The sequence below is a fragment of the Halovenus rubra genome, assembly GCF_026586665.1.
Taxonomy (GTDB): domain Archaea; phylum Halobacteriota; class Halobacteria; order Halobacteriales; family Haloarculaceae; genus Halovenus; species Halovenus rubra.
Genome location: NZ_JAODIY010000009.1, coordinates 115,344 through 346,029 on the forward strand (window position 1 = coordinate 115,344; position 230,686 = coordinate 346,029).

At 54.0% G+C, this 230,686-nt stretch carries 202 protein-coding genes, 5 tRNA genes and 7 pseudogenes (2 of these 214 only partly in view); 120 read left to right on the forward strand and 94 right to left on the reverse strand.

Annotation, left to right across the window (positions count from 1 at the left end):
• The 3 genes in view from N5098_RS07505 to N5098_RS07515 are tightly spaced (at most 50 nt apart) and all read left to right on the forward strand, a layout consistent with a single transcriptional unit that may run on beyond the window.
• Positions 1 to 313, forward strand: the final stretch of a protein-coding gene (locus tag N5098_RS07505) for a polyprenyl synthetase family protein (protein ID WP_267637143.1). The gene continues 530 nt to the left of window position 1, outside the view; 313 of the gene's 843 nt are visible here — the last part of the coding sequence; its start codon lies beyond the left edge, outside the window; its stop codon occupies positions 311 to 313.
• A 47-nt stretch (positions 314 to 360) separates the two neighbouring features.
• Complete coding sequence (locus N5098_RS07510) at positions 361 to 1,635, forward strand: eIF2B alpha/beta/delta subunit family protein (protein ID WP_267637144.1); 1,275 nt, start codon at positions 361 to 363, stop codon at positions 1,633 to 1,635.
• Positions 1,636 to 1,685: 50 nt separating this feature from the next.
• Positions 1,686 to 2,975: a 5'-deoxyadenosine deaminase gene (locus N5098_RS07515; RefSeq protein WP_267637146.1), complete on the forward strand. Its 1,290-nt coding sequence runs from the start codon at positions 1,686 to 1,688 to the stop codon at positions 2,973 to 2,975.
• Positions 2,976 to 3,067: 92 nt separating this feature from the next.
• On the opposite strand, the gene N5098_RS07520 is transcribed toward N5098_RS07515, so the two are convergent.
• Positions 3,068 to 3,152, reverse strand: a tRNA-Leu gene (locus tag N5098_RS07520).
• Positions 3,153 to 3,315: 163 nt separating this feature from the next.
• Here N5098_RS07520 and N5098_RS07525 point away from each other — a divergent pair.
• Entirely contained in the window at positions 3,316 to 3,807 is a 492-nt protein-coding gene (locus N5098_RS07525; RefSeq protein ID WP_267637147.1) for a helix-turn-helix domain-containing protein, read from the forward strand.
• Between the two features lie 23 nt (positions 3,808 to 3,830).
• Positions 3,831 to 4,370, forward strand: a complete 540-nt coding sequence (locus N5098_RS07530) for an HAD family hydrolase (protein WP_267637148.1) — start codon at positions 3,831 to 3,833, stop codon at positions 4,368 to 4,370.
• Positions 4,371 to 4,378: 8 nt separating this feature from the next.
• Here N5098_RS07530 and N5098_RS07535 read toward each other — a convergent pair whose 3' ends face one another.
• Positions 4,379 to 4,612: a DUF5822 domain-containing protein gene (locus tag N5098_RS07535; RefSeq protein WP_368408002.1), complete on the reverse strand. Its 234-nt coding sequence runs from the start codon at positions 4,610 to 4,612 to the stop codon at positions 4,379 to 4,381.
• 345 nt (positions 4,613 to 4,957) lie between these two features.
• Here N5098_RS07535 and N5098_RS07540 point away from each other — a divergent pair, with 345 nt between their 5' ends.
• Positions 4,958 to 5,719, forward strand: coding sequence for an ABC transporter ATP-binding protein (locus N5098_RS07540; RefSeq protein WP_267637150.1), 762 nt, complete (start codon positions 4,958 to 4,960; stop codon positions 5,717 to 5,719).
• Positions 5,716 to 6,957: an ABC transporter permease gene (locus N5098_RS07545; protein ID WP_267637151.1), complete on the forward strand. Its 1,242-nt coding sequence runs from the start codon at positions 5,716 to 5,718 to the stop codon at positions 6,955 to 6,957. Before N5098_RS07540 ends, N5098_RS07545 begins: the two co-directional genes overlap by 4 nt.
• 57 nt (positions 6,958 to 7,014) lie before the next feature.
• Here N5098_RS07545 and N5098_RS07550 read toward each other — a convergent pair whose 3' ends face one another.
• A complete protein-coding gene (locus tag N5098_RS07550; RefSeq protein WP_267637152.1) occupies positions 7,015 to 8,178 on the reverse strand; it encodes an MBL fold metallo-hydrolase in 1,164 nt (387 codons plus the stop codon).
• An 89-nt stretch (positions 8,179 to 8,267) separates the two neighbouring features.
• Positions 8,268 to 10,004, reverse strand: a complete 1,737-nt coding sequence (locus tag N5098_RS07555; protein ID WP_267637153.1) for a Rieske (2Fe-2S) protein — start codon at positions 10,002 to 10,004, stop codon at positions 8,268 to 8,270.
• Positions 10,005 to 10,146: 142 nt separating this feature from the next.
• On the opposite strand from N5098_RS07555, the gene N5098_RS07560 reads away from it, so the two are divergent.
• The 3 genes from N5098_RS07560 to N5098_RS07570 all read left to right on the forward strand — a co-directional run bounded on the left by N5098_RS07560 (position 10,147) and on the right by N5098_RS07570 (position 12,752).
• Complete coding sequence (locus N5098_RS07560; protein ID WP_267637154.1) at positions 10,147 to 10,578, forward strand: Rieske (2Fe-2S) protein; 432 nt, start codon at positions 10,147 to 10,149, stop codon at positions 10,576 to 10,578.
• Between the two features lie 178 nt (positions 10,579 to 10,756).
• Entirely contained in the window at positions 10,757 to 11,899 is a 1,143-nt protein-coding gene (dnaJ, locus tag N5098_RS07565; RefSeq protein WP_267637155.1) for a molecular chaperone DnaJ, read from the forward strand.
• Between the two features lies 1 nt (position 11,900).
• Complete coding sequence (locus N5098_RS07570) at positions 11,901 to 12,752, forward strand: hypothetical protein (protein ID WP_267637157.1); 852 nt, start codon at positions 11,901 to 11,903, stop codon at positions 12,750 to 12,752.
• Here N5098_RS07570 and N5098_RS07575 read toward each other — a convergent pair.
• The 3 genes from N5098_RS07575 to N5098_RS07585 form a co-directional block, all read right to left on the reverse strand.
• Complete coding sequence (locus N5098_RS07575; RefSeq protein ID WP_267637159.1) at positions 12,718 to 12,918, reverse strand: DUF7333 family protein; 201 nt, start codon at positions 12,916 to 12,918, stop codon at positions 12,718 to 12,720. The genes N5098_RS07570 and N5098_RS07575 overlap by 35 nt on opposite strands.
• A gap of 44 nt (positions 12,919 to 12,962) precedes the next feature.
• On the reverse strand, positions 12,963 to 13,709 hold the full coding sequence (locus N5098_RS07580; RefSeq protein ID WP_267637160.1) for a hypothetical protein: 747 nt from the start codon (positions 13,707 to 13,709) through the stop codon (positions 12,963 to 12,965).
• A gap of 78 nt (positions 13,710 to 13,787) precedes the next feature.
• On the reverse strand, positions 13,788 to 14,579 hold the full coding sequence (locus tag N5098_RS07585) for an aldo/keto reductase (RefSeq protein WP_267637525.1): 792 nt from the start codon (positions 14,577 to 14,579) through the stop codon (positions 13,788 to 13,790).
• A 165-nt stretch (positions 14,580 to 14,744) separates the two neighbouring features.
• On the opposite strand from N5098_RS07585, the gene N5098_RS07590 reads away from it, so the two are divergent.
• Both N5098_RS07590 and N5098_RS07595 read left to right on the forward strand, forming a co-directional pair.
• Positions 14,745 to 15,752 (forward strand): N-acetyltransferase DgcN family protein, encoded by a 1,008-nt coding sequence (locus N5098_RS07590; protein WP_267637161.1) that lies wholly within the window; start codon positions 14,745 to 14,747, stop codon positions 15,750 to 15,752.
• A gap of 7 nt (positions 15,753 to 15,759) precedes the next feature.
• Positions 15,760 to 17,037 (forward strand): sulfatase, encoded by a 1,278-nt coding sequence (locus N5098_RS07595; RefSeq protein ID WP_267637162.1) that lies wholly within the window; start codon positions 15,760 to 15,762, stop codon positions 17,035 to 17,037.
• A gap of 296 nt (positions 17,038 to 17,333) precedes the next feature.
• Here N5098_RS07595 and N5098_RS07600 read toward each other — a convergent pair whose 3' ends face one another.
• Positions 17,334 to 19,268: a flippase activity-associated protein Agl23 gene (locus tag N5098_RS07600; protein ID WP_267637164.1), complete on the reverse strand. Its 1,935-nt coding sequence runs from the start codon at positions 19,266 to 19,268 to the stop codon at positions 17,334 to 17,336.
• A 144-nt stretch (positions 19,269 to 19,412) separates the two neighbouring features.
• On the opposite strand from N5098_RS07600, the gene N5098_RS07605 reads away from it, so the two are divergent.
• The 6 genes and pseudogenes from N5098_RS07605 to N5098_RS07630 all read left to right on the forward strand — a co-directional run bounded on the left by N5098_RS07605 (position 19,413) and on the right by N5098_RS07630 (position 23,721).
• Positions 19,413 to 20,150: a hypothetical protein gene (locus N5098_RS07605; RefSeq protein ID WP_267637526.1), complete on the forward strand. Its 738-nt coding sequence runs from the start codon at positions 19,413 to 19,415 to the stop codon at positions 20,148 to 20,150.
• A 57-nt stretch (positions 20,151 to 20,207) separates the two neighbouring features.
• Positions 20,208 to 21,230 (forward strand): threonine ammonia-lyase, encoded by a 1,023-nt coding sequence (locus tag N5098_RS07610; protein WP_267637165.1) that lies wholly within the window; start codon positions 20,208 to 20,210, stop codon positions 21,228 to 21,230.
• A 36-nt stretch (positions 21,231 to 21,266) separates the two neighbouring features.
• Positions 21,267 to 21,557, forward strand: a pseudogene (locus N5098_RS07615) (WNWW family protein); the annotation flags it as partial.
• Positions 21,558 to 21,568: 11 nt separating this feature from the next.
• Positions 21,569 to 22,816, forward strand: a complete 1,248-nt coding sequence (locus N5098_RS07620) for an MBL fold metallo-hydrolase (protein WP_267637167.1) — start codon at positions 21,569 to 21,571, stop codon at positions 22,814 to 22,816.
• Positions 22,817 to 22,956: 140 nt separating this feature from the next.
• Complete coding sequence (locus tag N5098_RS07625) at positions 22,957 to 23,613, forward strand: DUF7119 family protein (protein ID WP_267637168.1); 657 nt, start codon at positions 22,957 to 22,959, stop codon at positions 23,611 to 23,613.
• 34 nt (positions 23,614 to 23,647) lie between these two features.
• Positions 23,648 to 23,721: transfer RNA gene (locus N5098_RS07630), tRNA-Lys, on the forward strand.
• Between the two features lie 130 nt (positions 23,722 to 23,851).
• Here N5098_RS07630 and N5098_RS07635 read toward each other — a convergent pair.
• From N5098_RS07635 to N5098_RS07655, 5 genes are read right to left on the reverse strand one after another with little or no spacing between them, the layout of a single operon-like run.
• On the reverse strand, positions 23,852 to 25,162 hold the full coding sequence (locus tag N5098_RS07635; protein WP_267637169.1) for an ABC transporter ATP-binding protein: 1,311 nt from the start codon (positions 25,160 to 25,162) through the stop codon (positions 23,852 to 23,854).
• Positions 25,159 to 26,340, reverse strand: coding sequence for an ABC transporter ATP-binding protein (locus N5098_RS07640; protein WP_267637170.1), 1,182 nt, complete (start codon positions 26,338 to 26,340; stop codon positions 25,159 to 25,161). The genes N5098_RS07635 and N5098_RS07640 overlap by 4 nt, the downstream gene beginning before the upstream one ends.
• Positions 26,341 to 27,345 (reverse strand): ABC transporter permease, encoded by a 1,005-nt coding sequence (locus N5098_RS07645; RefSeq protein ID WP_267637172.1) that lies wholly within the window; start codon positions 27,343 to 27,345, stop codon positions 26,341 to 26,343.
• Positions 27,346 to 27,361: 16 nt separating this feature from the next.
• Positions 27,362 to 28,351, reverse strand: coding sequence for an ABC transporter permease (locus N5098_RS07650; protein WP_267637173.1), 990 nt, complete (start codon positions 28,349 to 28,351; stop codon positions 27,362 to 27,364).
• A gap of 35 nt (positions 28,352 to 28,386) precedes the next feature.
• Positions 28,387 to 30,117, reverse strand: coding sequence for an ABC transporter substrate-binding protein (locus tag N5098_RS07655; RefSeq protein WP_267637175.1), 1,731 nt, complete (start codon positions 30,115 to 30,117; stop codon positions 28,387 to 28,389).
• A 164-nt stretch (positions 30,118 to 30,281) separates the two neighbouring features.
• On the opposite strand from N5098_RS07655, the gene N5098_RS07660 reads away from it, so the two are divergent.
• The gene (locus N5098_RS07660; protein WP_267637177.1) at positions 30,282 to 30,773 is read left to right on the forward strand and encodes a DUF7529 family protein; all 492 of its coding nucleotides are present in this window, start codon (positions 30,282 to 30,284) and stop codon (positions 30,771 to 30,773) included.
• A 45-nt stretch (positions 30,774 to 30,818) separates the two neighbouring features.
• Here N5098_RS07660 and N5098_RS07665 read toward each other — a convergent pair whose 3' ends face one another.
• Positions 30,819 to 31,403 (reverse strand): hypothetical protein, encoded by a 585-nt coding sequence (locus tag N5098_RS07665; RefSeq protein WP_267637178.1) that lies wholly within the window; start codon positions 31,401 to 31,403, stop codon positions 30,819 to 30,821.
• An 88-nt stretch (positions 31,404 to 31,491) separates the two neighbouring features.
• Between N5098_RS07665 and N5098_RS07670 the strand changes: the two genes are divergently transcribed.
• From N5098_RS07670 to N5098_RS07680, 3 genes are all read left to right on the forward strand, one after another.
• Positions 31,492 to 31,740: a DUF8123 family protein gene (locus tag N5098_RS07670; RefSeq protein WP_267637179.1), complete on the forward strand. Its 249-nt coding sequence runs from the start codon at positions 31,492 to 31,494 to the stop codon at positions 31,738 to 31,740.
• 57 nt (positions 31,741 to 31,797) lie between these two features.
• Positions 31,798 to 33,909: an AAA family ATPase gene (locus N5098_RS07675; protein WP_267637181.1), complete on the forward strand. Its 2,112-nt coding sequence runs from the start codon at positions 31,798 to 31,800 to the stop codon at positions 33,907 to 33,909.
• A 139-nt stretch (positions 33,910 to 34,048) separates the two neighbouring features.
• Positions 34,049 to 35,101 carry a PAS domain S-box protein gene (locus N5098_RS07680; protein WP_267637182.1) on the forward strand — a complete coding sequence of 351 codons (1,053 nt, stop codon included), beginning with the start codon at positions 34,049 to 34,051 and terminating at the stop codon, positions 35,099 to 35,101.
• A 205-nt stretch (positions 35,102 to 35,306) separates the two neighbouring features.
• Here the strand turns inward: N5098_RS07680 and N5098_RS07685 are convergent, their stop codons facing one another.
• From N5098_RS07685 to N5098_RS07705, 5 genes are all read right to left on the reverse strand, one after another.
• Positions 35,307 to 36,116: a nitrilase-related carbon-nitrogen hydrolase gene (locus tag N5098_RS07685; protein WP_267637527.1), complete on the reverse strand. Its 810-nt coding sequence runs from the start codon at positions 36,114 to 36,116 to the stop codon at positions 35,307 to 35,309.
• Positions 36,117 to 36,176: 60 nt separating this feature from the next.
• A complete protein-coding gene (locus N5098_RS07690; protein ID WP_267637183.1) occupies positions 36,177 to 36,428 on the reverse strand; it encodes a DUF7123 family protein in 252 nt (83 codons plus the stop codon).
• An 88-nt stretch (positions 36,429 to 36,516) separates the two neighbouring features.
• Positions 36,517 to 36,732 (reverse strand): DUF7525 family protein, encoded by a 216-nt coding sequence (locus tag N5098_RS07695; protein WP_267637184.1) that lies wholly within the window; start codon positions 36,730 to 36,732, stop codon positions 36,517 to 36,519.
• 52 nt (positions 36,733 to 36,784) lie between these two features.
• Positions 36,785 to 37,822, reverse strand: coding sequence for a phosphate signaling complex PhoU family protein (locus N5098_RS07700; RefSeq protein ID WP_267637185.1), 1,038 nt, complete (start codon positions 37,820 to 37,822; stop codon positions 36,785 to 36,787).
• A 59-nt stretch (positions 37,823 to 37,881) separates the two neighbouring features.
• Positions 37,882 to 38,955 (reverse strand): ATP-NAD kinase family protein, encoded by a 1,074-nt coding sequence (locus N5098_RS07705; protein WP_267637187.1) that lies wholly within the window; start codon positions 38,953 to 38,955, stop codon positions 37,882 to 37,884.
• A 90-nt stretch (positions 38,956 to 39,045) separates the two neighbouring features.
• On the opposite strand from N5098_RS07705, the gene N5098_RS07710 reads away from it, so the two are divergent.
• Positions 39,046 to 39,174, forward strand: a complete 129-nt coding sequence (locus N5098_RS07710) for a hypothetical protein (RefSeq protein ID WP_267637188.1) — start codon at positions 39,046 to 39,048, stop codon at positions 39,172 to 39,174.
• A gap of 6 nt (positions 39,175 to 39,180) precedes the next feature.
• Here N5098_RS07710 and N5098_RS07715 read toward each other — a convergent pair whose 3' ends face one another.
• The 4 genes from N5098_RS07715 to srp19 form a co-directional block, all read right to left on the reverse strand.
• Positions 39,181 to 39,870, reverse strand: a complete 690-nt coding sequence (locus tag N5098_RS07715; RefSeq protein ID WP_267637189.1) for a competence/damage-inducible protein A — start codon at positions 39,868 to 39,870, stop codon at positions 39,181 to 39,183.
• 84 nt (positions 39,871 to 39,954) lie between these two features.
• Complete coding sequence (locus N5098_RS07720) at positions 39,955 to 41,421, reverse strand: cryptochrome/photolyase family protein (RefSeq protein WP_267637190.1); 1,467 nt, start codon at positions 41,419 to 41,421, stop codon at positions 39,955 to 39,957.
• Between the two features lie 60 nt (positions 41,422 to 41,481).
• On the reverse strand, positions 41,482 to 41,709 hold the full coding sequence (locus tag N5098_RS07725; RefSeq protein WP_267637191.1) for an H/ACA ribonucleoprotein complex subunit GAR1: 228 nt from the start codon (positions 41,707 to 41,709) through the stop codon (positions 41,482 to 41,484).
• Complete coding sequence (gene srp19, locus N5098_RS07730; protein WP_267637192.1) at positions 41,706 to 41,984, reverse strand: signal recognition particle subunit SRP19; 279 nt, start codon at positions 41,982 to 41,984, stop codon at positions 41,706 to 41,708. Before srp19 ends, N5098_RS07725 begins: the two co-directional genes overlap by 4 nt.
• 84 nt (positions 41,985 to 42,068) lie before the next feature.
• On the opposite strand from srp19, the gene N5098_RS07735 reads away from it, so the two are divergent.
• The 5 genes from N5098_RS07735 to glmS all read left to right on the forward strand — a co-directional run bounded on the left by N5098_RS07735 (position 42,069) and on the right by glmS (position 47,445).
• Positions 42,069 to 42,470, forward strand: coding sequence for a DUF8062 family protein (locus N5098_RS07735; protein WP_267637193.1), 402 nt, complete (start codon positions 42,069 to 42,071; stop codon positions 42,468 to 42,470).
• Between the two features lie 102 nt (positions 42,471 to 42,572).
• Positions 42,573 to 43,439, forward strand: coding sequence for a CheF family chemotaxis protein (locus N5098_RS07740; protein ID WP_267637194.1), 867 nt, complete (start codon positions 42,573 to 42,575; stop codon positions 43,437 to 43,439).
• Positions 43,440 to 43,530: 91 nt separating this feature from the next.
• On the forward strand, positions 43,531 to 44,394 hold the full coding sequence (locus N5098_RS07745; RefSeq protein ID WP_267637195.1) for a CheF family chemotaxis protein: 864 nt from the start codon (positions 43,531 to 43,533) through the stop codon (positions 44,392 to 44,394).
• A 46-nt stretch (positions 44,395 to 44,440) separates the two neighbouring features.
• Positions 44,441 to 45,631 (forward strand): bifunctional sugar-1-phosphate nucleotidylyltransferase/acetyltransferase, encoded by a 1,191-nt coding sequence (gene glmU / locus N5098_RS07750; protein WP_267637196.1) that lies wholly within the window; start codon positions 44,441 to 44,443, stop codon positions 45,629 to 45,631.
• Positions 45,631 to 47,445 carry a glutamine--fructose-6-phosphate transaminase (isomerizing) gene (gene glmS / locus N5098_RS07755; RefSeq protein ID WP_267637197.1) on the forward strand — a complete coding sequence of 605 codons (1,815 nt, stop codon included), beginning with the start codon at positions 45,631 to 45,633 and terminating at the stop codon, positions 47,443 to 47,445. The genes glmU and glmS overlap by 1 nt, the downstream gene beginning before the upstream one ends.
• 53 nt (positions 47,446 to 47,498) lie before the next feature.
• Here glmS and N5098_RS07760 read toward each other — a convergent pair whose 3' ends face one another.
• Positions 47,499 to 47,792 (reverse strand): 50S ribosomal protein L21e, encoded by a 294-nt coding sequence (locus N5098_RS07760; RefSeq protein ID WP_267637198.1) that lies wholly within the window; start codon positions 47,790 to 47,792, stop codon positions 47,499 to 47,501.
• Between the two features lie 248 nt (positions 47,793 to 48,040).
• Here N5098_RS07760 and N5098_RS07765 point away from each other — a divergent pair.
• Positions 48,041 to 48,112, forward strand: a tRNA-Ala gene (locus N5098_RS07765).
• Between the two features lie 331 nt (positions 48,113 to 48,443).
• Here N5098_RS07765 and N5098_RS07770 read toward each other — a convergent pair.
• Both N5098_RS07770 and N5098_RS07775 read right to left on the reverse strand, forming a co-directional pair.
• Complete coding sequence (locus tag N5098_RS07770) at positions 48,444 to 49,691, reverse strand: dienelactone hydrolase family protein (protein ID WP_267637199.1); 1,248 nt, start codon at positions 49,689 to 49,691, stop codon at positions 48,444 to 48,446.
• Positions 49,692 to 50,100: 409 nt separating this feature from the next.
• Positions 50,101 to 50,493: a hypothetical protein gene (locus N5098_RS07775; RefSeq protein ID WP_267637200.1), complete on the reverse strand. Its 393-nt coding sequence runs from the start codon at positions 50,491 to 50,493 to the stop codon at positions 50,101 to 50,103.
• A 110-nt stretch (positions 50,494 to 50,603) separates the two neighbouring features.
• Between N5098_RS07775 and N5098_RS17570 the strand changes: the two are divergent.
• Both N5098_RS17570 and N5098_RS07790 read left to right on the forward strand, forming a co-directional pair.
• A pseudogene (locus N5098_RS17570) lies at positions 50,604 to 51,396 on the forward strand (type I restriction endonuclease); the annotation flags it as partial.
• 28 nt (positions 51,397 to 51,424) lie between these two features.
• A complete protein-coding gene (locus N5098_RS07790; RefSeq protein ID WP_267637202.1) occupies positions 51,425 to 51,571 on the forward strand; it encodes a hypothetical protein in 147 nt (48 codons plus the stop codon).
• Positions 51,572 to 51,900: 329 nt separating this feature from the next.
• On the opposite strand, the gene N5098_RS07795 is transcribed toward N5098_RS07790, so the two are convergent.
• Both N5098_RS07795 and N5098_RS07800 read right to left on the reverse strand, forming a co-directional pair.
• Positions 51,901 to 52,107, reverse strand: coding sequence for a hypothetical protein (locus N5098_RS07795; protein ID WP_267637530.1), 207 nt, complete (start codon positions 52,105 to 52,107; stop codon positions 51,901 to 51,903).
• Positions 52,104 to 52,841, reverse strand: coding sequence for a hypothetical protein (locus N5098_RS07800; RefSeq protein ID WP_267637203.1), 738 nt, complete (start codon positions 52,839 to 52,841; stop codon positions 52,104 to 52,106). Before N5098_RS07800 ends, N5098_RS07795 begins: the two co-directional genes overlap by 4 nt.
• 48 nt (positions 52,842 to 52,889) lie before the next feature.
• Between N5098_RS07800 and N5098_RS07805 the strand changes: the two genes are divergently transcribed.
• Together N5098_RS07805 and N5098_RS07810 are read left to right on the forward strand one after the other, a co-directional pair.
• Complete coding sequence (locus N5098_RS07805) at positions 52,890 to 53,132, forward strand: hypothetical protein (protein ID WP_267637204.1); 243 nt, start codon at positions 52,890 to 52,892, stop codon at positions 53,130 to 53,132.
• A 348-nt stretch (positions 53,133 to 53,480) separates the two neighbouring features.
• On the forward strand, positions 53,481 to 54,179 hold the full coding sequence (locus N5098_RS07810) for a TIGR02391 family protein (protein ID WP_267637205.1): 699 nt from the start codon (positions 53,481 to 53,483) through the stop codon (positions 54,177 to 54,179).
• Positions 54,180 to 54,681: 502 nt separating this feature from the next.
• Here the strand turns inward: N5098_RS07810 and N5098_RS07815 are convergent.
• Positions 54,682 to 55,110: an HIT family protein gene (locus tag N5098_RS07815; protein WP_267637206.1), complete on the reverse strand. Its 429-nt coding sequence runs from the start codon at positions 55,108 to 55,110 to the stop codon at positions 54,682 to 54,684.
• Positions 55,111 to 55,641: 531 nt separating this feature from the next.
• The gene (locus N5098_RS07820; protein WP_267637207.1) at positions 55,642 to 56,127 is read right to left on the reverse strand and encodes a TIR domain-containing protein; all 486 of its coding nucleotides are present in this window, start codon (positions 56,125 to 56,127) and stop codon (positions 55,642 to 55,644) included.
• 285 nt (positions 56,128 to 56,412) lie between these two features.
• Here N5098_RS07820 and N5098_RS07825 point away from each other — a divergent pair, with 285 nt between their 5' ends.
• Together N5098_RS07825 and N5098_RS07830 are read left to right on the forward strand one after the other, a co-directional pair.
• Positions 56,413 to 57,000 carry a tyrosine-type recombinase/integrase gene (locus tag N5098_RS07825; protein ID WP_267637208.1) on the forward strand — a complete coding sequence of 196 codons (588 nt, stop codon included), beginning with the start codon at positions 56,413 to 56,415 and terminating at the stop codon, positions 56,998 to 57,000.
• 514 nt (positions 57,001 to 57,514) lie between these two features.
• Complete coding sequence (locus tag N5098_RS07830; protein ID WP_267637209.1) at positions 57,515 to 58,522, forward strand: type IV pilin N-terminal domain-containing protein; 1,008 nt, start codon at positions 57,515 to 57,517, stop codon at positions 58,520 to 58,522.
• A 159-nt stretch (positions 58,523 to 58,681) separates the two neighbouring features.
• Here the strand turns inward: N5098_RS07830 and N5098_RS07835 are convergent, their stop codons facing one another.
• Positions 58,682 to 60,085: a protein adenylyltransferase SelO family protein gene (locus N5098_RS07835; RefSeq protein ID WP_368408003.1), complete on the reverse strand. Its 1,404-nt coding sequence runs from the start codon at positions 60,083 to 60,085 to the stop codon at positions 58,682 to 58,684.
• Between the two features lie 145 nt (positions 60,086 to 60,230).
• Between N5098_RS07835 and N5098_RS07840 the strand changes: the two genes are divergently transcribed.
• Entirely contained in the window at positions 60,231 to 60,467 is a 237-nt protein-coding gene (locus N5098_RS07840; protein WP_267637210.1) for a hypothetical protein, read from the forward strand.
• Between the two features lie 99 nt (positions 60,468 to 60,566).
• Here N5098_RS07840 and N5098_RS17770 read toward each other — a convergent pair whose 3' ends face one another.
• Entirely contained in the window at positions 60,567 to 60,839 is a 273-nt protein-coding gene (locus tag N5098_RS17770; RefSeq protein WP_464379748.1) for a DUF6199 family natural product biosynthesis protein, read from the reverse strand.
• 717 nt (positions 60,840 to 61,556) lie between these two features.
• On the opposite strand from N5098_RS17770, the gene N5098_RS07845 reads away from it, so the two are divergent.
• Entirely contained in the window at positions 61,557 to 62,753 is a 1,197-nt protein-coding gene (locus tag N5098_RS07845; protein ID WP_267637211.1) for an ABC transporter substrate-binding protein, read from the forward strand.
• Between the two features lie 328 nt (positions 62,754 to 63,081).
• Here the strand turns inward: N5098_RS07845 and N5098_RS07850 are convergent, their stop codons facing one another.
• Complete coding sequence (locus N5098_RS07850) at positions 63,082 to 63,837, reverse strand: CPBP family intramembrane glutamic endopeptidase (protein WP_267637212.1); 756 nt, start codon at positions 63,835 to 63,837, stop codon at positions 63,082 to 63,084.
• Between the two features lie 525 nt (positions 63,838 to 64,362).
• Between N5098_RS07850 and N5098_RS07855 the strand changes: the two genes are divergently transcribed.
• Positions 64,363 to 65,079: a class I SAM-dependent methyltransferase gene (locus N5098_RS07855; RefSeq protein ID WP_267637213.1), complete on the forward strand. Its 717-nt coding sequence runs from the start codon at positions 64,363 to 64,365 to the stop codon at positions 65,077 to 65,079.
• Between the two features lie 120 nt (positions 65,080 to 65,199).
• Here N5098_RS07855 and N5098_RS07860 read toward each other — a convergent pair whose 3' ends face one another.
• Positions 65,200 to 66,510 carry a M28 family peptidase gene (locus N5098_RS07860; protein ID WP_267637214.1) on the reverse strand — a complete coding sequence of 437 codons (1,311 nt, stop codon included), beginning with the start codon at positions 66,508 to 66,510 and terminating at the stop codon, positions 65,200 to 65,202.
• 133 nt (positions 66,511 to 66,643) lie between these two features.
• Between N5098_RS07860 and N5098_RS07865 the strand changes: the two genes are divergently transcribed.
• Together N5098_RS07865 and N5098_RS07870 are read left to right on the forward strand one after the other, a co-directional pair.
• Positions 66,644 to 67,195 (forward strand): AAA family ATPase, encoded by a 552-nt coding sequence (locus N5098_RS07865; RefSeq protein ID WP_267637215.1) that lies wholly within the window; start codon positions 66,644 to 66,646, stop codon positions 67,193 to 67,195.
• The gene (locus N5098_RS07870; protein ID WP_267637216.1) at positions 67,192 to 67,608 is read left to right on the forward strand and encodes an RNA-binding domain-containing protein; all 417 of its coding nucleotides are present in this window, start codon (positions 67,192 to 67,194) and stop codon (positions 67,606 to 67,608) included. The genes N5098_RS07865 and N5098_RS07870 overlap by 4 nt, the downstream gene beginning before the upstream one ends.
• 386 nt (positions 67,609 to 67,994) lie before the next feature.
• Here the strand turns inward: N5098_RS07870 and N5098_RS07875 are convergent, their stop codons facing one another.
• Positions 67,995 to 70,382 carry a CPBP family intramembrane glutamic endopeptidase gene (locus tag N5098_RS07875; RefSeq protein WP_267637217.1) on the reverse strand — a complete coding sequence of 796 codons (2,388 nt, stop codon included), beginning with the start codon at positions 70,380 to 70,382 and terminating at the stop codon, positions 67,995 to 67,997.
• A complete protein-coding gene (locus N5098_RS07880) occupies positions 70,379 to 71,167 on the reverse strand; it encodes an ABC transporter ATP-binding protein (RefSeq protein ID WP_267637218.1) in 789 nt (262 codons plus the stop codon). Before N5098_RS07880 ends, N5098_RS07875 begins: the two co-directional genes overlap by 4 nt.
• A gap of 352 nt (positions 71,168 to 71,519) precedes the next feature.
• On the opposite strand from N5098_RS07880, the gene N5098_RS07885 reads away from it, so the two are divergent.
• Entirely contained in the window at positions 71,520 to 71,714 is a 195-nt protein-coding gene (locus N5098_RS07885; protein ID WP_267637219.1) for a cold-shock protein, read from the forward strand.
• A 196-nt stretch (positions 71,715 to 71,910) separates the two neighbouring features.
• Here N5098_RS07885 and eif1A read toward each other — a convergent pair whose 3' ends face one another.
• Positions 71,911 to 72,195, reverse strand: coding sequence for a translation initiation factor eIF-1A (gene eif1A, locus N5098_RS07890; protein WP_267637220.1), 285 nt, complete (start codon positions 72,193 to 72,195; stop codon positions 71,911 to 71,913).
• A gap of 264 nt (positions 72,196 to 72,459) precedes the next feature.
• Between eif1A and N5098_RS07895 the strand changes: the two genes are divergently transcribed.
• Positions 72,460 to 73,611 (forward strand): aminotransferase-like domain-containing protein, encoded by a 1,152-nt coding sequence (locus N5098_RS07895; protein ID WP_267637221.1) that lies wholly within the window; start codon positions 72,460 to 72,462, stop codon positions 73,609 to 73,611.
• Here N5098_RS07895 and N5098_RS07900 read toward each other — a convergent pair whose 3' ends face one another.
• On the reverse strand, positions 73,612 to 74,562 hold the full coding sequence (locus N5098_RS07900) for a D-2-hydroxyacid dehydrogenase (RefSeq protein WP_267637222.1): 951 nt from the start codon (positions 74,560 to 74,562) through the stop codon (positions 73,612 to 73,614).
• 259 nt (positions 74,563 to 74,821) lie between these two features.
• Between N5098_RS07900 and N5098_RS07905 the strand changes: the two genes are divergently transcribed.
• Together N5098_RS07905 and N5098_RS07910 are read left to right on the forward strand one after the other, a co-directional pair.
• Positions 74,822 to 74,989, forward strand: a complete 168-nt coding sequence (locus N5098_RS07905; RefSeq protein WP_267637223.1) for a DUF7331 family protein — start codon at positions 74,822 to 74,824, stop codon at positions 74,987 to 74,989.
• Between the two features lie 113 nt (positions 74,990 to 75,102).
• Positions 75,103 to 75,645 carry a GNAT family N-acetyltransferase gene (locus N5098_RS07910; protein ID WP_267637224.1) on the forward strand — a complete coding sequence of 181 codons (543 nt, stop codon included), beginning with the start codon at positions 75,103 to 75,105 and terminating at the stop codon, positions 75,643 to 75,645.
• Between the two features lies 1 nt (position 75,646).
• Here the strand turns inward: N5098_RS07910 and N5098_RS07915 are convergent, their stop codons facing one another.
• The 3 genes from N5098_RS07915 to N5098_RS07925 all read right to left on the reverse strand — a co-directional run bounded on the left by N5098_RS07915 (position 75,647) and on the right by N5098_RS07925 (position 79,040).
• Positions 75,647 to 76,465, reverse strand: a complete 819-nt coding sequence (locus tag N5098_RS07915) for a DUF8054 domain-containing protein (protein WP_267637225.1) — start codon at positions 76,463 to 76,465, stop codon at positions 75,647 to 75,649.
• Positions 76,466 to 76,520: 55 nt separating this feature from the next.
• Positions 76,521 to 78,143: a GTPBP1 family GTP-binding protein gene (locus N5098_RS07920; protein WP_267637226.1), complete on the reverse strand. Its 1,623-nt coding sequence runs from the start codon at positions 78,141 to 78,143 to the stop codon at positions 76,521 to 76,523.
• 168 nt (positions 78,144 to 78,311) lie between these two features.
• Positions 78,312 to 79,040: a phosphoglycolate phosphatase gene (locus tag N5098_RS07925; RefSeq protein WP_267637227.1), complete on the reverse strand. Its 729-nt coding sequence runs from the start codon at positions 79,038 to 79,040 to the stop codon at positions 78,312 to 78,314.
• 105 nt (positions 79,041 to 79,145) lie between these two features.
• Between N5098_RS07925 and N5098_RS07930 the strand changes: the two genes are divergently transcribed.
• The 3 genes from N5098_RS07930 to N5098_RS07940 all read left to right on the forward strand — a co-directional run bounded on the left by N5098_RS07930 (position 79,146) and on the right by N5098_RS07940 (position 84,315).
• A complete protein-coding gene (locus tag N5098_RS07930) occupies positions 79,146 to 79,607 on the forward strand; it encodes a DUF302 domain-containing protein (RefSeq protein WP_267637228.1) in 462 nt (153 codons plus the stop codon).
• A gap of 65 nt (positions 79,608 to 79,672) precedes the next feature.
• Entirely contained in the window at positions 79,673 to 82,510 is a 2,838-nt protein-coding gene (locus tag N5098_RS07935; RefSeq protein WP_267637229.1) for a DEAD/DEAH box helicase, read from the forward strand.
• A 50-nt stretch (positions 82,511 to 82,560) separates the two neighbouring features.
• The gene (locus N5098_RS07940) at positions 82,561 to 84,315 is read left to right on the forward strand and encodes a MutS-related protein (protein WP_267637230.1); all 1,755 of its coding nucleotides are present in this window, start codon (positions 82,561 to 82,563) and stop codon (positions 84,313 to 84,315) included.
• A 78-nt stretch (positions 84,316 to 84,393) separates the two neighbouring features.
• Here N5098_RS07940 and N5098_RS07945 read toward each other — a convergent pair whose 3' ends face one another.
• Positions 84,394 to 84,792: a helix-turn-helix domain-containing protein gene (locus tag N5098_RS07945; protein WP_267637232.1), complete on the reverse strand. Its 399-nt coding sequence runs from the start codon at positions 84,790 to 84,792 to the stop codon at positions 84,394 to 84,396.
• 201 nt (positions 84,793 to 84,993) lie between these two features.
• Here N5098_RS07945 and pyk point away from each other — a divergent pair, with 201 nt between their 5' ends.
• Together pyk and N5098_RS07955 are read left to right on the forward strand one after the other, a co-directional pair.
• Complete coding sequence (pyk, locus tag N5098_RS07950) at positions 84,994 to 86,751, forward strand: pyruvate kinase (RefSeq protein WP_267637233.1); 1,758 nt, start codon at positions 84,994 to 84,996, stop codon at positions 86,749 to 86,751.
• 44 nt (positions 86,752 to 86,795) lie between these two features.
• Positions 86,796 to 87,098, forward strand: coding sequence for a DUF5779 family protein (locus N5098_RS07955; protein WP_267637234.1), 303 nt, complete (start codon positions 86,796 to 86,798; stop codon positions 87,096 to 87,098).
• Here the strand turns inward: N5098_RS07955 and N5098_RS07960 are convergent.
• Entirely contained in the window at positions 87,095 to 87,784 is a 690-nt protein-coding gene (locus N5098_RS07960; protein WP_267637235.1) for a VOC family protein, read from the reverse strand. The genes N5098_RS07955 and N5098_RS07960 overlap by 4 nt on opposite strands.
• Positions 87,785 to 87,830: 46 nt before the next feature.
• The gene (locus N5098_RS07965) at positions 87,831 to 88,424 is read right to left on the reverse strand and encodes a hypothetical protein (protein ID WP_267637236.1); all 594 of its coding nucleotides are present in this window, start codon (positions 88,422 to 88,424) and stop codon (positions 87,831 to 87,833) included.
• Between the two features lie 105 nt (positions 88,425 to 88,529).
• Between N5098_RS07965 and N5098_RS07970 the strand changes: the two genes are divergently transcribed.
• Positions 88,530 to 89,204, forward strand: a complete 675-nt coding sequence (locus N5098_RS07970) for a hypothetical protein (RefSeq protein ID WP_267637237.1) — start codon at positions 88,530 to 88,532, stop codon at positions 89,202 to 89,204.
• An 87-nt stretch (positions 89,205 to 89,291) separates the two neighbouring features.
• Entirely contained in the window at positions 89,292 to 89,711 is a 420-nt protein-coding gene (locus N5098_RS07975) for a JAB/MPN domain protein-containing protein (protein ID WP_267637238.1), read from the forward strand.
• A gap of 27 nt (positions 89,712 to 89,738) precedes the next feature.
• Here the strand turns inward: N5098_RS07975 and N5098_RS07980 are convergent, their stop codons facing one another.
• From N5098_RS07980 to N5098_RS07995, 4 genes are all read right to left on the reverse strand, one after another.
• The gene (locus N5098_RS07980) at positions 89,739 to 90,923 is read right to left on the reverse strand and encodes a M24 family metallopeptidase (RefSeq protein WP_267637239.1); all 1,185 of its coding nucleotides are present in this window, start codon (positions 90,921 to 90,923) and stop codon (positions 89,739 to 89,741) included.
• Between the two features lie 115 nt (positions 90,924 to 91,038).
• On the reverse strand, positions 91,039 to 93,300 hold the full coding sequence (locus N5098_RS07985; protein WP_267637240.1) for a CDC48 family AAA ATPase: 2,262 nt from the start codon (positions 93,298 to 93,300) through the stop codon (positions 91,039 to 91,041).
• A complete protein-coding gene (locus tag N5098_RS07990; RefSeq protein ID WP_267637241.1) occupies positions 93,297 to 93,527 on the reverse strand; it encodes a DUF7127 family protein in 231 nt (76 codons plus the stop codon). Before N5098_RS07990 ends, N5098_RS07985 begins: the two co-directional genes overlap by 4 nt.
• Positions 93,528 to 93,748: 221 nt before the next feature.
• On the reverse strand, positions 93,749 to 94,039 hold the full coding sequence (locus N5098_RS07995) for a hypothetical protein (RefSeq protein ID WP_267637242.1): 291 nt from the start codon (positions 94,037 to 94,039) through the stop codon (positions 93,749 to 93,751).
• A 133-nt stretch (positions 94,040 to 94,172) separates the two neighbouring features.
• On the opposite strand from N5098_RS07995, the gene pepF reads away from it, so the two are divergent.
• Positions 94,173 to 95,963 carry an oligoendopeptidase F gene (pepF, locus tag N5098_RS08000; RefSeq protein ID WP_267637243.1) on the forward strand — a complete coding sequence of 597 codons (1,791 nt, stop codon included), beginning with the start codon at positions 94,173 to 94,175 and terminating at the stop codon, positions 95,961 to 95,963.
• Between the two features lie 94 nt (positions 95,964 to 96,057).
• A complete protein-coding gene (pan2, locus tag N5098_RS08005; protein WP_267637244.1) occupies positions 96,058 to 97,278 on the forward strand; it encodes a proteasome-activating nucleotidase Pan2 in 1,221 nt (406 codons plus the stop codon).
• Between the two features lie 273 nt (positions 97,279 to 97,551).
• Here the strand turns inward: pan2 and N5098_RS08010 are convergent, their stop codons facing one another.
• Positions 97,552 to 98,940 (reverse strand): erythromycin esterase family protein, encoded by a 1,389-nt coding sequence (locus N5098_RS08010; RefSeq protein ID WP_267637245.1) that lies wholly within the window; start codon positions 98,938 to 98,940, stop codon positions 97,552 to 97,554.
• 234 nt (positions 98,941 to 99,174) lie between these two features.
• The gene (locus N5098_RS08015; RefSeq protein WP_267637246.1) at positions 99,175 to 99,390 is read right to left on the reverse strand and encodes a hypothetical protein; all 216 of its coding nucleotides are present in this window, start codon (positions 99,388 to 99,390) and stop codon (positions 99,175 to 99,177) included.
• Positions 99,391 to 99,579: 189 nt separating this feature from the next.
• Between N5098_RS08015 and N5098_RS08020 the strand changes: the two genes are divergently transcribed.
• The 4 genes from N5098_RS08020 to N5098_RS08035 all read left to right on the forward strand — a co-directional run bounded on the left by N5098_RS08020 (position 99,580) and on the right by N5098_RS08035 (position 104,022).
• Positions 99,580 to 100,782 (forward strand): ABC transporter substrate-binding protein, encoded by a 1,203-nt coding sequence (locus N5098_RS08020; RefSeq protein ID WP_267637247.1) that lies wholly within the window; start codon positions 99,580 to 99,582, stop codon positions 100,780 to 100,782.
• A gap of 772 nt (positions 100,783 to 101,554) precedes the next feature.
• Entirely contained in the window at positions 101,555 to 102,775 is a 1,221-nt protein-coding gene (gene dinB, locus N5098_RS08025; RefSeq protein ID WP_267637248.1) for a DNA polymerase IV, read from the forward strand.
• A 55-nt stretch (positions 102,776 to 102,830) separates the two neighbouring features.
• Positions 102,831 to 103,466 (forward strand): winged helix-turn-helix domain-containing protein, encoded by a 636-nt coding sequence (locus N5098_RS08030; RefSeq protein ID WP_267637249.1) that lies wholly within the window; start codon positions 102,831 to 102,833, stop codon positions 103,464 to 103,466.
• A 61-nt stretch (positions 103,467 to 103,527) separates the two neighbouring features.
• Positions 103,528 to 104,022 carry a phosphopantetheine adenylyltransferase gene (locus tag N5098_RS08035; protein WP_267637250.1) on the forward strand — a complete coding sequence of 165 codons (495 nt, stop codon included), beginning with the start codon at positions 103,528 to 103,530 and terminating at the stop codon, positions 104,020 to 104,022.
• Here N5098_RS08035 and N5098_RS08040 read toward each other — a convergent pair whose 3' ends face one another.
• Positions 104,023 to 104,331 (reverse strand): transcription initiation factor IIB family protein, encoded by a 309-nt coding sequence (locus tag N5098_RS08040; protein ID WP_267637251.1) that lies wholly within the window; start codon positions 104,329 to 104,331, stop codon positions 104,023 to 104,025.
• Between the two features lie 82 nt (positions 104,332 to 104,413).
• On the opposite strand from N5098_RS08040, the gene N5098_RS08045 reads away from it, so the two are divergent.
• Both N5098_RS08045 and N5098_RS08050 read left to right on the forward strand, forming a co-directional pair.
• Positions 104,414 to 104,498, forward strand: a tRNA-Leu gene (locus N5098_RS08045).
• A 45-nt stretch (positions 104,499 to 104,543) separates the two neighbouring features.
• The gene (locus N5098_RS08050; protein ID WP_267637252.1) at positions 104,544 to 105,563 is read left to right on the forward strand and encodes a tyrosine-type recombinase/integrase; all 1,020 of its coding nucleotides are present in this window, start codon (positions 104,544 to 104,546) and stop codon (positions 105,561 to 105,563) included.
• Positions 105,564 to 105,605: 42 nt separating this feature from the next.
• Here the strand turns inward: N5098_RS08050 and N5098_RS08055 are convergent, their stop codons facing one another.
• A complete protein-coding gene (locus tag N5098_RS08055; protein ID WP_267637253.1) occupies positions 105,606 to 106,379 on the reverse strand; it encodes a helix-turn-helix domain-containing protein in 774 nt (257 codons plus the stop codon).
• 529 nt (positions 106,380 to 106,908) lie between these two features.
• Between N5098_RS08055 and N5098_RS08060 the strand changes: the two genes are divergently transcribed.
• Positions 106,909 to 107,784, forward strand: coding sequence for a hypothetical protein (locus N5098_RS08060; protein WP_267637254.1), 876 nt, complete (start codon positions 106,909 to 106,911; stop codon positions 107,782 to 107,784).
• A gap of 772 nt (positions 107,785 to 108,556) precedes the next feature.
• On the opposite strand, the gene N5098_RS08065 is transcribed toward N5098_RS08060, so the two are convergent.
• Positions 108,557 to 108,832, reverse strand: coding sequence for a hypothetical protein (locus N5098_RS08065; protein ID WP_267637255.1), 276 nt, complete (start codon positions 108,830 to 108,832; stop codon positions 108,557 to 108,559).
• A gap of 230 nt (positions 108,833 to 109,062) precedes the next feature.
• Here N5098_RS08065 and N5098_RS08070 point away from each other — a divergent pair, with 230 nt between their 5' ends.
• The 6 genes from N5098_RS08070 (at position 109,063) to N5098_RS08095 (ending at position 114,694) form a co-directional block, all read left to right on the forward strand.
• Complete coding sequence (locus tag N5098_RS08070; protein ID WP_267637256.1) at positions 109,063 to 109,326, forward strand: hypothetical protein; 264 nt, start codon at positions 109,063 to 109,065, stop codon at positions 109,324 to 109,326.
• On the forward strand, positions 109,320 to 113,063 hold the full coding sequence (locus N5098_RS08075) for a PriCT-2 domain-containing protein (RefSeq protein WP_267637257.1): 3,744 nt from the start codon (positions 109,320 to 109,322) through the stop codon (positions 113,061 to 113,063). The genes N5098_RS08070 and N5098_RS08075 overlap by 7 nt, the downstream gene beginning before the upstream one ends.
• A 14-nt stretch (positions 113,064 to 113,077) precedes the next feature.
• Complete coding sequence (locus N5098_RS08080; protein ID WP_267637258.1) at positions 113,078 to 113,686, forward strand: hypothetical protein; 609 nt, start codon at positions 113,078 to 113,080, stop codon at positions 113,684 to 113,686.
• A 507-nt stretch (positions 113,687 to 114,193) separates the two neighbouring features.
• Positions 114,194 to 114,346: a twin-arginine translocase TatA/TatE family subunit gene (locus tag N5098_RS08085; RefSeq protein WP_267637260.1), complete on the forward strand. Its 153-nt coding sequence runs from the start codon at positions 114,194 to 114,196 to the stop codon at positions 114,344 to 114,346.
• A 17-nt stretch (positions 114,347 to 114,363) separates the two neighbouring features.
• Positions 114,364 to 114,543, forward strand: coding sequence for a hypothetical protein (locus N5098_RS08090; RefSeq protein WP_267637261.1), 180 nt, complete (start codon positions 114,364 to 114,366; stop codon positions 114,541 to 114,543).
• A gap of 10 nt (positions 114,544 to 114,553) precedes the next feature.
• Complete coding sequence (locus tag N5098_RS08095; RefSeq protein WP_166035432.1) at positions 114,554 to 114,694, forward strand: hypothetical protein; 141 nt, start codon at positions 114,554 to 114,556, stop codon at positions 114,692 to 114,694.
• Positions 114,695 to 115,395: 701 nt separating this feature from the next.
• Here N5098_RS08095 and N5098_RS08100 read toward each other — a convergent pair.
• Positions 115,396 to 115,653, reverse strand: coding sequence for a DUF8139 family protein (locus N5098_RS08100; RefSeq protein ID WP_267637262.1), 258 nt, complete (start codon positions 115,651 to 115,653; stop codon positions 115,396 to 115,398).
• 184 nt (positions 115,654 to 115,837) lie between these two features.
• On the opposite strand from N5098_RS08100, the gene N5098_RS08105 reads away from it, so the two are divergent.
• The 4 genes from N5098_RS08105 to N5098_RS08120 are packed head-to-tail and all read left to right on the forward strand — an operon-like array spanning position 115,838 to position 123,799.
• Entirely contained in the window at positions 115,838 to 116,029 is a 192-nt protein-coding gene (locus N5098_RS08105; protein ID WP_267637263.1) for a hypothetical protein, read from the forward strand.
• Positions 116,030 to 116,032: 3 nt separating this feature from the next.
• Entirely contained in the window at positions 116,033 to 120,298 is a 4,266-nt protein-coding gene (locus N5098_RS08110; protein ID WP_267637264.1) for a class I SAM-dependent DNA methyltransferase, read from the forward strand.
• Positions 120,291 to 123,257 (forward strand): helicase-related protein, encoded by a 2,967-nt coding sequence (locus N5098_RS08115; RefSeq protein WP_267637266.1) that lies wholly within the window; start codon positions 120,291 to 120,293, stop codon positions 123,255 to 123,257. The genes N5098_RS08110 and N5098_RS08115 overlap by 8 nt, the downstream gene beginning before the upstream one ends.
• Entirely contained in the window at positions 123,254 to 123,799 is a 546-nt protein-coding gene (locus N5098_RS08120; protein ID WP_267637267.1) for a TATA-box-binding protein, read from the forward strand. The genes N5098_RS08115 and N5098_RS08120 overlap by 4 nt, the downstream gene beginning before the upstream one ends.
• Before the next feature lie 19 nt (positions 123,800 to 123,818).
• Here N5098_RS08120 and N5098_RS08125 read toward each other — a convergent pair whose 3' ends face one another.
• Positions 123,819 to 125,618 carry a DUF262 domain-containing protein gene (locus N5098_RS08125; RefSeq protein WP_267637268.1) on the reverse strand — a complete coding sequence of 600 codons (1,800 nt, stop codon included), beginning with the start codon at positions 125,616 to 125,618 and terminating at the stop codon, positions 123,819 to 123,821.
• A 368-nt stretch (positions 125,619 to 125,986) separates the two neighbouring features.
• On the opposite strand from N5098_RS08125, the gene N5098_RS08130 reads away from it, so the two are divergent.
• From N5098_RS08130 to N5098_RS08155, 6 genes are all read left to right on the forward strand, one after another.
• Positions 125,987 to 126,298: a hypothetical protein gene (locus N5098_RS08130; RefSeq protein ID WP_267637269.1), complete on the forward strand. Its 312-nt coding sequence runs from the start codon at positions 125,987 to 125,989 to the stop codon at positions 126,296 to 126,298.
• Between the two features lie 111 nt (positions 126,299 to 126,409).
• On the forward strand, positions 126,410 to 126,586 hold the full coding sequence (locus tag N5098_RS08135; protein ID WP_267637270.1) for a hypothetical protein: 177 nt from the start codon (positions 126,410 to 126,412) through the stop codon (positions 126,584 to 126,586).
• On the forward strand, positions 126,583 to 127,281 hold the full coding sequence (locus tag N5098_RS08140) for a hypothetical protein (RefSeq protein WP_267637271.1): 699 nt from the start codon (positions 126,583 to 126,585) through the stop codon (positions 127,279 to 127,281). The genes N5098_RS08135 and N5098_RS08140 overlap by 4 nt, the downstream gene beginning before the upstream one ends.
• A 424-nt stretch (positions 127,282 to 127,705) precedes the next feature.
• Complete coding sequence (locus N5098_RS08145) at positions 127,706 to 127,966, forward strand: DUF7386 family protein (protein ID WP_267637272.1); 261 nt, start codon at positions 127,706 to 127,708, stop codon at positions 127,964 to 127,966.
• Positions 127,967 to 128,039: 73 nt separating this feature from the next.
• Positions 128,040 to 129,737, forward strand: coding sequence for a hypothetical protein (locus tag N5098_RS08150; protein ID WP_267637273.1), 1,698 nt, complete (start codon positions 128,040 to 128,042; stop codon positions 129,735 to 129,737).
• A gap of 125 nt (positions 129,738 to 129,862) precedes the next feature.
• Positions 129,863 to 132,403, forward strand: coding sequence for a DEAD/DEAH box helicase (locus N5098_RS08155; protein ID WP_267637274.1), 2,541 nt, complete (start codon positions 129,863 to 129,865; stop codon positions 132,401 to 132,403).
• 147 nt (positions 132,404 to 132,550) lie between these two features.
• Here the strand turns inward: N5098_RS08155 and N5098_RS08160 are convergent, their stop codons facing one another.
• Together N5098_RS08160 and N5098_RS08165 are read right to left on the reverse strand one after the other, a co-directional pair.
• Positions 132,551 to 133,363 carry a hypothetical protein gene (locus N5098_RS08160; protein WP_135806765.1) on the reverse strand — a complete coding sequence of 271 codons (813 nt, stop codon included), beginning with the start codon at positions 133,361 to 133,363 and terminating at the stop codon, positions 132,551 to 132,553.
• A 48-nt stretch (positions 133,364 to 133,411) separates the two neighbouring features.
• Complete coding sequence (locus tag N5098_RS08165) at positions 133,412 to 135,103, reverse strand: PKD domain-containing protein (RefSeq protein WP_267637276.1); 1,692 nt, start codon at positions 135,101 to 135,103, stop codon at positions 133,412 to 133,414.
• Between the two features lie 180 nt (positions 135,104 to 135,283).
• Here N5098_RS08165 and N5098_RS08170 point away from each other — a divergent pair, with 180 nt between their 5' ends.
• A complete protein-coding gene (locus N5098_RS08170) occupies positions 135,284 to 136,057 on the forward strand; it encodes a helix-turn-helix transcriptional regulator (RefSeq protein ID WP_135806767.1) in 774 nt (257 codons plus the stop codon).
• 409 nt (positions 136,058 to 136,466) lie between these two features.
• On the forward strand, positions 136,467 to 136,655 hold the full coding sequence (locus N5098_RS08175; protein ID WP_181685008.1) for a hypothetical protein: 189 nt from the start codon (positions 136,467 to 136,469) through the stop codon (positions 136,653 to 136,655).
• 642 nt (positions 136,656 to 137,297) lie between these two features.
• Here N5098_RS08175 and N5098_RS08180 read toward each other — a convergent pair.
• The gene (locus N5098_RS08180; RefSeq protein WP_267637278.1) at positions 137,298 to 137,537 is read right to left on the reverse strand and encodes a hypothetical protein; all 240 of its coding nucleotides are present in this window, start codon (positions 137,535 to 137,537) and stop codon (positions 137,298 to 137,300) included.
• Positions 137,538 to 137,688: 151 nt separating this feature from the next.
• Between N5098_RS08180 and N5098_RS08185 the strand changes: the two genes are divergently transcribed.
• Positions 137,689 to 137,868, forward strand: a complete 180-nt coding sequence (locus tag N5098_RS08185; protein WP_267637279.1) for a hypothetical protein — start codon at positions 137,689 to 137,691, stop codon at positions 137,866 to 137,868.
• Positions 137,869 to 138,661: 793 nt separating this feature from the next.
• Positions 138,662 to 138,759: transfer RNA gene (locus N5098_RS08190), tRNA-Leu, on the forward strand.
• 559 nt (positions 138,760 to 139,318) lie between these two features.
• Here N5098_RS08190 and N5098_RS08195 read toward each other — a convergent pair.
• A complete protein-coding gene (locus N5098_RS08195; protein ID WP_267637280.1) occupies positions 139,319 to 140,119 on the reverse strand; it encodes a bacteriorhodopsin in 801 nt (266 codons plus the stop codon).
• Between the two features lie 398 nt (positions 140,120 to 140,517).
• Between N5098_RS08195 and N5098_RS08200 the strand changes: the two genes are divergently transcribed.
• Together N5098_RS08200 and N5098_RS08205 are read left to right on the forward strand one after the other, a co-directional pair.
• A complete protein-coding gene (locus tag N5098_RS08200) occupies positions 140,518 to 142,815 on the forward strand; it encodes a methyl-accepting chemotaxis protein (RefSeq protein ID WP_368408004.1) in 2,298 nt (765 codons plus the stop codon).
• On the forward strand, positions 142,812 to 144,050 hold the full coding sequence (locus tag N5098_RS08205; protein WP_267637281.1) for an extracellular solute-binding protein: 1,239 nt from the start codon (positions 142,812 to 142,814) through the stop codon (positions 144,048 to 144,050). The genes N5098_RS08200 and N5098_RS08205 overlap by 4 nt, the downstream gene beginning before the upstream one ends.
• Before the next feature lie 6 nt (positions 144,051 to 144,056).
• Here N5098_RS08205 and N5098_RS08210 read toward each other — a convergent pair whose 3' ends face one another.
• The 3 genes from N5098_RS08210 to nrdR are packed head-to-tail and all read right to left on the reverse strand — an operon-like array spanning position 144,057 to position 148,021.
• Positions 144,057 to 145,052: a ribonucleotide-diphosphate reductase subunit beta gene (locus tag N5098_RS08210; protein ID WP_267637282.1), complete on the reverse strand. Its 996-nt coding sequence runs from the start codon at positions 145,050 to 145,052 to the stop codon at positions 144,057 to 144,059.
• Positions 145,053 to 145,085: 33 nt separating this feature from the next.
• On the reverse strand, positions 145,086 to 147,527 hold the full coding sequence (locus N5098_RS08215; RefSeq protein ID WP_267637283.1) for a ribonucleoside-diphosphate reductase subunit alpha: 2,442 nt from the start codon (positions 147,525 to 147,527) through the stop codon (positions 145,086 to 145,088).
• A 14-nt stretch (positions 147,528 to 147,541) separates the two neighbouring features.
• Positions 147,542 to 148,021 carry a transcriptional regulator NrdR gene (nrdR, locus tag N5098_RS08220; RefSeq protein WP_267637532.1) on the reverse strand — a complete coding sequence of 160 codons (480 nt, stop codon included), beginning with the start codon at positions 148,019 to 148,021 and terminating at the stop codon, positions 147,542 to 147,544.
• 367 nt (positions 148,022 to 148,388) lie between these two features.
• Here nrdR and N5098_RS08225 point away from each other — a divergent pair, with 367 nt between their 5' ends.
• A complete protein-coding gene (locus tag N5098_RS08225; RefSeq protein WP_267637284.1) occupies positions 148,389 to 150,599 on the forward strand; it encodes a methyl-accepting chemotaxis protein in 2,211 nt (736 codons plus the stop codon).
• Positions 150,600 to 150,672: 73 nt separating this feature from the next.
• On the opposite strand, the gene N5098_RS08230 is transcribed toward N5098_RS08225, so the two are convergent.
• The 3 genes and pseudogenes from N5098_RS08230 to N5098_RS17575 form a co-directional block, all read right to left on the reverse strand.
• The gene (locus tag N5098_RS08230) at positions 150,673 to 151,920 is read right to left on the reverse strand and encodes an MFS transporter (protein ID WP_267637285.1); all 1,248 of its coding nucleotides are present in this window, start codon (positions 151,918 to 151,920) and stop codon (positions 150,673 to 150,675) included.
• A gap of 576 nt (positions 151,921 to 152,496) precedes the next feature.
• Complete coding sequence (locus N5098_RS08235) at positions 152,497 to 153,375, reverse strand: zinc metalloprotease (protein ID WP_267637286.1); 879 nt, start codon at positions 153,373 to 153,375, stop codon at positions 152,497 to 152,499.
• Positions 153,376 to 153,843: 468 nt separating this feature from the next.
• Positions 153,844 to 154,121, reverse strand: a pseudogene (locus N5098_RS17575) (VOC family protein); the annotation flags it as partial.
• Positions 154,122 to 154,245: 124 nt separating this feature from the next.
• Between N5098_RS17575 and N5098_RS08240 the strand changes: the two are divergent.
• Positions 154,246 to 155,295, forward strand: a complete 1,050-nt coding sequence (locus N5098_RS08240; RefSeq protein WP_267637287.1) for a hypothetical protein — start codon at positions 154,246 to 154,248, stop codon at positions 155,293 to 155,295.
• Positions 155,296 to 155,506: 211 nt separating this feature from the next.
• On the forward strand, positions 155,507 to 155,887 hold the full coding sequence (locus tag N5098_RS08245) for a hypothetical protein (RefSeq protein WP_267637288.1): 381 nt from the start codon (positions 155,507 to 155,509) through the stop codon (positions 155,885 to 155,887).
• Here the strand turns inward: N5098_RS08245 and N5098_RS08250 are convergent.
• The 4 genes from N5098_RS08250 to N5098_RS08265 form a co-directional block, all read right to left on the reverse strand.
• A complete protein-coding gene (locus N5098_RS08250) occupies positions 155,830 to 157,047 on the reverse strand; it encodes an ABC transporter permease (RefSeq protein WP_267637289.1) in 1,218 nt (405 codons plus the stop codon). The genes N5098_RS08245 and N5098_RS08250 overlap by 58 nt on opposite strands.
• Positions 157,044 to 157,778, reverse strand: a complete 735-nt coding sequence (locus N5098_RS08255) for an ABC transporter ATP-binding protein (RefSeq protein WP_303651881.1) — start codon at positions 157,776 to 157,778, stop codon at positions 157,044 to 157,046. Before N5098_RS08255 ends, N5098_RS08250 begins: the two co-directional genes overlap by 4 nt.
• A gap of 221 nt (positions 157,779 to 157,999) precedes the next feature.
• Positions 158,000 to 159,223 (reverse strand): lactate racemase domain-containing protein, encoded by a 1,224-nt coding sequence (locus tag N5098_RS08260; protein ID WP_267637291.1) that lies wholly within the window; start codon positions 159,221 to 159,223, stop codon positions 158,000 to 158,002.
• 101 nt (positions 159,224 to 159,324) lie between these two features.
• Positions 159,325 to 162,006 (reverse strand): AAA domain-containing protein, encoded by a 2,682-nt coding sequence (locus tag N5098_RS08265; RefSeq protein ID WP_267637292.1) that lies wholly within the window; start codon positions 162,004 to 162,006, stop codon positions 159,325 to 159,327.
• 126 nt (positions 162,007 to 162,132) lie between these two features.
• Between N5098_RS08265 and N5098_RS08270 the strand changes: the two genes are divergently transcribed.
• Together N5098_RS08270 and N5098_RS08275 are read left to right on the forward strand one after the other, a co-directional pair.
• Positions 162,133 to 162,684: a hypothetical protein gene (locus N5098_RS08270; protein WP_267637293.1), complete on the forward strand. Its 552-nt coding sequence runs from the start codon at positions 162,133 to 162,135 to the stop codon at positions 162,682 to 162,684.
• Between the two features lie 57 nt (positions 162,685 to 162,741).
• Positions 162,742 to 163,416 carry a cohesin domain-containing protein gene (locus N5098_RS08275; protein WP_267637295.1) on the forward strand — a complete coding sequence of 225 codons (675 nt, stop codon included), beginning with the start codon at positions 162,742 to 162,744 and terminating at the stop codon, positions 163,414 to 163,416.
• Between the two features lie 29 nt (positions 163,417 to 163,445).
• On the opposite strand, the gene N5098_RS08280 is transcribed toward N5098_RS08275, so the two are convergent.
• The 6 genes from N5098_RS08280 to N5098_RS08305 form a co-directional block, all read right to left on the reverse strand.
• Entirely contained in the window at positions 163,446 to 164,729 is a 1,284-nt protein-coding gene (locus N5098_RS08280) for a YncE family protein (RefSeq protein WP_267637296.1), read from the reverse strand.
• Between the two features lie 60 nt (positions 164,730 to 164,789).
• Entirely contained in the window at positions 164,790 to 166,460 is a 1,671-nt protein-coding gene (locus tag N5098_RS08285) for a tRNA uridine(34) 5-carboxymethylaminomethyl modification radical SAM/GNAT enzyme Elp3 (protein ID WP_267637297.1), read from the reverse strand.
• A gap of 66 nt (positions 166,461 to 166,526) precedes the next feature.
• Positions 166,527 to 167,210: an RAD55 family ATPase gene (locus N5098_RS08290; protein ID WP_267637299.1), complete on the reverse strand. Its 684-nt coding sequence runs from the start codon at positions 167,208 to 167,210 to the stop codon at positions 166,527 to 166,529.
• Positions 167,200 to 167,775: a response regulator transcription factor gene (locus N5098_RS08295; RefSeq protein ID WP_267637300.1), complete on the reverse strand. Its 576-nt coding sequence runs from the start codon at positions 167,773 to 167,775 to the stop codon at positions 167,200 to 167,202. The genes N5098_RS08290 and N5098_RS08295 overlap by 11 nt, the downstream gene beginning before the upstream one ends.
• A gap of 67 nt (positions 167,776 to 167,842) precedes the next feature.
• Positions 167,843 to 168,271: an FAD synthase family protein gene (locus N5098_RS08300; protein WP_267637302.1), complete on the reverse strand. Its 429-nt coding sequence runs from the start codon at positions 168,269 to 168,271 to the stop codon at positions 167,843 to 167,845.
• On the reverse strand, positions 168,268 to 168,762 hold the full coding sequence (locus N5098_RS08305) for a JAB/MPN domain protein-containing protein (RefSeq protein ID WP_267637303.1): 495 nt from the start codon (positions 168,760 to 168,762) through the stop codon (positions 168,268 to 168,270). The genes N5098_RS08300 and N5098_RS08305 overlap by 4 nt, the downstream gene beginning before the upstream one ends.
• A gap of 127 nt (positions 168,763 to 168,889) precedes the next feature.
• On the opposite strand from N5098_RS08305, the gene han reads away from it, so the two are divergent.
• Positions 168,890 to 170,812 (forward strand): Hef-associated nuclease, encoded by a 1,923-nt coding sequence (gene han, locus N5098_RS08310; protein WP_267637304.1) that lies wholly within the window; start codon positions 168,890 to 168,892, stop codon positions 170,810 to 170,812.
• Between the two features lie 23 nt (positions 170,813 to 170,835).
• On the opposite strand, the gene N5098_RS08315 is transcribed toward han, so the two are convergent.
• On the reverse strand, positions 170,836 to 171,177 hold the full coding sequence (locus tag N5098_RS08315; protein WP_267637305.1) for a DUF2087 domain-containing protein: 342 nt from the start codon (positions 171,175 to 171,177) through the stop codon (positions 170,836 to 170,838).
• Between the two features lie 38 nt (positions 171,178 to 171,215).
• On the reverse strand, positions 171,216 to 172,814 hold the full coding sequence (locus N5098_RS08320) for a phospholipase D-like domain-containing protein (RefSeq protein ID WP_267637306.1): 1,599 nt from the start codon (positions 172,812 to 172,814) through the stop codon (positions 171,216 to 171,218).
• Between the two features lie 437 nt (positions 172,815 to 173,251).
• Between N5098_RS08320 and N5098_RS08325 the strand changes: the two genes are divergently transcribed.
• From N5098_RS08325 to glpB, 3 genes are all read left to right on the forward strand, one after another.
• Positions 173,252 to 173,527, forward strand: coding sequence for a helix-turn-helix transcriptional regulator (locus N5098_RS08325; RefSeq protein WP_267637307.1), 276 nt, complete (start codon positions 173,252 to 173,254; stop codon positions 173,525 to 173,527).
• Positions 173,528 to 174,133: 606 nt separating this feature from the next.
• Positions 174,134 to 175,882: an FAD-dependent oxidoreductase gene (locus N5098_RS08330; protein WP_267637310.1), complete on the forward strand. Its 1,749-nt coding sequence runs from the start codon at positions 174,134 to 174,136 to the stop codon at positions 175,880 to 175,882.
• Positions 175,879 to 177,150, forward strand: a complete 1,272-nt coding sequence (gene glpB / locus N5098_RS08335; RefSeq protein ID WP_267637312.1) for a glycerol-3-phosphate dehydrogenase subunit GlpB — start codon at positions 175,879 to 175,881, stop codon at positions 177,148 to 177,150. Before N5098_RS08330 ends, glpB begins: the two co-directional genes overlap by 4 nt.
• Positions 177,151 to 177,156: 6 nt before the next feature.
• Here glpB and N5098_RS08340 read toward each other — a convergent pair whose 3' ends face one another.
• Positions 177,157 to 178,320, reverse strand: coding sequence for an ABC transporter ATP-binding protein (locus tag N5098_RS08340; RefSeq protein WP_267637313.1), 1,164 nt, complete (start codon positions 178,318 to 178,320; stop codon positions 177,157 to 177,159).
• A gap of 205 nt (positions 178,321 to 178,525) precedes the next feature.
• On the opposite strand from N5098_RS08340, the gene N5098_RS08345 reads away from it, so the two are divergent.
• From N5098_RS08345 to N5098_RS08360, 4 genes are read left to right on the forward strand one after another with little or no spacing between them, the layout of a single operon-like run.
• On the forward strand, positions 178,526 to 179,677 hold the full coding sequence (locus N5098_RS08345) for a thiolase family protein (RefSeq protein ID WP_267637314.1): 1,152 nt from the start codon (positions 178,526 to 178,528) through the stop codon (positions 179,675 to 179,677).
• Positions 179,674 to 180,087 (forward strand): PhlB family protein, encoded by a 414-nt coding sequence (locus N5098_RS08350; protein ID WP_267637316.1) that lies wholly within the window; start codon positions 179,674 to 179,676, stop codon positions 180,085 to 180,087. Before N5098_RS08345 ends, N5098_RS08350 begins: the two co-directional genes overlap by 4 nt.
• Positions 180,088 to 180,126: 39 nt before the next feature.
• Positions 180,127 to 180,981 carry a shikimate kinase gene (locus tag N5098_RS08355; RefSeq protein WP_267637317.1) on the forward strand — a complete coding sequence of 285 codons (855 nt, stop codon included), beginning with the start codon at positions 180,127 to 180,129 and terminating at the stop codon, positions 180,979 to 180,981.
• Positions 180,974 to 181,285 (forward strand): chorismate mutase, encoded by a 312-nt coding sequence (locus tag N5098_RS08360; RefSeq protein ID WP_368408005.1) that lies wholly within the window; start codon positions 180,974 to 180,976, stop codon positions 181,283 to 181,285. The genes N5098_RS08355 and N5098_RS08360 overlap by 8 nt, the downstream gene beginning before the upstream one ends.
• 1,107 nt (positions 181,286 to 182,392) lie before the next feature.
• Here N5098_RS08360 and N5098_RS08365 read toward each other — a convergent pair.
• Complete coding sequence (locus N5098_RS08365; protein ID WP_267637318.1) at positions 182,393 to 186,538, reverse strand: outer membrane protein assembly factor BamB family protein; 4,146 nt, start codon at positions 186,536 to 186,538, stop codon at positions 182,393 to 182,395.
• Between the two features lie 277 nt (positions 186,539 to 186,815).
• Between N5098_RS08365 and N5098_RS08370 the strand changes: the two genes are divergently transcribed.
• Positions 186,816 to 190,559 (forward strand): tetratricopeptide repeat protein, encoded by a 3,744-nt coding sequence (locus tag N5098_RS08370; RefSeq protein WP_267637320.1) that lies wholly within the window; start codon positions 186,816 to 186,818, stop codon positions 190,557 to 190,559.
• A 15-nt stretch (positions 190,560 to 190,574) separates the two neighbouring features.
• On the opposite strand, the gene N5098_RS08375 is transcribed toward N5098_RS08370, so the two are convergent.
• Together N5098_RS08375 and N5098_RS08380 are read right to left on the reverse strand one after the other, a co-directional pair.
• On the reverse strand, positions 190,575 to 190,751 hold the full coding sequence (locus N5098_RS08375; protein ID WP_267637321.1) for a hypothetical protein: 177 nt from the start codon (positions 190,749 to 190,751) through the stop codon (positions 190,575 to 190,577).
• Positions 190,752 to 191,101: 350 nt separating this feature from the next.
• Positions 191,102 to 191,914 (reverse strand): DUF8130 domain-containing protein, encoded by an 813-nt coding sequence (locus N5098_RS08380; protein WP_267637323.1) that lies wholly within the window; start codon positions 191,912 to 191,914, stop codon positions 191,102 to 191,104.
• Between the two features lie 152 nt (positions 191,915 to 192,066).
• On the opposite strand from N5098_RS08380, the gene N5098_RS08385 reads away from it, so the two are divergent.
• The 3 genes and pseudogenes from N5098_RS08385 to N5098_RS08395 all read left to right on the forward strand — a co-directional run.
• Entirely contained in the window at positions 192,067 to 192,321 is a 255-nt protein-coding gene (locus N5098_RS08385; RefSeq protein ID WP_267637325.1) for a hypothetical protein, read from the forward strand.
• Between the two features lie 650 nt (positions 192,322 to 192,971).
• Positions 192,972 to 193,304 carry a hypothetical protein gene (locus tag N5098_RS08390; RefSeq protein WP_267637326.1) on the forward strand — a complete coding sequence of 111 codons (333 nt, stop codon included), beginning with the start codon at positions 192,972 to 192,974 and terminating at the stop codon, positions 193,302 to 193,304.
• Between the two features lie 129 nt (positions 193,305 to 193,433).
• Positions 193,434 to 193,559: pseudogene (locus N5098_RS08395) on the forward strand (IS5/IS1182 family transposase); the annotation flags it as partial.
• A 401-nt stretch (positions 193,560 to 193,960) separates the two neighbouring features.
• On the opposite strand, the gene N5098_RS08405 reads toward N5098_RS08395, so the two are convergent.
• Both N5098_RS08405 and N5098_RS08410 read right to left on the reverse strand, forming a co-directional pair.
• The gene (locus tag N5098_RS08405) at positions 193,961 to 194,764 is read right to left on the reverse strand and encodes a DUF6036 family nucleotidyltransferase (RefSeq protein WP_267637327.1); all 804 of its coding nucleotides are present in this window, start codon (positions 194,762 to 194,764) and stop codon (positions 193,961 to 193,963) included.
• On the reverse strand, positions 194,761 to 195,687 hold the full coding sequence (locus N5098_RS08410) for a MarR family transcriptional regulator (protein WP_267637328.1): 927 nt from the start codon (positions 195,685 to 195,687) through the stop codon (positions 194,761 to 194,763). The genes N5098_RS08405 and N5098_RS08410 overlap by 4 nt, the downstream gene beginning before the upstream one ends.
• 138 nt (positions 195,688 to 195,825) lie before the next feature.
• On the opposite strand from N5098_RS08410, the gene N5098_RS08415 reads away from it, so the two are divergent.
• From N5098_RS08415 to N5098_RS08430, 4 genes and pseudogenes are all read left to right on the forward strand, one after another.
• Positions 195,826 to 196,149 carry a DUF6788 family protein gene (locus N5098_RS08415; RefSeq protein WP_267637330.1) on the forward strand — a complete coding sequence of 108 codons (324 nt, stop codon included), beginning with the start codon at positions 195,826 to 195,828 and terminating at the stop codon, positions 196,147 to 196,149.
• Positions 196,150 to 196,338: 189 nt separating this feature from the next.
• A pseudogene (locus N5098_RS08420) lies at positions 196,339 to 197,026 on the forward strand (IS6 family transposase).
• 178 nt (positions 197,027 to 197,204) lie between these two features.
• Positions 197,205 to 197,960: a glucose 1-dehydrogenase gene (locus N5098_RS08425; protein ID WP_267637332.1), complete on the forward strand. Its 756-nt coding sequence runs from the start codon at positions 197,205 to 197,207 to the stop codon at positions 197,958 to 197,960.
• 380 nt (positions 197,961 to 198,340) lie between these two features.
• Positions 198,341 to 198,709, forward strand: a pseudogene (locus N5098_RS08430) (response regulator); the annotation flags it as partial.
• Between the two features lie 343 nt (positions 198,710 to 199,052).
• Here the strand turns inward: N5098_RS08430 and N5098_RS08435 are convergent.
• From N5098_RS08435 to N5098_RS08445, 3 genes are all read right to left on the reverse strand, one after another.
• Positions 199,053 to 200,024 (reverse strand): hypothetical protein, encoded by a 972-nt coding sequence (locus N5098_RS08435; RefSeq protein WP_267637333.1) that lies wholly within the window; start codon positions 200,022 to 200,024, stop codon positions 199,053 to 199,055.
• Positions 200,025 to 200,093: 69 nt separating this feature from the next.
• Positions 200,094 to 200,732, reverse strand: a complete 639-nt coding sequence (locus N5098_RS08440; RefSeq protein WP_267637334.1) for an ArsR/SmtB family transcription factor — start codon at positions 200,730 to 200,732, stop codon at positions 200,094 to 200,096.
• Positions 200,733 to 200,837: 105 nt separating this feature from the next.
• A complete protein-coding gene (locus N5098_RS08445) occupies positions 200,838 to 201,140 on the reverse strand; it encodes a DsrE family protein (protein WP_267637335.1) in 303 nt (100 codons plus the stop codon).
• Here N5098_RS08445 and N5098_RS08450 point away from each other — a divergent pair.
• The 3 genes from N5098_RS08450 (at position 201,134) to N5098_RS08460 (ending at position 203,287) form a co-directional block, all read left to right on the forward strand.
• Complete coding sequence (locus tag N5098_RS08450) at positions 201,134 to 201,262, forward strand: hypothetical protein (protein WP_267637336.1); 129 nt, start codon at positions 201,134 to 201,136, stop codon at positions 201,260 to 201,262. The two genes, N5098_RS08445 and N5098_RS08450, sit on opposite strands and share 7 nt — an antisense overlap.
• Before the next feature lie 240 nt (positions 201,263 to 201,502).
• Complete coding sequence (locus N5098_RS08455; RefSeq protein ID WP_267637337.1) at positions 201,503 to 202,033, forward strand: hypothetical protein; 531 nt, start codon at positions 201,503 to 201,505, stop codon at positions 202,031 to 202,033.
• 426 nt (positions 202,034 to 202,459) lie between these two features.
• Positions 202,460 to 203,287 (forward strand): hypothetical protein, encoded by an 828-nt coding sequence (locus N5098_RS08460; protein ID WP_368408008.1) that lies wholly within the window; start codon positions 202,460 to 202,462, stop codon positions 203,285 to 203,287.
• 99 nt (positions 203,288 to 203,386) lie between these two features.
• On the opposite strand, the gene N5098_RS08465 is transcribed toward N5098_RS08460, so the two are convergent.
• Positions 203,387 to 204,502, reverse strand: a complete 1,116-nt coding sequence (locus N5098_RS08465; RefSeq protein ID WP_267637339.1) for a hypothetical protein — start codon at positions 204,500 to 204,502, stop codon at positions 203,387 to 203,389.
• Positions 204,503 to 204,623: 121 nt separating this feature from the next.
• Here N5098_RS08465 and N5098_RS08470 point away from each other — a divergent pair, with 121 nt between their 5' ends.
• The 6 genes and pseudogenes from N5098_RS08470 to N5098_RS08495 all read left to right on the forward strand — a co-directional run bounded on the left by N5098_RS08470 (position 204,624) and on the right by N5098_RS08495 (position 209,280).
• Complete coding sequence (locus tag N5098_RS08470) at positions 204,624 to 205,382, forward strand: DUF8170 family protein (protein ID WP_267637340.1); 759 nt, start codon at positions 204,624 to 204,626, stop codon at positions 205,380 to 205,382.
• A gap of 232 nt (positions 205,383 to 205,614) precedes the next feature.
• Positions 205,615 to 206,268 (forward strand): hypothetical protein, encoded by a 654-nt coding sequence (locus N5098_RS08475; RefSeq protein ID WP_267637341.1) that lies wholly within the window; start codon positions 205,615 to 205,617, stop codon positions 206,266 to 206,268.
• Positions 206,269 to 206,468: 200 nt separating this feature from the next.
• The gene (locus N5098_RS08480) at positions 206,469 to 207,047 is read left to right on the forward strand and encodes a hypothetical protein (protein ID WP_267637343.1); all 579 of its coding nucleotides are present in this window, start codon (positions 206,469 to 206,471) and stop codon (positions 207,045 to 207,047) included.
• 59 nt (positions 207,048 to 207,106) lie between these two features.
• A pseudogene (locus tag N5098_RS08485) lies at positions 207,107 to 207,514 on the forward strand (IS630 family transposase); the annotation flags it as partial.
• Between the two features lie 379 nt (positions 207,515 to 207,893).
• A complete protein-coding gene (locus N5098_RS08490; protein WP_267637344.1) occupies positions 207,894 to 208,940 on the forward strand; it encodes a zinc-binding dehydrogenase in 1,047 nt (348 codons plus the stop codon).
• Positions 208,930 to 209,280, forward strand: coding sequence for a DUF7977 family protein (locus N5098_RS08495; protein ID WP_267637345.1), 351 nt, complete (start codon positions 208,930 to 208,932; stop codon positions 209,278 to 209,280). Before N5098_RS08490 ends, N5098_RS08495 begins: the two co-directional genes overlap by 11 nt.
• Before the next feature lie 14 nt (positions 209,281 to 209,294).
• Here N5098_RS08495 and dnaK read toward each other — a convergent pair whose 3' ends face one another.
• Together dnaK and N5098_RS08505 are read right to left on the reverse strand one after the other, a co-directional pair.
• Entirely contained in the window at positions 209,295 to 211,241 is a 1,947-nt protein-coding gene (gene dnaK / locus N5098_RS08500) for a molecular chaperone DnaK (RefSeq protein WP_267637346.1), read from the reverse strand.
• 164 nt (positions 211,242 to 211,405) lie between these two features.
• A complete protein-coding gene (locus tag N5098_RS08505) occupies positions 211,406 to 212,152 on the reverse strand; it encodes a nucleotide exchange factor GrpE (protein WP_417448664.1) in 747 nt (248 codons plus the stop codon).
• A 192-nt stretch (positions 212,153 to 212,344) separates the two neighbouring features.
• On the opposite strand from N5098_RS08505, the gene N5098_RS08510 reads away from it, so the two are divergent.
• From N5098_RS08510 to N5098_RS08520, 3 genes are all read left to right on the forward strand, one after another.
• On the forward strand, positions 212,345 to 213,295 hold the full coding sequence (locus N5098_RS08510; protein WP_267637349.1) for an HFX_2341 family transcriptional regulator: 951 nt from the start codon (positions 212,345 to 212,347) through the stop codon (positions 213,293 to 213,295).
• 249 nt (positions 213,296 to 213,544) lie between these two features.
• The gene (locus N5098_RS08515) at positions 213,545 to 216,238 is read left to right on the forward strand and encodes a valine--tRNA ligase (protein WP_267637350.1); all 2,694 of its coding nucleotides are present in this window, start codon (positions 213,545 to 213,547) and stop codon (positions 216,236 to 216,238) included.
• Between the two features lie 61 nt (positions 216,239 to 216,299).
• On the forward strand, positions 216,300 to 217,265 hold the full coding sequence (locus tag N5098_RS08520) for a beta-ribofuranosylaminobenzene 5'-phosphate synthase family protein (RefSeq protein ID WP_267637352.1): 966 nt from the start codon (positions 216,300 to 216,302) through the stop codon (positions 217,263 to 217,265).
• A gap of 4 nt (positions 217,266 to 217,269) precedes the next feature.
• Here the strand turns inward: N5098_RS08520 and N5098_RS08525 are convergent, their stop codons facing one another.
• Entirely contained in the window at positions 217,270 to 217,650 is a 381-nt protein-coding gene (locus N5098_RS08525; RefSeq protein WP_267637353.1) for a DUF5820 family protein, read from the reverse strand.
• A 377-nt stretch (positions 217,651 to 218,027) separates the two neighbouring features.
• On the opposite strand from N5098_RS08525, the gene N5098_RS08530 reads away from it, so the two are divergent.
• From N5098_RS08530 to N5098_RS08550, 5 genes are all read left to right on the forward strand, one after another.
• Entirely contained in the window at positions 218,028 to 220,100 is a 2,073-nt protein-coding gene (locus N5098_RS08530) for a PrkA family serine protein kinase (RefSeq protein ID WP_267637354.1), read from the forward strand.
• Between the two features lie 53 nt (positions 220,101 to 220,153).
• Complete coding sequence (locus N5098_RS08535; protein WP_267637355.1) at positions 220,154 to 222,436, forward strand: PrkA family serine protein kinase; 2,283 nt, start codon at positions 220,154 to 220,156, stop codon at positions 222,434 to 222,436.
• Positions 222,427 to 223,752: a YeaH/YhbH family protein gene (locus N5098_RS08540; RefSeq protein ID WP_267637356.1), complete on the forward strand. Its 1,326-nt coding sequence runs from the start codon at positions 222,427 to 222,429 to the stop codon at positions 223,750 to 223,752. The genes N5098_RS08535 and N5098_RS08540 overlap by 10 nt, the downstream gene beginning before the upstream one ends.
• Before the next feature lie 21 nt (positions 223,753 to 223,773).
• On the forward strand, positions 223,774 to 225,771 hold the full coding sequence (locus N5098_RS08545) for a SpoVR family protein (protein WP_267637357.1): 1,998 nt from the start codon (positions 223,774 to 223,776) through the stop codon (positions 225,769 to 225,771).
• A 75-nt stretch (positions 225,772 to 225,846) separates the two neighbouring features.
• Positions 225,847 to 226,230, forward strand: a complete 384-nt coding sequence (locus N5098_RS08550) for a secondary thiamine-phosphate synthase enzyme YjbQ (protein WP_267637358.1) — start codon at positions 225,847 to 225,849, stop codon at positions 226,228 to 226,230.
• 8 nt (positions 226,231 to 226,238) lie between these two features.
• Here the strand turns inward: N5098_RS08550 and N5098_RS08555 are convergent, their stop codons facing one another.
• The 4 genes from N5098_RS08555 to N5098_RS08570 all read right to left on the reverse strand — a co-directional run.
• Positions 226,239 to 228,275: an AMP-dependent synthetase/ligase gene (locus N5098_RS08555; RefSeq protein ID WP_267637360.1), complete on the reverse strand. Its 2,037-nt coding sequence runs from the start codon at positions 228,273 to 228,275 to the stop codon at positions 226,239 to 226,241.
• 169 nt (positions 228,276 to 228,444) lie between these two features.
• Positions 228,445 to 228,855 (reverse strand): hypothetical protein, encoded by a 411-nt coding sequence (locus N5098_RS08560; RefSeq protein WP_267637361.1) that lies wholly within the window; start codon positions 228,853 to 228,855, stop codon positions 228,445 to 228,447.
• Positions 228,856 to 228,921: 66 nt separating this feature from the next.
• Positions 228,922 to 230,196 (reverse strand): plastocyanin/azurin family copper-binding protein, encoded by a 1,275-nt coding sequence (locus tag N5098_RS08565; RefSeq protein ID WP_267637362.1) that lies wholly within the window; start codon positions 230,194 to 230,196, stop codon positions 228,922 to 228,924.
• Positions 230,193 to 230,686, reverse strand: partial view of a S49 family peptidase gene (locus N5098_RS08570; RefSeq protein WP_267637364.1) — the end only. 550 nt of this gene lie beyond the right edge of the window; 494 of the gene's 1,044 nt are visible here — the last part of the coding sequence; its start codon lies beyond the right edge, outside the window; it ends in the stop codon at positions 230,193 to 230,195. The genes N5098_RS08565 and N5098_RS08570 overlap by 4 nt, the downstream gene beginning before the upstream one ends.

Genomic DNA, 230,686 nt, shown 5'->3' on the forward strand with positions numbered 1-230,686 from the left:
CGCAGATCCATACACCGTTGAAGCCTTCGGACAGTACGCCGAGCGAGTCGGCGTCGCCTTCCAGATACGTGATGACGTGCTTGATGCGACCGCCGACGCCGAAACGCTCGGAAAGCCAACCCAACACGACGCAACAAAGGAACGCCCGTCAATCGTCGAAGTCACTGGACTTTCGACCGAGGAGGCAAACGAGCGCGCTCGCAAAGAGACCGACCGTGCCCTCGAAGCGCTCGAAGCAGCAAAGGTCGACAACAAGGAGACAGTCGAGTATCTCGAAAGTCTTGCGTACTTTGTTGTCGAACGCCAGCGCTGACGTGCACCGGGAGATGGCTTCTTTACTCGTCACACCGAAAAGAGTGTATGCAACCGACGCCTGTCGTTCTTTCTTTCATCCGTCACGACGGAGAGGTGCTTCTCTCCGCGCCAATCGACTCTTCTGAGGAGGTGCCTGTCCCCTATCTAAAAGGGTGTTCAGCTGAGAGCGCCACGTCTGCTATCGAGTCTGAAACAGAAATCCAGTCATGTCAGGTCATGCTCGTGCGGGAGGGAAGCATAATCGAGAATCGCAAAGGGATCGGCCACATGCAGCGGACATCCACCGCCGAAAGGACTCACGAGCACCACCACGCAGAGAGGCCATCTCAGATCTATCCACTTCTGTTCAACTATCTCGATGATAGACCTCCCCAGTCAGAGTGGGTTCCACCAACTGCACTCCGACAGCGAGAGCAAGGTCTTCTCTGGCGGGCATACACTCGTGTTAGACCAACTATCAGCTCAATCAAAAGAGACACAGAGTCGGGGTCAGCGACGCTTTCGATACGCGCACTCGAAGTTCTGCGTGACGAGGCAGCACTGCTTGTCCGAGATGAAAGCGAGTTTGACACCATCGAGGAGGTTGCACGGAAACTTGCCACGGTACGGCCCTCGATGACCGCAGTGTCGAACCGGATCGGCCGAGTAGTGGCTGACCTCGATTCCCTGAAGCCAGAGCAAACGATCACGCGAGCCACCAAAGCGATAACCCGGGCACTCACAGCAGATGCGGAGGCAGCTTTGCGAGCAGGAGACCGAATAGAGAACCAACGAGTAGCCACACTCTCACGGTCAGAAACTGTTCTCCGTGCGCTGACCGACGGCGACCCGAACGCAGTTCTCGTCGCCGAGTCTCGCCCGGGTGGCGAAGGAGTCAGCGCTGCCAAGCAGATTCAACCGAACCGACTGGTTGTTGTAACAAGTGATGCGGCGTTTCCGGGGCAGTTGTCAGACTGGGGTGCGGAGACGGTCCTCGTAGGCGCGGATTCGATACTCTCGGATGGCGCTGTCGTCAACAAAGTTGGAACGTTCCCGGCCGCACTGTCCGCCACCCGACACAATATTTCTCTGATTGTTGTTGCCGCCAGCGACAAGATATCCCCAAGCACTGCGTTTGACCCAGACCCAAGAGATGGGGCTGAGATAGGCTGCGAGTCATCGACTCTCGAAGTTCGCAATCCAACGTTCGAACGAACACCACCGTCGTATGTCGATACGTTCGTAACTGAACGTGGCATACTGGGAACCTCTGAGATTCAAGCGATTGCGAACGAACACGCGAACTATCACTCGTTTCTCAGCAGCGACGAGACTACGTAACTCGATTGTAGTCCCCCAACTACTACATTCTGGGCCACATAGGCAAAATGATGTTACTCTCTGGAACGGTCATTGCCGATTCGGAAACTGTTCTCGATGACGGGGCCGTCGTCACTGCAGACAATGAAATCATCTTTCTTGGGGCGCGGACCGAGGCGCTTGATCGTTATCCCGGTCATGAACACCGCGAGTTTGATATTCTTGCTCCGGGAATGGTTGGGGCACACATCCACAGCGTTCAGAGTCTGGGGCGCGGTCTCGCCGACGACGAAGAACTGCTTGACTGGTTGTTCGACCACGTTCTTCCGATGGAGGCGTCGATGGACGCTGAAGCGATGGAGGTAGCGGCGCTGCTTGGCTATCTCGAATGTATTGAGAGCGGTGTGACAACAGTGGTTGACCATCTTTCTGTGAACCACGCCGAGACGGCTTTTGAGGCCGCTGGGACCGTCGGAATCCGTGGACGGCTCGGTAAAGTGTTAATGGACAAAGAGTCCCCCGAAGGACTACTAGAAAAGACTGTGGCGGGCTTACAAGAGTCTGAACGCCTCATCGAACAGTATCACGGCGCGTTCGAGGACCGAATTAGATACGCCGTGACGCCTCGATTTGCCGTCACCTGTTCAGAGGAGTGTCTTCGAGGGGCACGAGAGCTTGCGGACGAGTACAAAGGAGTGCGATTACACACACACGCGAGCGAGAACCGTGGCGAGTGTGCGACTGTCCGTGAGGAAACCGGGCGAGAGAATATTGAATGGCTCCACGAAGTCGGGTTGACTGGTCCGGACGTGCTACTTGCACACTGCGTTTGGACGACCGAACACGAGCGCGACCTGCTAGCAGAGACTGACACAAACGTTGTCCACTGTCCCTCAGCGAATATGAAGCTTGCAAGCGGTGTCGCGCCGATTGAAGCCTATCGCGAGCGTGGCATCACTGTCGGCCTCGGGAATGACGGGCCACCATGTAACAATACGCTCGACCCGTTTACCGAGATGCGGCAGGCAAGTCTACTTGCAAAAGTCGATACGCTGGACTCAACTGCGCTACCGGCGAGTGCTATCTTCGAGATGGCAACCCGAAACGGTGCACAGATGGCTGGCTTTGAGACTGTGGGGATGCTCCACGAAGGCTGGAAAGCAGATATTATCGGAATCTCTACCGCGACATCGCGGGCGACGCCAATTTACGACCCACTGTCTCATTTGGTGTTTTCGGCCCACGGTGACGATGTCGAATTTACCATGATTGATGGTCACATCCGCTACGATGGGAGCCATACGACCGTCGACGCCGATACAATACGCAACCGCGCACAAGCCTTAGCACAGCAGTATTGAGGCCTCTACGGATTGTTCAACTGTCCAGAGAACGGCCAGAGCGCGTTTCCTACTGATACAACTCAGTACGATAGTAAAGCGACCGAAGAAAGTGCGTGGGACCGGATTCGAACCGGCGGACCTCTACAGGACAGCGCCCTCAACGCTGCGCCGTTGGCCTGGCTTGGCTACCCACGCCCTGCATCATATTCTCTCCGGCGGTGGATAAAAGCACTTTCGTTTGCGACTCGTGATGTGATTACCTTACACGGGTCGTGCCCCAATGGACGCTGTCGGTGTCTAGCTATCGCTACTGAGACAGCATAGAAGAGTTAAATAGGGCGAATCGTCTAGCGTTCGCATGGCCAAGTATTCGACAGGTAGCAGTGAGAGTGGTTCCGCGGGAAGTTGTGAACTCTGTGGGGCTTCAGATGCAGAGCTACGAACAGCGAATGTAGCCGGAGCACAACTTGAAGTGTGTGGAAACTGCGCCCAACACGACGACAACACCGCCACAGAAAATGACGGTGATGATCAGCGAAACCGCTCGAAGGAAGCCGCACAGAACATGGCGAAGATGCACGACGCTGCCAAACAGGATTCATCTCACTGGGAAAGTGGTGCTGATTATGACGACGACCAGCTCCCCTACCTCATCTCAGACTACGATGAAGTAATCACCTCCGCCCGACAGGAAGCTGGCTACCAGCTTGAAGAGCTTGCGGGCGAGCTGGGAGTCGACGACGGTGATGTGCTTGCGCTCGAGCAGGGCCGAGCCACGCAGGCTGGTGTCGGCGGCAGTGTTGTCGCAGCCATCGAAAAGTTCCTCGATCTCAATCTGGTTGAAGAGTGACTGCCCACCTGTCTCTCTGATACATGGATTCGTACGATGCTGTTGTCTACGACCTTGATGGGACGCTCGTCCAGCTTGATGTGGACTGGGAGGCTGCGAGACATGACGTTGCTGTCGCTTTACAAGAACACAATGTTGACACTCAAAACCAGAACCTCTGGGAGTTACTGGAGCGAGGTGGCGCTGACGGGTTCGAGCATATCGTCGAACGTGAGCTTGCGCGTCACGAACACGATGGCGCACGCACCTCGACGCTCCTCGAAACGGCAGCGGGGCTTCCCCATACTGTTCCAACAGGCATCTGTTCACTAAACTGTGAGTCAGCCTGTCGTCTCGCGCTTGATGAACACGATATCGCAGGCCACATCGACGCAGTTGTGGGCCGCGATACGGTGGGGAGCAAAAAACCAGCTCCGGAACCGTTACTAGAAACGCTCGGCGAGCTTGGCGTTTCTTCGAAGAATGTACTCTTCATCGGAGACTCCGAAAGAGATGAACTCGCTGCCGACCGCGCGGGACTCGACTTTAGATACGTCAAAACGCATCTCGATACTAGCTACTGACAGAGTCTTCACTCCTGCTTTCGGCGAGCGTAGATGTAGAGCCCGGAAGCGATGGCAAACCAGATAACAGATCCGACACCGAGTGCAAACCGCGCCCGCTCGGGCCACGTCTGGAGGTCTGCACCGACCGAGAGGAGAGTGACTAGCGGGGCCCCGGCGATGATACTGGTGATAAACGTCACCTGCATAATCCAACCGTAGTCGATTCCGTCTGGGTCAGTCCGTTTTACCTCCGGTGTCACTTTCTATGCTACTGCTACTTTGAATAAGGACTTGACGGTTCTCACATTCGCTAAACGCTTCTGATATTGGTGTTTGTCTGTATGACTAGAGGGTTCCGGTTCGTCTATTCTTGATAGCTAGCAAAGACAGAAAGGGTCGTGGCCGTATTCTGTATAGATAACGATGCAACAGACCCAGATGGTCAACAGATATCGGCTGCCGACCCACAGACACCAACTCTGTTTCCGGATTCGAAGGCCTCGGATAAGTTATCGAGCAACCAGCGTTCATTCAGGCCGTGAGCGGTTCAATCGTTTGTTCAGTGAGAGAGATAACCAGAGTGTCAAAAGAAAACCAACCTACTGATGTCACAGGCAGAACCAACACACCGAAAGAACAAAGTCGGAGACACTGATGCGACTGTCAGATTTAGCGGAGTACAGCGGACGTATTATCTGGGGGAGCCGGTGCACGCATTAGATGAGGTCTCACTTTCGCTGCCAGAGGGGTCGTTTACGGCTGTGATGGGACCGTCTGGTTCTGGCAAGAGCACGTTGATGAATATGGTGGGCTGTCTTGATACTCCGGATGATGGGACAGTCACAGTCAACGGGCAGGACGTGGGAGCGCTTTCGGACGGCAAGCGGGCACGACTGCGGGGAAGCGAACTCGGATTTATTTTCCAGCAGTTCAACTTGCTGCCACGGTTGACCGCAGCCGAGAATGTGACGTTGCCGATGGTGTTCCAGAACGTTGTCGGTGAAAGTCGACGCGACCGGGCGAAGACACTGTTGGCTCGCGTTGGTCTTGGGGACCGCTTAGACCACACGCCACCAGAATTATCGGGGGGCCAACGCCAGCGTGTCGCGATTGCGCGGGCACTCGTCAACGAGCCGTCAGTGATTCTTGCCGACGAACCCACTGGAAATCTCGACACGGAAACGGGCAGCGAAATCATGGAGTTGTTTGCCGAACTCCACGACGACGGCAGTACCATTTTGATGGTCACTCACGAACGCCACATCGCTGAACACGCCGATCGCATTATCCACCTCGTTGACGGACAGATTGAAGAAATCGAGCACGTCACTGAGAACCCGCCAGTCCAAGGGAGTGAGACTGCATGAAGATTGCAGAGAGCTTTCGCATCAGTTGGCGGTCCATTACTGGGCATAAGCTTCGGTCGACGCTGACGACGCTGGGTATTATCCTCGGTATCGGTGCGGTTATCGTCTTCATGGTTCTCGGGGGTGGCTTTGAGAAAGATATCATCGGTGAGTTCGAGGGTGAAGAATCTACTTCGATACAGGTTATAACCACCACAGAAAGCAATTTTGGGCAGGGGACCGCGCAAAATAAGATCTACACGGAGCATGATATGGAAGCAATCGGGGAGATTGACGGTGTCGATTGGGTTGCTCCGGACGGGAGCTTACAAGTCGTCCAACTCTCGCATCAGGGTAAAACAGTGACGGGCGGTGGCGCTGGGTCCACATTCAGCGTCACTGCAACGAATCCTGACCGGTTCCGAGCAGACCTCTTCGAGATGACTGCAGGAGAACCATTTGAAAAGGGTGCAATGGACCAAGCTGTCGTGAACGAAAACTTTGTCAAACTCTACGACGGCGACGTCAGCGTCGGTGACGAGGTAGAGCTTGATTTCCGCAATAAGCCATCTCAAACAGTCACCGTTACCGGTATCGTTAACGATGACACCGGAAACGGAATTCCCCCACGGGTACACGTCGACCTCCAGCACTATGAGACCACCGTCCAAACACCACGCGGAGCCGAAGAACGAGCCTTTTCGTACCTTTTGGTGAACGCGGAGAGTTTGGACCAAGTAGACCAGGTCAAAAAAGATATACAGGGATACTTCGATGGTGACTCAGATGCGAGAGCACTGAAAGGCGATGAACAGACCATCGAAGCACAGACCACCGAGGATGCAATTGAGCAATTCCAGCAGATTGTCGACCAGATAGCGATTCTCCTTGGCGGAATTGCCGGAATTTCGCTGATTGTTGGGTCTATCGGGATTGCGAACATTATGATTGTAAGCGTCACCGAACGGACGCGGGAAATCGGCATCATGAAAGCTGTCGGTGCACGCAAGCGTGATATTATCCAGTTGTTCCTCGTCGAGTCCATTATTCTCGGCGCGGTCGGTGCTGCTCTCGGTGTGATTACTGGTCTCGGAATTGGCTACATTGGAATTTCAGTTGCCGGCTGGCCGATGGCCTATCCCACTACTTGGATACTGATTGCAGTCGCTGTCGGTATCTTTGTCGGCGTCCTCTCGGGGTCCTATCCGGCCTATCGCGCCGCACGCGTCGACCCAATTGAAGCCCTCCGACGGGAGTAATTCCCGGCCCTCAGGATACGTCACACGACCACGGCTCACTCTCAAGAGAGATTGTTATCAGCTATCGACAGCACAGTTGTTTGGCCCGAGTTCCAACTCAAACGCTTTTTCATCCGAAACGGACTCTCGGCCGAGATTGATGTCAATTATTTGTTCGTAATTGTTTGGCCGCGGCGGTAGGTCCGTCACCATCCGGTCGATGAACTCCTGTTTGTCGTCTCCGAACACTCCGAGTCCCTCACGCAATGACCCCAACGTTGCGGTAAACGTTCCATCGCTTTCAGGGGCAGTCCGGGCACTGACGTGGGCTGGTGCGATTCGCATCTCGTCAGGCAGCGTCTCGACTCGTTGGAGGGATTCCCAGAGGTGTGCTGCTGCTTCTCTGGCAGCGTCCTCATCTTCGAGGTCAGGCCGAGCAACGCTGTCAAGGAATAGTGTATCCCCGGTCACAAACACACCGCCAAACCGGTAGCCGGTCATTTCTGTCGTATGACCGGGTAGGCCGACGGCTTCAATTGTCTCGCTGCCAAGAGAGACTGTTTCGCCTGCTTCAATCAACGTTGCGTCGAACGAGAGGCCACGCTCCGTTGCTTTTGCAGGGAAGACAGAACGACAGTCACTCAACTCTGCGACCGCTCGCACACCGCTTACGTGGTCCGCATGAACGTGCGTTTCGATGGCATACTGAACAGTCGCATCACGCTTGCGGGCCTCGGCAACGTAGTCAGAGGCAAATGCACGAAGTGGGTCGATAACTGCGGCTTCGTCTCCGGAGACCAGCAGGTACGCAAGGCAGTTACTCGACGGGCGATGGAATTGGACAACAGTAACGTCTCCGGCTGTCTCAACGGGCCGAATCTCTTCGAGCCGTGCCCAGCCTTCCATCCCCTCCTCAAGCGCGAGCACGTCCCATCCCTCGCGGGCAAGAAACTTTCCAACGTACAGACTGGAGATACCTTTTGCACAGCACGTCACGAGTGGGCCGTCTGGAACCCTTGCTGGCACGCTTGCTGCTGGTTTTGTTTCATCTGCGTCGAGAAACTCGGTAAATGGAACGTTGACTACCGTGAGATTCTCGTGAGTGAGCTTCCACGCTTGGAAGTCTGCTTCCCGGCGTGTATCTACCATTGTCCACTCCTCACCGTCGTCGAGTCGCCGCTTAAATGCAGTCGGGGAAAGTGACTCGACCGAAATGTCGAGTGTCGGGAACTTTGCTGCCATACCAACTCTTGTAGCGATGTTTGCAAGAATGTTTTCACGCTGTCGAGTGAACATGCCGCCTATCTATACCGTACAGACGCCAAAAGAGTTCACTCGCTTCCGTGCAGTTGATCTCCACGATGGAGACGGCGAGCGATCTCAAACGTCTGCTCTGAGGAGCGCCGTGTCGGAAAGTGTGCAGACATATACCGAGCAGTCCCAACCAATGGTAGACGTTTTTGTCGCTCAGTGTCTGCCCGCTGGAACCGGCGAACCGCACCCTCGACGTTTTGAAGTGTATGGAACTGTGGGTCCTCGCGTAACAACCCCTCTCCGAGTGTCTGGATAAGCTTTTTTGCGGTGCCACCAGCCACAAAGTGCTCGGTAACGAGTCGTCCCGCCTCATCGACTGCGCCTTGACGGTCAAATGCATTGAGTAGCTCAGTTCGAATCTCTTCTGGGGGACGCTCTGTCTGGGTGGGTTCGGGAATCGGTGCCGCCGGCTCGTTGAGGAAGCGGTTGAGATAGACGCTTATTGCCCCATCAAAAGCCGGGCGGTAGGCTTCTGTGGCTTCAGTCCGACGTGCAAGTTCGTGTGCAGCGTTTGCGTAGCTGAACGTATGGTGAACTGTATCCCAGTCGTTGAACTCGTTGCTTGTGGCAAACTGGGCAACTCGTCGTGTTGCTGCCGTGGCCACAGCGTCGGTTAGCTGTGGTGCTGTCGCACCGTCGGCGATGGCATCACAGAGGTGGTCGATGATCGCTTCGGGGTCGTCCGACAGAAGTCTGTCAACAAACTCGTCGGGCTGACTCCAGGTGCTGGTGTCGCCTGTGGCGACGAGGTCGGGAAGTCGTTCGTGAGCGTCGAAGACAAGCGTCGCAACATCGACTGGTTGCCGCCACGACGATTGTTCCTCAGCTCGACTTGCCTCAGTCAACTGCTCGACGGTCGCCCCAAGCACGTCGGGAGCCTTCTCCCAGCCGACATGGTCAAGCGTTTCACAGGCTTTGTTGATGAAATCGAGTGTGTGGCTGTTGTTGAGGTACAGATGGTCCGTCGCTGTCGCGACCAGTATTTCGATGATATCTGCCCGTGGCAGGGTCGCTGCTGCAGTTCTTATAATTCGTTCTGCCCCATTGCTGTCTCTGACCTCACAGTTTTCTTGAAACCACGATTTAAGCCGTTGCTTCGTTAGCTCCTCATTGTCTAGGGCGTACTGGTCAAACCGGGCGGGAGAGCCGGAAACGTTGTCTGCGACCTCCTGTGTGCCGATATACATAGCGCGTCTTTTCTGGTCGTGGTCAACCCAGTCGTAAAGATTCGCCATCGTCCCAAGTGTCGTCAGCCCGCGTCCCCAGCCCGCAGCACGGTAGTTTATCCCGAAATCTACGGTTGTCGACAACGGTGTCGAGAACCCTTCGTCGTGGGTGTCGAGATTGAGAACAGCTTTCGCCATGACAAGCGGGATGTTCTCTGCTAAGCCGTCGACGAGACGGTTTCGCCAGTGCGTTGCAGGAGAAACAGTACGTTCAGGGTCAGGGTCGAGGTAAACATCGCCATCCTGAATCGCTGTTGGATAGGTCTGTACGTCATCGGCCCAGATGTCGAACGTATCTCCACAGGATAGCTCGAACCGGGCGTGATGCCAGTGGCATGTCACGATACCATCCTCAACGCTCCCTTTCGAGAGCGGAAACCCCATGTGTGGACACCGATTGTCGACCGCGTACACATCGTCATCGTGATGGAATAGGACGACTGCATTTCCATGTGGCGACACTAGTTGTCGGCCATCTGATTCGAGTGATTCAACGTCTGTAACGCGGACATAGCTATCTGAAACCATGTTCTGTTGATGGCTGTGAACTCATGTAAAGGCTTGCTGCAATCGGTTTTTGAAAGATTTCGTATGAAAACCACATTATAATCGGTAGCTGTTTTAGAACAGACTTCGAGAGAATTATACCCGAGAGTTCGTAACCCGAGATATGACAGATCGGCATCGGTTGACCAGTGTCGACACGGTTGAAGAAGACGGGGCGTGGCTGTTTACGGTTCGTGACGCTCACGACATCAATCAGGAGGTCATGCTTGTGCCTTGCGAGGATAGCAGTCAGAAAGTAAACGCCTATATCAACACCTGTACGCATGAACAGCAACCCCTCTATCGTGATGAGGTTGGGGTTGTAATGCGGGATGGCGGTGTCGTCTGTCCGAAGCACGGTTCGGTCTTTGACTCCTGTTCTGGAGAGTGTGATAATGGTCCTGCTACGGGCACCACGCTCTCAGAGATTGCTATCGATGTTGATGACGGACAGGTGTACCTGACTGATGACAGCGTCGACTTCCTCTGGGGCGGGGGTGACACCGACGATGATGATGATGGGAGTCCAAGCTCGACGTCACACCTGCGATTTTAGCTGACTACAGGCGCTAATCCCCCGTCTTCAACGAGTGGACAGCATCGGCCACAAGCGAGTAAGGTAGGCTAATTCACTGGCCTGTAAGGGGGTTCGGTCTTCTTTTCGAGGGTCTACAGTAGCGGCGAAATCGAAGGGAGTGGCTTTTGTATGAGAACAAAGTAATTGGGGATAACAGATGAGCGAGGACTTCTACGATATCCTTGGCGTATCCCAGGACGCTTCCGAAGACGAAATAGAGGAGGCGTACCGCAATGCTGTCCGTAAATATCACCCGGACGTGAGTGACGAACCCGACGCAGAGGAGAAGTTCAAGAAAGCCAAGAAGGCAAAAGAGGTACTGACAGATGATGAAAAGCGCCGCCAGTACGACCAGATGGGTCACGAGCGGTTCTCTGAAGCCCAAAAGCGCGGCGGCGTCGGTGGTGGGAGACGGCAGGGAGGCGGCGGCGACCCGTTCGGTGGTGGTGGCTCGTTCAACGACGTGCAGGATATCTTCGACCAGTTCTTCGGTGGCGGCGGCCAGTCACGAAGTCGACCACAGAGCGGCCGTGACCTCAAAACATCTCTCACGGTCGACCTCGAAACCGCATATCACGGTGCCGAAAAAGAAATCACTGTCGCCCGTCCCGAAGAGTGTGGCGACTGTAGCGGGCGTGGGCATCCGCCGAGTGCGGACTCCCAGACATGTCCGGAATGTAACGGTAGCGGACAGGTGACACAGGTCCAACAGACTGCCTTTGGCCGGATGCAACAGCGCTCGACTTGTCGTCGCTGTGAGGGACAAGGCACCCTTTATGAGGAGACTTGTTCGAGCTGTCGAGGTGATGGCATCGTACGCAATGAGGCAACGCTCCAAGTCGAAATCCCGCCCGGTATCCGCAGCGGACAGACGCTCCGAATGGACGGCGAAGGTGCACCCGGTGAACAGGGCGCGCGAAAAGGAGACCTCCATGTTGAAATCTCTGTCAGTGACCATCCTGACTTCGAGCGTGACGGTAACGACCTCAAAATGCGAAAACCGATTTCGTTCCCACAGGCTGTCTTCGGCGATACGCTCGAAGTAGAGACGTTCGACGGACCGGTTGAGTTTGATATTGACGACGGAACCCAGAGTGGCGAGACATTCCGTCTCAGCGGGAAAGGTATTCCACGCCTGCGGCGGCGTGGTCATGGCGACCTCTACGTGCAGGTGCAAGTCGTGACCCCAGATAGCCTGAACGAGGAACAGCAAGAGGCGCTCGAAGCGTACGCCGAAGCAGGCGGCGAAGATGTTGAGGTCGACAGAGGCTTTTTCGACCGGCTCAAAAGTACCTTCTGAGATGGGTACATCCCACGTCAGTGAGTACGAAACGCTAAAAGATATTGTTGGGGCCGGTCGCAATCGTGAGGGGACAGCTCTTGATATCACTGGGCGCGCAGCACCGTACAGCTACAATAAGTTCTGTACGAACATCTGGAAGGCAGGAAATCTTCTTGGGCATTACGGCGTCCATACGATGGGTGAACTGGCTGTCGCAATTGGACCTAAATCTGTCGGCGATAAATCGCCCGACAGCAGCTCGCGGTCACACGAGCTAGGTGGACTCGACGCTGGAGAGCCGCTGCTTGCAGCCTTCGGCGGGATGATACTCGGAGCAGTTGTCGATGTTGTCCCTGATGAACCGGTCGACGCACCGGCACTCGTCGCGCCGGCACAGTGGCAGATGGAGGCAGCACCCGGGTGTCGCAATCTAGCCTACGGTGGTCCACCCGAGGCGTCAGAGGTTATCCACTTCGAACGCTCTGTCTGGAGCGAGAATCCTATCGAACCACCGGAGCAGGTGACACCCGACGATGAAGCACTTCGGTTTGCCAACGAAACGTGGACACATGAAGAGTTGCTTATGAGTGTCTCAGAGCTAGTGTCGTCTTACGATATTAGCACCGGCACAACTGTGATGTTGGAGGCACCGCTGACTGAACCGGGAGCGTTTACCGCCGGTATTCTTGCACCGTTTGCTGTTGGTGCCACAGTCGTCATCCCCGAAAATCAGCCACATGTCGATAACAAAAATGCGAACGGTACGGAATTAGAAGCGTCAACGCGCGTTGTTACAGCAGAGCAGACCGGCGAAAAACTGATTCCGGCAAGTAAAATCACAGACTCGATGCGCGAGATTCACCGGCAATAACGCCGAGCGCAAACGTAATTGCTGCGAAGACGACCATCGATGGCAGTACCATCGTAAACAGCGTATCCTGCCCCATCACGTCCATCATCCACAACCCGAGAAACCCGGCAGCGATGATTGCTGCGACGATACCGCCTGAAGCTGGGACACTAAGTCTTGGTGCCATAGCTGAGTTTGAGGACTCAGTGTGTAAATAATTTTAGGAACTGGCTACTCACCTTTCGGTCGGATGAGGTCGGCCAACGAGACGAGGATGCCAAGCACCCAACCGACCGGGAACGAGACAACAAACCAGATGATTGCGTGGTCGTGTTCTTGACGGTTGAACCGTTCGCCAAGAGGGTCCGTGATTGCTTCTGGCCCTGTCTGGAATGCCCAGCGGAACAAATCATCACCTTGGTCAATGATAATTTCACCCAGTGGCTCCCAGAACAGTGCTGCGACAACTGGCGGCAAGAAGAGTGCAGTCATCGCAAACGGGTAGGCAAACAGGACTGTAATGAACCGCCCACCGAGTTGCCAGAAGATATACGACAGCGCTGCGGCGACGACGGCAACAGCACTGGCGGCAGAGATCCCAACAACTGCACCTTCCTGTAAGACTCCCTGTAACTGGAAATAGACAAGGGCAGTGAGGCCACCCCAAAGAAGTGTAAACACCAGTATCACGCCGAAAAAGCCCAAACGAGAAGCCGTCATGTTGAGTTTTCGGGCTTGGTATCTGAAGAAGTATCCCAACAATACTAGCGGGTAGAAGATGCTGATGATAGGAATACCCAGCGCATACCAGAGCCGATAACTAATTACTTCACTGGTGTTCTCGGGTTTCCACTTGCCGAGTACAGTTCCTGCTGCCCCCCGCTGTCTGGGGAAAAACATCTCCATCCACGTCTCATGCATCAGTTGGACATCATATTTGATTGCGCCCAACGTTCCCTGTTCGTTCCCGGCAGCCATATGTCCCAATTTTTTGACGGCCCCGTGTATATGCTTTCCTGACGCTTCCGAAAAAGACAGGACTCTGCCGTCGACGCCTTAGCTCCAAGCGTCCGGGCCGAAATCAGGGTCCACTTTGCGGTTGCGTGTTGTAATATCGTCTATTTCTGCAAGCTCTTGGTCGCTGAGTGTGATATCGAGACTCTCCCAATTGTCGCGAATATGGGCAGTGCTTGTCGCCTTTGGAATCGCCGTAACTCCTCTGGCACGGAGCCACGCAAGGGCAACCTGTGCCTCGCTTGCATCGTGGCTGTCAGCAATGTTGGCGAGTGTTTCGTTCCCAATGACATCGCTCCGGGCGAGTGGTGAGTACGCGACAAGTTCGAGGTCTGTCGACTCGGCGTACTCTCTCAGGGCTGTCTGTGGCAAGAACGGATGCGTTTCGACCTGGTTGGCAAAGAGCGGCGCATCGAGATGCTCTCTGGCTTCGTCGACGTGGTCTGGCTCGAAATTCGAGACACCGACGTTCCGGATGACGCCATCGTCGTAGAGCTCATCGAAGGCACGGAGTGTCTCCGAGGGGTCGTACTCGCCCGCCGGCCAGTGGACGTACAGCAAGTCGAGATACTCTGTACCGAGCTTGTCGAGACTCTCTTCTGTCGAGGACAGGACATCTTCGTACGAGAGGTTCGTAATCCAGACCTTGGTTGCAAGGAAGATATCGTCGCGGGAAACATCTGCACGCTCGATGCCGTCGCCGACAGCATCTTCATTTTTGTATATCTGGGCCGTATCGATGTGGCGATACCCCATCTCAAGGGCAGTCTGTACGCTCTTGGCACACTCGTCAGGATTGTCGTTCTCCCAGGTCCCGAGTCCGAGCATTGGCATTGTTTCAGCAACTGGCACGTCTGCTGGTGTCGGTGACATAGAAAGCACTCGGGCTGGCAGCACAAAATGCGTTCGGAAACAGCACCGCGGGAATTTCTGGACAGATTAGCTGTGTGAGCCGACAGAACAGTATCCTTTTAGTGTATCCGGGTGGCGACACAGAGTATGCGCGTAGCAATCCTCGCCCACGAGAAGTTCCCTGAGCGAGCGAAGACTGCGGTCGGGGTGCTTCGATACAGTGACCACGAAATCGTCGGTGTCCTTGACCGCGAGCACGCTGGTGAGCGCGTTACGGATTATATACCAGATGTACAGGACGCACCAATCGTCGAAACGATGGCAGAAGTGCCGGAGTGTGATGCTCTCATTATCGGTGTTGCTCCCATCGGTGGCGGATTCGAGGAATCGTGGCGAGCAGATATTCGGACAGCAATTGAGCACGGCTGTGATATCGTCGCCGGTCTCCACTACTTCCTTTCTGACGACGATGAATTCGGGGCACTTGCTGACGAACACGACGTTGAACTCCGTGATGTTCGCAACCCACCAGATGATCTCACTGTCGCCGATGGTAATGCAAAGGACGTAGACGGGGACGTTGTCCTTACGGTGGGAACAGATTGTTCGTCAGGCAAGATGACGACCTCATTCGAGTTACGTAATGCGGCTCGCGAGCGCGGACTCGATGCAGCGGTTGTCCCGACTGGCCAGACTGGAATCATGATAACTGGGTGGGGAATCGCTGTTGACCGTGTTATCTCCGATTTCGCTGCTGGCGCAACAGAGCGACTCATCAACGAGGCTGGCGACCACGATATCTTGTTTGTCGAGGGGCAGGGGTCACTTGCACACCCAGCGTATTCAGGAGTTACTACGTCGATTCTGCACGGAGCACAGCCCGATTCGATGGTCCTCTGTCACGTCGCCGGAAAAGAGACTGTCGGGGGCTATCCGGAGTTCGAGGTTCCGAGCCCCGAAACGTACGTCCAGTTGTATGAAGACGTAGCCGCGCCGATAACGGATGCGACGGTTGATGCTGGCGTCATCAACACGAGCGGGATGGACGAAATAGAAGCTGACCCAACAATCGCACGCTACAGCGAACAAATCGGTGTCCCGGCGACAGACCCTGTCCGCCACGGTGCGGACGAGATACTAGACGCTATCCTCTGATGACAGGATGAACAAGCAGCCTACTGTCGTCTTATTCGTTCTCGACACCGTTCGCCGTGACCGGGTTTCAGCTTATGGATACGACCGAGAAACGACACCTGCGTTCGACGAGTTTGCGAAGAAGGGGACGCTTTTCGAGGATGCGGTCTCGCAGTCATCGTGGTCCGTACCAAGCCACGCGTCGCTATTTACCGGCGAGTATCCGACCACACATGGCGCAACGACTGTCCGTCCAGTTTTACGGGCAACGAATCCACTCCCGGCCCGGCTCGCCACGACAGGATACGAAACGTATGCAGTTTGTCCAAATGTATACATTCGCCCGGCAACGGGATTTGGGACTGGGTTTGACGAGTTCTATACTGGCCGTCGCATGAGTGTTCCCGAGTCGGTCATCCAGTACACGGGGTCAGCGGTGAACCGAATCACTGCAACCCCCGCAATTCGTCGACCACTGGAGCGAGCGTTTAACTGGTGGCAGTTCCGTGGACCCAAAACGGGCACCACCTCACCGCCGACCTATGGCCTGCTCGAACGTGTTGAATCAATTGTTGAGAACGCGAGCGAACCATTCTTTCTTTTTGTTAACCTCCCCCATTCACATCTCCCACGGTCGCCGGCTCCTGAGTACAGGGACAAGTTTGTCGACGACGGTCTTCCTGTTGACGCGGTCTCACGGAACGGCTGGCAACATACACATGCTGGGCAAGGAATGAGTTCCGGAGAGCGGGCTGCCATGAGCCAACTGTACGACGCCGATGTCCGGACCGCTGATGACCGTCTTCGGGACCTTCTCGGTTGTCTCAACGACCGCGGTGTGACTGATGATGCACTAGTTATCGTTACTGCAGACCATGGCGAACATCTTGGAGAGAACGGTCTCGTAGGTCACCAACACAGCGTCTTTGACCCGGTCGTCTCGGTACCCCTCGCCGTCGATTTTCCGTCAAACGCTCCTGAGAGGATTACCGGACAGGTCGAAACACGCCGTATCTACCAGACAATCCTCGACACCGCTGGAGTCGCGCCGTATCCAGACCGCTCGCTCTTGTCGACGAACCCAGATGAAACTGCTCGGGGCTCGTACTCAAGTCCAATGTTAGACCTGTCGAAACTCCTGCAAGACAAGAGTATCGAGTACGGTGCAGAGTTTCTCGGAGAACCACTGACGTTTCGGCGAAAACACGGGAAGAAGCTCCTGTGCTTCGACGGAGACTGCTGGGAAGTCCCGGGCAGTGACTCAGATAGCCGTTGTCTCTCCCCAACCACACGTATCGCCAGATAACAGCGGGCTTTCGCTAATCGAAAAAGACGTTACAACACCAGTGGAAGTACCTATACAAGAATACCCAGACGGACCTTTGGTCTGTACGCTCAGTCGTGAACAACAGTCATCTTTTCTAAGAGGCCCCACAGTTGGGACAGTTGCTCTGCATTTTGGCCTCTCAATACCTGTTTGACACACCTGACGGGCAGTGTTCTCTCTGCTGGATTCGGGTCGGCTCCGCTTGTGCTAACTAAATACAGGCACTGATGATGAGGGTTGGACTGTACCTGTTTGCCTTGGCTACAGACGAATGGCTACGATTGGTCAGTAGACTGTTGGGTGTAGACAACTACTTCTTCGCCAACGTTTCGGAGGTAGTACGACTGTTTAGTATACGAGTCGTCGAAGGCATTCTCTGGAACAGTCGAATCTCCAGGGACAGTGATAACTATGGGTATATCGCCATCAGTGACCGACGATGCAAGTTGCGTCGGGCTCCGTTCACAGTCTGCCTGTGAGCCTGTAACCGAGAAATACCAGTTCAGTGGCTGTGATTCGCCCCATACCGAGCATGTCGGCTCGACCTGCCAGTCACCAGCGAAGCTGCGACTGATGTTACGATGTACTAGTGCTTCACCATCCTCGTAGCTTTGATTTTTCTCACCGTAGTAGAGCATCACGTCTGTTCCTTGGTTCTCAGCAGCAACCTCCTCCATGCTCTCAATGAGCGGCCCAAGGTCTGAGGCTGGCTGAGCGTACTGTACAAGTTCGTTATCGTCTGCTGTATCGTTGAGATACACTGCCTGCGCTGGAATAGCCCATCCCCAGACCCCGACCAACAAGACGAGAACCGCAACCACAACAACTGGATTAACTGACCTCTTGGCTACCAGCTCACGGATCCGGTCATACGTCCATGCAACACCGACAGACGCAGGGACGAGCAGCGGGATAATAACGTGTACTGAGAGCCATCCTGAGTCACCCTGAATATGCGAGCCCAGCGGATACCCGACCAGTGATGCAACCCCACAATAGGACATGAACATGATGAGCGCCCGTGAGTGCTCGCTCGCGTATCTCTCGAAAATAATTCCCAAGAGGGCAAAGGCAGTCATAAGCGGCGCGTATTCGATGAGAATGGTGACATAATCTCCGAGAAAAGAAATGTAGGTGTCCAGTGTTGTTCCCTCGGACTGTGCAAACCATTCGATATACCCGCTGTACGCTTCGTTGAGTGTTTCGTCGACCAATGTGGGGACCTGTCCCGGGCTGCCGACTGCATCTTTAAGTGTAACCGGGTCAGCGTCAGTAGTTGGGTTGAATCGCCTTTCCTTTCCTTGACCGCGGGGCGCAAACACGACGACCAGAGTTGCGACAAATGAGAGGAACCCAGCGATTGCATAATCTATACGATACGCAGCTGCCTTCAAACTGTTCCAGTACGTGCCAAACCGCTCGGTTACGTGGTCGAGTCCAGTGGTTTCGCTTGCTGGACGGTGGAGATACTGGTCAGCAAGCACCCCAAGAGCACCTCCCCAGGTGAGTAGATAGATGATAGCGTTTTCTTTCGAGCCAAATCCAAGCCCGAAGACGACACCGGCAACAAGGAGGTACCGGACCTTTCGCGTGTCGTAGAAACGAACCAACAGTCCGAACGCGGTAAACATGAATGCGGCGACGAGCACGTCACTTCGCATGAACCGTGAGTAGTAGAGGAGAACTGGGTTCAAAGCAAGCAAGACAGCGAGGGCGACGGTTTCGGTACGCCGAAGATGCTTCCGGTAGAGGGTCGCGCTAAGTGGCAGGACTCCTCCGACAACTGCGACAGGCAAGCGCGCTGTGAAGTCATTGACACCAAAGAACTCGAACATTCGTGCTGCAGCGAGCTGTGCGAGTGGTCCGTGCTCTTCATAATGGTAGGCAGACGCCCCAGTGTCAGTATAGAAGTACGACCAGTACGCGACCCGTGCTTCGTCCCAGTGTGCGGCTCGTGCCCCCAGTGCGACGAGTCGCAACACTATCGCAAGGAGTGTAATTGCACCAACAACGCGAAACAGCGTGAGAGACTCGTATCGGTCGAATAACGCTTTTTTCCCCGACTCAGATAGGTTCTTCGACGAATCTTCATCGGCCGTTTCAGCCGATCTGTCGGGAGATAACGGCATTTCGTCTTCATTTTGACTCGCATGTGTCTCTCCGTTGAGGCCCTCGCCGTCGTTTTCGTCATCTGCGGGACGACCGCTCATATCTACCATCCCGGAGGGCTTCCAATAGAATGGTTACGGTTGCGTCTCGCTATCGTAAACTCTGTATCGCGGACTACTCTTAGACGTAACCATCGCCCCGTATATTTCGCTGCAGGTAAGTAGATGTGCCCCATAGAAAGCAGTGTGATTGTCGTCGCGACGGAGGATTTTGAACTCTATCACGAGATTGTCACTGAACTCCGAGACCGCAGTCTCTCATTTACCACTATCGAACCCGACGACGAGATACCAGCCAACGCAACCGCTATTGTGACCAGTGTCGCTGATCCAACCCCTGAAACAGATATCCCTGTAATTACGGGAGAGCCGGGTAACCCACGAGAGACAGTCGAAGACGTCATTGCGGTCGTGCGGGGGAACAATGGACGAACCGTTATCGGAATCGACCCCGGAGAGACGCCCGGTATTGCTGTCCTGTCCGGTGACATGGTTGTTGCCACGTATCAGGTCCAACCGAGCGAGGTCGCCGAGATTGTCCACGAGGAAGCGACAGATTTTGCCGAACCACTGGTTCGAATTGGCGATGGCGCTCGTCTCATCGGTGCCCGCATTATCGACGATATCGAGGACGTACCAATCGAACTTGTCGATGAAACGGGGACGACACCATACCTCGGGACTGGAGCAGGAGAGCGTGGCATGGCAGACATTCTTGCGGCCGTCAACATTGCACAGATGGAGGGAAAACGAGTCGAAAGCAGAGATGTCCAGCCCACAGACGGTGAGCTACAGCGAATCAAGGAGCGCTCCCGTGAGCAGAGTGCCGAAAACCGTGCTATCGGTGAGGAATTAGCCCGTCGGGTGGCGGCTGGTGAGTTGACAATCAAAGAAGCACTCTCTAAACATCAAGAGAGTACATGAGTCCGGTGGCTGTCGGCAACCGGAAACTTATACCACGATACCGCCCACATAGCAAGTATGGCAGATGGGTACCAACCGGTCGACTCCCCCGACCAGACGACAGTGTTCCCGTATCACGAGTTGACGCCACCGACGACAGCTGACGTATACGAAGCACGCGAGCAGGTGTCGAGACACCTCCCGAAGACACCGCTAGTCCGAAGCGATTGGCTTTCTGAGGAACTTGATGCAGACATTTATCTCAAGCGCGAAGACACGTTGCCGACAGGTGCGTTCAAGATCCGTGGCGGGATTGCGCTGGGGGCAAACGTTGATGAGGAGTTCAGAGAGCACGGGTTGATAGCTGCGAGTACAGGAAACCACGGCCAGTCAGTCGCATATGCTGGTCAGAAATTCAACGTCCCGGCAACGATTTGTGTTCCTGAAGACGTAAACCAATCCAAAGTCAGCTCGATGGAAACATACGGGGCAGACATCAAGTATTATGGTGAGGATTACGACGAGGCACGAACGCGTGCCGAGGAGATGGCAGTCGAAAGACAGTATCGGTATGTGCATTCAGCCAACGAGCCAGATCTCGTCGCAGGAGTCGGAACTGCAGGGCTTGAAATTGTCGAGGAACTCCCCGACGTGGACCTCGTTTTCTCTCCTATCGGTGGCGGGACCTGTGCTTCAGGGTTCTGTTTGACTATCGGCGACATCCTCGGCAGCGATGTCATCGGTGTCCAGTCTGCACAGGCACCAGCAGCACATCGTGCATGGGAAGAAGGCCATCTCAAACCACACGACAGAATGGAGACAACAGCGGAAGGATTGGCAACTCGTGTCCCATTCGCGATGACGATGGATATACTCCGCGACAAACTGTCCGATTTCGTCTTGGTTGACGATGAGGCCACGCTCGATGCACTCCGAGACATGATTGTCCGGTCGGGAATTATCATGGAAGGAGCATGTGCAACAACGATTGCCGCCGCGCTTGCACATCCGGAACTGGTCCGCGGACAGACTGTCGTGTTGCCAGTAACTGGGCGGAACCTCGCGGCGGACAAACTTTCGTGGTTGCTTGAGGGTCGATGACGGCCAACATTCAAGACGGTCCCCCCCACACAGTCGTTTGTGGACCGCGAACGCCTCGTTGAAGAGCTTGCTGATGCTTTCGGTGGTACTGAGACTGCATTACGGGCAGTGTCCCGGCAGGCCCGGGATCTTACAGATTCCGGACGAATTGAGGAAGATTTGGAGTATAAACCGACTGTCGAAGACGTGCTCTCAAATCTCGAAGACGCTCCTGAAGAGTATTCGGTAATCGAGCGATGGAACTGGTGGATTGGCTCGCTTGAACTCTCTTATGGCGATTACCAACGCTTTCGCGTACGCTCTGACATAGAAGATCCGGCGGAGTAAGGTATCTGATTATGAATATCAACTTTCTTGGTGGCGCTCGTGAAGTCGGCCGGAGTGCAATTCTCATCAATGACTCATTGTTACTTGATTACGGACTAGAAACCTCGAACCCACCACGGTACCCAGTTGGCGAGATCGACCCGGAAGCCGTAGTCGTCAGTCACGGACATCTTGACCATGTGGGGGCTGTGCCTTCACTCCTCTCTGGCACTGCAAGACCGCCGATTCACTGGACACCACCGACGAGAGCGCTCGCATTACGACTTGCGGAAGATACGCTCAAAATCCACGGGAATACGCCCCAGTGTCCGTTCACAGAGACACATGTTCGGCGCATGACGCAGGTTTCGGAAACACAGATGTATGGCCAACCGTTCCAAGCGGCTGGACACGAGGTAACGTTATTAAACGCAGGCCATATTCCCGGTAGTGCACATGTACTGGTCGACGACGGTGAAACAACATTACTCTATACCGGCGACATTGGACCACTTGATATCGATAGCAGGGGTCAGCGACTGGTTACGGGAACGACTGCACGACCCGATGCAGATGTCGTCATCACTGAAAGTACCTACGCTACACAAGAACACGATGACCGGGCGGACGTAGAAAACAGGTTCGTCGAGAGCATCGAGACAACAATCTGGCAGGGCGGGACCGTTATTGTCCCGGTCTTTGCCATCGGGCGGGCACAAGAGATTATGTTGGTATGTGCCGCCAATGATATCGACTGTTATCTTGATGGCATGGCGACTGAGGTCACAGGGTTGGTCCGTCAGTATCCGTCATTCCTCCGGGACCCAGAGGCACTTCAGCGAGCGAAATCAAACGCCCGATTCGTGACGGGAAAGGACGGACAACGAAAGCGCATCGCTGACCAGAATACAGTTATTTTGACGACTGCCGGAATGCTCGGAGGTGGGCCTGTCGTCTCCTACATTCCCCATATCCGACAGAATCCGACGAATAAGGTTGCTCTTACGGGGTATCAGGTTGATGGAACGCCGGGCAAGGAACTGGTTGATACTGGACGTGCCGAGTTCGACGGACGGGTTTTGCCTGTTAGTGCACAGGTCGAGCAATACAACTTTTCAGCACATGCAGACCGTGAGGAGCTCCAGTCGTTTCTGGAGCCATACGAGAGCTCAAAGATTCTGGTCAACCACGGCGACCAGTGTGAGCAGTTCGCTACGTTCCTTCGACAAGACGGCTATGAGGCGACTGCTCCACCACTGGCAGAAAGTATTGACACGTAGTCCTGTCAAGACGACTGTTCTCGCTTTGGCTTGAGACATAGAAAGCCAAAAAGAGCGTACCGGGGGATTTAGCTCCCAGCTTGGTGTCGATATTCGTCATAGTAGAGAGACTTTTGCGAGTAGCACACATAGCGATGCCCATGCCCAACGAGAACGGCAACAGCCCGTTGCCGACAGAACGCAACTCTCCAGTTGGTGACCCCGTTGTTCGAGGTGACCCCACAGTTACTGGTGACGCTGACGCTGTATCGTTTGACCCTGACGACTCCGAAAGCGTCGCGACTGCCAGCGAAACAGTCGACACGTTCGCCACTGCAGACCCCGGCGAAATGGACACAAAGGCGATGTTGCGTGGGGCTGCAGCGTGTGCCGTTCTCGTTCGAGGAGAAGGCTCCTACAAAGATGCCGCAGAGCGAACAGGAGAGGAAGTTGGTGTCTCGTTTGTGCGGACATGGGCGCGAGTCCACGACCTGCCTCGGCCGGTCAGACGACACGTCGGATTAGGAGATATTGCCCCTTCAACAGCCAAACATATCGGACGGCTCACCGGAACCGACCGGTTGCACCTTGCTTGGGCAGCGATTGACCACGATATGACGGTGCGGGAGGTACGCTCAGTAGTACGTGATGTTACGGAGGGAACCACACTCGAAACAGCACTTGCGGAGCTTGGGTACCGTCTGGGTGAGATAACGGTCGAACTCCCGGTCAGCGAGTACTGTCTCCTCCGGCGGAATTCATCTGTGGCCGGGCAATCGCCCGGGGAGACCATCGCCGAACTGTTTCGCGAATCGTAAGTATTTAACTCACCACCACCTGAATGGAGAGTGAGGGCCGGTAGCTCAGTTTGGCAGAGCGTCTGGCTTTTAACCAGATGGCCGCGTGTTCAAATCGCGCCCGGCCCGTGCAACAAACTGCCGAGTGGCAACGAGGCAGTGAGTGGACCGACAGCACTCCATGTGACTGTAGGGCAGTCATAGCCCGAACAGAGAGAGTGACTTGCTTCTTGCCGGATAGTAACGAGACAGTAGTTCCCTACTTGTACAGGTGACAGGCAACTGGTTGCTCGTCGTCGGTAAGCTGGGGGTTCGACGTCTCGCAGATGCTTTCGTACTCGGACCTGAGTTCAGTCGCAGCGCGTTCCCACTCTTCGTCTACAAGATGGGCGATTGCGTCGTTAACAGTAGATTCGTGCGACGACGGCAGTTCTATATCGAGCACTTCGTCTTTTACTGTCTCGACAAACGCCTTCTGTTCTCTGCTGTCGAGTTCTGTTGCGCTTTCGGAAATCCCGGCATCTTGGGCAATCTTGTGGACTGAAATTTCTTCGTTCTCAACCAACTCTCTGAAGTGCATGAGTTCACGATAAACGTGCTGGTCAATATCCATGCTGTTTGGTGATATGACCTCCGGGCAGCGTGTTCTGAACCGGCAGCCACTTGGTGGGTTTCGTGGCGAGGGGACATCCCCTTGTAGTGTCTCGATATCTCTGTCACGCTCGGCTGTCTCAGCTCGAGGAACACTCTCAAGCAGTGCCTTTGTATAGGGATGTTTTGGCGATTCAAACAGTGTGTCCACGTCTGCAATCTCAGCGATTTCGCCGAGATACATCACCGCAACGCGGTCACAGATGTGTCGAATAACTGAAAGGTCATGAGAGATAAGTAGGTAGGTCAGTTCAAACTCCTCTTGTAAGTCAGCGAGAAGGTTGAGTATCTGGGCCTGCACCGAGACATCGAGCGCACTTGTCGGTTCATCGAGGACCAGAAAGTCGGGATTCAATGCCAGTGCACGTGCGATACCAATCCGCTGTCGCTGTCCCCCGGAGAACTCACTCGGGTAGCGGTCGAATTGGTCTTCTGAGAGCCCGACGCGTTCAAGAAGGTCACGAACTCGCTCGTTACGCTCTGTTTTTGTCCCGATATTGTGAATATCGAGCGCTTCTCGTACTGTCTGGCCGACAGGGACCCGCGGGTCAAGGCTCGTATAAGGGTCTTGAAAGACAACCTGAGCGTTCCGTCGGAACTCAGAGAGGTCATCTCCGTTCATCTCAAACACTCGGTCGCCTCTGAACTGAACACTACCGTCTGTCGCCTCTTGGAGGCGAAGAACCGTCTCACCAGTGGTAGATTTGCCACAGCCGGATTCTCCCACGAGACCTAGCGTTTCACCACGGTGTATGTTGAACGAGATACCGTCAACCGCGCGAATAGAAACCGGTCCATTCCCAAGCAGTCGGTCAATAATGTTGTCGTTATCGTAGAAATGCTTTTCTAGGTTCCGGACTTCCACGAGTGGCCCACTCGACTCTGGCTGTGCTGACCGGAGTGTGTCTTTGAGGCTCATGAGTCTTCACCTTCAAACTGACCGGGGTCCAGAGCGTCCGACTCGTCGTACTCCTCTTTAGCGAGGACACATTGTACTTCATGCTCCTTTGCACCGTCGACAGACAGATCCGCCGGTTTCTCCAAGCAGGTCTTCATGGCTTTCGGGCAGCGGTCGGCAAAGTAACACCGATTCCCCATTTCTTCGTCCATCAAACTCGGCACGTTCCCCTCAATAGGCTGTAATCGGCCGCCAGCACTGCCTATGTCAGGAATCGAGCCAAGTAGGCCTTTAGTGTACGGATGCACCGCTTCATCAAAGATATTAGAGAGAGTCCCGCGCTCAACAATCTCACCTGCGTACATCACTCCGACGCGGTCACACATCCTCGCGATAACGCCGAGGTTGTGCGTGATGAGTAGTATTGTCATGCCTGTCTCCTCTTGTATGTCCCGGAGAAGATTGAGGACCTGTGCCTGAATAGTGACATCGAGTGCAGTCGTCGGTTCGTCAGCGACCAAGATATCCGGCTCTCCGGCCAGTGCCTGAGCAATCATCGCCCGCTGGAGCATTCCACCGGAGTACTCGTGTGGATACTCGTCGACGCGCTCTTCTGGGTCAGGAATCCCAACTTGCTGAAGCAGTTCGACAGCCCGGTCTTTACTCTCGGAGCTAACGTAGCTCCTGTTGGGCATTATCGTCCCGTAAGCATAGGAACGAAGCGAGTACGCCGAAGAACTCGTTCGTGATTTGACCGAACGCGGGTTCGAACTGGCCCGTCGCTGAACCTCGACAGCCTCAGCAATCTGCTCGCCGACAGTCAATGTCGGGTTGAAGCTGCTCTCAGGGTCCTGAAAAATCATGCTGAATGACGGCCCTCTCAACGACCGGACAACATCTTCCGGAAGCGCAGCCAAATCAACGTAGTCACCGTCAACAGCTTCTGGATTGCTGTCTTCGATTTCGTCGGCGACTTCGGCGTTCCTGTACTCTATTTTGCCTGCTGTAATCTTTCCTGGCGATTCGATGAGGCGGATTAGCGACCGCGCTGTCACGCTTTTGCCGCTACCACTCTCACCGACGATGCCAAACACTTCACCGTCATCGATAGACATCGAGAGCGATTCGACTGCGTTTACTTGGCCCGATTTCGTGAAAAATCGGGTCGAGAGGTCAGAGATACGGAGTATTGGTTTCATTTACATGCCACCTCCTTCGCCTTCAATATCTGGATCCAGTGCATCCCGCAACCAGTCGCCGACAAGATTGATGCCGATGACGGCAAGGACAATCGCTAAGCCGGGAACGGTCGCAATCCACCATGAGGTCGCAAGCAGGTCACGCCCTTGTGAGATGTCGAACCCCCATGAGAGGTTCGTCCCGGAGAATCCGAGGAACGAGAGCGAACTTTCTAGCAGGATAATGACTGCAACTTGAATTGTTGCCAGCACGATAATCGGTGTCAGACTGTTTGGTAAGACATGCCGAATCATTAACCGTGGGTTGCTTGCCCCCAGACTGCGAGACGCTTTGACGTAATTGCGCTCGCGCACGGTCAATGCCTCGCCCCGCGCGACTCTGGCGAACCAGACCCAGTTGACCAATGCGACAACAAGTGTCACAGTTAAGGGTAGGGTAAACGAACTGGGCATTCCATCGACAAGACCTAGGGCCACGAACGGATCAGGTATATCAATTGTTTGAGGTCCGAGTAACCCGATAAGTGCGATTGCTAATACGAGCGCAGGGAACGCGAGCATGATATCTGCAAAGCGCATCAACCCGTCGTCGACACGGCCGCCGTAAAAGCCCGCGATTAACCCTACAGTGACACCAGTTAACATAGCAATTAGCGTTCCAAGAACCCCAACAGCGAGCGATGTACGTGCCCCATACACAACCCTAGAGAACATGTCCTGTCCGAGCTGATTCGTTCCCAGTGGATGGTCGAGACTCCCGCCCACTGTCTCTGTGACCGTCTGTCGTTCGCCATCAATAAACTGGATTTCTTCGGTACTTTCGGTAAAGCCTACTGGCGGAATGTTCGACTCCGAGAGGTTCTGTTCTTTTGGGTTTTGCGTGGCTAAAAACGGCGCAAAGGTGGCAACAAGAATGATGGCGACCACCAAGACAATGCCGATTTTCGCCATAAGGCTTCTGCGCAACTCTGCACGAATGCTCTGCTTGACACGGTCAGAAATCATTGTATCAACTCCCTGTTCATTCGAACTCCACCTGTGGATTGAGGTACGTGTACAGCGCGTCCACAAATATATTTATGATAACGAACCCGGTACCGATGATGATGATTGTCCCTTGAATTAGCGGCCAGTCACGCTGATTGATTGCGTCGATAACCAGCGTCCCGAGTCCCGGCCAAGAGAACACTGATTCGGTAATGACCGCGCCGCCAATGAGTGTTCCCAACTGCAATCCGAGAACAGTGATGATTGGAATCATCGTATTCCGGAGGACGTGTTTATATCGGACAAGTGTCTCCGGTAGTCCCTTCGCACGCGAGGACTCCACGTATGATTTGCCAAGTTCTTCGAGCATCCCACTTCTCGTGAGACGGACAATCAGTGCCGTGAAGTAGGTTCCAAGGGTGACTGCGGGCAAAATGATGTGTTCCAACCAGGCACGGATACCCAGTGTACTCTGGTCGAAAATCAGCATCTCGACCGCTGGAGCAAACCCGATGATTCGCCTGCTCGTGGGGAGGAGTTCGAACTGGACACCCACCACGAGAATGAGCATAATCCCCAACCAGAAGTTGGGTGTGCTGATGCCAGCCAACGAGAAACTCGTTGCAGCGTAGTCGACTGGTTCGTTCCGACGGGTTGCACTAATAACGCCAAGCGGTATCGAGAACACGATAGCGACAACTGTCGACGCAATTGCTAACTCGAGCGTTGCCGGAAGACGCCGGAAGATGATGTCACTTGCCGGCTGCCCCCGCAGGAACGAGTAGCCCATATCCCCTTGTACGAGGCTTGTGACATATTCGAAGTACTGGACATACAGCGGCTTGTCGAGCCCGAGATCGGCGGCCAGTGACTGCCGCAGCTCCGGCGACGCATCCAGCGGTGCGACAAAGTCTATCGGGTTTCCTGGCGTGATAAACCGCAACAGGAAGACGATAGTAATCACTCCCCACACCACGAGAAGCCCCTGTAACGTTCGCCTGATGAAGAATCTGGTTAGTCGCATTAGCAGGATTGAAACGTATACGTCGAGTGACCGTTCTATTCAGCCCGATCCATCCCCTGAGCGAGGAAGAACTCGTCTTGGCGGGGCTCCCATTCAATACGGTTGTTGATACCATAGACGAGGAACTCCTGATTGAGGAATACCCATGTTGCATCGTCGTGAGCTAATTGGTTCGCTTCCTTGAACAACTGCTCACGTTCCTCTGGGTCGGCCTCTTCGCTCGCTTGGGAAAGCAAACGTCCCATCTCCTCGTTGACGTAATGGTATCCAGAGGTTCCCTCAGTCAACCAGAAGACCATGGTCTGTGAGGCATCGAACGTTGTGTTCCCCCACCCAATATTGTAGAACTCTGGCTGGGTCGTAATATCTCCGTCAAGCAACTCTCCAGTAAGCGTTCCGAAATCACGACTCACAGCTTCACAGGAAACGTTGCTCAACTCATCGATAAACCCAGCGGCCGCCTGCACAAGCTCGTCGTTTAGGAGATACCGTCCAGCCGGATACTCGATTTCGATTTCTGCGCCGGCATGTCCGCTCTCTTCGACGAGTTGCTCTGCCTGTTCCGGGTCGTACGGATACGGCTCGATATCTTCGTTGTGGCCGAAGAATCCTGGGAGAGTTGGCTGGCCGGTCGGTTTACCGAACCCACGAAGGATTTCTTCGATCATCTGTTCGAGGTCGATAGCGTAATTCATCGCCTGCCGGAACTCGGTACTCGAGAACGGCTCCACGTCGTACCGCATCGGCATGAACAGAATCCGCGTACTCCCTGTGTCAGCAATTCGCAGGTCGTCTGCGCCCTGAATCCGGCCCGCATCTGCTGGGGGAACTGCTGAGACAATATCAGTCTCTCCGGCTTCAAGTTGTCCCGTTCGGGTGCTATTTTCACTTGCCGCGATAATCTCAACTTGCGTAGCGTCCGGCATCTCTCCCCAGTAGTCGTCGTACCGTTCGAACACTGTCGACTCTCCTTCGTTGTACTCTGCAAGCTGATATGGGCCAGTTCCGTTTATATCGACAGCAATATCATCGGAAGACTTGTCGGAAATCCATTGCTCGCTGACGACCGGACAGTAGGAGGCAATCTCTTGGAACACCATCGGGTTGACGCCGTCCGAGTGGACGATGATAGCGTTTTCACCATCGACCACCTCGGCGTCAACGATACCTGCAAGCTGGTCACGCTGGGGACTTTCTAGTCCGCCCACGTCTGGGTCGACAACGCGCTTAACGCTGAATGCGCAGTCACTGGGCGTAAGCTCAGTACCATCGTGGAACGTGACACCTTCCCGGATTGTGAACTTGTGCCTGTCGGGGGCAAGCTGTTCCCATTCCGTAGCGAGACTTTCGATAATCTCACCGCTTCCGGTCCGCCAGAGAATGCCCTCGTACGCGTGCAGTAAGACGTTATCTGTTGTGGTTTCACGGTGGTCGTGTGGGTCAAGCGTCGTCGGGTCCTGCCGCTGAGTCATTGTAATCTCAAATGGCTCACTATCACTACCGTCACTGCCATCTTCCCCATCTTCGCTTCCGCCATCACTACCGTCTTCGCTTCCGCCGTCACTACCGTCTTCGCTTCCGCCGTCACTACCGTCTTCAGTTCCGCCATCACTACCGTCTTCAGTTCCGCCATCACTACCGTCTTCTAGTTCATCTTCACTATCGCCCGTACAACCTGCCAGAGCGAGGCTTGTCACTGCCGCCCCAGTCGCTCCAGCATATTCCAAGAATCCACGTCTGTCCAGCTCTTCGTTATCTTCTGCCATAGCCGTGGTAACGAATGTCTCCTATATAAAATCTGTGCCCTAGTCAACCATTGTCGTTGTCGCCAAACAGCACAGTTATTGTTGGTCTTTGTTGTCCGTTGTCTCTCTCATCTGGCGATCGGACAACAGACAGCTTTTTTTTTAGCACTCCCTCAATGCTTGGTATGACCGATGAGGAAGCTACGAGTTCGCCGTTTAATGCCTTCTGGCAGGACCTTCTGGATGATACAGCAGCAACTGCAGCTGAATACGAGTCCGAAGGGTGGACTGTCCACACACTTTCTCCTGGCGACGTGACAGCGGTCTACGACAGGGAGGGACCGGACCGCTTGAGCGTACTCGTTCCCGACGCCGAGTTCGAGGAAACTCAGAATCTCGTCGACACTGGGACGTTTGACACTGTAGAGGTCTATAGAAAGACCGTCAGCTCGGTTGTGTTCTTGCTCGTTGTCGAACAGGACTCTGAATCCGAGACGGCCATTATGCTTCCGGTGTACTACAACACTGTGTCTGATTCGGAATTCTCCGACGTAATTCAGAAAAACGAGGAGATACTTCTCCATGTTCATCCCCTCGACAATGATGACGGAGTGACATTCGCTCATGAAGACATTTCGCCGTTTCTTCCTGATGCTGCCCCAGAGAGCTCCGAGTAGTACCCTCTCTCAAACGATACACGAAAGCGATTCGACAACAACCCCTCAATCAGTGTCTCCTGATTCGGCAACCGATTCGGTCCACGGACCAGCCGGCGGGTCTGCTGTCTCCTTTCGTACATCGAGGGGGAGTCTTTCACGTGCCCATTCGACACCAACGGCAACGTTTTGACCGGTTCCGTCGACGTGGTTGACACTTTCGTCCGGGTTGACACTCGATGACTCTTCGTGGGCATACACGTCAGTGCGTGCGTCGTCGGTCGCAAATAGCATGACATGGAGCTGGCGATTGGCAAGTGGTGACTCCCGATAGACCCACGAGCCACACTCGGACCTGCCGCCCAGTGTTTTGACCCGAGAAAACGGATTCCGGACAAAGTTCTGTTCCCAGAGAAATGTGTCGACGACTGCAGGGGGCATATTCAGTGTCCCGGCATACTCTCCGACTGTGATTGGTCGAGGACCCATCCGTGTGTCGACGTGGGCACCAAGATGAGAGAGGCTCTGCCGAACAGACTCCCACCAGCGGCCTTCTGGTCCAATGTTGTATCGAACCGGCAGGGCATACGTCATCACAAACCCGAGTCCCGCACCGAACCGTATCACAGCATCAGGGAGTCCAGACTTCATACCGCCAGCGTTGTACGCACTGGCAGATATACTTTTAAAATCGGTCGAAACCACGGGACTTACCACGGAGAACACCGACAGTCAAGATATGAGCGTACTCACATACGACGACAAACTCGAAATTCTCGGGCTTCTAGGTGGTGTATTCATCATCCTCGTCGCGCTGGGAACGCTGCTTGAACCCCCGTGGACGACGAATGGGGCCACAGGAGCAGCAATCGTTCAAACAATCGGTGTTTTTCTTTCGGTCGCTGTTGGGTTGGTCCTTATAGAGATCACGTACGGTGGTGGCCTTCGTGGCCTTCTTCCGGGTGGCTCTTCAGAGACTGAGACGTAACAGCTCAATGAGAAACGCTCCGTAAAGATAAACCGAGCGTCGCCCGTATCGCCGGATATGACAGACGGCGATGGCATCGTTGAGGTCCGGGTCGAGGGCGCTCGCAAGAGCGATGCAGGGCGCGGTCGGGCACGGATTCCTGATGCAATAAAGACGAAACTTGAAGTGTTGAGTGGCGACCCTGTAATCATCGAGGGCTCCAGATTGACGGTAGCGAAAGTTTGGCCCAGCGATGAGGATGGACAGTTCGTCCGCATTGACTCAGACACGCGCGCGAGTGCAGGCGTAAACATCGGCGACACAGTCAGAGTTCGGACCGGAAGTGTCGAAGATGCACAACAGGTTACACTTCACCCAGCCACTGAACACGCTAATGAGACAGCATCTGAGCAATCACTCCGTCAACAACTTCGTGACGACCTTATCAGGAAAGGCAAGCAGATCCGCGTTGAAGGGTACGGTCCGTACGTTGTGACGAACACCACACCGGCCGGTTCGGTAAAGATTACTGGCTCAACCCAGGTAGAGCTAGTACCGTCTGTTGCGTCCATCGAAGAAAGTAACAAGAACCCAGCAGACTCTGAGACAGAGAGGCCAGTCGAAACAGCGACGACCTACGAAGATATCGGTGGTCTCGACGAAGAGTTAGATCTCGTCCGTGAGATGATTGAACTCCCGCTCTCGGAGCCGGAGCTGTTCACGCGTTTGGGCATCGAACCACCAAAAGGAGTCCTGCTTTATGGGCCGCCTGGGACTGGAAAAACACTGATTGCTCGCGCGGTTGCGAACGAAGTAGATGCGTATTTTGACACCATCTCAGGGCCGGAAATTGTCTCGAAGTACAAAGGCGAGTCCGAAGAACGGCTTCGACAGGCCTTCGAGGATGCCAGCGAGAACGCCCCGGCAATTTTATTTATCGATGAGATTGATTCAATAGCTGGTGCACGCGACAAGGACGCCGACATGGAAAACCGCGTTGTCGCACAGCTGTTGACGCTGCTTGACGGGCTCGAAGCGAACGAACAGGTCATTGTCATCGGGGCAACCAACCGCGTCGATGCTATCGATGATGCAATTCGTCGGGGCGGTCGGTTCGACCGCGAGATTGAAATTGGTGTCCCGGATGTCACTGCTCGGCGAGAGATTCTGGAGGTACATACTCGTGATATGCCACTCGGCGAGGATGTCGACCCTGTGACAGTTGCCGACCGAACACACGGGTTCGTCGGTGCTGACCTTGCATCGCTGTGTCGAGAAGCCGGGATGAGTGCACTCCGTCGCGGTAATCACGACGCAGCGGAGCTTGAAGTTAGCTACGCCGACTTCGAGACCGCAATGACGGGCGTCGAGCCCTCTGGCATGAGAGAGTATGTCGCCGAGCAACCGGATACGACCTTTGAGGAGGTTGGTGGACTCGAGGAAACCAAAAACCGGCTGACAGAGGCGGTTGAATGGCCCCTTACATATGGTCCTCTGTTTGAGGAGGCAGGAACCGACCCGCCATCGGGCGTCCTCCTCTATGGCCCCCCAGGCACAGGGAAAACGCTGCTTGCAGAAGGAATAGCCGGCGAGAGTGGTGTCAACTTTGTTCGAGTAAACGGTCCCGAGATACTGGACAGGTACGTTGGCGAATCTGAGGCTGCAATCAGAGACTTGTTTGAGCGGGCAAGACAGGCAGCTCCCTCTATTGTCTTTCTCGATGAACTGGACGCAATTGCAAGTAGCCGCGGCGATGGAAACGAAGTCTCCGAGCGTGTCGTTTCTCAGTTACTCACCGAGATGGACCGCGCTGCGAGCCACCCCAAGCTGGTTGTTCTCGCTGCGACCAACCGTAAAGCCGATGTCGATCCAGCATTGTTGCGACCAGGCCGACTCGAACAACATATCGAAGTACCAAATCCAGACGAGGCCGCCCGGCGAGAGATTCTGGAAGTTCACACGAACGGTGCGCCACTTGAAGAGACAGTTAATCTCGATGAGCTTGCGACATCAACAGCAGGCTACTCCGGTGCAGATATCGAGGCACTTGCTCGTGAGGCCTCAATGCGAGCGATTCGAACTGTTGCAACCGAAATTGACCCTGACGAAATAGAGCAACAGGCCGATACTGTCACGATTACAGACGAAGACTTCGAGCAGGCGCGGCAAACGCTCAACGAGCGGCAGTAACTCCTTTCAATCTCTCAATATGGGGTCTATCGGGGAGTGCACAACAGATGTTGGGGCAGATGCTCTCGACCACACAATGTCTCTCCCCGTGACATTAAGTGACAGGCATATCATAACACATATCGCAACTAGTTAATTTATGAGCGACGATGGGACTGTCCCTACCCATAGTTCGGACACCGACGACCTATCGCGGTATGCGTATCTAGTTGAACAAGCCGAAGATGGACTGTATATGCTGGACGAGAATGGACGTTTTAGTGTTGTCAACGAGGCATTTGTGGATCTAACGGGCTATGAACGAGATGAGATAATCGGTAACCGGGTAACGATGGTATTAGAAGACAATGCCCGTAAAGAAATTAATGCAACCATCCGGTCTGCAATGCGGACCGGCGAGGGGTCGGGCTCAGCGCTGACGACGTTACTCTCTAAATCTGGGGGAGAGAAACCCGTCGAAATCCGGTTCAAACTGCTTCCGTTCGCAGATGGGTACAACGGGCTGACAGGAGTTGCACGGGATATACGTGCCCGTCAGCATCGAGAACAGAAATTAGACGTGTTGAGCCGCGTTCTCAGGCACAACGTCCGGAACAAACTGAATCTTATTTTCGGCCACGCGCAGACGCTTCAGAACACCGAAGAGGACCATCTACAGGAGGCCGCTGAACAGATAGAAGCCGCTGCAGACGAGCTCATCCAGTTGAGTGAGAAAGCGCGGACAGCACAGACAGAAGTCGGGTTCAATCCGACAGTAGAGCGTCAGATGAGTGTCGTTGAACTTATCGAGCACCTTGCTGTGCAACACCAGCGAAAATATCCTGATTCGCGTATCAAAACAGATCTACCCCAAGAGCTCGTTGCAGATATCCCAAAGTCGTATCGAATTGCGATCTCTGAGCTTGTAGAAAACGCAATCGAACACAATCCGGACGATGAGCCCCGTGTGCAAATCAGACTAAAGCGAGTCGATTCCGACATCATCACCGTCATCGAAGATGCGTGTCCACCGATACCCAGCACGGACCAGGAAGCCATCAATGTCGGCGAGGAGACACCGCTCGTACACTCGATGGGAATTGGGCTGTGGCTGGCAAACTGGGTTGCAGATACTGTTGGGGGAGAACTGGAACTCGACCGACTCGACGATGATACCGGAAACAGGGCAACATTACGGCTCCACGGTCTTTGAGAAATTACAGCACCGCTTTGACAACGAATACGTCGTCCGAGACGTGTCGAAAAAGCGTCGGGACGAGGAGAGGGTCGTCCGGACGACCCTATTGGCCCGCCGAGGAGAAACTGGCCGAATGTTGTGTGCCGGTCCGACGTGAAAAGCGTCTCCCGGCAGACAGTACAAGGTGGCTATTATGTTTAAAACCCCCGGCTGTGGCAATCTAGTATCGGCGGTCTTCTAGCGCCGGAAACTCTGTCCGTCGTTGCTGAACTTCTGTGTGTTCAATTTGTGTTGTCACAATTCCCGGTTCTTCGTCGAGTCGGGCGACTGCGGTTCCCCATGGGTCATACACCGTCGAACGGCCAACCAACGTCGCGTCATCGAACGTTCCGGACCCGTTTATCGTCGCCACATAGCAGAGATTCTCAACTGCACGCGCCCGCGGAAGGAGTTTCCAGTGTTCGACGCGTGGGTACGGCCAGGCACTTGGCACAAGAATTAGCGACACGCCTTTGTCAACAAGTCGGCGATACAGTTCCGGGAACCGGAGATCATAGCAGGTTGTCATTCCAACAGTAAAGTTACCGAACGCGACCGTCGCGAGTGACTCCCCGCTTGTTAGTAGGTCCTGTTCAGCAGAGTCGTACCCGAACAAATGGTGTTTTCGATAGACGCCCTGGGATGTCCCATCAGTATCGATAAACACCGAAGCGTTCGCGTACCCACTCTCAGCAGGCGTCTCGAAACCGGCATTTGAGCTGGCTTCGAGGTCTTCAACGATACTTCCCGCCAGCACGCCAATATCGTGCTTGGCTGCGACAGCCTGCAACTTCTTGACTGTTTTCCCGTCAAGTGGTTCAGCGTGCTCGGCGTAGCTATCGAATGCAAAGTACCCGACAGTGAATATCTCCGGGAGAGCAACGAGATCAGCACCACGGTTTGCGGCAGCTTCGACAGCATCGACAGCGCGTGCCCTGTTTCCGGCTACGTCTCCACTGTCTATTTCGAGTTGTGCGAGTGCCAGTGTCAGTGCCATTGACGAGTGGTCACACCCTGCAGTCAAAGAGATTGGCCTTTGTCGTTTCGATTCTCAGCCCTGTGTGACACGCCACGTCGTTGAGCGTGCTCTGCCCCATTTTTCGATTTCCACGTCGTCAGTTTCCTCATCAAGCTTCGGAAGGCGCGCGCCGACCTGTTTCGAAGAGAGCCCGATGTGCTTGGCAATATTTTTCGAGCGAAAATAACTCTCACCTCGAGATACCTGGTCGCGGAGGTAATCGAGAATCTGCCGGTCCTCCTCGCTGAGGTCGATTTGTGGGTCGTCCTCACTCTGAGTGGTCATTATTGTATGTAGGTAGTCAAGCGTATTAACGGTTATTAGTGAGTTTAAAAATCGGCGGTGCGTCCTGCATAGTGTGCTGACGGATCTGCTACTCGTAGACGTGGATAGCGACGATAGCGAGACTGCCAGCGATTAGCGCGACGGTCAGGGCCAATCCCGAGAAAAGTTGCATTGATTCGCTATGGTCTCCCATAAACGAGATATATGATGATGCTGCCGTGCCAACTGATGCTAGCACAGCAATAATTCCGAGCAAGAGTCCAAGCCCCGTTGCCATATCTGACTGCTGTGAAGTCTCTGCCATACACTCTGATTTAGTTGTTCGCTACTTAGTTTGTGTGGTACTGAGCGATTAGTTACTGGAGCGTGATATGGTCTGACTCCTCGTCAAGTGCAAGGTTTGTCGCTATCTCAGCATTTCGGACAGCATAGCGGGCTGTCTCGTCGAGACTTACCAGGACTTCTCGACTCTGGAGTAACTGTGTGTTCTGCATCTCAGGCAGGTCAGCAAGGATATCTCGTTCGCGGTTTTCTACCTCGCCAAACCGTTTTTTAACCTCGATTGCTGTTTGGTAGTCGCGTTCGACAGCAGATTCGACCGCAAGCTCGGTTAACTCGTTGACTTCTTCAGTGTACTCTCTGATTCGGCGCATGGTCTCGCTTTCGACGTTGAGTGCATGTCCCTCCGCTTTGAGTGCGGTTTCAGCGATATCTTCGGCGTTATCCGCTGTCAGTTCGAGATTTTTTGCGACCGAGCGATAGCCAATAAGCGGGAAACTGTCGTTCAGACCGACTGACCGCGCTAGGTTGGGGTTCTGATACGCGGTAAACAGGAGTCGAAGCACCAACACGAATATTTTGTTTGCTTGCCGTTCCCTGTTCAGTGCTCGTTGCGCGAGATCTGGGTTCTCGTGTGCCAGCGACCGAATCGCTTCGTTGCGCATCGTACTCCCCGTCGATTCGAGCCGCTCAAGCAGGTTGTCGAGCGTAAAATCTTCTGGGTCGACAGAGCAACGAATTGTAATTCGTTCGGGGGTTTCTTCGACGACACCGAGCCCCATCAACTGGGTCTCCGCGTTGTACACTGCGTTGATGTGGTTGCTTGGCAGGGTAGGTTTATTCTCGCCGACTTCTACATGAATGATGCGTCGACCGAGAACGTACTGGGCAATAATGGCTCGTTCAACCGAGTCAGCGTCCAGTCCGCTGGTCGTAATGACGGCTTCAGTGCCTTCGCTGTGTGCGGACTCTGGCAACACTGTTAAGGTTCCCTTGCCGCCAAGTCTGAGCGATACTTCGTCACCTTTCTCGACGTTGTACTCACCTGCCCACTCTGCTGGCAGCGTCATCGCGAGGGTTGATGGCCCCAAACGCTGTACCTTCCGGGTTTCCATGTACCCTTTATTATTTGCTTTTCACCTTAAGGATATCCATACCTCCTAGATGACACACACTATACGACTTCCATCAAGCGTCGCTCGTGGCGACCGACGCGGACACGCTGCCATCCCCGGAGTCTCTCGTCGAGGGCCTCGTCGCCGGTATCGACCCGAAGAACGCCAATATCGTCAAGTTTTCGACGGGAAGCAACAATTTCGATATCCGAGCGTCGGAGTACGTCCGGTGAGATTTGCTGATTCCCACGGCCAAATACGAACCCCTGTCCTCCAATGGGGGAGACAACAACCACATTGTTCTCCCCAAGTGCACCACGAATCTCGTCTGCAGCTCCATCTTCGACCAGCAACTCTCCGCCACGGTAGACATCAACGCCGAGCGCAGTTCCGTCCACGCCAAGTTTCTCTGCGATAGTTCCCACTGTGCTCCCGGGAGCGAGAACACAGGTCATATCGGCTGTGATCTCTTCTGTAAATCCTTCAGCAAGACCCTGAACTGAGCCGCCGCCCAGTTGTTTACTCGACTGTCGTTGTTCGGCAGCCGGCACTGAGGCGAGTGCACGGAGTTCTGTTTTCACCTCGCCGTCCCGATACTCGTCTTCGTCGATATCGTTGACCTCTGCAGGCTCAGTCTCGTGAAAGGTTGCCGCGATGTGACCTGCTGCCTCTGGCGAGACACCAAACACCTCTGAGTAGACTTTTACTCCGGCAGGAACACCTAAAATAGGGATCTCTTGGTCAGTCTCTTCAATCAGGGTTGCGACGTCGACCGCGGTTCCATCGCCGCCCACAAAGAGGACTAAATCAATATCATGCTTGAGGTATTCGGAGACGGCATCGCGGGTGTCGGTTGCGCGCGTTTCGGTTTTTGCTCCATCCGGCTGGCCGACAACAGTTGGTTCGATACCGACTTCGCGGGCTTGGTCTGCGCCCATGACCCCACCGTAGGTGTATAGCTTGAGCTCAGCACTAGCATCAGCAAGTGCAACGAGTGCGTCACGTGCCCGGTCAGGAGCACGCATTTCTGCCCCGCGCTGGATTGCTTCTGATACTTTTCCATCTGTCCCTTTAAGACCAACACGACCGCCCATCCCTGCGATAGGGTTGACGACAAACCCGATTCGACGCATCTTACGGTAGTTCGGGCGTTGTGGTAAAAAGCACCATCATACTAAATCAAAACGGAATACATTAATTACGCTCGGGTCTAAGAGTCAGTCATGAGTGAACTAGTCCTTGAAGCCACACAGGTCGGAGTCGGTGCGAGCACTGTCGACGCAGCAGCGTGGGTACTCCTGCTTGGCGGTATCGTTCTCGCAGCACTCTGGGTCAGAGCACTGACCACGTAATTTCACCTACTCTGTCGGTTCGACGCGTTCCTGTAACCAAGATACTGCGCCCGACACTGTTTTTTCGCTGGTTCCCTCAACCCGCAACCGAACGTCTTCGCCCGGATAGCTTCCAACGCTGACATCGAATTCCTCTTGAACTGTGACGATTCTATCAAGCAGGTGACTCTCTGGCTCGGGCGTCCTGACAGTTTCCACGTACGTCTGCTCGCCGCTGAACTCGTCTGCCACTTCCTGAAACATTGCTTTCATCTCTGCTGGAACACCTGGCAAAACGTATGCTTTTTCGATGACACAGCCCGGCGCAACTCCCTCAGGATTCGGTAACATCGTCGCTTGTTTGGGGACATGTGTCGTCTTGGGAGCTAGGTCATCGTTGCTGTACCCTTTCTCCGATTCGAGCCACTGAGTGACTTCTTCGTCGTGAGCAAGTTCTGTCCCGAACGCGGCGGCCACCCCTTTCATCGTCATGTCATCGGGAGTCGGTCCGAGACCACCCGTGACGATGACAGCGTCGTACTCTGCGTGATATTCGTTAACAACACGGGCAATATCTGAGACGCTGTCCGGAACGGCAGCCATCCGACCGACGGTGACACCAAACCCTTGAAGCTGTCGGCCGAGCCAGGCTGCATTCGTATTTGTCGTCTCACCGTTGAGTATCTCGTCTCCGACGGTGACTAGGGCAACGTGCATGCACAGAATCTTGGACGCTATGGCTAAAAGGGCAGCCTCTCGATGCGGCGATTATTTACCGGCTGTGTTAACAGTAGGCACGATTCACTCGTCGCCACGTGCTCGCTCAAACATCGAGATTGCCTGCTCACGGCGCTCGCTGTGGTCGACAATCGGTGATGGGTAGTCGGCTGCGTGCCGTTTCCGTGTTCCAAGGTCCTGTTCGTGCCAGGAATGAATGATATCCGCAGACACTCCTTTTAACTCGTCGACGTACTCCATGATATATTCGGCGTCTGGGTCGTACCGCTCGCCTTGTGTCATCGGGTTAAAGATGCGGAAATACGGTTGTGAATCGGTTCCCGTAGAGGCAGCCCACTGCCAGCCACCATTGTCGTTTGCAGTGTCGTGGTCGACGAGTTTCTGCTTGAACCAGTCGTAGCCTTCCCGCCAGTCAATGAGCAAATCCTTCGTGAGAAACGACGCAACAATCATCCGTACCCTGTTGTGCATGTACCCTTCTTTTCTGAGCTGGCGCATTCCGGCGTCGACAATTGGATAGCCAGTTTTGCCGTCTTTCCACGCCTGCAAGTCAGACTCATCGGTTCGCCACTCGATTGGGTTCTCGTACTCCTTGAAATTCGCCGTCACAACATTTGGCCGATCCCAAAGCACCTGTGTGTAGAACTCGCGCCAGGCAAGTTGGTCTTGATACTCGTAGACCGATTCGCGTTCTTCGTCGGTGTCAGCAGACGCCTTTGCTTGTTCAGTTGCGTTGTAGACGGTACGAATCCCGATTGTTCCGTACTTGAGATGTGGCGAGAGGTGTGACGTACAGCTGTCGGCTGGATAGTCTCGCCGCTCGGCGTATCGGTAGATATCGCCCTCACAAAAGGAGTCGAGCAACGCCTTCGCACTCTCTGTCCCTCCCGTCGGGACCGTTGGACCCGGAGTATCGAAGCCAAGTTCCTCCAGAGACGGAATCGAGCTATAGAGCGTGACATCGTCTTCGTCGTCTCCGCGCTTGGCAGCACCAATCGTCTCAACAACGTCTGTATGACCGAGTGTCGCAAGCGAGTCTGGCGTTGGCGGCGCAACTGGCTCTGTTTTCGGGCGCTTGTGCCATTTTTTTGAGAAGTAGGTGAACACCTTGTAGGGGTCTCCAGCATTTGTCGTAATCTCTCCCGGTGCGTGATGGACGGCGTCGTCGACTGTATGTCGGTCTATATCTGTGTCGTCAAGCGCTCGCCTGACTGCACTGTCGCGCTGCCGAGCCAAGCCTGAGTAGTCACGGCACCATGTCACTGTCTCTGCATCGACCGCGTTGGCAACCGCTGGGACAGCGTCTGTTGGATTTCCGTGTGCTATCAATAGCGTGGCGTCACGCTTTCGATACGCCGCCTGCAGGGCTTGGAGTGAATCGAGAAGGAACGCCATCCGTGGGGGTGTGGCGTTTCGCAAAATTGTGGGGTCGAATACGAACAGGGAGACTGTTTGGTCCGCATCTACGTCGGCGACAAGCCCTCGGTTGTCGCTCAGGCGCAGATCCTTGCGGTGCCAGTGAAGGTGCATGTACTGTCGTTGGACTCTGCGCACTTCAAGCCAGGCGACTGCCTTCCTGATACAGACCCGTCATGTTTGTGTATAGAGTGGGTTCCCAACGAGCAGGGCAGGATTCTCGACTGTCGGCGAGACAGCCAGATAGGGGCGGTCTACTGGACCAAAGAGATCAACCACATGCCCAACAGTGTCTAAGGAGTCATCGACAAGCTCAGTTCCGAGTGTTAGCTCGTCACCGTTGGGCATCCGAACGACAACGACCCCCTGTGCTATCCCCACAGCAGTTCCGGCCCGTTTCATTTCCGAATCGCACCAAGATAAGCTGCGGTCGCGCTGACGAGGTCACTCTTGCTTGCGTCGTCTGCACCCTGTACAAGAACACGACCGCGTGGTTCGTACTCTCTGGGATAGGTCTTTTTTCGTTCGATAACAGCGTCGTAGCCCACCTGCTGGACGGCTTTGGCAATTTCGTCGACTGTCGGCTCCGATACTGCCATCTCCTCGGGCACGCGCCGTCCCTCAGAACGAGGAAGGTCTAAATCGAAATACGCTGGCCAGATGACGTTTTCAACCATACTGGCATTTGGGACACGATGGTACAAACCTCTTGTTTTGCAAGACGGAGTTACCTTCATTAGGATGGCCGGGAAACCTGTACTGTGGACAGAAACGACCAGTCGGGGTCACAACCTGACGGCAGCCCACTAGAGACGGACCTACCTGACGAAGCCAAGCCAGCACCGACGGTCAGCTGTTCAGTCTGCGACGAAGAATGGGAGTTGTCCTACGAGCTTACTGAGTTGCATGCGGGGAATCGTGCGATCGAACAATTTGCGCTTGATCACTGTCGTCATACTGGACATTATCCCGACGACATCGCTCCGTGGACTGTCTCCTGTGAGGACTGCCAGGCAGAAGAACGATACCTCGAGCAACGGCCTGCTAAGCGGTTCGGTAAAACCCATGTACGGCACACAGGCCACAGCGTTAGTGTCGACAGCCCGACCCAAGAAACACACCAGATTGAGCCCAGCACAGTCCCGGCACACGAATCCGAGTAACCACAGCACCAATCGTCGCCGGTTTGGTCGTGTGTCAGGCGTCGGACGACGTGGGAGGCCTTTTATACCAGTCACCACATATGACCAGTATAAGAGACGCGAATGAGCGAGGGTGAACAGAAGCTTGTCGATACGTCAGGCGATTATCTCTATGCAATCAAGAGCGGTGAGCCTCTTGCAGACGCCAGTTGGCGCTCTTGTCGAATCGTGTTGACCGACAAGCGACTCGTCCTCTCGACAAACAGTAATAAACAAGCAATCCCTCACTCGAAAATCAGGCTTCTCAAAGACGAGACGACACTACCCGAGACATATCAGGATGGTAGAGCAACGCCACTTCGTATCGGCTCGAATGTTATTCTTGTCGACGCACAGCAGGTCGATTCGTTTGAAATCGAGTTCTGCCGTGCGGCGTTGCACGACGAGGTTATTCTGACAAAACACCCTGCGAAGGTCGGCGGTGTTGTCCAAGATGATGCAAGCTGGTCGAAAGCCAAATTTCGACTAAACGGAGACCGCATATCGCTTCGCTTGCCAGAAAATCAGACACTCTCCTTTCCCATCGAAGACGTGGGAACTATCGAAACAGCACAACAGCACGTGATGGGTGAAGAGCGGACTATCGTCGAAGCTGAACATACTGACGAAGACGACCGAAGCGTTGAGACCCATCTCTCTGGAACAGACCGGCATACAGAGGCCCTCGATTCACTGCTAACGACTACGATAGAGCAACGTGAAGACGAATATGAACTGTCAGAAGTCGAAAGCCAAGTGCTGATGGCTCTCTATTCAGGTGTTTCTCCGTTTGAGATAGCAGACTTCGTCGGCATTCCGGTCGACGAAGTCGAAGAAGTGTACCAGACGCTCCTTGAGGCAGGGGCGGTTGATAAAATTCGCACGCGGACTGAAGTCTCTCTGAATGCACACGGTCGGAATCTTGCCAGCGAAGCGATGAACGAGCGCTAATTGAGCCGACCACTTGTACGCCTCTCACCCTACGAAGGCCACAACGTATAATTGCGTCCACGAAAAATCATAAGCAGGAAAACCGTCTCCAATGAGTTCGTCAGAAACGAAAATAGAAGATACGCAGGGGAAATTTTTACACGCTGTAAAGAACGGGCAAGAACTGACTACCGCGGAGTGGCAGCAGTGCCGGGTAATGTTGACCAACAAGCGCATCGTAATCGTCTCTGACGGAAAAATAACGATACCGCTCAGCGATATAAACCAGATGGGCGAACGGTATGACATTAACCAGCAGGCGGCCTCAGAGACACGGTATACGACGCTCCACGTTGGAAACGAAGTGTTGCTGGTGACAACACCAGACCACGAAGTGTTCGAAACAAATTTTTACAGGGCTTTTTTAGACGGCGCGGTCATCTACGTGAAACACCCTGCAGTTGTTGGCGGTGTCATCCAAGGCATTGACTGGCAGCGTGGCCGGCTTAAAGTCACGAAAGACGATGTCAAGATGGTGTTGGAGGACGGACAGAAATTCGTCATTGAGCGTGACGACATTGGGGAGTTCGAAACCGACGAACGTACCGTTGCCGGGGAAGAACGGAATATTCTAGAAGTCGAACACACTGACGAAGATGGACGCAGTGTCCAAACGTATCTCTCGGGACGGGAGCACCATATCTCCGTACTAAAACAGGTACTCGAAGAGGGGGCTGAGCAAAATCGTGCAGATCTCGAACTTGACCCGATAGAACGCCGTGTCGTCATGGCTCTATACAGCGGTGTCTCTCCGTTTGCTATCTCCGAGTTTGTCGGCATTGATGTCGAAAAAGCCGAGAATATCTACGACGAACTCATTGAACTGGATGTTATTGAAGTCGTCCGTGAACGCAGAGAGGTTTCACTGACGGCACAGGGCCGCAAGGTAGCCGGCGAGGCGATGGGCGAACAGTGATAACGGCAGCACAAATTACATACTTTCGGCAAAATCATATACGTATATGAATTTCTCGACGGCGGTCGTCTTGGCGGCGGGTGAAGGCACACGGCTTCGCCCACTGACAGACAACCGTCCCAAGCCGATGTTACCGGCAGCCAACCAACCAATTCTGCAACATGTCCTGAACGCGTTGGTCGAAGCAGGCATACAAGAGATTGCGATTGTTGTCGGCTATCGGCGCGAGCGGATACAGGAATATTTCGGCTCGCAGTATCGTGATACGCAGATAACGTACGTTACTCAAGAGAAGCAACTTGGCAGCGGACATGCGCTACACCAAGCCCGTCACGCCGTTGACGGTCCGCATATCGTCGTCAACGGAGACCAACTCGTCGACGGGGAGTCTGTTGCCCGTGTCTGCCATGCGTTCGACGAAGCACCGGGACCTGTTATGGCAGTGGTCAACCGCGCCCACGCCAACCGGTACGGTGTTGTTAAACTGGACGGCCAACAGGTAACAGAGCTTATTGAAAAGCCTGATACAGACGAACACCGACTGATTAACGCTGGTGTGTACGCTTTTGACGACGATGTCTTCGAGACTATCGAAAACATACCACGGACAGATGGCGAACTCATGCTCACGGATGTGCTCGACAGACAGATTGATAACACCTTCGTTCAGGGGACGCGCATCGAAGGACTCTGGGCCGATGCAACGTACCCTTGGGACTTACTAAACGTCGCTCAAGAGATCTTCGAACGTGGCCGAACTGGTGTGTCTGAGCAGGATGACCAGGTCTGGATAGATGATGATGCAGCTATCCACGATTCAGCGACGGTACAGCCGCCGGTTGCTATCGGGCCAAACTGCGAAATCGGCCCGTCCTCAGTTGTTGGTCCAAACGTCTCACTTGCGGAGAATTCGACGGTCGGTGCGAATGTTACGATACGACGATCTGTCGTCGGCAACGATTGTCGTATCAGCCATGGCTCAACAGTCGTCGATACTGTGCTAGGACAGGATGTACATCTGGGTATAAATGTCGCCATCCCTGGCGGGCCAGCTGATGTTCGAGTTGGAACGGAAATCGTCGAATCACGGCAGTTAGGCGCGGTGCTCGCCGACCGTGTCCGTGCAGCTGGAAACGTTGCATTCGAGCCAGGAACGCTGGTCGGTACCCAAGCATCTATTAAGACTGGTGCGACAGTTGGTGGACTTGTTAGTGAAGGCGTGGAGGTGGTTCGCTGATGTGTGGCATTATTGGCTGTATCGGACGCGGCTCTCAGACGCTCGATACGCTCGTCCATGGTCTTAGCAAACTCGAATACAGGGGGTACGACTCCGCTGGCGTTGCGCTCGGTGGAACAGAGCTTTCGGTCTCAAAAACCGCTGGTGAGGTTGCCGACCTGCGTGAAAAACTCAATGGGCAGAACCTCCGAGGCGGCGCTGGAATCGCCCACACTCGATGGTCTACTCACGGGCCACCCACCGACGAGAATGCTCATCCGCACACTGACTGTGCCGATTCGGTGACAGTCGTCCACAATGGTATCATAGAGAACTATCAGTCGCTGCGCGATCAGCTTGTTTCCGATGGTCATACATTTACCAGCGATACGGACACTGAGGTTGTACCCCACCTCATCGAGACCTATCTATCAGCAGGCGAGAACCCAGCAGATGCTTTCCGGGCTGCTATCAATGATATCCAAGGTAGCTACGCCATTGCCGCACTAATCGACGGCGCAAACGGACTGTTCGCTGCTCGGAATGATTCACCACTCGTTGTGGGGCTTGGTGATGGTGCAGATTTCAACACAGAGGGAGGAGTTTTCTACCTTGCCAGTGACGTACCGGCGTTCCGTGATTTCACCGACGAGGTAGTGTACCTCGAAGATGGAGAGTTTGTACGCTTTGACCGTGGGATACAGGTAACCGATCGCAGTGGCACAGTTGTTGACAAAGACGTGCATACAATCGACTGGGATGCAGAAGAGACTGGCAAAAGCGGGTACGACCATTTCATGCTCAAAGAGATTTACGAGCAACCGCGTGCGCTTCGTCAATGTCTGCGGGGCAGAATCGAAGAGCAGACAGCGACCGTCGATATTGGTGACCTTGGTGGGCTGAATCCCACGGGCGTACAGCTTGTTGCCTGTGGAACTTCCTACCACGCAGCGAAATACGGGGCGCAACTGTTCCGTGACGCTGGCGTGTCGGCCCAAGCGTTACTTGCCCACGAGTACGCAACTGCTCCACCGCCGATTGGGAACGACCTTGTTGTCGGTATCAGCCAAAGTGGCGAGACTGCGGATACTCTCTCGGCGCTTCGAGAAGCACGTCGTCGTGGTGCACGGACGCTTACGGTAACGAATACGGTTGGGTCAACAATGGACCGCGAGTGTGACCATACTCTCTATATCCGGTCAGGTCCCGAGATTGGTGTTGCCGCAACCAAAACGTTCGCTGGGCAACTCACTGCGCTGAATCTGCTCTCATTGGCGACCAGTGAGGGATCGAACAAGCGACGTACGGTGGTACCAGCGCTCCGTGACCTCGCGGGCCACGTACAGCGGATTCTGGATTCGTCAGCCGCGTCGACGGTAGCTGAACAGTATGATGACGCTGAGTCATATTTCTTTATTGGGCGCGGATACCAGCATCCAGTCGCGCTAGAAGGTGCACTAAAGCTCAAGGAAATTAGCTACGAGCACGCCGAAGGGTTCGCTGCTGGCGAGTTGAAACACGGCTCTCTTGCGCTCGTCGATGAGAACACGCCCGTGTTTGCAATTGTTGTCGGCGATGGCGAGAAAGCGCAGAAAACGGTGGGGAACATCAAGGAAGTTGAGGCACGTGATGCGCCCGTCGTTGCCGTCACCGACGGCCAAAGCGACGCCGAGCGCTACGCTGATCATGTACTCACTATCCCAGAGAGTCGTCCACGAACCGCCGCGGTGTTAGCAAACGTCCAGCTACAGCTAGTTGCGTACCACGTCGCTGACCGTCTCGGGCGATCCATCGATAAACCCCGAAATCTAGCCAAAAGCGTCACTGTCGAGTAGTTCAGTCACCGGAGACACGCAAAACAGATTCTTTATTCTCGACGCCCGGTTGTCTATTCTTCTTTGAGCGTGATGTGTGCAGGCAGGGTGATGAGTTTCTTTTTCGTGGTATCATCCGTAATTTCGACCTGATAGGCTTCTCCCTGCTCACCGACGACAGTTCCAACCTCACCGTTGAACCGAGGGTGGAACCGACCATCTTGTACGCTCGGGTCGAGACTCAAGTGTACCTTGTCGCCGTCGTCGAACTTCTCGACTGTCTGCTCTGGCGGGGAAGTTCCTCGTGAGCGTGCGTCGTTCTGGAGCTTGTGCCGCGTCCCTTGCTGTGGTCCGTTAGAGTTGGGCATTCGTGTGGTGTCGTTATCTTGTCGTGCTTATAAATGGAGCGTTCTGTCACCGTTGTAGATTAGAGATGGCTCAGGAAAGCGGTTACCGACTGGGGTGTTCACTGATGTCGTCCATATCCTACAACCGCAATCGGACAATCAGTAGTAACGGGCGCTGTTCATCGGTGGATTCGTGTGCCTCTCATACAATGTGCAGGCCTTTCCGATGGGTTTAAACAAGCAGACCGTGAACTGATGAATGCCTACGCGGGCTCGTAGATCAGTGGTAGATCACTCCCTTGGCATGGGAGAGGCCCCGGGTTCAAATCCCGGCGAGTCCACTACCTTTCCTCCGCCGTATACAGGGCTCACTACCGCAAGGTAGGAGTTCTGTATCGGCCGGATTCGCCATTTTTGGGCCAAGAAACAATCCCTCAGTAAAGAGAGTTCAACAAAAATTAGACGCGGGTAGCCGCAGTCGTGCGGTTTTCGCAGGGAGTAGGAGGTGGTCGAAATGACCCGTTACGACAACGGTGTTGACCCCGTCCCACCGATCTGCGAATACTGCGGCTGCGTTATCAACTATTCACGATTGAAGCACTACTACAGCGAGGGAAGCCGCGCTGGTGCTGGTTCGAGAAACCTGACACTGCATGATTACTGTAACTGCTGTCATGTCGATGCGAAAATCCAGTCGGCAAGATCGGTGATTACTCTTTTATCAACATTTTTATGAAATAATACAGGCTCTAGTATCGACCGCGGTTGTTCACCTCGCTGACAGTTATGATTCAGTTCCGATCCTCGATGGATGGTATCTCGATCATTCGAAAGGACTTCTCGCCAACGCTCCCGTTTCTCTGCTGGGGCCTGCCGATTCAATTCCATTTCGTACAGTAAAAGTGGCGTCGAAAGGGACGCTGCTGTCTCAAACTGGTCGTAGTTCCACATTGAGTTCAAAAATACCGATGGCTGGTTGTCTGCAGACTGCGAGTGAAACTGCTCTTTTTGCGTCCTGTAATTTTTGACGGCCTGCTCAAAGTGGGGAGGTACCAGCCCGTCGATTTTAAGGAGATTTCGCAACTGTTGACCATCTCCCTCCAGCGGTTTTATAACCGGAGGATCGAGCGCTGCAACGCCTCCCGCATCGCCATACTGGCGAGCCATTTCGAACGCACAGCGGCCACCCTGGCTGTGGCCAACAAAGACGACGGAATCGGTATCGACACGTTTCGCAGCTCGTTGTGCCGCCCGTACACCATCGGTGAAATAGAGGTTTTCCAGCGTCCGTTTTTCCTCGGGTATCTCGGTGACTGCCTCCCGTTTATCATATCGTAGTGTCGCGATGTTTTCTGTGGCCAGGCCCCACGCAATATCCTGAAACAGTTTGTTTGGACCGACGGTTGCATTTTTGTCAATCTCACCAGCACCCGGGACAAGAACCGCAACAGGGACGCTCTCGCTTGAAGTCGGGACAGTGGCAATGGCGTCGAGTTCTGTTCCCTCTGCATCGAGTGTGATTGAATATTCTTCGAAATCCGATGCATCCGCATACGACGGCGGCGTGTATCTGTCGGGACTGGAGAGGTTGACAGCGTTCCCATCACGATCGAACTCAACGGAGAGCTCTTGTCGAGAGTCTTCACACTCGAACGTGAGGAGGACAGTGACCATTTCGTCTGTTTCGTTCATCTGACGGGCAGAGACGCTTTTGATATCACCGTTGAGAGCCCGCACTGCACATCGCAATCGGCGAAGGAAAAATTCGAGGTCATCGCCCAGCGGCAAGTTGTGTCTCGCTCGGATTTCGTCGACGAGTTGTATCTTTTCTGGCCCGAACAGCGCAACAGCGTCGTCGAAGTCCCTGTCGCGAACTGCTCTTCCGAAAGAGACTGCGATGTCGGCGTGTGACGGTGACATTGTTGTTGACCGCCTATTCAATGGTCAATCTTTTAACAATATCGTCTCTGGTCTTCGGGGGCGCTGTCTTGTTGGGGAGCGTTTTGAGGCTTGAGAACAAGGACGCGCCCAGGCCTCTGTCAAGGCGTTCGGTGTGTGTGGCAACAATCTATAGGATGGTCTCTTCGTAATGTCATCTATTGCTGCTTCAGACCTGAACCTATAGATTTAATGACTCTACTATCGACTGGCAGTTCAGGACTGCCGATGCCCGCATCAAACTCTGCCGGCTATATCCAACAAATCACGATTGAAGCGACATTAGGGGTATTTTTCGTATCAGTTATGCTCCGTTAATTTGCTCTCTCACCACATCTATCAGATTATTAACAATTCCATCAAATCCCAACCGATAAGATATAGCAAAGCTCTATGCAATGGAAAGAACACAGAAGTAGTGCTTCAGGAGCTTTTCATTCTTATAAAGCAGTTTACGAAGATCCTCAGCAACGTTTGGCTTCGCCTCTCCCGCCCTTTGTTGAAGTTGTAGACTCTGCTCATAGTCGTCCACTACACGCTTTTGAAACCGGGGAAGTACGCTGAGCATAACATTCTCGTGTTGTCTGCTCACCTGCTGAATGGTCTTTGCGATGAGATCGTCAATTAGGGTAGTACTCTGAGTTACGAACTCGTCGACTGCTACCAGTATCTCATAGCTGTCTTGGTCAGTGTCGGGATAGGAAACAGACGAACGACCGTTGTATTCAATAAGAATCTCCTGTGATTGGTCGTCATATGTGAACTCGGGAGCCTGCTCGGACATATCAGGCTACTTGATTGGATGATTGTTAATATTGACTATTCGACTGGTAATTCAAACCAGTCGTAAGCAATATCAGGGAAACATATTCATTTTGCAAAGCAACGGTACGTATGGTTACCATCCCGTCCGAGGGCGGCGTCGAGCGCTCGCTCCTCTCATGGCTCGATGGCGTTGGATGGGAAACACACGGATTAGACGGTGGGCGGGGTGCTGGCGTTCTTGATGAGGCCTACGAGCGGAGCAACTGCGAGGTAGTCTACTGGGACCTCCTTGCAGAGCAGGTCGTCGCGCTGAACGAGGATGTGAACGCGGAAAATGTGGGCAAGTTCATCTTCGCTCAAGCGCAATCTCGACGTAGAGAACTTAATGGATAGCAACCGCGCATTCCACCAGTTGCTGACTAAGGGGAAATAGTTCAGTGTCCAGCGCGATGACGGGACGAGTGAGACGGTCTACGTCGACCTCATCGACCACCAGAACCCCGAGAGCAATCGCTTCCACGCAGTCAACCAGTTCTCCGTCTCTCGTGGTGGGACACCCATCCGCCCCGACATCACCCTATTCGTCAATGGCATCCCGCTGGTGACGATGGAACTGAAAAGCCTTGCGCAGGATAACGACTACTACGACGCTATCAGCGACCTTCACGCCTACGAGGAAGACATTCCCCGCCTGTTCGTTCCTGGCCTGTTCAACATCGCCACCGGCTCGACAGAGTTGCGCTACGGTGGCGTCGGTGCCCCTACGCAGTTTTACATGAAGTGGGCTGATGCCCCACCGGAGTACGCTGACAAAAATGACAACAAGCAAGCGATAAAGGCACTTTGAAACCCCAAAACGGCCGTAGACATCCTGGAAAATTTCGTGTTCTACGAACGCCGGGCCGGGGGCGACGCGAAGATCACGCAGAGCCACCACAGGAGGCCACAGCATGAGTGGTCAATCGCAGGGCGATACTGAGCGGTCAGTGGCTCGTGGCGAGTTGGTCGAGACTGTAAGCGATGTGGATGAGCAGGTAGAGTGTAGCGAACCCCAGTCCGATCCAGATCCCCATTATCAGCATGAACCCCTCGTATGAGATAGCAGTAATGAAGAATCCCGGCAATATACAGGCGATGAGAATCAGTACAACTGTCTTACCGTACCGAGGGGACGAATCAGAGGGCATAGTGTCGACTCAATACGGAGAGCTATTCGGTCTTACGGTCTTTCTTTCGTGAGAGTCAGGAATAATCGGTCACTCCAGTTGGAGACTGACCGCTCGGAGGGGTCGCAATGACCTGCGAAACCGATCTCGACACAGAACACATGAGCAAGCCGTCGACGCCCGCACTACCGAGCATCTCGTCGACTTAGAACAGACCCATCTTGACGCCCGCTTCTGGCGTACAGCCTAACAAACGAGAGTCACTTCGGGCCGTCCTGCTCGACGGCCTCCTGCATCGCTTCTTTTTCATCCTTGCCCGGCTGTGGCTTGTACGGCTGTTTAGAGGCGAACCAGCGGCCGAAGCCAGCGAGCCGTTCCATGCCGTAGCGCGTCGGGACAACCATCCCCGCAAGGAACGCCAGTAGCGCCACACTCAGCGACGAGAAAGAGGCCAGCCCGCCAGTCATCCGATCCACCTCCGGACGACTCCATGGGACTCTCGCTCGAACCGTAGTGTCACCTCGTCGGTGTCCTTCGGCACGCCGCCCGAGTTCTCTGTCTCGTGCCAAACGTGCGTTGTGTCGTCGTCTCTCACCGTGAGAGCAAATGATTCATACTGATATGGCAACAACCACAGCTGGGCTTGAGTCGATCCGTCTTCCGTTTTCCTCACCCGTCCGCTCGTGGGAAATATGCCGGCAGATCGCACCCATTCAGCATTTGGGATAGGGTCGCCGTGAGCATCTTGAACCGTAACGATAACGTCCCGAAACTCACCGGTCGGGATAACCACGCCGTCCGGTCTTAAGACTGTCTCACCGAGCCCGTCGTCTGTGGCATCGAGTGTCTGCACGCTATCGAGGAGAGGCCCACTCTCAAATCGAGTGTGTCTGTGCCCGCTATCGACGGCTTCGGCGTGGTCGCGGTCGGGGACGTGCTGGCGGCTCAACCGGACCACCTCGACGAGCCAGCCGTCGGTCCCAGGCTGGCCGAGTCTGACACGCGCTCCGGTGCTGATTCGGTTGGCGATGCGTTGTGCCCAGTCTGGGAAGCCGACGGTGTCGAAATGCCGACCCTCACGGACCTGGACTGTCCAGAATTGTTCTGTCTTACTTGTCGCTGTGTGCATCCATACAGGCAAGACGTAGACGAGCGATTCCAAAAGGCGAGGCGCTGGTTTATGTCCAAGTATAAACTCCACATCCCCCAGATTCGGGCATTTTAGTAGATTCTCTGCCTGCTTCTGTGTATGTCACAGAGTACTGCCGAAACAGCCGTCTTGCAGGCTATCACTGGCGATGGGGCGCTCAGTCCCTACGGGACCGCGAAGGTACAAATGCAGGATACGACGGCTTACGCCGCCATTCCTATCGAGGTCGCCTCAGCTTACGATGTCCAGCAGGGCTACGAGGTTCAGCGGGCTTATCACGCAGAGACGGGCTGTCTTATCAACTGCCTGCGCCCCGAAGTGGACCTGTTCGGGGTGAAATAGCCGAAGTGAATTGAACGCTGACTTCTTCTATTTAGTGGTTCCCAATGAGATCTGAGACAAGTTCCGTGAGAATCCACAACGGAAGGATATACATCAACAAAATCGCAACAATTCCAATTGCATCTAATACTTGATTTTCAGTGGTTCCAGATGCTGTTTGGAGGAAGATCAAAATCACGAACCAAAGTGTGAGGATTTGGACCAATTCGTTTCTTTCCATTGCTACACACATTGTGATGAGATAAATACGAGTATTTTCTGATTGTCGTCGGATGTAACTGGTTTGATGGCTAATCGGGTACCCCGCAGCGAAATTAATATCCGAATTACTCTGTAATATGTTAACAAATGGTCCGAAAAGAATATGACGTAATGCAGGTGTGTTTGGAAGGACACAAAATAACTGGTGCATACAGTAATCCTGAGTTTCGTCAACCCGCCTGCGAAGAATGCGGCTCTGACACGATTCATCAATGTCCCAATTGTGACGCGGACATTAAGGGGCGGTATCTGGGAGGTGTCATAGGTGGGACTGGACCTGAAGTAAAAGAGTTCTGCGATCGCTGTGGAGAGCCTTATCCATGGGCCGATGAAGCTGAAGATTTTACAGAAGTCGACTCCTCAGTACTTGATAACGAACTGGTTGAAAGAAGCATTTCTCAGTATGAAAGTGGACACTACCAGAGTGCAGTTCAGTCCGCATTCATTGTCTTAGAAGAACGAGTACGCGACAGGGGAAATTTCGGACGTGATATTCACGGCTCGGATTTAATGACGGAGGCTTTCACGCCAGAAAGGGGGCCGCTTTCTTTTGGCGAAACCGGTAGCGAGCAGGAAGGAGTAATGTTCTTGTATCGTGGTGCGATGCAGTCATTGCGCAACCCAGCAAGTCATCGGTTTATCGAAGAGGTTGATGAAGAGTATGCTCGAGACGTGATTCATACAGTGAACCTACTACTCCGACTGATGGAATCAAACACATCCTCGGATACAACCTCTAAGCTTGAACAACGGGCAGAGAGTGACGCCGTTAATTCTGATAATTGAACATCTGCAATGGCCTTACGACTCGCTGTGATGATCAAATATGGGTTTCCGAGAATGTCCATAGACCCGGACAAACGCCGAGAGACGAGTGAAGCAGACCCTCATCGACATATCTGGACTTTAACCGGAGGGGACCACGAAAGCACAGCAAAACAGCGGTTCGGTGTACGTCGCCGTGCCGATTGACAAGGTCGATCATCACGGTATCGGACAGGGTGACGAAGTTGAACGAGCCTGCCACGCCGAAACGAACACGCTCCTGGTCTCTCTCGACGGGGAGCCTCTTTTCGACTTGTAGACTGTCCAATCAGCGTGTGATAGAATCATTCTTAACCGATCAGGTGTGGAGTGAAATGACTCTTGCAGAAATTCTAGGTGAATATGATATCTGCACTGGTATACGAGATATAGAGGATGTAGTCAGCAGACGATAAAAATCCCATTCAAAAACCGATTCAGTTGTTGGAATAAACTGTATACTGCCCAGAAGCGAAATCAAAAATTAGCATTCAGTGTCATTTAACCGTTCTTTGATGATTTCCGCGTCAGAGTCCATCTCTGGACGATCCAAGTCCAACCGCGGACCTTCCAAGCCAATTTTGTCCGTTTCTGATCTTGGCAACACGTGAAGATGAACGTGAAACACTTCCTGACCGGCTGCTCCCCCGTCTGCTAGCCAAAAGTTAATCCCTTTACTCTCTATTTCTGAAGCTCTGAGAGACTCAGATATCTTCATCCCCAGTTTAAACAGCTCTCCACCAGTATTATAGCCCAAATTTGATAGCGAGTCTGCATGTTCTTTTGGTATTACGAGGATGTGACCTCTGGTCATCGGCCGAAGCGTCATCATAGCCAAAGTACGATCATCCTGATAAACAAGGCTGCTCGGCGCGTCTCCGGCTACAATCTTGCAGAACTCACAATCTACCATAGTATTAGTTTTACAGTCAGAAGTTATTATTTGTTCTCCCATTCGTTATTTGGTACCGATAAAATACCTCAAATTAAACAAATCAGATTAAGATTATTGGTCGTAATTATATACCACAAATTTCAGGAAGCAACCACAAAAAGAAGACAAAAGCCGAATAGACTAATAATAGGATAAAAATCGTTCCGTGGAAAATCGCTAATGACCTTGAGAACATTAATTTGGGGATTGAGTCTACACTATACGCAGATGAATCCATCTTGAATTTCTCCCTATCTTGGTTTCCTGTCCTTGCGTCCTTGTACATAGCTCGATATCTTCGCTCAAGTTGGAGGTAGTATGCGTCTAAAATCCAGAATCCGAAGAGTGGTATAAACGCAATCAAGAGATGCAAATCGCTAGTCCGGAAGAGAAGGACTACGACAATAAGAGTGATCGACCATCCTTTGATTTTAAATAGATTTCCGGATAATCGAGTGATGATATCTTGAATAAATTCAAGATCTTTTGTATGGGGTTCATCGTCGCTCATTACCGGTCAACAATTTGAGCCGCTTTCTCCACCCAATCTCCTAAATTGTCGTGCCCATTATCGTCTACCCAATCATAGGTATTGAATATAGAAGACAGGCTATCACCTGTATCTGCGTCGTGATACTTTGACAACGGGTTTTTACCACGTTGATCTCTGTTTTCATCTTCATCTTTTATTTTGTGAATCCTAACACCGACTAACCCCATTCCAGATTCATAACTGTTCTCAATTTCGTAGTTTATCCATTTCCTATTGTATGTATCGCTACCAATTAAAACAACCGTGACAGAACAACCCTTCATTTGCTTATCTATCCACTCTCGAACTGCATCATCTCCCTCACGTTTTAATGATTCCCAACTTGCGCCATCAATAAATCCTGACTCCTGAACACCTTGGTCGACGACATCTGAATTCCTGACCTGACTAGCTCTCCAGATATCGTTATCGTAGTGAAAGCTAAAGAATGTCGTTCGTGCCATGCGTGTACTTTCATTTAGACAATAATTATATTCTTTGGTTAGTTGTAATTGAGATATCAAAATAGAAGCAGTTCTGGTAACACATTTGCGCGTTGTATCTTGCACGCGCGTCTTGACAACACTTAGACAAGAAAAGCGTGCGAATTTTTTCAGACACACTCTGTCCGCTTCTCACCATAGACCCGGACACTCACAGGGTAAACTGTCGCTGATTCCGGCCTGATCGGCCCGAGTCACCCCATCGATTCGGAGGTTTATGTCCGACTTCCCCACCATTACGGATGGATGAACCTCGAAGACTACCCCGAAGATGACGGAAAGAAAGTGTGGCTGTCCGAGCGAGAAGTACAGCAATTGCTGAACAAACTCGACGACACCATGCAGAGCGCCGCGGTGAAACTCGGCGTTCGGTGCGGCCTACGTACGCACGAGATCGTCGAAGTCGCACCTCAACATGTCGCCGACACTGACGCCGGGACGATGCTTCGAGTGTGGGTGTCCGCGAAGACCAATCACTATCGAGAGACGCTAATCCCGCCGGAGTTCGCAACCACCATTCAGACTACCGACGGCGTCCGTGATGAGCCCGCTGACGCACCGCTCGTCGACGTGACGAAGCGGACGCTTCGGCGCTGGATGGAAAACGCCACCGAGCAACTGCAAGAGGAGACGGACGATCCTGGCTGGCAGTTCGTCGGCTTCCACGATCTCCGGCGGACGTGGGCAACCCAGCTCCGGAGTGCCGACGTTGACGCGATGGTTGTCTGTGATTGGGGCGGCTGGGAAAGTCTTGAAACCTTCCTCGACCACTACCGCGGTACCCACACCCCGGAAGCCCAGCGATGGGAACGTCAGAAAGTCGACTGGCTGTAAGGCTATTTGTCGCTCTTGCGACTAACCGCGAACCGCATTATCCAGTGTAGGTATTGGCTGATTGCGTGTGTCTATTTCTCCATTGAGAGACTGCTGCCCAACCCAAGCTATTTCCCACAGTCCACTACCTTTCCTCCGTCGTATCCAGGGTACACTACCGCAAGGTAGGAGTTCTGTAACGGCCGGATTCGTCATTTTTGGGCCAAGAAACAATCCCTCAGTAAAGTGGGTTTAACAAAAATTGGACGCGGGTAGCCGCAGTCACGCGGTTTTTGCAGGGAATTGGAAGTGGTCGAAGTGACCCGTAAGCGGATTTCACCACAGAAGACCTCGACGAGAATGGATGTGATGTTCTGCTTAGCGAACACCTCACTAATCACTGAGAGTGGATACTGATCGGTCGAATCAATCGTCAGAACCAATTGGACAGTGAGCGTACTCTGGATTTGGGACTCCGGCATCTAACACCTGAGCAGCTCCCTTCTTGAGACGTATCAACTGCTACCTCGTTGCAGTGAGTAGCGACGGAACTCTAAACGGTTTTGCGACGCGACCGGTTTTTATTGCTTTAGGAAGTATATCTGATTTGATGGTCAAGCCACTATGTCTGGCGGCAGACCAAAAACGTGGTACATCTCCCATTATCGGGAACATCTTATTACTGGCCATTGTTATTGTTCTGGCAGTTGTAATGGTCACATTGTCCCTAAGTTTCCTTGAGGGACTACAACCCAAGTCCCCCAATGTAGTGACCGATGGCACAATCACCGATGGCGAAATCAGGTTCGTGCATAGATCTGGGGTCAATCTAGACACCTCGAATCTCGAAGTCGTCGTGAGGACGCAAGATGAGACGAAACGTGTGCCCTTTTCTCAGGGGACACTGACTGGAGAAGAGACATCTTTCAGTGCTGGCAACCGCTGGCGCTACTGTCAGGTTGCAGAACCTGGATCAGAGGTCGAAACAACGCTTGTTCACACACAGTCTAATTCTGTTCTCTCGAAGATCGAACAGTCCGCACAAGAGACACAGAAGACCGGGCTTGAGTACCGATGTGGTTCCGCTGCGCGTCGTAGTGGCCGTGGCGGTGGCTGGGCGACATTCTCGATGAAGAACTTCGCAACTGAAGATGTTGATATTGAGACAATTAAACTCTCCTCAGATACTGAAGCCACGAAATTAGATGGATTGAACGAAAGCGGCGTTGACCATACTGAAGTTTACATTGATGCTAACGGCGATGAAGTATACAACTACCCCCCGGAAGATGCGTATGCATATGCTTCCGGATCAGCGGATTATACTATTGGTTCGAAAATCGATGTAATATCCGTTGGTACATCAAATAACTACGCGAGTATTCAACCCGGTGCAACTGCTCACTTTTCACTCTATCAATTTCAAGATGCGTCCGACAACTACGCCGACATACGTGGAGCAAAGCTTACAGTGACAATCTACTTTATTGATCGTCCTCCCCGAACGTACTCAATCATCTTACCCCGAACACTGAGCGGTTGAGCCCCGGTCGAAATAGTGTCATATTCCACATAAAATGACGAAGGTCACCGGGTGAGATGACTCATGCGAACCAGGGAAATTGGAACGAAAAAAAATCACGCCGCGGACTGAATAAAGAAACCGTATTTCAACAACCGACATTCATCATATTAATGACATTCAAGTATTACAGTATGTCGTATACTCTGCATCGAACTCTCGTGGCGGTGGTTGCTGGAATTGTGAATCCATATCTTTCGATGTATAGGGATTTTCTACCACGGTTAACAACTCCTCGAATTTGGATAGATTCCCAGTTTCGAGATACTCATCCAGTGCCTCTTCAACCAGATAGTTGCGGGGGATATACCGCGGATTGGCTTCTTGCATCAACTCCTCATCTAAACCGACAGCAGCCAATTTATGGCGAAGCTGTTCGAATTCTGCAGTTGCAAACACTGAGTCATCAAACGTACCAGGCGTCTCTAATTCTAGGAACGTATTGGTGTAGTCTGCGTTCGATCTGCGAAGCCACGCTAAGAATTCATCGACCAGCTCACGGGAGCCATCTGAGTCGATACCCAGTTTCTTCCGCATCATCGTGTAGTACTGTGCATCAAATCGTTCCTCAAACTCGCCCAGCTTGTTTTCCAGTTCATCATACGTGAGCGCTGATTGTGTACACAGCGGTTGAAGTGCCTTTGCGAACCGTTCGAGATTCCATCGCAAGATGGGTCGCTGGTTTCCGAATGCATAGCGCCCGTGCTTATCGATCGAACTGAAGACTGCCTCCTCATCATAATAATTCATGAACGCGCAAGGTCCGTAATCAAATGTTTCTCCATCGACACTCATATTGTCCGTATTCATCACGCCATGGATGAATCCGACACGCAACCAGTCAACGACCATCTCAATCGAGGACTGTATGACTGCATCGAAGAACTCTAAGTATGTGCGATCCGTTTCATCTAGCTGTGGGTAGTGCCTGTCAATAACATAGTCTGTGAATCGTTGTAGCTCGTCGGATGCTTTGCCTGCAACATACTGGAATGTCCCGTACCGAATGTGGCTGTTCATCACTCGAACAAGGATGGCTCCAGGTTCTGTCCGTCGTCGTTCAACTGCTTCGTCAGTTTCGACGACTGCCAGACTCCTCGATGTTTTGATATGCAGGTTTTGCATCGCATATGAATACAGATACTCTCTGAGCATCGAGCTGACAGTTGCGTTGCCATCGCCTCGTCCAGAGTACGGTGTTCGACCGGACCCCTTCAGTTGAATGTCGTATCTATTATCATCGTGTACATGTTCGCCGAGAATTATCGCTCTCCCATCACCCAAGACAGTAAAACTCCCATACTGGTGGCCTGCATACGCCTGGGCGATTGGTTCTTCCAGGCGGTTCTGGCCTGCGAGAACGTCAGCATCGAGTTTCGCTGCATCCAATCCAAGATCAGCACACAGTCGGTCATTACGAACCAATATTTCGGGATTGGCGATACTTTTGGGCGTTACTCTCGAATAAAGATCTGAGTCTATATCTTTGTAAGTGGTATCAAACGAAAAGGGCATTAGTTTCATACGATGTTATGTTCCTTGTTTTAATAATCTTGTTTCGGGGCTGTTTCGAATCGAACAATTAGAGAACTTCAGATCGGCGTGTATTAGAGACACTCCCTGTATTCAGCACACACCATCTGTTATCTGTAGAACTGTAGTTCGGAACTTGAATAATAAGTACGACTCTGTCTCGAAAGTCACGCTCGACGGCATTCTCCAGACACTACCAAATTTCTTGGAGTTCCGTGCCAGCATCGACGTCGTCGAAGATGGGATCCGCGAACAGGTCATCATGCTGTCAACGATCAAATCGATTCCCTCTAGCCACAACGATTGGCTCAGGAACGTCCGAGGAAAGCCAACGAATGATTGCACCGCGACGAACCGCATGAGGAGACTGTGATGACGGACATTTCGACGAAACAGAGCCACCAAGCATGGGAGGCCATGCTTGATGCGTGACAAGAATACTCACTCTGGGAACGATATTTATTGATTGCCGTCAGCCGACAATCATGCTAAGGGCACCGATGGCACCAATGACCGACATTCCAATCCCCAGTATTCGAGTGAGGCCTACTTTCCAGTCCGCAGGTTCAACTTCTGACCACGATCGGCGGCTCCCAATGCTGTCAAATTGCTCTTGGAGTCGTGAGAGCTTATACGGCCAGAGGGCTCCAGGGAGACCGAAAGCTAACAAGACGGGGACTATTATTATGGCTTCCATATTGGCTCTCAACAGGTGGGTAGTATAGCTTTTGTGGAACAGCACCATATGCCAGCAGCCGATGACGCTTCTTCCAGCCGCAGTGAGGTCGTCATGGACAATAGAAACCGCTGGGTAGAGCCGGGAACACAGCCATCAGGAGCTGAGCGGTGAGGCAGATGACGGCCTCAATTCGATGTTGCCACAGAAAGCAGTCGAGTTGTGGACCCTGACGAGCAGTGTCTCGCGATTAGACACCGACCTGAGACTGCGACGCCGCTGAATCATAAGCTCTCTCCAGAGCAATTCGTCGCGGTCGGTACGCATCACGCGTAGATTCGCGAAGATTAGACTGCGGGTAACCGTCACGATATGACCGACGAGTACGGCCGCAAGCCGCTTATTACGACCTCTCAGGGGTGGCTTACTGAGGTCCCCATCCGCCAGACGGCCTACAAGTGGACCAGGCCCTGTATGATTTAAGAGTGCCCACACGACAGGGACCCAGAATCGTGCGAGTGGATGGAGTACACGCAGATGAGTGGCTGCCTATCGTCTCAACCGCCCCACGTGATGCAACGCGGATCAATGACAATCGACTTCGGGACGGGACACCCGAGGCAGTCATTACCAATCGAGTGAACGTTTCCAGAGACACAGTTAAACAGCACTACGAAAAGCGGACAGAGCGCGAAAACATGCAGACGCGGTGCGAGCTCTTTGAGGATTTAAACGGAGTTAGATAGGATCCAACACATTCTTGCGTGTTTAGGATGGCCTAAAAGTATGCAAGACGATTCCAGTGATTTTGAGGGGCCCACACGACGAGATTACATAAAGTACGGTGGCGCACTCGTCGGTAGCGGGTTGCTTGCTGGTTGTATTGACGGAGATGACTTCCAGTCCACGACAACAGAGACAGATTCTACGCCGACCACGACGAGGACAACCGACACATCAACTGAGACGCCGACCGAAGATGGTTCCTACTCCGTGTCGACAGTACCGGTCGGCGAAGTAAGCTTTGAGTCTGTCCCCGAAACGTGGGTCGCAGAAAACGCCAGTTGGGGAGACATGGGTGTCGCACTTGGCTTGGAAAAGCCAAGCGCAGTCGTCCTCACGGGAGAGTATCGGACGTGGGCATACGAAGACATTCCGTCTCTCTCTACAGACAAGGAAGATATGACTTCGCTCTGGCAGGATGGCATCTCTAAGGAGACTTTCTTGGATATTGACGCAGGCGTACACTTTATCGACCCGAACTATATGATTAATCTCATCCCCAACTGGAAGCGTGCGGATGTTACGGAGATGGCTGATCGTGTTTCTCCTTTCTGTGGCAATACGAACTTCTCGACGTATCCGTGGCACGAGGACTATCCATATTACTCGCTGTACGAAGCCACCGAGAAAGTCGCACAAGTATTCCAGCGAATGGACCGCTTTGAAGCGCTTCAGAGGCTCCACAACGAGACCATTTCAGGCATACAGGAACGACTGCCACCCGAGAGCGATCGTCCGGATATCGCGCTGCTCTCCCCAGCATCAGCCGAACCGAAAAAATACTATCCCTACCGACTCGGGGATACGACTGCATACAAACACTGGCATGACCTCGGTGTGAGCGATGCGTTTGAAGATTCAAACATCCAGAGTTTCACCTCCGACCGCGGCACCATCGATTACGAGACACTAGTCGAGATCGATCCAGAGATAATGATGTTCTACACTGACAAGTATTGGACACGCTCGGAATTCCGTGAGACGTACCTAAGCTTCCTCCAAGGTCATAACGTAGCGAACCAACTTAGCGCGGTCAAGAACGGAGAAGTCTACCGGGCAGGCGGGATGTATCAAGGCCCGATTATCAACCTCGCAAAGACCGAGCGTGCTGCAAAACAGCTATTCTCCGACATCTTTGATCAAGACGAACGGCTGTACAGTCGCCAACGAATCGCCGATATCCGGAACGGAGATATTTAGCGTAGAAGACGCTGTCATTGTACTGGGTCCTATTAGAGAGCAATTTCAACAACTCCCACAACAAGTGTACGGGACTGTCCGAAACACGTGCGTGCCCGGAGTCTAAGTATACTGTTGGTTAAATATCAAAACACGGATTCGACAGCCGGTCGTTGATAATAGCCATTATTATTCTGACTGGAATTGTGCGCTATATCCAGTGGGTAAACTCTCTGTGTGTCAGTGCAGTCAGCGAACGATAGAAAGCTAACAGGAGGTGAGTGCTGATCTTGTCTTTATCATCTGGTGATATGAAAATAAAACGATGGTTTTTGTATGAGACACTAGCTCAAAGCAAAAGAGAGCTAAAAGCGTATAGATTGACCAGTGCATGAGCGATTGCTGGTGCTAATATCGTGTTATGGTGCTGGTACAGATACCCGAACAGACACCCCTGAGGAAAAAGAAAAAGAATCGTCACGACCATCGACGTAGCTCCTCCAATGTAGAATAACGAGGCATACAGCAAAGCGAAGGCTGTGCCCGAAACCAGTATTGCTCCACCCGCTGACAGCGAGGTTCTCGCGTGTTCCTGCAAGACGCCACGGAAAAACGCTTCATGAACCAGCGGTGTTAGCACCACTGCACCAATAAAAAGAACAGGTGTGCCGAAGTTTACTGCGGGGTCGAATCGCAACGCGATAACTGTTATACCATCAACAAGACTCGCTCCCCACAGCAACTCACCAACACCAGCAAGTACGATTCCTGTAGCGACACTGCTCACTACCGTTCGACCCCCAATTGGGTTGGCGAGAAGGGAGCGAAATTTTCTCCCGATGATGCGTGTGTACCAGGTGACGATAATGGACGCTGAGATGACGTGGGCCCACGTCACTATCGTGTCGTACTGCCACCGTTCCATTCCCCAGATGAACATAAACGGAAGCATCAAAACGCCCGGAAGCATATACCAAGCAAATCCGAGCCCCGCAACCCCAAGAAGAGTTGACTTGGGTCCAGCTATCCGGCTTTGCTGGACCGAGGCCACCGCCATCTCTTGAAGGGTGACACGGTTTTCTATAATTTTCTGTAGGAATCCCACTCTATCACTCACTGGCTTTAGAAAGCATATAAATATAGGGAAACGTTCACACGCTGTGTTCAAATTCGGATTGGAAAGTGAGGCATAGCGTGGTCTGCGTGGCCCCACCCGAAAGCGCGCTACTAATATCTAAGACCAGTGAACCGGTGGGCTCGGTACTCAGGGGAGGACCGTATCGACTACTGCTGTTGACTACGCGGTCTGCGTGGTTCACTGCGTTATTGATGGCTGTTAGATGAATTGCCACTCGTTGCGGTGTGTGTTTGGCCTGTACTGACTACCTACCGGACAGTTGTCGAGAACGTCTCTGGCCCGTTGTATAACTTCTTGAGTGGACACAACGCTCATGCTTATCCCACTGAGTGAAGGAACCTAATACACAGAGACCAACGCGACCTGTAATAAGACACGCAATAGCTCATAACTTGGGCAGGCGACGACCGGAGCTTTCGACTGTATTAGGTATGTAACTTCAACTCATACCACCCTCTGTTTTATTCAGGTCCCACGAAAAGTGGTTTTTGGATGTCATCTGACCCGTTTGGTCGTGCACTCCGCGACCACTACCGCGACGAACGCGAGGAACCGCTGCAACAGCGAGACGGTGAGGAAGTTATCGAACACCCAATTGAAGAGTTCTACTTCGGAGAGTTTACTGCCGACCACGAGTGGGCAGGGTGGCTCGAATCCCGTCTTCAGGGGCCACTACTAGATTTGGGTGCTGGCGTTGGCAAACACGCGTTGTACTTTCAAGAGACGCTTGATACCGTCGCTCTCGAAGTCAGCGACGACCTTGTCGCCGTAATGGACGCTAGAGGCGTCGAACACACTTGCCAGGGAGATATGTTTGACCTTCAGGACCACTTCGAGCGCGACCAGTTTGGCTCTGCACTCGCGTTTGGGACGCAGGTCGGACTCGCTGGGTCGATGGACGGTCTCCGCACGTTTTTGTCGGACTTGGCGTACGTAACTCAACCTGGCGCAACTGCTCTCGTGGACTGTATTGACCCCAAGCGCAAAGGAGTCTCTGAACTGCTCGGCTACCGACCTGACCCGGCTCCAGGGCTTGCCTTTCGTGTTATGACCTTTGCCTACGCCGGAACAACGAGTGGTATCCTCCTGTTTCGGCTGTTCAGCCCGAATAGAATCGAAGAGGCGACGGTCGGTACCTGCTGGGAAGTTAACGACATCAGATACGGTGATGAGTCGACAAGCCACTACGTTGCTGCGCTCTCAAAGTAGTCCGTGCAATCGGGATACAACGCACTCGAACAGTGCGCGTTCATACCTCTGCTTGGGGCGGCTGGGGTGGCCGGAGAAAAATAACAACTGCATAACGAGTTTCGGCAGTTTCCAACTCGCTTAGCTAATATCGAGACCCTGTGCTTTGGCCCGCTCCTCGATTGTTTTCGCGTCGACATGCTGTGGTTCTCGTTTGTCTCTTGCCAGTTCGGCAACGCCGGACGCGACGAGGACGGCGAGGTCACGGAAATCTCGCTTATCCAGTTTGTCAAGGGTGTCTGCATGGGTGTGGCCCCAACCCCTGTCATCTGAATCAGAGGCAGAATGGGCCATCAAACCGGGAACGCCGTTCTTGACGAACGGCCAGTGGTCGCTGTGTGGAACAATCTCGTCATCGACTTCAATTGGTGTCTCTAGTGACTCGCTTACGGCTTCGAACGCTGAGGTAAGTTCGTCGAACCCGTGCGTTCCGACAGCAAGCGTCCGACTGCCTCCAATCGCATCGAGGTTGATGATTGCCTTGATGTCGTCGAGAGGTCGCGTGTCCGCCATGTGGGCGGACCCGCGTAGGCCGATTTCCTCTGCGCCGAACGTGACGAATTCTACGCCGACAGTGAGGTCGTCTTCAATTTGTGAGAGTAACCGTGCAACTTCACAGACGAGCGCGGAGCCTGCGCCGTTGTCTTCGGCTCCTTCGGCGATATCGTGGGCGTCGTGGTGTGCGCTGACAAGGAGTCGTTGTTCGGTATCCGGTCCGAGGACGCCTGAGACGTTCCGAGAAGCCGTCTTCTCGTTGCGACAGTCCACTGACAGCGTCGCCCTAAGGGGCTTGCCTTCACAGTGGCGGACGAGTCGGTGGCCAAGTTCCCGCGAAACACCGACCGCCGGAATGTCGCCTGGACCATTTTCTTGATGGATTCCACCTGTCGGCGGAAGACAGCCTTCGACGTGGTTTCGGAATACGAACCCGACTGCCCCAGCCTCAACTGCTGCCTCGTACTTCTCTTTTCGATGAATCCAGCGGTCATGAGTTTCGGGAGTCTTGCTTGATGCCATCGCAATCGCTCCATCGAGATCTGCTGTCTCGAACTCTGCTGGGGTGCCGTGACCGACATCGACGAGTTCGGCCGACTGGTCACCTTTGGGCGTCCCGGGAAGTGAGAGTACCTGATGTTGCTGAACGTAACTCCGTTCTTGCTCGGGCAGCCCAAGCGCGGAACTTTCTCGCCACCAGCCCGGGACTTCGAACTCCTCGACAGCAACATCACGGAGTCCGACCTCCTCAAACGTCGATGCGATACATTGTGCCCCATCCCGTTCACCATCCTGTCCTGCCATCCTGTTCTCGATATCAACCAGAGACGTAAGCGTCTTCCAGGCAATCGAGTTACGATACGCATCACCGATGACCGCATCAGGGAGACGTGCCATATCGTCACAACTAGTCCATACTCCCTGAATCTATTGGTCACAGCAAGCCGGGTGTGGTTCCATGGAGAGAGAAAGCGTGACGAACAGAGTGCCTTCGCAGTGCTTATCTGGCGGGTAAGCTAACCACTGTGCGATGACAGTCATCGGAACGGTTGGGTTGCCCGGAAGCGGAAAAAGCGAAGCTGCTACGGTCGCAGACGACTTGGGGGTCCCAGTCGTTACCATGGGAAATGTGATTCGTCAGGAGTGTCGCGACCGGGGACTTGACCCCGCGACTCACCACGGCGAGATTGCGAAGACACTCCGTGAAGAAAATGGGCCTGACGCAATCGCCGAACGGTCGCTTCCAATTATTGAATCCAAACTCGAAAAAGCAGAGACGGTTGTTGTCGACGGCATCCGTTCTGATGTCGAGGTTGCTGCTTTCACGGAAGCGTTTGGGGACGAGTTCACGCTGGTAAGTATCGAAGCACCCTTTGAGACGCGGGCAGAACGCCTCGAAGTTCGTGGCAGAGATGCCAACGCGGAGGAAGGCGGCGAATCACTTGCTGAACGTGACGAGCGCGAGCGTGGCTTTGGTATGGACGACGCGATGGCTCAGGCAGACCTCGTCATCGAAAACGATGGAAGTCTTGTTGCGTTCCACGACCGAATCCACACGCTTCTGACCGAGGAACACTCATGATACACAGCATCGATGTCGAAATCACTGCACCGGTGTACGACACAGAAGTAACTGACAGAATTGCGGAGTCAATCTCGACTATCTTCCCCGGGGCCGACCCTGAAAAACGTCATGGGGAACTCACTGCAACGGTTCACGATCTCGAACAGTTCTCGCAACTGCTCCACAGACACGAGATTCTCGACACAGCGAGGGGAGTCTTTTTCGATAACAAGCGTGGCGACTCGTTCTCGTTTCGATTGAACAAACAGGCTGCCTTCGAGGGTGTGGTTAATTTTGTGGTAGACGAACCGGGCGAACTTGGCGAAATTTCAGTCCACGTTTCGGTTTCTGACCCCGCTGTTGAGGACGTTATTGATCACATTGCACCCCCAACCCAGGAAGGGCAACCACTGGATACCGACGACGCCTGACTCCAAGCGGCGTTGACTACGACGACAGTCGGTCAGGTGACAGATCCCAGTGTCAGACAGGCAGGTAGGAAACCCACACTGAGTACAACGCCTCAAAGAACAGCAGCTTGCAATCTCCCTGCCGTCCCCAGAAATTAGATGTTTCTGGTGAGCAAACGAGACGCAGAACGTCTCGTTACCATTGCCAAAATGCAGACAATGGAGTCACACCCGTGGATGTGTGCTTGAATAGCGAGAGAACCGTGCTCGGACTCTGTGAACGAGCGCTTTGGGTCTGTGAGCATGCCACAGGGCGCTGAACGTGAGCTGGGAGGTCTTCTCTTCTGGACTGACGGGGGGTAAAACGAGAGTCCACGCGAACGCACGGAACTTGACGCCGAGGCGATTTATGTAACTGTCATAATGTATGAACTGCTGACAAGCAAGGCATTGTAGAGACCGTGGACCACTGAGACAATCAAAACACTGGCGGTCCGGACGTAGATAACACCCCAGAGACAGGAGATAACAAAGAGCAAAGAGAGTGTAACAGCAACAGAAGGAAGGTTGCTATCGAAGTACGCTGGAAGGTGTGCGAGCGCAAAGATTGCACTTGCTACCCCAACTGCTATCCTCGGAGAGAACCACTCTTGTACGTATTTCTGGATAACGTTACGGTACAGCAACTCCTCGACCGGCGCGTTCACGAAAAGCATTAGCGGAACAAGCACCAGCAGTAGCCATGGGTCTCCGTCCTCAGCACTGAAAAGCGGGTGGTCAGCAACAGGTAATCCCAATCCCGTGATGAGAACCGAGGCAAGAACCCAGACACCGACCGACGCGAGAACCCCGCCAGCGATAATTCCGATATCTCGCTTTGACGGCCACGCGATGTCGAGATATGCCACGCCGCGCCGCGTTACGTAGAGAAATCCGAGTGCGACGAGTACATAACCGACGTACTCAGCGACAAATAAAATCGGAAGCAACAGTCCAACAGGTCGGTCAAGTCCGACTACTAGCGCAACCGAAAGGCCGACAGATTGGCCAAGAACAACAGCCATCAACGACAGTATGGCAGCTGCATAGATTGTAAACACCCGCCCGACGCCAGTCTGTTCACGACCATAGGATTCCAGTCTCGCAACAGCATACCGCCGCGAGCCGTCGATAATGACGACAACTACGAGGCTGAACACTCCGAGTGCGAGTCCCTGTTTTGTAAGCGAGACTGGGCTGTCGGCGGCCGTTACGAGTGCAGCAAGTGCCACAGCAGTACCGGTCAAGAGTAACGTCGTGGTTCCATGGACCAGCGCAGCAACGACCGAGGGGACTAACGTCTCGACACTGTCGAACACCTCGGAGGTTTCGAACTTCGGTAAGGCTGACCCGATACCAAGCGCGAACGCGCTACTGGCAATGACCACGCCTCCGACAAGTGGTGTCACAACCAGTACGAACGCTGGCGTGACAAACGGGCCAGTTATGACGTAGAGCGCGATGCCAAACAGCGTTATCCCGAGACCGAGACAGCTCCCAATGAGGAGTTTAGCATGGACAAAGGTCTTGCCTGGGGTGTTAGACAAGACTAGCTGTGACAACATCGCACCCTCGGTTCCGAGCGGGTTTAAACAAAAGAGTGCTCCGGCCACCCAGACGCCACCAATAACGAGTGTTGCTCCTATTGCAGGCGGTAGCGCGGCTGGTGATTCGAGTGCAACAGGCAGTATCACCGCCAAAATAGGCATACTATAATAAAGCAGATACACGTACTGGTCAGGGCGACGAAGTGCGCCGGTGACGTAACCGCGTGCAACTCGGAGGAGTTGTGACCGAGCAGTTAGCCCACCCAGTCTCCCGATTGTTCCACTCGGGGGCGTCTCGAAGTCGGGAGCGTCACCGGAGACTGAACTATCGTCTACACCTCTCGACCGGGATGGCGAAGCATACCAGAATTTCGGCGCAATGCGAACTTGAACAGCAAAGACGAGCGGAATCGAAACAAGGACAAGAGCAGCGGCAAACAGCGGTCTGATACCTAGTGATCCACCGAGTGGTGACCCCACAAACAGCAAGTCAGCGTACCAGCCAAGCGGCGTTACCGGGTCCGCGGTCGGTAGCTCGTCTGCTGTCGCGCTGGCTTGTCCCGAGAGAAAGCCACCGGTGAGCGCAAGTACAAACAAGAGCAACGAGAGAGAGGCTGTGAGGAGACGGCGAGCGTACTCAGGAAGCCCAAGTTGCTCAATGCCTACCCAGAGCAGATACGCGAGTGTGTGCCCGATAAGCAACGTCAAGACGAGTACAGGGATTATGAAAACAAACACGGCGACCGGAAACAGCGGTGAACGCGCACCGATAGCGAACGCGAGCACGGGGACAAAAAGAAAGCCCATCGGCGTCAGCCACACGCCCAAAAAATAGAGGAATTTCCCGACGACGATTGCCCGGGTCGGGGCACTGGTCAACAACACCGATTGTACCGGGTCCCGAGCGAGAGACTGTGCTCCACCAAGTCCGCCAAGAATTGCGAATGCGATTAGTCCCGGCACCAGGAGATTGCGTGTGACTGCGATAATCTCGATGTCGATACCGGTTCGTGAACGAACGCCGAGGCTATGCCCACCACGAATCAAAAGCAACACTGTCGGAAAGACCAGTAACGCGAGCAGGCCGTAGATGACACGCTGTCGCCGAGAGTCATTTCGTCGCCACAGGTCGGTTGCTTGCCCTCGGGCGATATACCATCCTACAAGCAGGTCCTGTAAGAGACTGTTGGCGTTGCCTCGCCCGTTCATACGTGCTCCCGGTCGGTCGTAATCTCAAGAAACGCCTCTTCGAGCGTTCCCTGACCATCTTCTGACTCGGTGCGGTCGACGAGTTCGGTCGGAGAGTCCTCGGCAACCAACTCTCCTTCGTAGAGGACACCAACCGTATCAGCGAGTTCTTCGACTACGGAGAGAATATGTGAAGAGAGAAACACGGTTGTTCCTTGCCGTACCTGTTCGGTAACTAGGTCGATAACGGTTCGTGATGCACGTGGGTCAAGTCCACTTGTCGGCTCGTCGAGAAACGCAACGTCTGGCTCATGAAGTAGAGCCTGTACAAGGCCGACCTTCCGGCGCATCCCCTGTGAGTAGGTAGCGATGCGGTCTCCCGCTGCATCGAGCAGGCCGATACGTTCCAGTAGCTGGTCAATTCGTTCGTCGGAGGTCGATACATCGAGGTTGCGGATATCGGCAGCGTATGCGAGCTGCTCGCGTGCGGTAAAGGTTTCATAGACGGGCGGTTCGTGTGGCAGATAGCCAATGTGTTGTTTGACTCGTTCACGATTAGTAACCGGGACACCCATCACATGGGCTTTCCCAGCAGTTGGCGAAAGTAGCGTCGTCAGCATTTCGATGGTCGTTGTTTTGCCAGCTCCATTCGGACCGAGAAATCCGTAGACGGTCCCCTGAGAAATAGCGATGTCGAGGTCCGAGACAGCAACTGTATCGCCGTACTGTTTGGTCAACTCCTCTGTAGCGATTGCTGGTCTGGCAAGGTCGTATTCATCCCCATCATGTTCGTGGCGCGGACTCATTATGTAGCTCTGATTACCCCTGTACGAAAAGTATTTATCACCGATTCCTGTCAAACAGGCCGAGTTACGCTCTGCATAGGGCATCACGTTCGACAACGACTGTTATTGGTGCAGTTCGTCAACAGTTCTCTGGAACCATGTTGTCGAATACCTCGTGTGAGCGTTTCTCAGCGTTTTGATTCTTATACTGAGATCGATATTAGAACAGTAACCAACAGAAATATTCATATTAGGGTTGTATACAGCCACATGTTTGCCAGAACAGCAAAGATTCCAACAAGTGTTTCAAAATCCTTGTTGCGGGTACTGCTTCGACACGTTTAACCGTATACCTCCTCTCCACACTATTGCAATGGCAAACGGTAAGGTTGATTTCTTCAACGACACAGGCGGTTACGGTTTCATCGAGACAGACGACGCAGACGAAGACGTTTTCTTCCACATGGAGGACGTTGGCGGTGAAGACCTAACTGAAGGCACCGAAATCGAATTCGACATCGAGCAGGCCCCGAAAGGACCTCGCGCGAAGAACGTCGTTCGCCTCTAAACGAGGATTCGAATCTCACTACGGTTAGCTACTGTCTTTGACAGTGGCTGACCGATTCTTCTACTTACAACAGTTCTGAGCGGCTGCTCTGTACAGAGCAGTGCTTGGACATCTCACAAAAAGTTGCTAACGGTCAGTACACTCAACAACGAGAGTTGTTAGTCGTCAGTACAACAGACACATCGGCGGGTGCCAGTTACTCGATATGGCCTTCTTCACGGAGCTGGTCGGCATCTTGATTAGTGTAACGCCATTCAATGTTGGCTTTCTCGTCTTGCCAGTCCCAAGGCTCAACCAGAACAACGTCACCCTCTTCAATCCAAGTCCGGTATTTCATTCGACCCGGAATCCGCCCCAAGCGGTCCTCACCGTCCTCACACTGTACGCGTACGTGGTTGCCGCCGTCGTGTCGGGTCACGACAGCGAACAACTCGTCGTCGTTGGGCATACGAAGATTACGTCGCCCAGAATCTTCAGTCACAGCAGTACTAATAGAGGCACACAGTAAAGTCCTGCGTGATTAATGTGAGCGACACACAGGACCGGGCTGTCATAAACTGGGTTAAGTAGCGGTGTTAGGTCAAGGCCAACTGGCGGTCAGTTGACCAACGCACATTCCAGAGGATAGTTAGTGTCGGTACGCTTTAATCCACGTAACACTCATACTGTAGTACACTATCATATGTCAGATAAAAATTCATCTACATCGTTGGAACACCTACTTACGGATTCTGTCCGAGAGGCCATGGATCACTCTGCGTATGGGAGTTGGCGCAACATTGCAACCGACGACGCTGTTTCGTTGAGCTTTGGGTTTCCGGATCCGGACCTGTTCCCTGAAGATAAATTACATACTTCTCTCAAGACAGTTCTCGCTGACGAGGGGGACGACGCTCTTCAGTACGGTGGCGGTGACTATCAGGAATCACTGACATCGTTCCTCAAAGAACAAGAGCGAGAGCGCGGAATCGATTTTGAGACACACGAGTTGCTTGTCACGAACGGAGCCACAGATGCTATCGATACCGTTTGTCGAGCGTTTTTAGAGCCCGGAGACACACTGATTGTGGAGAAACCGACATTTATGGGTGTCCTCGGTGTCTTCCGGAACTTTGGAGTCAATATTGTCGGTGTGCCAGTCGACGACGATGGAATGGATGTCGAGGCCTTGGCCGACCTACTCGAAACCCGACAAACAGCCGGCCAAGAGTCGCCGAAACTCCTCTATACAATCCCAGATTTTCACAACCCAACCGGAACCACGCTCTCGCGGGAGCGTCGAGAGCGACTGCTAGAGCTGGCCACGGAGTATGAGTTCGGAATTCTCGAAGACGGCGCATACAGCGACCTGTGGCTTGATGAGCAAGCACCGCCACCAATAGCGACGCTCGATACCTCTGAGCGTGTCATCCGTGTTGGCTCGTTCGCGAAGACTGTCGCACCTGGTATCAGAATGGGGTGGCTCACTGCCCCTTCGAAGATTCGAACAGCGGCACGGTCAGTCGCCTCTGGCGGAACAAACACTCTTATTGAAGGTGTCCTCGGGAAATACTGCGAGGCTGGTTATTTCGATGACTTACTTCCCGAGATTCGGGAGACGTACAGGGCAAAGCGAGATCATATGCTCGCCGAACTCGACCGACAGATGCCAGCAGATGTGACGTGGACTGACCCCACTGGTGGATTCTTTATTTGGGTCGAGTTGCCGGAAGGAATTGATTCTCAGTCGATGCTTGAACCAGCAGCTGAAACTGGTGTGACATATCTGCCAGGCCCGCTGTTCTATCCAGATGACGGCGGGAGCAATTCGTTACGATTGTCGTTTACGTACGTCAAACAAGACGAAATTACTGCAGGTATCAAAGCACTCGCCGAGAGTATAGAGACAGCACGATAATCACAGAACGCGGTTGACAATAGAGTCCGTCTCTTTCGACGCGACAGCTCTGTAATTTTCTACGAGGAGGTCAGCCCAGCGCTGAGTCGTCTGGGGGCTTCGCCAGGCCATATGCGGTGTCACGATGACATTCGAAAGGTCCCATAGTGGGGACTCTGGGGGCAATGGCTCTTGCTCGAAGACATCAAGTGCTGCCCCTTGAATCATCCCAGACCGGAGCGCGCGAACAAGCGCGGTCTGGTCAATGATTTCGCCACGTGCTACGTTGATAACTGTTGCGTCCCGGTTTAGCATCCGAAACTCATCGACCCCAAGAAGCCCTTCGGTTGTCTCGGTGAGCGGGCAAGATAGCACAAGGTAGTCCGATTGTTGGAGAACCGTCTGGTACTCTGAGGCGGGAAAGATAGTATCGATACTCGCCGGCGCACTCGATGTATCGCGCTTTGTTCCGACTGTTTCCATACCGAACGCAGTTGCCAGCTCTGAGACACGGGAGCCGATTTCTCCCACACCAATGATGCCAACCGTTTTGGTTCCTAACTCTCCTCCAGAGATATGTTCCCAGACACCGCGTCGACGGTTTTTCACAGCCTGCGTCAGTCCGCGCTCGAACTGGAGCATATAACCGAGGACGTGTTCGGCAATTGGTTTTGCATGAACTCCGGAGGCGTTTGCCATGGCGACGCCAGCTTCGTCAATACGGTCCAGAGGATACATATCAACACCAGCCCACAGAGACTGTACTAGAGTTAGCTCTTGTGCCTGCGCAAGCCATTCGTTTTGCAGACGACCGACGACGAGTATATCTGCCTCGACAACCTTCTCAGTCGTCTCTGCTGGTGTTGTTGCGTTCTCGATGAGTCCCTCTGGAAGCCGTGTCTTCAGTTCTGAGACGAGATCACGGGACCAATCCGGTGATATCGTATGGGCGAGCAACAGCGTCGTATCCATATCTCTGGGTTCTGGACCCTCTGATAAACCCATGACGAAGTTCCGCTGTCCGATGTCGCCGTCTCAATCGTGCCAACTCGAAAAACCGCCGGACTCCGCCAAAATTATCACGATATAAAACAAAATGTTCGTATATTACCGATACGAAAAGGTCAAATCAGAGTTGTTTTCAGGCATGATAATTTGGCAAGAGGGTTTTAATGACATGAATCCTAACCAGTAATTGGAGGCAAAGTCGGCCCGTTGGCCGAAAAAAATCATGAGTACGAACACTACAGACGATACGAACGCACCGGCTGTCGACAACGAAGAAAACCGGTACGCCGAACTCAATATCGGCGACGAAGAGTACGTTATTTACGATCGGGAAAATCATCAAGCTTGGATTCAGTCGTCGGTAGCGTTCGAACTCGATGACCGCCGATAACGGGCCGTCACACTGCCCAGCACCCACTCACAAACAACTAAGACGCCAGATTGCATCCAAAATCCCCCGTTTTTTACCAGCGTTGACCTAACGTGAGAGAGTAGAGCGATTTGATGGAGTACACTATACTGGGATACCCGCCGGATGGCCCGACACTGAAACTGGATTACCGCGAGTTTGCCTACGCTGGCAAGTTTGTGATGTCGAATACTGGCAAAAGTGTCGTTACCGAGGACGACAAAATACTCGGAGCTATCGCATTTAATGCCGATTACAATACCGCAACCACGGGTCATCTCCGGTACGTTACTGTCCGAGACAGCCACAAAGGACAGGGTATAGGGACCCAATTATTGCGGTTTACCGCTGCTGTTCTCGAAACCGACCGTTTTGAGACAATCCTCATCGCGGTAAACAACCCACTCGCATATAGAGCCTGTTATAAGGCTGGATTTCAGTTCACCGGCGAAGAAACGGGGATTGCAGAGCTGGTTCTCCGATACGACCCCTGTGGAGATCGGGATAAACGCACGTATCAAGATGGGCTTGCAGTGTTCGAAAGTCGTGACATCCCACCTGACCAGCAGAGTGTGCTTGACCGGACAGATCTCCCCTCGATTGGTGACGTTCCTGCGTCAGAAACTTCCGAGACGTAGTTTAAACACGTGTTTCAAAGAGTCTGGCATCACAGTCCGGACAGGAAACAGCGGCGACCTCGTACTGTGAACAACAGGACTCACGAGAATCACTGGAAAACGACGGACTCCCTCCACAGGCTGGACAGTCCTTGATGAATAGCCGCAACCCGCTAAGCAGGTCACTCTTTGCCTCGACTGTCAGTGTTGCCCAGTTTCGGTGGAACTTTTCTAATGCTATTGCGCCCCCAGCATCTGCCAGATAGGCGGCTTCGGACTCCCACCTGCCGACCGGTGTCTCCTCAACGTAGGCCTGAAATGCGTCTCCGTGTTCTCTGAACTCGACACGTTTGTCAGCGACGTCTAACAGTTCGAGCAGCTGTTCCCTGCCTGCATCATTTTCACGTACCTTCCGTATCTCACGGTCCCAGTCGGTCCGAAACGATTCCGTAAGACAGAGGTCGTCGCTGTCGTCACACTCTTTGAGTGCTCCCGCACGCAGTAACTCCTCTTCAGGGTCGATAGATACAATTGGAGAGTCCTCCACAACTGGTTCTTTGCCGAACAGAGAAAGCGCCCACCGTGGCAGGTACTGCTTTGTCAACTCGGGAGTTTTCGGAACGAGATACCCTCGAAAATAAATGGCTAGCAGCGAGGCGATGAATACAGACCCACCAACGAGTGTCCCATAGAGTAGTGAAGCAGATATGGTCACTCCAGCACCGACAACGGCTGCTGCAAAGGCTCCAATCACGGTATTTACTGCTGTACACGGCAGACAGCGGTTTTCGCCGGTGTATTCGGCCTGTTTGAACCGCGATAGAGTGGTATTTTCTGTCATGCAGTAATCAGTTCATCACCACTGCTGTTGAGTGTTTCCCATCAACGCAGGACAATCACTTACCAAGGTCAAGCGACCTGACTGAGCCAACACCCTTGCTGTGTCCCTCCCGGAAGATGAATTGTTGTCCCTCTTCGACAAGATACGGACTGAACTTGAACCGAATCGTTGCTGTGCCGGAGTCTCCGGGAAGCAACTGTCCATCTGTCGGGGTGATGACTGCTGCCTCACTGACCGTTTCGAGGTGGACAACCGGCTCGTACCCCTCATCGATGCGTGTCGGGTGGTTCAGAACCATCACATCCGCCTCGAATTCGCGGACAGGCTTGGGGTCAGCGTCCTTTGGAACAAGAGCCATCCCTCGCTCAATGTCAGCTTCGGCGACGTTTTTGAGTGCAATGCCGACAATACGTCCTGCGGAGGCTTCGTCGACTCGGTGGTAGTGCATCTCGATGCTGCGAACCTCGACGGAACGGAACTGTCCATTGGCCATCGGCCCAAGCAATAGTTCATCGCCTGCTTCGACTGTCCCGGATTTGATGGTTCCCGAGGCGACTGGTCCAACACCAGTAACGTTGTACGTTCGGTCGACGTACATCTGGAATTGCTCGTCGTCTTGGTCTGCACCAGTCTTTGGCAAGTGTTCGAAAAACTCATCAAGAACAGCAAGTCCCTCCTGTGTGACTGCACTCGTTGTTACAATCGGAACAACGGTCTCATCAATCTCATCGATAGCGGTCTGGACTCCGTGGCGTTTGACCTGTAATGGTGTCTTCCCCACATCGCGGAGCAGACTCTCAACGTCTCGGTTGACCTGTTCGAGCGTCGCCTCACTCACGAGATCAGATTTCGTTATCGCAACGACTGTCGGGAGCTCTGTTGCCAGAAGGATACCTAGGTGTTCACGAGCCGTCTCTGTCGGGCCATCGTCGGCTGCAACTGTGAGCAGCCCGTAATCCAGTTTCTGACCGACGAGACCTCTGATTGTCGTCCGAAGCCATGGCTCGTGTCCAACCGTATCGACAAAAGAGACGAGTCGATCTGCCTCTTCGACAATCCGTGCACGGTCACCTTTTCGGTGAGGGTTATCCATCCGTAGTGCGCCATCGTCGTCAAATCCGTAGACGCCATAGGAGAGGTCCGCAGAGAGGCCACGTTCGACTTCGTGGGGCTGGACATCCAGGAAGCTCCGTGTACCACCTTCACCGTCATCTGGTTGCCCTGTCACGAGTGAGCCAACGAGCGTCGACTTGCCGTGGTCGACGTGCCCTGCTGTGCCAACGACGATATGCTCATCGTTGCTGTTCATCACTGGCCCCTCTCGGATTGATGCCAACCCGACGATTTGGTCTGGCTCCCCAGTTTCGTCTTCTCCCCACGTCTCCACGTCCTCTATGTGCGCGCCCGCCTCGTCAACGAGCAAGGAAAGCACATCCATCGACTCAGAGAACTCTTCAGGAGGAATACCGGTGATTCCGCCAGCATCAGTGATACCGACAACATACGTTGCCTCGCCGTCTCCCGACAGAATACGGTGACGGAGTTGTGCTACCAAACTCTCGCGTCTCCCATCCGCGAGATGGAGGTCTTTGGTGAGCCGTTCCTTGAACTCGACGCTGCCACCCTCATGTTCCCCCTGTTCAACTGCTCGCCTGAGGGCGGCCTTCTCAGGGCTCATACGCGAGGGTTACACTGCACTGGACAAAAGCTTTCCCCGGACCTGTGTTTCGTACAGACAGCACAACCGACCCACAAAGCAGTGTGCTGTGCAATTGCTAACTACTCTGTGCTGTTGACTCAGCTCGGATACTCACTGAGCCTGTTCCAACAGAGAAACAACCGAATATCACTCATACTGCTTACAGAGCCATTTGACAGCTTCGAGGAATCCACTGCCGTAGGACGCGTCTGTGACGTACTCGGCGCTTTGCTTGACCACCGCAGGTGAGTTAGCAACGGTCACAGAGCGACCGGCGACGTCGAAACCGGGTATATCGTTCGGCGAGTCACCGATAAACGCAAACGTGCCGGGGTCATGCCCGAGATTCGTTGCCATCTGCCGGAGTCCGACTCCCTTATCAACGTCTGTGGCATGAACATGATACGCGTAGCCGGTGTCGACAACTGTCAGTCCATGCTCGGCAGCGAGCTCTTCGAGCGGGTCCAGTGGCGAGTCAAGGCTGACTGCTAGTTCGGTCTCGCGCCATCTGTTTACAAGATTTGCCGCCCCCCAGCCGATATCGTACCCGCGCTTGCGGTACGCTGTCGCTACTGCTTGAGCGGCGTTTGGATCTGCTGGATAGCTAATCTCTTCATCACGTCCAGAAATGACGACACCGCCGTTTTCAGCGATAACTCGCACTTCGAGGCCAAGAAACTCACACAGAGCGACTGGATACGGCATCGCCTTGCCAGTGGCGATGACGACTGGTGCCGGCCAAGCCTGCAGGACTGGAAAGACACGTGGGTCAACTGCACGAGTGTCGTCGGTCAGCGTGCCGTCGATATCAACAGTTAGCGGCGGTAAACTCGACGGGAGAGAATCAGCGAGCTGCAGACTCTGCTCGTAGCTCATACCTACGTTCGGGACGCCGCTTTCTTCTACGTTTTGTTCCCTACAGTCAGGCAGACGGTGCCGCCGGCAGTACACTTATCACAAGTGGCTTCTGAGTGCACTCGTATGAGCCAGGCCACGACGCCGACAGCCGAAGAAGCTCTCCACACGACCCTCGATATGCCGTTCGAGGACGCCGTCCCGTTCGTTCAGTTGGAACACGAACTGGCGGATTTCGAGACAGTGAAAGTCACCCGCCTCGACCGGATGATTGAAGGGATGCTTGGCGAGGAGGTTTCGCGGACCGCACTGCTCGTCGTCTGCCATCCAAAAATCGCTCGTGATGCGCTGGAACTCGATCACAGGCTCGGCGGATTGTTACCGTGTACGACTGTCGTCTACGAGAAATCGGACGATGAGAAAGTGCACGTCCATCACTTCTCCGCGACGAAAGCAATCCGTGACCTTGGCTGCTGTCCAGAAGAACAGGGCAAAGCGGTTGATGAACTCATTGAATACACCGGCGAGCGTATGACTGAAGTGTGGGATAATATCGAGGCGAACGCCAACGTTGCGACCGGACAGTAAAGACGTCGTTCTCGTAGTCACTGTGTCCGACGGGCTTAATCAGATGAGACACGTACCCGGTTTCGATGACAGACGAGGCCGTCACTGGCCCGGCCGCCTTCACCGCACTGGGTCGGGATGTTCGCGAGGCGCTCTCCGAACAAGGGTTTGACTCCCCCACAGAACCCCAGCGGCGTGCTATTGGCCCGATTGCAAACGGCGAAAATGTCGTCGTCGTCGCCCCAACCGGCAGCGGTAAGACCGAGACAGCAATGTTGCCTGTCTTCGATGCACTGTCTGGTGAGAACCGGTTTGGGATTGGTGCGCTGTATATCACTCCGCTCCGCGCGCTCAACCGTGATATGCGTGAGCGGTTGGAATGGTGGGGCCAAACACTCGGCGTCGAAATCGACGTTCGCCACGGCGACACAACGGATTATCAACGCCAAAAGCAGGCAAACGACCCGCCCGACGTTATGGTGACAACGCCGGAGACGTTACAGGCAATGCTGACCGGAAAGAAACTCCGCCGCGCACTCGAAGATGTCGACCATGTTGTCATCGACGAAATCCACGAGCTCGCGGTTTCGAAACGCGGAGCGCAGCTCTCAATTGGTCTCGAACGGCTCCGCGAGCTGTCTGACTCTTTTCAGCGTATCGGCCTCTCGGCGACTGTGCATGACCCAGACCAGATCGGTAAGTTGCTCACGGGCAACCGCCAGTGGCGTGTTATCGAGGTCGATGTTGGAAGCGCGCTCGATGTGTCTGTGCAGGCTCCCGAGGTACGTGCCGAAGACGAACAGCTTGCAAGCGAGTTGATGACAGACCCAACAGTCGCCAGCCACGTCAGAAAAATTGACGAACTTGTTGCCGAAAACGAGGCGACACTTGCCTTTGTGAATACGAGACAGACCGCAGAGGCGCTTGGCTCGCGTCTAAAGGAGTTGGGTACACGTATTGGTATCCACCACGGCTCACTCGCGAAGGAGACTCGGATTGATGTCGAGTCGGCATTCAAGAACGGCGAAATTGATGGACTTCTCTGTACCTCTTCGATGGAACTCGGTATCGACGTCGGACATGTTGACCACGTCATTCAGTACAACAGTCCGAGACAGGTGGCCCGACTACTCCAGCGAATCGGGCGGGCGGGCCACCGAGAGGGAGATATCTCCTCGGGAACGATTATTACCAGCAACCCCGATGATGTGATGGAGTCTCTGGTCATCGCCCATCGGGCCAAAAACGGTGCTGTCGAGCCAGCCCCGATTCACCACGGAAGTCTCGACACAGTGGCCAATCAGATAGCGGGGTTAGCGATGGATTTTGGGGAACTATCCGCGCCACGAGCCTACGATATTGTCACACGAGCGTATCCGTTCACAGAACTCGCCGAGGAGCAGTTCAAAGCGGTTGTCCGTGAGTTGGCGAGCAATAATGTGGTCTGGCTCGAAGAAGACGCCGACAGGCTCGAAAAGCGCCGGGGGACATGGCAGTACTTCTACCAGAATCTCTCGATGATACCTGACGAGGCGACGTACGATGTCGAAGACGTCGCGAGCGGGTCTCAAGTTGGAACGCTCGATGAACGGTTCGTCGTCAATTTCGCGTCGCTCGGCGAGGTGTTCATCCAGCGCGGCGAGATGTGGCGAATCACTGAACTCGATGAAGAAGATGAAGTCGTAACGGTCTCACCAATCGAAGATCCTGCTGGCGAGGTTCCGTCTTGGACAGGCCAAGAAATCCCAGTCCCACAGGTTGTCGCACAGGACTTGGGAGAGCTTCGAGGTGTCGCAGGGAGCCAGCTAGCGGCCGGTGGGGATACTACCTCGGTTGCTCGGTCTCTCAACAAGCGGTACGAGGTCGACACTGAAACGATTGCGACGGGACTGGAGACTCTTGCTGACCACAGTGACGAGGGATACCCAGTCACAACGGATGACCAACTTCTGGTCGAATCTGGTAATGGCACAGTCGTTATTAACGCGTGTTTCGGGCACCAGACCAACGAGACGCTTGGACGACTCGTCTCTGCTCTCCTTGGTCAGCAGACCGGCTCCAGTGTCGGACTGGAAACTGATCCGTACCGTATCGAGTTGACGGTGCCACGTGGTGTTCGGGCAAACGATGTCGTCAGTATCATTCGGGACACCGACCCCGACCACGTCAGGAGTATTATCGAGCTGAGCCTGAAAAACGCCGACTCACTTAAATTCAAACTTGCACAGGTGGCGACAAGCTTCGGCGCGCTCAAGCGGTGGCGCGGAAGCGCAAACGCTCGCTTTGGGAAGAACCGACTTTTGCAGGCTCTCGAAGGAACCCCGGTGTACGACGAGGCTATCAGAGAGATCTTTCATGAGGAACTAGCAGTCGATGATGCCGGTACCATCCTCGAAGCAGTTCAGGCGGGTGATATCGAGATTGAGACGGTCTCAGGTCATACACCAGTTGGGTCTGGTGGCAGAGATTCCGGAACCGAACTGTTGACGCCCGAAAATGCGGATGCAAGCGTTATCGAGACGGTCAAAGAGCGTATTCAAAACGACCGGGTCATTCTCTTTTGTCTCCACTGTACCGACTGGAAACGAAAGACGTCGGTCAAGCGTGTGTCTGAACAACCGAATTGCCCCGAGTGTAACTCAACTAGAGTTACTGCTCTGAACCCATGGGACGACGAGACCGTGAGTGCTGTTCGTGCCACGGACAAAAGCGATGAAGAACAAAAGCAGACAGAACGCGCCTACAAGGCAGCAAGTTTGGTTCAGAGTCATGGAAAACAGGCTGTTATTGCGCTTGCAGCACGAGGCGTCGGCCCGCGCAACGCGGCCAGAATCATCAACAAACTTCGGGAAGATGAGGATGACTTCTACCGCGACATTCTCTCACGCGAGAGAGAGTACGCCAGAACGCGGTCGTTCTGGTAAGCCATCACACGAAGAAACAGCTAAGGCCGTGGCCTGATACCGCATACTCGATGCGACTGGAGGATTACTGGGGAATCGGCCCGAAGACGCGCGAACAACTGGTCGAGAACCTTGGCGAAGCGGCCGCTATCGATGCCATCGAGTGTGGTGACGTTCGGGCATTGACCGACGCAGGGCTGTCTGGGGGCCGTGCGACTCGTATTCTCAGACACGCAAGTGGTGGTGATGCATTAGACGTCCTCGGGACCCGTGATACGCGTAACGTCTACAAGGAGTTACTGGAGACAATTAGCAGATATGCTGTCACGGGAAACGCGGCAGATAAGATCCGCATCCTGACGCCGCTTGATACTGCCGACGAAATCGAGCACCGACTCGATGATGTGGACAAAGCGCGTGAGAGCTGGCAAGACCTCTCCAAGCAGGAGCGAGATGCCGTCCTCGACGTGTTCGACGCACTCGATGAGCAGACCGGAAAACGCGCAACCGTCGAGGCCGCACTGGAGCTTAGCGACTTGGGGCTTGAATCGGGTATCTTCGACGCAGTCGACGAATTGGACGATCCGCTTTTATCAGACGCAGCGAGTGCACTTGCCGGACTCGAAAGCGCAGATAGTGGTGTCAGCGACGGAGCAGACCAGCAACTCGATGACCAACGGCAACAACTGGGTGCTATCGAAGATCTCAGGGCGACGCCTGATTCGGTTCTAGAGTCGGTTCAGTCCGGCGCACGCGAGGCACATGAACTCAGAGAAGAGCTCACCCGGTATCTTGCCGACGAAACCGGTCTAGAGCTGGCTCGTCTCAGGGAGGCCGTCCCCACGGAGGCGGCGGATGCACGAGGGTTTGTCACCGAAACGTTACGAACCGTTGCCGACGAACTACGGGAGGCTGTCGACGAGCGTGAGAAAGCGGTGCGAACAGAGTTTGAAGACACACTCGATTCGGCCGATGACGAAATTACAGCAGCAATCACTGCTGTCGAGTCTATTGCCTTTTCTGTCTCATTAGCACGATTTGGGCTAGCCTTTGACCTGACGAGACCGACTTTTCACGGAGAAAAAGCCACCGGTGTTGTCAACGCACGGAATGTTTTTCTTGAGGATGCTGGCGAGAGTGTCCAACCAGTAACGTACGCGGTTGGTGAGCACAGTTTGAGTGTTGACGGCAGCAATGCCCCACCAACGGACCACCGGGTAACCGTCCTTACTGGCGCGAACAGCGGCGGAAAGACAACGCTGTTGGAGACGCTCTGTCAGGTCCAACTTCTCGCACAGATGGGGTTGCCAGTCCCCGCTGATGAGGCAGAGTTATCGCTTGTCGATACGATTGTATTCCATCGACGACACGCGAGTTTCAACGCCGGCGTGTTGGAGTCGACGCTCCGGTCTGTCGTCCCTCCGTTGACCGAGTCAGGACGAACACTGATGCTCGTCGATGAGTTTGAGGCAATTACTGAACCCGGTAGCGCAGCGGATCTCTTGCACGGGTTGGTCCGCCTGACAGTCGAGCGCGATGCGATGGGAATTTTCGTGACACACCTCGCAGATGACCTCGAACCGTTGCCAAAAGAGGCTCGGACAGACGGCATCTTCGCGGAAGGGCTGACCCCCAGCCTCGAACTCGAAGTAGACTACCAGCCACGGTTCGAATCAGTCGGCCGGTCGACGCCCGAGTTTATTGTTTCACGGTTGGTGGCCAACGCAACTGAGACACAGGAGCGAACTGGGTACGAGACACTGGCAGAGGCTGTCGGTGAACACGCCGTACAGCGGACACTCGCCGATGCACGCTGGACAGATTGACATCCTCCCCGCCCTGAAGGGCGGGGTTTTAGCCTCACAACTTCCAATAACAATCAACGTTGTTACAATACTGACTGGTTAGTCAGCGCCAGCCAGAATGGACTGCCCAGACTCTGTTGGGTTATCGTGCATGATAGAAAGCTGAATATCACCTTCGAGAGAGACGTGCACATCGTCGACTGACCGAACATATTCGCTGGTGTGCTTGCCATTCCGTGAAAGCCGAAGTTGCTCCTCAAGGAGTCCAGTCTCGGTCAGCAGTTCGAGCTTTCTGTACGCAGTCGACAACGCCAACTCACACGTCTCCGAGAGTTCGTTAGCGGTAAGTGACTCTCCGTCTGTGGCTTCCAGAATTGCACGACAGTCTTCATCTTCGAGCGCTCCAAGCAGCGCCTCGACCTCAGTTGGTTCGCTGATTATCGTCTCTGTATCTGCCCCGTGAGGTTGTTTCGGCCTCGCACGCGGTGTCTGGCTCATACCTGTATGTCTCATCGCGTTACCAACCAGTGTATACCACAGATATCGTGGGTGCTTTTTATACCCTTCCTGCGGTATTACGGGACTCCTCTCTGGAAGGGGCACAATTTTGGGAGTGCCCCTGCAATCGGCTGATATGAAAGGTCCCGCCGTCATGTGTAGCACAGGGCTCGAAGTTATCGTAACCGTGGAGGGTGTCCTGTGAACAACGCAGCAAAGATCGTCTGTACGCTGGGTCCAGCCTCCGATGATTCGGAGACTATCCGCGAACTGGCCGAAGCTGGCATGTCGGTCACGCGGCTCAACGCCAGCCATGGCAGTCCGGACAACAGACGCAAACTCATTGACCGCGTGCGTCGTGTCGACGATGATGTGTCGTTCCCGATTGCAGTCATTCTTGACCTCCCCGGTCCGGAGGTCCGGACAGCCGCTATTGATAGCTCCGTCAAACTCGTGGATGGGTCGTCGGTTGATCTGTTCGAGGGTGAGACAGCAACGCCCGAGCAAGTCGGTCTCTCTACGAGTATTGAAGCTGTCGAGGACGGTGACGAGATACTCATCGACGACGGCCGTCTTGAACTGCGCGTTAGGGCTGTTGATGGGAAAACCGTAACGGCAACTGTCAGATCCGGCGGCGAGTTGACAAGTCGGTGTGGAGTCAACGTTCCGGGCGTCACCCTTGGCCTCCCGACGATTACCGAGCGCGACAGGCGAGAACTCGACGTTGCCTCAGAGAAAGATGTCGACTTCGTCGCCGCAAGCTTCGTCAGAACTGCAGAGGATATCTACGAAATCGGTGCCGCACTCGAAGAACGTGGCGCTGATATCCCGATTATAGCCAAAATCGAACGGGCTGCTGCTGTTGAGAATATTGACGAGATTATCGACGCCGCCGACGGGGTCATGGTCGCACGAGGCGACCTCGGTGTCGAGTGCCCGCTCGAAGATGTCCCAATGATACAAAAGCGAATCATCCGGTCGTGTAACCGCGCAGGCAAGCCAGTTATCACTGCGACCGAGATGCTCGACTCTATGATACACGAGCGCCGGCCCACGCGTGCGGAGACATCTGATGTGGCCAACGCTGTCCTCGATGGGACAGATGCGGTCATGCTCTCAGGTGAGACAGCAATCGGTGACCATCCAGTTCGCGTTGTCGAGACGATGGCGCGGGTTATCCAAGATGTCGAAGAGAGCGATGAGTACAACGAACTCAGAGAGAATCGGGTTCCGCAGGCAGACGAGACACGAACTGACGCGCTCGCCCGCTCTGCACGATTTCTCGCCCGCGACATCGGGGCGAGTGCGGTTGTTGCCGCAAGTGAGTCAGGCTATACGGCAATGAAAGCCGCAAAATACCGGCCAAATATCCCCGTCGTCGCAGCGACGCCTGAAGACGAAGTGCGACGACAACTCGCTCTCACGTGGGGCATCATTCCGCGACAAGTTTCTTACAGAGGGGATAGCGCTGATTCAATCATCCAAAATGCTGTCCAGTCTGCTATCGACACCGGTGCTGTTGAGGGCGGTGACACCGTCGTGGTGCTTTCAGGTATGATGACCGAGTACGACGAACTTGACACCGCCAATATGCTGAAAGTTCACGTTGCCTCCGAAGCAGTCGTCTCCGGTCGGCCGGTCCTTTCGGGGTTCGTGACCGGCCCGTTGTTCCGTGCTGAAGACGGCGATCTGACCAAGTGCCCAGAAGGGGCGATTGTCGCACTCCCCGCTGGATTCGACGATGAGTTTATCGGAGAGATTTCGAAGCTGGGCGGCATTATCGACGCACACCAGGGGTCGACAAGCTATGCAGCAATCGTTGCCCGAGAGCTTGAGATTCCGATGATTAGCTACGCCACAGTTCCGGATGACATCGACACTGGGAGCGAAATTAGTCTCGATGCAGAACGTGGCGTGGTGTACAGTGAACCGATTCGGACAGAACCCTCGCGCGATTGACCGCGGCCAGCAGTTTTTTGAGAACAGCCACCGAGGTGACGCGTATGAGTGATTTCGATGGACTCGATCTCCAAGCTGTCGAAGACCAAATGGACGACGAAAGTGATGATAACAGGAGTCATCGGGTTGTGCTCGGTGTCCTCGATGGGACGACCCAGCCATCAGAGTGGGTCGAGGTTGTCGCTGACGGTGGGGTTCTGGTGTTGAACATTGCAGGAGACTTGAACCAACTGGCTTCCGAGTTTGCCAGCGATATCAACGATGCCGGGGGAAATCTTGTCCACTTTCGGGACTTTCTCATCGTCTCGCCGCCAGACGTCGAGATTGATGCCGAGAGACTCGACTAACTGGTGTCGACTAACGTCACGTAGTGCCCGTCAACGTCGCGAATACGAATCCCGTCTTCCTGTTCATCAATAGTGAGGACATCAGTGCGAACCTTGTCGACAATCTTTGCTGGCTCTTCGACAGTCACGCCCATGTCGACGTGGACACCGCCTCTTGCATCTGCAATCCCCAGCTGTGGTTCCCAGAGCTCTATTGCAAAGGAGTCTGCATTCATGCGAACCCGGCGGCGGTCATCTCCCCGGTCAACGACTTCGAATCCTAGCCGTTCGTAGAGGTCGACAGCCCGACCGAGCTGTTCGACCTCCATGACGACTTCGAACACCCCGTCGACTCCGGGTCCATCAACGTCTGCTTGGCCAAGTTCAACACAGTTGCCGTCCGGGTCATAGAAGTACAGCGACTGTGAGTCGCCAAAGCTGTGTTCAACCAACTCAAAGCGCTGTTTGAGTTGCTCGTACCAGGCATCGTACTCCCCAGCCGGAATCGAGAGAGCATAGTGTGTGTGCACACCTCCCCGAGGGAGACGACCGGGTTCTCTGAGAACAAGGTCTGTTTCCCCCACAGTGAGGATTACCTCTCCTCCGCGTCGTGAGTGAGTTTCAAGATCCAGAAACGCCTCGTAAAACGCCTCTGCTCGGTCGAGATACTTTGTCTCGAGTGCGAGCCATTGAAGAGAGTTAACCATATTCAATTATTCATTGGCGTGGATTAAAACAGTACCTGATACCGCATTAAACTGAGAATACAAGCCGCTCGCGTCCCTCAAATCCGGACGGCGGCTGGAGGGAATGAGTTACCTCAACGATATCGACGCGTGGTGGTAGCTCCTCAACCAATGTGACGATTCGGGCTCGCTGGCCCGGAGGCAGCTCCACCTGTCGGGTGTGACAGCCGGGTCCAAGCTGTGCCGGGTCAAGTGTCAACCGTGCTGGCTTGTACGTATACTCGTCGTCGCCGATGAACTTTGTTCGTGTAGACTGCCACTTCAGCGGGCTGTCGGTGGTGTTTTTGACATCGAATAGCGCGACCACGTATTCCCCGCTTCCGTCTGTCTGGTGGCTGTAGACAAACTCCTCGATATCAACAGTTGGGAGACCAACAAGAGTCGCCTGAACCGAATCTGAGTAGACGGTGACTGCATCAGTTCGCGATAACCGACCGGACACTGCATCCGTGAGAGTTTCGGCGTCTGTGCTATCTCTCCGCTGTGGGTTGTTTTTTTTCCTATTACCGGTCGAAAGCTTGTTTTCGCGCTTGGAAGTCGAGTCAGGACGCTCGCGGCTGTACCGTTCAATATCTCCGTCGCCGCGTTCCTCGTCACTCATTGTCGCATCTTACACGGGAGTGCTATGAATAGCCTTCGGTGGATTCTGAGCGTACCTTCGCAGTTAGGAGTTCCCTTTTTACCCTCGACGCTCAACGATGCGTATATGAAAGCATCTGATTCAGCGACTGACTGGAAAAAAATCGACCGGTTCGACGACGGCATTGGATGGATTGCTTATCCAGACGAGACGATGCAACGGGCGAGTCACGCAATAACAGACGGCGACGATGTATGGCTCGTTGATCCTGTTGACGCCGATGGTATCGACGACCTGTTAGCTGAGTATGGGGAGGTAGCAGGTGTCATCATCCTCCTCGACCGTCACAAGCGCGACACTGCAGCATTGGCCCGCAGACACGATGTCTCGGTCTGGATTCCAACGTTCATGGAGTCTGTCGCCCAAGAGATCGACGCACCCGTCGAACGGTTCCGTCATGACCTCGCAGATACACGGTTTGCTGTTCACGAGCTAATTAACAACCGTTTTTGGACCGAAGCAGTTCTTCACGACCCTGACAGTGGCTCCTTGGTCGTCCCCGAAGCTGTCGGAACGACCTCGTATTTCCGGACACATACCGAAGATCTGGGGGTACATCCGATGCTTAGAATGACGCCGCCCCGAAAGCTCACCCGACTAGAAGCAAATAGTATCCGCGTCGGGCACGGATCTGGCATCAACAAAGCAACGACAGAGCAACTCCATAGCGCGGTCGACGGTGCCCGACGGCGCGCACCGCACCTCGTATACAAGAATGTGAAAAACATGGTCTTCAGCTGAGGGCTACTGGCATCACGTTGGCTTGCTTCGAATTGCGGTTTCTGTTCCTGCGAGTTCTATAAGTTGTTCCCGCCCAAATTGGCTGTTGTGATACACATTACGCGTGGACTCGTCGATACCCTATTGCGTCTCGCCGAGGAATCTGACCCCGACAAGCGGACAATTCCGCTGGCAGTAACCCGGGCAGAGAAACTGCCACAGACGAGTCTTTCGGACGAGACGCCGGTGTTTACGCACTTCTATATGTCGAGCAAGGGTGATGCGCTCAACGCAATTTTTGGAGTTGATATGAAGACACCAGCAGCACAAACGCCTGGCATCTTTGTCTCCCACCCAATCAGTGAACTGGAGGTCACAAAGAAAGATGACCTCCGAGAGATTGTCTTTATTGCCGTCCCCCCGTGGTCGACGGACTCTTTCAAAGTATTTGATAGGAAAGGAAACGAACAGGACCTGACGCTGTTGGACATCGAACCACCACAAGAAACGCACCTGGCCGACAACTAACAAGCAGGAAACCGCTCTGATCGGTGCTTACTCCCCGATAATGAACTGCTCCTCATAGTCGACGAGATTCTCGTATCCGTCTTCAGTCACAACCACGAAATCTTCAATCCTGACACCGCCGATATCAGGGTCGTAGAGGCCCGGTTCGACAGTGATGACGTGCCCAGGGTGGAGTTCGCCTCCCTTTGGTGAAACGCTTGGCTGCTCGTGAACGTCAAGCCCGAGGCCGTGGCCTGTGCTGTGAATAAACCCAGTTTCGGTTGTCGGTTCGGAGCGGAGTGTCGGGTAGCCAGCCTGCTCGTAGATATCACAGACGGCAGCGTGTACCGCTTCGCCGGTTACACCCGGTTCGATTGCATCGAATGCGGCCTCTTTGGCCGTCTGGGTGAGCTCGTACCACTCCCGGAGCGTGTCGTCTTCTGGCTCGCCATGGCAGAATGTACGAGTCATGTCTGCGTGATACTTTGTCTGCTTGTTTTGTGGGAAGATATCGATGATGATGCTCTCCCCGGCCCGGAGGGGACCACTCCCGCGGTCGTGTGGGTCTGCAGCGTCGCTTCCACAGGCAACGATAGTTTCGTCTAGGCCACAGCCATGACGGAGCAGAGTCAGCTCGATTTCTTTGGTGACCTGTTCACTTGTCAGAACGCTTTCATCGTGGACGAGCCGTCCTTTATTATCGACAGCCGCGGTATCGATGAGTTCCTCGGCGCGAGCCATTGCGGCCTCGTTTGCGCGTTGTGCCTCGCAGATATGGTCGACTTCCTCTTCTTTTTTTGTTGCGCGAATCTCTGTGATAACTTCGCGGTCGTCGGCAGTAACCTCGATATCGTGGTTTCGCAATAAGTCGGCTGTTTCCAGCGGAAATCGCGGTGGTGTGGCGATCGATTCGACCCCGTGTTCATCAAGGAACGCTTTGAGAACGCGCCCGCGAGCCTCGTCGGTATCGTACTCTTTGAGCAGTGATTCGAAATTGTAGTCTGAACCGCGCTTGACGGTGTCCGCTTGGGCCTCTTTCTTTGCACGCCCATATTCGAGACTGCGGAAGAAAAAGAGGTGGATATCCCCGTTATAGAGCGCAACAAACGGGTCCGGAGCTTCGAATCCCGAGAGGTAATAGAGGTCTGAGTTATCGGAATCAGCGTCAATGAGGTAGCCGTCGGTGTCTGTTTCGGCGAGATACGAGTCGAGGGCTGTAAAATCGGGCTCCATATTTGGGGATCGGCCGGTGGGTACTTAGAGATTAAGACAACTGGACACCATCACCAGAGAGGCGCAAACGGACACCACCTTCTGAGGCAGACAATACTATGGCCGTCTTTGGGAATTAGTGGAACGTCCGGCCAACGTCGTTATTTTTCGTGTCGGGTTCCTCTGTGTCGAACTGCTCTTCGATTTCCTCGTAGCGCTCTCGCGTGTCTTCTGTGACGCTTGGGCTAACCTCGTCGAGAGCTTCCTCAAAGTGCTCCATTGTTACGCGGACGTTTCCAACGCTGTCAGTAACTTCTTCAGGAGAGACGCTGTTGATGAACTCCCGCGACGCTGCCATAGATGCCTCACGACAGACTGCCTCGATATCTGCGCCGACGTACCCGTTAGTTCGCTCAGCGAGCGTTTCGAGGTCGATATCATCAGCAAGGGGTTTTTCTCCGGTGTGAACGTCGAATATTTTCTGTCGAGCATCCTCGTCGGGCACTGGGACGTGGACGTGGCGGTCTAGGCGTCCCGGTCGCAACAGTGCTGTATCGATGAGGTCTGGACGATTTGTCGTTGCGATGACGACGACATCTTCGAGTTCTTCGAGACCGTCTAGCTCGGTCAGGAGCTGAGAGACAACGCGTTCACCGACACCAGATTCACTCATACTGTGTCCACGCTCGGTGGCAATCGAGTCGATTTCGTCGAAAAACACTACTGTCGGCGCGTTTGATCGGGCCTTCTCGAATATCTCTCTGACGCCTTTTTCGCTTTCTCCGACGTACTTGTCGAGGAGCTCAGGGCCTTTGATTGAGATGAAGTTGCTCTGTGCCTCGTTAGCTATTGCTTTTGCCAGCAACGTCTTGCCTGTCCCGGGAGGCCCGTACATGAGAACACCTTTTGCCGCCTGCATATCCATCTCTTCAAACACCTCAGGATACTCTAGGGGCCATTGGATTGTCTCACGGAGGCGCTCTTTGGTGTCTTCGAGACCCCCAACTTGCTTCCATGTGACATCGGGAACCTCGACAAACACTTCTCGCAGGGCGGAGGGCTCGATACCTTTCATCGCCTGCTTGAAGTCTGTTGCTGTGATGCGAAGTTGTTCGAGCGTTTCGGCGTCGATTTCGTCTTCTTCGAGGTCGAGATGGGGACGAACTCGGCGGAGTGCGTTCATTGCCGCTTCCTTGGCGAGTTGCTCGATGTCCGCGCCGACGAACCCGTGCGTGCTCTCGGCGTACATCTCTAGGTTAATCTCATCGACAAGTGGCATGCCGCGAGTGTGTACCTGAAGAATCTCCTTGCGACCATCCTTGTCGGGGACACCGACCTCAATCTCTCGGTCGAACCGGCCGCCACGGCGCAGTGCCGGGTCAAGTGCGTCGACGCGATTAGTTGCACCGATGACGATAACCTGTCCCCGGTCTTCGAGTCCGTCCATCAGGGAGAGTAACTGAGCGACGACGCGGCGCTCAACATCACCGGACGTCTCCCCGCGTTTTGGCGCAATAGAGTCCAATTCATCGATAAAAATGACTGCAGGGTCGTTCTCGGCCGCTTCTTCAAAGACTTCACGGAGTTTCTCTTCACTTTCACCGTAGTATTTCGACATAATCTCCGGACCAGAGATATCCGTGAAGTATGCATCAATCTCGTTTGCGACGGCCTGTGCCATCAGTGTCTTGCCTGTCCCGGGTGGACCGTGCAAGAGGACACCTTTGGGCGGTTCAATGCCAAGTTGCTGGAACAGTTCAGGGTGGCGCATCGGCAACTCAATCATTTCCCGGACCTGCTCTAACTCGTCGTCGAGCCCACCAATATCCTCGTAGCTAACGTTGGGAGCGACCGCTTTTTTACTCTCTTCGCCAGCAATCTGCTCGGCAGGTTGTTCGCTGATAGTGATATCTGTCGAATCAGCTACAACCACCGTTCCGTCTGGTTCTGTATCGGCAATCCGAAGCGGTATTTTCTGGCCCGACATCGACGAGAGCGGGCCAAGTCCGAACGAAATCTGGACAGTCTGACCCTGAGTCACCGCTTGGCCACTCAGGTTTTGTTGTATCATCGGCGCGACGTTCCCTCGGACCTTGAGGTTTTGTGGGAGTGCAACCGTGAGGCTCTTTGCGGGCTGAACATCTGCTTTCTCGACGTTTACGCCATCGTCGATTCCGGTTCCGGTTTCTTGACGGAGACGACCATCAATTCGGACTACCCCCCGACCGCCGTCTTCGGGATAGCCGGGCCAGACACGGGCGACGGTTCGCCCGCCCTCGCCTTCGATGAGAATGTAGTCTCCGTTCTCAAGGTTCATCTCGTCCATTGCTTGTCTGTCTACCGCAGCCAGTCCACGGCCAGCATCCTTTTGTTTGAGCGGCTTGACGGTAAGTTTCATTCTTCTACCTCGATAGTAAGAACGTTATTATTCATAAACACTTGTGCGTCGTGGGGAATTTCAATTTCGTACTGCTCTTTGTCGCCAACAATAATGGCTGTGTTGTCGACGACGTCGACAGTGCCGTTGGCACTAGGGCCGAGATCAACAACGTACTCTGTCTCGTCGTCGTACTCAAACCGACGACTCTCAAACTGTTTTTCTCTCAGCGTTTGCCTCAGACTCATACTAACTGCAGGTTAGTGGTTGAATAATATAAATCTTTTCCTTAGTTTTTAAGTATATTGCCTATATTCGCAGAAGTGCTTGATTGTAGTTCAGAAATCGTTTCGAGGAGACAGCAAGGATACTGGCACCACACATTACGATGAGGAGAAGTACGAGTAACGAAGACGAGCTGGTGGATTAGACCCATCATCCAGGACCAACAAACCACTTATACTGCCTATCAGTCCTCAAATAACTGCCAGAGTACCTGGTCATCGTCGGTAAGCTCGTCTAATCGCCCGGCAAACAGGAAGCCGCCGAGGATGAACGAAACACCACTTAGAACACTGAGGAGTACGACGATCGGTAGGTTCTGTGTTGAAAGAAACACAGTTGTCGCAGCTAGCGCCCCAAGAAACCCCGCGGTGACTGCAAGTGTAAACAGAATGCTGCGACGGCGCTCGGTCGTGTTTGATTCAAACAGCTGTGCCCGGTTCCTGACGGCTGCCAGTCGTTTGTCAATTGAGCTCATTTCACATACTCCGTATGTACTATATATGCTCATTGTACTTTAGCCTTCGTCAGACGTGAGTTCTCTCGTATTTTGTTGTCCTCTCCCAAAGACAGGGGAACACTTACATTGGGAAGGTCCAAATCCTCGGTGGATGAGTTCAGTCCCCAACCGAAGTGAGATTGACGAGCAGTACCGATGGGAGTTGAGTTCCCTCTTTGACAGTGACGAAGCTTGGGAAGAAGCGTTCGAGACCGTCTCAGAAGAGATATCAACCCTTCGTGAATTTGAAGGCAGTTTAACAGAGGATGCAACGCGACTCGCCAATTTCTTCGAGCATCACGAGGAAATTATGCGGCAAGTTGAGGATGTTACAACATACGCGCGCCTGCGTAGCCATGAAGACACCCGCGAGAGCGAGACACAGGCGATGGCCTCCCGGGCGATGTCACTGTACACTGATGCAAGTGCGGCGACAAGCTTTTTCGAGCCCGAAATACAGGAACTCGACGAAGCGGCTATTACAGAACTTGTTGAAGACGAACCAGAACTCGAAACCTACGAACACTACATCGACGACGTGTTGCGACAGAAGCCACATACACGCTCGGAAGAAATAGAGGAACTACTCGCCGATCTTGGCGAGGTCACCGGTGCGCCGGGCGAGATATACAACAAACTCGCAAACGCTGATATGACGTTCCCGACTGTTGAGGGACCAGATGGCGACGAAAAAGAAATTACGCTCAGCAACTTTACGACATTCCTCAAAAATCCGGACCGCGAGTTCCGCCAGCGAGTGTACGAAGCGTACTTTGACGAGTGGGGGACAGTGCGCAACGCTGTCGGGACGGCCTACCGGAACAGCGTAAAGAAAAACGAAAAAATCGCCGCCGCACGGCAGTATGAAAGTGCCCGTCAAGGGGCATTGGACGACCCTAACGTCCCCACTGAAGTGTACGATACACTTGTCGATACGGTACGGGATAATCTCGGGACCCTTCACAGACACGCAGAACTCAAACAGCAAGTACTGGATGTCGATGACCTCCAGATGTGGGACCTCTACGTGCCGATGGTCGATGATGAAGGGCCAGATATCCCCTACAGCGAAGCGGCCGAACACGTTATCGACGCTGTTGAGCCGCTGGGCGATGCTTACCAGTCCCGTCTTGCGGAGGGCCTTGACTCTCGTTGGGTCGACGTCTACGAGACAGAAGGGAAACGGTCCGGGGCTTACAGCAGCGGTACCTACGACTCACAGCCCTATATCCTGATGAACTATCAGGACGATGTTTCGTCGATGTTTACGCTGGCACATGAACTCGGCCACTCGATGCATTCCGAACTGGCCAGCGAGAGCCAACCGTACGTTTATGCCGACTACACGCTGTTTATCGCCGAAATCGCGTCTACGGTCAATGAGACGCTGCTAACCCATCACCTGCTCGAAACTGTCGAAGACGAACACTTCCGTCGTCACGTTCTCAATGAGTATCTAGAACGGTTCCGGTCAACGCTGTTCCGGCAGACGATGTTCGCCGAGTTCGAACACCGTGCACACCAACTCTCACAAGAAGGGAAACCCCTCACCTCTGACGCACTTGATGACCTCTTCGCAGAAATCAAGGGCGACTACTACGAGCCAGCAGAGTTGGACGACCGTATTGCCCGCGAGTGGATGCGGATTCCGCATTTCTACCGGGCCTTCTATGTGTTCCAATACTCGACAGGTATTTCGGCGGCGGTGTCACTAGTCGAGTCGATTCGTGAAGAGGGAGAGCCAGCGGCCAAACAGTATCGAGAGCTGCTCCGAAGCGGTTCGAACGGGTACCCACTTGAAATTCTCAAGCAGGCTGGCGTTGACCTGACCGAGCCGACACCAATCGAACAGACCATTGCTGTCTACGAGGAGACGCTCGACGAACTCGAAACACTCCTCTGAAAACGGCGGTCAGCCGAACGGACACAAGAACTGGTAAGTAGCAAACGACTCCCGAAAACCTTTATTCCGCGCCATCTAAATAGTCTGTATCCAAATGTCTCGAAGTCCATCACTTCCGGAGCGCCCACGCTTAGATTTGGACCCGGATATGTCTCCAGACGAGCGTCTTGAAGCGCTCAGAGAACATTTCGAGGAAGTTATTCAGGTAAACGCAAAACTCGAAGAGCAACTGGATACCGCACAGAAGCGCCGTGAAGCGCTGACGGGTGAAGTTGACTCTCTCGAACGCGAAAACCGGACGCTGAAATCTTCGTCACTGTACGTTGCAACAGCAGAAGAGGTCCTCGACGATGGAATCGTTATCAAACAACATGGTAATAATCAGGAGGTGCTGACTGAAAACGCCGCTGGAATCGACGAAGAGCTAGAAGCTGGTGACAGGGTGGCTATCGATGACTCATTCGGTATTCAAGCTATCCTTGACCCCGAAACAGACGCCCGTGCACAGGCGATGCAGATAGACCAAAGCCCCAAAGTGACGTATGAGGATATCGGCGGACTCGAAGAACAGGTACAAGAAGTCGTCGAGACTGTCGAAGACCCACTGAGCGACCCTGCACAGTTCAAAACGGTCGGGATAGAACCGCCGTCGGGTGTTCTCCTCCATGGTCCCCCGGGTACGGGTAAGACGATGCTCGCCAAGGCTGTCGCCAACGAGACGGATGCTACGTTTATCAAGATGGCTGGTTCGGAACTCGTCCAGAAGTTCATCGGCGAAGGAGCAAAGCTTGTTCGTGACCTGTTCGAGCTTGCAAGCGAACACGAACCTGCCGTTATCTTTATCGACGAGATAGACGCTATCGCGTCCAAGCGAACCGAGTCAAAGACATCAGGCGACGCAGAGGTCCAGCGGACGATGATGCAACTCCTCTCGGAGATGGATGGTTTCGAGGAGCGTGGTAACATCCGTATTATCGCCGCGACAAACCGGTTCGACATGCTTGACCGTGCCATTCTTCGGCCCGGTCGGTTCGACCGGCTCATCGAAGTCCCCGAACCGGACTGGAACGGCCGCGAAGCTATCCTACAGATTCATACCGAAGATATGAATCTCGGAGACGATGTGGAGTTGGGGACAATTGCCAACAAAACAGAGGGCTTTACCGGTGCCGAACTCTCCTCGCTTGCTACTGAGGCAGGCATGTTCGCCATCCGCGCTGAACGGACTGAGATTACGATGTCTGACTTCGACGATGCTCTCCAGAAAGTGAGCGAAGAGGACAACACCAACGGGACGCCAATCGCGTTCGCCTAATTGCTGACCGTTTCGGTCTCGTACACAGTGCCGACTAGCCTCGCTTGTCAACTGCCTCGGGGTCAAGCCCCGTGGCATCCGCCTTGATTTCTTCTGTGAATGTCTGGTGTCGGTCGGCAAAGACAGGCTTTGGGCCCTCAGTATGACTGTAACAAATAACACAGCGGCGGGACAACCAGTGCCGAGAGCGCCTCTGGGAAAAGCCCGCAAACTCGCCGATGGTCTCGATAGCTGTCGGGCTCTTCGAGGCTGTCACACTGTGATCAGATCGCCCTACTCTGGAACATCACCGTCAACTGGGCGTGCACGGGTGGTCTCATCCACGAAACAGACAGCATCGAACGCCTCAGTATAGACGTACTCAGTGAGATACTCTCCAGGAGACCCCGAGTTATACATCGCGCCGACCGAGAAGTGGGGCTGTGGCTCGTTGAGATATGATTCGAGACGGTTATCGTCTTGTGCACTCTCGATATCGACCAATGTTGTGTCGATGTCAAGCTGATTGAGAGCGGCATCAACCGTCCCAGAAACGGGAGACTGAACTGTCTGTCCCCTGAGTTCGTAGGTTGATTCGTCGTCACGTTCGTTGGCCTGGCTGATTGCCTGGAACGAGCCACGGCCAAACGAAAATCCAACCGAGACGTATTCGTCGCCATAGCGGTCCGCGAGTATCTTCCCCATCGGAACTCCTTCTGCATCAGTCCCCCGGACAACGTGTTTCTGGCGGTTGATGTGTGCATCGTGGGCCCAGAGTACGATCTTATCTGCGTCCTCGAACTCAAGGAGCCAGTCGACGTTGTCCGCCATCGCCTGGTCTCGGACGCGAAGTAACTCTTCCATTGCGGTCGTCTGCTCGGCAGTCAATCCGTCTTCTGGATTCCCATCGTACTGTTTTCGTGCACGCCTGTACTCGGCGGCTTGCTTGAGAATCGTCAACTGGTGGCGGGCCAACTCGAAGGCTCGTTCTCCTTCTTTTTCGATGTAGTCGGCTCGGTGGGTATCAAGATGGTTCCGTAGCTCCGGAATGAGACGGTTTGTGACCGAGATTCTCCTCTCAGTCTGTTCGTCCTTATCCGGGTTCGTACCATCGTCATCGAGCGTTGCGAGAGCACTGTAAGTGTCCTCGGGAAGCGATGCCTCGACAGTATCGAAGTAGGATTCAAGATGGGCGACTGCTCCAGTCGTGTACTGAGCGTCGAACCCATAGAATCGGACTCTGTCAGCAAGCGGCCTCCCCTGATTGAATTCTCGGAGCCAGTTAACCATCGTGAGAACAGAGTCGACGTTCCAGGTCCAGAAGTAGATGCCGTTCAGTGCATCTTTGGGGTCGCCCCTGCCGTGGACGACGTACTCGTTTATTGCAAGCGTTTCCGGCGCGTTTGCCTCCATCGCAAACACACGAACGTCATGGTTACAGACCAGATGTCGCAGGAAGCGGTGTTTGAGTTGGAAGAACTCTCGTGTTCCATGTGTTGCCTCACCGAGTGCAATGACCTGCGCGTCGGCAAACAGACTGGAGATAGCGGAGGCCTGCTCAAACTCCGCTGTCGGATTTGTCCCCCCCAGATCGATTGTGTGTTTTTCCAGAGCGGCCAGCTCGTCATCAGAGAGTGTGCTTGGTACGATTCGACTATTGTCCTGTGGTGCGTTGTCTGTCATAGCTGCTAGTGGTAGTTACTGGATGAATCAGTACGACGGACGCATTTGCAGACTTTCTGCAAAGAACCACCTCAGGACCGAATCTGCTTCATTACTATACTTTTCCCTGTTGAAAAGAAAAAATCTACTGGTTTTGAAAAGAGCGTTCAAAGAAGCTGGTTCCATGCGAAGGGAACTGATTTGGGCCAGTCGTCGGCTGTGTCTGTGTTTGTAATACTAACACAGTCTGAAAGGCTAGTAGCTCGATATTTTCGTTCTGAAAAACACAGCCATCGCTATTCCAATTTCCACGGCGTTGGGATTTCGAATCGAAGCCGTGGCGAGATCGGTTTGGAAGGTTTCGATAGAAGTCTCGTCGACTTCCTCGACGACCATATCGTCGGTCCGGGCCGTCACCTCACTCGTCAAGGCCGTCCGTATATCGTTGTTGGAATTGTTCTTCAGCGTCATCTGGCCGGTCGAACGATCCAGATTACAGGGAGATATAACGTACCCCTCTATCTTGACGGTAATAAGATATATCTCCAGTCTATTGGAGAGAAAAACCAAAACACATGAACGCATTTTAGGCTATCCTAAAAATATGGCAAATGAAGAGAAAGCAAAACATATAAGCGTTTTTAGGCTGACCTAAAAAACATGGCAGATGAAGAGAACTTCGTCTTGGAAGGCTGTAAGCGTCGCAGAGATATACTGAAAACTGGCTGTAGCATCGTAGGTAGTGGGTTAATTGCCGGCTGTATCAGCGACAGCAATACCTCATCGTCGGATGAGACTCCTACGACAACACCATCAGACGAGCAGCCAACGGCAAAAAGCGACGACCCAACACCGTACGAGGTAACAGTCAAACCAGCCGGAACACATACATTCGAGTCGGTCCCCGAAACTTATGCGAGTTTTATTGGGGTTTGGATGGATATCGCGATGGCATTTGGCATCAAGCCATCGGCGATGATGTCTCTTGAGGAAAACCAATTGAAATACTACAAACAGCTTCCTGACGTTACTGTTGACCTGGACTCTGTACGGACACTGATGGACTCCGCCGACTCAGAGTTCGACAAGGAAGTTTTCTACGATGTTGATGCTGATGTACACTTGATGGACCCCCGGCTTATCAGGTATTACTCGGGATGGGAAGACAAGGAAATTAAAGAGATAAATCGCAGTGTCGGGCCGATATTGGGATCGACAATCCGTTTCCCGATGGGGAGTGACTCATACTACACACTGTACGAAGCCTTCGAGAAGGGAGCTAAAATCTTCCAGCGACAAGAGCAGTACGACGCATGGGTAACTCTCAAAGACGAGGTATTTTCGGAGGTACAGTCGCGTCTTCCGGACGACAAACCGACTGTCGGTGCTTTCATCATCCGCTTCGATACTGAAGGAAAAAACCTGATGGCGGCAGAGATCGATGCATTCCGAAACGATACAAGAACATTGCGTAAACTTGGCGTTAATAGTGCGTTCAAGGGGGATACCTACGTCCGGTACAAGAAAATCGGTCCTGAGAAACTCCTTGAAGTCGATCCAGAATATATCGGCCTCGTCGGTAATCTGACGACATCAGATCATGAGTCCTTTCAGCAAACCCTCGAAGCAGCGAAAAACGACGAAACGATGAGTGCGTTGACTGCGGTACAAAACGAGAACTTCGTCCGAACAGCTGGAGCAAATATGGGGCCCATTAGCGACCTCTTTTCCGTAGAGGCGGCCGCGATGCAGCTGTACCCCGACGAGTTTGGCGAGTGGCCTGGCTCTATTGGAGATATTCCCACGGAAAATCAGTTATTCGACCGACAGCGGGTTTCTGACATCATCAACCAACGAATGTAAGTTTCCCGTCAGAGTGTGGTTTGTGTCGCCAAGAGGTGTATCACTCTTTTCGAATACGTCAACTAGAGAAATGGAAACCGACTGGCACCAATCGCAGTCCCACCCCCACAACGCAGTCGATCTCGCTAGCTTCGCTGCCGATAACGGTTACTAATAAAACCCAGCAAAATTTCAGCCAAGAGAGTGGCACAGCCATCGGTACACCTGCTTGACCGCGAGATCGGGGCGTTCACAACGAGCGAATAGATGGTGTCGTAGACCAGCAAATATCACAACCTGCGGTACGGGAAGCCTCGCCGTTTGCCGTGAGGGGGATGTCACATACGGTAAATTCCGCGAAATTATCCTACTGTGTACCGTTTACAACAACAGGCAGTCGCTGAAATTACGAAAGCAAGCTACGTCTAACAATTCAGCAGGTCTGGTGAGTGTTGATACCTTCTAGGCAATAATCTCCACATCATTCGAGGGCATCACGAATCCCGACAAGAGCACTATCTGACACACGACATCGATATCACCGAATAGTATTGTGTTATGTTTACTTCACCAAGCACGTTAGTATTTAAAGACCGAAATAATTAAGTATGACAAACGTTAACATGTATATGAGGCTCCGGTACGCGGAGCTTCCGACGGGAACCACCGTCGCTGGGAACTGGGTATTGGTACCGAAGTTCAGGCAACGCGCTACGATAACGCTGGCCAGCACCCTCGTGGCACCCTCATGGGGAACAGGGAAATTTAGAAGGGCTGGTTACGAATACTGGGCATGGGCCGTCTGTCTCGCCTTCCGGGGACGGAGGGCGGCGAAGACCTCATCTGTCATGTCGACATGGACTGCTTTTATGCAGCGTGTGAACGGTTACGAGAGCCTGCGCTCCGTGGTCAACCTGTTGTTGTCGGGATGGGGTATGAACCGGGAAACGATATTGGCGCAGTCGCGACGGCTAGCTACGAGGCCCGTGAGTACGGTGTCGAAAGCGCTCAGGCTATTTCTGAGGCACTGAAACAGCTCCCACGAAAACGAGAGGCAGCAAAAGATGCAGAGCTGTCAGTCTCAGAGGCAGGGTTCTACCGACCAGTTGATATGCCGTTTTATGAGTCGGTTGCAACCGAAGTCAAAGAGATTCTCGAGACAAAAGCAGCTGTTGTTCGGGAAGTGAGTATCGACGAAGCTTACCTCGATATCACCGACAGAACCGGGTGGGAAGAGGTTGAAGAGTTTTGTCGCGCGCTTAAAGACGAGATAGCGACTGCTGTTGGGGTGACAGCTAGCATCGGCGTTGCTCCAACGATGAGTGCCTCAAAGGTGGCAAGCGACCACGACAAGCCAGATGGACTTGTCATCGTCCGTCCTGGGAACGTTGCTGAGTTTTTTGCACCACTTGATGTCGAAGCGGTCCACGGTATCGGACCCGTGACGGCCGAGCAGTTACGGCAAGAAGGAATCGAGACTGCGGGGGACGTAGCACAGGCAGACCCAGTAACTCTGGAATCGTGGTTTGGGGAACGTGGCCGGCGAATCTACCGTTTTTCCCGGGGAGAAGACGACCGCTCGGTCGAACCCCGGGGAAAACCAAAGAGCTTCTCTCGGGAATCTGCCTTCGCACAGGCAACTGCTGATATTAACAAACAACAGGAGCGGATACAGACACTGGCAACGGCCGTCGCCGGACGAGCGAGTGGACGTGACGTGCTCTACCAGACAATTAGCGTCAAGGTCGTTACCCCTCCGTTCAACGTACAGACTCGCGCTCAAAGCCTTCCAGGTCCGGTCGCTGACGCGGAACTCGTCGAACGCGTCGCAAAGGACCTGTTTGAGGAGTTCGAGGGAGAACGCGTTCGAAAGCTTGGAGTCAGAGTTGCGAACCTCTCGTTTACTGAGGAGACACAGTCACAACTAGGGGAATGGGAAGAAAAGACAGACAGTGACTCCTCACCCGACCCAAACCGGCGTTCTGGCCAGCACTCACTCACGGAGTACGAGTGAAAACCAGCCAAGGGTTTAAATTGGGCAATCGCTTGTGTCCTTCTAGAAACAACGTATGTCTACCGATGATACAGAAAACGGAGAAGGAGACGAGCATGATTTAGATGATAACGAAAAGGAAAACGACAGAGAACAGACACAGACAAGTGAAGACGACGAGGTAATTGGGCCAGACGTACGGGAACGTTTAGGCGAAGGCGCAGACAAAGCCATCGAACAGTTTGATGAGGGCCTGATTGACCTTCTGGCCTGGATGCTTGAAACGGAAACGCGTGCACGCATCTATATCAGCCTCCGTAACGAGCCCGACCAGACGAGCGATGAAATCGCGGAACGGACCGGACTCTATCCCAGTACTGTCAGAGAAGCGCTTGCATCGCTCCATGACGATGATATTGTGACTCGGAGCAAGCGCCAAAACGCTGGGGCAGGGAACAACCCCTACGAGTACAGCGCGATGCCCCCGAGCGACCTTGTTGGCGATGTAGTCGATGATATCCAGCACCACTTGAACTCGGTGTTCAACCTCGACAAGTATATGGACCACAGTTCAGAGTCCGACAACACAAGCGAACCGGTAACAATCACTGTCACCGAAGAATCTGACGGAGCCAACCACGACGAAGCAAACACAGACGACGACTCCACACGAAAGGATATTGATGACAGTGAGAAAGACAACGAGGAGTGAACCGCCAGCCGGGTGAGTCTGGTTCGCAGAAGCTAAACGTCCCGGCCCTCTGAAGATAGACATGAAAGTCGCCCTGGGTGGAACGTTCGACCCGGTTCATGATGGGCATCGAGCGTTGTTCGACCGTGCGTTCGAACTCGGTCCTGTAACACTCGGATTGACAAGTGATATCCTAGCTCCGAAAACCAGAAGCGAGGACCGGCCAGTTCGCGATTATCACAGTCGACGTGAGACGCTTGAGACAGAGTTGCAGGAGGTTGCAACTGAGTATGACCACGAGTATGATATCAAGAAGTTAGGAGAGCCGACTGGGATTGCGACCGACCCGGAATTCGACGTACTTGTTGTCTCACCGGAGACAAAAACTGGCGGGAAGCGTATCAACGAAATCCGGCGACAGAACGGACTAGACCCACTCACACTAGAGGTCGTCGACTTCGTTTATGCAGACGATGGCGAGAAAATCACATCGACACGAATCCTTCGTGGAGTTATTGACGAACACGGGAACCTGACACCTGACCGTGATGGCCAGATGAGTGCAGGCACAGACTGACTACCAATCTGGAGCTTCGAGTCCCGTCGCTTCGAGTTGTTCTTTCCAGTGTTTTTGCACAGAGAGTCGCGAGACGCCGACAGCATCAGCCACGGCCTGCTGGGAGGTTCCGTCACCAGCAACGAGTGCCCCGACATAAATCGACGCTGCGAGTTTGGTCTGTTTGGAGCGCTCTTCTTCAGGAACCGTTGAGAGGAATACGTCACGCGCACGAGAGCGAGCAGCAGTACCGAGGTCAAGACGGTCGGCTGCGACTTCAAGTTGGGCAAGCCAGTCGGCGTTATCTCGTTCGTCACTTGCTCGATACACGCCCAGAGGTAGTGCGTCGGTGGTAATAAATACTGGCCGAGAGCGAAGCGTTCTTATTTGTGGTGAAAGTACTGGAAAATGAGCGCGGGTAACCAAGCTAGGCCAAAGGTGCAGCGCTTAGGACGCTGTCCCGTAGGGGTCCGCCGGTTCAAATCCGGTCCCGCGCACTACCATCCTCATGCAGTCCCGTGGTTTTGCTTGTGCACACAAGCATGACACCCAATCATAACGAACGCTGTGCCATTCAAATCGAGCCCTCACGCTCGATTCAAATCGTTCCCGAACCGAACGAAAAACACCTGAACGAACAGCAACACGCAGACTACCGTGAGTACCGCTGGAAGTTCATCCAGTGGATGAGGAACGAGGGGAAGAACCCCGAGAAAGCCGAAGGCTACAGCGATTACACCGCGTACGAAAGCGCTTACCGAACCGCAAGGTTCGACCGATGGACGTGGTCGAAAACAGAACGTTACTCGGTCCCGCCCGAGCCTGCGCTCGCAACTGAGTACATCGAAGAAGACGTCATTTACCGCGACGTGAGCAACGCCACGAAAGGCAAAACTGAGGAGGCTCTCGCCCGGTACTACCGGTATCTCGCGGACAATCACCCGGGGTGCGAGTGGGAACACGACCAACGATTCAGCTCATCAGGCGACGACTCTCCCCGCGACTATCTGACCCGGCGTGAACGCAGACGGGTCAGGGAAGCCGCGCTCGCAACGGAGAGTTGGCGTGAAGCCACGATCGTACTGACGAGCCTTGACGCCGCGCTCAGACCCGTAGAAGTCGCACGCGCCAAGGCTGGGTGGGTCGATACCGATAACATGCTACTCCGTATCCCGCGTGAAGATTCGAGCAAGAACACGGATAACTGGCGAACAAGCTTAACGAGTAGAACGGCGGAAGCGTTGGAGCACTGGTTGGAAGACCGCGCAGAGGACCCGATGTACGACGAACGAGAGGCACTGTGGTTAACGAGGGAAGGCACCCAGTATTCGAGCCGGTCACTCGCCCGACTACTCAGACGGTTATGCGACAAAGCGGACATCGACACGGGCGGACGGAAAATGACGTGGTATAGCGTGAGACACAGCACTGGGACGTATGTCGCAGCAGAGCGGGACTTGAAGGCCGCTAAGGATCAGTTGAGACACCAAACCCCGGTGACGACGATGAAATATGATCAGGTGCCGGCGGAACAACGTAGAAGCGCGTTAGAGCAAATCTGAGAACACCGCGGGTGAGAGGCAGGCACCCCAAACCCGCCCACGTCACTCCTCAGTATCCTCTCCTTCGAGCCCGTACCGCTCGCAGTTATCGACCGCCCGCCCAATCGTCCGTGGAGACACTCCTAACCGGTCAGCAGCCTCCCGCTTGTTGATGTCCTCATTGAGTCGCATCGAGATCACCGCGCGGACGTCCTCGATGTTTGGACCCGGAACCAGTTCACCATCGACCTTCTCATACCCGAGTGGCGGCCGTCCAGCTTGCGCGGTCTCAGGCAACCACCGCTGGACGTCCCGGACGTCCGCCCGCCGCTGCAACTCCAACCCGGCAGCATCGAGCCCATCCAACACCCCAAGTACATGCTCGCAATTCTCGCGGTTGATGTCGAATCCTTGTGAGACGACGTGCACCTCAACATCACCTTCGACCAGTTCACGGATACGATCGGCAATCACCCCATGAGTCCGACCGAACGACACGAAGCTGTCAACGAAGAAGTGAGGGATGCCACGAGCCACAGCGTAGTTGATCGCACCGTCAATACCCACATCACCAGGTGACCGGCCAAACCCGACACGACCTGTTCCCCCGTCCCCAACAGCGGTATTAACACCCATCTCCTCAGCATCGGCAACACCCCGGACGAACTTATCCCGCTCCGCCGCCCCGAGCCCAGAATCTGCGAGGACGTTAGTGACTGCGAGGACCTGCCGTAGCGGGTCTGCCACCGCGGACACCGTCTCCGCAGTCACGACAGCGACGAACGCCTCACCCGCAGTGTCACCGTCGTCGTCAGTACTGAACTCTGCGATATCCATCTGTGCCATGATTCTGTACGTAGAGGTTCTGCGTCGCTAGGTATAAGCTTTCGCGGGGTATTCTGTCGAAGGGTTCTGAAACCACTCGCAGAATACCCCGACAGAAGGTGAAACACCGCTGCAGAACCCCACGCGAAACGGAATCCCGGGTTGCAGAACCACCCGCGGAACGAAAATAACCGCCGCAGAAACCCACGCAGAACCCCCATCTCAGATAGTTGAGGGTTAAAAACACCGCGCGGTATCTAAGACGGCAAGAGGGGCTATAAAGAAACCTAAGCGCGTGGAACGACATTTGTCAGGGTTCAATATCGCCTCTCACGCCCGGATATGTGTGTTGATGTAGAGGGGGTGGAGGATTTACCTCCCAAGAGTCTGAGACGTTCCGGTGTCACTACGACGGCACTCATGCGCCGCTAGGCTTCGAAGTGTAATGCAACCCGCGGTCAGGATCCGTGTAACCCCCGCTGAAAACCACACGAAGAACCCCACGGCAAGGAGACATTATACCAGAACCAGAAAATAACATATGCGCGAGCACCCTCCAGATCCACGCGACCCGCACGACCCGAGACGACAATCCAGTAACAACGCGCCTGCCCCGCTCACCCGAGTTGATACCGGCGGGTTCACCAATCGGCACTTAGAGAAATACGGAATCACGAGCGATGAAGCCGTTTTCCTGAAGGCTGTCGTGAAAGCGATGAACAGTAACTTAGAAGGGTACAACCTCACAGAGTCGATGTCATCCACAATCAAAACACTGTACGACATTGACGACGACAAACTCCAAGATCTGGGTTATCTGAAACTCCATACAGGAGTTGCGCGAAGACGCTATTACACCGTCACATCGGAAGGACAGAGAGCGTGCCGGATGACGAAGGAGCACGGGTTCGACATCGGCGATCCCGGTGATGACACCCCGCACAGAGTCGGTGTTGAGCTCACCAGGCAGTACTACTTAGCGCGCGACGACGTCAGACGAGTGGAAGTCTCACCGCGCGAGGGCGGGAGTAGAACTGACTTAGTAGTAGTTGACACTGACCCGAAACGCATCGCTACAATCGAGGTGGAAGGAGGGCGCGTCAGCGCTGACCCGGGGGTGCCTGACGACGTGAGCAGCGGGATTAACGACTATTCGAGCCTGCGACACGATTACCGCGTTCTGGCGGATGCTGATGGGGAGTCTGTGTGGGTCGTTCGGAATCACGAAGTGGCTGCGAATATGCTCAGGGCGTTGACTGCTGGCGAGACGATTCCCGTGAACCTCGATCGGGAGACTATCAGAGGGATTGAGAGCGGGAGGGTGAAGATTGGTGAGTTCAACGACGAACTCGATGCGTTCGATGCACCAGGGATTGATAGGGTGCTGACGTTCCAGCAGCTCCGGAACCGACTCTGATTTTCGCGGGAGAAGTTGTTTCCGACGTTTGACGCTCATGCGCCGCTGGGCTTCGAAGAGTGTCACGCGAACCCGCGGTCACGATCAGTGTCACGCAACCCGCCCGGGGTGCAGGGACGACGACGACAGTCACGATCGACACGAACCTGTCAACGCTCACACGCCGCCAGTGCTCACCCCACAACAACCGCTCACACGCCGCGTAACACTATCCCAGTCAAAGAGACACTAATCCCCGAACAACTCGAAACACCTCGCTGGCGCGTACGCACGCGACAGCAAGAAGGACACGACCATCGATCCAGACGCAACGTCGAGGGGAACACAATTGAGCGCGGCACCCGCCGCGCCCTCACCATCGATTCCCACCTAACACGGGTTTTACAGCAGTTGACATCGTGGGTGTAAACCGAAAACCGCAACACTGCGACGGGGCCAACCCCGGTTTTACGCAATTGACGCAGTTTACGGAATCTCTCTAGGGGTTGTGAACACTAACAGGGACAGGGGCAGTCGAGACAGCGGACACATCACCTTGAGAGATACTGTAAAATCTGTAAAATGCGTAAAACCGAAGCCGATCTCTCCTTCTCAAAGCCTCTACCACCAGTTATCGTTTTACACCGCGATGTAAAACCGGTGTAAATTGGTGTAAACTACCAGTGGAGGTGTAATCCTCGCTTCTGTCGAAGAGGCGTCCAACTCTTCGGGGCTTTAAGGGGAACAGCAGGCTGTAATTCTGTGCCAGCAATCGGTGCAGTCTCAATCAGACTCAGCGAACATGGTTCCAGAACGCATCTCGATCATCGTTGTACAGATCGAGGTTCGCAGCTGCGCGTTTGCCACACTCGGTGAGTTCGTAGATTCCGCGCCCGGGTCGTTGTGCGAGTCCGTTGTCGCGGAGGTGTTTGAGGCGATCTTGGACGTATTGTTTCGAGTCTGTGGACTGTGCTTGGTCGAAGAGCATGCTCGGTGTTTGGCGACTCTCCTTGTTGAGGAGGGTGAGGAGTTCGCGGTCGGTGTCAAGCAGCGATGGGTGCTGGGCCATCATTTCTATTTATATACTTGCACCCCAAGCACTTATACTCCCGGGGTTGTTACTATTGGGTAGACGCAGTGGACACGCGGCCTGGACGATTACCTAACCAGTAATCGGATGAAAGGACGGGCGGGAGGGAACCACCCTCCCGCCCTGGTACCGCGGGTTCACCTGACGATGATGTGCGGATGCGAGTCGGATCGACTCTCCAAATCAATCGATGCAGTCCGCGAGTACCAATGCAACATACGCAACGAAAGCTTAAAAATCGTCCTACATCGGACGTACGAGACGACGCAAAGCCCGTCGTTATCCACCTTGTTAACGACGACACTATCCACGCAGCAGACCACGAGACCCGCAACGGGTGGGTCATCGTTTACCGGTTCACGACGACCGGGATCGACAAGAAGGTCCCGCGAGAGTCAGTCCTGTTCATCGACCGGGTCAACGACGACGGCGACGACGAACCGAGCCGGAACGGGGGTGAAGACAGTTGGTAGACGACGACCAACAGGACACCGGTGACGACGGTGTTGTTAACGTGCACGCGGAGAACATCCCACAGATCCTGAAAGACCACGACCACTGGTTACTGTGGGACTCATCGAACGACACGCCACGCCGCCCGCACTGGAAGGGAGACTTCAGTATCTCCTACAACGACCCGGATGCGTGGCACACGTTCGAGGAAGCCATTGAAGCAGCGGAGTCGAATCCCAGCTGGGGAGTCGGGTTCGTGACCACGGACACCCCGGTGTCAGTTATCGATCTTGACGGCTGCCGGCGGACTGACGGCGAGTTCTTCGCGGAGAACTTCCGCTGGGAATGGTGGGTTCCGGGATCGTTCGACAAGGAGATTGCGGAGTACTACAAGGAACTCAGTCCATCCAAGACCGGGGTGCACCTCCCAACGATCGGGTTCGACGTGCCGGAGTGGTGGACAGACAAGTCGTTCGAAGACGAAGACCATGAAGGCGTTGACGTGTTGGATAACAAGTTCTGTACGGTGACAGGGGCGTGCGACGGTGACCTCCCGGTCGTTGACGTGTCCGACGGCGACGACCAGTGGCTGCGGACCGCCCTCGCAGACTTACACGAGACGATTACGGGCGAGAACCCGCGGACCGGTCCCGAAGGTCCGTCGGACGGCGAGTACACGCCTGGTGACGAGTGGCTGCAGCCTGCAGACGTTCAGGGAGCGCTCAGTCACATAAATTCAGACGTCGGGTACCCGGAGTGGCGGAATATTGGGTTCGCTGTTGCGGAGTACTTCCGGCGCGTGGACGACAACCTGGAGGACGACGGGTTCGACGTCGCGTTGGAGACGTTCGAAGATTGGTCGCAGACCGGTGAAAAGTGGGATCGGGAGGCTGAGCAGAACGCGTTCAACATCATCAAATCCGGGTTCGAATCTGACGCCGAGAACGATTCGCACGTCACGATCGGGACGCTCCTCCACGTAGCGGACCGGAACGGCTGGGAGATGCCCGACAAGGACGCGCGGTTGGCAGAGCAGTGCGTGGACGACTTCACTGATCGTTTCCTCCCGGTCGCTACCCGTGATCCCGAGGAGGACGAAACGCCGACCGAAGAGGAAGTGAACGCGCTGACCGATGCGATCGCGGACTTAGACGAGGAGACGTACGAGGACCGCGTTGAGGAAATTGTCAAGCGTGTCGGTCGTAGCCGTGAACGCGTGGACGGTCACCGTGAACTCGCAACGGAATACGACTACGGCGACCTTGTCAATGAGGACGGCCAGTTGATGCGTGTGACGTGTACGACGTTCGGGTGGACGTTCACGAAGCCAGTGTTGTCGTTCGAGTTCGACGTGGACTCGATCCTTGACCTGCCTGATCAGCAGGGTCGTTCGAGCATCGTGAAGATTAACCCGCCAGCTGAGTCCGAACCGGAGTTCGAGTTGGACGTTCCCCCGAAGGTGTTCAACGACGTCCGCCGGTTCAAAGACGAGATCCTGTCGCGCGTGTACTCAACGACGATTGAGGACGACCGGTCGCACAGCGAGGTGCTGGACTCCATTCGGCACTGGATTGCCGAGCAGGACGTCCCAACACGGTCAGCGCAGTACGAGATGGGCCTCAACGACGACGGAACCGAGTTCGTAACGCCCGCCGGGTCAATCACCCCGGGAGGGTGGACTGACGACCCGGACGCGGTACACATCGAGCGCGGGAGCAAGTCGAACGCGACCGTACGATCGTTCGAAGCGGACCCGGGTGAACACGACGACATCGACACGGACGCTGTCGCGGAGATGATCGAGCTCATCGCCCAGTCCCGGCTCCAGAATCGCCTCACACCGATCCTTGGGTGGTTCTACGCCGCCCCACACCGCCAGCGAATCTTCGACGTCAGCGCGACGTTCAACCCGCTCGCAGTCGTCGGTCGCAGCGGTGCCGGAAAGACGGCGACGTTGGCAACCCTCAATCAAATGTGGGGGATGGGAACAGAACCACAGTCGGTTGATTCGACGAAACACGCAGTTCTCACCGGATTCGCCGCCTCACGTGGGGTGCCAGTGTGGTTCGACGAATACCGCCCGGAGAAGAGCGCAGACTACGCCATCGACCGGTTCCACGGATACTACAAGAAGGCCGCGACGGGTGGCGTCGTTCCGAAGGGGAACCATTCGATGGGGACTGACGACTGGCACCTCCGCTCGCCCGTTGTCGTGTCTGGGGAGTCGGAAATCCGGTCGAACGCCGAACGTCGGCGAACTGTCAACGTCACAGTCACGGACACGCCGACCGAAGACGCCGAGATGCAGCGGGCGTTCAAGTCCCTCGTTGGTGACGTGACGAAGGATGATGACGGGACTCTGCAGTTCCCGGACCGTGACGACTTGTACGATCTACAGAAGCACGCTGTTGCGTACTACAGTTGGGTTGCAGACATAGGCGAGGACGAGTTCCGCGAGGCGTGGTTCGATGCCCGCAAGCGCGTGGCGGAGTTCCTCGATAAGCACGAGGACTTAGACCCCGGTGACACGGAGATCCAGGCGCTGCAGACTGTCGTGTTCGGACACGAGCAGATGATCGCGTTCGCCAACGCGATGGGCGCAGACCTGTCGGTCCTTCCCGGTGAGGACGCGCTTGAGGATGCGCTCGCGCACGTCGCTGACATTGAAGGTGACGGTCGGCAGCCGCACGAGCACGAGTTCTTCTCGCTCGCGTCGCGCGCCGCTGCAGCAGGCTACCTGGAGGAAGACACGGATTACCGTGTTGTTCACCAGGGTGAGCCGAACGAGGAACTCCGGGTGAACATCACCCGAGCGTTCGACAAGGTCAGCAAGTTCGCCCGTGACCACGACTTGAACGTGGACTTGCTGCAGTCCGCGCAGGACTACAAGACGCGGTTCCGTGACATGGAGGATGATGATACATGGGTCGTGACGACGTCGCAGAACACGCCACCCATCAGTCGCTGCACGGGCATCGACATGGGGCGCGCGGTAGAGGACATCGCTGGGTTCGCGCGGGGGTCCTTCGTTGGTGTTGGTGACGTGGACGATGACGGTGAATCTGTTAACGATGACAGCGACAGTGACGGTGATGGGCCGACCCCGCTCGGTGCGATCGGGCAGGTAGACCACAACTACACGTCGGTCACGGTCAAAGTCGTTGACTGGGAAGATACCCCTGTTGAAGTGTCTGAAGCGGGCGGCCCGGTCACAGCGGGCTCAGTCGTTGATTCGCTCGGTCGGTGTGACGTCGTCAGGTTCGACGGGGGCCCGGACGCGGAGCCGAGCGGGTACAAACATATGGAACCCGGTGAGACGGTCCGCATTGAGAATGTGAAGGTTGACGAGTACGACGGCGCGACGCAGCTGGTGCTCGATGCTGGGACAACCATCACTCCGATCCAGCAGGGTGTTGGATGGACTGAAGGTGAGGAACCTGCCGACGGACAGGCGACGATAGATGATGCGTCAGAAGGTGGTGAGGGCGCGCGTGGGCGCGCTCGCGCTGACGGTGGTGCCAATGAGAGTGATGGCCTGTCCATCGATACAGACGTGCAGCGTGACCGCATAATGGGCCTCAAGGACATCATCGAGACGGTCGAAGACGAGCATGATGCCGGCGCGCCGATCGCGGAAGTCCGCGAGCAGGCTGTTGAAGCAGGGTTGGGCGAGGACAAGTTCGGCCACGAACTGTTGAAGTTGAAGAAGCAAGGCAAGGTCTACGAGCCGTCAGAAGACCGGTTGCGGGCGGTCTAAACGGGTGAACTGAGTTGTCAACAACATTGAACGAGACATGGCAGTCGAACCGCGCCAGTGACCTCTCACGGTCAGAGGCTGCGCTCATCTCCGCGCACTGGAGCGAGGTGACAGCGCACCTCGTTCCCCCTGGAATCGCGTGGCAGTGGGGTGAATGCGCGATCTCACACAAGGTTAAGTGTAACTGGGAGGACGATAGACTCATCCGGCGCGCGCCGGACGGCAGGCGGTGGGTGACGACGGAGGCGCTGTGGTGTCACGTCATCGATCGCGCCGCGGACGACGAAGTCGTCGGCGTGGACGCGCGCGGACAGCAAGTCCTCGATGCACCGTCACAGTCGGAGAGTTCGCGTGTCCTCGCTCCCAAGAACCGGTCACTGGGACGGGCAGTGCAGGCGACGCTCACGGGTGACACTACCGATCCCCCCGCAGGGTTGGACTGGGATGGGGTCCGCGAAAACCAAATGAAAGACCCGACGCGGAAGTCTGACCGAGAGTTGGCTGCAGAACACCCGGCGCAGTCGCGGTTGCAGACGTTCGCTCACTACGCCCGTGACGCGTGGGACGTGAACGTTCCGTGGTTCCGCGACCCGGTCCGCGTTCCGACCGGGAACGTGTACTAACCCCGTTACACTCCCTCTGACCGCGCCGGTTCTTCTGCAAAGGTCGGCGATTTAGGTGTTACGGGGCCTGAAAGTCGTTTTTCCGTTTTTCACACTTTCTTCAGTACTGCTTTACAGTGCCTTCACGGCCGTGTTTCACCCCCGTAACACTCCGAATCACTGCAAAAGCAGTCCTTGCAAAGAGTTTCACAGTCGGGATTCCGGTCGTGGTGGGCCGGGGCTCATTCGGACCGCCGGCGGTACGGCGGTCCATACGTCTGGACGGACAAACAGACGCACACCCGTCCGTACACGAAAACGGACGTAAGTACGTACACGAGCCCGTACACTGCGGTGTACACGACTACGAACACAGACACTCAATGACGGACGTGTCTACGTACAGGCGGGACGATGGGTGTGCTACCACCCGTACACGTTTTCACCGCCACGTATGCCGGTTTTTCATTTGGTATCCGCGCGGAACGGTGTTACCTCTCTTATCGGTGTAATCCCCTACCTGAGAGTATGCAACCAGGGTTCATCGGGGGAATCCCCGGGGGAATGGAGGTAGGAGTGGTGTTGATTCTTACAGTGTTACTGTTCGGTGCAGATCGGATTCCGCGGCTCGCACAGTCAGTCGGGGAGTCAATGGGCGCGACGGGAACGGGAGACGATTGAGGATGAACTGCAGGACGATGACGAAGACTGAGGCACTGGTACTGTTGTATCTGGAGAACACTGATGGAAGAGCGACGACTGACGATATCGTTGATGACCTCTCCATCAACAAGATCACACTACACTCGATCCTCCTGCGCATGATCGGACAAGGACGCATCGAACGTGAGGGAGAACGCGTAACACTGACCGCGTAACACTACCAACATGGATAGCGAACGACCGCACGGAATCCCCGACCTCACCCCTGCAGAGCGACGCGAATTCATCGAACAACTCAAAGAGTTCGAAATTCCTGAGGGAATGGAAGCCGCGATCGAACGTCACCGAGAACACCTGGCGGAGTAGCAGTCAGAGTTCCGGACACCCCCCGTCCCTCCGGGGTAGTGTTACCTCTCCTATCCGGGTCATCGACCTACACACAAGTATATCAACAGCGTTTATCGCCGGTATCCTGGGAAGATCCGAATACTCGTAGCGCCGCAGACAGAATCCTGGAATTCGTATGGTTAACGGGTGGGGCAATCGGAGTGTTCTGACAGGCTAGCAACTCAGATCCCGATGACGACGACTCAAGTCTGGATCCACTTCTACGTGGAGACGAAGAGTCCATGATCGTGGATAACATATCACGAGATCGGCCCGTCAACAAGCTTACTCTGGCCCATTTCTCTCTAATATGGCCGATGACGTGCCCGTCCGCCAGTCAGCCCGACATCCATGGCTGACACACGTACCTAAGGACGCGTGTACGTGATTGCGTACGTACCCGAGTACGTACGTCGATCCGCCCGGTCAAACCTACCTGTCTCGGTATTTACGAGCACAAAAGAATGCAACTGAATATGCTACCTTTGAAGACAATAGGAGCGCGTCGACAAACTGCCGCCCATAGGGGCGGCGTTCCCCGGAAAGAGAGAGTGAACGGGTCACGGCCCGTGGTGGGGCCGTGACCCACTCCCGGCACAGTGGCGTGCAGCCTGCTACTTGTCACTGGTTCGGCGGTGCATCTCTTTTGTAACCGTGTCTGCGCTCTTCCGTAGGACCTACTATCTACTTTCAACCGGTACTAAATCGTGATGACGAAACGAGAGGGGAAGTTCTTCGCCTGTTTCTGCGTTACACAGCGTATAGGAGTATGCGTCCGTATTTCGGCCGGTTTCCTTCCCGAGATTATCCTCATAAATTTCGACGATCTTACAGACAACGCCATGGTACTGGTTATCGAGATCGTCAGAGGCAATATAAATCTGGACGTGATCGCCGACTGAGTACGGATCATTCGACGGTTGCGGAATATCTTCCATTGTCGGTTTTTGAACCGACCATCCGTATCAGTTCATCGCTCTTAGCAGACCAATTTGGCTGTCGGGTCACCACGTATGAAGTGACCGGACTATCCACCAAGCATCCATCTGAGACGTAACCTGTGATGCGAGACAGTCTAAGTAAAGACTATATTGTTGCGCTGAACAATCCTTGGTATCACTAATGACCCGGAAGCAGATCGGTCGTAACACTGGAAATTCAGGCCGAGTCAACGTCTCCGGGTCTGAATTGGAAGAACTTGGCATCGAAATCGGCGATGAAGTTGACGTGGATGTCGCTGATACCAAAGAGATCGCGCACGCCATCATCGATAGCAAAGATTCCGACGAATTCCTCATCGTTACCCCTGCCTAACGAATGCAAACAGCACTCACCTACCGTACGAACCGTGACCTGTTCTCGAACTACTACCTAGACGAACACCTCCCCGAGACCGAAGAATGGGACGATGTCAGCGACGAAGAGCTCCAGGAGGCCTATGATGACGTTATGGACCTCTGGGAGCGTGAGAAGGACACCGCGCCGAAGCGGAATGAGTCCCAGCTCGAAGAGAAGTTCATCCGGCCGATGTTCCGGAAACTGGGGATCCCATTCGAGGTGGAGGAGAGCACTGACCGAACTCAGCGCCGACCGGACTACGGGTTCTTTGAGACCGATGATGCTGCACGAGATGCCTTCGAACGCCGCGATGAGGGCGGGGACTTCTACAAGAATTCCGTCGCTGTTGCGGACGCGAAACGATGGGGTCGTCCCCTCGACACTCGTGGGAGCGGTGAACACGAACGTGACTTCGAGAACCCCAGTTACCAGATCCACGTCTACCTGCAGGAAGTGGATGCCGCACAGTGGGCTGTCCTAACCGACGGGAAGAAATGGCGGCTGTACTACGGCCCGACCAGCCACCGCCTCGACTCCTACTACGAAGTGGATCTGCCGACGATTCTGGAGAAGGGCGATCTTGAGGATTTCAAATACTTCTACCTCTTCTTCCGCCACGAGGCATTCCTCGAAGACACCAGCGGTGACTGTTTCCTGGACGACGTCTACGGCGAGTCGAACGTCTTCGCCCAAGAGTTGGGGGAAGACCTGCAGGACAACATCTACGAGGCGATCAAGATCCTCTCTGAGGGATACCTCCAGTACCCCGAGAACGATCTTGACGAAGACGATCTTGATCTGATCCACGACAGCTCGCTCATCTACCTCTACCGGCTCATCTTCGTTCTGTACGCTGAAGCGGAGGGCCGCGAACTGCTGGACACGAGCAACGAAATTTACGAGCAGTCCTACAGTCTCAACTCTCTCAAACAGGAGGTCGCCGAAGAACTCGATAGTGGCGACCCGAAATACCGTGACTGGCAAGACAATCTTCAGGCCCGTCTGGACGAACTGTTCACCCTCATCGACAAGGGCAGCAAGTCACGCGGCATCCCTGAGGAAGACCTCTACATTCCGGCGTACAACGGTGGGCTGTTCCGGACGGACCCAGACGCCGACGACAGTAAGGAGGCGAAGTTCCTCGCCGATCACGACGTCGGCGACGCCTACCTAGCCAAGGTTGTTGAACTCCTCACGCGGAGCAAGAACAGCAACGGCGGTGGAAAGATCTTCGTCGATTACTCCTCGCTTGATGTTCGCCACCTCGGGAGTATCTACGAAGGGCTGCTGGAGTACCAGCTCAACGTCGCCGATGAACCGCTGGCACTGGATGATGGCGAGTACGTGAGCGCCGGCGATGGCGACGACGTCGTCGTGCAGGAAGGTGAGGTACACCTGACGACAGGCAGTGGTGAGCGAAAGGCCACTGGTTCGTACTACACCCCCGAATACGTCGTTGAGTACATCGTCGAAGACACGCTCGAACCGCTCGTTGACGACATCCGGATGGATCTTGCTGGCCGGAGTGCCCGAGGAGAAGACCGTGGTTTCGCAGAGGAATTCGCGGAACGCATATTCGACCTGAAGATCCTTGATCCGGCGATGGGGAGTGGTCACTTCCTCACGAGCGCCATTGACTACCTGGCCCGCGAAATCATCGATGCCCAGGAGAAGCAGGCCGCACAGGAGGGAATTGAAACCGTTGACGAAGAGCACGACATCAACTGGGCTCGTCGGCAGGTCGCTCAGCGCTGTATCTACGGGGTTGATCTGAATCCACTGGCTGTTGAACTCGCCAAAGTCTCGCTCTGGCTCCGAACGCTCGCGGCCGAACAACCGCTTGCGTTCTTGGACCACCATCTTAAAACCGGGAACTCGCTAGTCGGGAGTGATATTGAGACAGTGTTGGATAACAGCGAATCTAACACCGACGAGGGGCAGCTCACTCTACAACAGTCATTCGATAGAACTCGGCGGCAGGCCCTTGAGCACGTTACAGACCAGTTTGAAGAACTACTTGCTATCGATAACGAGACATTAGACGATGTCAAGGAAATGGAATCTGTGTATGAGGGGGTTCGTGGTGATCCGCTATACCAGCACCTTATTTCTATGGCGAATGTCCATACTGCTGAGAAATTTGGGCTTGATGTCCCTGAGGACGCGTATAAACGTATGGCAACGGCGCTCAGGAACAACTCATGGGACGAAGTTGAGGAACAAGATTGGTACCGTTCGGCTCAACAGATAGCCGAGGATGAGCATTTCTTTCACTGGGAACTGGAGTTTCCGATCGCGTTCTACGAACAAGACGGGTCCAGAAAAAGTGATGATGGGTTCGATGCTGTAATTGGAAACCCACCGTATATTAAAATCCAGAACCTTCGCCAGACGGCCCCTGAATTCGCAGATTATGCGACCCGTGAATATGAGGTCGCTTCGGGCCGGTTCGATATTTATTCCCTGTTTGTTGAGCGTGGTGTCTCACTCACGAATGATAGGAGACTATCATATATCCTACCTAACAAATTCTTCGAGTCCGGTGCTGGTCAATCGCTCAGACAATTCTTGGTATCAAACGGTCTTCTTAGTGAAATCGCAGACTTTGGACAACATCAAGTCTTTGAGGGTGTAACGACGTACACATGCATTCTATCGCTAAATTCGGGGGGGCAAACGTTCGGATATGCAGAAATAAAAGAAGCTAGTAAGAGTAATCTGCAAACTGCACCCAGAGTAGATATTGAAATTGATGAGCTTAGCGATGAAAAGTGGGCACTCACGGGCCCAGAAGAGAGAAAAGTTCTAGATAAATTAAACCAATCTGGGAGATCTATCGGGGATCGGTCACGACATATTTCAGAGGGTATTGTATCAGGAGATAATGATATTCTATTTGTGGAAATCCTCTCACAGGATGGTGATACGGTTGAGATTGAATGCCCTGAAAACAACAACCAATATACACTTGAATCAGGATTGGTAAAACCGTTACTTCGGGGTGATTTTATTGAACGGTTTAGAAAACCTGAACCTAATGAAGGAGTCATTTACCCATATGAAATCAAGGGCGGTGAATCGGAACTTATCCCTGAAGACAGACTTAGCTCCGAATTCCCAAAGACCTACAGCTATCTATCCGAGTTTGAGTCGCGGCTGCGTAACCGGGGATCGGAGAATATGGAATACCCCGCATGGTATGCACTTTGGTGCCCCCGAGAAAAACAATTATTCGAGGCTCAGAAGCTCCTAGTGCCCGATGTTTGTCAGCGTAGCGAGTTCACTCTAGACCGTGATGGGGGTATTTATCTCCCCAACTCCGCTTACGGAATCGTTCCGAAAAGAAAGAATCAACGTCACCTAGAATACCTGTTGGCTGTTCTTAATAGCACTCCCACCTGGTTCTTTATTTATCACACAAGTACGGTTCTACGTGGGGATTTCCGGCGGTTTATGACCTCATATCTTTCCCCATTACCTATTCCTGATGCTTCACCAGAAACGGAGCGGGAGACTGAGCCAGAATTTGAAAGAACAATTAAGGAAGACGATGTGCCTCCCGGAGAGAGACTTTCTGATCTGTCACATATCACCTTAGATCTCCACGAACAGCATGAATCTCTTAATCTACATCTCCTTGATTATCTTGGCATCCCAAGCGATGAGCTCCCCGATTCAATTGAGGGTGACAAGCTTGAAGATTTGCAGATGCCAGTTGCTGGCGTCGCAGATACGCCACTCACTAAGACAGCTGAAGACTTTGATGGCCTCCGTGTGGAGGGAGTTTCATTTGAGGATGATGGGGGGCGACTGGTGATGAATGTCGATATTAGCTATAAGGTTGATGAAGATGACCAGCGCGAAACAGACGCATGGGACCGGCTTGTTGAAGAGGAGTTCGAAACCTACGAAGCGATGGCATTTGTTGGTCTCTCAGAGGCGGAAGAAACGCTCATTCGCAACTTCATTCCAGTTGTCGTTAACAAGGCAGATGGGTTTGCTAGCTTCCGGCAGAATGCCACAAAGACCAACTCATCGTTAGACCGGATGAAGGATTTAGTGCTCCCTGATATTGGGAAGGTCCGTGATGGGCTGGATCAGTATATTGAGGTGAGGGCCAAAGCTGACGAACTTGAAAAGAAGATCAAAAGGACCGATCAGCTCATCGACGAAATCGTATACGACCTTTACGGACTAACCGACGAGGAAATCGAGATTGTCGAATCGGCAGTGCAGGATGACTGACTTCGAGGTTGGCGACCACGTCAAGTTCGCTGGCGGCCAGGGCGAAATCACGAAGATCGAAGAGCGCCCGAACGGAGGCCAACTCCTCCACGTCTACACCACGGAGGGGGAACTCCGGAAGCTCCCAAGTGGCCTGCCCCACATTGAGCGGAGCGACTCTATCGCTGACCGGCTCGCAGCCCGACAGATCGATTCGCCCATCCACCACGACCTTCGGGAGCGTACGACCCGCCTCGACCTCGCCTATCGATACGACCGGTTCCTGTCGCTGACGAACAACCGTATCGAGATCGAACCGTACCAGGTTCAGGCCGCTTACGAAATCCTGAACTCGTACGACCACCGCTACCTCATCGGCGACGAAGTCGGCCTCGGGAAGACCATCGAAGCCGGCATCGTTATTGAGGAACTCATCGCGCGCGGGCGTGCCCAGCGGGTACTCATTGTCGCACCAGCACCACTCACGGTGCAGTGGCAAGAAGAAATGCGCGAGAAGTTCGACCGAAACTTCGTCATTTACGACCGTGAAACCGTAGAAACCCACCGGCAGTCCCACCCAAACCAGAACGTCTGGGAGCAAGAGGACCTCATCATCACCTCGATCGATTTCGCTAAGCAAACGAACGACGACCCTGAGTCGGACAGAGTCTCGGTCCGTGATGCCCTGGATAACCTCAACGCATCTTGGGACGTCGCCGTCTTTGACGAAGCGCACCACTTGACCGCTCGCCGGGGAAGCGACGACTCCATTGAACGGACCCAGCGTTACACTGTCGGTGAAGCCGTCGCCGAAAACTCCGACGCGCTCCTGTTGATGACCGGAACGCCTCACAAAGGGAAGTCCGACCAGTTCTACTTCCTCGTGAGTTTGCTTGATCCATATCGCTTTAGCCACGAGTCACAGATCAATCCCGACGCACTGGATGATCTGATGATTCGCCGGCTGAAGGACGACATGCACGACACCGACGGGACGCGAATGTTCCCCGAGAAGAACATCGAAGCGCTGGGTGTGGATATGTCCCGGGCTGAGCGGAAGCTCTACGACGACGTCACTGAGTACATCCGCGAGTACTACAACCTCGCTCAACAGGAGGAGAACCAGGCCGCGGGGTTCACGATGGTCATTTACCAGAAGCGGCTGGTTTCCAGCATCTACGCGATTCAGAAGTCTCTGGAGAACCGAATGCGCGCCATCCAGAACGACGCTGTTGCCGAAGATCTTCCCGACGACGTTCAGGAGCTGATTCCCCGGTATAGCACCGAACCTGAGACACTGACCGACACCGAGCGTGAGCGCGTCGAAGAGGCGCTGGAAACGGTCACAGTCACGCTGAACCAATCACAGATACAGGAAGAGCTTGACCGGGTGAAGCAACTCTGGCAGCAGGCCAAGAGCATTGAGACCGATTCGAAGGCCCAGATGCTCAAGCAGTTTGTCGGTCGGATCCTGTCCAACGACCCTGAGGAGAAAATACTCATCTTCACCGAGTACACGGACACGCTCGAATACCTCCGAGACAAGGTGTTCGACGACCACGATATTGCCCAAGTCTATGGAGACTTAGACCAAGATCGACGGCGGGAGGAAATGGAGAAGTTCGAGAATGAAGCCAACCTGATGCTCGCCACCGACGCGGCACAAGAAGGTCTCAACCTCCAGTTCGCCCACATTATGGTCAACTATGACCTCCCGTGGAACCCGATCCGCATCGACCAACGAATGGGTCGTCTTCACCGCTACGGGCAGGAACGGACCGTAGAGATCCGGAACCTGTTCTTCAAGAACACCCGGGAGAGCGAAATTCTGAATCTGCTGGTTGAGAAGACGAACCAAATCGAATCCGACCTCGGAATGCGTTCCGACGTACTCGGCCGCGTTCTGGAAGACGTTGATCTCGATGACACCATTATGGCCGCCATCGCGGAGAACCGGCCGACCGACGAAATCGTGGGAGATATCGAGAAGACAATCGAAGAGCGAAAGGAGGCACTTCAAACGGTTGAGAACGAGTTTCTGATCCGCGATCGATTTGATCTCTCTGACGAAGACGAAGAGATATTGGAGGTCATCGAACGCAGTCAACACGGCGACGTCAGCGAAGACGACATTGAGGTGCTAGTCCGGGAGTTCTTCGACGAATTCGGCGGTAATATCCGCGGTGTCCGTCCCGGCCCTGCTCGGTCAGGCGGTGACGTCTTCCAACTTGGCGTGCCAGATGTACTCTCTGGTGATCAGGTCAGTAGTCAGTATGACCGAGCAACGTTTACCCGCGAGGTGGCGATGGAACAGGACGATGTCGATTTCATCGCTCTTGACCACCCGCTCGTTCAATCACTCATCGAATTCTGCCTTGACTCGACCCGTATTCAGGGACAGGTCGCTGTCAAAGTCGCAGAAGATGGTGAGCCAGGACCCGGTGTTCTCTTCAACTACCGTCTTGGGTACGTGTCTGGTGCCGGTGAAGCGGTAACCGAGAAGCTGGTCCCATTGTATGTTACTTTAGGTGGGGGTGTTTCGACGACGAAGCCCGAGATCGTTGATACTCTCCCCCAAGAAGAGGTCTCCACCGATGAAACGCTGGATCAGTTGGCGTCACAGGTATCGGACTTACACGAGATTGCCGAGATGGAGGCGTGGGAACAGGTCGAGTCGTTTGCTGAGGAAGCGAGAGAAGAACGGGAACGCGAAATGGAGATTAAGCGCCAGCATGCTGAACGTCACTTCGAAGAGGAGATCAGCGAGTGGGAAGAGCGATTAGAGACGTACGAACAGCAGGATGAGCGAGGAAAGGATATGTCGGCACCCATCGGAAACGCGAAACGCCAGTTGGAGTCTCTTCGACGAGAGCGTGACGAAGAATTAGCTCGATTAGAGGAGGAGAAGCACGTCACCCCAGAAGAACCGCAGTTGGTGACTGCATCCTTCGTCCTCGGCAGTCCTCCGGGTGAGCGATGACGGTCGAAATAGCGAACATCGTCGGATCCGGCGATCTTGGGGTGGAGCTGGATCTCGAAGCCCTGGAAGATGATCTCTCTACACCGTACCTGGAGTACGACCCGTCGAATTACCACGGTCTTTACGTTCGTCTCGAAGAAGGTGGGCCGCTCATCACGGTGTATCGGAGCGGGAAGTACATCATCAGCGGCTGTCCCAGTGAGGAGACACTACGCGAGACGAACGATGGATTCCTGAGAGCCCTCGCAGAGTTGGGCATTGTAGACGAAGCTCAACAGACAGGATTCACTGTCCAGAACGTGGTCTGTACTGCGATGCTCGATGAGATGGTTTCTCTGGATGCTCTCTCAATCGGGTTGGGATTGGAAGTAACGGAGTATGAGCCGGAGCAGTTCCCGGGTCTGGTTTATCGGCCCGAGGGCATCGGTGCTGTACTGCTGGTGTTCGCTAACGGGAAGCTGGTGATTACAGGTGCGAAGGATGTCGAGACCGCCGAAGTAGCGTACAATCACCTCCAGTCGAAGGTACAGGAACTAGTGTAGCGTTCTTAGAGGGAGGTGTTCAGCTGAAGGTGCTGATGATGTGGTCTCGAAGCATCTCCTCGCGTCGCTCGATGAATTCGGGGAAGTTCTCTAGTTCGTACAGACGCTCGTCAGTCGGGATGTGATGGCGGTCGTAGTATTGGTCACTCCGCGTTGAAATCCACTCATCGAACGCTTGGGTCCCCTTGGACTGGTTCTCCTCGATTAACTGGAGGTTGGCAACGTGATCGCGCAGGGAGGCGTACCGCTCGGCCTTGCTGGGGTCGAATCCGTAGTTCTCGATGAGATTGTCTTTTTCCAGGAGACTCCGCGGGAAGATGTGGTCGATTTCGTATGAATCGTCGTGGGCAGGGTCAGGGTAGTAGAGGACCGACAAGAGCAGGTAGATCTTCGTGCTGTTGTAGTCCGTTTCCTCGAACAGGTCTTCTACGATTTCCTGGCTGAAGCCAACGGCTTTCCCACGCGTCCTGATTTCACGCTGAATCCGTTCTAGTGGGAACTGACTATCGTCCGCCTCTTTGATGGCATCACGTGCGTCCTCGATGATCTGGTCTGGCCGGGAGTTGAAGTTGCTGTTGAGGAGCGCAGAGCAGAGCCATTCGAGGATTCGGGGTCGAACCTGCACGCCGAGTTGAGAGTCCGTCGTCAGGGAGGGATTCTCGTTGTGGTAGAAGTAGAAGACTAACGGGATGAGCGCATTCCGGCTCGTCAGGCTTCGGCCGGTGATACCGAAGTCGCTGATCAGATCTACGGTGGACTCAATCGCATCTTGAACAACTCCGTTCGCCCAGATCTCTTTCATCAACGCCAGGTTCTCGTGTGTGAACGTGCGGATCTGGTACTCGGCGGAGAGGTCAGCGACAACGAGGAGGGATTTCAGGACGAAGTCGCTACCGAAGTCGTAGCCCTCGTCCACATACGCCTGATTAAGGTTCCCGACGAAGTTGTTGATCTCTTCCTTTGCGTCAATGGGGTTCTCTTCATCTGAGCCCCAGTACGACGTGGCAATAGAGAGGAGGATTTCAGACTTGCTGAGTTGCGTACCACCTTCGTTCGCCCGGACGAAGATGTCCAGAATTCGCTCGTTATCCTGGTTTCCTTCCTCGTAGTAGTTCACGATGTCTCGGGCGTGAACAGCGTTGTAGAGGGTGGTGAGGTTCTTGAGGATGTAGTGTTCCTGTGCATCGGAGACCTCCTCTAACTCGGACGCGATTTCGTTCGCCCGGGTCATCGCCTTCTCTAGCGTGTCGATCTCCAGAATGTCGCCGACACGGAACCAGTATTCCTCACGAGACTGTGTCGGATCGGGCTCCTTGAATCTGAAGTCGTATCGGAGCTTCAGATGGTCCTCCGTCTGGTTGTTGGGGTTCGAGAGCAAGTTGAGATACAGCTGCTTACGCGTCCAGGCGTCGGGATTCTTCCGTTGCCGGTACTTCTGCTTCTCAACGTATGTTCCTTGGAGCCCGATGTAGAAGGAGGAGAGGCGCTGTTGGCCGTCAACGACGAGTGAAACGGAGTCCGGGATTTGCTCGTATTCGGGAACCTTTGGATTTCGATGGTGAACATTGTCGAAATCGTCTGGGTAGATGCTATCCTCGATGTGATTTCGGACGAAGTAGTACTTGATTTGGTTGTCTGCGAACTCTCCGTTGAGGTTCCAGAAAATGAACGACCCGATAGGGTACTCGCGGAGAACGGAATCGAAGAGCTGAATGATCTGTTCGGTATCCCAGACGAACTCCCGCTGGATTGCCGGCAGAAAGATGGACTCGTTTATGTCCGGTAGAACTTGCTTGATTGTCCGAGACTGGTAACCCATGAATGACGGTTACTCTATGTCGCGCATTAGTCGTTTATGTTGATAGGTGACTTCAGATAACGACCATCTGTGTGCCCTCTCTTGATTCATCATCCCTCGTCAGAATCTATTAACTGCTGATGATTTCAACAGAGCCACTAGTCTAGGCGTGAGGGGTATCCAAAGGATTCTAACAGACATTCCATTTCATCATTCCTTCGCCTAGCGATTCCAGAAATTTCATTACAGACTCGGCTGTCGAAATCCATCCTTGCGCCGAATAATTCTGGCGTGTGGGTGTGGAATTTGCAGGTATAGGGGGCTCACTGGGGGTCGTCTCCCACTGAGGGCTAACCATTTTTAAAGGGTGTCTCATATGCCAGTTTGCGATGCGACAAATAATCGACCGAAAGCTGTACGATACAGACGTAGCAGAAGAGATTGCAGAACACGCCCCCAACACAGACCGGAGTGATCTCTACTACCTGGTAGAGGCGCTTTACAAAACTGATGACGGCGAGTACTTCCTGCATGGTGCTGGCGGCGCAGCAACGAAGTACGCGACGTCACACAGTAACGGCAAATCAGGCGGCGAAGAACTCACGGTGTTGTCGGAAGATGACGCCGTTGATTGGTGTGAGGATCACTCGATTGATGCCGGGATTATGCTTGAAGAATTCGGCCATCTAATCGAGTCATAACGGAGAACTCAGTTAGCTTTTCACGACCCAGCAATCGCTTGCCGATTACGTCAGTGGACGAAACATCCTGACGGAAAGCGAATGCAACTATATTGAGTCCGACTCACAAGAATGAATTACAAAACCGACACCACAGAAGACGAACCGCCAGAAAACCAGATTGAGACGGTTAGCGTCAGCGCTGACGCCATCGTTTCAGCAATCCTGCGAAACGCCCGAGATATGGAGACGCGTGAAGATCAGCAGAGCAAGCTCGGATTCGCCGCCAGTACCAACATTGACCAATGACCAAGAGCATCGACTCGATAACTCACACCCCGAACAAGTACGTCAAAATCACCATCAACTGTACAGACGGCGACGAATATGTCAAGGCCACCGTCAACACGGCGCGAGCGACCGTCACGGCTCAGTACAAGTACACCCCTAATGAAGCGCTCATGGCGACCGAACGCGTCAGTGCAGACGACGACCGCAGCGAAGCGCACACGACGATCCGCGACGCGCTCGCAGGACTCGATGTTGACGATGACATCTACCGGACGATCGACCGACTAGAACGAGTTGGGTATTGGATGGATGATCAAGATCCCGTGTTGCCTGACGACATCCGGATGGACGTGTATGGCGACTACAAACCACTCCGTAGCGGGCAGGACATGCTCCTCGTTGATGATGATGATACGTATCACGGGCAAAAACCGTTCGTGAAGGTTGGAGACGACCTCCCGCCCGTAGAGGACCTTCGTGATGACCTTGATCAAAAAGTTGAGCGACGGGTGAAACGTGGGATGTCTGGGCAGCAACGCACGCACTACGAGCAAGAGTTTGACGGCCGGGTTCGGGCGGACATCATGGAAGTAGACTCTCTGGAAGAAGCTGAGAATATTGTTCGTGGTGACCAAGGCGAGAACAACGACCATGGCAGTGACCAGGAATGCAGCGGTAGTGATGGAGTGCAGGCAACGCTCGCAGGGTACTGACGACTTCCACGATCCAATCCGTTGTTACCGACTCCGTCTGTGTGTCTCACTTTCGTAGGGCGGGATGACTACTATCGTGGTGCGGATTTCGACATCGCTACTCTTTCGCTGCACGATTTGAATAACTATCCAACTTTATACGGTGGTCCAAGAGCAACGGCCTGTATGCGGAACGCATGGAAACTCAGGCCTGTTGAACCGGGTCTTCGAGACCGACCCCACGGGGTTGCGTGCGAATGTCATCAGCATCCTCGATGTATGCACAGTAGTGTACTCGCTCACCCAGTCAGTGTGCATAGATCCGGACCTCCTGTCGCACCGATAACGGAGGGGACGGTGGCCGGGAAAGACACCACTCTTAAACAGACCCCGGTTCAGCAACTGCAGAATCACGCCGAATCGACCCCTGTATGCACATCCACTTATGACTGACCGTACCACTTTGCGACTCAGCGACGAGAGGAAGCGGTTGCTTGAACAGGCAGAAGAGATCGTGGCGGCTGACCCGTCTGATGATCCACCAATGAGCGATGTCATTGATGCCGCGCTGACACACCTCATTGAGTCTCAAGAGAACCTTGAAGATGTCCGTGATCGCTACCCGCCCGTAGAGGTTAAGGACTGCTGCAATACGTCCGTTCTTCGACTTCGCTACCGGACAAGTATCGATTCAACGTGGCGGTGACTGCTACTTCACTCGTCAATTCCCTTCTTTCGAACACGAAAAGGACATTACGGTGGGTCAACCGTCGAACAGTATGCCTACTGTCAAGGAGTACAGGAATGAGAAAGGGTACTACATTAGATCCAACATCGATGGTCGCTACGTTACTCTTCAACTGAGCCCCGAAGCCGAAGGTTTATTCTCCGATCTCGGATTCCGCGGGGATGATCAGGTTTCATGGCAGTTTCTCAAGCCGCTCTGTGATAGCGGCCACGCCTACACTAACAACTCGGGGACAGCAGTAGAAACAAAGGACATCAATACGGAGGTCTCATTCTCGTCCGGAAAGCTATCTCTCGAAAAGAAGCGCCGACTGGAGGAGTTCCTTGATCAACATACGCCCGACGAGTCGGCATCTGAAACGGGCCAGCCGTCAACGAATGGTGATGAGAGGACTTCCAGCTTAGATAGGATTGATGCGTCGAAGCGGGGATTCATCGAAAGGTGGAGCCCGTCTGATGACGAGTATGAGGCAACGCTAAACCGGATTGCTAGGGCGGACGATATCGATGGCATCCTGAAATCTATTGCCCATCATTCTACAGAGCATCCGATTTTGGTAAATCGATTCCGGGTGAGCTCTCAAGAGGTTCCCACATATTCGTTCGATACCGATGGAATAGCATGGACAGTGCATGATTTCCGAACAGTTGAAAAGGTGGGCACCGATGCAGAACTGTTTATTGACATTCGGCCCGGAACGAGTCACTCTCAGTCGATTACGATAGAACCTGAGACTACTGAATGGCATACTACGGGAGAACAGTTCAAGAGAGAGCAGATTAACGAGTTCCTGACGGTTGCTCCTGATTTGTTGTACTATCTTCACCACCTGGTGAGCAGTCCGAGTGTCAGTCCACGCGATCTCATCTCAAACCCAACTGCTGACATCACCTCAGAGGATGCGTCACGTCTTGAATCATTAGAGGATTTAGGAGCAGTAGACCCAAACGAATACAGCCGCGCTTTGGGCACTATCCTCTCGTTAGGGAATAAGGGATACGGTAGGATACGGGGACACACCGGCCACACCTTCACGTTCTCAGAAGAGGAATCTAAGGATGACAACATTGAGGCGGGTGATGTTGTAACGTTCGAAGTAAAGCCCCACAGAGGGTCCATTTATGCTAAGAACATCGGTAAAGAGGAGACCGGAATACCGAGTTCGGGAATAGTACGAAACTGGCCTGAGTGGCGCGACCGATCCCTCTCTTGGCTCCGGAATAATTGGACAAAGAGGCGAGCGAAACGAGACACGAACGAGAAATCTATTTCCATCAGTAGTTCTGATGAGGAAGCCGATTACCAGTGTATTGAGGTGCAAATCGACTCTCTCACTTTCTACCTCGCTAGTTCGGTCAACGAAACGAGTGATGTTCTAGACGAAGCTGTCCGAACGCTACTCAAGCAAACAATCGATGGTGGAAGAACTCCTCCCAGTGCCCCTGTTGCCACTGATGAGGTCGAAATCTCACTACCGGTGAATCTACTATCGATGATCGACTCTGTAGTGGGAACTTCGTCAGTTTATGAGACCCGGGACCAATTCTTCAGTGCTGCCATACAGAATCACTTCAATGAAGGAGATCAGGTTGAATTGACGGTGCGCGTCCCTCGTAGTTATCATCACGCCACGCAACAACTGGCAGAGGAATACGGGATATCCACTCCAGAGTTCATGCGAGAGGCGCTTGAAGATGCCCTAGGAACCGAACTTCGTCGTACACAGTAGCTTCGTGCCGGCCGGAGATTCATCTAAGCTTTGTTCTTTTCATTGTTTGGAAGTGTATGTCAAGGGGAGCCAACGTACCCTTGAATCGCAAAAATTCACAAGTATCAATCACCAAGAACCGGCAGATGAAGGATCGACCTGGAATCAGGGATACCGTAGAGTGGTTGCGTGGTCGAGGTTATTACGAAGGTCAAATCGCTCATAAGCAGGTCGTGAGAGGTCAATCTGCGGAGACAGCCGATCTCGCTGTTTCTGCCCCTCTGTCGTCTGCACTACAACAGCAGGGAATCACGAGTTTGTATTCACATCAGGCGAACGCTATTGAGGCGGTTCAGTCCGAGTCGAACGTTGTTGTGGCCACACCGACAGCATCCGGCAAAACACTCACGTACGTCGTACCCGGCATTGAGCGAGCGATCGAAAACGCAGGGAAAACACTCTATATCGCACCGTATCGTGCGCTCATCAATGATCAAGCCGATACTTTCGAGGCGTTTGATGATGAGTTGGGATTCGGTGCCTCGGTTGATATTGGCGTACAAACTGGGAAAACATCAAGGAGCGCTCGTAGGGAGATTAGACAGACACAGCCCGATATTCTTCTTACAACCATCGACCAGCTCCATCTTAGTCTCCTCCCGTATGCTCATGGGAAAAATCACTGGCGGTGGTTGTTCCAGCAATTGGATACCGTAGTTATCGATGAGGTCCATATGTACCGTGGGGTCTTTGGAAGCCATGCGTCGCTGATCTTCCGACGGCTCAATCGGTTGTGTGATTACTATGATTCGTCGCCGCAGTACATCTGCTGTTCAGCGACGATCGGAAATCCTGTAGAGCATGCTGCAACCGTCACGGGACGGCAGGAATCCACGTTCGAACTCGTGGATGATGACGGCAGTGCGTCGGGGGATCGACACTGGCTGTTTTGGAATCCGCCACTCAAGCAGGACACTGACGAGGATCAGTCAATTCCGGATCCAGCTGTCAGTTCCGTCGGAACTGTTCGTGCTGGCCACGACGAACATCCACCCGAGAAGATTGCAGGGGCCATCGATACCGAACCGAGTTCGACGACTGCGACACAATCTGAAACAAGCGAATCCTCGGATTCCCCTGATGAGATTGCGCTTCCCTCTCATCAGGAAGTAGTCGGTGGAGAACGACGCTCACACCACGTTGAATCGGTGCGTTTGTTCTGTGATCTCGTAACCAGAGGATATCAGACGCTGGTCTTCACCGCTGCCAGACAGGGAACAGAGCAATATGTGGATTGGGCAGACAGAATGCTCCGTGACAGGGGACAACATGATCTCGCAGACAGCACTCACGCATATCATGCCGCGCTGAATACGGATCGTCGCCTCGAACTTGAAGAGGAACTTCGTAGCGGGGATGCTCGTGGTGTCTGGAGTACGAATGCGCTTGAACTCGGGATCGATCTCGGGACACTCGATGTTGTTTTGCTTGATGGGTACCCCGGAACATCAATGAGTACGTTCCAACGGGCAGGCCGAGCTGGGCGTGGCGAAGACTCTTGTCTCGTTGTTCTTGTTGGAGCTGATGATCCACTTGATCAGTATACGATTCGGGATCCAGACGAACTGTTTGAGGGAGGTGCTGAACAGGCTGCAGTCAACCCTTCTAATGATTCAATTCGTCCTGATCACGTCGTCTGTGCAGCAAGTGATCACTTCTTATCGCCACGTGACGAGGTCTATTTCGGTGCCGACCTACCGGATATCGTCACAGAAGCAGAAGTGAACGATCGCCTTCGCCGTGTAGAGAGTGGTGATCGGATTCAGTGGCGCGCCACGAACTCGGACGTGCAATGGAATACGAATATTCGGGCGATCGATGACCGCGAAATCGATCTTATCGACCGAAACCGTGACGAGAAGCTCGCATCCCTTGAATTTGGTGCTGCGGTACGGGATGCACATCCGGATGCAATCTATCGTCACCAGAAACAGACGTACCAAGTAGTCGAATTAGACCTCGAATCTGACCGAGCACTGCTTGAATCGACATCGACAGCAGCGTACACCCGAGCACTCCGAGAAAAGTCCATTACTATCGAAGACACGTATGAGAGTTCGTCCGCTGAAACGCATGAGATGACCGTACAAGCTACACTAGGAGAATTTACAGTGGAGGATACGGTTACAGGGTACTTGCGGTACAGCGACCCCAGCGATGACACCCCTCAGGAGTGTGAGTTTGAGGAGCCGCTGGAGTCACAATCGATCAAGACAACAGGCCTGTTCATCACCGTCCCAGATGATGTTGAAGCTATGATTGTTGATCAGGCGGAGTCACAAGAGGAATATCTGAGTGCTCTCCACGCTATCGAACATGCATTGATATCGCTGTTCCCTATGGAGGTTTTGTGCGACCGAGGCGACATTGGTGGTCTTTCGACGCCAAGCCATGGCCAGACGTCTGGCGGGACGGTTTTCATTCACGATGGTCATCCTGGAGGTGCTGGACTTACACGTCAGGCTTTCGAGCAACTCGATGATCTTCTTGAGAAGACGCTCACGTTGCTTCAGGACTGTGGCTGTCAAGATGGGTGCCCGTCCTGTATTCACTCGCCCCACTGTGGGAATGCGAACCGAAGCCTCAACAAGCAGTTAGCAATACAGCTATTGGAAGAGCTACAATAGAAATTCGATTCTGGTCTGCTTGTATCGCAGATCTGTCTGATGATGTCTCTGGTTTTCAGTCAGCTAGCCATTCGTATTGCCAACAACATTCAAATAGCCAAAATTGGGAATTAAACAGAGATGGATGGCAACTATTGGCTTAGTAAGTTAGTTGGTGTTTGGACTGGATTCGGTGGTTGTATCCGTATTTCTATTCGTCTCCATGCGACTGTCTTCTTTCTCAGCAGCATCTGCGTTTGCTTGAATCACGCCTTGATTCCATAGAACAGCTAACGCCCCACCAAGGTACGTCGTGTTGAGAAACACGAGGGATCCAGCAATCACAGCTAATTCCGATCCCAGCAACTCTGGAAGGGGCAAGACAATGTTCAGAGAGACATTGAAGGCACTGGTGATGAGACCAGCTGACATCGGTGAAAGAAGTGCGATGACATAGAATGGACCACGTGGCGAATGTAGTAATAACTTGAAACTTCGATATGGGAAGTGAAACAGTTCATAGGCACCGTACAGCAACAGAAGTGCTACAACTAGCCCAATTACCATCTCGATCAGACCATTCGGTTCTGGGAAGGCATCATAAGCACCAGTTAGGAACATGATATTAACTGAAGACACAGCCCAGAACGCGTATGGGCCAAATGAGAGGTTGTCTTCAGTTCCGTTAAGGAAGGCGTCTGTCTTCTCAGTAGAATATGGGCTGAGCCAGGTAAACGGCCATCCTAAAAGTGCAACTGCCAGTGGGATGGTAACTGGGGGAAACACCATCAGGATCGGTCGAACGATACCGTAGATAAGGTTCCACACAAAGGAGAAGACTGAGAAAATAGCCCAGATAACACCGATAATTCCGACTATAACAGCGAATATAAGTACGAAGCCAGAGCCGCCACTACCTCCGCCACCACCGCGACCACCGGTCACCCATCGAAACGCTGCGTATTTGCCAAGAAATCCCATGTGTCTATTGTGTTTTTAAATTAGTTTGAAAACACTACGTGAGCTGGATTAGTCTTGTAACCGGTTTTTGAGTGAGTAGAGGCCTCCAGCAGCACTTGTCACAGCCACACCGACTCCAACGCCGGGTAACGTAATTCGTAGATCAGTGATGGTTTGTTGGTCAGCTTGTTTTCCCACAGTAAGTGTTGTCTCTGTTGTAGCTGTCCGTCCGTTATTATCGACTACACTGAGATTGACGCTGTGTTGACCTGGTTCTTCAAACCGGTGTGTTACCGTTTTACCCGCCGAAGTTTCGCCATTTGGGAACTCCCACGTGTACGCGAGGATTTGTCCACGACTGACTTCTGTAGAACTCGCATCAAACTCAATTGGCTCTCCAACCTCAGGTTGCTCAGTCGTATATCCAATTGTTGGTTCAATGCCAAGATCTTGGTTGAAGCTACTCACGTCCTCTCCATTGAGACTCCGCTGATGAAACTCCACGATATCCTCTACTGCTGGGCGAGGACTATGGGCAACCCCTTCGTATATTTTGAACTGTGCGTCAACACCGGCTTGCTCGTATGCAGACTGACAGTATGGGAATCGCTCCGCAACCATCTTTTCTCCATAGACCTCAAGAGCGATTTCCCGCATCTCTTCACTCCATGCATCATCGTACGGGATCGTATCGTTTGAATCCTCACCGCCCATAAAGAGGAACTGATTGACTTCACTGAGCGCATCTAAGTCAACCGGCTCTCCAGTAAGTTCCTCAACGTCTGCGATTCCGATATGGAAATTCAGCGTATGGCCCTTTACTTCCTCAAGCGGAAGCATCGCCATCCCGTTCAATCCGCCAGCAGTGACAGATCGAACACGATCTGGATGAAGAACAGCAAAGCGATCAACAAAGTTTCCTGCAGCAGAAAATCCGTTCAGTAGAATCTGATCGTCAACGGTGTAGGACTGATCGGATAGCATCTCCTGTGCGTGATCCACCATCCGTAAGAGTTGAAGATCAACTCGTTCGAGAGGGCCATCCGAAATTTGCATCGTCTGGCGATCTAACGCATGGACGTAGTGTCGCCAGTCCACCGGATCTGTTTGCGGTCGGGGGAACACAGGAATAAGTAACGGCACAGATAGCCGTTCACTGACCGTTCGTGAGATTCCGTTTTCAATCCGGTTTCGTGCAGACTGCTTATGAGTATCGAAGTTATCAGTTGTTTGACCGCTGTTATTGGGTTGAACGAGGATTGAACCGGGACTGCTATCGGTTGGTCGTGATGGTGCGTAGAGGAAGTATGGATAATTGAAACCCGCAGCAGGGTCTGCTTCAACAAGCGTGGGGCCGATCCCAGAAGCGAACTCTCCCGGATCTCCAACAGTGATTCTCGCGGTATCACGCGCAATATTTGAGCCGCTTGAGTCATAGAGATTCGCCGAAAGCGTTTCTGCTTCTGTGAGTTCCGTTGAGAGGTCTACTTCATATTCTTCAACGGCAGTTCCTGCGTCAAATGTAACCTGGCCGCCAATTCCATTCGAGTCTTGATCACGGATTATAAAACGTGCCTCGACCTCGGTTTCGATTTTCCCGACTGTGACTGAACTACCGTCTGATATCTGGTCATTGAATGTTATGGAAGCCTCCGGGTCCTCTTGCCCAGCAGATGTGCCAGCGGTACCGAGCATTGCCATCCCTACGATTCCTGTGCCAGTACGACGTAGTAGTCCACGTCGGCTCCAAAACGTGTTCATCTTAGCACTCACTCCCCTTCGAGCAGTAACGTAGGGTCCAAACTTCGTCCATTTCGTATGGCGATTGTGATATCTACAGTGTAAATGCATTCACTGGGAAAGTGACCATGTTCTGGATGTTCTCTCAGGTACTGGAAGAGAATAATCAGCCCTAAAAAGGCCAATTTGGTTTAGTACGGTATGACAGGTACGGAGGGAGAACAGTTGCGTGATGTATTTTCGAAGAGATACTGGCTCGTTGAAGCACTTTCTGGGGAGCCCAAAACGAAACCCGAGCTAGTGGAGGAACTGGAGTATTCCAGATCAACGATCAACCGGGCAATGGATGAGCTTCTCGATGTCAGGTGTGTCGAACCAACTCAACCAGCAGGACAGCAGTTCCAATTGACAGTGGCAGGACAGGCAGCTCTTCAATTTCACCGAGATTACCGGACGGACACTAAGCAGGTTCAAAGCAATACTGCATTGTTAAACACCCTGCCCTTAGATTCGCTCGATAAAGCGTTCCTCGCTGATGCAGACGTCTATTCATCAGTCCGTACGCCAGATATAGCTCATCAGCCTGGCACAGAATTACTGGAAGAGGCAAGCAGCATGATTGGAACTGCACCCGTTGTCCAACGCGAATATTTCGACTACCTTCTGGAACGTCTACGAGATGATGACTTCGAATTGGAGCTAATTCTCGAAAGTGACCTTCTGGAAGCGATAGAGCAGAATTATGAAAACGAATTCGAATCCCTCATAGAATCAGACACAATCCAGATATATGTTATCGATGAGCCGTTTCCCTATGCGCTCTGGCTGATTGAACACGGGACATGTGAATACGCAGGGATCACACTGTACGAAAATGGGGGAGTGAACGGTACAATTGTCAACGACACGGCTTCTGCGATTACGTGGGCGAAGGCCCAGTACTCTGAGTACCGCGAATCAGCCTCGGAACTATAACGGTCTATCTGACGGCAGCGGTACTCATTCTCAAATTCTCCGGAATCTTTCTATGACACCTTCTTCCTGCTTACCCTTCCAATCATGAAGGATATATTATACTCGGGGCTCGCGCGCTGAAACGCTGTTTTATGTTGGGTTATCGTTTGGGAAACGCGCACTGTAACGGGGGGTGTCCGGAACTTTTTCGCGGGCATGAGGGTGAGCCTGGTACTCTATCCTTGAGGTATCCATTGGGTGTCCCGTTTTTCTGATGTCGCGCCAGATGTCCAGACCGTGAATCGCGGGCACGCGCCGGCAACCCCAGCGAGGTGAAGCTCCCGGTACAGACTGTTAGCGACACGAGAAGCCGAGTGGTTGAATACTGACGACGCACGCTTTCTTGTCACCGAGAGACGTACGGTTCTACATGGACGACGACAGGCGCGAACCGACCGACGAGGACCTCCGACGACGACACGCCGCCAGTCTCGCCCAGCTCAAACGGATGTTCGACCACGCAGAGGGTGAGTGTCACGCGGAGGGCGAGTGTCACGCTGACCCGATAGATGAGGAAGCCCTTGACGCCGAACTCGATGAACTGGAAGAGGAGCAGTAACACCCAGTAACGATACTATCGATCCTGTCAACGGCAGCGGACAGGAACAGTGTCACCCCAGTAACCTTGATCACCCACTGTTGCCTCTCACAGCGGTCAAGAAGTGTGATTGCTCACAGTGGCCGCGCAGTGTTACCGTACGGTGTTATCGCCCAGAGCCAACACGATAAGTGACCACGAACACAGGGAACCACTGTCCACACGACCATACTACCCGGTAACGCAAAGCAGCAACCCTGTACCCCCAACCACTGCGGTCAGGATCTGTGTTCTCCCCAGCCACCCACGGTGAGCAACCACGGTGACCGGAAAGTGTTATTGCCCACAGTGGCCGCGCAGTGTTACCGCGCAATGTTATCGCCCCGAGTTAACACGATGAATGAGCGCGAACACAGGACACTAACAGAACGAATCACGGACTGCCAGCACGACCATACCGCCATTAACGCAGAGTAGCAGCCCTGCACCCCATGCCCGCGGTCAGGTTCAGTGTTACCCACTTCTCAACAACCACCGAACCCCCACTTTCACTACGCCGACTCTCTGAAAACCGCCAGCAAGCGCCACCCGCAACATGAGTCATGTTCGACTCTCCCAGCCCAAACCGGTGATCGAACACCTGAACCCCAAGCTATACGGGGATTATCCTCGACTCTCAGAAAACACGGGCAGAAGTGGGCCGGCGGAAGGCAGGTCATCGTATACCTCACAACCAGAGCCGAGAATCATGGTTTCACTACTTGTTTCGAGATTATCTGCGTACCCGATAACTGGTGTTTCCTCCTTCCGGGCATACCCCAATTCGAAGTGGGTTCCAGAGTCGAGATGATCCAGTAATTCGAACACCAAGTCTGCGACCGTCAACGACGTCGTCAAGGACATCAGGGGGATCGAGCGCGAGCACGAGGGCGACGACGGCGATGACGTGACACCGCGACCCGAGTAGTAAGCGACGCTCGGATCCGCCGCTGGCAGTAACATCCAGCACGGACCGGCACTGACTCTTTTGCCATCAGACACCGTGGAACTCACCATGGACGGTGATGAGGACGAGGAGACCCGGCGCGCCGCCGCCAGTCTCGAACAATTGAAACGAATGTTCCGACGATCGGGCGCGGAGGGTGAGTGTCACGCGGACCGGGTAGATGACGAAGCTCTCGATGCCGAACTTGATGACTTGGAAGAGGAATTGCGCGAAGAGCGTGGACGGTAGCCGGTATCTTGTCAACTGTGTTCCGGCGGGGTGGTTTTGCGATTCTATCAGAGAGTCCCGCCGCTAAGGCTGTTACCGGTGGTAGCCGGCGCACACTGGGTGTGTTTCACGAGGCCGAGCCATCTGCTTGATCTTGCTTCCCGCGCCCGGGCTGGGTACCCGGGCACGTAGGATCGATACCACACGAATCGTCACCGACGATCTTGGTCAGCCGTCAGTGTTCTCCCCAGTCACCCACCCATTGCGATCACCCACAGTGACCAAGAAATGTTACCGCCCACAGTGACCGCACAATGTTATCGCGCAAGGTTATCATCCCCAACGGTCACGATGAACGACCATAACGCCCACTAACTCAAAGTAGAAGCCCTGTACCATAACTTCGATCACGCACTGTTACCACACACAGTGAGCGCTCATGGTGGCCGGGTAGTGTTATCGTGCGGTGGGGTCGAATGATGTTATCGCCCCGTGCCGAGACGAAGAGTGAGCACGGGTAGACTATCAACGATCGCAATCAGGATCAGCGCCCTCCCTCTCCTCTCGTACTGTCACCGATTAGCGACGGGAGAGGGATTGTCAATACAGACAGCGGGACCGGATTGGAACCGGGGGACTCCTACGGGACAGCGGACGGCGAACGGTTGTATCGCAGAACGCTGTGCCGCGCGTTACTTTTATACTTCGCGGGGGAGACGGTGGCGATACAAGCAAGACCGCGAGACGCCAGGGGTCCGCCAGACGCCCGCGAGAGCCCGCGCACACCGCGAACGCGCATCCCATGTGATTTCAGGCGCGCGCCGCCGTGACCGCCAAAGCGGGCACTTATAAGGCGCAGCGCTTAGGACGCTGTCCCGTAGGGGTCCGCCGGTTCGAATCCGGTCCCGCGCACTGAACAAAAACTGCGAGCGTAGCGAGCAGTCTGCAGTGAGGAGACAGGACCAATTCAAACCCTAGAAGACACACGCAACGAAGTGAGCACGTCTGTATCCGGTTCAAATCCGGTCTCGCACGTGTGAATTAGATTTTTCAGACGCCTTTTGACCTGTTTCAGCCTAGCTAATAAGCAGTATAAGCTAAATCCCCACTAGCACCCTCGTCCAGAGAAAAAGTGTCCGGAAATCGAGTCCGACCGTAACATAGTGGCAATATCAAAGTCGAATGAAGCTGGCTGAACGGCAACAACTTCTCACCGACAGACAGCACAGAGTGCTATTCCAGACATGGATGTAGCTTTGTTATCGGTCGGTTGGTGACCAATTCGGAGTCTGGACTACTGGCTCGACGAGGTCGATGAAGAGACTCTTATTGGGGTGTTGTTCAGCTACCGGCTGGTTGTTACCGTCAAAATCTCTTGTACCCACGAAACGTCATTTTCGTCGAAAAGCAAGAAACGAACTGAAACAGTTCAACACGACGTGTCGTCTCTAATGAACTGTGTAGGACAACTTCACTCCGCAACTGTTCCGGATTCGACGACTTGCTGATTATTGGCAACCCAGCGCAACAACAGGAATGCGAAGACGTACTTCGCAAAGATATCGAGGCCCGAGTAGAGCCACGAGGTGGTGCCAACCGATTCAATCAGTGCTAGACCCTCCACGCCAACAGCCCAGACAATTGGATATCCAAGCCATAACACAACCGTCAGCAGGCGGAGCGTATCGAATATCTCAGAAGTCCCGGCGGCCTGTGCATCCTGTGGCCACGTGACTAACAGGGCATACAGGACCGCAATGAAAAAGGCACAACTCACCAGATAGAACGCCCAGCGCAACTCTATGGACGCTGTGGTCTGGGCTGCAGCCAGTCCGGTAAGGCACATACCGATGTCGGCACCGATTACCGCGACCATGTCGGCTTTGTCTACACGGGCGAGCCAACCGAGAGCACCGAGAATAAGTGGTGTCGACAGCGACCACGTCAGATAACGGCCCCACTGGCTGATGACTTCATCCAGTGGATGTCCCGCCGGCATTTCGAGTGTCCCGATGGTAAGACCGGACAACAGTCCGAGGTAACTTGAAATCGAGACAAGAGGGATAAATAGTGCCACTACCCAAATCAGTCTGGAACGCTCCCCACGGACCGACAGTCCCATATACGTGAACAGCAGGGCTGCTACCCCTGCGAGTGCAACATTTACCCAGAGTGACGAAGCAAGCAGTGAGTCGCCTTCGACAACCTCAGCAACCTGCAGTGGGTACGCTATACTGAACTCCGTCAGTACCGCCTCGATGTATCCTAACATCATGACCACATATTAGATAGGGTTACTATGTGTTAATATTAATCCATGATATGTAAAAATATAACTATAAGTATGTTGGCAGTAATGCGAACAGTACAACTGGGATCTAACTAACGTTGTCTGACTGTCTATCTCTCTTAATCAGGCTGTGTTCGCCCACTGAGTCCAGTCCAGTTGTTATCAACGATATCGTGGTATGTTATATCAAATTCACTCCTGATAATTGGTCGGATAACTATATACTCTTGGGGGAGTCCCTCAATAACATGGGCATAGGAGCGTACATACCGAGAGTGCTGCGAAAAAGCCTTACCCGTAAGGCAGCAGTGGTGATTTTGGTTATCACACTCGTCCTCGGGGGGATCGGGTTGTTCACAGTCCTGGACGTTTCTTCTGAGGTGACTGAACAACGCGACACAGAGTTACTCACGAGTACTGAACAGGAGGCAGAAGCGTTAGAGGAGTGGATTGGCCGACAGCGTTCTGCTACAACGTACCTCTCACAGGATAACAAGATACAGACTGCAGAGCAATCAGAAAGAACACAGGTGTTGCAAAATCGCATTTCTAGATTAACGTCGACAGCTGTGGCAATACACTACGTCGACATGTCCACAGAGCAGGTGTTATCTTCGACCGACGATAGTGTCGAGGGGACGTCATACAGCTCGCTCTCGATACCGTGGCGTGGGAATGGACTGAACTTCTATGGCGGTGGCGATGCTATCATGTCGAGCGCCTTCGAGTATCAGGGGCAATCGGTTCTGGCGTTCGCCAGCAAGCAACCCGAGTCACAAAAAGCCGTTTTGGTGTTTCATAGCGTCGAAACACGTGGGGAAGGGTTTAGCAGGAACATCGACGGTAGTTACACGCAAGTCGTTGATATCAACGGCCAGGTGCAGTTTGCAGCGGATGAGTCTTCGATTAATGCCGAATACGGTGCTGGAAGCGATGCCCCCGTGATTGCAAAGGGACTGACAACGGCGACTGGTCTCGAGTCCCGAAACGACCTCCTTATCGGACACTCGAAGATAGCGGGTTCCGACTTGGTGCTTCTCAAACACGCACCGAAGTCGAACGTATACGCTCTCCGTCAGACCGTCCAGACTGATATTATTATCCTAGTAGTGGCCGCCCTCGCCGGTCTTGGGGCGCTCGTGCTTATTATTGGCCGTGATGCGTTGACATCACTAAGTGCTCTCTCGGACCGCGCAGAGGAGATCGCAACTGGCGATATTGACACAGAGATCGAAGATGAAGGGCGACTCGACGAAGTCGGACAGCTGCGAAACTCGTTCCGACAGACACAGGCATATCTCCAAACGGTTGCCGGACAAGCGGACGCACTTGCACAACAACAGTTCGATGCTGATGTCCTCGACGAGGATGTGCCAGGACGGCTTGGAGAATCACTCAATCAAATGCAATCGGACCTTGAAACCTCGATTGCGGAACTTGAAGAGGCACAGCAGACCGCCGAAGCATCTCGACAGGAAGCCGAAGAGCTTGCGGCGGCACTGGAGTCACAGGCAGAAAACGTGCGAGATGCAGTCGAGCATGCCGCCGATGGAGACTTGACGCGTCGGCTCGATACAGACACCAGCCACGATTCGATGGAGGCGATTGCGACGGCGTTCAACAGCCTTCTCGATGAACTTGAACGAACAATCCATCGGATTCAGGAGTTCTCGGAGGATGTCGCCGACTCGAGCGAACATATCAACACTAGCGCAAAGGAAGTGAAACGAGCGAGTACCGAGGTGAGCGAGACGGTCCAAGAGATGTCTGCTGATGCCCAACAACAGGACGAAATCGTTCAAGAAGTCTCAAATGAGATGACTGACCTCTCGGCAACAATCGAAGAGATTGCGTCTTCGTCCGACGAAGTTGCCCAACAATCCGGTAGCGCAGTGAGGGTCGGCGATGACGGACGAAAACAATCGGTGAAAGCCATCGAAGAGATGGAAGCAGTCGACGAAAAGGCAAACAAAACGATTGCCGAGATGGAAGAATTAGACGATGAGATGGCTCAGATCGGTGAGATTGTGACACTTATCGATGATATCGCTGAGCAAACAAACATGCTCGCACTTAACGCCTCGATTGAAGCAGCCAGGGCAGGGGAAGCCGGCGAAGGGTTCGCTGTTGTCGCAGACGAAATCAAGTCACTGTCGAGAGAGACGACAGAAGCAACAAAAGAAATCGAGACGCTCATTGCCGATGTTCAGGAGTCTACAAGCGATGCTGTCGTCGACATGCGAGATATGGGAGAGCGACTTACTGAAGGGATGACGACGGTCGAAGATACCGTTGAAACACTCGAAACAATTGTCGAGCGAGTCGAGGAAGCAAATGACGGAGTCCAGACGATAAACGATGCGACTGACGAGCAGGCAGCCACGACTGAAGAGGTGGTTACGATGGTCGACAAAGTTGGAGCCATCAGTGATGACACAGCGGACCGGGCAGAAGACGCCGCTGCTGCTGCAGAAGAACAGACTGCTTCGATAACTGAGGTCACCGAACACATGCAGGACCTCTCGACGCAATCGGCTGACCTGTATGACCTCCTGACACAGTTCGAGGTGAGAGAGAAAAAAGCGGCCGCAGACGGAGGCCAACCTCCCGAAACAACGGCAGACATCAATCCATCACAGGACGCAGATAGCACGAACTCCCACAATACAGAACCATGACAGACAACAACGACCACTCTCGACGACAGTTTATGAAAGCAGCCACAGCCAGTACAGTTGCGAGCTCGGCGCTCGCTGGTTGTACTGGGATTCTTGGGGGTGACGAGAGCAGTGGGGGCGAATGGAGAAACGAGGAACTCGCGACAGTGACGGCAACATCATTCGACGATTTGTACCAGCCTGACACTGTGGACTCAGATCCTGGGACTGTGAATCATCTGACTTGGTCGGGATACGATGCGTCGAACGTCCAAGCCCCGTTCCGAAAAAAATTCAGTTGCGACACAAGTCTAGACCTGTTCACGTCCAACCCTGACGCATTTGCCCGGCTTGACAGTGGCGAGTGGCAGGACTTTCATCACGCTACCTTCGATATGGCGTGGCTGCCAAACCTCGCCGAAGCGGGCCTAATCCGTCCACTCGACTACGAGCAATGGAAGCCGTATACATTTGACAAGTACACAGAAAGGTTCCAGAAAGAGGAAGGCTACAAGTACGCGTTCCTCAATGAAGACGACTACTCCTTCGATGTCGATGGAAAAATGTACGGAGTCCCCCAGCGGTACGGCTGGGCGTCGTTTGCCGTGAATACGAACACCGTCGATTCATCTGATTACAGCAGCTACGATGCAGCCTGGTCCGAAGAGTACGATGTTGGCATCTATGATCTTCCGTTTTGGGGCGTTCAGATTGTGATGCTCCGTGAAGGTATCGAGCCGTACAAAAGCCATTCCGAGGCCGAAATCGAACAGATCCGAGAGGCGACGGTTGACTTGTTCGAGAACGCAACGACTGTGTTATCCGATATTCCGTCACTGAACTCTGCTCTGCGGAACAATGAAATCGACATTGGGTTCATCTCGGGGAGTTGGATTAACGGAAGTCTTCGTCGGGGTGGCGACTTCCAGTACCAAGCCCATGTTCCCGAAGAGGGTAGTGTTATTTGGGTGGAAACGACGACGATGCTCAAAGGAGACCACCCCGCGGTCTCGGACAACTATCTGGCGTATATGCAACACGGAATTACCGCGAAGAATCTGATGTGGCCGACATCCGGCGGAACGAACGTCGTGCCACACCAGTCGGCCATTGACAAACTCAACAGACGCCAACGGGATGTGTTACGCGTTGATGATATCTCAGAAATTATCGACAGGTCGGTCTTCTATACTGGCGTTCCCGACCTGAGCCGGCTGATTTCGGTCTGGCAAGACGCAAAAGCCCAAGCCCAGTAACGCTGCTCAGGACCAGTCGAGACTCCCACCGCTTTGGTATTCTGTGACTTGTGTCTCGAAGAAGTTTTTCTCCTTGTTAAGGTCGACCTGTTCTGACATCCACGGGAACGGGTTGTCGGTTCCGTACTGTGTCGGCAAGTCGAGCTGACCGAGACGACGGTCGGCAATATACTCGACGTACTCGGCGAACTGTTCACCGCTCATCCCAAGGATATCATCCGGACAGGCCTCATAAGCGTATATCTTCTCCAGTTCGACGGCCTCGTCAATTAGGCCGACAACCTCGTCACCAAACTCGTCGGTCCAGACGGTTGGGTTCTCAGTTCGAATCTGGTTGATGAGGTCGACCCCAAACCCAACATGTAGCGACTCGTCGCGCATAATATACTCGAACTGTTGGCCCATTCCGACCATCTTGTTCTGGCGTTTCAGCCCAAGCATCATGGCGAACCCTGCATAGAAGAAGATTCCTTCCATAATGACATAGAAGCCGATAAGATCTCTCACGAAGTCACGAAGGTCTTTGTCGGTCTCGATTGTAAACTCATCTTGATTAATTACTTTTGTCAGGTCGACAACAAAATCGTCTTTCTCTTTTATCGATGGGACACGGTCGTACATACCATAGAGGTATTCGGGTTCGAAACCAAGTGAGTCACAGCAGTAGATGAACGTATCGGTGTGAATCGCCTCCTCGTAGGCTTGTCGGAGAAGGTACTGGCGACATTCCGGCGCAGTTACGTAATCGTAGACGGCGAGGACGATATTGTTCGCTGTCAGTGACTCTGCCGTCGAGAAGAAGCCAAGGTTCCACTCTACGAGTTGCTGTTCGGCCTCCGAAAGTTCCTCTCCGTTCCACTGAGAAATATCGTCTTGCATCGGGATTTCTTCGGGAACCCAGTTGTTGTTCACCCCCGCCTCATAGTATTCGCGCGCCCAGTCGTAGTCGATTGGTAGTATTTTGTTCGGGTCATGTTCGGCAGCGTTATTGATTATTGGCATTGGTAAGCGAGTGATGAAACGCGGTAGCTATTGTTACTGGCAGGCGTCACAGGTTGGGTCTTCAACTGTACAGAGGTCGCTATCGTCATCTGACCGACGGCCACCGTCGGAGACGGCTTCTCCGGCGCTCTCGTCGTTTCGGTGCTGTGTTTTCCCGTATTCGGACATGTCGAGCGTCGACTTCTCAACCTGAGAGGCCCCGAGCGTTCGGAGATAGTAGGTCGTCTTGAGCCCGAGTTCCCAAGCGAGTTTGTACACGTCGTCAAGTAGTGTCCCATCGGTCGATGGGAAAAAGACGTTGTGAGACACGGATTGGTCAATCCAGGTCTGTCTGTGTGCGGTCAGACGCAGCTGGTGGCGGGGATCAATTTCGAACGCACCGCGGTATAGTTCCTGTAAGTCATCAGGAACGGAATCAATCTCCTGAATGGAACCGTCGTGGTATTTGATGCGGTCGACCATCTCTTGGCCCCAGAGGTCCCGCTCCTGTAAGTCTGCGACGAGCTTGTCATTTATAATGGTGAAATCACCAGACATGTTCGATTTCACGTAGAGATTGGAGTACAGCGGCTCGATTGACGGGGTTGTCCCGTTTATTGTCGAAACAGTTGCAGTCGGTGCAATGGCCATTGTATTCGAGTTTCGCATGCCGTGCTCGGCGATATGCTCACGAACCAGATACCAGTCGAGTGACTCCTCACGCTCAGTCGGAATTTCACGCCCGCGTTCCGTTTCAAGCTGGTCGACGGTATCCTGTGGCAACATCCCGCGGTCCCACTTTGAGCCATCAAACGATGGGTAGGCCCCCCGCTCGGCGGCGAGTTTCGAGGAGTTGTAGAGAGCGTGGTAGGAGACAAACTCCTGCCACCGGTTCGATTTTTCGACCGCTTTCTCAGAGTCCATCGGCACGCCCAACTCCATCAGCGCGTCGTGGAATCCCATCGTTCCGAGACCGACCGGCCGGTGTTGCATGTTGGAGTGTTTTGCCTCGTCAGTCGGATAGAAACAGAGGTCGACTACGTTGTCGAGCATCCGCATTGCCGTCTCGATGGTCTCCTCAAGATGGTCTCTGTCGAGTGTTCCGTTAGCGATGTGTGTCGCGTAGTTGATGCTACCGAGATTACAGACTGCGTGTTCATCCTCACTTGTGTTAAGTGTAATCTCTGTACAGAGGTTTGAGGAGTGGACCGTCCCAACGTGGTCTTGTGGTGAGCGAATGTTACAGGGGTCTTTGAACGTCAGCCACGGATGGCCTGTCTCGAATAGACGTGTGAGCATCTGTCGCCAGAGAGATTCGGCATCCATCTGCTCGTACTGTCTCAACTCACCGTCTTCGGCCTTTGTCTCGTATTCCCTGTATTTTTCTTCGAACGCCTCTCCTGACAGGTCGTGTAGTTCAGGCGCCTCATCAGGACTAAACAGTGTCCACTGGTCCCCGCTTTCGACGCGTTTCATGAACAGATCCGGAATCCAGGCGGCAGTGTTCATATCAGGCGTTCGTCGGCGTTCGTCGCCCGTATTCCGCTTCAAGTCGAGGAACGAGGGGAAATCGAGATGCCAGCAGGCGAGATAGCCACAGGCTGCACCGCGACGTTTACCCGAGCGGTTAATCGCAGCTGTCACGTCGTTACTGATCCGGAGAAACGGAACAACGCCGGTCGACTCGACCCCTGTACTCTCGATGAGAGCACCGTCGGACCGAAGGTTCGTCCAATCGTTACCCAGTCCACCGCTCCATTTTGAGAGCTTAGCGTGGTGTTTGTAGGCAGTAAAGATATCGTCGAGGTCGTCGGACACCGTCGTCAGGTAACACGAGGAGAGCTGTGGATGGGTCGAGCCGCTGTGGAATAGTGTCGGTGTCGAAGGTGTAAACTCGAGTTTCGAAAGAACATCGTAGAACTCTTTTGCTCGCTGTTGGGGCGTATCTTCTTCAATAGCAAGCCCCATCCCAACCCGCATCCAGAACGCCTGGGGCAGTTCGAGGTGGTCGCCGTCCTCCTCTGTCTTGAGGAAGTATCGTTGATACAGCGTCTCCATTGCCATGTACTCGAACTGTTTGTCACGTTCGGGTTCGAGGTAGTCAGCAAGGTCATCGAGGTCGAACCGCTCTAGAAGTCGGTCATCGAGCAGGTCGATTTCGACCGCGCGTTTGAGGTTAGCCTGAAAGGTTTCTCGGTACTCTCTGTCGAGGTCAAAGCCTGTCAGATCCTCTCCGATAACATCACGATAATAACGTTGCCGAAAGACTGCAGCGGCGATGCGTTTGAAATCTGGCTCCCGTTCGATACGGGACGTGAGTGTCTGGAGTATCGCTTGGTAAACTTCATCTGGGGTCGCCCCATCGTAGAGATCTCGTTCGACATCGTCGACAAGGCTACCAAGTTTTGCTTCTGGAAGGGCTGCCTCGTAGTCGTCGCGTGCACGTTTAAGAATCGATTCGATTTTTGCTGTCGTTGTACTTTGTTGTTGGCTCATAGGTCGTTAAATCGTCACGATGGTGGTTCGAAGTCGTCGACTTCAGCATCGAGCACTGCATCGAGTTCGCGGAGAAACTCTTCTGGTTCGGAGAAAGCCTTGTAGACTGAGACGAATCGGATGTAGGCCACCTTGTCGACATCGCGTAACTGCTCTGAAACGAGCTCGCCGATTAGACTCGAATTGATAATACGGGTCTGTCGGTCCTGCAAGCTATTTTCAACAGCGTCGACGATGGCAGTTACCGCGTCATCAGTTACTTCACGCTTTTCGACGGCGCGTTTAATCCCGACACGGAGTTTGCCGCGTTCGAAAGGCTCGATACTTCCATCTCGTTTTTTGACTTGGAGGGAGTCCCATTCCGGACGCTCATACGTCGTAAATCTGAACGAACATCGTTGACACTCACGACGTCGCCGCACTGAGCTTCCGTCGGTACTCGTCTCGGTGTCGATGACGCGTGTTCGCGTATCGCCACAATCCGGACATTGCATAGTTGTCACTGTTTGACCCTCCAGCGTTGTAACCCTATATGTTGGGCCTGCTACGACTGAACCGCAATATCTGGTGTCATCGCTATCCATATAAAATTTACCCAATCAATTTGAATTAGTACAATCTAAGTTTACTTATTGTCGTGGCATCAAGGAATGACAGTTATGAGGCCGAATACAACTTCGAAGTATAAAGAATATATACATATATAGAATTATTATAAACGCTCATACAGAGATATCTAAATTTGATAATATGGGGTCCCTAAGAAACAAAATTGCCTTGAAAAACCGTTATAAACTAAAATTCTGTCTTGCGTTACTATGTATTTTCTTGATAACAGGGGTTGCAGGTGGCTATATATATTTGACAGTCGACGAAAACATAACAGAGAAAACACAAAATCAACTAACATCGACAGCTGAGGGCGAAGCTGAAGAGCTCTCTAACTGGGTTGATCTAACTGACCAGCAGTTAGTTTCTTCTGCACGTACGACTGCGGTCCGTTCCGGTGATACGTTCCAGATTGCGGATCAGCTCACACGGATTTCCGAGCGAAATTCAATTACGGAGACACATCTTGTCGACGGTGAAACCGGCGATGTTCTCGTCCAGACCGGAACTGAGCAGATACTTACTGACAACCAGACCCTCACCGACGATGTATTCACTCGCATCAAAAATACCACCGCAGAGAGTAAGGCTGATGTTGAATTTTCGGCACCGTTCTCGGCTGGCGACGGGAAGCCGCTGGTGCTGGCAACCAAGGAAACAGCAAGCCGTGACGGTCGGGTGCTCGTCTCAGCTATCGACCTCAGGACACTTTCGAACCAGCTGATATCGGCAGGCCACGATAAAAAGAACAACCGAACAATTAGCGTTCTTGGTCCTGACGGCACCACAGTGCTTTCAAACAACGGCTCGGCCATTTTGACCAAGGATGAAACCTGGGAGAAAGCGGTGTATAACGGAAGTGGCTACGGAACCTACTCTACCGGGACCGAACTCGCAGTTGGGCATGCCAGTCTCGACAATCAACCGTGGGTTGTAACCGACCAAGTTGAAACTGATGAGGCCTACGCGCTTCGGAGCAGTGTCGCGAACCAAATTCTCCTCTTGCTGGGGTTGTTGCTCGCTGGACTCGCTGTATTCGGTCTCACAATCGGACGGGATACGGTTCGGACTGTGCAATCACTCGTCGCTGAGGCAGAAACCCTCCAGTCTGGGACACTAGATACACCAATCGAAACGGACCGCAACGACGAGTTTGGTGACATCTTTCGAGCACTCGAACAGCTGCGAAACTCACTTGGAACCAAGATTCAGGAAGTCGAAACAGAGTACGAGCGTGCGGAATCAGCTCGTGCGGCCGCAGAGACAGCTAAATCTGAGGCAGAACAAGCCCGCTCAGAGGCAGAGGACCTGAACGAACATCTCGAGCACAAAGCTCACTCTTTTAGTGCTACGATGGCAGCGGCCGCAGACGGAGACCTCACCCAGCGCATGGATACCGAGAGCAAGAATGAGTCGATGTGTGAGATTGCCAAGTCGTTTAACGAAATGATGTCTGATTTAGAGGAAACCTTCGGAGAGATACAGGCCTTTGCCAAAGAGGTTGTTCGTGCAAGTGAACACGTAAACAGATCTGCAGACGAGAGTCAAAACGCCAGCCTACAGGTTGCTGAGTCTATAGAAGAGATTTCAGCGGATGCAAACACACAATCTCGGAGCCTCACATCGGCAGCCAAGGAAATGCAAGAACTGTCTAAAAACATCGAACAGGTATCAGCGCTGGCTTCCGACGCGACCGAGATAGCAGCACAAACAGCAGAGACTGGGGATAGTGGCAAGACAGCCGCCTCAGAGGCTATCGCGGAAATGAACTCGATAGAAGAAAAATCCGAAGAGACGGTCAGAGAGATGGAAAATCTCGACTCGAAGATGGCTGAGATACGGAGGATTAGCGAGCTGATCGGCGAGATTGCCGAGCAGACCAACACCCTCGCATTGAACGCATCAATTGAAGCGGCACGGGCAGGCGAGGGAGGTGACGGATTTGCAGTCGTCGCTGATGAGATCAAAACACTCGCAGATAACTCCGCCACGGCGACTGAGGAGATTACAGAGTTAGTTGACGAGGTTCAGGAAACGACCGAACACGCGGTAGACGACATTCGAGAGATGAACGCACAGGTCGTCGGTGGCTCGACGACCATTGAGGAGGCACTGAATGCGCTTGAAGATATGTCTCACAACGCCAAAGCGGTCAACGACCGAATGCAAGATATCAACGCTGCGATGGACGAGCAGGCTGATTCGACCAGTGAAGTCGCCAAGACCATGGACGATGTTGCACTTGCATCCGACCAAGTGAGTTCTGAGTCAGATACTGTTTCAGCAGCCGCACAGGAACAGACTGCTGCGTTGAGTGATGCCGTCCAGCAGGCAGAGACCCTCAACGAGAAGGCAACCCATCTCGAAACAGAACTCGAGACGTTCACGTTGGCCACTGGCAGCCAATCAGTGTACTACGGTAATTCGACCGAGCTGACAACACCCGCAAAGACGGACGATTAACCGGTCTAGCCACCTCTCAGCGTTTTATTGAACACGGTACTGACCGAACTGAGCTATGAGTCTGTGTCTGCTCCTAACTATCATAAACAATCAAGATACCTGCCAGCGCCAGCGCAATCCCTGCAAAGCTAGCAAGCAGCCCAAAGACGGTACTTACCGAGCCGTAGGTGACTGCAGTACCGACAAGTGACGCGCCCAGCGCACCGACGCCAAATATTGCAAAATAGGTGTACCCAAACGAGAGACCGCGATGCTCGGGCGGTGAGTACTTCGCTATTGTCGCTTGGCTGAGTGGCTGCATCGCAAACAATGTAAAGCCAAGAGCAACACTCACCAGCACTAGCATGGAGAGTCTATTTGACGCCGGGACAAAAAGTAGTGCAATCACGACCAACAAAGAGAGCATCCCTGCAAGACCATACTCTGACCTGATTCTATCAGTCAACAACCCACCGATGTACTGCCCGACAATACCAACAGCTAGCAGTCCTGCATAGAGATACTGTGAGAGGTCGAACTCCGAAGCAACCGGGCCGTCGGGAATCGGCCCAATTCCGTTCTCTGGAGCGGTATCAAGCAACGTATCGAGAAATCCGCTGAGTAACTCTGGAAGGAACGTCAGCATTCCCCGATAGTAGAGCCCGTTGAACAGCACAAGCACAGTCAGGAACCCTACCGTAAACAGCCGCTTTGATGCTGTAACGAACTCTCTTACTGATGTAATACTCACGGAGGAGTCGCCGCCATCGGCTACAGCATCAACGGCCGCCCGCTCATCGAACGAGATGGACAACCCAGCAACTGCTGTGAGGAGAGAGGGTACCGCAAGTATCACGACTGCTGTCCGCCAGTCAAGAGTGATAAGCAACACTGCAGTCAAGAACGGACCGCCAGCGATACCGATATTCCCTGCCATGCCATGATACGCAAACGCGGCCCCACGCTGTTCAACACCATTGCTAATCAACGCCAGCCCAGCAGGATGATAAACACTGGCGGTGATACCCCAGATGCCAAGGGCAAGCGTGATGCCAGCCACTCCGGGAACAGCACTGAGTAAGAGAAATGAGACCCCCATCCCAAGTAAGCAACAAGTGATGAGTGTTTTCGAGCCGAACCTGTCTACAAGAATGCCCCCCGGAAGCGCACCGATGCCAAACAGGGCATAGCCGACAGCCACGACTGTGCCAAGCGTCGCAGAGGTGACCGAAAAGTCGACCAGCCAGACTGTCATCAGTATCGGAATTGATAGCTCGTAGGTGTGAACCATCACATGTCCAGCCATCGTAAACCCGGTAATTCGGCGGTCGTTGGCGTTCACTGTGACCCTCCGCAAGCAGCGTCAGTCAGGATGAAGTGTGGGCGTCTCATCGTGTTGATACCTACGGGGGGAGTATTCAATGCGGTTATTGTTCGATATTTTGTGTCAGCTGAGTTGCTTACCTAAACTTCCGAACCCAGTGCCGTCTGCCAAGCAGTTACTGAGGTGGGTGGGGAAATTCCAAGCCGACAATAGCCGAAAAGAGCATCTCAACGTGTCCATTAATACAGTCCTTTGGTTTCCAAACCCGTCAGCTTGGTCCGAGACCGAACCACAGCGTTCAGACGGAAGATAACGCCTATACGTATTGTATCTGGCTATTAACCCAGTGAACGATTCCGAGCGCGAAAGCGCCGTTTCGCCTGAGGAATTCGAGGACGGTGCACCAGTGACGGGACAAGTGTACCAGACAAGTTCACCTCCGACGAAGTCTTTCAGCGTATTGTTGTGGATGCAGAACACGAAGTAACTGGGTGACCTCTCGCTCAACGGAAATTTCGGCGTGATTATAGAACGATGTCAGCGCCCGAATCATGTATTGGTCCACTGCGGGTGCGTCGTAGCCTTCTGAGAAAACTATGAGGAATTATTTAAATTCACAGTTGAGGGAGTATATAGATTCTCCTCCAAATAATCCCAGTCGCTAAATTGACTCTCCGAACCTGAATATCCATAATAATCATATGGCGTGTTATAACTCATCACACTATGATAATTTGTGAAAGAAATCTGGGTTGAGTCAATCCCCCGATATATATTTGGACTTAGGCCGAGAGAGTGACCTAATTCATGCATAAATACGGTCCCAATACGCAGATCATCCGCGGTACCGGTTACTGTAATAAATCCATTCCCGCCGCTTCCATCATAGAGATCGCGGTTGTCATCAGGTTGCGCAGGAAGTGTGGTATGATTCATTAGTACCACATAATGGTATCCCTCACCGTGATGGTCGAAATCATTTGACTTTATATTGGACCATTCATCATCTGACAGGACACTTTCATATGAAACTTTATTATCACGGGTGACATGCAAATTGATCCCGTTGGACCCGTCCGGGTTTGTGACAGACGCTGTTCGAAATTCATCCTTTATTTTTGACAGTTCCGTGTCGGGGATAGAATAGTCATTCATATAATCAATTTCCAAGAAAATATCCATTTGAAGAGGATCTGCACCTGGGAGCGCCCCCTTGTTGTTCACTTCAGCTCCGTCTACTAGATTATCGCCATCTGTGTCTGAATCTAGGGGGTCGGTCCCTAAACTCACCTCAGTCCCATCTTCTATTCCATCCCCGTCAATATCGGCGACGGTCGCATCCGTGACTCTTTCCACTTCAGTTGGATCATCTAACCCGTCTTCGTCCGTATCGGCCACTGTCGGGTCTGTCCCCTGTTCCTCTTCATACCCTTCAGTAAGGTCTTCATCGCCGCTGTCAACTGTCGTCTTCATGACGACCGTTGAGTTTTCCTTGCCAGTTTCACTGGAGATACCGCTACAACCTGCCAGAACGATTAGAAGTAGTATAATTATCAGTGGTGAATATCGCGGCATAAACTTTCAGTTGGGTTAATATATATATTAAACATTTTTATTCGTCTGAGCTATCTATTACTTTTTACTGATGGCATTGATTTTGGGACAGCACTGTCACTCTCGAAGCCGTCCCTGCAGATCTCGAGTTGACTGCCAAGAGTACACAACACTTCGGACTACTTTTGAAAAACTTGGAGGACACCGGATCGAATAGACAGGACTAGCTTCAGAGAGCTAGAAACACAGTCGAGAACTCTAATTGGCAAAAGAAACTCTACATGACTCGACCAATTGGCCGGTGATTATGAGTTTTCTCTGTGCGATATTCGGCCTCTGTACTGACCAGACCACCGTCGTATGAGCCAGCCGATAGCATTCTTGTACGTCGGAGAAGCGTGAGACACGTACGAAGAGCGCGGCCGGGAGATCGGTACCTACGTCGGCGAGTCGCTCTTGCCAGTAGGACACCGAGTTCGGCGGAATCACCAACGCGGCGGTACTGATCTGTGATTTTCCAAGTCGTCCGTCATCCTTGGTTGGATACGGAAAGAATGCCAATGCAGTACGGGTGAGCCGGTCGCGTCTCTGTAGAAGACAACGTTCTCCTGCGCGTTGCGTACGATTCCTGTAATATAGTGGATTCCGGGAGTATCAGTGAGCAAGGGGACAGATATAGACCAGAATCGGACGGCAAGGCGTATCAGTATTCAGGTTATCTGAGTGTTACTAGGTTCGACTGTTGTCTCTCTCAGTTATTAATGCCGGCAGGACAAAGAAGCGTTCGTAATGTTGTATGATAACGTCTCCGGTCTCGAAGTTGAAATAGATGCCTACGACCTCGAACAGCGCGAACGGGACACGTCCAGTGGCTTCACCCGTGCGACAACCATCGTCTCGGTACACGGCGATGGCGAAACCGGGCGGGGCGAGGACGTCACATACGACAACGACGCACACGATGCTCTACACGGTTCTATAGGGGACTTCTCCATTACGGGCGAATACACCCTTGACGAGTTCTCGGGCCAAGTATCCGAGATGGATTTGTTCCACGGCACCGAACCGGATCAGGCCATCTTCCGTAATTATCGACAGTGGGCCTTCGAGAGTGCCGCACTCGACCTTGCATTGAAACAGGCCGACACGAACCTCTCCGATTGTCTTGACCGCACCTATGATCCAGTTCGATTCGTCGTAAGTACGCGTCTGGAGGAGCCGCCGACCGGCAACGTCGTGGGCGACTGGCTCGACCGCAACCCGGAACTAGAGTTCAAACTGGATCCGACATCGGAGTGGACTACAGAGGTCATAGAACGCCTCGCGGCAACCGACGCCGTCCAAACACTCGATCTTAAGGGCCAGTACCACGGAACGACGGTCGATCAGCCTGCCGACCCGGAACTGTACGAGCGAATCATCGAGGGCTTTCCCGAGGCACTCATCGAAGATCCAGAACTGAACGACGAGACGCGACCGCTGTTTGAGGGTCAGGAAGCACGCGTGACGTGGGATTACCCGATTCGCGGAGTCAACACAGTCGAAGACCTCCCGTGGGAGCCGGAGTGGCTCAACATCAAGCCGTCCCGGTTTGGCTCGGTGCAGTCGCTCTTCGACACAATCGATTACTGCCGAGAACACGACATCCGGATGTTCGGCGGTGGTCAATTCGAACTTGACGTCGGACGCGAGCACATCCACGCGGTTGCCTCTCTGTTCTACTCGAACGCACCCAACGACGTGGCTCCAAAGGCCTACAACGACCCCGATCCGAGCGGTGATTTGACGCCGAGCCCGCTCGCCCCGCCCGAGACGCCACGGGGCTTCTCGTGGGAGTAAGGACAGACAGCGAGTGACCGGAACGGTGGAATATGACTCGTCCACGCGGTGTGCAGTTTATCACCGACGTATATCGTCAACGCGGATTCTCTAATGGGTTTGAGAGCGGTTCGAAAGGGTTGTTCGAACGCTACAAGATACAAACGGGACTGAGGTAAACCTGTTCCACCTCGTCAATACGCCTGCAGAGCGACAAGCCAGAGAGCAATTCTTGGAGGAGTGGGCGACGGAACACAACCACAGTGATGCCACGACTACCGTTGACAACAGCGGGAGTATTGAAGATGCCATCGTTAGAGAGGCCGACAACGCGATGATGCGCGACCTTGGGACAACTGAACGGGAAATGCTCTCGCGACTGGTCAGCGATTCGCTTCATTTAGATGTTGTCGACGATATTGAGTGCTCAGCCCTGCTTGCCGAGCGCCCCAGCAACCGGGGACACATCGAGTGGTTGTTTGGTCGTGGCCGGCGTCGAAAGGAGGCAACTGCCGGCAACGGTACCCCTCAACTCCTGGTATCTGAGAACTGCAGTCACTCGTGTCGGAGCGCCTCGATGGGGTTGACTTTCGCTGCTCGCCAGGCCGGATAGATGCCCGAAAGAATTCCCACTGTGAGGCCAACAGCGACTGCGATGAGAATCCAGTTGACTGGGTATGCCATCGGCCAGCCAATGAACGTGACCGCAAGGAAGCCAAGTCCCAATCCAAGGACCACACCAAGAACTGCCCCAACAGCACCCAGAATGGTTGACTCAACCAGGAACAGTTGGATGATGTCACGCTTGCGTGCGCCGACAGCCTTCATCACACCAATTTCTCGCGTGCGCTCGGTAACGCTTACAATCATGATGTTTGCAATTCCAATAGACCCAACAACCAGCGATATGCCGGCGATACCGCCAATAAACACCGTCAGTTGGTCGATGACGGCTGTAATCTGGTCGATTGCGTCATCGACTGTCTGGACTGCGATATCCTGTTCTTCCTGTTTCAGTTCTTTTGCGTCAGAATCAGTCTCGAAGTACTCAGTTGCTTCCTGCTTGATGCTATCGACGGCAGATGCGTCTTCGGCTGAAATAATTAACGAGCTATAGGCCTGTTCTTGTGTCCCACGAGGCGTCTCAACTGTGGTGTTATAGTGGTCCACAAGCGAGACAAACACTGCCGCGTCTGGGCCGGATCCGAATCCTTCTTCGACGATGCCGGTTACGACGTACTCCTCGCTTACCCCTCCCTCAAAGTTAATTGTCACGTCGTCACCGGGACCAACCGCTCCGCCAAGCGTGTCGACCATCGCTTGGGTGAGAACTGCCTCGTTACCGCTTGAGTACATCTCCCCTTTGACCATGTCTTCCTCCGAGTACTGTTCGACATCAACTGCCTGGACGCCAAATCCGCCGGTTTGGAGCGTATCTCCGAAACTGAGTTGACTCGCCTGGAGGTTTGCTTCCGGAGCGACAAACTCGACTCCGTCAATTGACTCAAGCGTCTGAATATCTGTCTCAGTGTAAATTGGTGATGGAACAATCTCGAAACCCTGGTTCGTATTCTGTGTATTCACCCACATCCCGGGGTCGCCTTGGTCTTCTTCGAAGTCTTGGACAATGTTGGCCTCAAATGCACCACCGAGAACCATAAACACAATCACAGCGGCAATGCCGATAATGACGCCAATAGCTGTCAGCGAGGATCGAAGTTTATGCCCAGTAATGGACCGCCAACTGATGCGAAAGCTCTCTGCAATCTTCATGCAGTCTCACTCCCTTGGACTGGCGGGTTCTCAGTGACGTGCTCGATTTCTTCAATCTGTCCGTCAACGAGGTGGATAATGCGATCGGCGTGTTCAGCGATGTGGCGTTCGTGAGTGACCATCAAAATGGTACTGCCGTCGTCGTGGAGTTCGGCAAACAACTCCATGATTTCGCTGCCCGTTTCCGTGTCGAGATTTCCAGTGGGTTCGTCGGCAAGAATCACTGACGGCTCGTTGACGAGTGCCCGCGCAATCGCGACACGCTGGCGTTGGCCCCCCGATAATTCTGGTGGCGTGTGGTCTAAGCGGTCCCCAAGACCAACGCGAGTCAACAGTGTCTTCGCCCGGTCGCGTCGACTTTCACCGACAACGTTCTGGAACACCATCGGCAACGTCACATTCTCGGCTGCGGTCAACCGTGGCAGCAAGTTGAACTGCTGGAAAATAAATCCGAGTTCACTTCCCCGCAGTCGTGCCCGCTTGCCGTCCGAAAGCGCTCCCACGTCCTGCCCGTTGACTGTGACTGTCCCATCATCCGGAGTATCAAGACAGCCCACCATATTCATCAACGTGCTCTTGCCAGAACCAGACGGTCCCATCACAGCCGTAAACGACCCCTCTGGCAGCGAAAGCGAGACCTCATCTAATGCGTGCACCGGCTCCCCCAGATAATACGTCCGCTTTACCTCTGAGAGCGTGACGATACCATCGGTAGCGGTCTCTTCTTGCATATTAGAGACTGACATTATGACGATCGTCTATTTGTCTCATCTTTACTTGTCCGAGTCTACGCAAACGTGAGTCAGATGTGTTGACGTGCTCTCCCTGCCTCATTGCTCTGTATGTACGTATACTGTCTAACAGCCTATCAACAGAGGCTAGCTATAGAGAAACATTCGACACCCCCATTCTAGTAATACAGACAATATCCAGCGTGTCGATAACAGCGACGTTAGCGGAGCAGGGTTCCGAGGCTGTCAGGCACCACCAGCACGTCGCTCCCGGGTTCGATTGCGTCCTCAACTGTCGGTGCAGTTTGCATCAGACAGTCTTCGACGACAGCTGGCTGCTCGCTATCGGTAATCCAGACATCGTAATCGCGCAGCGCTCGGGCGACGACGAAGGCGCGCTGTGCACCCGGGTCGTAGCCTGATTTCATCCGCTCGAAAAGAGAGTCAGGATCTGTTGCGTCCGAGAGCCACTCGTAGAACCGCTGTTCACCAGTCCCCTCACCTGCGCCCTCGTGTAGCCGTGCTGGAACAACGACTCGCCCGCCCTGCCGGAGTGGGTTTGTTGCACCGAGGATTATGTACGTTGCCGCTCTCGTAGATTGATACAGATTTGCATCTTTCGGTGCACCAACACCAGCGACGACAGCATCATATTTTCCATCGATATCGACTGCTAACGCTTCCAGTGCGGTATTTGCTAGCTCGGAGACGACCGCACGTGGGTCCCCAGCACTTACATCGATGATACCATTGCTTCCTTTGGTCACGTTTAGACAGAACTCGACACAGGCACTGTCACCGGCGCGGTCGAGAAATTCGCGGAATGGGTTGTCATCAATTCGACCGAGTCGAACTCCCTCCTGTCCAAGTAAACCCGGCCCGTGAGTATACCGAATCTGTGACTCGCCACCAGCACCAATAACTGCTGTCTTCGCACCGCCGGAAAAACCAGCGTACTGGTGGGGTTCGACCATTCCAGTTGAGCAAACCACATCCGCCTCTGCGACAGGCTCGAACAGTTCGATAGCACAGCTATCGACAGTCCCAACTTCGACAGTCTGTTCTGGGTTATGGTTGACTGCAAGGTCGGCAAGATCGCCAAAAGCAGCGTCAATCTCTTCGTCAGTCATCGGCCGATGGAGGCCCAACCCAATGACAACGGTGACGTTCTTTCGGTCGATACCTGCGCGGTCGAGTTCCCCAAGCAATACGTCCAATAGAACGTCGTCCGGTGTTGCTCGGGTTACGTCTGTCACAACGATAGCGACCGAGTCGTCGGGGTTGACACGCTCGGTAAGTTCTACACCGTGTGGGTTGGCGACTGCGTCGTCTGCTGTTTTACGAACGTCGATAGGTGTCCCACCAGCAGCCGTCGCAACGGTGATATCACAGGCCGGGAGAGAAACAGTAACTGGCTTCTCACCATGTGGCACCTCAAAGCTCATACCAATCTGTTGAGTGCCATGTTGAAAAGCGGTTGCGGTCAGGATATTGCCCGGGCAGATTTGGCCGCCACAGCACTGAGAATGCCCGACCAAGCAAACGGTTACCTCGCCCAGTCGACCATTCGGAGATACGTATCATCAGACGAGAGCGTGTCGGCATCTCCAATCAGGACAAGCGCTTTCTTTGCCCGAGTCAGTGCAACGTTAATACGCCGATAATCCTCGAAAATTGGGCCATCGAGGCTGCCAGTCGCCACAAAAGAGACAATAATAACCTCTTTGCTCGACCCCTGGAACCGGTCGACAGTATCGACCGCTACATCTTCTGGAACTGACTTACTAATTTCTGCAACCTGTGCGCGAAATGGCGCGATGACACCGATTTCCTCGGCTGGCACACCGGCATTCAGATACGCAGTGACCGTCTCTAGTATCGTCTCTGCCTCCTGTGGGTTCGTGTTCCCTTGCTGGTGTCCATCCGGGTCGATGAACGTGACGCCATCACGGAGGTGGGATGGGAGTAAATCGGACGAAACTCCGTTGAGGTCATCAAGACGCTGACCTGCGACCTCGCCGGTTGCTGGGCGAAGCTGACCATCGTAGAACTCGTTCGAGGCATACGCCTGGATACGCTGGGACATCCGGTACTGTCGGTCAAGCAGTACACCAGCCGCCGGATACGTCTCGATAAGCCGCTCGAATAGCGACTCCTGTAGGTCGTTTTCGGCTTGCACGACCGGCGGCAGTTGCTGATGGTCACCCACAAGGACGAACCTGTCGGCACGGGCGATTGCAGCGAGCGTTCCCGGTTCGGTCAACTGGCCAGCCTCATCGACGATAGCAACGTCGAAATCCTGTGTTTTCAGCGCGCGGGAGCCACAGGATGCTGTTGTGGCCGCCACAACCGAGCCAGCCTGGAGACTCTCCGCACAGGCTGCCGGCTTACCTGACTGTTCGAGCCGATACTCTTGCATATCGTCTCTCACTCCGCTTTCGGTCCCATACCGAACGATGTCTGTCACGCCTTCTGACTCAAGTGCCTCAACTGCATTGTCGACAGCGCGGTTGGTGAACGCCGAGACAAGGACACGCTGGTCGCGTTTGAGTAACTCCGCAACGATACGGGCAAGTGTATAGGTTTTTCCCGTCCCTGGCGGTCCATGGACCAGTGCAAAGTCCTCGGCTCCGACAGCTTTTGTCACGGCTTCATCCTGTGCCTCGTTGTTGTCGATGAAGGTTTCACCTGAAAGGTCAAACGCTGGCTCTCGTCGTTCAAACAGCGGGTCTTTCCATTCCGGTGGTTGTGTGAGTAGGGCGTCGTGAAGCGATGTCAGGAGGCGGTCAGTCGTCAACTCGGAGGGGTAAACATCGAGACGATGGAGGTCGACAGGTTCGTCCGCAGTGACCACAATATCCTCACCGTCGGCAGTTCCAAGCCGTTCAACTCGGGCGAGTTCAGCCCCACCACCGACAGGGTCGCCATCACTTGCTAAAACAACATCGCCCGTCCGAATCTTCGAGACAGCACCGGTTCCTTTGGCACGGAGTTCCCAGCGACCGTCATCGAGTTGGCATGTTTCCGTGGGTTCGAGGTCAACAAGTGCACGGTCAGCATCTGCGCGTTCTGCCGGCGACTGTTCCCACAGCTTGACATATTCATGATGGATTTCACGACGTTCCTCCTCGATAGCAGCGTACATCTGCCCGAAGTAGTCCCGTTCATCTGCGGGGAGCTCCGTCCCAACTTGTCCAGCTTTTGATTCTTGGTCAAGTCGGCCGGATACAGCCATGCAGGTGTCTTGCTCGAAGCAGTATTCGCATTTTGCATTCCCCTCGTACCCTGTTGGCGTCTCACCTTTGGCTTCCATGGCTGCGAGATGGTTCCGGGCACGAAGGATAAACTGCAAGAACCCCGCTGAGATAGAAAAGTCCTTGGCTGGAGAGAGGTCACCGGATTGCTCGTCCCTGTCGACGGCAGCGTTTTTTGTGTAGAGGAGTGTTCCGGTGTCAGGACTCGCTTCAACTGATTGCTCACTCTCTCTCTCACCGAGCAAGAGTGCATAGCAGCCAGCCTGAACTTTGTCCTGGAAGCGTGGCTCACGGTTGGTGTTCTTTCCGGTTTTGAGTTCGACAGGAGCGCCACGGCGGACTGCGTCGGCGCGTCCCTTGAGGCCGTATCGCTCACTGATGAGGAGTTGCTCCGAACGCCATTCGTCCTCGTCAGTCAATCGACCTTGTTGGAGCCACCCCTCGATTGCCCCGGCATGCTCTTTAACTGACTCCCGCATCGCGTTGGCATCTGCACCGAGTAGGCCGAGGTCGAGACCAGCGTCTTCGATACGCCTGTCAACGGCCTCGTCGAGGTCTGCGCCACGGAGCAGGTCACCGAACACCTCGTGGACAATTGTTCCTTTGACCAGTGGTTCGGAGACATCTGCCCCGTCGAGTTTGTTAAGATAGTAGAGCCGTGGGCATTGAACCCACGAGCGTACGTCGGTTACGTTAACGAGAAACTCCGGTTCCACAACAACCATCGACTCTTTTCCAGTTGTATACTGTTTTTCTCCACGATACTCACGGGTATCTACATCGTAGACAGCCATCTCCATGCCAGATTCGAGATACTCCGCAGTTTCCGTCCAGTCACCCCACAGTGTCGCTACCGTTGGCTCGCCTGCACCACCGTCAGGGCGTACCGTCACCTCCAGTAGCTCTGATTCCCCGTACTGCGTACTGACTGTGTTCGGTCCAGCGACGTCGACGACAACCCCACGAACGTGCACGCCACAGGGGAAGGGCGGCGGTAAAAAAACGCTATCGGTCACGCACACGTCTATCTAATAACAGCAACGCAACGATGCCAATACCGTTGCGTATAATCTTCTTGAGTCCATACCAGCGGTATAGAGATGCGTGTTAGAGACTGGGACGACATTCTCAGCGATGTCGTCGAAAGCAATGTTGATCCAGACGGGTGGCGTGCAGTGGGGGGAGACCGAGCCACAGGAATCGGCGAAGACCTGTATCTTGCTCATCCAGGTGTCGGAGCGTTCCAGCTCAAAACGTACGCAAAGAACCCATACAATGTCGATGGAGTCGGTGCGAAGGTCGCCCGACAAGTAGACGGAGACATCGACCCACTGTTCCCATCTCAGGAGTCAGGTACTAGTCTTTTTGGTGTCCAGCAGTCTGCAGAAGACGAGAAAGCAGCCACTGAGCGTGCAAAGGAGCTAGAATCTGTCGTCAAAACACACGCCGATGCACCGACGACACCCGGAGCATTGTTCGAGGATATTATGGACGCACTAGATAGTCCCGCCTATGGGCCAATGGAGTTCGACCACCACGACCGCCCCGAGACGATGGACGACCTGACAGAGACCTTTGAAGAGGCAGAAGAACTCCTCGAACAGGAGTTCGAAGATATCATCGACGAAGATGTCGACCGGGGCTTTTACTAGCCTCACGAATGCCTTGACAGGAAACAGCTAACTAACTCCGAGTCGTAGCGTCGGCAAATGACGTTTCGGGTCCCACTGGTCCTCGCTTTCGTGGTCGTTGCGCTTGTTCCAGCAGGCACAGCGGTCGCCAGCGATCAGCCGACAATCCTCTATCCAGAACACCAAGAGCGTACAGTAAGCCCTGGCGAAACCATTGAGATACGAATGTTCGTCGACAGCGATGGTGGCTTCCAAGACGTTGGTATCGCTCACCTCACGATGAACGCGTCGTTCGAAACAGAAAACCTTCGGGCAACCAGCGTCGAAACTGCGTCCTATTTTGAACAAGGTGACTCGACCGACGTGTACAACAAAACAGCAGTTGATAACCAAGATGGGGTTGTTGTTGCCGAACAATGGCGTGAGCCAGAACGCAACGGGTCGACCGGAACAGCGCGGTTCGCTACGGTAACGTTCAAGATTTCAGAGGATGCACCAGAGACGAACACCACCATCACCTTCGAGAACTCCACGGCACAGCTGGTCGACGACTATGACGTACTGGTCTACGAGCACAACGCAACGCTGCGTATCGATGATGACGCGGGAAGCCAACGAAACGCCAGTGCCGGAAAAACAGCGGATGGGGATGCCAGCGAGGCTGACTCAGTTGGAACGGAGACACTGCTTGCATCGCTGGCAGGTGTCGTGTTGTTCGTCGGTCTCGCAGCCGTACTGCGCCAGCGAAAGTGAGGCGTCGATACCGTCTTTCCGTCGGGCGTTCAGTTGGTGGTGTTTCCGTAGGGAGGGACGCTATACCCGTCGAAGTCATCCGTAGGGCGAACGTTCAGCCCACGGAAATCAGGAAGTGATTTCCCCTCCATAGACGAGCGTGTGGCCTCGGTTTCGGTGTCTGAATACTCCCCAAGTGGGTCCGGTTCGACGACATGGCGTAACTCACGGGTTGTGACATCAAGCACGGCAATGCCGGGAGTGACACCTGAGGAAACAGGCTGTCCCTCGACTCTCTGAGCCGGACCGCGAAGCGTCACGAACGCGTACTGGCCATCAGGAGAGAATCGTAAATTGCACCGAGTGTCGCGCTTGGCTGCAGTTTCGGATTCTTTTGGGCCAACTGCCCCAATCTTGTCGATAACCTCGTTCGTTTCCGCGTCAACCACAACACCATCATTTGTTTTGCTGTTCAGAATCCAGAGTTCTGTTCCATCCGGTGAAAGGCGAACGGATTTTGGGTCAGCACCGGCCGTTTTACCCTTATCGATCAGTTCGTTGGTGTCGGTATCGAGGACGTAGTATTCGCCGATGGAGCCATTTGTTGTGCTTGATGAGGACCCTGCAGTCAGGAACATCTTCTCTGCAGTTGGGTGAGGGACCGCATCACCGGTTGCTGGGAGCACGTCACTGGAGAACGCTGTTTCGACAGTCAACTGCGCATAATCTACAATGACGACGCCACCACTGCGGTAGCGAGGCCCGAGCGTGTGTACCGACCGACCATCCTGTGTATAGGTATGAAATCCAGGTACACCAGCCCCGCTACCGAGGCCCTCAACCGACTCGTCGACGCTCCGTTCGTCCGAAACCTCAAAGACCTCTTCTTCAAAATCGACGTCGATGCGAACAATTTTTGACTCACCGGCTACATCAACCAGAATTGCGTTATCGTTCGGTGTGAAGCTGGCAAATCGGGTGTTTGCGCCTGTTTCGAGGTTGGCAACCTGTTCGCTATCTTCAGTCCGATACACAAGCGTGCGACCACTTCCGGGACAGGAAACGACCGCGTACTCGTACTCTGTAGAGAATGTAATCGTATTTGGGTCGGTTCCATTTTCAGCGCCGGTATCAATTGACCCAACTTCATCAAACTCTACTGTCTCTTCGTTTGGTTCGGAGTGAGCCTCGTGGATGTAGATACTGTTTGTTCCGCTATCGACCGACCACACCTCATATCCCTCGTCTGTCGTAGTTAAACAGCCAGACAGACAGAAAAGACTCACGCCGGCTGCTCCGGCAAGAAACGCTCGCCTCGAAGCGTGCTCAACCATACCCGATGGTGACAATGCGGGCAGTATATAGTTGGCGTTACACGGTCTCAGGCAGGGGTGTCACTCGAGCCGTTTGCTGACGTACGGCCCGTCCTGTCGGAACTCAAGCTTCTTACGATAATACTGGCGGACACCGATACCGCTGAGGACAGCGAGTTTACCGTAGCCGGCGTCTCTGGCAATTCGTTCAGCTTCTGCAAGGAGGCGTGTTCCGTACCCCTGGTGTTGGTGCTGGTCAACCGGCTCTTGTTCGCTCGCAGTATCGCCGACGCCGACCTGACTGCCATAAACGTGTAGTTCTCGGACGACTGCCGCCTCTTCGAGTTCCCGGCGGACGGGGTTGTTCGGGAACCGAAGCCGACAGAAGCCGACAAGCAGGTCTTTCTCGAAGTCTTCGAAGCTGATGAAGTGTTCTGTCCCACCAGCCACCTCGTATGTAGAGATGTTGAGTGTGACTGTCTCCGGTTTTTCATCGTTGTGGCCCACCTCCCGACAGCGGATACAGTCACAGCTCCAGCCGTGTTCTTCCATGCGCTGTCTGGCGAGTTGACGGAGGTTTGATTTCCAGACGCCCCCTTCGATGAAGTCGGCCGGAATATCGCGTTGGACGCGCTGAAGGCGCGTGTAGCGAGGAATCATTGATTTGATTTCAGCGACGAGTTCCGCTGCCTCGTTGTTGTCCAGTGGGTCGAACTCGTCGTTGTGCCACGAATCGTAGACGGCCGTTCCCTCGACGACAAGCGTGGGGTAGATTTTGAGGAAATCTGGTCGCCACTGTGTCTGCTCGAAAATCCGACGGAAATCTTCGAGACACATTTCCTTAGACATCCCCGGTTGACCGGGCATCATATGAAAGCCTACCTTAAATCCAGCGTCCCGGAGACGTTGGTTGGCGTCGATAGAGTCTTGTGTCCCGTGACCGCGGTGCATCTCTCGGTTAATCCGCTCGTAGGTTGTTTGCACACCGACCTCGACTTTTGTGCCACCAAGGTCGAGCATGCGGTCGATTTGCTCTGGGTCACACCAGTCTGGCTTCGTCTCGAATGTCGTTGCGATGTTGCGAATATCGCCAACCTCGTTTTCGGCAATTACATCTTCAAGATAACTGAACTCGACATCTTCCTGTGCAGGTGCAAAACTCTCTCCCTCGGCGGGCTCGGGCCGTCTGTCGGCGTTGTAATCGTTCATCGCCTCCAATGCCCGCTTGACAAACCACTCTTGATAGTCGTGAGAACGAGCAGTCATCGTCCCGCCCATAAGAATCAACTCGACCTTGTCAACGGGGTGCCCAATCTCTCTAAGTTGCTCAAGTCGGAGTGTGACCTGCCCATACGGGTCATAATCGTTTTGGACCCCGCGTGCGGCTGCAGGCTCGTGTCCAGTGTAACTCTGTGCGCTAGAGAATTCCGAATCTGGACCACCCGGACAGTAGAGACATTTTCCGTGAGGACACCGCTTGGGCGATGTCATGATCGCGACCGGGGATACGCCAGATGCCGTTCTGACAGGTTTGCGCTGTAAAACCTGTTCGAGTTCTTCTCGTTGCTCGAAGGGAACGAAGTCCAGTAGCTCTGAGTTCTTGGGGACTTTTGGCGACGAATATTTACCGCAGATATCTTTTTTTGCCTGTTCAACGTCGTCGCGCTCAATGTCACCATCCAGAATTCGTTCGACAAGCTCCGAGCAGGCCTGCTCGAACGCATCTATCTCCTCCCCGGTGTCCGTACTCATCAACAGTATATCCCTGCTTGGCTTGAATAAGCGTGTCGCTTGTCGAAAGCAGGCACAGCTCTTGGGCTACGATAATGGCCGCCACTCGGTTGGCTGACTACCTAGCCCCAACACGCGTCCTTGCTTTTCACCATCGACCTCCCGAATTTCGATATTTGCATCGAAGGCCTGTTTAATCACTGAGATTGTCTGTTCATCGTGTGCGTCCGAGTTGAGAGTAAACAGCCCGATAAACCCAGCAGAGTTCAGCCGCTGTGAGAGAACATGACAGAACTTGAATACTGTTTTCTGGTCGGCGTATCGAACCATCGTCGACAGGGAGGTGAGCGCCAGTCGCCCACGTGTCACGTTTGCCTCTTCAGCCCGACTGAACGCGTCGGTAATGCCGATACCAATGCTCGTGAATTCGGAGGGAGACGAAACGCTGTAAACACACGACCCGTCGTCGCGTTCGGTCTCTTCGCGGTCACTCTGTGCACGACAATCTATCGCTGAAAGTAACGAATCATCAGCTGTCTCAGCTTTCGACCGAACCATGTCGACAGACTCTCCACCATCTCCATCTGTCGTAACGACAATTCCGGCCTCATTTTGACTGACACCATCTCCGAGGACATCGTAGAGCAGTCTGTCTTTTCCCGCCATTGTTGGTCCGGTAACCAGCACACTGGTGCCGGGTCTCAGCGAGGAAAGACCCTCGAAAGGGAGCATCTCTGAGAGATCGTACGTAAATTCAGCGCTATTCGACATCACTCAGCCCACGGATTGTCGCAATAAAGTCTTCATCATCTTCGATACCACCGAGTGTTTCTGAGAGCTCATCGCGTAACTCAGCGATGCGCTCGCGGAGATCGTGATATTCGTCGCTGTTTTCTAGCTCCGTTGTTCCTTTTGTCGCTTCGATTGTGGCCTGTTTTTCGACCATTGAATAGTACTCCTGCAGGAGTGAATCATACTCCGACCGTTCGAGTAGATTCTCTACGGTCGACCTGAGTTGCTGACTTTTAACAGGTTTCGAGAGATACGCATCGAACCCCATCTCCAAAATATCGAAGTCAGGTTCAACTGCGGTCACCATCGCAACCCGACAATCCAGTTCCTGTGAGCGAATTTCCGAGAGGACTTCACTGCCGGACAACCCCGGCATCATCCGATCAAGTAACACCACGTCGACACGCTCTTCAAGCATCTCAAGGCCTTCGTCACCGCTTTCTGCGACAATAACTGTGTAGCGCTCTTCGAGCCAGAGACGATATGTCTCCGCGACATCCGGCTCGTCTTCGACAACAAGTACGACTTGGTCCGTATCTGCCATCAGCTCTCTTGATAGACGATTTGGCTTCGACGTACATAGGTTTATGGGAGAGCGCTCGTTTCAGCCGCTACGACCGACGGTCGATAATTCGATCTGCAATCTGTCGTGATGACATAATGCCACCGTCGTACGCGGCTTCGTGTTTGGTTGCTCTCGTCACCTTGCAGTCGATACCGCGTGCATTGAGTTCGTCTTCTATCACACTATCTTCGTGGTGCTGGTCGTGGCCAAGCACGATAAGTTCGGGCTCAATCTCTTCGATAGGAACGAAAATATCATCTGGATGACCGAGCCGTGCTTCATCGACCGGCTCCAGCGCCGATACCATCTCGACGCGCTGTTGGTCAGGAATTACAGGGCCAGATTTGTGCGTCACATTGCCAGACCGTGCGACGATGACGTGAAGCTCGTCTCCCATCGACCGTGCTTCCCGGAGATAATGGACGTGTCCCGGGTGAAGAATATCGAAGGTTCCCTGTGCAACAACGCGTTTCATCGGTTGTCCTCCTCACGAAGCTCTCGGTCGATATCTTCCTGAGTGAAATCGAAGAACTCCTCTTCTGGCGGGTCAATATCAAGAACAGGCAGCTCGATTTCCTCGCCATCACGGTCAAACGCTTGCCAGTCCTCTTGTCCGTAGGGCGCGCCGATGATAATGTGGACGTGGTTTCGAGAGAACGTTCCAAGGTCTGCTGTACTCGGACGAAGAACCCCGTTCGGGTGCGAATGAATTGAGCCTGCAGCGCTCAGGTCATTTGGGGCGTGAATCGGTTTGAACTCGGCACTGACCGGGTTTGATTTTGTTCCGGGTACAACGAGGACTTCAGAGAGTACCGTCCCATCCCGGTCAAGCCCAAGGTTCGACGCGTCTTCCCCACGAAGCATACCCATGTACTCGTTAGGGTGGGCCTCTTCAGAAGCGGCCAGCGCGAATTCGAGTGCCGACTCGGCGATACCGAGTATCTCACTCGAACGAAACAGTCCCATGTAGCAAACTCGGCAGCGGCCCTTTCTAAGGGTTCCGGATGCGCCTTCTTCGTGGCTATCTCGGCTAGGGTGTCAAGCCGGATGTATATCGAAGCTTAAAAACCGGCAAGTGACGTACTTAACCTATATGTCTACACCAAACGGTACCGGAGAAAACGGTACCGACCTCGCTGACGAGTCTGCAGAATCGACTGTTGTCTCCGACCTTGCACCGCAATGTACCCTTGATGCTGTCGACTCTGAGGGGTACTATGTCGGAACAGTAAACGGTGTCGTCGAATACGGCGTCTTTGTCGATCTCTCGGACTCAGTCTCTGGACTTGTTCACTCGTCGAATCTTAACGGAGCGTACGACGTTGGCGACGAGTTAGTCGTCGAACTCGCCGAGGTTCGCTCGGATGGTGACGTGAGCTTTGCCGAAGTAGAACTTGACGAGTTTTCCCGGAAAACAGTCGGTCCAGGTGAAAAGATTACCGCAGCTACCCTTTCCGAGAAGACGGGCGACCTCGGTCATCTTGACGGTCGTGTCGTCCAGATAAAACAGACAGGCGGCCCCACAATCTTCCAAGTCAGGACCACAGCTGGGGTTGTGCCCTGCGCTGCCTTTGAGGATGCGGGTGTCCGAGCCTACCCCAGCATCGAACTTGACGATATTGTCAGGGTTGTTGGAACACCTGAGCCACGCGATGACTATATTCAGATAGAGACCAACAGCCTCTCAACGCTCACTGGAACTGATGAAACTGAAGTCGTCGAACAGCTTGATGCCAGAACCTCCGAGTTGGCGCAGCCGGAAGATGTTGACACACTTGTTGACTGGCCAGCCTTCGAAAAGCTCTCCGAGGACCTACAGGATGTCGCTCAGCAACTTCGGGAGACAGTTCTTGACGGTCGTCCAATTCGCATTCGTCACCACGCCGATGGCGATGGTCTCTGTGCCAGCGTTCCGTTGCAGCACGCACTCGAACGGTTCATTGCTGAGACGTGGGAAGACCCGGAGGCACCACGACACCTGCTCAAACGACTTCCAAGCAAGGCCCCATTCTACGAACTCGAAGACGTTACACGGGACCTGAACTTCGCGCTCGAAAACCGGAAACGCCACGGGCAAAAGCTCCCACTATTCTTGATGCTTGACAACGGGAGTACTGAAGAAGACACGCCTGCCTACCGCAATCTCAAACACTATGACGTTCCGATTCTCGTAGTCGACCATCACCACCCCGACCCTGATGCGGTTCGAGACCTCGTAGAGAAACACGTCAACCCATACCTCGACGGTGAAGATTATCGCATCACAACGGGAATGATGTGTGTTGAAATTGCGCGGATGATAGATACTGAGATTACGGACGATATTCGACACGTTCCAGCCGTTGCCGGTCTCTCAGACCGTTCAGACGGCGAAGCGATGGATGACTACCTTGCACTCGCCCAGGAAGAAGGGTATACCAAACGACGCTTGGTCGACATCGGCGAAGCGCTCGATTATGCAACGTACTGGCTCAAGTACAACGATGGGCGGGAGTTGGTGAACGACCTACTCAACGTGAACTGCGACGACCACGAACGACACGAGGAACTCATCGATATGTTTGCCGAGCGTGCACAGCGCGATGTTGACGCACAGCTCGATGCTGCACTCGAACACGTCAACCACGAGGAACTCGATAACGATGCCCATCTTTATCGAATCGACGTGGAGAGCCACGCGCGGCGGTTCACTTATCCCGCACCCGGTAAGACAACGGGAAAAATCCACGATCAAAAAGTCAAAGAGACGGGCGATCCTGTCATCACAATCGGGTATGGTCCTGACTTCGCTGTTTTGCGCTCGGACGGTGTCAGACTCGATATCCCTGAGATGGTCGCTGAGCTAAAAGAAGAGGTCCCCGGCGGCGGTGTCTCCGGTGGTGGCCACCTCGTAGTCGGTTCTATCAAGTTTGTCAGCGGCATGCGCGAGGAAGTCATCGACGCACTCGTCGAGAAGATGGCAGATGCCGAACTCGACGAGGGACTCGGTAGCTCTGCGGTGCTTTCCGAGGAATAAACAGAATCCTGCTCTGTGAAAGGTTACTCCAGTAATCCGAGATCAGTCGCGTGCCGTTCGAGACGACTATTCTCTCGGTAATCCTGCTCGGAGAGTTTCGTCTTGTGTAACCGATAGGTATTTTGCGTGTTGTCATACCGCAGATAGCCAAAGTTGACGAGTTCGCGGCGAACCAGAACAGGGTCATCAAAGTGAGACTCAAGTGTTTCAGTAACTTCGTTTTTCTGGTAGGTATCTCCTCTCTCGAATTTCTCGGCGAGACGTTCTAGAATAATCTGTTTCAACGCATCGTTTCTTGGAAGTCTCGCTCGTTCCAAACACGACTGGTAGAACGATTCTGGGTCACGGTCGTAGTTAATATCCATAGGAGTTCGTCTAATGGAGCTAAAATGTGTTTTTTGATCTACTCTTCAAATCTAATTTTCTGTCCAGCGATAACCGCGATGATTGCACCGACTAGACAGGCAAGAATGTATCCAACGGGAACGTCAGTCCCCTCGTCGCTGCTCCAGTCGCTTTCGAACACAGTCTGGAAATAGTCCCCGACCGCTTGGCCTTCGAGTAACAGACCAACCTCTCTGTTCTCCCGAACAGAGTTGTTGTTCCAGTTTGCACTCCCGACAAAAGTTTTGTTTCCATCAACAATTAGTCCTTTTGCATGAATTTTCTCGAACTGGCCGTCCGGCTCAGCAATACGGACAGAGAGTGACAAATCCTTGCTTGCGGCCTGTTTATCGAGCCAGCGCTTTAGTTGACGGTTCTCTTCTTCGGCATACCACGCACCCGAGAGGAGAATACGTACCTCAACACCGCGTTTGGCGGCATCGATAGCAGTAGTCAGCAATGGGAATCCGCGGCTCCCGATTTGAACCTGCATAATATCGATTGACTCCTCTGCATTCCGGATTGTCTCGGTCAACGTTGCTTCGAGATTATCGGGCGCAAGTAGCAAGTGCGTCCGGTCGACAGGCAATGACGCCGCCTCGAACTGTTGTGGAAACTGCTTGTCAGCTGGTTCCTCTTCAGTCACAGTTTGTTTTTCAGAGTTCAACCATGACTGCGTATCGACCCAGCTCGAATCAGCCTGAAAGGTTTCGGCTAACCCCGTTACAATGTGTTGTTGGTCGGTTATGACTCCCCAGCCTCGACTAGACTCACCTCCAAGCCCCGAGCGCTTCCAGTTTTCTGTAGTGACGAGTGCGCGGTCGTCGACGATTGCATACTTCGGATGGTGGTATCTGTACCGAGCCAACTCACCTGAAATTACTTGAACGTCAATGCCAGAGCGGGTTAGGCGGTCGAGAGCTGATGCGCTTTGAGAACTGAGTCCGCCCACAGGACTGGCTTCAAGAAGTACCGTGACGGTAACCCCACGGTTGTGTGCTTCTATTAACTCATCTATATAATCGTCTGAAGAAATCGTATATCCAGCTAACAAAATACGCTCGGTGGCATTAGAAAGAAAGTGAACCGCACGTGCAGGTTCATCGGGTAGGACAAACGCTTCAATGTCCTCTCCTGTCTGTGTGACAATCGGCTGGTCAGTTCGACCAAGTGCCTCCCATGTCTCCGATGTAGTGTTGTACCGTTCCCCCTCAGGTGCGCGCCCATACCTAACCTCGTCGACAACTGTGCCGTTCCGAAGAAGCTGTACCCGTTCACCGTTGTTCGCTAGTTGGATTCTCTCAGGGAGCGACACAACATTGTGCTTTGTCACTGACTGCGTTCGGTTAGCTGCTGTCGAAAATGTAAGATACGAACGGTTGGTTGCCGTAGTACTGGGCCGAGCCGAGAGGCGAACTGACGCCTGTTCATCGGCAAGCCGGTAGGCAGAAATGTTCGTTCCTTCCGGTGCCGTGATTCTGACAAACTCGCCGCTATCGCCGGGTGTCACCGGGTTCGGATATATCTCGACGATTTCTGGCTCGGCAGTCTGTGGTGATCCGATACCAGCGAAGAGGCAAACACAGAGTATCGCTGTTGCGTACACTGCTGAATGCACAGTGCGTGCTGGCCACGGTATCGGATATAAACTATTGGCTGTTCGGCCAGATTTCAATGTGCTGCCCAACCTCAACACAGAACCTTGATTACACGGCACGACACTACATCTTAATGAGAGTGGTGGCGATGACGAAACGTTACCCCCACTGAGCCCTTTCTGATGAGAGCGTTTGGACCGAGCCACCACAACCTCAGTCTGTGTGTATGAGGGCCGTCTGTGGCTGATAGATTAGTGAGATATTCATTACTGAAATGTTAAAAGTATGTGTGATGGATTATGATACATACAATACAATTCGAACCCAGAATTAGAGAAAATAATTAAAAAAGAGTACCTGGCGTTTGAGAAGCTATCTGAACAATGTGTAACGCTAACGATGATATTACAACTTCTCGTTAGAATTAATACCAACGAGATGAAAGTGACTAGTAGCGATGCACGACTTGACAGGATTTCAGCGTGACTTGCTGTACATAACTGCCGGAATGACTGAGCCACATGGCTTGGCGATCAAAGAAGAACTCGAAGAGTACTATGGGACGGAAATCCAGCACGGCCGGCTCTACCCAAACTTGGATACACTGGTCGAAAAGGGCCTCGTCGAAAAAGGAGAAATCGACAAACGAACCAATTCATACAATGTAACGAACCGTGGTGACCGAGAGCTTAAAGCACGAGAGGACTGGAAAAAACAGTATATCGAATTGTAACGGCGTCTGTAGCTTGGACTCTCAGTTGTCAACCTCTCTGGATACCCTCTCTATATACCCGTCTATGGTACCGGGCCGGGTGGGAGACCGATTCACTGGTTTGGGAGTGGTTCGGACCAATTACTTTTCTTTCGTAGTGTCATCGAGGGCATCAATTGAAACACACTCCACTGAAGAATCCGTGAGATAGTTAGCCGGTATTCGTTCCAGACATTGTGCGAGTCTGCTGTCTGGAGAATATCAAGACCCACCCTCTCAGAGAACGAATCAGCAAAAGAGATGACATAGCAGGAGGTGCCACTGCCGAGAAAACAGGCTGAAGTCACGTTCTCAGTCTGACTCCGGGTGGTACAGTCGTCACTTACGGTGCTGCCGAGTATCTGGACATAGTGGACCGAGCCGTTGTTGGAGCCTTCGGAACATCACTCGGACAAAGAGCACAACAGAATGCCACACGCAAAGTTCAGAATAGTTTTCTGGCCACAGTTGTGGGCAATCACGGAAGTTACGAACAGTCTCGGTCTGTCTTTGACCATACTGTCGGTTGCTTTCTCGCAGGACAACACACAAATTAAGTGGGCGGATGCCACAGTTAGGTGTACTTGAATGGGGTACACACCGCACATTCTCGTTATCGGCGGCGGAGTCATTGGAACAGGCATTGCCCGTGATTTTGCTATCCGAGGGCTTGATGTCACGCTTGCCGAGCGCGGAACGCTCACGGCTGGTATAACCGGTCGTTGCTTGGGCGTTCTCTACAGCGGTGCACGCGCTCAGAGCGATCAGTTAGCACAGCGCCTCAAACACGAAAACGAAATACTACACGGGATTGCAGGCCACTGTATCAACCACGACGAAAGTCTGCTAGTTACAGATAACGAGGACATATCCGTTGATGAGTTATGTCAGCGCCTCGAACAGCGGTCAATTTCGTACGATGTTCTCGAAGGTGAGGAGATAGATGCAACTGAACCAGCTCTCTCCGACGACATTGACCGTTTGATACGTGTTCCGGATGCATCTGTTAATCAGTTCGAATTGACTATCGCCAACGCTCGTAGTGCTCAGAGGTACGGTGCTGAGATTCTGACACAGACCGAGGTGACTGATATTGCAGTTGAGGATGGAACCATAGATACGGTTACTCTGGAGTATTCCCCACCCGGGAGAGCAAGCGATGCACTCACTCCTGATGAACCGGTGGCTGATGGCGGCGTACCCGGAAGTACCAGTGGTGGCACCATGCCGGGTGAGACCAATGACGAACCAAAACAAGTCGAGTCAGGGGAAACTGAAGAACGTGACCCAGACTACATCATCAATGCTGCTGGTGGGCAAGTCGAAGCGGTAGCTGCCGTTGCGGGAATCAATATGACGTTGGAGTCTCGGAGCGAAACGACTGTCTGTTTCGACAGCAAACCAGTCGAGACGCCACTATCGCGCTATCGTTCGGGTAATCAAGAAGCGACAATGACGACAAAGCAAGGGACTGGGGTGCTAGGGACAGTATCCAAGGAAGTTACAGACCAAACAGCAGTGACGCCGGCCAACACTAAACAGTTAGTTGATGAGATGAAAGCCATTGTCCCGGCAGTCGGCAACGCACAGCAGGTTCAGTTCTCTTGTGGCGTTCGGTCGACACATCCATCTCTGGCGAACAAACATGAGTACGCGCTCATCGACCACGGCGACAGACACAACTGCTGGGGAATGACAACAGTTGTCGGCGGCTCGCTTACAACCCACAGGTACATTGCTGAACGCGTCGCCAACGAGGTGTGTGCCAAATTTGGCATCAGCCGAGAGTGCAAAACAGAGTCCATATCCCTTCCTGCGACCGAGGAAGCCGTCGAAGCACCGGACATGTCTGCCCCAGAGTCTGTCATTTGTGAAACACATTCTGTCACCCGGTCGGACGTCCAACACGCTCTTGCTGACGACCTCGTGACTGAGACGGACCTCAATGAGGTTCGGATACGAACTGGTGTAGGACGTGGTGGGTGCAAGGGCAGTTGCTGTGCACACAGGCTCGTGATGGAGCTGTATCCGGAGTACGACGAAAAGACAATTCGTGCCTCACTCCAATCGTTCCTCGATGACCTGTGGACAGAACAACGAGGGACACTTCATGGGAACCAGCTAAAACGTGCGATGCAGACGTATATTTTCCAGAAAGAGTGCCTGAATCTGGCGACACCAGATGTAACGTACGTCAGTACGTCGTCTGAGGATGAAGAACACACTACTTCAGAGCCATCAGACAGTGATGAACAGAGAATCAACATAGCAGCGTACGATAGTGGGCCCAGCTCTACCGCTCGGGAACGACCGGTGTGGGGTGAGCGTCAGCGATGAGCCATATTGTCGTCGTTGGGGCTGGTCTCAGTGGTAGTATCGCTGCCCTCTCTGCCAAAGAACACGCTCCAGACGCAGATGTTACACTGCTTTCGACTGCGCCTGAACGATACCGGTACGAATCCGGTCTACTGGGCGTCTTGGGATATACAAACGGTAAAGACCACCCGATAGAAAGCCCGCTTGAGTCGTTTGCAACCCTCAGCGAGACGCACCCTTATCGTCGAATCGGCGAGGGTGCCATGCGAGATGGGCTTGCGTTTTTCGACAATCTGTTCGACGCTGAGAGTAGTCTGTCATACAGTAGTGGAACGGAACAGAATGCACTGGTCCCAACAACCGTCGGTAACGTCCGACCCGTCTCCCGGTATCCGGAGGCTAACTCGGCTGGGCTCGTAAGCGACCAACGACCGATGCATATTGTCGGATTCAACGAGTTGACACACCTTGATGCAGAGTTTGTCGCTGAGTGCCTCGATAGCACCATGCCCTACGATGTCGACTGGTCGACAGTTCCTCTCCCTGACCAACTCTCTGAAATGACTGCGCTTGCGGAAATCGGTCGTACTCTCGATACATCTTTAGACGATTCACAACAACAGGTGTGCAAAGACCTTGCAGCGGCAGTCAGACCGGAACTCGACATTGAGCCACGTGTTGGCTTCCCTGCTATGCTGGGAGTGGAAAATCATGCGGCCGTCAGGAGTGAGGTGGCGTCATCACTGCATGCGGAGGTTTTCGAAATCCCGGCTGCCGAACCGCACGTCGGGGGTCTCCGCCTCAAACGTGCCCTACGTACTCTAGTTGAAGAGGCTGGCATCGAACAAGCCAACGTGACGGTCCGTGAGTTCGATAGCGAGAGCGGAACCATCCAGTCACTCTCTGTACACAAAGAAGACACCGAGGAGTCAACACGCATCAGCGGAGATGTGTTCGTGCTCGCCACGGGTGGTGTCGCGGCCGGCGGTCTCGTTGGCACACCTACCGGAGTTCGTGAACCAATCTTCGACTGTTCCATTACTGGACCGTCCAAACCAAGTGCATGGTCGGATTCACAGGCGCTGGGTGACCACCCGTTTGCAAGCTTTGGCGTCGACGTAACCGCAGAGTTCCAGCCAGCCTCTCCATCGGGCGAGGCAACATACGAGAACCTCCACGCCGTTGGAACAGTACTCGGTGGACACAACGCTGTACAAGAAGAGTCTCGTGGCGGTGTTGCTATCGCTACAGGATACTCTGTGGGAAAAGACATAGCTGAAAGGTACTGAGACGAGTTATGTCCGCGGATACCAAGCCAGACCGTGGTCAGATTCCAGCGAAACCGAGACCTGCTGCCCGTGTTCGAACGTTTCAGCGTGGTTGTGAAGGCACCGAACGGTAGATCCACTGTGTAGCTCTACCTGATAAACGAACGTCGGTCCGTTATACTGTCGGTGAACGATACGCCCGTCAGCAGTTGCTCCCTCAGACGAACTGGCTTCGAGGTCGTCTGGCCGGACCAAGATGTCAAGATCTGCTCCATCGTAATCCTTTAGCGGTCCGTTCAGTCGCTCTGTCCGAAAGTTCCCGATCTCTGTTTCGATCATATCATCAAGCACAGTACCGGGCAAGAAGCTTGCTCGCCCGAGGAAACTCGCCACAAAGCGGGATTCTGGGTTCTCAAAGACTTCTTCAGGTTTTCCGACCTGTTCAAGATGACCGTCGTTCATAATTGCTACACGGTCCGAAATCGACAGTGCTTCCTCCTGGTCGTGCGTGACTGAGATAGCAGTCACGCCAGCTTCTTTGAGAATACGACGAACCTCTTCACGCATTTCGATTCGCAACCGAACGTCAAGATTTGAGAACGGCTCATCAAGCAAGAGGACATCTGGTTCCGGTGCAAGTGAGCGGGCCAGTGCCACACGCTGTTGTTGTCCACCGGAGAGTTGGTCGGGACTCTTATCGCTGTGGTCAGAGAGCCCAACCAGTTCGAGGAGTTCGTCAGCACGCTGTGCTTTTTTCGTTCTGTCCCAGTCCTTAATCCCGAACGTAATATTCTCTTCGACAGAAAGGTGTGGAAACAGTGCAAAATCCTGGAACACGAGGCCAACATCGCGGTCCTCTGATGGGATGAATCTGCTGTCGTCGGCGACAACTGTATCCTCAATTTGTATTGACCCTTCAGTTGGCTGTTCCAACCCCGCAATCATCCGTAGCGTAGTTGTCTTGCCACAGCCAGAGGGGCCAAGAAGTGTCACCAGTTCGCCTGCAGATACAGATAGCGACACCTCCTCGACAGCACACTCCTGTTCGTACTGTCGAGTCAATCCGTTAATCTTGAGGACAGTCTCGCCGGTCGTAGCGGCGTCGTTGACGGAGTGTGTTGGCGTGACAACATTCTCCAATCGTTCCTGGGATTCGGTTTCCGATTGCGATGTGGATGTAATTCGTGCCATAGCAACGTATTCGAGCGGAAACTGCCACGCAATCACGGGTTGGCAGCTAGCTTCTTGATATACTAATTCTTAGGCCCGCAAAAAATATCTATCGGTCCCGTGCGCTCTGAAAAATGCGCTGTCCGCATCTCAGAACGGATATGAACCCATCTGTTCGGTTCACCTGACCAAAACCTACACGGCGCTGCCCGTGGAGAGGTAAACCATGGATGTAGCAGTACTCGGTGCGTCGATGACGCCATTTGGAACACGCGAACCGTGGGTTCGTGAGTTGGCAACTGACGCCGCAATTGCCTGTCTTGACGATGCCGGAGTCGACCCCTCCGCGCTTGACCATCTCTACCTCTCGAATATGGCTAGCGGGGAGTTCGAAGGGCAGACTGGTGTGATGAACGCCGTCGCACACGATATCGGTGCCGTCCCAGCGTACACACAACGAGTCGGCCAGACATCTGCCTCGGGCGGGGCTGGCCTGTATGCCGCGTGGCAGTCAATTGCCTCCGGCGCAAGCGAACTGACGTTGCTCGTGGGTGCAGAGAAGATGACACAGCAGAGTACCGGTGAAGCAGGAGACGTTATCGCTTCGCTCACACATCCGGCAGAGTACGCCCATGGGGTTACCCTTCCATCGTTTGCGGGACTTACTGCCCGGACGTATCTCGAAAGATACGACGCACCTCGTGAGAGTCTCGCCCATGTAGCTGTCAAAAACCACCAGAACGCACGCAGGAATCCTGATGCACAGTTTCAGAAAGATCTCGATATCGAGACGGCGATGTCCAGTCCTGTCGTTGCAGAGCCGCTTCGTCTCTACGATTACTGCCCATTAACCGACGGTAGCGCGGCGTTACTGTTTTGTCCTGTCTCAGTTGCACGCGAATACACCGACGAATTCGTCGTCCTCTCTGGCGTCGGCGGTGCAACTGATACACACGTCGTACACGAACGTGACGACCCGACTTGGATGAGCGCAGTTGCTAACAGTGGACGGCAAGCATTCGAAATGGCCGGTTGCGGTCCTGCAGATATCGATGTCGCAGAGCTTCACGACATGGTGACGCTGCTCGAAATCCTCCAGCTAGAGGCATTTGGCTTCGCTGAACGTGGTGAAGGATGGCGCTTTGCAGTAAACGGAACGACAGCACTGGACGGGTCGCTCCCAGTCAATCCATCGGGCGGACTAAAAGCGCGTGGTCATCCACTTGGAGCCACTGGCGTGGCCCAGGCAGTAGAAATTTACCGGCAGCTACTCGGGAAGGTAGATGGGCGGCAGGTTGACGCAGAGCGTGGACTGACCTGTAACGTTGGCGGGTTCGGGAACTGTGTCACGAGTGCGGTACTGGAGGTGGCCGAATGACAGAACGAGCCTCGTCTACAGATAGGGATGTCGAGCACCACCAACTGCTGGCACACGGGTGTCAAAACGACCATTTCACCGTTCCCGGTCATCCGCGCTGTCCGGCTTGTGGTGAGCCACAAGAAAAGACCCTAGACCTCACCAAAAAAACAGGCATCGTTAAAACCTGGACACGCGTAGCAGCCACCCCTCCGGGAGTTCGCGAACCGAATACACTCGCAATCGTCGAGTTTGCTCTCGAGGTGGATACCGTCAGCATGCTTGGAGGTACGATTGAACAAGTCTCTCTCGGGGAACAGGTACGACCAGTGTATATCGACACGCTGCGTGATGCCGACGAGAGCGTCCGGCAGGGGGCAAACCAATCGTGGGGTGGGTTCCGATTCGAGCCGGTGTCACCCGACGAGTGAACCAGCACACGTAAATATAGCCACATGCCACCGGTACACATGGACGCACAAGCGTCAGCTCCTGGGGCAGGGACTGTGTTGAATGCGCTGGCGACCGGTGTGGGCTCCGCCTTCGCAATCGACCTGACGGTAACAGCAACTGTTTCGCTGACGGATACGACAGGCGTGACTGGTTCTATTGACGGTGTTGAAGGGGCTGATACGCACCTTATCGAACGTTGTGTCGAGATTGTTACTGAGAGGTATGGTACTGGGGAAGGTGGAACAGTCAGAACCGAAAGCGAGATTCCAATCGCGTCTGGGTTAAAATCATCCAGCGCGGCGGCCAACGCGACAGTCCTCGCTACGTTATCAGCCCTTGGCGTCGCAGACGAGGTGTCACGGACGAAAGCCGCAAAGATTGGGGTGGAAGCTGCGCGGGATGTCGGGGTCACTGTCACTGGTGCATTCGACGATGCTAGCGCGAGCATGCTCGGTGGCGTTACCGTCACAGACAATGAAACAGACACTGTGATTCACAGCGAGAACCGAGAGTGGGACGTTCTTGTCTGGACACCACCCGAACAGGCTTTTAGCAGCGAGGCATCGGTCGACCGGTGTCGACAACTCGCGCCCGTTGCAGATCTTCTTGCAGACCTTACACTCGATGGGGCATTCGAGAAAGGAATGACTCTCAACGGCTTTCTATTCTGTGCGGCTCTAGATTTCTCTCCCGAGCCGCTGATGGAGGCATTGCCGGATGCAGCGGGCGTTTCGCTTTCGGGAACTGGACCAAGCTTTACAGCAGTCGGGACGCGGGCTGAGCTAAAGCCTGTTAAGGAACGCTGGCAACAGCGACCCGGAACGACACTGCTTACAACCACTGAGACAAATGGAGCAATCATCCATGACTGAACATACAGCAACAGATGACGGCATCGACCCCGAAGAGATGACACTCGAAGAACTCCGCGAAGAAATCGAAGGTATCGACCAAGAGCTGGTCGAACTCATTGCGCGGCGGACCTACGTGGCACACACGATTGCCGAAGTAAAAGAACAAAGGGGGCTGCCGACTGTCGATGAAGGCCAAGAACAGCAGGTGATGGACCGTGCTGGCGAGAACGCTGAGCGGTTTGATGTCGATGCAAACCTCGTAAAAGCCATTTTTAGACTCCTCATCGAGTTGAACAAGGTCGAACAAAGACAAAATCGGTAAATCGCAAGACATCGCTGCGATGGTGGTTCTTCCAGAAAGTCGTTTAAATAGGGTATAAGCCAACGAAGCAGAAACGCAAAAATAGTCGCTCTGTCGAAATACTCGTCGGGTGCCCGGAATTGCGTACTAAAGACGGATCACTTATTTAGCTCTGAACTCACAGAGACAGAATCTAAATCGAGTTGGCACAGAGGGTAATAGAACTGGTTGTCAGACTCTCAGCAACCTTCCTGACTATCTAAGACCTTACTGAGAAATCGGGTTGTGCTGTACACATTCCGGCCTGTGTAGTTTTGACCGAGAGTATACCAGACTGGCACCACTCACATATTGTTGGCCCAAGCAGTTGACGCGCCTCATACCGAGATGTCGGTGGTGTCAAATAGCTCAGTTCTGTCAGTGAGCTGTGGCTCGCCTTTGTCAATATAAAGACAACACTCGGCATCACTTCTTGCTTGGCTCGGTCAATGGCGAAAACACCACCATCCAGTGTACTCCTCTTGCCGACCAAATCTTCAGACAGATGGAGTATGAGCCCGGAATCCGGGGCACGCGCCAGGGGCCTCAGCTCCCCGGCGAACTTGTCCACGGGATGTGGGAAGTCAAACTGCTGTATACGGAAACTGGTGGAGACAGGGGAGAACAACAAGGAAGATTAACCGAAGGTGGAGGTTCTCCACAGTTGGCCGAGATCGAGCGTGAGGCCTTACGCGAACTCCTCGTAGGTTACTCTGGCCCTCAGCGAGACAATCTGGAGTCCCTCGCCGACACACTAGATATTTCTGCCAATCAAGAACAGACCGATCAGAATGGGGGCGGTTCACTGTCTTCATCCTCACGCCAACCTGGTTTGACATGGGCACCCGTCAGCACTTAGGGAATAGAAGGTGTTCACCGGAAACCAGATTTAGCTCCGAGTTTCTTAGGACCGAAGAGGTCCACCCGAACCCCATTTTGCCGCGAACAACTCGTGAGCGGCAACTGGGCGCAGCGGGTTCGAGAGAGAAACGAGCGACGAGAAAAGCGACTTTCGCGTGGTTTGCAGTGAAGACAACGAGAGTGTGAACCGTGTGATCGACACGGGAGCGTTCCGTCACTCGGTCGTCGTTAGTTCAGGTCGTTATAGAGCTCTTTTCCGCTTCCGGTGATTTCGGCTTCGTGCCAGAACGTGCCACCAGCCATCGCTCGCGTTTCGATGTAGCCGTACTTAGCTTTCCCCAAGAAGAGGTCGTCGACCCACTTGCCAAGCGTGTCGAGATACCAGATGGTGCGGTCGAGTTCTTCCTCATCGAGGAACGACACCTCTTGCATCTGTTCTCGAGTGATCGCCGGCGTGTCCGGATTATGACGTGCTTCCTGGTAGAGGGGTTCGAGCACGTCCAGTATCTTGTGTTCCTCGACGACTTCCTCGCCGGTGTGATTCTCATAGAGGTGGATACCGCCCGGTCGGCTCTCGATGAGCGCGTACCGGTTTTTGTCTTCGTAGCCAACACAGCCTTTCTTCGCGAGTTGCTGGAGCGTGTGCTTGGCCAGTCCTTCGCTTGCGCCAGAAACGAGGTCGTCGACCTCACTCTGAATGTTGTTCGAGTTGAGGTGGACAAATCTGTCACTGTCGACCCACTGGTCACAGATGATACCCAGAACGACCGCTTCGAGTTCCTCATCAGTTGGTTCGTCGGGGTCCTCGACCTGCTCGAGTGCAATCTGGGTGAACTTGTCGTCGTCTTCGGTCTCGTCGTCTTCGGGCTGTGTTGCAGTTTTGCCCTCGCGGACATCCATTGACCCAACACTCGCGTCGGGCTCGATTGGGTCTGCACCTTCGGTGAGTGCCAGCAGTGGTTCGTCGTGTCCGTTTTCGACGACGAACACTGCGCCGTCAGCGATAATTGGGTTGGTCTTGACGCCCTCGTTTTCGTACTCCCAGACCATCTCTTTGGCCTCAGGGTCGATCGCCTGAATCGATCCGCCGGCATTCCCGGCAAAGAAGAGTCCGTCGGCAAAGCTGAGCGTTCGGAGTCGGTCGTCTGACTCGTACATGTAGAGTTCCTCTCCGCTTTCGATGTCGTAGCCGACGATTCCGTTCTGCGTAATGGCGTAGACGACGTCGTCAACGACGGTCGGCGAGCTGTAGTGAGAGTTCGTCGAGCGCCAGACCTGTTCGCCGGTTTCGGAGTCGAGGGCGTTCATATCGGAGTAGCCGCTGTTCATCACGAAGATGTGGTCACCCGCCGCTGCGGGTGCTGTCTCGAACTCGGCCCTGGTCGGTTCCCACTTCCACTCGTCGATCTCGTACTCGGGGTTGATCGCGTAGAACGCGTCGCCACCGTCACCGAAGTAGACCCAGCCGTCGTGAACGACTGGGGAACAGGTGACATAGCGGTGGTCTGCCTCGAAGCTCCAGTCTACCTCGCCAGTTTCGGCATCGAGTGCATACAGCATACCGTTGCCACGGCACGTGATGTAGACGAGGCCGTCGTCGATAGTCGGTTTGGCGACGAACCCAAGTGATGCTTCGTCCTCCGGTTCGAACGTCCATTCGAGTTCGCCACTCTCGGCGTCGATACCGAAGACGATGCCGTCGCGTGTTCCACCGACCACGTACCCTTCGCCCGCTGAGACATTTGTCTGCATCGGCTCGTCGAGTTCACACTCCCAGAGTACACCACCTGATTCGACATCGTAGGCACGAACACTGTCATCGTTTGTCGCGGTGAACGCTGCACCGTAGGCAATCGCAGGCGGTGCGTCGTTAATCGAGTCAGCCGTCCACGGTGGCTTTTTGGGTTCTTCTTCCGGCACACCGCCGCCCGCGTAGCCGGTCCGCGTCGCAAGGCCCTGAGACGTCGACCAGCCGTCGTCTGCAGTCTGGTCAGTCTCCATCGATGGGCCATCGTCGGCGTCTTCTTCTGGCGGTTCGTCCTCGACAGCTTCGTCTTCGAGTTCGGCGTCGCGAATATCCATCTCGCCAATCGAGGCGTCGGCCTCAATCGGGTCTGCGCCTTCGGTGAGTGCCATCAGTGGCTCATCCCAGCTATTCTCCATGACAAACACTGCGCCGTCGGCGATAACTGGATTGGTGTCGACACCCTCGTTTTCGTACTCCCAGACGAGTTCGTCTGCGTCAGGGTCAATTGCCTTGACCGAGCCTCTGGTGTTACCGGCAATCAGCAGCCCTTCGGCGAACCCGAGTGATTCGAGTTTGCCATCGGCCTCGAACGTGTAAATCTCCTCGCCGTCTTCGATGTCGTACCCGACGATACCGCTGTCGGTGGCCGCATAGACAGTGTCACCGACGACAGTCGGAGAGCCGTTGTGGAAGTTGGTGCTGCGCCAGACCTGCTCGCCGCTCTCGGCGTCGAAGGCGTGGAGATCCGTGTCAGCGTTGGCGATAATCAGGTCACCAGCCACCGCTGGTGCGGTCTCGAAGTCAGCGCGCATTTCGTGGGTCCACTCGTCAATTGCGTACTCGGGATTGACAGCGTAGAAGTCACCGCCGCCGTCGCCGAAGTACACCCAGCCGTCGTGGACGACCGGTGGGCATCTGAGATATCGTTCATTTGCTTCGAAACTCCACTCTTCGTCGCCACTTTCGGCGTCGAGTGCGTAGAGCATGCCGTTGCCACGACATGGGAGGTAGACAGTCCCGTCGTCAATGGTGGGACGTGCCATGAACGCCAGCGAGGTATCGGCTTCTGGTTCGAACGTCCACTCGGCCTCGCCAGACACGGCGTCGATGCCGAAGGCGACCCCGTCGCGGGTGCCACCGAAGACGCGTCCGTCTGCGACCGCGACGTTGGATTTTACCTTTCCATCCACGTTACACTCCCAGTGCAACTCGCCGGATTCGATGTCGTAGGCGCGCACTGACTCGTCGTCTGAGGCAGTGAAGACAGCGCCATATGCGACCGCAGGTGCAGTATCGTTGTCTGCCTCGGCTGTCCACGGTGGTTTCTTTGGCTCCTCGTGTGGAACACCGCCGCCAGCGTAGCCGGTCCGCGTCGCGAGACCCTGGGACATCGACCAGTTGTCTGTTGTTGTCTGTGTCGTCTCGGTCGACGGCCCGTCGTCGAGGTCTTCTTCTGCGGGTTCGTCCTCAATGTCGTCTTCGTTCTCGTCGTCGATAGCCATCTCGCGGATATCCATCTGGCTGACTGTTGCCGCTGGCTCGATGTCGTCAGCACCTTCGGTGAGGGCGTAAAGTGCGTCGCCGGTGGTCTTGTCGACTGCGAAGACTGCCCCGTCTGCGACGACGACCGGCGACTCAACGCGCTTGTCCGTCTCGAACTCCCAGAGGGTTTCGTCTGTCTCGGTATCGACGGCAACGATTGTCTCGTCGTACGTGGCGAAGTACAGCACGCCGTCGGCAAACGCTGGCGAAAAGTTCTTGCGGGCATCAGTCTCGTAGGTAACGATCTGCTCGCCAGTCTCTGCGTCGTAGCCGACGATACCGTCGTCGATTCCAGCGTAAACCACGTCATCGACGACTGTCGGAGAGCCGTTGTGCGTGTTTGTACTGCGCCAGACCTGCTCGCCGCTCTCGGCGTCGAAAGCGTGGAGATTCGAGTCAGAGTTGGCGAAAATGAGGCCGTTGGCTGCTGCAGGCGCAGTCTCGAACGTGCCACGCATCTCGTGGGTCCACTCGTCGATTGCGTATTCGGGATTGACTCCGAAGAAGTCGCCGTTGCCGTCGCCGAAGTACACCCAGTCGTCGTACACAACTGGTGGGCACTCTAGGTATCGGTAGTTCGCCTCGAACTCCCACTCGGTCTCGCCGGTTGCGGCGTCGAGTGCGTACATCATACCGTTGCCGCGACACGGCGTATAGACGACGCCGTCGTCGATCGTTGGCTTTGCAGTAAACGCCAGTGACGCCTCGGCCTCTGGTTCGAACGTCCACTCGATCTCGCCACTCGCCGCATCGATTGCGAAAAACTGCCCGTCGCGTGTCCCCCCGAACACACGACCGTCGGAAACAGAGACGTTCGCGTTCATCCGCCCGTCGACATCACACTCCCAGAGTGTCTCACCGGACGCGATGTCGTACGCACAGACTGATCCGTCACCAGACGCAGTGAACACTGCACCGTAGGCGACTGCCGGCGGACTCTCCCGAATTGCTGCCGCCCGCAGCGGTGGCTTTTTCGGTACCTCTCTTGGTATATCTCCGCCGGCGTAGCCTGTTCGTCGCCGATCGAACTGTGAGGTTGTCCACTCTTCGTTCTCTGCTTCCTGTCGGTGTTGTCCGTGTGACATCAACTGAACGAAAACCGTGTACCCACCTTAACTCACCGTCTGTGAACGTGTTCACCCCGTGACCACACTTGTCTGAATTATATAACGAATTAGCAGACTGATGCTGTCTAGCTGTACTCACCGAGTGGTCGCTGCTCGTCGGCAAATCGGTCCCAGATGGCGGGCAGAGAACGATTATCAGTATCACGAAGCCACCCACAGTGACTGGTAGAGCGACGTGTTGGTCGCCACGACGACAACGACGTATTTTTATCATCTTCAGGTAACTGTTCCCATCATGGAACGAGAGGAACTGGCAGTATTGGGAAACAGGCTAGAATTCGTCGAGGCACTCGAAGACGAGCCACTCCACAAGGCAGACCTCGTCGAAGAGTTTCACCACTCGCGGTCGACTGTCGACCGGGCGATCAACGAACTTGAAAACGTGGGCTTCGTCGAGCGCGTCTCGCGTGGCTACGTCACCACGCAGACCGGCCAACTCGTCGCCAAACAGTACCGCCAGTTTCTCGGCTCGTTCGACAGACAACTCGATATCGCCGACGTCGTCGACGCGGTTCCAGCGGAGTATGAACTCCCACACACACTGTTCGACGACTCGACTGTCGAGTCCATCGACGGACCGCACGAACTATTCGCGCGCGTCACGGACGTCATCGGTGCGGGCGAAACCTGTCGAATCCTGTTGCCGAAGGTGTTTGACTCCCGGCACGTCCAGGTCTGGCACTCCCAGGTGGTTCGTAGTGACCGCACCGTCGAATTGTTCACCGACGAGCTCGTACTCGACCAACTCGAGGTGGAGTGTCCCGACCTGACGAACGAGCTCGCAGACACCGACGGCTTTGAGGTATACGAGATTCCGATGCCGGCGTTCGGCATTGTTGTTCCAGTCTCACACGGGACACGCAACCAAGACCAACCAGTGTTAGTCATTACGTACGAAGACGACGGAATTGCTGGGGTTATAGAGACGAAAAGCTCGGATGCGCATGCGTGGGCGCGAGACCAGTTTCAGGAGTATCGCGACGAGTGTGAACGCGTGACCGACCGACTCTGGTCCGAAGACAGAGCAGAGACGATTGGGATCGTTTCGGGTGCAGGACTGTCGCCATCGCTCGAATCAGAGGGGTTCGAGCTGGTCGACGAGGACTTCTTCGACGAGCGTGAGCCGATTGCGCCCGAAACTGGCTGGCGTGCGGGTCTCGGACTGGCAGAAGTAGCTGATGGACAGTCAGTCGACCGGGAACTCGACGACGAAACACTCTGCGAGCACGTTTCGGAGAAGCTTACAGACGGCACCGACATCGTGGTACTGGGTCCAGCAGGTGCAGGCAAAAGCACGCTCTGCAAGCAGGTGGCCTGCGAGTGGTCCCGCGAGCGCGACGGGCACGTCATCTACCGCGAGAGCGGTCTGGGTTGCCCGTTCAGTTCCACACGGATGCTCGAAGAACACGTTCGGGAAGCCGAGGAACACGTTCTCGTGGTCGTCGAGGACGCTGTCAGGAGCGAAGCGAGCGACATCGTGACGGTGATGAACCGACTGGCCGGGCGCGACGACATCAGCTTCTTGCTGGACGCCCGGGAGGAGGAGTGGCACGACTCCGAATCGCCACTCGATGCACGCATGGACGCGTTCCGCCATAGCGCACTGGACGTGGTGTCGGTGCCGGCACTCGAGGAAAACGACGTCGAGAAGCTGATGACGACTGCGGAATCGCTGATGAACGCAACGGTAGAGATCGAGCCACCAGAGTTGCTGGCAGAGGTACGCGAGGGAAATACGGGCGACAGTGGGGCGATGTTGCTACTGATACACCGCCTGGCTCGACTCGCAGACCCATTGGACGACAATGGCGGTGCGACGGCGCTCGACGACGACGTCGACAGGGTTCGGGCAGACCTCAAGTCAATCGGCGAGACGGCACTGGACGTTGGCTTGCTTGCGAACACGCTGAACGCGGCCAGCATCGAACTCCATCCGGAACTGCTGTACGCCGTCGCACTCCCCGAGACTGACGGCTCGGTTGCACAGGTCTCGGACGCGCTCGACCGACTCGACGGGCACGTGCTGCTTTCCCGTCAAGGCGACCCATTCTGTCACGGTCCCCACGAGTCGTGGTCGGTTCGCTTTCTGGAACGATACGCCGAGAGGGCAGAGACTGAGCGGGCCAAGCAGCGGTTCGAACAGTGTCTTCAGGCCGTCTTTTCGCTGGCCGACAGACCACAGCGGTGTGACAGACTCGTCGGAATTGTCGACGGAGAGACGCCCGCGTTGGACCGGATCGCAGCGGACCGTCGGAAATGGGCTGAAGACATCGCCACCGGACTTTTCAGACTTGGCACGACCAACGCGAGGGTCGCACCACTGTTTGCACCGAGCGAAGAGTCGACGCTGTCGCTGCCCCGTGTCTGTTCGACCGAAACCCGGGCCGAGTGTTTGTTACAGCACGGTGAGATGTACGCGGAAGCAGGCGACTACGAGGCCGCGAGCGCGGAGTTTCGTCGGCTCGAATCCCTCGGGAGCGATGCATCGCTGCCCGGCTATCGTGGAGAGGCTCTCAGACGACTCGGGAGTCTGGCTGGTCGACAGGGTGACTTCGAGCAGGCCGACTCGTATTTCCAGCGGAGTCTTGCAATCGTCGAACGGACCGACGAGAAAAAACAGGAGGCAGACTGCCTCAACGGTCTCGGACTGAGCGCCGTGAAACAGCGCGACCTCGACAGAGCACGCGGGCTACAGGAACAGAGCCTCGAACTGTACCGAGAACTGGACGATCCACACGGAGAGGCGAAAGCACTACACAATCTGGGTGTTCTCGAAAGGAGCGAAGGCAACCACGACCAGGCGGGCAAGTACTACGAGCAGAGCCTCTCGCTCGTCCGCGAAACCGGAGACAGGAAAGGCGAAGCACAGACGCTCCACAATCTGGCGGAGATCGCGATAACCCAGGGTCAGTACGACCAGTCCCGAGAGTATCGAAAGAAAAGTCTCGACATCTTTCAGGAAATCGGTAATCCGGAGGGAATCATGAATAGCCTGAACGGACTGGGGTCAATCGCATACCATCGCTCCCGGTACGACGAGGCGCGCGAGTACTACGAACGAAGTAGAGATATCGCAGCAGAAATTGGCCAAAAACCGCTAGAGGCAACGTCATTGAACAATATCGGACTCATCGAGTACCAGCGCGGTGAATACGAACACGCACGACAGTACTTCGAGCGGAGTCTCGAAATCAGGCGGACACTCGAGCAGCAGTCAGACGAAGCCAGTACGCTGAACAACCTCGGCAGTCTCGCCCGGAAGCGTGGCGCGTACGATCGGACCGAAAACCACCACGAGCAGGCACTCGACATTACACGGGAGATCGACGACCGCCACCGGGAAGCTGAGAGTCTCGCCAACCTCGGAACAATCGCCAGGATCCGCGGTGAGTTCGAGCGAGCTAGAGACGCGCTGACCGAGGCGCTCGACATCGCGCGTGACGTCGGGGTTCTCGAACCGTGGGTGAGCAGCCGTCGCGAGCTCGGCGCAGTCTCACGGGAAACGGGAGACCACGAACGGGCGGCCGAGTACCTCGACGAGGCGCTCGACGCCTGCACCGACGACGCAGACCAGGTGCAACGGGTACGGATCCACCTCGAACGGGCCCGTCTCGAACTGGCGAGAGACGAGCCCCGGTCGGCACAGCCTGTACTTGACCAGGCACAGGACAGACTTGCCCGGATAACAGCACCACACGACGCCGCACGTGCGGCGGTGATCGAAGGGCGAATCGCTACCGCCACCGGTTCTCCCGGACGGGCCCGCGAACACTGGCAGGAAGCACTCACGACCTTCGAAGACGTCGGTGCACCGCAGGACGTGCTCGGGACGCTCGGGTTGCTCGTCGAGGTGTGTCGCGAGTTGGGCGACGACGAGCGGGTAACGCAGTTTCTCGAACGGGGTCAGCGAACACTGGAAACTGCGCCGGAACCGGTCCAGCGCCGCGACTGGTTCGATCGGGGGCCACCGGAGCAGTAGCGGTCTGACGCGGGGCTATTCTCGCGGAACGAGACAGCGTAGCGTCCGTTCCTCGTCGACGAATGCCAGCATGTTCGACCCTACGGCAGGGGCATGGGCGTAGCCAGCAGTTGAAGCGCTGTATTCCCACTGCTTTGACCCATCTGTGGTGACGAGTGCCCGTGATTGGGCCCGCGGTATTATAGTTCTCACTCTATTCGAACGATGGGGAGCTTCAACCCAACGAGGTTCGTCTGAATCCATGTCCGATTGACGGGACACATACCCGCTAACACACGGATGGAGTACGGCACTTCCGTTGATCGCCAATATCTCGGTCCTCTCCGGTAGGTCGACGGAACTGGCTACATATACTGTTTCTCCTCAGCATGATCTCCCCAGAAGCCGTTTGGATCACTCATCTTGTATCCGCTTGCTCTCTGAACCACTTCCTCAATCAAACGAAACACCTGCAGCCTCCAGCGGACTCATGCAGCAGTCGTCTACCGTCGAGTTTCGGCCATCACCCCTTCCGTTGGACTGAGCGGTTCGCTTTATTGTGATTAGTCGATTTCTATCGTGAGGTCGGCGGTAACTATTTCGTGGCCCTGTTCAACTGATACCCTGAACGATTTATCGGCCCTAAACACACCAGATCCGACACTATCTCGCTCAGCTTGAATTTCGTATTTCTCGCTGATGGATGCTCCGCTGTCGAGGGTCACAGCGACTGCGATATCGTTTGCACCGACGACGTCCCCGTCATGGGTTTGGACATGGCCACTCTCCGCATATGCATCCGCCCACAACAGGAGTTCATCGGCATACAGCGTCCCAAACGGACGCGGTGGCCCGGTGGACCATCGGAGTGGTTCCTCGCTCGTGTTTTCAGCCCGGAGTTCGAAGACAGCTGGATCATCTGGTGTCGCGGTATCGTCGAGGAGGTCAACAGTAATCGACAGTCGTGGGGGCGTATCAAGATCAATTTCGCGCAACTCGAAACCCACGTACTGCCATGAGTCGTTGGTTTCTCCATAATCAACGAGGTCGTACTGGTTCAGAACTCGGCGGGTTCCATCAGGCAGCGTATCCGCTCCATAGGAATCTTCTCGGGCGGACTCAAAGACAGACTGGAGTTCCGGCGAGAGTTCCTCCAGCTTGAGAATCCTATCATTTTGATTGACATCGTTGGTGTCGACCCATCGGGTTGGTTCGAGTGTGTATGGATGATTGGGATACGTTCGCTCGGAATCCACCCTAGCTGACATTATATCATACGACGAATTGCCCAACAGCGGCCCCTCTTGGGTGAGGCATCCACTGCAGATGAGTGTCACCCCGCCGACACCCGCTGCGAGAAACTCCCGACGTTCCATAATAATTGGCCACGGCGGAGACAAATAAATACTTTCGTGAGGGTTAAAACTGTATTATTCACCTTCCTCCAGTCCTGGGACGACGTCGCTGACGCACTGTCGGCGCGTGGCCTTGATCGTGGCCATATCTTCCACCTGCCGGAGCCCGACCAATGAGGTGTTGGGTGGAGGCCCGCCAGCGAACCCGAAAGTGCGCCGATTCGTTACGTGGCCATGCTGTCGTCGAGGCCGTCGACGTGCTCCCGCCTGCGAAAGACCCCACCGACCGGTGGACAGTCGAGGTTGTGTTGCGTGAAGGTACTGGTGGGGTGCCCCACCAAGTGCTGGACACATTCGGAAGCTACCAGTTGACTCTTCGCGACGTCTCGCCACAGGGACCGTACTGGGTGGCTGTAGGGACCGCATAGGCATACGCGTCAGAATTTTCGCCGGTGGGATAAAGCGAAGAGGGCCAGGCTTCCGGGTTTCCGGATAGCGAGGTTTGCCTTCGAGAAACTCGGAGGGAAACAGTGTAGTGAGCCGACGCATGATTCTCGTTGAGGAGCGAGGGTTGTGCACAGACTTCTCCACCTCACTCCTTCCGAAAAGTAGCCTCGATAAGCCGCTGCTGTCACGCGGTTCCTCTCCTAACTAAAGACGGATGAGGAGACTTGTTTGAATATACGAAAATAATTAGTATTTCAGGAATAAAATACGGAACTATGAACCGACGTTCCCTACTAACCGTATGTGGTGCCGGCCTACTGGGTTCCGTTGCTGGTTGCATATCATTATTTGACGGATCGGGTATCGATCCAGAAAAATCAAACTTTACCAAACAAGAGGGCTGGCACTTGGCAGTGATACAAAACAACCGGTCAAGGCCAGTTGAGGTTACGATAACTACAACCGGCGACCAATCGGACATTGACTATTCGAATACGCTGAGCCTAGAAGCAGAGGAGTCCAGACAAATCACTGACTTATTCACACATGGAGCTGATGCGCACGTTCTCCGCGTAGTAACTAAGGATCATGAACTAGAAAAAACGATTCGGTCGGTCGAGAAGGGAAGTCCGTGTTTGAGATACATACAGACCGAATAAACTACCGGAAGGAGCTCCGGAGAGCTGCTGATATCACACTCTCGAATCATCTTGAGACACAGGCAACATTCAAAATCACAATTGACCCTGCGTCATCAAGTGAACCACCAGTATATGACCGGATACAACTTCCAGCGGGAGATTTTGTCGGATTTACTGACATTTTTACTATCGGAAATGAGTATGAAGTTGAGGTTGAGGCTAATGGGACGACCAAGTCAGAGAATCACTTGGCTTCGTCTACCAATAGTATCACAATTACGTTAAATCAGGATGGGATGAAAATAGGGGAATCCGAGAACTAGCTCGGCTGTTGGAGCTGCGTGAGCATACACGTCAGAATTTTCTCCGATGATAGGCTCTGGTGAATCACTAGACGGCGCTGGAACGAACCGTCAGAACGTGGAGAATGAAGCGGGAAATCGTGGATGTCCATGTCCAAAATCTCCCGCTTCACGCAGAGAGTGGTGACATTAGCAAAAAATGCTGTTGGTGGCCGAGGCGAAGCGGCCGCCCCCGAAAGGGGTGGCGGATTCGTCTCCATCGCCAGTAACTCTTTGAGAAATCGGGACAATCTCTCCAGTGAAGCGGGAGATTTGCGTCATGGACAACTGAAGTCTCCCGCTTCAGCTCCTTCGATTTAGCGAACGATCCTGCTACCGTCTAGTGATTCAACAGAGCCCTTTGAGACTACTGTTTGATCACAGAGAGATTGTATTGCCAACTAAAACACGCATGAATTGATACGAAACAGTGAAAACATTCCGTCGTCGATATGTGGGATATGAATGTGCAGTCGGTAAGACCGCAGGAAATGTACTTGGTGGGTTAATTTGGTAGACGAATCGGCTCTATGACTGGTATTTAGTTACATACACTAATATGAATAAAATAACTGTATTGGAAACAACTGATATAGACACTTCCGCAGCTTTCAACAGATACAGGATGCTATTTTCATCTACTCTACTGGTTTTACTGTATTACCATTTTGACGTACTCGGTCGAACTTCTGGTGATACTCGATCCGTTCGCCAACGTCAGCGACATCCAGATATAATTCGACGGCCATTTCGTCGATCGTCATCGGCTCATCGAGTGCCTGAAGCACTTCGAGCCCCCGGTAGTACCTGTTCGTGAGCTCCTGAACGCGGTCCTCAATCGGTGTGGTCACCCCGTACCGTTCCTCGAGTTCGACCAGGGCCTCGTTCGCGAACGTGGCGAACTGATCGTCCCCCAGACGTTCGATCTGGGCTTCGAGTTCATCTCGGACGACGTCGTAATCGAGGCCAGTCTGTACGAGCATATTCATGTCCTCGATGTCGTCGTCACGGCCCGCAATCGCCTTGAACAGGAAGATATCCTCGTTGCTGACCAGCCGGACCGTCAGTCGATCCGTGTCGAGGAACGGCTCGCTGCGCTCTTGCATGCCGTCGGTGAGCACGAGCTTGTTCGCGACCTGCTGGTTGAAGATGTCGAAGCGACACCCATCGTGGTTCTCGACACAACTCGTCGCCCCCAGCGCCCGATAACCTGGATCCAGCGACTGGACCTCCGCATACCCGAGGTCCATCAAGACGGCCCACAGCTGACCGTACGCGTCGCCATTCGGGACGACCAAGTCGATATCTTTCGTCGCCCCCTTGAGGTCGCGCAGCGACATCGCACCACCACCAATCAGGTATACCGTGAGCGGTTCAGATAGCCCGCCCCCGATTCGCTGGAATTCGTTCTCGATGTACTCACGTCCGAATGTTGGTCTCATTGTGGTAGTGGCACCTCGTAGTCAGCCGCCAGCTCCTCGAACTCGTCCCACTCTGGGAGCCGGTCGTCATCAACCTCGCCGCCCGTCTCGAGGTAGCGGAGCAAGGCGTCGATTTCGTCTTCGAGGCCATACTTCGCCGCCTGCTCTCGGAGGTCCGCCTCGTCGACGTCGACGTGGCTGAGTAGGAGGAGACAGTACGAGCGGTGGCGGCTTCCGTCGTCGATCAACAGCGTGTGACAACACAGCTCCGCCGGCGAGACGGCGTCGATCTCCTCGGAGTAGATGTAGTATCGATGGCCGGTGAGCAGGAACTGGAGGTCGAAGGCCGCGAATTGAGCGAGGCCAGTTTCGTGGAACGTCTCCGCGTCGATCTCCGTCTCGGTCTGAGCGAGGAATTCGTCGTAGTCTTCCCAGAGAATCGTGCCCTTCGGGGCGACGGCTTCGAGGCGGTGACGATGTAGATGATGTGCGAGTTCACGTGCGAACTTGTGGAGGCGGTCGAAATCGGCGTTGAAGTCATAGCAGCCGTCGGCCGTCCGGACGAGACCACGGTCACGAAACCGCTTGAGGACGCGGCTGACCGTGTTGCGGTAGTTGTCGCTCCGGGCGGCGATCTCGGAGACGGTTCGGGGCTTGTCGAGGTAGTACAGCACCTCGAGTGCTTTTCCGGTCAGCAGCCCGGGGAACTCGATGTGGGAGTGCTGGCGGACGAGGTCCCGATAGAGTTCGACGGCGCGAGCATCCGATGGGACGGCTCGTTTTCGACGGCCATCGCGTTCCGTGTAGACGAGCCCCTTCTCGACGAGGTCACCGACGGCACGAGAGAGATAGCTCTCGCTGTGGTCGAGCTTCGTCGCGAGTTCGGAGATCGTGTCGCCGCGGTCGACCGTTGCGAGGACTTCGAGTTCGATGCGCCGGAGCACAGTGTAACTCAGTACGAAACTACTGTATAAATAAGTTTCGAGTAATGTTACAGCTAGCAGGTGCGAGAACCGTCTCCACCGACTTAACCAACAAAGCTATGGACTCGTGGGTCGTGTTGGTTAACACGAGAGTAGCCGATGTCCTACGAACCCCCGACCCCACCGGCGAACCTCCCGACGGAGATCGTCAACAGGCTCAACGAGTCAGACCCGGAGCAGCTCCGAGAAGTTGCGACGTACGCTGAGGCGCTCGCCGAGCATAAGGAACGAGAGGCCCGTCTCGAGAAGTCACCAGATCAAGAAGAGGTCGAAGAGCGACCAGATGATCTTCCGGACGACGTCCCTGCCAAAGCGACAATCACGATCAAGGAGATCAACGACAATCGCTACTACTACTGGCAGTGGCGGGAGGGAGAGAAGATTCGTTCTCAGTACAAGGGCCCGGCCGACCCGGACGAGTAAAACTCGATGAGGGAGGACACCCACCCCCGCGTTTCCGTCGTTTCTCCACGACGGCGTAGGGAGAGGCTACGATTAGTAGTAGGCAGTTACTAATTCTGTTGACCTAGAACCAATCTAGGGATGAACCAACTTCTGGGGCGGTGTTCAGATAAGGATGGAAGAGTGAGACGTAGCGTTTTCTGAGTTATCATGCCCGAAAACGCTCGCCTCAGCGGTAGTATCGACCAGATCGACTTAGAGTTTATTGAACACGAAGCGACACCGCGATTGCTGATGAAACTCAGTATTCAATTACATCTTGCTGGACTATAGCTTTCGAATACTGTTTCTGTTCTTGAAATATTTGGTGTCGAACGTGCCCGCTCTACCGTTCACAACTGGGTTCACAAGGCAGATCTACAGCCCGAAGACGGACAAAATCCGGATCACATTGCGGTTGACGAGACTGTGATCCGACTCAATGACGAGCAGTACTAGCTGTACGCTGCTGTCGATCCTCAAACGAACGAATTACTCCATACAAAGCTTGAGCCAACAACAAATAAGGTAATTGCTCAGGGATTCTTCGCTGAACTCCGCGAGAAACATGACGTTGACGACGTCCCGAGAACTGCTCGCAGTTCTCGTGGGCTCGCAAGATGCGTCTTGCGAACGCTGTGTTTCTCATCGATGGATCGCACTCGCTACGAGCTGCGTGTTCGAAACATGGCCACGATTTCAGATATGAGCGCCATGGAAATCGGAACAGCGTCGAACGTATATTTAGAGAGTAAAAAGACGTACCTCTTCGTTTTCAAACTGTTTCAGCAATGCAGAACAAGATACTGCCAACGATTGGCTCAGAGCATTCAGCTTCGCATGGAATCAGCTAATCTGAACACTGCCAACAGCTGCGTGCCAATCTATAATAGTGTGGTATACGGACGGCACACAACGCAGTGACATCCTCCGCGCCGTGAACGGCGCGGTACAAGCCAGCTACCGCAGGGATAAACATATGCGGGTGGAATGTGAGTGACTAACATGTCACGTCTAACGGCGTGGCGGTTGATATCATGAACGGAATACAAGACGGAGTTGCGGTCGTCACTGGTGGTGGATCTGGAATCGGCCGACAGTCGTCGCTGCGGTTTGCCGAGGCGGGAGCGAACGTCGTTGTTGCTGATGTGGATAAAGAAGGCGGCCACAGGACAGTCGATTTGATCGAGAGTAACGGCGGCGAAGCGACGTTTGTCAAGACAGATGTCACTGACTCAGAGGAAGTCGCCGCGATGGTACAGACAGCAGTTGACGAGTATGGTGGGCTAGACTTCGCACACAACAACGCCGGCATCGCCGAAGAGGGCGCCCGCCTCGCGGAGTACGACGAGGCGGAGTGGGATCAGATGATCGACGTAAATTTGAAGGGAGTCTGGCGGTGTCTGAAAGCTGAAATACCGGAGATGATCGAACGGGGAGGGGGAGCAATCGTCAATACCTCCTCAGTCGCCGGTGTGAGCGCGAACGGGAGCGCACACTACGCTGCCAGTAAACACGGTGTAATCGGGCTGACTCGACGGGCGACGGTCGACTATGCTGACGATGGAATCCGCTTCAACGCAGTCTGTCCGGGTGTTATCGACACGCCAATGGTCCAGCAGGCGGGGGAAGACAACACTGAGGAGTTAGAGCGTATCACTGCAGGGATCCCTGCGGGACGGCTCGGTGAGCCAGAAGAAATTGCCGACACCGTCGTCTGGCTCTGTTCAGAAGACGCCTCGTACGTAATGGGACAACCAATCATCATCGACGGTGGATTGCTGGTGCAGTAAACTACCCTACCCTACTTCGCCCGGAGGCAATGGCCCCGCTCGCTCGTTGAGGGTAGGGCCTCTGCCTCGAGTTAGGCTGAACCGCCTCGGACAGTAGCCCCGAGCAGTTCACGTCACCATACCTTCCTCCAGACGGTCACTCTTTACTAACCGCTACGTAGTCGAGATACAACCTCTTGCGCGGGCAGCCTCAGCGTGAGTCTATCGGTAAGCCCTAGAATGTACTGGGTTTATTCGTGTTCACTTAGGAGACAAACCGCGTGACAGTAGCGGCTTATCGGGGCTACTCTTCGGAAGGAATACGCAGGTGTCGAATGTGCACAGCGATACCTCCTCTTAGAAGGCCGATGAAACATACAGAGTGGATCCATCACTAGCTACTGACATTTCTCGAACGCGAGAACGAACAACTCACTGTCGAGACAGCAATCAGTGCCAACAAAGCACTGGAACGGATCGACGACTCTCCCCCCGATTGCATCGTTTCGGACTACAATATGCCCGGTATAGATGGCCTCGAATTCTTGCAGGCCGTCCGGGAGAGGTATCCTGACCTCCCGTTTATTCTTTTCACCGGTGAGGGCAGCGAAACAGTCGCAAGTGACGCCATTGCTGCTGGTGTGACCGATTATCTCCAGAAGGGGAGCGGTACCGAACAGTACGAACTCTTGGCCAACCGGATCCGCAACGCCGTTCGGGCCCGTCGCGAGGACGAGCGGGCAGACAGACAGGAACAACTGATGCGGTTGACAGAATTTGCAGGCGACACCGACGGGTTCGAACTGGACAGAGAGATCAACACCATCCTGCTGACCGCTGGCACCCGGCGAATCATCGGCCGTCCCGAGATGTTCGAAATCACTCTGCAGGAGGCGCTTGAGTCGTGCGGGAACGAAGGTCCCGCTGACCTGAACGGGCGCTTCGCGCCCGTGAGCAGAAACCGACATGGTCCGACACAACCGGCACACTGCGGCCACCCGACTCTCGAATGCTTGAGAACCGTCAACTTTACATCTGAAATATATACCATCCGCTGACGAGTTCGGTTGCTCTCGTCACAACGAGGATGAGGTTTCAGTCTCGAAGCGAGCCCTATTCCGAATCGTCCGACGTCCCGTTCTCGACATCCGTCCCGCACGCCATCCTCGTCGAGACCGTCGACATCGTCAGCGCGCCCTCATCGTCGATTTCGGCGCGGGTTGAGGACTCGTTACAGTCGAAGTCTTCGGAAGCAATCTGTGCGGTCTCGACCGAGTCAGTTTCGAGGACCTCAACTTCCATGTCGTACGTGTCGCTCTCAGTGAGTGTGAGGAGGACGGTTCCGTTAGGTGCTATCGTGTAGAGGCCATCGAATCGCGGTGTGGTGGCTTGGTCGAGGAGAACTCGGGCCGTCCACGACTGGTTCGACGGATTGTGAACGAGCACGTTATGCACTTCGGCCCCCGTATCCTGTGGAACCGGTTCGTCGCCGAGCGTGTGCGAGACTGACTCATCGGCGTCAACCGTGGCCGTGACGACACCCGGGCAGGCCATCTTGGTCGAGACTGCCGCCGAATCGACCGAACCGTCAGCCTGTACGCTCATCGTCGTGCGGACCACGTTACAGGTGAACTGTGCGGGATCGATTGTGACCGTTTCAGTCGTTTCTGTAGCGGCAACGGTCACCTCGGCGTCGTAGGTATCGAGATCCGTCAGCGACACGTCGACGGTCGCGTCTACTGTGAGTTCGAATCGCTCGTCGAGTACGGTGCTTTCCGCCCGCTGAATGGTGAGCGTAACCGTCTGTGTCTGCTCCGACTGGTTACTGAGAGCGACGTGGTGTGGTTTACGAAGGCCACTCTCGTCAAGTGACCCCGATCCAAGGGTCCGTTTCGCGGTTTCACCACTCTTGAGTCTGGTACTCTCCGGCGTCGTGTTGGTTTCCGTTGTCGGTTGGTCACGCGTCGGCGTAGAATCTTCCATGTCCGGCTCTGAGGAACCGGTCGAACTTGCCTGGGAGAGACAACCCGTTACTGCGGTCGTTATGCCGATACTAGCTGTCGTCAGGAATTCTCGTCGTTCCATACAACTTCGTTATAGTGGGGGATGTATTGCCCTATGCTAGGTTCAAAGGCGCCTTTGAGTTTGCTGTGGTTACACTGTTCGTTGGAATTCTCGCGTCGGTCGGTACGCTCGCCAGTACCAGGCCACGAACAGACAGAGAACCGAAAGCAGTCCGAGCCCGAGGATGAGTCCACCCGGACCGGTTCCGAATGAGACGAGTGACTCCCAGAGGGTCGGCTCCGGTTGGTTCATGGGGGTACGAGCCGCTCGAGCAGGTGGCTGGGTAGCGGTCCATCGTGAGTGAACGAGTACACTCATGAGCCCGATGACTCCGACTGCTCCGAACACTCGACGCAATGCAGTCGTCAATGATGGTGTCGCCCGCTCGGCCCCGGCGTACAAGACGAGTGTACTGTTCGTCGGGGCGTACACGTCCATCTCGCGCCCCTGTTTGGAGTACCACGTCTCGACGACTTCGACCAGTTCCACGTCCACGAGCCGATCGAGATGATAACTGACGTTTTGTACTGACGAATCGAGCTCGGCCGCGATGTCGGAGGCTGTCTGCGGTTCGTCGTAGAGTATTCCAAGGATACGACGTGCGGTCGTCGACGAGATAGCGGAGAGAATCCGGTCGGAGTCGGCGTCCTCTAACCCAACGAGTTTCGGTTCGAGGTCGGCCTCCGCAGGACCTTCGACCGAGGGCTTGAGTGGCAGCAGTGAGGTCATTGTGTGGCGTTTGGGACAGTATTACTATACCGCTACGGTACACTGAAAGGGTCGTTTGAGTCTCCCAGTGCAGACGTGCTGGCGATAACAAGCGTGTCAATCAAGCTATCTTTCGATTTGCTGCTGAAGAGGAGACTGACTGTGGCGGTGCATATCCACCCCATTTGCAGGTAAGTTCTCCGACGGACGTGGGGCCGTCTCGACGACGTCGAGGATGTCGTCTCGCGTCAGTCCAACGGCCTGCATTGATTTCTTGCAGGCGACGAACTGGACAGCTCCCTCGGATAGTTCGGCGATTTCCTCGGCGTAGTCGGAGTCCGACCGAACAAGTTCGATACCGGATGCGTTGGCGACGACTGCGACAGCATCCATCTCGACGGATTCGTCATCGAAGAGAGGAGTTGCCACTTGAACACGGCAGTGGCATGGGGCTGTGGGCAATCAACTGGGTCACCGACAACGCAGAGGCATCTGTCGACTTCGAAACAGAGACTGACGGCACCACAATCGTCATCAGAATTCCGGAGTGAACGGTCAAGTCTGAGCATTGCGACGGAGTTGAGTCACGTACAGTGTGGAGGCTGACTAAGCGCGCTGTAGCTCGTACGCGACACTGTATATCACCCGATTCTGGCAGAATCACCAGCTGTCAGTCCGCAGGCGCACTGGCCAGGGGGTCATCCCAACAATCCGTGAAAACAACCACATTAAGAACAGTTGTATGACGACCTGAACAAAGTATATATGTGGCTGTATTATTGACTCACATGATGGCACAGTTCAAGACATTCGAGGACGGCGTCGAGGTGAAAGGGGAGACAGTCCTCGCGTTCATCAACGGCACTCCAATGGAGCGGACGGCCCGGCAGATGCTAGCCGAAAACGGTATCGAAGACCCACAGCCTGAGGAGTGGTACTTACAGCAGTCCTATCTTGATGCCTTCGCGGAGGTTGCAGACTCCGTGGGTGAGAATACCGTGAACCGGATCGGGAAGAAAATTCCGGAAGACGCCGACTGGCCACCGGGCATCGATTCGGTCGTGGGCGGTCTGGAATCAGTCAACGAAGCCTACCAGATGAACCATCGTGGTGGCGAAATCGGTTCTTACGACGCCGAAGCGATCGACGAGACGACCGTCCAGATAACCTGCAACAATCCATATCCGTGTGTGTTCGATCGGGGACTTCTCAAAGCGACCGCTGAGCAATTCGTGGACAGGGGTGTGGCCAGGGTTGACGAGGTCGGCGACAGCTGCCGGAACGAGGGCGGCACCGACTGTGTGTACGAGGTCACCTGGTGACGGCTCCTTGGGAGCGTATCATAGACTAGTTTTTATGGCTTTCTGAGTCAGCTCTGACGAACTGATAACACCGTACAGTTCGTGAACGATGCTCTCAGCTTGTTATAGATATGGCGAAGAGATGTTCGGCGTCGCTGTTGACGAGGGGACTTTCCCCTAGCGGTTCGCCAGCGAGCGACTGGACCACTACACCGTCGCATTCCACCGTTTCGAAGTGCCGGTCGTCTTCTACCGCGAGAAACTGCTCGGTGCCGACCCGTTCCCCACGAAATACGCCGTACTGGAACTCGGTCTCCTGTCTGGGGACGCTGACCCCATCGCGGAGTGCAAGCAGCGCATCTGGGAGACTGACGTCGACGGCCTAGTCAAGGACCGTGCTGGGTTCGTCCGCGAGAGCGCTCGCGCCACTCATCGGAGGGGAACGCCATCCTGCACGCTCTCGGTCAGCACCTCGATCCCGAGACGCACTCGGTGGTATCGGCCAGTCACGGTGTCTTCGTGCCCGGTCAGTTCGGGACCTTCCCGGAGGAACATACGCAGTCGGGTATCCGCCCCTACCTCGGGAGTGGCCTACCAGACGTAGAGAGCTACGACGACCTCTTCCTACAGCGGGAAGCGATACACCCGTGGCTGCTGGACACCCGCGCTCGAGACGCGCTGAACACGCACGATCTCCGCGTCCACGGCGGCCACCCGGCACTCGCTCACGAGACCATCATGGGCCGCCGGGAGGACCAGCGAAAGCAACAGCAGACCACGAAATGGTACGTTCACGCCTACCTGCACGCCGATGACCCGACGGTACTACCGCTCGGTGAGGATGTGCTGGAAGGCCTCCAGTTCGGCGGCAAGCGCAACTACGGCTATGGCGAGGTCCAGTTGAAGGACACGCAGATGGTGGACCTCGATGAACTGGACTACTCGCGGCTCGAAGGCGCGGAGACGCACCTCATCGAACTCGTGACGCCGTTCGTGGTGGAGTCGGAGTATCCCAACGCGGACGACCGGCCTGTACCGTGGTGGTGGGCTGAGAACCGCGACGATCTCCGGCTTCGTGAGGAGAAGATCCTCGAACAGCGCGAGGTATTCAGACTGGAGGCGGCCGACCACGGGCAGGTCGTGAAGTACCTCGACGACCGTCCGGTGGAGACCGCGAAGAACGGCCTCACGCGGGTCGGCACTCACTCCCGATACGGCTTCGGTGAACTGCGACTGAAGCCCCTTGGTGAATATTATCAAGAAGCAGATAAGTAACGACTAACAGGCTACCAATGCAACATCAAAATCAGGCCGAATCGGGCGAGATAATTACAGCGGTGCTGCTGAATAAAGAAATCGTATTACCAACAACTGTTACACGAGTTTCATTGCTTGATCAGTCAGCCGGTATCGATATGCCGGCCGGACGAATACAATCTGTCCGTAATTCTCTGACTTCGTGACTTCTTCCGAGGACTCAATCGCTTCGACAGCCGTATTCAGTCGATCCACTGGATCACCGGACTGCAGAAAATCCACTACCTGTTCTGGCTTGATGCCAAATTCCGCAGCTAAAATACTACGAATTGTTCGACCAGCACCATCGGCGACGGCGACGGACGGCTCTGACGTTCGGGCCGGTGGTCCGTCCCGCTCCGCGGCGTCCTCAGCGAGCGCCGTGACTTGTAGTTCATCGTCGATATGCGCGATCAAGGCATCCAGATTCGCTTTCGCTTCCTCGGTCACCTGCCCATTTACGATCTCGTCAAGCCGTTCGCTGATCGCAAAGACGTCCGGCCCGGACGGTGCTGTTCGGGCAAGCACTCCAGCATCAACAAGGTGGTTCAGCACTGTTCTCCGTTGGTATTCGATATCGACATCGAACGAGTCGAGCAGCTCCGCCTGCTTGATTCCCTCTTCCTCAGGATCGATACCGGCATTGTAGAACGCCTTCGCAACGGTCACCTGATCGTCGACACTGCGCGTGTTCCCCTTTTGTTCTCGAATGTACCTCTCCAAGCGGTCGAAATTAGTATCGTTATCCTCGCCAATCGTGAGCGCGTCTATAACTTGAGCCGGGAGTTGGGGACGCGGTGCGTCACGATGCCGTTGGGCTTTCTCCGAAAGACGCGTGTTCTCGTACAGTGCACGCGCTACGGGGAGTCCACGGAGATAATTATACTCGTAAAGAATCTCCACACCGCGTTCAGTCAAGCCGTAGAACTGCGACGGGAGATCGCGTGCGTCCTCATTTGGCGGGTACCGGTAGCAGACGATGATGTCGTTATCACTGAGAACCTCCAATTGGTCTCGGATTGCGGCCTTGTTCTTCGGCATCATGTGCGCTAACTCATCGAGTGACGGGAGATGCTCTGGGTGCCCGAGGATGAACTGCAAAATCAAATGCCGCGTCTCCTGAGAGAGAAGACCGTAGATCTGCCGCTGTTCTTCGAACGGGCCGTCATTCTTTGCGGCAGGCGCGTCACTCATGATCTTACCTGAGAGTTCCTCGGCGACACGAATAATACTTTGGGTCAACCAATGTGGTTAAATTCCGTAATAGGCATACTAGTTAACAATCTATTTATTTGTTCGCTAAAGAGCACACAATATGGCTGACCCTGGTCCGCCTCCGAATGCAACAGAGATCATGGAGAGTGTGAACGATGCTCTCCAGGATCTCGAATTAGAACCACACGAAGCATCCGAAATACTGGGGTTCGCCAATCGAGAACTTCCGCACCTCCACACTCCCGAAGACTCGTATTTTATCCTCGGCAGCTACCGAGGCCCATACCTTCGACGGCTCCGCATTGTCCAGAACGAACTGGACAAGCGACTCGGTACGTACCCGTTCCTGCTGGCCGATCTCTCAGAATTGAATATCGACCGCCTCCCCGTCTTCCGTATTCGATTTACCCTCCTCGCCGCGCATGTCGACACTATCGTCGCCGTGTATGAACAAGACGCTGGCGGCGAAGTCACCGAACTCGGGAAAATCAGCACGACACCATATTTCGACAAATCGTACGTGCTCCCGCGGGACTACGCGTGGATGACCGAACAAAACCTCGACACGGAAACGGATGTCATCGCTGCTGCCGCGACGATCTACTTCAACGACGACCTCGACGACGCTACTACCGAAGACGAACTCGACTTGCTCCTCACAGCTGCCCACAAGAACGACATCCGACTCACGAAAGCAGAAGTCATCGACCGACTGGAGGATCGAGAAGACAGCGAACACGCACCCGTCTCATACAGTTGGGTCCATCTCAACGAATTCCGCCTCTTCGAACTCCACGATCAGTGCTTCGCCTGGTCCAGCCCCGATGACCTACGTGACATCGTCGATGAAATTCCGTAATACCGGATTGCTGATGATCGAAGTATAGGAACGAATCAGCCATCCTAGTTGGATTAGGGGTTTAGGGCTGGGAAAGCATTAGTTTCCGAGCAAGGACCCTATCCGACTGCCTTCTTGCGAATTTCGGTATCCATTTTTAATTGGATTTAAGTTGTCCAGTGACAGCCATTCGTCGTGATCCCAGAGACCTCACTCGATTCAGGAGAAGTTGTTTCTGCGCCGGCGGTGATCGATGCCGACACGAAGTCAACTCCGATTCATCCAACGGAGCGAGCCCGCAGACGAACAGTCTGAAACCGACCGCATCGCACAAATCTACCGACACTCGGACGGCTATCCCGACAGCGTCCTCCGTGACCTTGTCCAACTGAAGAAGTTGCTCGACGAGACACGTGATCTCGTAGCGCTGGTGTACGAGGCGATCAAACCACAGTATGTGCTCGGGGTGGTCAGCTACCAGTACGAAGCGCTGGGAATCGAAACCCCGTACCCAATTGACGAGGAGCGACTGGCGAACGGGCGGATCGATAATCCGACGTGGTTGATGATTTTCCCGTCCAACATGGTTGCGGAGTACGGCCGCGAGTGGCTACTGGATCTCCCAGCCGAGCGGATTGAAGAACTCGACGACGGTGCAATCCTCATCTGTGCGACCGACCAACTGGCAACGAAAGCCACGAAGCGTGGGAAGAGACGTTCATCGAGCCCATGGAACAACTCGAAGATGTCTTCGAGCACCGTAACTCCTAGTTCTGTTCCGTCCCTGCAATCTTCCTGGTTGCCCCAGGGGGTCGACGGAACGAGCGAGAGCACTCGCTCCTCAGTGGCCGGACCGCCACGAGAAACTAATCCAACTCACTACTTTGTATCTCCTCTCGCTCCCTGAACCACTCACAGAGCTGAATTGATTACAGCATACAACTGACCAATCCAGCAGTCGACCAAACTCGCGTCCACGCCAGGACTCCGACAACCCCCACTCCATTGCACTGTGAGTTGAGCAACGTTCTTGGGCGAGTCACATAGAAAACGCTGTGTCTCCGGAAAACTATTTATTGGATGGCTAAGACTAGAGGAGAAAAACCCATGCAGCGGCGAGAGATTTTGGCGAGCGGGTCGGTTGCGCTCTCTACATCCGTGAGTGATTGTCTCGGCTATTTCGGTGACGACGAGAAACGGGGCTCGGTGCGAATCACAGAAGTCAGTCCCGACCCGCAGCCCACCTTATCTGTGTCCCCAGAGGTCTCTATCACCGATGCGGTCGGTGATAAACAGTCACCTGCAAGCATCAGAGTCGCGTGGACGAATGAAACCGACGACACTGTCACGCTCAGTGGCAAATACCAAATGATCTTTACAGCCCAAACTAGCGAGGAAGGAAATGTACGCCTCCTTGGAGAGCCAGGAAATTGGAATGTAGAGTTTGATGGCTGTTGGCATATGACTGGCCCGATTGGAACAGATGGAGCATATCCATCAATCACATTTGAGCCAGGCGAGGTACACCAGGGGACGTCAGGCATCTATGCCAGTGACGAGAGCTGTCTCTCCAGCGGGGAGTATCGCTTTAAAATCAGTATAAACGAACAGGATTCGCCCCATACAAATGATCAAGGTGTGACTGATTGGTGGGGATTTGTTCTTGAGATTGTTGTTGATAAATAGGCAGACTGAATTGAGCTGTACAAATAACCTGTATTGACCACTGTAGCGGTTCTTCACCCAGGCTCTCAGTCGAACTCTCCGGGCAACGCGATTGGACGTGTCTGCTCGGCGCGATCACCGAAGACGGTGATCGCTTCTTCTCCCGGTTCACCGAGTACGTCACGGCCGACCACGCAAAACATTTGATTCTCGCGTTATGCCAAGAATTCGAAGATGACTTGATCATCGTTCTCGATGGAGCGCCGTATTTTCAGGCGTCGGCCGTCACGGACCTAGCGGCCCGTAACGACCTCGCCTTTGTGACGTTGCCGTCGTACTCACCAGACCTGAATCCTGTCGAAGAATGCTGGAAACAGCTTCAAGCATCTCTTAGCAACCGCTTCTTTGACTCACTTGACGAGCTGACGACAGCGATTGATACAGCTCTCGATCAACTTTCCACTCCAAAAGTGAGTAATTATTTCTAACTACTACTATAACTCAGTGGACGATCAACTACGACAGAGGGTTTTAGCAGAACTCTCGCCTCGATACCGACTATAGACACGTCGGGATCGTCTCAGCTCACATGCCACCCCGTGGGGTCGATGCTACAGAATTCTGTGTTTTGTCAATAGGTTCTGTTCGCTGGAAGCCCTTCGAGCAAAGCCTCACTATCCCCCACCGCCGCGCCTTTATATGCGGTTGCGTTTTAGCGTCTGAAACGGCTTATATCGACACTCTTAAAACCAAGATACTCCATATTTTCACGAGAATCCATCATGGATTTCAGCTACCTGAACAAGGTCGAACAACGCGAGACACGGTAGCGGACTCTTTTTTATTACCGCCGCCGTGGGTCCGCACATGCAAGCCGTCCAGTTCAGCGACCACGGCGACAGAGACGTTATCGAGTACGGCGAGTACGAGACGCTGGAACCGGGCCGGAACGAGGTACGAATCGATATCCATGCGGGTGCACTGAACCACCTCGATATCTGGACTCGACGAGGACTTCCCGGTGTCGAGTTGAAGATGCCACACATCCCTGGGAGTGACGGTGCAGGAATCGTCGAATCGACCGGGGAGGCAGTCTCCAGGTTCGAGCCGGGCGATAAGGTGGCTGTCTCGGCTGGGGTCAGCTGTGGCGAATGTGAGTTCTGCCGGGACGGTGAGCCGACGCTCTGTGTCAACTATCACCTTCTGGGCGAACACGTCCGAGGCGTCCATGCAGAACAGGCGGTCGTCCCTGCCGACAATCTCGTCACAGTTCCAGACCACGTCGACTGGGAAACTGCGGCAGCCGCGCCCCTTGTGTTTCAGACGGCCTGGCGGATGCTGCTCACCCGTGGTGAGCTTAAACCGGGCGAATCAGTTCTTGTCCTCGGAGCCAGCGGCGGCGTCGGTCACGCGGCGGTGCAGATTGCTGACTACGCGGGTGCGGAGGTGTACGCTACTGCTAGCACCGACAAAAAGCTAGAGTATGCCCGCGAAATCGGTGCGGACCACGTCATCAACTATGAAGATGATGACTTTGTGGCACAGATTAGTGAGAAAACCGGCAAACGTGGTGTCGATATGGTTGTCGACCATGTCGGCGCTGCCACGTGGCAAGACTCACTCAAAAGTCTCGCTCGTGGTGGGCGCGTCGTCACCTGTGGTGCGACAACTGGTGGGCAACCCGAAACCAATATTGATCGCATCTTCTGGAACCAGCTTGAGGTTATCGGGTCAACAATGGCAACACCCGGCGAGGTAGACGATGTGCTTGAACTGGTCTGGGACGGGACATTCGAGCCACGTATCAGGGCGACACTTCCAATGAGCGAGACAGCCAAAGCACACCGCCGCCTCGAAGAACGCAACGGTTTTGGAAAGGTAGTCGTAATTCCAGATGAACGATATGACAGATAGTACTAACGCGGATGCGGACGTATCCGCTGACGAGCCAGCCAAGGAGTCGAGAACCGATGGTGGCAAATCGGCAGCGAATCTGGGGAGCGACGGTTCTAATTACGCACCACCACGACACAATGAGTTTGACTGGCGAGGGTGGACGCTTGTGGGTATGACTATCTTTGCGTTTTTGATTGTTCCGGCTGCTATTCTCTACGTCCCACAGGCACAAAACCTCATTTCTAGAGTTGGGTTTTCTTGGCGGCAGGCCTACCTGACGCTTCCAATGCTCTCAGCGACACTGCTGGGTGCAACAGCAATTTGGGCTGCAGTGACATCGCGGCGGTCGTCTGAATAAAAGAACCCGTCCAGTTACTCTTCGTTGTCTTCGTCTTCGTTCTCGTCGTCTACGTCCTCAAAGTCAGCATCGACGTATTCCTCGCCCGCACCAGCCTGACCAGCGCCGGGTCCGCCGGCAGCACCGGCTCCAGGACCTGCAGCGCCTGCACCGGGGCCTGCTGCGCCGCCCATACCGCCCGGACCACCTGCTGTGGCTCCGTCGGCAGCCTGTTCAGCCTGTCCCTGATACATCTGCTTGCCGATTTCCTGCAGCTCATCTGAAAGGTCTTCGGCGGCTTCCTCTAATTCTTCTTTTGTGGCTTCTTCGTCGTCGACAACCGCTTGCAGGTCCTCGATACCGGCTTCGATTGTTTCGCGAATGTCGTCATCTACCGCGTCCTCATTTTCGTCCAGAAGCGTCTCGGCGCGCTGAATTGTCGCTTCTGCATCGTTGCGTGCTTCAATACGCTCGCGGCGCTTCTGGTCTTCTTCGGCGTGTTTCTCGGCTTCTTCCTGCATCTCTTCAATCTGGTCATCAGAGAGACCTGCCCCACCCTCGATGGTAATATCTTCTTTGCTACCGGAGGCCTTGTCCTCGGCACTGACGTTGACGATACCGTTCTCGTCAATTTCGAATGTGACCTCGATTTGTGGGACACCAGCCGGCGACGGCGGGATCCCTGTCAGGCTAAACTCGCCGAGTAGTTCGTTTTCCTCGGCGATTTCGCGCTCACCCTGGAAGACGCGAATCTGGACCATTGTCTGATTCCCTTGCGCAGTGGTGAAAATCTTTGATTCTTCGGTCGGAATGGAGGTGTTTTTCTCGATGAGACGCTCGAAGAGACCTCCTTTGACCTCAACACCGAGCGAAAGCGGTGTCACGTCGACCAGTACGATATCGTCAACGTCGCCGGAGAGGACGCCACCCTGGATTGCAGCACCAAGGCCAACTGCTTCGTCAGGATTGACGTTCTTTTTTGGCTCCTGACCAGTCATCTCGTCGACTTTCTCCTGAATCATCGGCATCCGGGTAGAGCCACCGACGAGGAGCACTTCGTCAATATCACTTTCGGTCAGCCCAGCGTCGTCAAGTGCTGTTTCTGTCGGACCGACTGTCCGCTGTGCGAGGTCACTCGCTAGAGACTCGAATTTTGCGCGTGTAAGTGAGGCTTCGAGGTCTTTTGGCCCTTCGTCGTCAGCAGCGATAAACGGCAGATTGATTGTTGTCTCTTTGCGGTTCGAGAGTTCGACTTTGGCCTCTTCGGCGGCTTCAGTGAGCCGTTGGAGGGCCTGTCGGTCTTCACGGAGGTCGATGCCGTGTTCGTCCTCGAAGTCGTCAGCCAGCCAGTCGATGATTACTTGGTCCCAGTCGTCGCCACCGAGGTCGTTGTCACCGTTGGTAGAGACAACCTCGTAAACGCCACCACCGAGTTCGAGAATAGAGACGTCGAAGGTACCACCACCGAGGTCGTACACCAGCACAGTCTGGTCGGACTCATCGTCGAGACCGTACGCCATTGCTGCAGCCGTCGGCTCGTTAATTATGCGTTCGACCTCGAAACCAGCAATTTCGCCAGCATCCTTAGTCGCCTGACGCTGTCGGTCAGAGAAGTATGCTGGAACCGTGATGACTGCTCTCTCGATGTCCTCACCGAGGTAGTCTTCGGCGTCCCGTTTAATCTTCTGAAGAGTCATCGCCGACACCTGCTCAGGCGTATACTCCTCGCCGTCGATGTCGACGCTGTAATCGTCTTCACCCATGTGACGCTTGATAGACTGAATCGTGTCTTCTGGGTTCTGGACGGCCTGGTTTTTCGCCGGTTTGCCGACGAGCTGTTCACCATCGGAGAACGCGACAACGGAGGGTGTCGTTCGTTCACCCTCGCTGTTGACGATAATCTCCGGGTCGCCACCTTCCATGACCGCGAACGCGCTGTTCGTGGTCCCGAGGTCGATGCCGAGAATCTTGTTGCTTGCCATGTTATCCATAACTATCTGATTCCACCGCTTAAAAGTTGCTAGATGCGGCGAATATGTGTTGCCCACACACGCCGTTATCTCCCGAATTTGGGGGACTCGGTTGGGCTAGCCCCAAACTTTATCATTGCACCGCAAATCCACCGATAGTACCGATTCTGCGGGGGTTATTCGTCATCGACAAGCGACCCATCGCTGACAGCAACTTGCGCGGGGCGCAGCACTTTCTCACCCATGACGTATCCAGGGCGGTGAACCTGTGCGATGGTATCTTCGGGCTGGTCTGCGGCGATAGTTGCAAGGACTTCATGCCGGCGCGGGTCCGTCTCTTTGCCAACGTCGGGATGAATCGTCTCGACGTTTTCGCGTTCTAGTTGCTGGTCGAACTGGTCCAGCGTCGATTCGACACCGCCACGGATATCGGCGTCTTCGTCCTGGTCAAGTGCTCGTTCAAGATTGTCCCGCACATCGAGTAAACGAGTTACGAAGTCTTCTGTTGCCCGTTCTTTTTCGTCTTCAAGCCGTTTTTTCTGCCGTTTCTTGTAGTTCTGGAAGTCCGCTTGCTTGCGGGCCAATCGAGATTCGAGGTCGTCTGCACGCTCTTGTTCTTTTGCCAGTTTTGTCTCGAGACGGTCCGTCTCTGTCCGTAACACAGCTAAAGTCTTCGCAAGCCGTTCTTCCGGAATCTCTGCAAGTTCCGTCAGGAGAGCGTCGTCGACTCGGACGTCTGCTGGGTCAACTGACTGGCCCCTCTCCGTGCTTGAGTCCGTGTCTGAGGTTTGTCCAGAGGCTCTGTCTGAAACGATATCGGCAAGCACAGCATCGACATCCTCGTCAGGCGCTGTGGCAAGGTCCGACAGAAATTCAGTTACGGATTCTTCTGTTCGTTCATTGGAGTCTGCATCGGCTGGTATTTCGGTTTCTTCGTCTGTTCGTTCTTCAGCATCGCGCTCGTCGTTTTGTTCGTCAGCAGATGCTGAATCCATATTTTTGTCATCCGCGTCCTGCGCGGTCATATCCGGTATAAAGCTATTGGACAATAAAAAGTGCGCGACACTAACTGCGATACGGGGGGATATTTATTTGTACCTCACGAGTTATCAGACATGCAAACACACATCGTTCCGGTCGGGTTTGATTATGACCGGGTTATCGCGCCGCTCGTGCGCGAGCAGATGGATGTTGACCACGTCATCCTGCTCAAGGGTGATGTAGGAAGTCAGGCAAATGTCGAGTACTCCCGCCAACTTGCCGAAAAACTCGAACAGGACTTTCGGAGTCTTCTCGGTGCAGAGACTGAACAGTACGTCATCGGAGACGTCTACGACTACGACAGCGCATTCGAACAGGCCTTCGCCCTTATTCTTCAGGAACTCGACCACAGTGGTCCCGCCGAAGACAGTGAAGTGTGGGTTAATGTTTCGGCAATGCCACGAACTGTCTCGTTTGCCTTTGCGACCGCTGCTCACTCTATTATGGTTGAGCGCGAATCGGACAGAGACCGGATTCACACGTACTACACAGTTCCGGAGAAATATCTCGAAACGGAACTCGCAGAGGAACTGCGTGCACAGCGGGACCTCCTCGAAGAACTGCAGTCGTCAGCGGTTGGCTCAGAGACAGAAAAAGCAGAACGAATCGAACAGCGACTGCAAGGTGCACAGGACCTCCTTTCAGAGTTCGACGAGCGGGGGACGACAATCGGAGCCAAAGAAATTGACGGGAGTCATATCGTCGAGTTACCAGTTGCGTCCTTTTCGAACGTCAAGCCCTTCGAGGAAGTCATCCTGTTTACCCTGGGTGAACACGAGGAGTTCGATTCGGTATCAGAGTTGGCTCAACAGCTCGCACGGGAGCTGGGCGAAGAGTACACCGACTCCTTCCGCTCGAAGGTGATATACACTGTCGACAGGCTCGGGCCGGGTGGGAAGGGGTATATCGAACAGGAATCACACGGCAAATCCTATCACACCAAGCTATCGCGGATTGGCCGCCTGTGGGTTCGCGCACACTCCAGACGTGACGATGACCACGAACTCGAATATCTATCACAGTAAGCGTCGATAAAGAACTGTCCGCGTTTGCGTCGAGGCTCTGTGGACAGAAAACCGAAGGCATTAATCCGAAGGACATTCGATACATCGATACTGATGGGTCGAGTACAGACGACTCTGGTTTTCGTCTCTCACGTAGTAGGGCCGTCTTGGCCCTAGTATTACCTCAACTCGACGCCGGCACAGTATTCGACTACCCGTCCATCATGGACGGCCACAACAGTTACCGAGCAGGTTCGGTCACATTTACCAATGAGTGAGTCAGAGCCACCATCGAGCGACGAATCGTCCGCAAACAACGACCACGAAGGTTTAAGCGATGAGTACGACCCAGAAGCAGTCGAACCAGTCTGGCAGGACTACTGGGTTGAACAGGATACCTATGCCTACAGCGGAAATACCGATACACAGTACACTATCGACACGCCGCCGCCGACTGTCTCGGGCGGGTTGCACATAGGCCACCTCTATGGGCTGACACTGATGGACTTCGTTGCCCGTTTCAAGCGGATGTACGGCGACGATGTTTTCTTCCCGTTTGGGTACGACGACAACGGCATTGCCTCCGAGCGTCTTACTGAGCGTGAACTCGGTGTCAACCACGGAGACTTCACCCGCCGCGAGTTCCAAGAAAAGTGTCGTGGAGTCTGTAAGGATTATGAGGCAGAGTTCACCGACAACGTCCAATCGCTTGCTATCTCCGTGGACTGGGACCAAACCTACAAGACCATCTCGCCACAGGTACAGCGAACCTCGCAGCTGTCGTTTATCGACCTCTACGACCAAGGGCGAGAGTACCGACACCATGCTCCCACTATCTGGTGTCCGGAGTGTGAGACTGCAATTTCACAGGTCGAACAGGAAGATCTCGATAAGCAGACCAAGTTCAACGATATCGACTTCGACATTGTCGAGTTTGGGGAAGGCGAGGGTGACGAAGAAACGTTTACTATTTCGACGACACGACCGGAGTTACTGCCAGCGTGTGTCTCAGTGTTCGTCCATCCGGACGACGACGAGAATCAGCATCTCGTCGGCGGGACGGCGCGAGTGCCGCTGTTCGGACAGGAAGTTCCCATTCTCGAAGACGACAGAGTCGACCTTGAGACCGGAAGCGGGCTGGTGATGTGTTGTACCTTCGGAGACCAGACTGACATCGAGTGGTATCAGGCTCACGACCTCGAGCTTCGTATCGCTATCGACGAGTCAGGGACAATGACTGACCTCGCCGACACGTACGAAGGAATGAGCACCGCCGAAGCACGCGAGGCAATTATCGAGGACCTCGACAAGCAAGGGCACTTGCTCGAATCGAGAGACCACCACCACACAGTACAGGTTCACGAGCGGTGTGACGAGGAAGTTGAGTATCTCGTGACCGAACAGTGGTATATCGAGATTCTTGATAAAAAAGAGGAGTACCTCGAAGCCGGGCGGCAAATTGACTGGCAGCCCGAGAAGATGTTTACCCGGTACAAACACTGGATAGAAGGTCTCGAATGGGACTGGTGTATCTCCCGACAGCGTGACTCTGGGATTCCGTTCCCCGTCTGGTATTGTCAAGATTGTGACGAAACAATCCTTGCAGACCGAGAGCAGTTGCCAGTCGACCCACTTGTGGATGAACCGTCGACCGATGCCTGTCCCGAATGTGGTCACGAGGAGTTCGTTGCTGACGAGGATGTTTTCGATACGTGGGCCACATCGTCACTGACCCCGCTCGTTAACGCTGGCTGGGACTGGAACAGCGAAGCGGGTGCCCTGAACATGGAGCGCCCGGAAGTCTACCCGATGAACCTCCGCCCACAGGGCCACGACATTATCTCGTTTTGGCTGTTCCACACTATCGTCAAATGCTACGAACACACTGGCGAAGTTCCCTTCAAAGATGTCATTATCCACGGCATGGTACTCGACGAAAACCGGGAAGCCATGTCCAAATCAAAGGGGAACATCATCCCCCCACGGGATATCATCGATGAGTACCCAACCGACGCGACGCGGTACTGGACAGCGAGTGCCTCTATCGGCGACGACTTCCCTTACCGTGAGAACGCCCTTGAGGCAGGCGAACGACTTCTGCAGAAACTCTGGAATGCTTCCCGGTTGGTCGACCAGTTGACCGAAGATATCGACCGTTCGATTACTGACGACGAGATGGTCGAATCAGAGCTAGCAGATATCGACCGCTGGTTCCTTGCACAACTTGATGAGATGACCGAGACGCTGACCGAACGGTTCCACAACTACGAGTTCGCGAAGGCCCGTGACGAACTCCGAACGTTCTTCTGGTCGACGTTCTGTGACGATTACCTCGAAATTGCCAAGCAGCGTCTCTCTGATGGCGGCAACGCTTCAACTCAGTATACCGTCCTCCGTGCACACCAGACGTTCCTCAAGCTGTGGGCTCCGCTGTTGCCCCACGTCACTGAGGAACTGTATCAGCGCCTCTATAGCCCAGAAGAGTCGTTACATTTAGAAGAGTGGCCAGAGCCAGTCGGATACGATGCAGACCTCGAAGCTGGCGAGACAGCAATGGAGGTCATCGGGGCACTCCGACGGTACAAGACTGAATCAGGCCTACCGCTAAACCAACAGCTTGAGGAAGTAGACATCTACGGCCACGTCGGCGGGTTTGCGGATGCCGTCGCGGACGTGATGCACGTCGAGAGCATCGACTCCTTCACAACGGAGCCAGACATTACCACAGAAATCAGCGATGTGAATCTGGACTACTCAATCGTCGGTCCAGAGTTCGGTGGTGAAGTGAGTGCAATCGATGATGCCATCGAAGCCGGAAACTTTGCCGTTACCGGCGAAACCTTGGAGATTGCTGATGGTACGTTCGAGCTCAACAGCGAAATGTTCGAAATCCAGAAATCACGGACCTACTCTGGCGACGGAGAGATGCTCGAAACAGAACGAGCCGTGGTCATTGTCCGGTAGGGTCGCAAGTACTGTCGCCGTTGTCACCCTTTTTGTTCAACGACGGGAATAACGAGACAGCATGGTGACCGTCGAGACAGGGGCACGATTGCATTTTGGGTTTCAGAACCTCTCACTGGCCTACGACAGACTCTATGGCGGTATCGGCGTCGGTCTCGACGAGCCAGCACTTCGTATCGAAACAACAGCGGCCCAAGAAGTGCGGTGTGCCGACTCCGAACTCAGGTCCTACGTTGAGACCGCTGTCGACGTGCTTGATGTCCCCGGAATAGCTATTACCGTCAAGGAACGGTTTGGCAGGCATATCGGACTGGGCAGTGGGACACAAATTGCGCTGGCGTGTCTCGTTGGAATCGCAGACACGTACGACCTCAGTATCGACCCGAGACAGACGGCGCCACGACTCGGAAGAGGGGGTCGAAGTGGAGTCGGCGTCGCGACGTTTGAAGATGGCGGCTTTATTATCGATAGTGGTCATCGCTCGACAAAGTTCACCACAGACCCACCCAACCCAGGCAATTGGAGCGTTCCGGAACCAATTGTCCAGCAACCGTTGCCGGCTGACTGGCGCTTTCTGGTTGTCACCCCTGAAACAAGCCCCGGAAATAGTGGTGAGGCTGAAACATCGAGTATGGAGGCAACCGTAGAGAGTGCGAATCCCGGTATCGCAGACGACATCGCAGCCGTACTCACCCGTTCACTGCTCCCATCGATTGCCGAACAGAACATCCAGCAGTTCGGGGAGGCGCTCGAGCGGATTGGTCGACTCAACGGTGCCTGGTACGCTGATGAGCAAGGCGGCGTCTATCGGCCCCCAGTCGGGACACTCATCGAGGAGCTCTGTAAGAGTCGGACAGTTTTTGGAGCCGGTCAATCTTCATGGGGCCCGACTGTCTACGGAGTGACTAATAAAGCACAGGCACAGGAAGCAAAAGACGCAGGAGAAACTGCAGTAAAATCATCCGGGCTAGACGGCCGTGTCAGCATTCATACACCAAGTACTGATGGGTATATTTCCACTGAGTAGGTTCCTAGTTGCCAGTCAATTCGTCTAGCTTATCGAAATAGTCCGGCCGTGGCACCTGATAGAGGTCGTGATACGCGATTTCGCCGCGGGTAAACTCGGTTGCAACGGATTTGGCACCCGAGACCGCTTGTTCCTGTGACTCATACTTTCGTGGGTCGAGGTTGACATCGGGCTCAAGATACAAGGTGACGTACCACGGGTCGTCGGGGTCAGGAATATCACGGCCGGGACGCCGGTCTCGCTTGCCTTTCGTGACGTATATCGTCGGGAGACACTCGGGTGGAAACTCGTGACTGTCAAACACATCCGGTCGAAACCCGAGTACTGCCTTTGTGGTTTCGACGCTCCAGACTTCCCACCCTTCAGCCAGTCCCTCAAACTCCATACACCTCATTAATAAGCCCGAGATATAAATCACCCCATCACGACTGTGTCTCCCGGTTTAGTTGTTCTGTGAAAATAATTACGCCTGAATGAGTCGAAACGGAAATATCATAAAAGGCTGATAATACGGGCCTATATCCCGGGTGAATTGTACGCACTCCACAGTAAATTACCTTACGATAAACGAGTTTATATATTCCAAGAAATTCTATCGTATAAGTGTGTGGAAATCGTCCTCAGAAATTGATCCCTGTAGCGGTGACAGAGTAAGCGACCAATCAGGACAACAGGTATCACCACGAGGCTGGTTGCTCGTCCAACAGACCGACGATAGCGTACACATGTCCACCCCTGTGTCACAGTTTAACAGAGCCAACAATGAGTGAACAAGAACGCACACTACAGTCGTTGAGCGAGGAGTACAGACAAACCATTCCAAGTGACCTCCGGAAACCCCAGTCGTTCAGTTGGTACCTCGAAGAACTCTACGATGGGCCGCGTATCGCGCGTAGTGCCCACCAGCGTGTCGCTGACATGTTCGATTTCTATGGTACCTCCTACGACGAAGATCGCGGCGTCGTGGAGTACGAGCTCGCCTCCAAGGACCCGCTCAATGACGGTGAGAATACGTTCTACGGTCGCGTTGTTCACGAGGCGATGCACGAGTTTGTCAATAAGGTAAAGTCTGGGGCGCGAGGGTTGGGCCCAGAGCGACGGATTCTCCTCTTGCTCGGCCCTGTTGGCTCCGGTAAGTCCGCATTTGACTCACAAATCCGTGAATACTTCGAGGATTACACGAGCCGTGAGGAAGGGCGGATGTACACCTTCCGCTGGACAAACCTTTGTGATGTTATTACAGACCAAGATCCTGCGGATGACATCGTCCGCTCGCCGATGAACCAAGACCCAATCGTGTTGCTCCCTCATGAGCAACGCCAGAGTGTCATCGACGATGTCAACGAGAACCTCGATGCGCCATACACAATCAGAAACGAGCAGGCACTGGACCCAGCAAGCGAATTCTACATGGACCAGTTGCTTGCTCACTACGATGACGATCTTCAGGCGGTACTTGACAACCACATCGAGATTATTAGACTGCTCGCCGATGAGAACAAACGGCAGGCAATCGAGACCTTCGAGCCAAAAGACAAGAAAAATCAGGACGAAACTGAGCTCACGGGGGATGTTAATTACTCGAAAATCGCTATCTACGGTGAGTCAGACCCCCGAGCATTCGACTACTCCGGTGCATTTTGTAACTCCAACCGTGGCATCTTCTCGGGTGAAGAATTACTCAAACTCCAGCGGGAATTTCTCTATGACTTCCTGCATGCAACCCAAGAGAAGACGATCAAGCCAAAGAACAATCCTCGCATTGACATCGACCAAGTCATCGTCGGGCGAACGAATATGCCCGAATACCGAGATAAAAAAGGCGATGAGAAAATGGAGGCGTTCAACGACCGGACCAAGCGTATCGACTTCCCGTATGTCCTCTCGTATGAAGACGAGGGCAGCATCTATCAAAAGATGCTCCAGAACGCTGATCTCCCGGATATCGGCGTCGAACCACATACCTTGGAGATGGCAGGATTATTCGGTGTGTTAACGCGTATTGAGGAGCCTGACGAAGGAAGCGTCGACCTTCTTCAGAAAGCAAAAGCCTACAACGGTGAGATTGATGAAACAGAAGATGTCGACGTAAAGAAACTTCGCGACGAAGCAGCGGAGAAAGTGGATATCGGAGAAGGGATGGACGGCGTTTCACCGCGGTTCATCGGCGATGAAATCGCCGAGGCCATTATGGACTCAATGCACCGGTCGCGGTCGTTTCTCTCACCGTTGACGACGTTCAAACATCTCGAAGAAAATCTAGAGAGCCACGGCTCTATCTCGCCGGAGATGTTCGAGACGTACTACAGATATATCGAACTCGTCCGCGAGGAGTACAAGGAACGCGCCATCGAAGACGTGCGCCACGCACTTGCGTACGATGTCGACGAAATCCAGCGTCAGGGTGAAAAGTATATGGACCACGTTATGGCCTACATCGATGACGATACCGTTGAAGACGATATTACGGGCCGCGAACAGGAACCAGACGAACAGTTCCTCCGGAGTGTCGAAGAAAAACTCGACTTACCCGAGGACCGGAAAGACGATTTCCGACAGGAGGTTGCAAACTGGGTATCGCGGCGCGCACGCGAGGGAGTGTCGTTCAATCCACAGGATAACGACCGCTTGCGCCGGGCTCTAGAGCGAAAGCTGTGGGAAGACAAAAAACACAACATCAACTTCTCGGCACTCGTGACCAGTGGCGATATGGACGACGACGAGCGCAACGAGTGGATTGAGGCGCTCATCGAGCAGGGCTACTCCGAAGAGGGCGCAAAGGAAGTCCTTGAGTTCGCCGGTGCCGAGGTGGCAAAAAGCGAGATGGAGGACTAACGGATGTACCAGCTGAATCGGCAACAAACTATCGACCCTAGAGGAGTAACACAATGAGCGGGGACCAGTACATCGAAGCCGCAGACCGTACGCTTGATGCGACATACGAGGAGCCAATGAGTCTCGATACATATATCGAGACACTCCTCTCGAAGCCAGGTATTGCCGCCCATGCTCCAAAATATTTGCTTGCAGCTATCGAAGCAGCCGGGACCCGGACGGTCATCGAGGAAGGTGAAGAAAAACAGCGCTACCGCTTTTTTGACGACCCCTGGAATGACGGGGAACACGCCATCCTCGGGAACACCGAAGTCCTCAATCGGTTCGTCGATGACCTGCGCTCGATAGCAGCAGGTCGCGGAAAGGAAGAAAAAATTCTCTGGCTCGATGGCCCTACGGCGACCGGAAAGTCTGAACTTAAACGATGTCTCGTTAACGGCCTTCGAGAGTACTCCAAAACGGAGGATGGGCGTCGGTACACAATGGAGTGGAACGTCGCCGGAGTCGAAGGGTCTGCTGGCCTTACTTACAGTGACGAGCCCGCAACGGCCGACGAAGACGACTGGTACGAGAGTCCAGTCCAATCTCACCCACTCACTGTGTTCCCAGAGTCAGTTCGAAAAGACCTCCTGACGGAGCTGAATGAACGCCTCGACGACCACATCCCGGTGAGGGTGGAGGGTGAGCTTGACCCGTTCTCCCGTGAAGCATACGAGTATCTCGAAGAACAGTATCGCAGACAGGGTGTCGAAGACTTGTTCTCGGAGGCTACTGCTCGTCAACACTTACGCATCAAGAACTTCGTCGTCGATATTGGGCAAGGAATTGGTATTTTGCACTCCGAAGATGAGGGAAGCCCCAAAGAGCGACTTGTTGGTTCATGGATGCATGGAATGTTACGCGAACTAGACTCGCGGGGACGAAAGAACCCACAGGCGTTCTCGTATGATGGCGTTCTTTCACAGGGAAACGGCCTGCTAACTATCGTCGAAGATGCCTCTCAACACGCCGACTTGCTCCAGAAGCTTCTGAACGTTCCGGACGAGGGGCGCGTCAAACTCGACAAAGGAATTGGGATGGATATCGACACGCAGTTGATTATCATCTCGAATCCAGACCTACAAGGCCAGTTGAACAAACACGTCGAACGTGAAGGACAGGACCCGCTGAAAGCCCTCAAGCGACGGCTTGACCGCCACCGGTTCACCTACTTGACAAACCTCTCGCTGGAAGCAGAACTGCTCCGCCGGGAGCTAACTGACGAAACAAGCGTCTGGGATGCATCGACGTGGGACCAACTTGAAGAGTGGATGCGAGCACCACTAACGATTCAGGTCCGTGGGGCAGACGATATTGTCCGCGACCGCGAAATTGCGCCACACAGTATCGAAGCGGCAGCTCTGTACGCAGTCGTCTCACGGCTCGACACAACAAATCTACCAGAAGAGCACTCAATTGTCGATAAAGCATTGTTGTTCGACCGCGGCTACATTCGTGATGGCGAGGAGCGTATTGACATTGAGGATGTGGAGTTTGAGGGTGAAGGCACAAACGGTGAACACGGAATACCAGTCACATACACACGAGATATCATTGCCGACCTGCTACATGAAGAATCCGAGCGGTTCCACGAGGAGTTGGCAGTTGAGTCGGTCATCATGCCCCGGGATTTATTGGACACGATGGCCGAACGGCTGACTGACGCGCCGGTGTTCTCGACAACTGAAGCAGCGGAGTTCGAGCAACGAATTGCGCCGGTCAAAGAGTATGCATTCTCCCAACAAGAAGAGGATGTTCTCAACGCGATGATGCGTGACAAGCGCGTCGACGAAGCGACTGTTGCGGAGTACGTCGAGCACGTCTATGCGTGGTCGCAGGGAGACAAAATCGAAAATGAGCGCGGCGAGCGAGTGGAGCCGGACCAGCTCAAGATGAAGCTGTTTGAGATTGAGCACCTCGGACGGTTCGAAGAAGACGATTACAGCGGTAACCAACCCTCTGATGCGGTGACAGCGTTCAGAACAGAACAGATAATCACTGCGCTGAACCGGCATGCATGGCGCAACCGCGACGAAGAGTTCCGTGTGGCTGCTGTCAACCCCAAAGAGATTCCAGTTATCAAAGCTGTGCTTGGAAACTATAGCTGGGCCGATATCGAGCGGACATACGAGGATTTCGATCCAAACCAGTGGGATAACCCCCCGAGCGGGACGGAAACAGAAACTCTCAAAGAAGCGACAATCCAGAACATGCAGGAGCTGTACGATTACAGCGAGGCAACGGCCGAGTTGACCAGCAGGCACGTTATGAGCCAGGTGAGCTACAAATGGGACTGAAAGACGACTTAGAGCGGTATAGGGAAGTCGGTGAACAACGCCGACAGGACCTTGCCGATTTCATTCAGTACGGTGACCTGGGACAGAGCCGCCGCGACGAGGTCAGAGTCCCCATCAAAATCATCGACCTTCCCGAGTTCGAGTACGACCAACGCGAAATGGGCGGAATTGGGCAGGGACAGGACGGTACCCCGGAGCCGGGTGACCCGGTCGGCCAACCAGAGCCGGGAGACGGTGACGAGGAGGGTGACCCCGGAGAAGAAGGTGGTGACCACGAGTACTACGAGATGGACCCCGAAGAGTTCGCCGAAGAACTTGATGAGCGACTCGGGCTAGATCTCGAACCAAAAGGGAAGAAAGTCGTCGAAGAAAAAGAAGGCGATTTCACCGATATCACCCGGTCAGGCCCGACCGGAACGCTGGATTTCGAACGGCTGTTCAAAGAAGGATTAAAACGCAAGCTGGCGATGGATTTCGACAAGGATTTCGTCAGAGCTGCGCTCAAAATCGAGGGCTGGGGTCCCACGAAAGTATTCGAGTGGGCACGAAGCGAAGAGAATCTACCAGTCTCACGTAGTTGGATAGAGAACGCATACGACGACATACCCAACGGAGACAGAACACAGTACGGGAGTCTTGCCGAGATGACAGCCTCTGTCGAACGTGAAGAGACTGCTCGACGAATTCGACGGGAAGGTGTTGACCAGATTCCGTATCGGCGTGAAGATGAGCGGTATCGATACCCCGAGATTATCGAGGAGCGTGAGCGGAATGTTGTCGTCGTAAACATCAGGGATGTATCGGGAAGCATGCGGCAAAAAAAGCGCGAGCTCGTCGAACGAACGTTCACACCGTTAGACTGGTATCTCCAAGGGAAATATGATAACGCTGAGTTCGTCTATATCGCCCACGACGCCGATGCCTGGGAGGTCGAGCGCGACGAGTTCTTTGGTATCCGGTCGGGTGGTGGAACTCGTATCTCAAGTGCCTACGAGGTGGCGATGGAGCGACTCGACGAGAAGTACCCTTGGACTGACTGGAACCGGTATGTCTTCGCTGCAGGAGACTCAGAGAACTCCTCGAACGACACAGAAAAAAACGTCATCCCGTTGATGGAGCGGATAGACGCTAACCTCCACGCGTACGTCGAAACCCAACCATCTGGGAACGCAATCAACGCGACACACGCCGAAGAAGTTCAGCAGCATTTCGACGGAAGTGACAACGTCTCAGTTGCTTACGTTACCAGCCCGGATGATGTTACCGACGCGATTTATGACATTCTAAGCACCGAAGAGGGCGACAATGAAAGATAACCAACAGGAGGGAATCGACAGATGAAACCAACAGATGATGTTCACATGCAACGAGAGGCAAAACAGCTCGAAGAACCAGTCACTGAGGCAAGTGTACTGGCCAAAAAGCTCGGGCTTAAACCCTACGACGTGAACTACTGGATTGTTGATTACGACGATATGAACGAACTCATTGCTTACGGTGGGTTCCAGAATCGATACCCACACTGGCGATGGGGGATGACCTACGACCGCCAGCAAAAACAGGGACAGTTCCTAGGTGGCAAGGCATTCGAAATTGTCAACAACGACAAACCAGCCCACGCATTCCTCCAAGAGTCGAACGCTCTCTCGGACCAGAAGGCAGTCATCACTCACGTAGAGGCCCATTCGGACTTTTTTGCGAACAACGAATGGTTCGCAATGTTCAGCCGCGACCCTAACGCCGCGGCAATGCTTTCGCGTCACGGGGAGACAATCGACGACTTCATCCAAGATACTGATATCGAGCGTGCAGAGGTCGAGCGGTTTATCGACCACATTCTCTGTCTTGAGGACAATATCGACCAGTACCAGCCATACGAACCACTCATGCGAGATGAGCCATCAGAGACTGATGTCGACTACGGCGAGGTAAGTGACGAACTTGACGAGTTAGATCTCTCTGAAGAGGTACAAAGGCAGGTCTTCGACGAAGAGTGGCTCGAAGGACAACGAGAGAATGACGACTCGACAACTTTCCCCGAGGAACCCGAGAAAGATATCCTTGCCTTCCTCCGGAGACACGGCAAGCAGTACGACGAGACTGCCGAGAAGGCAATCGAGCTCGAAGATTGGCAAAAAGAAATCCTCGAGATTCTGCGTGCCGAGTCGTACTACTTTGCACCCCAGAAGATGACGAAGATTATGAACGAGGGGTGGGCATCGTACTGGGAGTCACTGATGATGGCTGACGAGAACTTTGCCGGTGCCGACGAGTTCCTGACGTATGCCGACCACATGTCGAAAGTGCTTGGCTCCGGTGGGATGAACCCCTACAGTCTCGGGCTAGAGCTTTGGGAATACATCGAGAACACTGAAAACCGGCGACATGTCGTCGAGCGCTTGCTCCGCGTTGAGGGTATCTCTTGGCGGAACTTCCACGACACTATTGATTTCACGCACGTTCTTAACCAGCTTGAGCCGGACCCGCTAGTAGCGTCAGTAGAGCGCGAACAGCTCGACGATATCGAGGTGTCGGACCCACGAATTGATGAGGAGACGCTGGCCAAAGCTCGCGAGGGTACTGTTGACCTCGACAGCTATCCATGGAAGCTGTTTACGTATGAGGGTCTCGCCGAACGACACTACTCGCTGGTCAAACCAGCAAACAAAGGGTATCTTGGACGAATCTCTCGGGAAGAACTCGAACGGATATCAAGATACATGTTCGATACTGAGCGGTACGACAGCGTCGAAGATGCACTTGCCGGTGTCGAGTACACCGTTGGCTGGGACCGAATGCGAGAAATCAGAGAGAGTCACAACGACGTAACCTTCGTTGACGAGTTTTTGACTCAGGAGTTCGTTGACGAGAACAATTATTTCACCTACGAATATATGCACTCTTCAGGTGATTACCGCGCTACCTCGACAGATTATGAGGCTGTAAAAAAGAAACTGATGCTAGAACTGACCAATTTTGGCAAGCCGACCATCGTAGTCGCAGATGGGAACTTCCAGAACCGAAACGAACTTCTGCTCGAACACCAGTACAACGGCGTCGCACTGGATATTGAACAGGCAAAAGACACGTTGGAACGAATTTTCGAGCTCTGGGGCCGTCCAGTTGTCTTGCGTACTATCGATACAGTGTACGATGACCACGACCTAGAGGTTGCTCGTCGCAGAGATAGCGAACCTGAGCCAGAGGAAACCGGTGTCGAGATTCGTTTCGATGGCACAGCGTTTGAAGAGGAGGAACTTGACTGGGAAGATGTGAACCATCTGGCCGCGACAGATGTCGATTACGACACCAAACCCGAGGACTGGCTGGCATAGCGACGACGCTATACTTCAGTTTGCTGAACGTATGATGATCGTCGGACTCTTTGGTGAGCGAAGCGAGAGGCCGACATGAACCGCTTTGAGGTACTGACTGAGGACCATCAAGAGGTCCAAGAGATAACCAACAACGTCTCTAAACAGATTCCGGCAGGCATAACAGGAACAGTAACGGTGTTTGTCGAACATACAACCGCGGGCGTCATCGTCAACGAGGCTGAATCGCGATTGCTCTCGGATTTTGAACAGGCGCTCTCGGATATTGTCCCGGAAAATGGATGGCAACACGATCAGATAGATGACAACGCTGACTCACATATTCGGGCGATGCTTCTTGGCCCGAGCGTGACGATTCCTGTTCATGACGGAGAGTTACAGCTTGGAACTTGGCAATCAGTGCTGTTCGTTGAGTGCGATGGCCCTCGAACCAGACAGGTAACTGTCGTCGTTGAGTGAGCGACAACTCAGTCGTCCTCAGCGTATATTTTGTTGACCCGGTCCTGGTATACATCAAGAATCGAACGCCGCTTTTTTTTCATCGATGGGGTCAACAGATCGTTTTCTGGCGTCCACTCTTCGGGAATGAGTGCGAATTTCTTGATGCGTTCGTGTTTCCCGAACTGTTCGTTTCCGTCGGCTATTGTCTCTTGAATCCAAGAGATGACGTGTTCGTCGTCGACCATCGCTGCCCGCGAATCAGGAATATCGACACTGTTAGAGTCAGCCCATTCTTCGAGTCGTTCGAAGTTTGGTACCACGAGCGCGCCCACGAACTTCCGATTATCTCCGAGGACCATAATCTGCTCAATGCGGTCATTGGTAGCAAACGTGTCTTCAATTGGCTGTGGAGCAACGTTTTTGCCAGTATCGAGAACGAAGACCTGCTTAAGACGGTCGTGGAAAGCAAGGAATCCGTCCGAGGTCTGTTCGACAAGGTCACCCGTCCTGAACCATTTGCCGCTTCCGTCGGCACGTAGCCCCAGAGGGGCTATCACATCGCTATCCTCATCAAATGGGTCGTCCGTGAATGCTCGCTCTGTCGCCCCGGGCTTGTTCAGATAGCCACTCGTGACGTTGTCTCCGCGTACCAGCAACTCGCCGATAACCGAATCTTTGTCTTCGTACTCTTCGTCAACATCTCGTGATTCATCGATTGCAATATCGACATCGGCAACCGGAACGCCAAGTGTACCCGGGCGGATGTCATCTGGTGAGTTGACAGATGCAACTGGAGCGGTCTCCGTGAGTCCGTATCCTTCTAGAATTGTGATTCCCATTCCATTAAATATCAGACACAGCTCTTTACTGAGGCTGCCTCCTCCAGAAACCATTTGATTGATGTTTCCGCCTAGGTTCTCTTTGACATCTGAATAGACGAGCGTGTCCGCGAGTGCATGCTTAAGATTCAACACTGGTCCCGGAGAGTTGGCTTTCTGATACTCTTTTGCAACTTCAAGTGACCAGTTGAAAATCTTCTTTTTTAATGGACCTGCTGGGCCGCCGTTGGCCTGTTCGCGCATGCTGTCGAAGATTCGCTCGTAGACGCGCGGAACGCTCGCACCTGTCGTTGGTTCGAGCGTAACAATATCCTCTGAAATTGTATCACTACTCTCAGCATACCCGACTGACGCACCTGAGCCAAACATCAAAAAGTGGCCAGCCAACCTTTCAAAGACATGAGCTAGTGGGAGAAAAGAAATCGAACGTGTTTCTGAGTCAATAGAAAGTCGGTCCGGTTCGTCATCACGCGGGCCAATCCGTCGACGAATCTGATGGACATTCGAACGGAAATTCCAGTGTGTGAGTTGGACTCCTTTGGGCTTGCCAGTCGTTCCTGATGTGTAAATAAGGCTAGCGAGGTCGTCTGGCTGTGTTTCATCTAGCCACCCCTGATAGGTTTTCTCCTCGTAACTGTCTGCCCCTAGTTCGTGGACCTCTCCGAGCGTACTGATGTCATCACGGTCGAATGGTTGTGTCGGCTCATCAAGCAAAATGATTTCGTCAAGGTCAAGATCGTCTTCGACCTCAAGAACTCGTTCGAGTAAGGATTCGTTTTCGACAACAACCGCCGACGCATCAGGATCAGAAAGCAAATACTCTACTTGAGTAGGCGAGGAGTCGGTGTATACTGTCGTCACGACACATCCAGCTGCAAGGAGGCCAAAATCAACCTGTGCCCACTCCATCCGTGTATTCGAAAGAATGCCAACACGTGTGTCAGGACCGAGGCCCATCTCCCGAAACCCCGTCGCCAGATTCCTGACGATATTTCGCATCTCACGATATGTCAAGGCAGCATATTCGCCGGGTGGGGCAGAGGAAACCACATCTGCTGTGACAAGTGAGCGAGTATAGATATCTCCTTTATATAACTGTGCGTTTTTGTCGAGGTTCCGCCCTGCACTGCGTTCAAACAACTCCGGAAGTGTTCCGTACTGCTCTAACTCGTCTTCGTACTCACGCTCGCGTTGTAGCCAATTAGGCTCCTGTATCTTGCTCATACGTGTGCTCCCCATCTGCCTACTCAATAGCGCACGTTCTCTTAAAAAACATACGTAACGTTTGATTCTTATGTAGATTTAACAACCATTTATTAATAATTCTGCTGTCATATATTCCGATTCACAAAAACGCTGACAAAGACCTCAACAGCGAATAGTTGGTAGCGCGTTATTGGTCTTCAAGTGCGTCGGCGATACGGTCGAGAGAACGACGGACATCGTGAACTTCGTCACGAAGTTTACGCATTTCTCGAACCATCTCCTCGTTGTCTTCGCTCTCCTCGCCACGGCTTGGTGAGCCACCCATTGGGCTGCCACCCATCGGGCCGCCACCCATACCACCGCCGCCGCCACCTCCACCCATCATACCGCCCATCATCTGTGCAAACGGGTTTCCACCCATGCCACCGCCGCCACCCATCATCTCTTCTGGGGGCTCAGGACGGCCTTCTCCGTCTTCATCTTCGCGCTCGGCGCGCTGCTGTCGAATTTCTTCAACTCGCTCACGGAACGATTTTTCGTCTCCCTCGCCGGACTGTTCAGGTTCGTCACTGGCGCTTGTTTCGTTGTCGTCTGCCATACGACGGAATTTTCGGTCGTGACCGAAAAGGCTTCCGCCACAGTTCGACCAAATTAAACCGTTCGGTCAGGGTTCGCCGACAATAATCACGCCGTACATGCCGTCTTCCTCGTGTGGCTCCGAGACAAACTCATGGGTGCCTTCCTGTTCGAACGTAAACTCATGGACGTACCCTTCCTCTTTAGTTTCTGGAACGCCACCCCACTCTGCATCACTTGGCTGTTGGTTCGTGGGAACAATGTTGTGTCCGCTGGAGTTCCAGACGAACTTCACTGTTGTGCCGGGCTTGATTTCTGTGACCTCAGGAGAGAATCGGTTTTCTCCGTCAGGGCCAACCTCGATAGTAATCGATTCGGTTTCTTCCTCGCCTTTTTCAGTGTTGTTGTCTCCGACATCCCGGTCTGCCTCGACAAGGTAGTCGGCAATGTTACCCACCAGAACGTCGTTATCTGCACGTTGTGTATTCTCCGGGGTGAGGAAATCAGTGTCTCCGATAAGAGCCACATTCTGATCACGGACGAGAACTGGCTTCTCGGTTTTCTCACGTGTTACGGACAGTTCGCTTCCCTCGATTGGGAGCATCGTCTCATCTTGGTTGCTCGCCTGAACGGGGGTTGCCGAAGGGAACACGACCCGCTCGACATCTTCTGTCAGCAACTCGGTCCCAGACGGTTCAGTGAAGATACGCTGATAGTTCAGGTCGTTTTCCGCGAGGTTGTAAACGTATCCCGGCTCGGTGAAGACGCCGAGGTTGCTATAGGTCTGAGAATGACCGGCACCGAATCCGAACTCTTGGGTCGGTTCGACGCCCATAACTATTCGTCCATTCTCTTCGACAAAAGTATCGATTGCGTTGAGGTCTTGGTCAGTGTACGTCGTGACACCGAGGCTGACAAGCCCCTGTGCACCCTCAAGGTTGCCCGTTAGCTGGGACCCATCGTCACCCGTCGGTGGAGCGATCTGGTCGACAGTTCCTTTCGCAAACGTGATTTGTCCGCCGCCAAACTGCCTGCCCTCCTGTGCGAGAACCGTAACTTCATGGCCGTTCTCGATAAGCGTGTTAACCAATGGTGCGATATCACGCTGTGTATAGGCCGCCCCAACGTGGACAACAACCTTCTTTTGGAACGCAGTACTGTCCATTTCAACGCTTGCTTCTCCCGGTGAGCTGTCCGAAGCGACCCGTTCAGCGTCAAATTGTGGGTTCTCAACTTCGATGTGGTCTGGGCCGGTCGTACTTTCACCGTCATCGATAACAACGCTTGCGACGCCACCGACAGCAACAACCACAACGAAGACCGCAATAAACGACACAATCGCTGTTCGTGGTGCCTTACTCATGAGTCGTCACCTCCGTTTTCTTCGACTGCCTTGGCAACCACTTCCTCAATATCCGGCGACGATACCGTTTCGAGTTCCTCAAGGCGTGGTACTGCCGGGCGGTAAACCAGCGCGTGGTCAACCGGCTTAATATCAGCTATCGATGGGTCTTCATCGTAGATTGCGACGATTCCCGAATCGGTCTGTGCGAAAATCGGAATACTCTGTGCGCCCCCGACCTCGCGCTCGGTAATTTGATACTCTTCGAGATCAGCCCTGCTGGCGGCATCTTCGATAGCATCATCGAGTGAGCCGATTTCGTCTGCGTATCCATTTTCGACACTCGTGACGCCCAAGAAGACTTTCGCCGTCGAGACTTCTTCGCGGCTGAGTTCGATCCGGTCACCGCGCTGTTCCATCACTGTCTCGATGAAGTTGTTTCCGAGTGCTTCTAGCTGTGCCCACTGCTGAATGGTGTTCGAACCGCGCTTGTCCGGACCGCTTGGGCCCT

Bases quoted from the DNA above. Each gene is read 5' to 3' on its own strand.
- glpB (WP_267637312.1), top strand. From the start codon at position 175,879: ATGAGCCATATTGTCGTCGTTGGGGCTGGTCTCAGTGGTAGTATCGCT.
- N5098_RS07870 (WP_267637216.1), top strand. From the start codon at position 67,192: ATGATACACAGCATCGATGTCGAAATCACTGCACCGGTGTACGACACA.
- N5098_RS08160 (WP_135806765.1), bottom strand. From the start codon at position 133,363: ATGGGATTTCTTGGCAAATACGCAGCGTTTCGATGGGTGACCGGTGGT.
- N5098_RS08385 (WP_267637325.1), top strand. From the start codon at position 192,067: ATGAGGTGTTGGGTGGAGGCCCGCCAGCGAACCCGAAAGTGCGCCGAT.
- N5098_RS08515 (WP_267637350.1), top strand. From the start codon at position 213,545: ATGAGTGAGTCAGAGCCACCATCGAGCGACGAATCGTCCGCAAACAAC.
- N5098_RS08530 (WP_267637354.1), top strand. From the start codon at position 218,028: ATGAGTGAACAAGAACGCACACTACAGTCGTTGAGCGAGGAGTACAGA.
- N5098_RS08175 (WP_181685008.1), top strand. From the start codon at position 136,467: ATGGACGACGACAGGCGCGAACCGACCGACGAGGACCTCCGACGACGA.
- N5098_RS07900 (WP_267637222.1), bottom strand. From the start codon at position 74,562: ATGGATACGACGCTGTTGCTCGCCCATACGATATCACCGGATTGGTCC.
- N5098_RS08365 (WP_267637318.1), bottom strand. From the start codon at position 186,538: ATGTCACACGGACAACACCGACAGGAAGCAGAGAACGAAGAGTGGACA.
- srp19 (WP_267637192.1), bottom strand. From the start codon at position 41,984: ATGGTTGAAAACGTCATCTGGCCAGCGTATTTCGATTTAGACCTTCCT.
- N5098_RS08110 (WP_267637264.1), top strand. From the start codon at position 116,033: ATGCAAACAGCACTCACCTACCGTACGAACCGTGACCTGTTCTCGAAC.
- N5098_RS08165 (WP_267637276.1), bottom strand. From the start codon at position 135,103: ATGAACACGTTTTGGAGCCGACGTGGACTACTACGTCGTACTGGCACA.
- N5098_RS08525 (WP_267637353.1), bottom strand. From the start codon at position 217,650: ATGGAGTTTGAGGGACTGGCTGAAGGGTGGGAAGTCTGGAGCGTCGAA.
- N5098_RS17770 (WP_464379748.1), bottom strand. From the start codon at position 60,839: ATGGTGCTGTTCCACAAAAGCTATACTACCCACCTGTTGAGAGCCAAT.
- N5098_RS08135 (WP_267637270.1), top strand. From the start codon at position 126,410: ATGAATTACAAAACCGACACCACAGAAGACGAACCGCCAGAAAACCAG.
- N5098_RS07690 (WP_267637183.1), bottom strand. From the start codon at position 36,428: ATGACCACTCAGAGTGAGGACGACCCACAAATCGACCTCAGCGAGGAG.
- N5098_RS08550 (WP_267637358.1), top strand. From the start codon at position 225,847: ATGAACCGCTTTGAGGTACTGACTGAGGACCATCAAGAGGTCCAAGAG.
- N5098_RS08170 (WP_135806767.1), top strand. From the start codon at position 135,284: ATGACAGGTACGGAGGGAGAACAGTTGCGTGATGTATTTTCGAAGAGA.
- nrdR (WP_267637532.1), bottom strand. From the start codon at position 148,021: ATGCAATGTCCGGATTGTGGCGATACGCGAACACGCGTCATCGACACC.
- N5098_RS07820 (WP_267637207.1), bottom strand. From the start codon at position 56,127: ATGGCACGAACGACATTCTTTAGCTTTCACTACGATAACGATATCTGG.
- N5098_RS08050 (WP_267637252.1), top strand. From the start codon at position 104,544: ATGACACCCAATCATAACGAACGCTGTGCCATTCAAATCGAGCCCTCA.
- N5098_RS08035 (WP_267637250.1), top strand. From the start codon at position 103,528: ATGAAAGTCGCCCTGGGTGGAACGTTCGACCCGGTTCATGATGGGCAT.
- N5098_RS08350 (WP_267637316.1), top strand. From the start codon at position 179,674: ATGACAGAACGAGCCTCGTCTACAGATAGGGATGTCGAGCACCACCAA.
- N5098_RS08340 (WP_267637313.1), bottom strand. From the start codon at position 178,320: ATGGCACGAATTACATCCACATCGCAATCGGAAACCGAATCCCAGGAA.
- N5098_RS08315 (WP_267637305.1), bottom strand. From the start codon at position 171,177: ATGGATATTAACTACGACCGTGACCCAGAATCGTTCTACCAGTCGTGT.
- N5098_RS07945 (WP_267637232.1), bottom strand. From the start codon at position 84,792: ATGAGCCAGACACCGCGTGCGAGGCCGAAACAACCTCACGGGGCAGAT.
- N5098_RS07845 (WP_267637211.1), top strand. From the start codon at position 61,557: ATGCAAGACGATTCCAGTGATTTTGAGGGGCCCACACGACGAGATTAC.
- N5098_RS08360 (WP_368408005.1), top strand. From the start codon at position 180,974: ATGACTGAACATACAGCAACAGATGACGGCATCGACCCCGAAGAGATG.
- N5098_RS07930 (WP_267637228.1), top strand. From the start codon at position 79,146: ATGAGCCAGGCCACGACGCCGACAGCCGAAGAAGCTCTCCACACGACC.
- N5098_RS08510 (WP_267637349.1), top strand. From the start codon at position 212,345: ATGCAAACACACATCGTTCCGGTCGGGTTTGATTATGACCGGGTTATC.
- N5098_RS07590 (WP_267637161.1), top strand. From the start codon at position 14,745: ATGCGCGTAGCAATCCTCGCCCACGAGAAGTTCCCTGAGCGAGCGAAG.
- N5098_RS07515 (WP_267637146.1), top strand. From the start codon at position 1,686: ATGTTACTCTCTGGAACGGTCATTGCCGATTCGGAAACTGTTCTCGAT.
- N5098_RS08305 (WP_267637303.1), bottom strand. From the start codon at position 168,762: ATGGGACTGTTTCGTTCGAGTGAGATACTCGGTATCGCCGAGTCGGCA.
- N5098_RS07790 (WP_267637202.1), top strand. From the start codon at position 51,425: ATGAGTGGTCAATCGCAGGGCGATACTGAGCGGTCAGTGGCTCGTGGC.
- N5098_RS08290 (WP_267637299.1), bottom strand. From the start codon at position 167,210: ATGTCGAATAGCGCTGAATTTACGTACGATCTCTCAGAGATGCTCCCT.
- N5098_RS08470 (WP_267637340.1), top strand. From the start codon at position 204,624: ATGGCTGACCCTGGTCCGCCTCCGAATGCAACAGAGATCATGGAGAGT.
- N5098_RS07620 (WP_267637167.1), top strand. From the start codon at position 21,569: ATGAATATCAACTTTCTTGGTGGCGCTCGTGAAGTCGGCCGGAGTGCA.
- pepF (WP_267637243.1), top strand. From the start codon at position 94,173: ATGAGTTCAGTCCCCAACCGAAGTGAGATTGACGAGCAGTACCGATGG.
- N5098_RS08405 (WP_267637327.1), bottom strand. From the start codon at position 194,764: ATGAGACCAACATTCGGACGTGAGTACATCGAGAACGAATTCCAGCGA.
- N5098_RS07510 (WP_267637144.1), top strand. From the start codon at position 361: ATGCAACCGACGCCTGTCGTTCTTTCTTTCATCCGTCACGACGGAGAG.
- pan2 (WP_267637244.1), top strand. From the start codon at position 96,058: ATGTCTCGAAGTCCATCACTTCCGGAGCGCCCACGCTTAGATTTGGAC.
- N5098_RS08105 (WP_267637263.1), top strand. From the start codon at position 115,838: ATGACCCGGAAGCAGATCGGTCGTAACACTGGAAATTCAGGCCGAGTC.
- N5098_RS07705 (WP_267637187.1), bottom strand. From the start codon at position 38,955: ATGCGTCGAATCGGGTTTGTCGTCAACCCTATCGCAGGGATGGGCGGT.
- N5098_RS07715 (WP_267637189.1), bottom strand. From the start codon at position 39,870: ATGCACGTTGCCCTAGTCACCGTCGGAGACGAGATACTCAACGGTGAG.
- dnaJ (WP_267637155.1), top strand. From the start codon at position 10,757: ATGAGCGAGGACTTCTACGATATCCTTGGCGTATCCCAGGACGCTTCC.
- N5098_RS08440 (WP_267637334.1), bottom strand. From the start codon at position 200,732: ATGACCTCACTGCTGCCACTCAAGCCCTCGGTCGAAGGTCCTGCGGAG.
- N5098_RS08070 (WP_267637256.1), top strand. From the start codon at position 109,063: ATGCAACATACGCAACGAAAGCTTAAAAATCGTCCTACATCGGACGTA.
- N5098_RS07910 (WP_267637224.1), top strand. From the start codon at position 75,103: ATGGAGTACACTATACTGGGATACCCGCCGGATGGCCCGACACTGAAA.
- N5098_RS08215 (WP_267637283.1), bottom strand. From the start codon at position 147,527: ATGAGCCAACAACAAAGTACAACGACAGCAAAAATCGAATCGATTCTT.
- N5098_RS07775 (WP_267637200.1), bottom strand. From the start codon at position 50,493: ATGTCCGAGCAGGCTCCCGAGTTCACATATGACGACCAATCACAGGAG.
- N5098_RS08415 (WP_267637330.1), top strand. From the start codon at position 195,826: ATGTCCTACGAACCCCCGACCCCACCGGCGAACCTCCCGACGGAGATC.
- N5098_RS07695 (WP_267637184.1), bottom strand. From the start codon at position 36,732: ATGGCAGAGACTTCACAGCAGTCAGATATGGCAACGGGGCTTGGACTC.
- N5098_RS08095 (WP_166035432.1), top strand. From the start codon at position 114,554: ATGGATAGCGAACGACCGCACGGAATCCCCGACCTCACCCCTGCAGAG.
- N5098_RS07525 (WP_267637147.1), top strand. From the start codon at position 3,316: ATGGCCAAGTATTCGACAGGTAGCAGTGAGAGTGGTTCCGCGGGAAGT.
- N5098_RS07740 (WP_267637194.1), top strand. From the start codon at position 42,573: ATGAGCGAGGGTGAACAGAAGCTTGTCGATACGTCAGGCGATTATCTC.
- N5098_RS08125 (WP_267637268.1), bottom strand. From the start codon at position 125,618: ATGGGTTACCAGTCTCGGACAATCAAGCAAGTTCTACCGGACATAAAC.
- N5098_RS08275 (WP_267637295.1), top strand. From the start codon at position 162,742: ATGACGTTTCGGGTCCCACTGGTCCTCGCTTTCGTGGTCGTTGCGCTT.
- N5098_RS07675 (WP_267637181.1), top strand. From the start codon at position 31,798: ATGACAGACGGCGATGGCATCGTTGAGGTCCGGGTCGAGGGCGCTCGC.
- N5098_RS08540 (WP_267637356.1), top strand. From the start codon at position 222,427: ATGGGACTGAAAGACGACTTAGAGCGGTATAGGGAAGTCGGTGAACAA.
- N5098_RS08020 (WP_267637247.1), top strand. From the start codon at position 99,580: ATGGCAGATGAAGAGAACTTCGTCTTGGAAGGCTGTAAGCGTCGCAGA.
- N5098_RS07855 (WP_267637213.1), top strand. From the start codon at position 64,363: ATGTCATCTGACCCGTTTGGTCGTGCACTCCGCGACCACTACCGCGAC.
- N5098_RS08010 (WP_267637245.1), bottom strand. From the start codon at position 98,940: ATGACAGACAACGCACCACAGGACAATAGTCGAATCGTACCAAGCACA.
- N5098_RS07795 (WP_267637530.1), bottom strand. From the start codon at position 52,107: ATGACTGGCGGGCTGGCCTCTTTCTCGTCGCTGAGTGTGGCGCTACTG.
- dinB (WP_267637248.1), top strand. From the start codon at position 101,555: ATGGGCCGTCTGTCTCGCCTTCCGGGGACGGAGGGCGGCGAAGACCTC.
- N5098_RS07720 (WP_267637190.1), bottom strand. From the start codon at position 41,421: ATGCACCTTCACTGGCACCGCAAGGATCTGCGCCTGAGCGACAACCGA.
- N5098_RS07880 (WP_267637218.1), bottom strand. From the start codon at position 71,167: ATGAGTCCGCGCCACGAACATGATGGGGATGAATACGACCTTGCCAGA.
- N5098_RS07595 (WP_267637162.1), top strand. From the start codon at position 15,760: ATGAACAAGCAGCCTACTGTCGTCTTATTCGTTCTCGACACCGTTCGC.
- N5098_RS08435 (WP_267637333.1), bottom strand. From the start codon at position 200,024: ATGGAACGACGAGAATTCCTGACGACAGCTAGTATCGGCATAACGACC.
- N5098_RS08140 (WP_267637271.1), top strand. From the start codon at position 126,583: ATGACCAAGAGCATCGACTCGATAACTCACACCCCGAACAAGTACGTC.
- N5098_RS07960 (WP_267637235.1), bottom strand. From the start codon at position 87,784: ATGGTTAACTCTCTTCAATGGCTCGCACTCGAGACAAAGTATCTCGAC.
- N5098_RS07970 (WP_267637237.1), top strand. From the start codon at position 88,530: ATGAAAGCATCTGATTCAGCGACTGACTGGAAAAAAATCGACCGGTTC.
- N5098_RS08130 (WP_267637269.1), top strand. From the start codon at position 125,987: ATGCGACAAATAATCGACCGAAAGCTGTACGATACAGACGTAGCAGAA.
- N5098_RS08055 (WP_267637253.1), bottom strand. From the start codon at position 106,379: ATGGATATCGCAGAGTTCAGTACTGACGACGACGGTGACACTGCGGGT.
- N5098_RS08185 (WP_267637279.1), top strand. From the start codon at position 137,689: ATGGACGGTGATGAGGACGAGGAGACCCGGCGCGCCGCCGCCAGTCTC.
- N5098_RS08115 (WP_267637266.1), top strand. From the start codon at position 120,291: ATGACTGACTTCGAGGTTGGCGACCACGTCAAGTTCGCTGGCGGCCAG.
- N5098_RS07770 (WP_267637199.1), bottom strand. From the start codon at position 49,691: ATGTCACCGTCACACGCCGACATCGCAGTCTCTTTCGGAAGAGCAGTT.
- N5098_RS07805 (WP_267637204.1), top strand. From the start codon at position 52,890: ATGTCACAGAGTACTGCCGAAACAGCCGTCTTGCAGGCTATCACTGGC.
- N5098_RS07995 (WP_267637242.1), bottom strand. From the start codon at position 94,039: ATGAGCTCAATTGACAAACGACTGGCAGCCGTCAGGAACCGGGCACAG.
- N5098_RS08210 (WP_267637282.1), bottom strand. From the start codon at position 145,052: ATGCCAATAATCAATAACGCTGCCGAACATGACCCGAACAAAATACTA.
- N5098_RS07865 (WP_267637215.1), top strand. From the start codon at position 66,644: ATGACAGTCATCGGAACGGTTGGGTTGCCCGGAAGCGGAAAAAGCGAA.
- han (WP_267637304.1), top strand. From the start codon at position 168,890: ATGTCTACACCAAACGGTACCGGAGAAAACGGTACCGACCTCGCTGAC.
- N5098_RS08325 (WP_267637307.1), top strand. From the start codon at position 173,252: ATGCACGACTTGACAGGATTTCAGCGTGACTTGCTGTACATAACTGCC.
- N5098_RS08270 (WP_267637293.1), top strand. From the start codon at position 162,133: ATGCGTGTTAGAGACTGGGACGACATTCTCAGCGATGTCGTCGAAAGC.
- N5098_RS07545 (WP_267637151.1), top strand. From the start codon at position 5,716: ATGAAGATTGCAGAGAGCTTTCGCATCAGTTGGCGGTCCATTACTGGG.
- N5098_RS07585 (WP_267637525.1), bottom strand. From the start codon at position 14,579: ATGCCAATGCTCGGACTCGGGACCTGGGAGAACGACAATCCTGACGAG.
- N5098_RS07540 (WP_267637150.1), top strand. From the start codon at position 4,958: ATGTCACAGGCAGAACCAACACACCGAAAGAACAAAGTCGGAGACACT.
- N5098_RS07670 (WP_267637179.1), top strand. From the start codon at position 31,492: ATGAGCGTACTCACATACGACGACAAACTCGAAATTCTCGGGCTTCTA.
- N5098_RS08475 (WP_267637341.1), top strand. From the start codon at position 205,615: ATGCCGACACGAAGTCAACTCCGATTCATCCAACGGAGCGAGCCCGCA.
- N5098_RS08425 (WP_267637332.1), top strand. From the start codon at position 197,205: ATGAACGGAATACAAGACGGAGTTGCGGTCGTCACTGGTGGTGGATCT.
- N5098_RS08085 (WP_267637260.1), top strand. From the start codon at position 114,194: ATGCAACCAGGGTTCATCGGGGGAATCCCCGGGGGAATGGAGGTAGGA.
- N5098_RS08300 (WP_267637302.1), bottom strand. From the start codon at position 168,271: ATGAAACGCGTTGTTGCACAGGGAACCTTCGATATTCTTCACCCGGGA.
- N5098_RS07725 (WP_267637191.1), bottom strand. From the start codon at position 41,709: ATGAAACGGGCCGGAACTGCTGTGGGGATAGCACAGGGGGTCGTTGTC.
- N5098_RS08285 (WP_267637297.1), bottom strand. From the start codon at position 166,460: ATGAGTACGGACACCGGGGAGGAGATAGATGCGTTCGAGCAGGCCTGC.
- N5098_RS08560 (WP_267637361.1), bottom strand. From the start codon at position 228,855: ATGGCAGACGACAACGAAACAAGCGCCAGTGACGAACCTGAACAGTCC.
- N5098_RS08555 (WP_267637360.1), bottom strand. From the start codon at position 228,275: ATGAGCAAGATACAGGAGCCTAATTGGCTACAACGCGAGCGTGAGTAC.
- N5098_RS08370 (WP_267637320.1), top strand. From the start codon at position 186,816: ATGGAACGAGAGGAACTGGCAGTATTGGGAAACAGGCTAGAATTCGTC.
- N5098_RS08480 (WP_267637343.1), top strand. From the start codon at position 206,469: ATGCAGCGGCGAGAGATTTTGGCGAGCGGGTCGGTTGCGCTCTCTACA.
- N5098_RS07625 (WP_267637168.1), top strand. From the start codon at position 22,957: ATGCCCAACGAGAACGGCAACAGCCCGTTGCCGACAGAACGCAACTCT.
- N5098_RS07655 (WP_267637175.1), bottom strand. From the start codon at position 30,117: ATGGCAGAAGATAACGAAGAGCTGGACAGACGTGGATTCTTGGAATAT.
- N5098_RS07965 (WP_267637236.1), bottom strand. From the start codon at position 88,424: ATGAGTGACGAGGAACGCGGCGACGGAGATATTGAACGGTACAGCCGC.
- N5098_RS07710 (WP_267637188.1), top strand. From the start codon at position 39,046: ATGAGTGAACTAGTCCTTGAAGCCACACAGGTCGGAGTCGGTGCGAGC.
- N5098_RS07990 (WP_267637241.1), bottom strand. From the start codon at position 93,527: ATGAGTCTGAGGCAAACGCTGAGAGAAAAACAGTTTGAGAGTCGTCGG.
- N5098_RS07760 (WP_267637198.1), bottom strand. From the start codon at position 47,792: ATGCCCAACTCTAACGGACCACAGCAAGGGACGCGGCACAAGCTCCAG.
- N5098_RS08030 (WP_267637249.1), top strand. From the start codon at position 102,831: ATGTCTACCGATGATACAGAAAACGGAGAAGGAGACGAGCATGATTTA.
- N5098_RS08490 (WP_267637344.1), top strand. From the start codon at position 207,894: ATGCAAGCCGTCCAGTTCAGCGACCACGGCGACAGAGACGTTATCGAG.
- N5098_RS08330 (WP_267637310.1), top strand. From the start codon at position 174,134: ATGGGGTACACACCGCACATTCTCGTTATCGGCGGCGGAGTCATTGGA.
- N5098_RS07680 (WP_267637182.1), top strand. From the start codon at position 34,049: ATGAGCGACGATGGGACTGTCCCTACCCATAGTTCGGACACCGACGAC.
- N5098_RS08235 (WP_267637286.1), bottom strand. From the start codon at position 153,375: ATGAAGACGACAGTTGACAGCGGCGATGAAGACCTTACTGAAGGGTAT.
- N5098_RS08465 (WP_267637339.1), bottom strand. From the start codon at position 204,502: ATGAGTGACGCGCCTGCCGCAAAGAATGACGGCCCGTTCGAAGAACAG.
- N5098_RS07985 (WP_267637240.1), bottom strand. From the start codon at position 93,300: ATGAAACTTACCGTCAAGCCGCTCAAACAAAAGGATGCTGGCCGTGGA.
- N5098_RS08180 (WP_267637278.1), bottom strand. From the start codon at position 137,537: ATGTCCTTGACGACGTCGTTGACGGTCGCAGACTTGGTGTTCGAATTA.
- N5098_RS08255 (WP_303651881.1), bottom strand. From the start codon at position 157,778: ATGCAAGAAGAGACCGCTACCGATGGTATCGTCACGCTCTCAGAGGTA.
- N5098_RS07550 (WP_267637152.1), bottom strand. From the start codon at position 8,178: ATGGCAGCAAAGTTCCCGACACTCGACATTTCGGTCGAGTCACTTTCC.
- N5098_RS07980 (WP_267637239.1), bottom strand. From the start codon at position 90,923: ATGGAGCCCGATTTTACAGCCCTCGACTCGTATCTCGCCGAAACAGAC.
- glmU (WP_267637196.1), top strand. From the start codon at position 44,441: ATGAATTTCTCGACGGCGGTCGTCTTGGCGGCGGGTGAAGGCACACGG.
- N5098_RS08150 (WP_267637273.1), top strand. From the start codon at position 128,040: ATGCCTACTGTCAAGGAGTACAGGAATGAGAAAGGGTACTACATTAGA.
- N5098_RS07815 (WP_267637206.1), bottom strand. From the start codon at position 55,110: ATGGTAGATTGTGAGTTCTGCAAGATTGTAGCCGGAGACGCGCCGAGC.
- N5098_RS07600 (WP_267637164.1), bottom strand. From the start codon at position 19,268: ATGAGCGGTCGTCCCGCAGATGACGAAAACGACGGCGAGGGCCTCAAC.
- glmS (WP_267637197.1), top strand. From the start codon at position 45,631: ATGTGTGGCATTATTGGCTGTATCGGACGCGGCTCTCAGACGCTCGAT.
- N5098_RS07560 (WP_267637154.1), top strand. From the start codon at position 10,147: ATGACAGATCGGCATCGGTTGACCAGTGTCGACACGGTTGAAGAAGAC.
- N5098_RS08495 (WP_267637345.1), top strand. From the start codon at position 208,930: ATGACAGATAGTACTAACGCGGATGCGGACGTATCCGCTGACGAGCCA.
- N5098_RS07610 (WP_267637165.1), top strand. From the start codon at position 20,208: ATGGCAGATGGGTACCAACCGGTCGACTCCCCCGACCAGACGACAGTG.
- N5098_RS08240 (WP_267637287.1), top strand. From the start codon at position 154,246: ATGTTGTATGATAACGTCTCCGGTCTCGAAGTTGAAATAGATGCCTAC.
- N5098_RS07660 (WP_267637177.1), top strand. From the start codon at position 30,282: ATGACCGATGAGGAAGCTACGAGTTCGCCGTTTAATGCCTTCTGGCAG.
- N5098_RS08545 (WP_267637357.1), top strand. From the start codon at position 223,774: ATGAAACCAACAGATGATGTTCACATGCAACGAGAGGCAAAACAGCTC.
- N5098_RS07935 (WP_267637229.1), top strand. From the start codon at position 79,673: ATGACAGACGAGGCCGTCACTGGCCCGGCCGCCTTCACCGCACTGGGT.
- N5098_RS07555 (WP_267637153.1), bottom strand. From the start codon at position 10,004: ATGGTTTCAGATAGCTATGTCCGCGTTACAGACGTTGAATCACTCGAA.
- N5098_RS08295 (WP_267637300.1), bottom strand. From the start codon at position 167,775: ATGGCAGATACGGACCAAGTCGTACTTGTTGTCGAAGACGAGCCGGAT.
- N5098_RS08535 (WP_267637355.1), top strand. From the start codon at position 220,154: ATGAGCGGGGACCAGTACATCGAAGCCGCAGACCGTACGCTTGATGCG.
- dnaK (WP_267637346.1), bottom strand. From the start codon at position 211,241: ATGGCAAGCAACAAGATTCTCGGCATCGACCTCGGGACCACGAACAGC.
- N5098_RS08355 (WP_267637317.1), top strand. From the start codon at position 180,127: ATGGACGCACAAGCGTCAGCTCCTGGGGCAGGGACTGTGTTGAATGCG.
- N5098_RS07885 (WP_267637219.1), top strand. From the start codon at position 71,520: ATGGCAAACGGTAAGGTTGATTTCTTCAACGACACAGGCGGTTACGGT.
- N5098_RS07860 (WP_267637214.1), bottom strand. From the start codon at position 66,510: ATGGCACGTCTCCCTGATGCGGTCATCGGTGATGCGTATCGTAACTCG.
- N5098_RS08100 (WP_267637262.1), bottom strand. From the start codon at position 115,653: ATGGAAGATATTCCGCAACCGTCGAATGATCCGTACTCAGTCGGCGAT.
- N5098_RS07635 (WP_267637169.1), bottom strand. From the start codon at position 25,162: ATGAGCCTCAAAGACACACTCCGGTCAGCACAGCCAGAGTCGAGTGGG.
- N5098_RS07575 (WP_267637159.1), bottom strand. From the start codon at position 12,918: ATGGCACCAAGACTTAGTGTCCCAGCTTCAGGCGGTATCGTCGCAGCA.
- N5098_RS08205 (WP_267637281.1), top strand. From the start codon at position 142,812: ATGACAGACAACAACGACCACTCTCGACGACAGTTTATGAAAGCAGCC.
- N5098_RS08120 (WP_267637267.1), top strand. From the start codon at position 123,254: ATGACGGTCGAAATAGCGAACATCGTCGGATCCGGCGATCTTGGGGTG.
- N5098_RS07665 (WP_267637178.1), bottom strand. From the start codon at position 31,403: ATGAAGTCTGGACTCCCTGATGCTGTGATACGGTTCGGTGCGGGACTC.
- N5098_RS08380 (WP_267637323.1), bottom strand. From the start codon at position 191,914: ATGGAACGTCGGGAGTTTCTCGCAGCGGGTGTCGGCGGGGTGACACTC.
- N5098_RS07915 (WP_267637225.1), bottom strand. From the start codon at position 76,465: ATGACAGAAAATACCACTCTATCGCGGTTCAAACAGGCCGAATACACC.
- N5098_RS07895 (WP_267637221.1), top strand. From the start codon at position 72,460: ATGGATCACTCTGCGTATGGGAGTTGGCGCAACATTGCAACCGACGAC.
- N5098_RS07825 (WP_267637208.1), top strand. From the start codon at position 56,413: ATGAACCTCGAAGACTACCCCGAAGATGACGGAAAGAAAGTGTGGCTG.
- N5098_RS08155 (WP_267637274.1), top strand. From the start codon at position 129,863: ATGAAGGATCGACCTGGAATCAGGGATACCGTAGAGTGGTTGCGTGGT.
- N5098_RS07700 (WP_267637185.1), bottom strand. From the start codon at position 37,822: ATGGAAACCCGGAAGGTACAGCGTTTGGGGCCATCAACCCTCGCGATG.
- N5098_RS07645 (WP_267637172.1), bottom strand. From the start codon at position 27,345: ATGATTTCTGACCGTGTCAAGCAGAGCATTCGTGCAGAGTTGCGCAGA.
- N5098_RS07940 (WP_267637230.1), top strand. From the start codon at position 82,561: ATGCGACTGGAGGATTACTGGGGAATCGGCCCGAAGACGCGCGAACAA.
- N5098_RS08250 (WP_267637289.1), bottom strand. From the start codon at position 157,047: ATGAAGATTGCAGAGAGCTTTCGCATCAGTTGGCGGTCCATTACTGGG.
- N5098_RS07920 (WP_267637226.1), bottom strand. From the start codon at position 78,143: ATGAGCCCTGAGAAGGCCGCCCTCAGGCGAGCAGTTGAACAGGGGGAA.
- N5098_RS07955 (WP_267637234.1), top strand. From the start codon at position 86,796: ATGAGTGATTTCGATGGACTCGATCTCCAAGCTGTCGAAGACCAAATG.
- N5098_RS08145 (WP_267637272.1), top strand. From the start codon at position 127,706: ATGACTGACCGTACCACTTTGCGACTCAGCGACGAGAGGAAGCGGTTG.
- N5098_RS07835 (WP_368408003.1), bottom strand. From the start codon at position 60,085: ATGAAACTAATGCCCTTTTCGTTTGATACCACTTACAAAGATATAGAC.
- N5098_RS08015 (WP_267637246.1), bottom strand. From the start codon at position 99,390: ATGACGCTGAAGAACAATTCCAACAACGATATACGGACGGCCTTGACG.
- N5098_RS07745 (WP_267637195.1), top strand. From the start codon at position 43,531: ATGAGTTCGTCAGAAACGAAAATAGAAGATACGCAGGGGAAATTTTTA.
- N5098_RS07810 (WP_267637205.1), top strand. From the start codon at position 53,481: ATGGTCCGAAAAGAATATGACGTAATGCAGGTGTGTTTGGAAGGACAC.
- N5098_RS08345 (WP_267637314.1), top strand. From the start codon at position 178,526: ATGGATGTAGCAGTACTCGGTGCGTCGATGACGCCATTTGGAACACGC.
- N5098_RS07875 (WP_267637217.1), bottom strand. From the start codon at position 70,382: ATGAACGGGCGAGGCAACGCCAACAGTCTCTTACAGGACCTGCTTGTA.
- N5098_RS08060 (WP_267637254.1), top strand. From the start codon at position 106,909: ATGCGCGAGCACCCTCCAGATCCACGCGACCCGCACGACCCGAGACGA.
- N5098_RS08195 (WP_267637280.1), bottom strand. From the start codon at position 140,119: ATGTTAGGATACATCGAGGCGGTACTGACGGAGTTCAGTATAGCGTAC.
- N5098_RS07570 (WP_267637157.1), top strand. From the start codon at position 11,901: ATGGGTACATCCCACGTCAGTGAGTACGAAACGCTAAAAGATATTGTT.
- N5098_RS07530 (WP_267637148.1), top strand. From the start codon at position 3,831: ATGGATTCGTACGATGCTGTTGTCTACGACCTTGATGGGACGCTCGTC.
- N5098_RS08520 (WP_267637352.1), top strand. From the start codon at position 216,300: ATGGTGACCGTCGAGACAGGGGCACGATTGCATTTTGGGTTTCAGAAC.
- N5098_RS07580 (WP_267637160.1), bottom strand. From the start codon at position 13,709: ATGGCTGCCGGGAACGAACAGGGAACGTTGGGCGCAATCAAATATGAT.
- N5098_RS08090 (WP_267637261.1), top strand. From the start codon at position 114,364: ATGACGAAGACTGAGGCACTGGTACTGTTGTATCTGGAGAACACTGAT.
- N5098_RS08065 (WP_267637255.1), bottom strand. From the start codon at position 108,832: ATGGCCCAGCACCCATCGCTGCTTGACACCGACCGCGAACTCCTCACC.
- N5098_RS08280 (WP_267637296.1), bottom strand. From the start codon at position 164,729: ATGGTTGAGCACGCTTCGAGGCGAGCGTTTCTTGCCGGAGCAGCCGGC.
- N5098_RS07640 (WP_267637170.1), bottom strand. From the start codon at position 26,340: ATGAAACCAATACTCCGTATCTCTGACCTCTCGACCCGATTTTTCACG.
- N5098_RS08455 (WP_267637337.1), top strand. From the start codon at position 201,503: ATGGCACAGTTCAAGACATTCGAGGACGGCGTCGAGGTGAAAGGGGAG.
- N5098_RS08260 (WP_267637291.1), bottom strand. From the start codon at position 159,223: ATGAGCTTTGAGGTGCCACATGGTGAGAAGCCAGTTACTGTTTCTCTC.
- N5098_RS07650 (WP_267637173.1), bottom strand. From the start codon at position 28,351: ATGCGACTAACCAGATTCTTCATCAGGCGAACGTTACAGGGGCTTCTC.
- N5098_RS07905 (WP_267637223.1), top strand. From the start codon at position 74,822: ATGAGTACGAACACTACAGACGATACGAACGCACCGGCTGTCGACAAC.
- N5098_RS07925 (WP_267637227.1), bottom strand. From the start codon at position 79,040: ATGAGCTACGAGCAGAGTCTGCAGCTCGCTGATTCTCTCCCGTCGAGT.
- N5098_RS08565 (WP_267637362.1), bottom strand. From the start codon at position 230,196: ATGAGTAAGGCACCACGAACAGCGATTGTGTCGTTTATTGCGGTCTTC.